A 229638-nucleotide genomic window follows, 5' to 3' on the forward strand; every position below is an offset into this window, starting at 1 on the left:
CTGCCTCGAGGCGTGGATCCATCAACGGTCCTGTTCGGGTTTGAGCAGCCGCAAATGCGGATGCGGATGCGGAGCATCGTTGCGGTCCGGACTTGGAACGGTGGGCCTACGTCCCGCCTCCCGTACGGCATCAGCGAGCGCAAGCAGGTCATCATGGGTCGGCTCGACGGTGGCGGTATTGGGCGCAAGCCGAAGCACGCTCCAGCCGCGCGGAGCGGACAACCGTTGCGAGTGAACGCTGCACAGGTCGTAACTGTGCGGCTCGGCGTATGTCGCAAGCGGACCGAGCACCGCAGTCTGATCGGCGTAGACATAGGTCAATGTCGCCACAGCAACTTCTGAGCACGCCGTACGCGTGCAACGACGAGCAACACCCACACTGCGACAGTAGACGACGGCCGCGCGCCGGCGCGTTAGGCTCACCGCATGGACGTTCTCGGCGGCATCGTCAGCGGACCCCGGCCCGGGCGGATGCGGGACCGGCGCGGCCGCGGAAATCGCGGCCCACTGTCTTTGCCCGGGCCGCTCTCACCGCTTGGCGTCCCGGTTCATCGTTCACCCCGAGCCGAGTTCGACCTGCTGATCGGCGACATTCTCGAAAGTCTCCGCTCACATTTCGAGGTCGAGAATGAAGCCGTCGAGTTCGCAGTCGAGGAGGCCCCGATCCTGCCTGAGGATTGGGCTGATGATCTTCCGCTGAGCACCGTCGTGACAACTGCCGAGTTTGTCCGCATCGTCCTGTTCCGGCTACCAATGACACATCGCTGCGATAGCGAAGATGAACTGATCGAGCTGGCCTGGCTGACGGTACTCGACCGACTCGCGGAGATTTGGCACATGTCCCCCGATGATTTGGATCCGCGCCGGCCGCGCTGACCTATCGTGCGGGGCGTACGTCTGGCGTGAGTGCCGCCAACGGCACCGGTGCCAGCGGAACTGCGCTTAGCCGTGTGTCGCTGCCATAGACCGTCGATCCGATGATCTGATCAGTGGCGCGAACCACGACATACGCGATCGACTTTGCGGCAACGCCAAAGGTCTTTCGGGCCGACAGATCTAATGTCGAGGTCGTTGCCGCCTTTGTCGACACGGCGCTTGAGCCGATCTTCTTCATGGATTTGTCGTAGGCCTCAACGGCAGTCGTCGTGCTCTTTCCAGGTGCCGTCAGGACAAGTGTGGCCGGTGTCCGCTGTGGACCGATCGACATCGGAACGACCGCCGGGCCGGTAAACGCATCAGCGGCGCCCGCGTAGGCAAAGTCCTTGGTACCACCGGCCATCCGCACCGTGGCCGCCACCGGGCCGTCGGAGGTCAATCGCACCGCGGCCGCATCGTTGCCGGCCGACTTCGGCAGTGTCACCGCGGTCAAACGATCAGAGGGTGCTTTGACGGCGTCGAGTCCATCGGGCACGAATGCGCCGCTCTTGCCCAGCACCTCCACCTTGGTCCGTCGCGTGCTGCCCGACGTATTGAGGAGCAGAATCGTTTTCGTCCCGGTTTTCGACGCGAGCCCAGGTAACAGCTGGCTCCGGGCCGGTGCTCGAGTCGTCGGCAACATTTCGGTTCCCGCGTACACCGCCGTCGAGGTGTCCCGCAATGCGACGGACACAGCCCCGCGGCTCGTGACCACATGGACCGCCAATTCGGGCTCGCCAGCTGCCAACGCAGCGATCGGTATGCGCTTGGACTGGAAGGCCTTGAGCACGATGCCGTCGGCGTCGACAGCGTCGACCGGACCATTCTCGCCCCACATCGTCACATCAGTGACGGCCGGAGCATCGGACAGATTCGTCAGCGTGATCGTCGTGAAATGTTTCTGGCCACTACCTGCACCGAGATACCACGCGTCTTGGACGACGCCAGCACACGATGCAATCGCCAGCCCTCCGCCGTCAGATTTTTTGGCCGTTTCAGCGGTGAAGCCGACAGCGCCAGCGGCCTTGGCATCCTCTGACGAAACGATCAGAGCGGCACCGGGTGGAGTGGCCGATGACCACGACGTAGTTGAGGCAAGCGCGGGCACCGACTTCTTGCCCGGAATCATCGCCGCTTTCGTCTTGGCACCGGGATGCGCGGCATACCGACCGGCCGCAACGGTCACGCCTTTCGGCGTCGCGCAGGCATAAGCCGACCGGACCACCGGCTGTTCCTTCGGCGACCGGTCGGCATTGGAATGTCCCGGGAGCGCGAGGGCGGCCGCCACCACGGCAACGGCAACCAGCGGAAGGAACAGTTCGTGGCGATGCGTCACTGCTCGACCTCCTCAATACGTTGACGTTGACGAACCGGCGCGGTGAGCACGATCGCAATCAGCCACAGGAGGCCTTGGATAAACGCAACGACGGTATGCCAAATGGGTCCGTCTGGATGAGTCGTGGTGGGTTGTTGCGGGAGCGTCCACACCCGTGATGACGGATCTTCGCTGCCAGCCGGTTCAAGCCCGGGAGCGGCATCAAGACGGCGCGCCAACTCAGGATCAACGCGCGGCGCGTAGACAGCACTGACGCCTAGCCTCGAAAGGCCGCGGAGATCGGCCGACGATGGATTGGAGAGTAATTTTCCGACTAGGCCGGTGACCGCCGAGGACTGTGCTGTCGTGGGCAGAACCGCCTCGTCGCCGAGTCGCAGGCCGTCACGATTCAGCACTTCGAAATCGATGCCGCGCATGACCGTGCCGCGCACGACGAGGGTGCTTCCCGGCCGGGTGGTGAGAAAGGCAGGCACGTCGTCGGACGCAGCCCTGCTGATCGGGTCCTGCTCACCGCGTACGAGCCACCAACTGGCGGTGCCCACCGGAAGCACCAAAGCCAAGAGCGTCAGGCCGATGACAGCTCCCCGGCCGAGGCCGCGGATGCCATCGGCAGCAAGCAGTGCCGCGGTGGCCAGACCACCGATCCAGATGACAACACCGATTCCGACCCAGGCAGGCACGCTGTTGGGACTCGACGCGGTGGTGAAGGTCGAGACACTTCCTAATGCCGCAACACCGAGGCCGAGGATCGCGACGACCCAGGCCCAGCCCACTTCACGACGAGTTCGCTGTGGCACCAGCGCCAGCACCGCAAGGATCAGAACGCCCGAGCTGAGCCAGAACGGCGCAGCACCCGGGCCACCCGCGCGACCGAACACAATGTCGCGCGCCGAAGCCGCATAGCCTGAGGCGTAGCCAGCTTCCCACCACCAGCGCATCGGGTGAAACACCCGTTGAATGAGCCAAGGGCCGAGCAGTAACGCTGGCACCGCGGCGCTCACCGCCATTGACAACCGATATTTCCGGCTGCCTAGAGTTATCACCAGCAGGAGCAGCACGAGCGCGAATAAATACATCAACGGCGCGAACGCCGCGGCGACCGAGATCCAGATTCCAAGGCGAAGACCGGCCTGCCAGCCAGGCTTCTCCATCGCCTGCAATCCGGTGTTGATCAATATCGGCAGCAACACGAGCGCCACCACGGTCCCGAGCCGACCCTGGGACACTGCACCGGTGGCAACAACCGCAAACGCATAGGTGATTGCCCAGATGATCCGAATCGGGCGAGAAAAACACAGCAACCGGCCCAACCGGTGGGCGCTCAATCCTGCCAGCGGCACGACAAACAACAGCAAGGTCACGACGACGATGTCTGGCCTGAACCATACGGGGGTTGCCACCGCAGCCAGCAGCAGCGAATAGACCGGTCCGATCGCATCGCTACCAATTCCCAGGTCATGCCACGGGCCGAGGAACACGCTCCACCAGCCGCCAGCGGTATCGGGCGCGGCCAACAGTGCCCCACCATGCAGCAGCCCACCCGAGAACAGCCCGCGGCCGGCCACAAAAGAAAGCACGACGAGTACGAGAACCGTGGTCAGCCATGGCCGCCGGACCAGAATCGATGGCTCGTCGGGAAGATCTTGAACCTCGTCGGGGCCATCCTCGGTGGCCGATGATCGTCGGCCACCGGACTCATGGGTTTCGGGCCTGACCATCGCGATGGCGACCCCGCGGACCGCATCGAGCCCGTGTCGGTATGGCAACCAGACCGGTGGCATCAGCGCGCGGATGGATCCCGAAGAAATCTTCGCGGCCGCGGCCCGTTGCCGCCGGGCCGCGCGCAATTCACCTGGCTGCAAATAAATCAGCCGCAGCGCCTGGAGTTCGTCGCCAGCTTCTTCGGGCGCTCGGACGACGAGCAGGCCGAGTACCCGCAACAGCGTGCCAACGAACAGTCGCACATACTGCCAAGCAAACCGTCGAGTGCTCGAGTTGGCGAGAATCGTGAACAGGGCAGCCCGCCTGCGCTCGTACGTCTGGACATCGCCTGCCGTTGGGCGGCGGTTGCGGCGGCTGCTCGCTTCGGCGTGAAAGATGATCGCCTTTGGCGCGGTGCGGACCCGGTGGCCGGCGCGTGCAGCCCGCCAGCCGAAGTCGATGTCGTCGAAGAACAGCGGCAACTTCGGGTCGAAACCGTTGAGTTCGTCCCAAACGGTGCGGCGAATCAGCATGCCCGCGGTGTTGACCGCGAGAACATCGCGTGGACGATCGTGCTGCCCCGCATCAGGCTCCCCCGGCTCGAGGCCGGTCTCACGGCTCCCGGTTCCGGTGACCGACAAGCCGACTTCTAATAATCGTTTGAGCGATGGCCATTCGCGAATCTTCGGCCCAACGGCGGCAATGTCGGGATGGCGGGTCGCTTCGTCAAGCAATCCGGCCAGCGTCCCGGGGGTTACTGCCGAATCGTCATGCAATAGCCAGACCCAATCGGTCGGCGGCGCAGATTTCAGCGCGATCTGGACCGCGTCACCAAATCCGGTACCCGATTGCGCATACGTGATGCGATCGGCGCCGAAGGTCTCGGTCAGTAGATCGCCACTGCCGTCGGTCGAACTGACATCCACGACATGCCACGAGGACGGCGCATAATCCATGACCGCAAAGGATTGGAGAACTTTCGGCAACCATGCAGCACCGTTGTGAGCTACGAGTACCGCAGCAACGCTTGGCTGTTGGGCAAGCCAAGGGCGGGTGTCCTCGACCTCTTCAAACATGAGTTCGAGCCTACTTGACCCAAAGCAATCGACGAATTCCGCCGTTGATCAAGCAAGCTTCTTAAGTTTACGACGCTCCCGCTCCGAGAGCCCGCCCCAGATGCCGAATCGTTCATCGTGACCGAGTGCATACTCGAGGCATTCCGCGCGCACCTCACAGGTCAAGCAGACGCGCTTGGCCTCACGGGTGGACCCGCCCTTCTCAGGGAAGAATGACTCAGGGTCGGTTTGCGCGCACAAAGCGCGCTCCTGCCAAGTGAGCTCCTCGGCATCATCAAGCGGTAGATCCAGCCCCAGTTCGAATGACATAGATGAAATTACAGTCCTGTTAGCCCATATAGTCAAGCCAAACGCCAACATTCTCGAAATCCTCGGCGTGTCGCCCCACTTTTTTCGGCATGTCGGTGCACGACACAATGAATCCATGCACCTCACGCTCCTCGGCGGCGCCGCAAGCGCCCGATTCGCCCACGACCTCGTCGCTGCCCTCGGCAGCGACGACCAACTGACAATCGTGCACCCGACGTCCCGCGACATGTGGGTCCATGGGCTCAAGCATGCTCCGGACGCAAATGCCTTCCTCGCTGCCGCGACGTCGACCTATTCGGTTGCCGATGCGATCGATGAGCTCGGACTCGGTCCATCTTGGTTCCGCCCGAGCGATCAGGAAACGGCGCTCGATCTCGTACGGACCGAACTTCTTCAGGCCGACTTCACCTTGGCCGAGACCACGGCCGCAATTGCCGTACGAAAGAACCTCAGCGCCCACCTCATTCCCATGAGCAACGAACGCGTCGAACAGCATGTTGTCGTCGACTCTCCCGACGGCGCGCGAGCGATCCATGTCGAGGAGTATCTTGCCGACCCCGATCGCTACACACCCCACGATCTGGTGCTCATCGCGGAGGAATGGTCAGTCTGCGCCGAGGCGGCCGCAGTAATCGAGGCATCCGACGTTTTGCTTCTTGGCCCCGATTCAATGACTCTGGCGCTTATGCCAATCTTCCACACGCCAGGTCTTGTCGAGGCGGTCGCGGCGAGCACGGCTCCGGTCGTCGATGCACGCGGCATCGATCGAGCGCCTGCCGCACTCACCGCCGTCGCCCCGAGGGTGGAGCTCAAATTTGACCGCGCCACGGTGGTGCCCGGTGATGCCGAGACAGCGTTGGCCGCAGTTCGGAGCTTCGCATGACCGCGCTGTCGAACGTATTGAGTGCAATCACCGATCCCGCACAGCCGCTGATCACTTACTACGACGATGCCACCGGCGAACGCGTCGAGCTCAGCGCAACCACGACCGCGAATTGGGTCGCTAAAACTTCCAATTTTTTGATCGATGAGCTTGATGCCGAGCAAGGAACCCGAATCCGCATCGACCTACCGACGCATTGGGAATCATTCATCTGGATCCTGTCGGTGTGGAATGTCGGCGCGGTCCTCGTCGATTCGGCGGCGGACATCGCGGTCGTCGGGCCCGAACTACGCGCGGATGAAGAAACCCGTGTTGCACTCTCGCTGCGGCCTATGGGATTGCGCTTCGCCGAGGAGCCAATGGGATTCGTGGACTACAACGCCGAAGTGCTGGGACACAGCGACTGGTTCCAGCCGATCGATCCGCCGGCCGCAGAAGCGCTCGCCGTTGACCTAGGCGGACAGCGGCTGAGCCACGGCGACGCATACGAAGCCGCCACGCTGTCATCGCATCGCCTACTGCTCCAGCCCAGCGACCTTGATCGCGACTGGCGTGCCTTGGTCGGTGCCGCCCGAGGCAACGGATCGCTGGTGATCGTTGCCAACGCAACGCCGGAGAGACAAGCTGCGATCGCAGCCGACGAAAGGGCCGATGCTCTGTGATTCTCAACGCACGGCTGGCCCAGACACCGCTGAATCGGTCACACATCCACTACACTCGTCGATGCTGCGGCCTGTGCTGCCACAGCACCTCAGAATCTTCTGGACAGGTAGGGATCCCCCACGTATGAGCCTCGCTGAACAGGCGGCGCAGAACGGCCTCGTACGGGTCGGTGCCCGGCCTCCGTTGAAGCAGTATTTGATCGAAGTCTGGCGCCGCCGGCATTTCATCTACGCGTTGGCTAGGTTTCGGATTGAGTCAGAAAACCAGCGCAACTCGCTCGGCATGGCTTGGGTAGTAATCAAACCGTTGCTCAATGCCACCGTCTATGGCGTCGTCTTCGGCATCCTGCTCAGTGGTAGCCGTCCGGAAAACTTCGTGTCTTTCCTGATCATCGGCATCTTCCTGTTTGAATTTTTCTCCAGCAGTTTTTCCAGTGGTGCAAAATCAATCACCTCGAACAATTCACTGGTGCAAAGCCTAAGTTTCCCCCGAATGGCGCTGCCGCTGTCGATCGTGACCCAGCAGTTCCTCAAGTTCGCGCCAACCTTGCTGATCATGGCGGGCATCGTCTGGGCAACGGGCCAACCGCCGATGCTGCGCTGGCTACTGTTTCTGCCATTGGTCGCAATTTTCTTTGTGTTCAATACCGGACTCGCCTTGATTACCGCGCGTCTGACGGTCCATTTTCGTGACCTCAGCCAATTGCTGCCGTTCATCACTCGCCTGGTCTTCTACACCACCGGGATCTTCTTCAGTTTCGAACTTCGATTTAAAGACCATCACACGGTGCTGCGGATCATGGACTTTCAACCGATCCATGAGTTCCTGAGCCTTGGTCGCGGCATCATGCTTAACGGCTCGGGCTACACCCTGAAGAACGAATATTGGCTTTATGCGTCGATCTGGTCCTTCGCCATCCTCGCGATCGGCATTGTCTTTTTCTGGTCCGCTGAAGAACGGTATGGCCGTGTCGACTGACCGTAAGCCCGTCGTGATCGCCGATGACGTCCACGTCGAATACAAGGTATTGGCGACTGGGAAGCGCGCCGGTGCTGCAGACGCGCGCAAGCTCCTGGAACGGCGACGAAAGTTGCGCAGCGTCCATGCCCTCAAGGGCGTGTCATTCATCGCCTACGAAAATGACAGTATCGGTGTCATCGGTGCCAACGGCTCCGGCAAATCCACCTTGATGCGTGCGATCGTAGGGCTGACACCAGTCAGCCAAGGTGCGATCTATGCGGCTGCGCGCCCCAGCCTCCTTGGGGTCGGTGCGGCGCTGCTCAAGGAGTTATCGGGCGAACGCAATGTGCTGCTGGGCGGATTGGCCTTAGGCTTGTCGCCGGAGGAGATCGCTGAGAAGTCGGACGGAATCATCGACTTCGCGGGACTGCGGGACTTCATCCAGTTGCCGATGCGCACCTACTCATCGGGTATGACCGCACGGCTCAAATTTGCGATTGCGACCGTCCAAGATCACGAAATTTTGATCGTCGACGAAGCGCTGGCAGTTGGCGACAAAGAATTTCGTAAACGAAGTGAAGCTCGAATTCGAGAAATCCGAGATAATGCCGGCACCGTCTTTCTCGTCAGTCATTCGATGAAATCAATTCGCGACACCTGCAACCGGGCCATCTGGATAAACAAAGGCGTCCTGCAAATGGATGGCGACCCCGAAGAGGTCATCGCGGCCTACGAAGAAAGCCACTGACCAGAAGGGTCAGCAGGCCGCGGCAAGATCGTCGACATTATTGGCCTTGCGGTAATTGGGATCCGGCGCGTTGTCATCTGCCGTTTTTGGCTGCGCAGCCTTCTCCGACTTCGAGATCGCGGCGTTGATCAACCGGTGGATCGCATCGAAGTCCGGATGCACCGTATCGACCTCGGGCGGGACAAGTGAAACGGTGCCGATCTTCCCACTGCGCGACTTAAGCGCTAGGTCGGCGAACTGGCCAAGCTCGGATTGCGGAATCGTCGAGGACAGCAACTGCTTGCCTGACGTCAGGATCTTGGTGGCATTGAATAGGACCGTCTGCGGGCTGAGCTCATGCAGCATCGCGCTCATAAGACACTTCTGACGCGCCATCCGCGCATAGTCATCAGACTGGACTCGGCTGCGGCCGAACCACAGGGCCTGTTGACCATCGAGCTTCTGCACACCAGGCTCGATATAGGTGTTCTTCCACGCATCATCGTGACCGAACATCGCGATCCTTGACTGCACATTGACGGTCACTCCGCCGACCGCATTCACCAGCGAGCGGAAGCCCTTCATGTTGATCATGATGTAGTAGTTGATCTTCAAGCCCGAGACGCCTTCGATCGCATCGACCTGTGCATCCATGCCGGGGTCTTCGCTGTTCGGGTAGAGATCCTTCCGATTGGCCGCATAGGTGTGCACGGCATTCAGGAGACATTCACTGCCGCAGTTGAAACCATACGGATAAACTTTGCGCATCGGTGAACCCTTGGCGAATGGCACGTTCTGCATATTGCGCGGGAGCGAGATGAGGACGGTGCGGCCGGTATTGGCATCAACGCTGGCGATCGTCATGGAGTCGGGACGCACACCCGTGCGTTCCTTGCCCGAATCGCTGCCCAACAACAGAATGTTGTAGCGACCTTTAAGCGGTGTCGACGTCTCCGTCGCGTGAAAAACTTCCTTGACCACCGAACGCTGAACATGAATCAATTGCGAGGCGTAGGCCGTCGATCCGACCGCAGTCGCAACGATCAGCACATTGACCACCGTCACGACGGCAGCGCGGCCGAAGTTGAGACTGAATGGCGATGCCAAGCGCCAGGCGTCCAAAAAGAGGAACAACCACAATGCGCCAATCGTGACGACTCCGGCACGCGCAATCAACAGCGCATCGGAATCGGTGAGCAGCGAGAAGATCTGTTTCCGGTCGATTCCGGCGGTGTAGATGAGATAGGCCAAGCCGCCAAGCAGCAGCACATAGCAAGCGAGCGCGATGCGACCGACCCACTTGTTGCCAACCATTAACTGCGCCGAGCCCGGCGCAACGACCGTCATCAGACAGAGCATCAGCGCGCGCCGAAAACGGACCCGCGGCGAATCGAGATGATGGTCCTGATAGCCGCGGCCCAAAACGCTCGCGCGATGCGTCATACGTTCCTCACAATGGTGCGGCCGAAGAACCCAGTATCTATGACTCCCGCCGAAAATTAAAACTCGGCCATGTTCAACAGGTACTCGCCAAGTCATCGGTCGCATTCGAAACGCGCGGATCGGCGGCGTCCGGCGCCTGCGTATCTACCTTCGGCAACGACGCGTCGAGGAAACCACCTGTCGAGGTCTTGCCATCGGCGCGGTCGATTGCCGCCGAGATGATCCGCCGCACTTTCGCGAAGTCGGGGTTACCGGTGTAGATGACCGGCGGAACCAGCGACACTGTCGACACCTTCTGAGTCTTGGCCTTGAGCGCAAGATCCATGAACACCGCCAAGTCCTGTTTGGGGATGCTCGTCGTGAGCAGCGCCTTGCTCGAGTCCGCAATCTTCTCGACATTGAACAGAACCTTTTTCGGGCTGAGTTGGTGCAGCATGTCGTTCATGACGCACTTCTGTCGGCCCATACGCGACCAGTCGTCATTTTGTACCCGACTGCGCGCATACCAGAGCGCCTGACTACCGGTGAGGACTTGATCGCCGGCCGGAATCCAGCCGCGAATTGGTGAGCCGATCCCGCCGATCGCCGTACGTTCCTTGACATTCACCCGAACGCCGCCGACCGCATCAACCAGTTTCGAGAAGCCGCCCATGTTGACCATCGCGTAATAGTTGATGGTGAGTCCGGTCGTTGCCTCAACCGAACCGATTGTCGCGTCGATGCCCGGATTCTTCTGCTTGAACAGATCTGCATGGTCGTCGGCCCAGGTGTTGATGCCATTGAGTTCGCATCCGTCGCAGTCGAAACCAGTGGGGAACTGTTTGGCCATCACCGACCCCTTGGGGAACGGACTCTTCTGGAGATTGCGCGGGAGGCCGACGAGAACCGTACGTCCGGTCTCCTTGTCGATACTCGCCACCGTCAATGAATCGGGACGCAGGCCCGTACGGCCGTTGCCGGAATCTCCGCCTAGGAGCAAAATGTTGTAACGTCCATCGGTTGGCTGTGACACCGTTTTAGCGGCAAAGACCGAATCGATGAAATTATTCTGGACCGCTACCAGATGGGCCGCGAAGAACATGATGCCGGCCGTCGCAAAGCACAGAATGCCATTGATGCCGGTCATCACGAGGCGATGGTTCCGTGCAAGTTGCAGGGGCCGGCCCAGCCGCCAGGCATCGACCATCAACGCGACCCAGCAGATAGCCCCGACCAACAAGAACATACGCAGAGCGTTGAGCAGCAACGAATTCGTGAACAGGGAGAACAGCCCAGTGCGCGAAGTCAGACCAATCACGATGACAACCAACGCCGCAGCGATGACTCCGAGCCATGCGCGAATCGCGATACGACCGATCTTCTTGTTGCCGAGCACGAGTTGAGCCGAGCCGGGCATGACCAATGTCATGAGCGTCAAGGTCAACGCGCGTCTGAACTGGATGCGATCGGAGTCGATCGCCGGCCGGGAGTAATTCCCGCCGAGTGCACTGAGACGGTCGTGCGTCATACGGTCCTCACATGGGGGAAGGGCTGAGGTCCTGTCAAGTATCACGCCAAACCCTCAAGTAGAACTTGAGGGCGCGCCGATGACTGGTCGACTTTTCGTGCGCGGCTACTCCGCGGGCATGGGGCGGTCCGGTAGCGTTTCAGCATGCCCGAAAAGAGTCAGAGCAACGACTACGACTGGCTCTACAGCGACAATAAGCCGTCCTCAACGCAGCCTCCGGCAAGCGACGAATTGCCGCCGCCGCATCTTCCACCCCCGGGCCGAGGCACTGGCGACGGTAATCGGCCACCCGCTCGGCCCAAGAAACGACATCCCCTCCGCCGGACGATCTTCGTTCTGATTCTGGCTTGGATCGTATTCTTAGTCGCGGTGCCCGTCTGGGCTTGGGGCCGGATCGACAAGGTGGACGCGACACCCACGGCGGCGCGGCCTGGCGATCAGCTCGGAACCAACTACCTTCTCGTCGGCTCAGACAGCCGGCGCGGCCTGACCAAGACCCAGCAGAAGGAGCTCACCACCGGCGGGGACAGCGGTGGCCGCGGTCGTACCGACACCATCATGATCATGCACGTCGGCAAGGGTCCGACGCTGTTGATATCGATCCCACGTGACTCGATTGTCCCGATCAAGGGTTATGGCACTACCAAGATCAATGCCGCGTATGCCTACGGCGGCCCGAAACTTCTCATCTCAACGCTCGAAGCAACGACGGGCCTACGAATCGACAAGTATGTCGAGGTCGGCTTCGGCGGCCTCGTCAACGTCGTCGATTCGCTTGGCGGTGTCCAGATCTGCCCGACAGAGAATCTGAAGGACAAGGATTCGGGCCTCGACGTCAAGAAGGGCTGCCAAACCGCCGACGGCAAGACAGCGCTGGCGTTCTCCCGCGCCCGACACGTCTACGCAACCCAAGACATCCAGCGGGTACAGAGTCAACGCGAGGTTCTCGGCTCGATCGCTGCGAAGGCCAAGTCACCGTGGACCGTCCTGAACCCGTTCCGCTATCAGGCTGTCGCCAAGGGTGCCTCCGGCTCCCTACAAATCGGCGACGATGTCAATCCAATTGATCTCGGCCGGTTCGCGTTCGCGCTGTCATCGGCGATGTCAGGCAAGGGACTCAACTGCACGATTCCATTGCGCGACTTCGCCGTTCACTGGGACCCGCCGCGGGCGCGTAAAATGTTGTCGTACGTCAAACAGGATGAGACCGCCAAGATTGGCAGTCTCTGCACAAAGGACGGTCTGCCCAAGTCCTGACGTCAACGGGCGCATTTCGCGGTCGACGGCAAGCAGTGGCTGGAGTGGCTGGAACACGGAGACCGCAGCGCTTGTCCCCAACGCCAACAGCACGAGTTTATTGCACACCGGGCAGCCCACGGCGAGGAAGCCGAGCAACGCGCCGACCCCACCTCGCCGGTCGATCGGTGCAGGCTGCTGATCGACATACGATCCGATCAAGAGTCCGCTGAGCACAGCAGACACCACCCACACCGGCGCGGCCCAGACTGGCGCCGCGATCGACCTGCTGAATAGGGGTGTATCGATGAGTGCGGTGGGAATTCCAATTATTAGAAGGCCAATATCGAACTTACGAGCGCGAAACGCCATTGGCGGGCAGTCCACCCCGCGTTCGGGGGCGTCATCGAACACGGCACGGTAGAACTCCCAGAACTTGTCCTGCGCTGCTGCGGCCCTGCTGGCGGCGGCAGCACGAATCGATTGTTTCCCAAAGATCGGCAGATCCGGGAACTCAAGCAGCACGACACCGATGAGTGCCGTGTACGGCACACGCTTCCTCCCAATACCATCATCACCGTCAGTACATGTAGGTAAGGTCCGGCCGTGCTGCCAGAGTTCCCGCCGCTGGCTCAGTCCTAAAGGTTGCTCTGAATTCCGGCCAGCAGTTGACGTCCCATCACGATCCGCTGCACTTGATTGGTGCCTTCATAGATCTGGGTGATTTTCGCGTCGCGCATCATTCGTTCGACCGGGTAGTCGCTGGTGAAGCCGTAGCCGCCGAGCAGTTGGACCGCGTCGACCGTGACTTTCATGGCAACATCGGAGGCAAAGGCCTTCGCTGCCGCACCGAAGAAAGTCAGGTCTTTCTCCTGCCGTTCAGATCGGCCAGCCGCAGCGTAGGTCAATTGGCGGGCCGCTTCCACCTGCATACCCATATCGGCGAGCATGAACTCGATGCCCTGAAATTCGGCGATTGCCTTGCCGAACTGCTTGCGTTCCTTGACATAGCCGATCGCGTAGTCGAGTGCGCCCTGAGCAACGCCGACCGCCTGCGCCGCGATCGTGACGCGCGTGTGGTCGAGCGTCGCCATGGCGGTTTCGAAGCCTGTGCCTTCGGCACCGATGATGCGATCGCCGGGGATGCGTACGTTATCGAGGTAGACCTCGCGGGTCGGTGATCCTTTGATGCCGAGTTTGCGTTCCTTGGCGCCAAATGACACGCCGGCGTCCGACTTTTCGACGACGAACGCTGAGATCCCCTTGGTCCGCTTGTCCGGATCAGTCACAGCAAGAACCGTGTAGAACTCGGAGACGCCAGCATTGGTGATCCATCGTTTGACACCGTTGAGGACCCAGTCATCACCGTCGCGTACTGCACGCGTCTTCTGATTTGCGGCGTCGCTGCCGGCATCAGGCTCAGACAGACAATAGGAAAAGCCGCCCTCGCCAGCGGCGAGTTTGGTCAAATATTTCTGCTTGATCGCTTCACTGCCCGCGATCATTATCGGCAACGATCCGAGCTTATTGACCGCGGGGATGAGCGAGCTGGACACACAGGCGCGCGCAACCTCTTCGATCACGATGACGGTGGCCAACGCATCCGCACCCGCTCCCCCGTATTGCTCCGGAACGTGGGGGGCGTGGAAGTCCGACGCGACAAGCGCATCGTGCGCTTCCTGCGGGAATCGAGCATTCTCATCGACATCTGCGGCGTATGGAGAAATCTTGGCATCAGCGAGCGCCCGGACCGCCTCACGGATTGCTTGATGCTCCTCTGACAGTGCGTAAAAATCGCTCATGACCCTGCTCCCTAGGAATTACTTGGACTACCTAGTAATTCTAGCCGAACACCCAACCGCGTTCGTCGAGTGGCACGTACCCGGTCCCATTCCGACCGTTTGAGCCCAAGTACATGCCAGTCGACGACCAGAGAACCCAGGCACGTGCCACTCGGCGGGGCGGCGCGAGGTAGTTCAGCGGAAGCCGGCGTGGCCTTTCGGATTGCGAATCCGTTCGCCCTTGGCGCGAGCGCTGTCAGCGAGCGACTTCTGGAAGGCCAGTATCTTCTCGGTCAGGCCAGCATCGCCGGTGGCGAGTATGCGCGCCGCCAACAATCCGGCGTTCCGCGCATTGCCGATCGACACGGTCGCTACCGGAACCCCGGCCGGCATCTGCACGATCGAGAGCAACGAATCCATGCCATCAAGATATTTAAGCGGCACCGGGACACCAATCACCGGCAGCGGCGTAACCGCGGCCAGCATGCCGGGCAGGTGCGCCGCTCCCCCGGCACCAGCAATGATGACTTCAAGTCCTCTGGCGTGGGCCTCACGCCCGTACGCGAGCATCTCATCGGGCATGCGATGTGCGGAGACGACGTCAGCCTCGTACCCAATATCGAATTCGGCCAGAGCGATCGCCGCAGCCTCCATCGTCGGCCAGTCCGAATCCGAACCCATCACGATGCCTACACGCGGTTGTTCATTCATTTCATACCGTCCTTGTTCTCGGCCACGGTACCGGTTTCAAACAGGTGAGCAGCGCGTCGAGCCGAAACCAGCACGCTGTCGAGGTCAGCGCCGCAGGCAGTCACGTGGCCGACCTTGCGTCCCGGCTTGACCGCCTTGCCGTAGAGGTGGACCCGGATATTGGGCTCGGCCGCAAGCACCACCTCGAGCTGGGCTTCGAGATCAGCAACAGAACCACCGAGGATGTTGACCATGACAGTCCAGGTGGACCGAAGATCGGTTGGGCCAAGCGGGAGATCAAGTACAGCGCGCAGATGGTTCTCGAACTGGCTCGTGGCCGCACCATCAATGCTCCAGTGGCCGGTGTTGTGCGGCCGCATTGCGAGTTCATTGACCAGGATGCGACCGTCGGTCGTCTCGAACAACTCAACCGCGAGGATTCCGGTCACATCGAGCTGCTCGGCAATCGTCACGGCGATTGCGCTGGCGGCTTCGGCCAACTCGGGGGCAAGATTTGGCGCTGGCGCGATGACCTCTTTGCAGACGCCGCCGACCTGGCGCGATTCGACGACTGGATAGATTGCGGATGAGCCCGACGGTGATCGTGCCACGAGCACTGACAATTCGCGTACGAAGTCGACCTTCTCCTCGGCCAGCAGGGCTCGATCGGTCGCGAACGCCGCAGCCGCGTCGTCGGACGATTCGAGCAGCCATACGCCCTTGCCGTCGTAGCCACCGCGCGTCGTCTTGAGAATGATCGGGAATCCACCAGCCGACTCCGCGAACGAAGCCAGCTGGTTCGGATCGCTGACGACCGCATTGACCGGGCACGGAACGTCCAATGCGGCAAGCCGTGTGCGCATTTCAGCCTTGTCCTGAGCGAACAACAATGCCTCAGGCCCCGGTCGGCAGGCATGCCCATGGGCGGCCAGCGCCCGGAGATGCGCCGGTGGGACATGTTCATGATCAAATGTGACCACCGGAACCCCTGCAACCACCTGTTGCAGAGTGTCCAGATCCGTGTAGTCGCCGACAATGTGATCGGCGATCACCTGCGCCGCGGACACCTCGGGACCTTCGGCCAAAAGCCGAATCCGAACACCGAGTCCAATTGCGGCCTGTTGCATCATCCGCGCGAGCTGGCCGCCACCGATGACTGCGAGATGTGGGTCTGTCACAACTCCACGTTACCGGCCGAAACTGCGACGCAGACTGACGGCCACGGGTTCGACATTGCCAAACCCACGCAGGGGCCGAGCCGACAGGGTCCGGGTTTCAAACTCATCACCTAGCGCCGCCGCGGTGGTCTGGTCGACAATGACTCGGTTCGTACGGGCAACGCTCGTGAGCCGAGCTGCCAGATTGACCGGCGGGCCGAACACATCACCAAGCCGGTTGATGACCGATCCCGTCGCCAGCCCGACACGTACATCGGGAAGATCTTGGCGGCTACTGATCTGACGGACGATGTCGAGCGCGATCTGGGCGGCGATGGGCGGATCGTCGCAGACAAACAACACCGCATCGCCCAAGGTCTTGATGACCCGTCCGCCCCGGCCTGTGACAATGTCGGCGCAGCGCGACTCGAACGTCTCCACGAGTGAGCCAAGGCTCGAATCATCAAGCCCGTTGGAGAGCGCGGTAAACCTGACAAGATCAGCGAATCCGACCGTGACATGAGCCGACAACAGTTCCTCATCGGCGGCGCCGAGCGCCTCGACCCGCGCAACCGCAGCGGCAAGATGACGCCGCCAGGCATACAACAACAGCTGTTCGAAGTCGGGACCGATTGCCTGGGTGAGCTCGAGCGTCGCCTCGACCCGCGCCTCGGGCAGATCCGACTCATGGGCCGCCTCAACGACTCCGACAAGCGTCGATACATGCCAGTCGGCCAGTCGCGACATCGTGTTGCCGAGCGCACGCGTCATTCGAAACGCGCTCTCCTCGTCGAGAACGCCGCGTTTAATCGACGCAGCGACAAGCCGCATCGCCTCGACGTCACGCGCCGTATATGCGACGTCTGCGACCGCCTCAGGGAATCCGAGTGCCCGCCAGAGCCGCTGGGCGTTTTCAAAGCTGAGCCCGCCCTGATCAGTGACTTGTTGAGCGGTGAACTCGATGTCGGCACCGAGAATCACCCGAGCAAGTGCGTCTTCGTCAGAGCGACTCATCGGTCGCATGACCCGAGCTGTGCTCGAAAATGAGGTTGGTCAGCGTCCGGTGCATGTCCTCGATTTTGGGGATGTCGTCGAGTTCGAGCCCGGCCTGCTCGCTCGCATCATGGATGATCAGCGTCCCGCAGCCGAGGAGTCGGTCATTGAGATTCTTCTCGAACGCGACATCGTTGATGCGGTTGAGTGGGATGATCCGTCCCTTACGAGTCAGGATGCCGCGCTGCTCGACGAGCCGTTTGTTGGTGACCGTGTAGGTCCAGGCAAACCACCGAATGAACGGTATGACCGAGCCGACGAAGATGAGGACGACGGCAACCGCGATCACTGCCCAACGCAGCCAGCCGCTGGCGGTGTCGCCGACGACTGCGGCCAAATAGCCGCCAGCACCGGCCACAACAAGCAGGATCAGAAACGGAATTATGAGGACTTTGACATGGGTACGGGTCGAGACGACGATCGTTTCGCCATCGATCATCAGTTTGCGGGGCAGCGTCATGCCTTGAAGTTTCTCACGTCTGGGGCCGAACGTGTATGACATCCCCGGCGCTTACCGCTCGATCGCCCACCAGCAGGCGCCCGGACTCGTCCAAACCATCGGCTATGCCGACCAACGTCGTGCCATCGGGCAGCTCGACCCGGACGTTCTTTCCAAGTGTCGAGCAGCGCCGTTTGTAGGAGTCCCGTATGCCCGCCACTGGATCCCCGCCGGACGCGAGCCAGGCAACATACAACGATTCGAGATTGCGGAGCAGGCTGCGGAGCACGATCGTCCGGTCGGTTTCGGATGCTCCTTCGATCGCAAGCGAGGTCGCGGTGTCAACGGGTAATTCGTCGGGGCGGAGCGTCACGTTGAGGCCGATCCCGATGACCGCCGCGGCGCCCGCGTTCGTCTCGATCCGCTCGACCAAAATGCCAGCAATTTTCTTATTGCCGACGAGGACATCATTAGGCCACTTGAGCGTCGACTCGACACCGAATGAGTTAACCGTCGCATCGACGGCAAGTCCCACCAGAATCGGCAACCACACCCACCGCGCGGCGGAGATCTGCTCCGGCCGCAACAGGACCGACACCGAAATCCCAGAGCCGGCCGGCGCTTCCCAGTGGCGATCAAGGCGACCTCGACCGGCGGTTTGCTGTTCGGTCGTGTGGATTGTTCCCTCGGGCGCTCCGTCGCGTGCGGCAGCAACCAGATCAGCATTCGTACTGGTTGTCGATCCGGTGACGACAACGTCGGTCCATAACTGTCCCGGTCCAACCAGAGCGGCACGCAATGATTCCCGATGCAGTGGTGGTCGATCCAGGTCGTGAAATGTCATATGAACAGCCTCACATACCCAACCGGCGAGGCAATCGTTAGTCTAAGCCTCGTGAGCGAAGCAGAGATCGAAGTCAATCCAGAACTCCATACGACCGCCGGCAAGCTTGCCGAGTTCGAGCGTAGGCACCAAGAAGCAACCGTCGAAATGGCTGCTCGTGCCGAGGAGAAGCAGGCCAAGAAGGGCCGCGGCAGCGCTCGCGCCCGAGTCGAGCAATTGCTCGATGACGGGTCGTTCGTCGAACTCGACGCATTTGCCCGGCACCGCAGCACGGCCTTCAGCCTTGACAAGAACCGGCCATTGGGCGATGGCGTGATCACCGGCTACGGCACGATCGACGGCCGGCAAGTATGCGTTTTCAGCCAGGACTTCTCAGTCTTCGGCGGCAGCCTCGGGCAGGTCTACGGCGAAAAAATCACGAAGGTCATGGACCTGGCGATCAAGACCGGCTGCCCGATCATCGGCATCAACGAGGGCGCCGGAGCTCGCATCCAAGAAGGTGTTGTCTCGCTCGGCCTCTACGGCGAGATCTTTACCCGTAACGTTCACGCTTCGGGAGTTATCCCGCAGATTTCGCTGATCATGGGCACGTGTGCCGGTGGCCACGTCTACTCACCGGCAGTCACCGATTTCACCATCATGGTTGATCAGACGTCGAACATGTTCATCACCGGACCGGACATCATCAAGACGGTCACCGGCGAGGACGTCTCGATGGAAGATCTCGGCGGCGCTCGTACGCACAACACCAAGAGCGGCAACTCGCACTATATGGCTGACGACGAGGACGATGCCCTCGACTACGTCAAGGCGCTTATCTCCTACCTGCCGCAGAACAACATGGAAGAACCGCCCGTCTACGGTGAGGTTTCCGATCTTGAGCCGACTGAGACCGATCTCGCGCTCGACACGATGATCCCGGACTCGGCCAATCAGCCGTATGACATGAAGAATGTCATTGAGTCGATCCTCGACGACGGTGACTTCCTTGAGGTCATGCCGCTATTCGCCCCCAATCTGATCATCGGCTACGGCCGAGTCGAGGGCCGCAGCGTTGGCGTCGTCGCCAATCAGCCGATGCAGTTCGCTGGCTGCTTGGACATCGATGCTTCTGAGAAGGCGGCACGCTTCGTCCGCACCTGCGATGCCTTCAACATCCCGGTCCTGACCTTCGTGGACGTTCCCGGCTTCCTACCCGGCACCGACCAGGAATGGAATGGCATCATCCGCCGCGGCGCGAAACTCATCTACGCCTATGCCGAGGCCACCGTTCCGCTCGTCACCGTCATCACCCGCAAGGCATACGGCGGAGCATATGACGTGATGGGCTCCAAGCATCTCGGTGCGGACGTCAACATCGCATGGCCCTCAGCCCAGATTGCGGTGGTCGGTGCCTCCGGCGCCGTCGGCATTCTCTACCGCAAGGAACTTGCTGCGGCCGAAGATCCCGAAGCGCTGCGCGCCCAGCTCATGACTGAGTACGAGGACACACTCTGCAATCCCTATCTTGCCGCTGAGCGGGGCTACATCGATGCGGTCATCGCACCGCATCAGACCCGCGCCGAAGTGGTCAAGGCACTGCGTCTGCTCAAGACCAAGCGCGAGACGCTGCCGCCCAAGAAGCACGGAAACATCCCGCTATGAGCGAGCGACAGCGAACGAAGCACGGAAGCATCACCGCGTCGACCTCGTATTGTTTGCTCTTAACGAGGGAGACGCTGTGAGCGGCCCGGAAACCCGGGAAACCCCCGACGCACCGATCGTTAAGCCGATCCTGCGCGTCGTCAAGGGCGATCCGACGCCCGAGGAACTGGCCGCTCTCGTCGCGGTTATCGCTGCCCGCAATGCCGCTGCAGCCAATGCAGCGGCGAGCGCGAAACCACGCATACGCTCGGCCTGGGGTGAACCCGCACGGATGGCACGACCGCCGCACCGCCACGGTCCCGACCAGTGGCGTCGTTCCGCCTGGGGCTGATCATGGCGCTGTCCCCCCTGTCCGATGTCAGTCCTGCCGACTGGTTCGTCAGCAGCGACGCCGACTGGTGGAACAAAGTGTGTCTCGGACCGCCAGGATTCGATGCCTACGTACGGGTGTTCGACGACGCTAATGACGACGCGCATGAGGATGCACCCGAGCAGATCCGCGCCGCTCTTCGCAGCATTCTCGCGCGCCACACCGCCACCGCAGAAACCTGCTATTTCGCCTTGTGGGATGGCTGGTGCACCCTCGAAGGTAGCCCGCATGGCATTCGGAGAATCTGGGCAAGGCGACTGGGCTTCCCGCAGCGGTATCGGGACAAACCGCGCCGTTTCCCGGTTATCGCAGAGCTGTTCAATTACGCACCGGCATACGACCTGTCTTTTGTCCACGGTCCGAAGGTCTCGGTGCCCAATCGAGACTTTTACCTGTTCGAAGGCCCACTTACGGCGGACCTCGATTGGGGCGCCGCTGATTTCGAGCCCGGCTTTCCACGCGATATCCCCAACGATCCGGCACTTATGTGGCCGGATGATCACGCCTGGTTCGCGGCTTCGGATGTCGATCCCGATTGGATTGGTATCGGCGGATCGTGGGGCCTCATCAACGAACTAATCGAAGATCCGCGGCTCGATGTCGCACTGACTACTTACGATGCCACCGATTGGGAGGCCCGATGACCCTGCGCCCGCTGTCCGACGTGTCACCCGGCGACTGGCTCGTCAACACACCGGACCACGACGATCGAGTGAGCACGCGTGGGCCATCCGGCTTCGCCGCGTATGTCCGGGTGCTGCACTCCTGGCTCGACGACGAGCACGAGGAGCGTCGCGAGGGCTGTCTTGACGACGAGCAACTGCATGCCCTGGCCGAAATCCTCACCCATCACACGAGGACGCCTAACCGTTGCTTTAACGCACTCTGGGATGGCTTCGGTGACATCGACGGCGGACCCGCCGCCGGCTTCCTGACCTCATTCTCCGGCTCCACCGCCTACAGCCGGTTGTTCCGTCATTCGCGGTCTGAGTCACCACCACCGGCATTTCCCCCAGAGGTGCTCACGGGGCCGCGGCTCCAATTGGTGCCGCGGAGTTACCTCCTGTTCGACGGGCCGCTGGCCGAGGCAGGCCGCTGGGGTGCCAAGCCATATGACCTCGACGTCCCACGCGACATCAACAGCCCCAATCTGCTCTGGCCAGAAGATCGCGCGTGGTTCCTCGCCACCGACGTCAACCAGTTCTGGACCGGAATAGCAGGATCGAAAGCGCTCGCCGAAGCATTGCTGTCCGACGACCGACTCGAAGTCGTACGCGCTGGTGATGGCGCGTGAGAGTCATCTTGGCCTCTGCCTCGCCAGCCCGGCTTGCCACGCTTCGCGCCGCTGGAATCGACCCCGAAGTCATCGTCTCGGGGGTCGACGAGACCCAGATCAGTTCGACTGATCCCGCCAATCTCGCCGCGGCCCTTGCGCAGCTCAAATGTCGCGCTGTCGCCACTGACATCGCCGACGGCGCGCTCGTGATCGGATGCGATTCCGTCCTCGCCTTCGAGGGCGAGATTCTCGGCAAACCAGTCGATGCGGCCGAAGTCACCGCCCTCTGGCGGCGGATGCGTGGACGGTCGGGTGTATTGCATACCGGGCACTGCGTGCGACGCGGCGAACACGAGTTTCTGGACAGCGCGTCGACCACCGTACATTTCGCCGACATCAGCGATGCGGAGATCGCCGCATATGTCGCAACCGGCGAGCCCTTGCACGTTGCCGGCGCATTCACGCTCGACGGGCTGGGCGGTGCTTTCATCGCCGGGATCGAGGGCGACCCACACAATGTCGTTGGCATCTCCCTGCCGTTGCTGCGCATTCTGCTTATGAATCTCGACATCAAATGGACTGACTTATGGGGCCACTCGACGCCGCAGTGAACGCGTCGTTGAACTCATTTTCACTCGGATTACTCATTTGCTGCGAAAAAGGAGGACACTAGAGACATCATGGCTACTCCTGAACGCACACGTCGTTACCTTTCCTCCAGTCCCTTCCAACGCCCGGCCGAAGAACCGGTAGCGGTTTACGAGATGGGTGAGCGTGTAACTCATGACACCTATGGTCTCGGCCGCATCATCGGACTCGAAAACGGTGCAGCCGTCAATGTCGACTTCGGCAGCTTCGCCAAGCGCATCAAACTGCCCACCAAGAAAATGATGAGCCTCTGACCGACCCAGCCCGCTCCTCATCGTGAGGGTGGTGGATCAGCCACGGTGTGGCGTTGTCGCACGGTGGCTGATCCACCACCCGATGGGGATTATTCGACTGGAAGTCCCAAACCCTTGGCGATGAGCATGCGCTGCACCTCGGACGTACCCTCACCGATCTCGAGGATCTTCGCATCGCGATAGAGACGTGCGACCGGGTATTCCTCCATGAAGCCATAACCGCCGAAAACCTGAGTCGCGATCCGTGTAGCCGTCACCGCCGATTCGGTGGCATACAATTTGGCGATTGACGCGGCCTGTTTGAACTCCTTGGCCGTCGCACCAGCGTCCTTCATAGCCGCGGCCTGGTAAGTCAGCGCCCGACTCGCTTCGAGCATGACCGCAAGATCAGAAATCTGGAAAGCGACGCCCTGCTTCGCGCCGATCGGCTTTCCGAAGGTCGTACGCTCCCCCGCATACTGCACCGACAAATCCAGACACGCCTGTATGCAACCCACCGCGAGTGCAGCGATCGCCACGCGACCGTCATCGAGCGTCGCCAAGAACTGCGCGAAACCCCGGCCCCGCTCACCGAGCAGATTTTCCTCGGGGACCCGCGCATCAACAAACGTCAACGGGTGGGTATCTGAGATGTGCCAGCCCAGTTTGTCGTAACTCGGCTCAGCGGTGAAGCCCGGCGTTCCGGACGGCACGATGATCGTCGAGATCTCCGCTTTGCCGCCGGCACGCTCCCCTGTCCGCGCCGTCACGGTCACGAGCGAGGTCATCGCGCTGCCGGAATTGGTGATGAACTGCTTGGCGCCGTTGATCACCCATTCGCTCTCATCAAGGACCGCCTTCGTCTTGGTCGCTCCAGCGTCCGATCCAGCGCCGGGTTCGGTCAGACCGAAGCCAGCGAGCGATCTGCCCGCTACCAGATCAGGCAGCCATTGCTCTTTCTGCTCGGCTGACCCAAACGTCAGAATCGGATTGATCCCAAGCCCCACTCCGGCCTCGAGCGTGACCCCGATGGATTGATCCACCCGGCCCAATTCTTCGATCGCAACACACAAACTGGTGAAGTCACCGGCAGCACCGCCGAATTCCTCCGGTGCAGTGAGTCCAAACAATCCAAGATCACCCATCTTCTGGATGACGTCGACGGGGAAGTGGTGTTCCTTATCCCATTGGGCGACGTGCGGAGCGATCTCGGCAGCGGCGAACTCGCGCACGCTATGGCGAAAATCTTCGTGTTCCTTAGAAAGTGAAAAGACCATGCTTCATGTTAACGACCATTAACCATATTCGCCAAGCCCCCTTGGACCCGCCGCCTCATCTTCCCCGCGGTCGTCTTCCTGATGGTCCATCAACCCGGTTCCTGAGCGGCAAGGTGCTGCGCTAACCTCGAGTCCGAGTCTGACAATTCCCCGGGGGGGGGGGGGGGGGAAATATGCGCCTACGCTCACTCGTCGCATTGACGACGACTCTGCTGCTGGTCGGTGCGGGCGCCGTCCACGCGGCCGATTCCACGACCACGAAGGAATCCGAAGGCAAGCTCATGCTTGTGCTCGACTCCTCTGGCTCGATGAAAGAAGCAGCCAGCGGCGGCGGCACCAAGATCGAAGCCGCGAAGAAAGCGCTCAAGAAGGCCGTCAAGGAACTGCCCGACGATGCCCAGGTTGGTATGCGGGTCTTCGGCGCCAAGGTTTTCTCGGCTAAGGATAAGGGCGCCTGCACCGACACGCAGAACGTGGTTCCCGTCGGCCCACTCGACCGCGCCGCGCTCGGCAAACAGATCGACTCCTACAAGCCGTACGGCGAAACCCCCATCGGCAATGCGCTCAAGGGCGCGGCCGCGGACCTCGGGAAGTCGGGCAAGCGCACCATCGTGCTGCTGTCCGACGGTGAGCCCACGTGCAAACCGGACCCGTGCGATGTCGCCAAAGACCTACGCAAGCGTGGAGTGGACCTCAAGATCAATGTGGTGGGTCTCTCAGTAGGCGGAAAGGCTCGCTCGGCGCTGCAATGCATCGCCGACGCGGGTGGTGGCACCTACTACGACGTCAACAGCCCCGAAGAGCTCGCCGATTCACTCGTGACCGTCAGCGTACGTTCGTTGCGCGAATTCTCCATCAAGGGCACACCAGTAGTTGCCGCCCAGACCTCGACCGCTGCCACACCGGTCAAGACGGGCCAATACACCGACACTTCAAAGGGCGAAGGGACCGACAACTACTACCTGATCAAGCGGCCGAAGGGCGGCAGCACCTCGGTCGCGGTGACGAGCCGGCCGGAAATAAAAGGCGATTTCACGCAGAGCCTGAACGTCGAACTCCTGACCACCGACGGCACTTCCTGCGCCCGTTCGAACGACTACCGTGTCAACGTGCTGCAACTGCGGTCGATCCTGAGCAGCGCGGCATACTTCACGCCCAACAATCAGGGCATGGCAGACAACGAGCCCTGTCAGGCTGCCACCGAATTCATCGCGCGGGTGTTCTACAAGGGTTCGGCCACCAGCATTCCGTACGAGATGGTGGTCCAGACCTTCCCGAAGGTCATTAACCTCAAGACCCTTCCCGCACCGGTGACAGACAAGGAATTCGACTCCTATGTGAAACCGGTTCGCGGGCAGGGACAGGGTGCCGCTGTCATCGGAGGAGCCAGTTTCAACGACGCGCCTGTGCTCAAACCCGGCCTCTACACCGACAGCCTGCGCGCCGGTGAACAACTGATCTATCGGGTGCCTGTCCGCTGGGGTCAGGTCCCACGCATGAGTGTCACCACCGAATCAGATGCCAATTCGGCGCGACTCCTCGGCATCATTGGCACAACAGTGAAAGTGAATGCTTTCAACCCATTGCGGCAGCCACTCCTTTCCTCGTCCAACAGCGACACCGGTGTCACCAGTTCGGGGCGGTTCACCGGTGACAATCCGCACACCATGACGGCAGCATTCATCCCGGTCAGGCAACGCAATGTCGAACCGATCGGTGCTGCGATCAACCAGAACGCCATGGCCGGGGACTACTTCTTCTCGATCGAGATGGGAGCCGCTAATGCTGACGAGCAACATTTCGCTGCGCCGCTGACGATCGCGGTTGCCGTCGACGGAGCCGCCACCGGAGCGCCCAAATATGCCAAAACCTTCAAACGGGCCGGCGACCAAGCGAAGAAGAAGACCGGTGACCAAGCCACTAAGGCGAGTTCCAGCAGTGGTATTCCCGTCGGTCTTTGGATCGGGCTGGGTGCTCTGGCGGTGATCGCGCTGGCCGCGGCCGGCTTCGTCATCGGACGCCGCAGCGGAGCCACTGATAGGTCGAAGTAACGAACCTCTCGTCGCCGTTAAGACGGCAGCCCCCTAGAATCAGGACGCAGCCCACCATCTTGAGGAGTCACTTCGTGAGCAAGCCCCTGGCTAAGGTTCTCATCGCCAATCGCGGCGAAATCGCCGTTCGCGTCATTCGCGCGTGCAAGGATGCCGGTATCGGAAGCGTGGCGGTCTACGCCGAGCCCGACCGCGATGCACTGTTCGTACGACTCGCTGACGAGGCCTATTCGCTCGGCGGATCCACGCCAGCGGAGTCCTATCTGTCGGTTGAGAAGATCCTGGCCGTCGCGGCCAAGAGTGCCGCCGACAGCGTCCACCCCGGCTACGGCTTCCTCTCCGAGAACGCCGCCTTCGCACAGGCAGTCATCGACGCCGGACTCATCTGGATCGGTCCCCCGCCGGCCGCGATTGAGGCACTGGGCGACAAAGCCAAGGCCAAGCACATTGCGCAGAAGGCCAACGCCCCGCTCGCACCCGGCACCAAGGACGCGGTCAAGGACGCCGAGGAGGTCATCGAGTTCGCGAAAGCCAACGGTTTACCGGTCGCGATCAAGGCCGTCTTCGGCGGCGGCGGCCGCGGTCTCAAGGTCGCCAAGACGATGGAAGAGATCCCCGAGCTCTACGAATCGGCAGTCCGCGAGGCAGTCAGCGCATTCGGTCGAGGCGAGTGTCTTGTCGAGAAGTTCCTCGATAAACCGCGCCATGTTGAAACTCAGTGCCTAGCCGATCAGCATGGCAATGTCGTCGTCATCTCGACCCGCGATTGCACGCTGCAGCGCCGTCACCAGAAGCTGGTCGAAGAAGCCCCGGCACCATTCCTCAACGAGGAGCAGATAGCCCGGCTCTATGACTCGTCCAAGGCCATCTTGAAGGAAGCCGGCTACGTCGGTGCCGGCACCTGTGAGTTCCTTGTTGCTCGCGACGGCACGATCAGTTTCCTCGAAGTCAACACCCGGCTGCAGGTCGAACACCCGGTGTCCGAAGAGATCACCGGAATCGATCTCGTCCGCGAAATGTTCCGCATCGCAGCCGGCGAAGAGTTGGGTTATGGCGATCCGGTCGCCAATCGGCACTCAATCGAATTTCGCATCAATGCCGAAGATGGCGGTCGCGGCTTCTTGCCCGCACCCGGCACACTCACCAAGTGGGCACCGCCGTCGGGTCCGGGCATCCGGCTCGATGGCGGTTACGAGCAGGGCGAGGCTATCCCAGGTTCATTCGACTCGCTTATCGCCAAACTGATCGTTACGGGCACAACTCGCGAGCAGGCGCTCGAGCGTTCGCGCCGCGCCCTCGACGAATTCTTTGTCGACGGCATGCCGACGGTCATCCCGTTCCACCGCTCCGTCGTTGATGACCCGGCCTTCACCGCCGAAAACGGCACCTTCGACGTCTACACCACGTGGATCGAGACCGATTACGACAACCAGCTCGAGCCGTATGCCGGTGCCGCCGAGAGCGATGAGTCTGCTGAACGGGAGCGTGTGACGGTCGAGGTCGGGGGCAAGCGCGTCGAGGTCACACTGCCAGGCGGGCTCGGAGCGAGTGCGGTTGCTAGTGGCAACGGCACCAAAAAGTCCAAGCGCAAAGGCGGAAAGTCGTCCGGTGCAGCGGTCAGTGGCGATTCGCTGACGTCGCCCATGCAGGGCACAGTCGTAAAGATCGCGGTTGAAGAGGGTCAAGAGGTCGCCGAAGGTGACCAGATCGTCGTCATCGAGGCCATGAAGATGGAGCAGCCAATCAATGCGCACAAGGCTGGCATTGTCATCGGTCTGAGTGCCGAAGTAGGCGCAACAGTCGGCGCCGGCGAAGTCATCGCCGACATCAAAGACTCTTGAGTTCAGGTGCGGTCGGCGGGGGCCTGGGTAGGACTGGCGGCTAGCGGCGCAATCGCGCTGCTCCTGACCCTCAGCCTGATCGCTCTGCCGGCTGCTGCTGATGAGCCCTTCGCGGGCACGGTCGACGAAATCGCCGCAGCGCTGAAGCACGATCCAATCTTGGTTCAGCAGATCATGGGGTCGGGTGAGACTGCGTATGCAATCAAGCGTATTAAGGCAGCGGGCACCGACAGCCATCTTGATGCTCCGGTGTATGTCGCTCTGGTTCGCGATCCCAGCGACATCCGTACGGCGAATATTTCGAAGAATTTGCTGATCGGACTGCACACGCGACTCGGCGATGGAATCTTCATCGTGCAGACCAGCACCGGCCAATTGGCGATCAACGTTTGGGGCGAGGCATTCAGCGGACCCGATCTTGCGCGTGCCGTCGATGAGGAGAATGCACGGATTCGGAACGAACGTCCGGCAAGCCGTCTTATCAAGTCGGTACGGTCCGAGGAACAAATCAAGCCGTGGTTCACTGCCGCAATGGCGATACGCATTGCAGCAGCTCCTGGACTCAGACTGACGGATGCACAATCGCGGGCCCTGATCAGCGACGACCCAGGCTTCTTCATCAATTCCGCTAATTACCAAGCCCGTGGACGAGATTCCTCGACCGGGTTACGCGCAATGCTCGCGACTATATCGGCCTTGAGCCTGTTTCTGATCGTGATGCGCGGGCTCTCTTGGTATGGGGCCCGCACGGTTGATCAGTCATGTGATCAGAGCCAGCCAAAGTTTGTGCCAAGCCGGAAGGAACTGGCCGATAGCCTGCCGACGACAGCAGCCAATGAGCTTAAGGAACTGACGGACCGAATTATTTCGCTGCCGACGAAACTCCGAAAGCCCGAACTTCTTGAGTCCGCTCAGACCGCCCATGAGGCAGCGCAGGTTGCGATCGCTCAAGGCACACCTCAGGCGTACGTCGGTGCAATTGTCCTGTCTCGTATCGGGCTGCGATCAGCCGAGCGGGCACGTGGCAAACGCGCTGCCGATTACCGCTGCTGTTTCTTCAATCCGCTGCATGGCGAGGCTGCCAGCAACGTCGACATGAGGTCAGTGGCTGGCCTTCAGGTCCCGGCCTGCAAGGTGTGCGCACGCGCGCTTGATACCCCCACACCCTTGATGTTGCCCCGTCCGGGGCGCGACCGGCCCTATTACGACTATGACGACGTCTGGGCACGAACTGGTTACGGGTCGATGGCGCAAGATTTTCCCGAGCAAGTTCTGACCGAGGGGCCCAGTTGATGCCGGCATTACGCTCCCGCGCGGGTATGGCGCTTAGCGCTGCGATTGTGGCAGTCATTGCGCTGGCCTTCAGCGCAGCCTTCACGAGCATCGTGGCCAACAGCTATGCCCGATCCGCACCAAAAGTCATACCAACTGGCGACCGCGCGCTCAGCGCGATTGAGGTGCTCAAAAGCTCACATCTCTATGTAGCCCCCGATGCGGCGGCGCGCCTAACCGCAGCCCAACGGGACACGATCAACCGAGCCGCAGCAGCATCCGATCCACAGATTTTCATCACCATCTGGAATCCGAGCCGCAACGATGGCGTCTACCTCGACAGCGACGGCGCCGAACAAATCGCCAACGGCGTCGGCAAGAAGGGCGTGTATCTATTAGCTGGCAACGGCACGCAGGCGGGAATCGAGGAGTACGGCGTCAATCCCGACTATGTGAACCCCGAATTGCGCGGCGAGTTCGACAAAGCACTGCTGCGTTACATCGCGGCAATCAATGAAGCCGGCGACAGCGAGCTGGTGGCCGCCGACTCGGACTATTGGGGCGGCACGGGCGGCGGCATCGCGTTCGGTGTCCTAGCAGTGCTCGCCGGCTATCCCACTCTCATGTTGCTCATCGGTCTCGTCCGCCTCGCCACCGGTCGACGCTTCCTCGCGCCAACGAGTTGGTTCGGCACCAATCGCTGCGCCCCATATCAGGAAGGCATTCTCTGATGGCAGACGACCAAATCGCGCAAGATCATCGCCGGAACCGCCGACGACGGGGTCTATATTTCGCCCAAGCTTGTGTCTGTCAGCCCAGACCAAGAAGCCCAAATCGTCGCTAATGTGGCCAACAGCCAGACCCCCATCTTCGCCATCGGACTCCCCTTGGATTCCGCTGATGCCTATGGGGGCGACGGCGAGCAGGTAGCCGCGCTCGTCGTGGATCGGACTCAGCAGGATGGCATCTATCTGGTTGCTGGCCGAGACGGTTCGCTCGGAATGAACGCGGTCGCGTACGGGTCCGGCTCCCAGGGGTTATGGGAGATTGCTTGGGTCGCGAAACAGCAGGCTCCCGATAATCAGGGGCAGCAACTCGTCATCGCCACGGATCTAATCAGATCTGGCGAAGGACACAAAGTCTTCAACCAACTGTGGGCTAAACGCGAGAAGGATACGACGACCTCCACCGCTACGAGCGACAGCGACGGGTCGCCGTCTACGGTCATCGCGGTGAGTGGCATCGTCCTTGCCATTGCCATCCTCGGCTGGCTCCTACACCGCTGGACGAACGCCGTTCGGCGGCGGCGAGATCGTGGCCTGACCCGGACCGTACTCGAACGGGTGGCCAACGCGCGCAACGACGAATGGCGAGCCCAGGCTGACGCGGAACTGCTGGCCTTTAGCGCCCGGATCAACCGGTCGGACATCACCGCCCAGTCATCGACCGATGCCTGGCGGACCGCCCTTGATCACTATGACGCTGCCCGCCACGTGCTTGACCGATCCACTACTACGGCGGACACAGTCGGCGCGCTCGTGCTGCTCGAACGCGGCAACGCAGCTCTCGACGCGGCCATCGCGGGCAACGAATTCGCTCCATCCACGCCGTGCTATTTCAATCCATTCCATGGCACCACAAGCAAAACCGTCACATGGGGCGCTGGTCAACGCAAGGTCACGGTTCCCGTATGCAACGCCTGCCGGCTCGCAGTCCGTAAGAAACGCGAGCCCGAATTCCTAGATCTTGCCATCGACGGAAAATCCGTCCACTACTACGACTCGAAGGCCGAACCGTGGGCATCAACTGGCTACGGCGCGCTGAACACCGATCTCATCGGCATGCTGAAACGCCCTAGGAACGATTGAATGTCGACGGGAATCTCTTCGGCGGTTCAGGCTGTTTGGTGTCCACCTCGCCATAAGCGATGCCCGCTGCCCATACGATCGCAGTGACGCCTACCCAGGTCCAGAAACCTTCAATCGAGAAGCCGCGCATCGGCACCACGAGATCAGTGAGCAGCAACGCAATCCAGGTCAGTATGAGTCCGCCGACCACGGTGTAGCCACGAACGAAACGGTTGACCAACGACCCAACGATTCGCTTGAGCGCCACGGTAAAAAGCGTGAACAGGACCACCGCGAAGATGAATCCGCCCATACGTACGTTGAAGTTGTCGAATAGCCACGCGGCAACTGCAAGCGACGCGGCGTTGGCCAATGCCGAGATACCAATCGATTTGAGGAGCTGAGTCACGCCTCTACGCTACTGCCGTCCGCATTCGCACAGCTCACGCGTCTAGCCACCGAGATGGAACCAATGCGATCTCAATCCGAACTTGAACCGAGCATCCGTGCCGGCAATCGAGATCGTCTTCTTCGAGCCGACCAAACTCAACGAGTTCACTCGACCGCCCCATTCGCCGCCACCGGCGCGCTTCGTCACTTTAAGTTGTTTGAGCTTACCGATCGAGGGATATGCCTTCTCGATCGTAGCTGCGGAAACCTTGATCTTCCAGGAGTGGTTCGCATTGCCGGACCAGCCGTCATACTGGTCGGACTTGGACGCCAAGTAGGATTGGCTGCCTTTTGCCGTCCAACCACCCGAGGATGACGAGAATTGGGTGAAGGCAGCCTGACCCTTGTAGGTGAGGATCTTGCCCTTAGTGCCAGCGATGGCCGAATCGGTGGCCGTTGTTTCGCGAATCACGCCGCTGTAAACCTGGCAGGCAGTCGTGTCGCAGATGTCGTAGTACCGAGATGACGAGATACTCCGAACACCGTAGGTACGTGCCGCTACCGACTGCGCCTTAAGCGCCTCGGGCATCCAACTGGACGGCATTTCCGCTGCGACAACGCCACGGGTGTAATCCTCGATCGACAAGGAGTTGACCGTGTTGCGATACGTCGCTCCGGACTTGGGTAAAGCCGACCGAAGCGCACCACGCACGACCTTGCCGCTGCCGTTGGGCATAACCAAAGTCAGCTTCGACGGCCCTTCAAACTGACCTTCTCCGGTCCATTTGGTGTCCTTATACGTCTTCCAGACCGATGATGTGCGGTATTGCAGCGTCGACTGCTTGCCGTTACCGGGAGTCGGGACAATATTCCATCGAATTACCGATTTTCCGCCGATGGTCGTGGGCAGGCTTATTACCGATTTCTTGGCCAGGTTGCGGAACTTCAACCCACTCGTTGACTTCACCATGACTGAATCGGTCGTGTCTGCCGAAATTAGCACGCGAATAGATCCAGACTTGGTCGACAGCGCGGTTCCCGGATAATAATGCGCGAGAATCTGGTTGTATTTTTTGCCTTGCTTGGCTGCTCCCTGCGCGCCATATTGGCTCATCCCAATGCCGTGGCCATAGCCGTGACCCGCAATTGGGACCGAGCGTGCCGACGTGACGGTATAGGACTCAGTCGATGTCTTGGATTTGGTCGGTAGGTCGAAGCGAACCTTCGCTGAGGTAGAACTCCCAACACGATTGCGCGCGGTAACCGTGAAGAAATAATCCGCACCCGGATTAGGCTTAAGCCCCTTCGCAACCACCGACGTACCCCTCTGCGACGGCAACACCGTCGAACACGTCGTAGCCTTCGCATTCGTGGTCAAACACACCGAATACGTCTCCGCATTCGCCGCCGACTTCCACGACAACGACGCACTATTAGACGTCGGCACCGCCTTCAAACCCGTCACCACCGCCGGCTTCGGCACCGATGCCGATGCTCCAGTTTTCAGTGTCTGCTCCACACGATCACGCAGGCCGTTCTTCGCACTCAGCCATTTGTAAGCAATGATCCCTGGGCATGCCGTGCCCACGACATTTCGGTGTCCCGAGATCAGGTTCAACGTATGTTTGTCGATCCGGTCATACGTACCGGTGAGCGTTGATCGGACGTGCCACGTGCCCTTCGCTTTGAGGCCCATCTGGCCGAAACGCCAGGCAATGAGTTTCACCGTTGCGTCCTTCATCGCCGTGCTCGGCCCAACCTGACTCTTATTGCCTTCCTTAACTGTGCCGAAGTTGCCGGCGAGAGAAACACCCATCGCGTAAGTGTTGACCTCGTTGTTGCCTGAGTGAGCTGCCCGCACCTGCTTAGTGATGCCACCAGCACGGCCTTCGAAGATCTGGCCGTATTTGTCAACGATGAAGTTGTAGCCCAAATCGCACCATTTGTGGCCCTTCATGTGATAAGCCTGATCGCCACGGACGATTCTCGCCGAATCCTTTTTTTCGTAATTGTTGTTACCAGCTGTGTGATGAACGACCGCGCCCTTCGTCTTGGATACGGTTTGTGGCGAGCTGCAGTATGTAGGTTTGGCCGCGCCCCACGACTTACGCGAGATGATGGTCGGCTGTGGTGGCCGCCCGGCTGAACTCGCCACGGTCGTCGCTCGCGCTGTGCCGTCGATCACCGAATTCGTCGTATACGCCGCTGACGACACTGCGGTTGAATCGGTCCCAAGACTCCCAGCCTCCGTCACGGTCGTGAGGTTGCCATCGGTGGAAGTCTTTCCCGCGTCGATCGTCATAACTTTGATGTCTTCAGGAGTATTGCCCGAGGCAGTCTTCACCCGTGCGGCGATGCCATCGGCCTCGCCGACCCAGATCGGCTCAGTTCCAGGTCGTCCACCGGCGCTGGTGTCATCGACATCGAGTGATTCCCAAGCCGACCAGGTGCCGTTGGTGCGGGTGCGGATAGCGACTCGCACATCGGTTTCCTGCGTCGCAGCGCTCCACGTAACGCCGACCGTGCCGAAATTTTTCGTCGTCGTCTTGGGTAGCTCGGCAACCACCTTGGACTTGGCCGAAGCCGATGGGCCTGTCGCGACTGCGGGCACGGCGGTCTGCTGATCGCTGACAACCGGCGCCTTCACCGGAGTTTGGGGCACCACTTTGTCGGGTGTCACTTTGTCGGGTGCCGCCTGCGGAGTCGATTCAGGCATTGCTGCTTGTCCGATCGCAGTTGTGCGAGCGAAATCGTGCTGGCCGCCGTCATGTGCGCCATTGAACAAGAGCCCCGTCGCGACGAGCGCAACGGAAGCACCGACGGCAGCGCAACGAGGTATCAAGCGCCAGGAATGCATGGGGAAGTCCGATCCTGTGACAGATGTTACTGGTGTTACTGAAGTGGTTACTCGAGCAAATTATGCCCATACAAAAGGGGCATTGACCAGCGCGAACGCGTGACCTGCAGAACTACAACTATGTCATTTCTGCTGATGCGTCGATTCAGGAAATTTAACGTCAGACCTGTCGATGCATCCGTCGGGCGACTTCGGCCACCGATCCCGACATCGACGGATAGACCGTGAATGCTTCGGCGATCTGATCGACCGTCAACGAGGCCGAGACCGCAAGCGATATCGAGTGGATCAACTCCGAGGCGCGCGGACCGACGACCACTCCCCCGATAATCACTCCCATGCCCGTACGGGCGAAAAGTTTCACGAAGCCGTCATGCACGCCCTGCATCTTGGCGCGAGCATTCGACGACAGTGGAATCGTCGCGACATCGACCTGCAGTCCCAACTCGTCAATCTTGACCTGGGACATTCCGACCGTAGCGATCTCCGGAGCGGTGAAGATGTTGCTGGCAACATTGTTCAACGCGAGCGGCCGCACCGAATCACCCAAAATGTGTGACATCGCGATCCGTCCCTGTTGGGCCGCCACCGAGGCGAGCATCAGCACGCCAGTGCAGTCGCCGGCCGCATAGATATCGCGCGCCGTTGTGCGGGAAACCTTGTCAACTCGGACAAAGCCCCCGTCGCCAAGTTCAACACCAACATTCGACAGGCCCAGACCATCGGTGTTGGGGATCGACCCGAGCGCCAGCAGACAATGCGACCCTTCGATGATTCGGCCGTCGGTCAACGTCACGAAGACTCGGTCGCCGTCACGACGAACCGACTGCATACGAGATTTGTCCATGACCTGCATACCGCGTCGCGTGAATACATCTTCGATCACGGTGGCGGCGTCGACATCCTCGCCCGGGAGCACTCGATCGCGACTCGACACGAGCGTGACGTTGGCACCAAGCCCGTTGTAAGCGCTCGCGAACTCAGCGCCCGTGACACCCGAGCCCACAACGATCATGTGCTCAGGCAACTCGGTGAGTCCGTAGACCTGCTCCCAAGTCAAGATGCGCTCGCCATCGGGGATCGCGTCGGGGCTGATCCGGGGGTGGGCGCCAGTAGCGATCAGAACCGCATCGGCCTCGATACGTTGCTCGCCGGTCTCGGTCGTCGCGACGACCACGCCGGCGCGCTCGATGTAGCCGGTTCCGCGGATCAACTGGACAGCACTTGCCCCTAACCGCTGCTCGATGTCCTCAGACTGTGCCGCAGCCAAAGCTTTCACGCGGGCGTTGACCGCAGCCAAGTTGATGTGGATCTCACTGGGGATCTCGATCCCCAGTTCGGAGGAGTCCGACACCTCGGTGATCAGGTCGGATGTCGCGATCAGTGTCTTACTCGGCACGCAATCGGTGAGGACGGTTGACCCGCCCCAGCCATCGCGCTCGACGATCGTCACCTCCGCTCCCAGCCGTGCGGCCACCAGTGCCGCTTCGTATCCGCCAGGTCCGCCGCCAATGATCGCCACATGAGTCACGATCACATTGTGGCCCACAATCGTGACCAACCGTCAATCGTCCTGTCGTAACCTAGTCCTTGTGACCCCTCAGATTCTTGCTACCGAAGCCGCCGCCGCCCTCCGTGACCGCACTGGCGGGCACGATCATGACATCGCGCTTGTGATGGGATCGGGCTGGCTACCGGCCGCCGATGCCTTGGGCGCGCCGGAGTATGAATTTCCCAACACCGAACTCCCCGGCTTCAGCGCGCCCGCCGTCGAGGGCCATGGTGGCACGATCCGTTCGGTCAAGGTCGGCGATAAGCGGCTCCTGATCTTCCTTGGCCGCACGCATTACTACGAGGGCCGCGGCGTCGCAGCCGTCGTTCACGGCGTACGTACCGCTGCCGCTGCGGGGGTCAAGACCATGGTCCTGACCAATGGCTGCGGTGGACTCAACACCGCGTGGGCTCCGGGCACCCCCGTGCTGATCAAGGATCACATCAACCTGACCGCGCAATCACCGATCGAGGGCGCCAACTTCGTCGATCTAACCGATCTCTATTCAGCCCGCCTTCGTACGCTGTGCCGCCAAGTTGACCCATCGTTGGACGAGGGCGTCTACGTCCAATTCACCGGCCCGCATTACGAAACGCCCGCCGAGATCAAGATGGTGCGCGCGATCGGTGGCGACCTCGTCGGCATGTCGACCGTGCTCGAAGCGATCGCCGCACGCGAAGCCGGTATGGAAGTACTTGGCTTGTCGCTCGTGACCAACCTCGCGGCCGGCATCAGTGGCGAACCGCTCAACCACGCCGAAGTCCTCGAAGCTGGCAAGTCGGCGGCAACGCGCATGGGCCAGTTGTTGGCCGAGATCCTGCCGAGGATCTGAGATGGACCTCCTAGAACAGGCTCAAATTTGGCTCGACCAAGACCCCGATCCGGTCACACGTGCAGAACTTCAACAGCTCATCGACGACAACAATCTCGTCGAACTCGGCGACCGGTTCTCTGGACGACTCCAATTCGGTACGGCCGGGTTGCGTGGCGCACTCGGCGCGGGCCCGAACCGGATGAACCGGGTGGTCGTTGGTCAGGCTGCGGCCGGTCTCGCGGCCTACCTGTTGGCCCGTGAGCCACATCCGTCCGTCGTGGTCGGCTACGACGCCCGCCACAACTCCGATATTTTTGCCAGTGACACCGCCGAGATCATGACCGGGCTCGGCGTCAAAGCTCACCTGCTGCCGACCTGCCTGCCAACGCCGGTTCTCGCCTTCGCGATCCGTCACCTGGGCGTCAGCGCCGGCGTCATGGTCACCGCATCCCACAATCCGCCACAGGACAATGGCTACAAGGTCTACCTCGCCGACAGCAGCCAGATCGTTCCGCCCGAAGACACCGATATTTCCGCCGCAATCGACCGCGTCGGGCCGCTCAACGAGTTGCCGCGCAGCGAGCGTTATGTGCGGCTCAACGACTCGGTTCTCGATGCCTATCTCCATGCCGTCGTGGCGCTGCCGACCGGAACTGCTCGCGACATCATTGCGGTATACACACCAATGCACGGCGTCGGCAGGGACACCTTGGTCGAGGCCGTTCGTCGTGCCGGTTTCCCGCCAGTCCATACGGTCCCTGAGCAAGGTGATCCAGACCCAGACTTCCCAACCGTCGCGTTCCCCAACCCCGAGGAGCCGGGTGCGATGGATCTCGCGCTCAAGCTTGCCTCAAAGGTCGGCGCAGACATCATCGTCGCGAACGATCCCGATGCCGATCGATGTGCTGTTGGTGTGCGCGACGGTGAGTCCTATCGGATGCTCTCTGGCGATCAGGTCGGCTCGCTATTGGGTGACTTCATGCTTCGCCGTGGTATCAAGGGCACCTACGCTGCCTCGATCGTCTCCTCCAATATCCTCGGCAAACAGGCCGCAGCATATGGGCAGCCCTTCGAGCAGACGCTGACCGGCTTCAAGTGGATCGGGAAGATTCCGACGCTTGCCTTCGGCTATGAAGAAGCCCTCGGCTACGCGGTCGCGCCCGACATCGCCCGTGACAAGGACGGCGTCTCCGCCATCATCCGGGTGCTCGAACTCGCTGCCGAGTTGAAGGCCGAGGGGCGCACGATCCTTGACCAGCTCGGTGACATTGCCCGCGAACATGGTTTGTATGCCACCGGCCAGCTGTCGGTTCGCGTTGAGGATCTGACAATCATCACCAACGCAATGCACATTCTCCGGACCACTCCCCCTGTTGTCCTCGGCGGCCTGCAGGTGGAATCAATTGACGATCTTGCCGACGGCTACAACGGGTTGCCGCCAACCGATGGCATCCGGCTAGGCCTCGCCGGCGGTGCACGGATCATCTGTCGACCGTCGGGCACCGAGCCCAAGCTGAAGTGCTACCTCGAGGTCATCGTGCCGGTCGCGGACTCGATCGACGCCGCTCGCGCCGACGGACAGCGCGCGCTCGACGCGATCAAACACGATCTGGCGGTCGCACTCGAGCTCTGACCCACGGCGTAACGTCATCCCGAACGGGGTCCATAGAGTCCGCTCGGGATGACATTATGACGTTTCGGTTGCGGGGTTCGCGGGGAGCGGCTCTGCGACTAACCTTGGACGTGCGGTCTCACCGCAGCGACCGCATTGGGAGGAAATGTGACAGGCGCGTCATTGCGACGAACGCTCGAGGGATTACCCGGCGTCGATCAGGTCGGGCTGGAAGCACGGGCAACAATGCTCGGGACCCGGTCGATCAAGACCACATCGAAGCAATGGGCGATTGATCTGGCCATTTCAATGGTCGACCTCACCACCCTCGAAGGCTCCGACACGCCCGGCAAGGTCCGCGCTCTAGCCAATAAGGCAATGCGTCCCGACCCGAGCGATGCGACGTGCCCCGCCGCGGCGGCAGTCTGCGTCTATCCCGACATGGTCAAGATCGCCAAGGAAACACTCGGCGACAGTGGTCTCAACGTTGCCAGCGTGGCCACCGCATTCCCATCCGGTCGCGCATCGATGGAGGTCAAGCTCACCGATGTCCGCGATGCGGTAGCAGCGGGCGCCGACGAAATCGACATGGTTATTGACCGTGGCGCTTTCCTGACCGGCAACTACGACCTCGTGTACGACGAGATTGTCGCCACGAAGGAAGCCTGTGCGCGTCCGGACGGCAGCCGCGCACACCTCAAGGTGATCTTCGAAACTGGCGAACTCCAGACTTATGACAACGTGCGCAAAGCTTCGTGGCTGGCCATGATGGCCGGCGGTGACTTCATCAAAACGAGTACCGGCAAGATCCAGCCGGCCGCGACGTTGCCGGTGACGTTGCTGATGCTGGAAGCCGTACGCGATTTCCGGCTTCAGGAAGGCCGTCAGGTCGGGGTCAAACCCGCCGGCGGCATTCGTACGTCAAAGGACGCTATCAAATATTTGGTCACGGTCAACGAGACCTGCGGCGAGGACTGGCTATCGCCCAACTGGTTCCGCTTCGGCGCCTCATCGCTGCTCAATGACCTACTCCTGCAACGGCAGAAGATGAAAACCGGCCGCTATTCTGGCCCCGACTACGTGACCCTGGACTGATCATGAACTCGAAGTTCGAATACGCTCCCGCACCCGAGTCGCGCTCAATCGTCGACATCAAATCTTCCTACGGCCTGTTCATCGACGGCAAGTTCGTAGACAGCACAGGCGTCGAGGGCGCTGGCACCTCGTTCAAGACGATCAACCCGGCCACCGAAGAGGTGCTGTCCGAGGTCGCCGAGGCTTCTGCTGCCGATGTCGACCGTGCAGTCGCGGCCGCCCGCGCCGCCTACAAGAAGACCTGGTCGAAGATGCCTGGGTCCGAACGCGCCAAATATCTCTACCGGATCGCCCGCATCATCGCCGAGCGCAGCCGCGAGTTCGCCGTCCTCGAATCACTTGACAACGGCAAGCCAATCCGTGAGTCTCGCGATGTTGATGTGCCGCTCATGTCGCAATGGTTCTTCTACTACGCCGGCTGGGCCGACAAACTTTCGTATGCGGGCTGCGGCACGAATCCGCAACCACTTGGCGTTGCCGGTCAGATCATCCCGTGGAACTTTCCGGTCATGATGTTGGCCTGGAAGGTTGCGCCGGCCCTCGCTGCGGGCAATACCGTTGTGCTCAAGCCAGCCGAGACCACACCGCTCACAGCGCTGCTGTTCGCCGAGGTATGCCAACAAGCTGACCTGCCCCCGGGCGTCGTCAACATCGTCACCGGCGCCGGCTCGACCGGCCAGGCGATTGTTGATCATCCCGATATCGACAAGATCGCCTTCACCGGCTCGACTGCGGTCGGCAAAGCCATTGCGCGTTCGGCCGCCGGAACGACCAAAAAGGTCACCCTTGAACTCGGTGGCAAGGCCGCCAACATTGTGTTCGACGACGCGCCACTGGATCAGGCGGTCGAGGGAATCGTCAACGGAATCTTCTTTAACCAGGGCCATGTCTGCTGTGCCGGCTCCCGCCTGCTGATCCAGGAAAGCGTCTACGACGATGTTCTTGAGCGGCTGAAGCGTCGTATGGCGACGCTGAGCCTCGGCGATCCATTGGACAAGAACACCGATATCGGTGCGATCAACTCGGCCGCACAACTCGACCGAATCAAGGCGCTCACTGCGGTCGGCGATGCCGAGGGCGCTGAGCGCTGGTCGGCACCGTGTGAGTTGCCGACCGATGGGTTCTGGTTCGCACCGACAATCTTCACCGGCGTCACGCAAGCGCACCGGATCGCGCGCGAAGAGATCTTCGGCCCAGTCCTATCGGTCCTAACGTTCCGCACCCCCTCTGAGGCAGTCGAGAAGGCCAACAACACGCCATACGGACTCTCCGCGGGGGTCTGGACCGAGAAGGGCTCACGCATCCTGTCGATCGCCAGCCAGCTCCGCGCCGGCGTGGTCTGGGCCAACACATTCAACAAATTCGATCCGGCTTCGCCGTTTGGCGGCTACAAGGAATCGGGTTACGGACGCGAGGGCGGCCTACACGGACTCGCCGCTTACCTGAAGGGTGGCAACTGATGAGCGAGCGCGAGCGAGCGACCAATGGGCGCGTCAAGTCACGACTCGCCTACCGTTTTTTCTTAAGGGGGGCCGTGGCATGACTCGGCTTGATGTCCGCAAGACCCATAAGCTCTATATCGGTGGGGCCTTCCCGCGCAGCGAATCCGGGCGCACGTACGAGGCGCTCGATCACAAGGGCAATTTCCTGGCCAATATGTCGCAGGCTTCCCGCAAGGACGGCCGCGATGCCGTACTCGCCGCCCGCAAGGCGTTCGGCGGCTGGGCTGGTCGCACGCCCTACAACCGCGGCCAAGTCCTCTATCGTATCGCCGAAGTCATGGAAGGGCGTCGCGATCAGTTCATCGAACAACTGCGCGCCGCCGAAGGTCTCAACGCGAAAACTGCAGCAACCTACGTGGACGCCGCGATCGACCGGGTCGTTTGGTATTCGGGTTGGGCAGACAAGTATGTGCAAGTGCTCGGCAATGCCAATGCCGTATCCGGCCCGTTCTTCAACCTGTCTACACCTGAGCCGACCGGCGTCGTCACAATCGTCGCGCCCCGCGGAGCGCTGCTTGGCCTGGTCAGTGTCATTGCTCCAGTCATTGCAACCGGCAACACGGCCGTCGTCATCACCAGCGAGGACCACCCGATTCCGGCGGTCACACTGTCCGAGGTCATGGCGACGTCCGATCTACCCGGCGGCGTCGTCAACATTCTGACCGGCAAAGCCGCCGACATCGGACCGTGGCTGGCCTCGCACATGGACGTCAATGCGTTGGACCTGACCGGCGTCGACGATCCCGAGCTCGCGGTCGCGCTGGAAGTTGCGGCGGCCGATAACCTCAAGCGGGTGCTTCGTCCGCCCGCGACCAAAATCGATTGGCTCGCCGAGCCGTCGCTTGATCGGCTCGCCACCTTCGTCGAAACCAAGACGGTCTGGCACCCGATCGGCGTCTGATCGACGTGCGGGATCTGGGATTCCGTTACTGTCGAACTAGTTGGGCTTTTCGGGGGCGACCACGCCACGGAACGAGGACGAAGAACCTCATATTCGGCATAATTTTGTCGTTCGCTCTTGCCGGGTGTGGTTTTGCCGGAGGTAGTTCAGTGCTCTCCTCTCAGGAATGGAAGACCGCGCGGCAAGACGCAATCGACCAGGTGACCAAAATCGCGTCCAACGCCTCCACCGACTCGTACGACGTGGCCGAAGAGATCGGGGCGTGCGAAAGTGGCGATGCTCTCGATGACTCAATCGCCCAATCGACCTATCAGATCAACGCTCACCTGCTGCCTGCTGCCAAGCAATATCTTGATGGGTCAGTACAGCCCAAACTGAAGACGGACGGCTGGGCGTTCCGGAATCGGTCAAATGATGAAAATAATTTGGCCGGAACGTCGCTCGACTATTATTGGACCAAGGGCGAATCGAGCCTTAACGTGACCATTTGGACTTCCGATGGCCAAGAAGGCATCAGCATCAGCACAGTCTCGCCGTGTGGCAAAATCGGCAAGACCCGCTATGGCAGCGTCCAAGGGGACGACCCCTGGTATCTAGCGCCGACCGTCAAAGGCCCGACCGTCAAGGACAACAAGAACTGACCGTCGCCTAGTGCCACGCTTGATAATCGCCTGTCCTATGCTGGTTTCCCGTGGGCGTCGTCATACTCGCTGGTCCTTCGGGCTCAGGCAAATCCCGCTTGGCCGCGCGCCTGGGGCTGCCGGTTCTTCGACTGGATAACTTCTACCGCGAATGCGATGACGCAGATATGCCGCAAAGCTCGCTCGGCATTATCGACTGGGATGATCCAGCGTCTTGGGACCACGACGCTGCTTTAGGCGCGATCATCGAACTCTGCCATAACGGCAGCGCAGAGGTCCCCCGCTACGACATCGGACTGAGCCAACGCGCGGACGCCTCCCGCCTCGATGCCCCGGACGGACGGTTCGTCGCCGAGGGCCTATTCGCCACCGAGATTATCGAGGCCTGCCGAACGACCGGCAGCTTGGACGCCGCCATCTGCGTACGCCATCACCGTCTCATCACGTTCGTGCTGCGCTTCAGTCGTGATCTCCGCGAGGGCCGCAAACCGCCGCATGTACTCATTCGGCGCGGCTGGCGACTCATGCGTGCCGAACCGGCCATCATCGCCGATGCGATCACACACGGCTGCACCCCGATGACCCCCAAACAGACTGAGAAACACCTGCTGGCCATCTGAGCGACAACCAGCCCAGATCTTTAGCGCGAAGTCGGCGAGTTCATATTGGTGTCGGCCCACGCGGCCTTTGCCCCGCTATGACCGATCCGGGCGATCTGCACCGTGGTGCCGGCTGTTCCAGCGATCGCCAGTACAGCGACGCCGACCATGATCGCCCGTCCGATCGAATGTCCGGACGCTACCCAACGCTGGATGCCATAGATGACGACGGCGATAACCAGCAGCGCGATCATCCATGGCAGCAGCCCATCGGCCAACTGAGTGTGCTTCTCAAGAAGCGCGGACGGCGCAACATGCTTCTCCAGCGTTTCACCGGTGGACGTCGACAACGGCACAAGGATGAGGCCGATCAGGCTCAACAGCATCGGTACAACTCCAGCCCAAGTCCGGAAGCGTTTCGAAACGCTCGCCAGCAGGACAACGAGCGCTGCCATGGGCACGATCACCACGGTGGCGTGGACCATCAGCGGATGGATTGGCAGGCCGTAAAAGCTATTCGGCATAATTACTCTCTAGTCGAAGCGATGAGGGGAATGACCTTGCTCACGACAGCCCTATGATTTTTCACGCACTGCGAGAAAGCGACCGTCGTGGATCTGAACTTAGGCGTATAAACCTGCCGACAACCTGAATGGACTCACACGGTCAGGAAACCGATATTCCCGCACATTGAGTCGGTCGTGACAGAACTTCTGACCGTGACCCGGTGGCCTTCGTGGCGGAAACGCGCGTCGCCTGAGCCATCCGCGGCGCACGATAGTAGAAATAAATCGTTCCAACGGCCGATTTCTGCAACACGTTCTACCAGTTGATGGGTACGGTGTCCGTGAGGGTAGAGTCTGTGAAGAGGTGGCAATGACCGGGGCGAAGACAACCGAGGAACTTGTGCGCGTTGTTATCCGTTTTGCTGGAGATTCTGGCGACGGCATGCAGCTCACCGGCGATCGGTTTACCGAGGAGACGGCTGCGTTCGGTAACGACCTGTCGACACTGCCCAATTTCCCGGCCGAGATCCGAGCACCCCAGGGCACGCTGCCGGGTGTCTCGTCGTTCCAGATCCATTTCGCCGACTACGATATTTTGACCCCCGGTGACCGACCCGACGTCCTGATCGCCATGAATCCAGCTGCCCTCAAGGCCAACATCGCCGACCTACAGCCCGGCGGCACCTGCATCGTCGACAGCCACGAGTTCACCGCACGCAATCTCAAGAAGGTTGGTTACGAGAGCAACCCAATCGACGACGGTTCGCTCACCGACTACAATCTCCAGCCGCTCGATCTGACCGGTATGGCAGTCGAGTCGATTGCCGAGTTCGGCTTGTCGCGCAAAGACGCGCAGCGTTCCAAAAACATGTTCGCGTTGGGTTTGGTCAGCTGGATGTATGGGCGCTCGATCGACGGAACGATCGACCAGCTCGGCAAAAAATTCGCCAGCAAACCGACGATTCGCGACGCCAACATCACCGCATTACGCACAGGTTGGAACTTCGGCGAAACAACCGAGGCGTTCGGCGTTCAATACATCATCAAGCCCGCCATTGTGCCGGCCGGCCGTTACCGCAATATCAGCGGCAACCTCGCCCTCGCCTACGGCATCGTCGCCGCCGGACAATGCACCGGCCTGCCAGTGTTCCTAGGCGCATATCCGATCACGCCGGCCTCGGACATTTTGCACGAGCTGTCGAAGCACAAAGCCTTCGACGTGACGACCTTCCAAGCCGAAGACGAGATCGCCGGCGTCGGTGCCGCGCTCGGCGCCTCATACGGCGGACGACTCGGCGTCACAACGACGTCTGGACCGGGGCTCGCACTCAAGGGCGAGACAATCGGTCTCGGCGTCATGCTCGAACTCCCGCTGCTCGTCATCGACGTCCAGCGCGGCGGGCCGTCGACCGGGCTGCCGACCAAGACCGAACAATCGGATTTGCTTCAGGCCATGCATGGTCGCAATGGCGAAGCCCCCGTGCCGGTCGTCGCTCCACGCTCCCCCTCAGACTGTTTTGCCACGGCGATCGAGGCTGCCCGGATCGCGGTTGAGCACCGCACTCCGGTGATCCTGCTGTCAGATGGTTATCTCGCCAACGGTTCCGAGCCGTGGCTATTGCCCGCGGTCGAGGATCTGCCCACGATCAAGCCGAAGTTCGCGACCGCCGATGACAGCACGACATTTCTGCCCTATGCCCGCGACCCCGAGACGTTTGCCCCAGTGTGGGCGCCGCCGGGAGTTCCGGGTCTCGAACATCGAGTCGGTGGACTCGAAAAGGCCGACGGCACCGGGGCGATCTCCTATGATCCGCAGAATCACGACCTGATGGTGCGCAACCGACAGGCCAAGGTTGACGCGGTCGCCGCCTCCATACCGTTGCTTGAGGCCGACGACCCCAGCGGTGCCGCTAAAGTTCTCGCGCTGGGCTGGGGATCGACGTACGGTCCGATCGGCGCGGGTTGCCGGCGCGCTCGAGCCGCCGGATATTCGATCGCGCAGGTTCACCTTCGCCACCTCAACCCGTTCCCAGCCAATCTCGGCGACCTGCTCAAGGCGTACGACCGAGTGATCCTGCCGGAGATGAACCTCGGCCAACTCCGATCACTGTTGCGCGCGAAGTACCTCATTGATATCGAGGGCTACAACAAGGTCCGCGGCATGCCATTCGGTGCTGAGGAACTCGGAGACCTGTTCATGTCGATCTGCAAGGAGGTCGCCTCGTGAGCGCGGTTGATCTACCCATGCCCGGGCTTTCAGGGGTCCCGGTCGCACTCTCGCCACAGACGCGCAAAGATTTTGCCTCCGATCAGGAGGTGCGCTGGTGTCCCGGTTGTGGCGACTATGCGATTCTCGCCGCGATGCAGGGCTTTTTGCCTGATCTGGGATTGCGCAAAGAAAACATCGTGTTCATTTCCGGTATCGGCTGCGCGGCTCGGTTCCCGTACTATCTAGACACCTACGGCATGCATTCGATCCATGGTCGTGCGCCAGCGATCGCCACGGGGCTTGCGACATCGCGGGAGGACCTGAGCGTCTGGGTCGTGACCGGTGATGGTGATGCACTGTCGATCGGCGGCAATCATCTGATCCACGCTCTCCGGCGCAACGTCAACATGACGATCTTGTTGTTCAACAACCGGATCTACGGGCTGACGAAGGGGCAGTACTCCCCCACGTCCGAACCCGGCAAAGTCACCAAGTCGACGCCATTCGGTTCGGTGGACATGCCGCTCAATCCAATCTCGCTTGCGCTCGGTTCCGAGGGCACCTTCATCGCGCGCACGATCGACTCGGACCGCAAACATTTGACCGCCGTCCTGTCCGCCGCGGCTGCCCATCGCGGCACCGCACTTGTCGAGATCTATCAGAACTGCCCGATCTTCAACGACGGTGCGTTCGCGGCAGTCAAGGATCCCGACCGTCGCGATGAAGCGATCATCCGGCTCGAACATGGTGAGCCGATCCGTTTCGGCGTCGAGGGTCATCGTGGGCTGTTCCGGACCGCTGCGACCGGCGGGGTCGAAATAGGAGAAGTGACTGCTGCCAATGAGTCCGACGTTTTGATCCACGATGCTCATTCGGCCGATGGCACCACCGCTTACGCGCTGTCCCGGTTGACCGATGCAGGCGTCGTGCATCAAGCTCCGATCGGAATTTTCCGCCAGGTCGAGCGGCCCGCATACGACGATCTGGTCCGGGATCAACTGAAACTGGCCGGCGATCGGCCGTCGCTGCAAAGTCTCATCGACGGCCCCGATGCCTGGACCATCGACTGACCCGCTAAACAGTTTCCCAGGATAACCCCGAAAGTTGTCACTTCTAACAGGTTATAACGTGTTAGAAGTGACAGGAATCGTGGTTATCGTGGGAAACCGACGGGGGTTAGAGCGCGTCGTAGCCCGGTTTGATGACGTCATTGATGAGGACCAGCCGTTGGTCGAAGGGCAGGAACGCGCTCTTCATTGCATTGATCGTGAACCAGCGAATCGCTTCAAGATCGTAGCCAAAGGCAGCAGTCAAGAGCTCGAACTCACGACTCATCGACGTGCCACTCATCAATCGGTTGTCACAATTGACGGTGACCCGAAAACCGAGCTCCTTGAGCGGTCCGATTGGATGCTCGGCAATCGACGCCGCTGCGCCGGTCTGCAGATTGGACGACGGGCACATCTCCAGCGGGATCCGGGTGTCACGGACATATGCCGCTAACCGACCGAGCACCGGGTTGTCCGGATCGGTGAAGTCGATGTCGTCGATGATGCGGACGCCGTGGCCGAGGCGATCGGCGCCACAACGCTGGATTGCCTGCCAGATCGAGGGCAGCCCGAAGGCCTCACCCGCGTGGATCGTGAAGTGCGCGTTCTGTTGGCGAAGGTATTCGAAAGCCTCAAGGTGAAGGATCGGTGGGAAACCGTCCTCGGCGCCAGCGATATCGAAACCGAACACACCGGCATCGCGTCGCTCGACGGCGATCTCGGCGATCTCCATACCGCGATCGGCATGCCGCATTGCCGTGACCAACTGGCCGACGACGATCGGCTTGCCGGCATCGGCGGCTTGCCCGATGCCCAGCTCAATCCCCGTCTGCACGGCATCTACCGCATCCCGGAGCGACAACCCCTGGGTCGTGTGTTGCTCGGGGGCCCAGCGCAACTCGGCATAGACGACGTTGTCATTGGCGAGATCAAGGACGGATTCGGCAGCGACCCGAATCAGGTGCGCCTCGGTTTGCATGACCGCGACCGTATGGTCGAAGGTCTCAAGATAGCGCTCCAGTGACCCGGAATCACAGGCCTCGACGAACCAGCGGCCAAGGCTCGCGGCTTCGTTGGCCGGTAGTTCGTGACCAATCTCGTTTGCGATGTCGATGATCGTCTGGGGCCGGAGGCCACCGTCAAGATGCTCGTGCAGAGTAACCTTGGGTGCGGCCTGGATTTGTTCGGAAGTCGCGGTCATGAGTCCATCAGAAGAACGACTGATTCGGCGACACACGCGGGCTTTTCAACGCCATCGATCTCAATTGTGTAGCGCATGATGGCCTGCTGACCCTTGGGAATATCGGTGACTTCGGCCAGTTCGATGTGCGCGCGTAGTTTGGAGTCGACCGGAACCGGTGCCATAAAACGCACCTTGTTGATGCCGTAGTTGACCCGCGCGCGGGTGCCAGCGAACGCGAAGACATGCGCGCCAAAGAACGGCAGCAGCGACAACGTCAGATAGCCGTGCGCGATCGTCGTACCGAACGGCCCGTCGGCCGCGCGCTCAGGATCAACATGGATCCATTGGTGATCGCCGGTGGCAGCAGCGAATTGATCAATCCGCTCCTGAGTGATCGAGATCCACTCGCTCGTTCCGAGTTCGGTCCCCGATGCTTCGGCAACTTCATCTTTGTCGTTGAAAACACGCATTACATCAACCTAACTGATGACCTTGTCGATCACGACGTTACCCGATCCCAAAAATTCGGTGCCGATATCGAATGCGCCCTCAAGCGCCTCGATCGATCGTGCGAAGCGTTCGGGAGTGTCGGTGTGGAGCGTCATGAGTGGTTGCCCAGCCACCACCGTATCGCCGGGCTTGGCATGTAGTATAACCCCGGCCGCGGCCTGAACTGCCTCACCCGGACGCGATCGACCGGCACCGAGCCGCCATGCGGCCACCCCGACGCTCATGGCATCGAGCCGAGTCAAAATGCCGGCCGTGGGTGCGTTAAGAGTCTGGGTTTCTTTCGGTTGCGGCAACGGCGCATCGGGATCTCCGCCCTGTGCCGAGATCATCCGGCGCCACACATCCATCGCGCGGCCGGAAGCGAGCACCTCGGCCGGGTCGACGTCGGTCTTCCCTGCCGCCGCCAGCATTTCGCGAGCTAGAGCAAGGGTTAGCTCGACCACATCGGTCGGGCCGCCGCCAGCAAGCACCTCCACCGATTCGGCGACCTCGCAAGCATTGCCGGCGGTACGGCCCAGTGGCGTCGACATGTCAGTGAGCAGCGCAACTGTCCTGACGCCTGCATCCGTGCCGAGCGCAACCATGGTCTCAGCGAGTTCGCGTGCATCGTCGAGCTGCTTCATGAAAGCGCCCGAACCAGACTTGACATCGAGGACAAGCGAGCCGGTACCTTCGGCGATCTTCTTGCTCATGATCGAACTGGCGATCAGCGGGATTGCCTCAACGGTGGCCGTCACATCGCGCAGTGCATACAATTTTTTGTCCGCCGGCGCGAGCCCGGGCCCAGCGGCACAGATGACCGCGCCGATGTCCTCGAGTTGACGCATCATCTGAGCATTGTCCAGATCAGCCTGCCAGCCAGAAATCGCTTCGAGTTTGTCGAGGGTGCCGCCGGTATGCCCGAGGCCGCGACCCGACAACTGCGGAACGGCTACTCCGCAGGCGGCGACAAGTGGTGCAAGTGGCAGCGTGATCTTGTCGCCAACGCCGCCGGTCGAATGTTTGTCTGCAGTAGCCCATGACAAGCCGGAGAAATCCATGCGCTCACCGCTGGCGATCATCGCCGCGGTCCAGCGGGAGATTTCGCGACGATTCATGCCATTGAGCAGGATCGCCATCAACAGCGCAGACATCTGCTCGCTCGCAACGACTCCGCGCGTGTAGGCGTCGACGACCCAATCGATCTGTGGATCGGTCAATTCGGCCTTGTCCCGTTTGGCGGCGATGACCTCGACCGCGTCAAATGCTTCCGTCATGCGTGCGCTCCCAGCTCGACCGGAATGGATTGATAGCCGCGAAGAACGAATGTCGGACGGCGCGGCGCTTCGTTCGCGAGCCGGACCGCAGGGAATCGCTCAAGGAGTTGCCCGAGAGTGATGCCTAACTCCATCCGGGCAAGCGGCGCACCGAGGCAGAAATGCAAACCCATGCCGAAGCCGACATGGGGATTGGGATCACGTGCGACATCGAAGGAATCGGCAGCCGCGAACACCGTCTCATCGCGATTCGCCGATCCCAACAGGGCGGCGATCTTCTGTCCCTTGTGGACGGTCGTCCCAAACAGTTCGAGGTCTTCGGTCGCGGTGCGCTCGAACAGTTGCGCCGGAGCATCGAAACGGATCAGCTCCTCCAGAGCGATCGCCATTGGCACCGCGCCGGACTGGACGCGGGTTAGCTGATCTGGGTGCGCCAAGAGGGCATGGATGCCGTTGCCGAAGGCATTGACAGAGGCCTCGTGACCGGCATTGAGCAGAAGCACAACCGAAGCGACGAGTTCATCGTCACTGAGCTTGCCTTCGCCGTCGCGCGCCGCAATCAGGTCGGTCAACAGGTCTTCGCCCGGATGTGATTTGCGCTCTTCAACAACCCCGCGCACGTAGTCGCTGAAAGCAATGCTCGCCGCAACCGCAGCAGTCTTGATGTCGGACCCGACGCCCTGCTCATACATATGGACGATGTCCTGGGACCAGTCCCGAAGTTTGAGGTGATCCTCACCGGGTACACCCAACAGATCGGCAATGACAAGTACCGGCAGCGGCTCGGCGTAGTCGGCCAGCAGATCCGCAGTTGGCTTCCCAGCCAACTCGTCGAGAAGTTTAGTGGCCAGTTCGTGCACCCTGGGTCGCATCCGCTCGACGTGGCCGCGGCCAAAAGCGGCCGCCACAAGGCGCCGTAACCGAGTATGGACCGGCGGCTCATTTTCCATCATTTGATTGCGATGCAACGCGTTGAACGGCTCCATCTCGCAGGCCGGTTCCCAGTCAGACCAGAGCCGGCCAAGCGTACGATTGCGCAGCGTTTGGCTCACCGATTGATGCGTCGTGGTCAGCCATTTCTCACCGCACTCATGCCAGAGCAGTGGCCCTTGCGCACGAAGTTCGGCCATCGCCGGATAGGGATCAGCCAAAAACTGCTGGTCGGCAAAATCGATATTCGTCGTCACAGTCACGTCTTGTTCAAATCCTCCACATCGAACGCGTCGGGAAGTACGTCGGACATCACCTTGATGCCATGCGCGGTCATCAACTGCATATCCGGTCCACCGTTCTCCCACAATAGCTGGCGACAACGACCACACGGCATCAACGGGTTGCCACCGGAATCGACACAAACCACTGCCCGAAGCCGACCGCCGCCGGTCGCATGGAGCGCCGACACCATTCCGCACTCGGCGCACAGAGCGACGCCGTAAGCGGCGTTCTCAACATTGCATCCCAGCACGACCCGGTCGTCGTCGACGAGACCCGCCACGCCGACCTTAAAATTGGAGTAGGGAGCGTAGGCCCGACTCATCACCTCGGTCGCATAACCGCGCAGCGCCTCCCAGTCGATTGGTGCGTCTGAAGCGGTGTGAAACGAATCCAGTATCGAGTTCATAACTAGCCCGCTGATCCCTTTCGATAGATCTTGCCGTCGGCCGCCGGCATTCGAAGCCGTTGCGCGCCAAGCGCGAGCACCAACAACGTCGTCACATAAGGCGTCATACCGGTGAAGTCACGCGGAACGGTGTCAGTCGTGAAGAACCACACCAGGATCGCGCTGCCGCCGATGCCAATGACAATGCCGGCCTTGAGCTGGCGACGTACGATCCGCAGCACCGCAAACGCGATCAACGCCAGTGCGATCAGCAGCAATAGGGCGTGCACGGCATGCGCATCGCGCAGGCGAAGCGAATCGGTGTAACCGAACATCAGCGCTCCGGTGAACAATCCACCCGGTCGCCAATTGCCAAAGATCATCGCGGCGAGGCCGATGTAACCGCGGCCGCCGGTCTGCCCGACGCTGAATCCGCTTGAGGACACAAGCGCGAGGAAGCCGCCGCCGATGCCCGCCAGCGCGCCGGATATGAGGACTGCGATGTGCTTGTAAAGAATGACGTTGATGCCCAGTGTTTCAGCGGCTTGGGGGTTCTCACCGCAGGAACGCAAGCGCAGGCCGAACGATGTGTGCCATAGGACATAGCCCGACAGGATCACCAACAGAAAGCAGAGCAGGCTCAGGGTCGAGATCCGGTCGGTCAGGGCGGCGATGAACGAGGCCACGTCGGAGATAATGAACCAGTGTTTTCCTGCCAGGCTCACCATCCAATCCCCCAATCCGGGGATTGTTATTCGCGTTGGCGATTCGAGGCCAACGAGCTGACGCGGACCGCCGCCCTCGTAGTCGGGAAACACCGACTCGGCAAGGAACGTCGCTGCGCCCGCACCGATTAGGTTGATCGCAACACCGGACACAATGTGGTCGACACCGAAAGTGATCGTGGCGATGCCATGCAGCAGTCCACCGATCGCACCCAACAGCGCCGCGCCGATGACGCCCACCCAGGGCCCGTAGTGATAAGTGAAGAACGCCGCGCCCCAGGTCCCGAGAATCATCTGACCCTCGAGGCCAATGTTGACGATGCCCGCACGCTCAGCCCAAAGTCCGCCAAGGCCAGCCATGAGGATGGGGCAGGTTGCGATAATCGCAGCCCGCAAGGTGCCAGTTGACGAGATGTCGTTCGTGTCGGTTACCAGCCGAACCAGCGACACAACGGCAATTCCACCGAGCGCAATGACGAACCAATAGCGGCTAAATTTACTCATGCGCCACCGTCCATAAAAGCCCACGATAGGGCGGTCGCGGCATGATGACCCCATTGTTCACTCGCTGGCGCTTGCTCATGCCACCGCCGCCGTTTCGGCAGGCGCGAGTTCTCGGGCCACGGCATGTTGGTCGAGTCTGACGCGATAGCGCCGTACGACCTCGTAGGCGATGACAACCGCGAGAACCGCGACACCCTGGGTGATCTCGATGATGCTTGGTGAGATGTCGGAGTTAAAGGTCAGTGTGTTGGACTGCGCGGTGAGGAACGCGAACAGGACCGCACCGAAAGCGATGCCGAGCGGCTGGTTCCGACCGAGCAGCGCCACGGCAATGCCGGTAAAGCCAAGGCCGGCTTGGAAAGTTGTTCCGTAGGAGCCGGCACCGCCGAACAGTGCAGGCATCCAGATCAGTCCGGCAACGCCGCCGGACAGAAGCATCGCAGTCAAAACCATCCGGTCGGCATTGATACCGCTGGCGGTCGCAGCGGTCGCCGACTGCCCGCTGGCGCGCAGGTCAAAGCCAAAGCGCGTCTTATTGAGCAAAATCCAGAACCAGATGCCGACGAACACAGCAATGAGCGCCAATGCCCAGATCTGACCATCGCGCGGCTCGAACAGTGTGAGCCCCTTGAGCGTGCTGTTCGGAGCCAGCTTCTTGGTATGGACGCTGTTGCCCTGGTGGATTCCGTAGCGGTTGAGCAGATAACCGACAAGGATCACCGCGATCGAGTTCAACATAATTGTCGAGATGACCTCGGACACCCCGCGCGTAGTCTTCAAAATTCCGGCAATGCCGGACCATGCAGCGCCGACAATGATCGCGATAATAAGCGAGGCGGCGACGTTGGCAAAGCCGCTCAGCAAGGCCGCTCCGGCGAAAGAGGCGGCCGCAAATGAAGCGATCGTGTACTGACCTTCGATGCCGATGTTGAATAGCCCCATCCGAAAGCCGATGGCCGAGGCGACCGCCGAAATGTAGATGAGCGCGGTCTGGTTGACGATATTGACCCTGATGCGCGGCAGCGGATTGGAGAACATCGCCGTGAAGAAGTCGCCCGGCGAACTACCAGCAGCCACGAGTACGACGGTCGTAGCAAGAACGGCAACGGCAACGGCGATCGCTGGCGCAAGTAGGGCCAACCCGACCGACTTGAGAAACTTCATGCCGCCGCACCACCGGTCATCGCGGTGCCAAGATCTTGCGGGGTCACGGAGGCCGGATCGAAGGTTCCGACCATGCAGCCGCGAAGAAGCACGTGAATCGTGTCGGACAAGCCGATCAGCTCATCGAGATCGGCCGAGACCAGCAGAACCGCGAGGCCTTCGCTGCGGGCCCGTTTGATGTGGTCCCAGATCGCTGCTTGCGCACCGACATCGACCCCGCGAGTTGGGTGCGAGGCGATCAGCAGCACGGGATTACCGCTCATCTCACGACCGACGATGAACTTTTGCTGATTGCCGCCAGACAGTGCCCGTGCGAGCGTGTCGATGCCGGGCGCACGTACGTCATACTCGTCCAAAATTCGCTGCGTGTCCTTGCGCGCGCCGGATCGGTTGATCCATGGGCCTTTGGCGCTGGGTGGACTCGTCTGATGGCCTAAGATCCGGTTCTCCCACAACGGCGAGTCGAGCAACAATCCGTGGCGCTGTCGATCCTCGGGGATGTAGCCAATCCCGGCTTCACGCAGTTTGCGGGTATGCCAGTGGGTGACGTCATCAGAACCCAAGGCGAGCCGACCGGTCGACGGGATGCGCATTCCCATGATGGTCTCAACCAGTTCGGACTGCCCGTTGCCTTCGACGCCGGCGATTCCGAGCACCTCGCCCTTGTGGATCTTGAGTGTGATGTCGGTCAGCAGATTGCGACCAAACTCATCGGTGAGGGTGACCCCATCCAGCGAGAGTTCGACCTGATCGGTCACGGTCGACTCAGCAGTGTGCGGTGAGGGAAGCTCCGAACCGACCATGAGTTCGGCAAGGTCACGTTTTGTCGCGGTCTTTGGGTCGGCGGTGCCAACGGTCGCGCCGCGCCGCATGACGGTGATGTCGTCGGCAATCGCCAACACTTCATCGAGTTTGTGCGAGATAAACAGCACCGAATTGCCGTGCGACTTGAGTTCACGGAGATTAACGAACAGTGCGTCGACCTCCTGCGGTACGAGCACCGCAGTGGGTTCATCCAAAATGATGATCTTCGCGCCGCGGTAGAGCACCTTGGCAATCTCGAGGCGCTGCCGATCTGCGACGCCGAGATTTTCGACCAAGGTGTCCGGTTCGAGGCCGAAGCCGAAACGGTCGGAAATTTTGGCAATCTCGGCCCGAGCCTGGTCACCGATTCCGTGCAATTTCTCCGCGCCGAGAACGATGTTCTCGAGCACTGTGAAGTTGTCGGCGAGCATGAAGTGCTGGAAGACCATGCCCACGCCAACCGCAATTGCTTCGGTCGGCGATTTGAACTCAACGCCGGTGCCGTTGATCGTGATCGTGCCATCATCGGGCTTCTGGACGCCGTACAGGATCTTCATGAGCGTCGATTTGCCTGCACCATTCTCGCCGATAAGCGCATGAATCGTCCCGCGCCTAATCGTCATATCCACATCATGATTGGCGATCACGCCAGGGAACCGTTTCCCGATCCCGCTCAGACGTACTGCATCGACGGCGTCTCCCACTGCCACTCCTTGCATGATCAGATGGCTGGACCTGGGTCGAACGCTACTCGCGTCCGACCCAGGTCCAGATGTGCCTTGCTGATTCGGGCAACTACCTACTTGGCCGGAACCGTCGGAACCTTGATGTCACCGCTGATGATCTTCGCCTTATAGGAATCGATATCAGAAGCGATGTCGTCAACGAATCCGCCGCTCTTGGAGTAGCCAACACCATCGACCTTGAGGTCGTAGACCTGGTAACTAACCAGCGCCTTGCCATCCTTGATCGACTTGACGAAGTCGTAGGTGGCGGTGTCGACACGCTTAAGCGCCGACGTCAGGATGTGCGGCTGCTGTGCCTTAGTCGCCGACTGGTACTGATCGGAGTCAACGCCAATCGCCCACATACCCGTGCCTGCATCGACAGCGGCGTCAAACACACCGGCGCCTGAAGCACCCGAAGCGTGGTAAACAACGTCAGCGCCCTTGTCATACTGACCAGTCGCCGCAGCCTTGCCACCGGCCGGATCGCCGAAGCCCTTGAGGGCGGATTCTTCGATGTAGTTGACCAAGATCTTCGCGTCCGGCTTAACCGCCTTGACACCGGCAACGTAGCCAGCTTCAAACTTCTTGATCAGATCGTTGTGCACACCGCCGACGAAGCCGACGGTGCCGGACTTGGTCTTTTCAGCGGCTGCAACACCCACGAGGAATGAGGCCTCGTTCTCCGCGAAACCAAGGTAGGCAACATTGTCGTTCGCCTTCGCATCCGGATCAAAACCGTCGACGATAGCGAAGTTAACCTTCGGATAGTCGGGGGCAACCTTGTTGACTGAATCGCTGTAGGCGAAGCCGACACCGACAACTGCTGCGGCGCCGCCATCAGCCATCTGGCGCAGACGATCCTCACGAGCTGATTCGGCTTCACCGTCCGTCGCTTCACCCTCAACACAGGTGGCGTCAAATTCCTTGACCGACTTCTCCAAGCCGACATATGCCGAGTCGTTGAATGAGTGGTCGCCGCGTCCGCCGACGTCATAGGCAAGACCGATCTTCGGTCCGTTGCCCTTCGCCGTCTTGCAGACATCCGCCGAGTCACTGGCCTTCTTGTTTCCGCTGTCGCTCTTGGTGCTGCCACAACCGGTAACAACCAGTGCTGACGCGGCAACTACGAGCGAAATCTTCGTCAGACTACGCAAGGTTCCTCCTAGATTGGGGGCCGGAATTGTCCGGCACTCAACAGACCCTAGCCGCGATCTGGCCCATCGGGGAGGCATGTGGACCGATTAGTCAGGGTCGATACCGAGTTGTAACCTCGGCGCGACAAAATTGGTCTCATGCAAGGGCAGCGGCAGCCAAAACCTTGGCGCCGATTGCAATTGCTCGCTCATCGATGCGCAGATTTCCCTGATGAATATCGTAGGTCGGCCCATCGGGGGTCCTGGTGCCAAGACGCCCCATCGAACCGGGAATTGATTCGAGGTACCACGCGAAATCCTCGCCGCCAAGACTCTGCGTCGTTGACGCCACGCCCCCGGCACCAACCGCAGCGGTGACCGCAGTTCGCAACCGTTGCGTCGCATCGAAGTCGTTGACGACTGGCGGAACGCCGCGCACATAGGTGATCTTGGCGCTCACTCCGTAGGGCTCGATGATGTCGGCGATTAATCCGCGCACGAGATGCTCAGCCTGATGCCAGGCGGTTGCGTCGAGTGTCCGCAGCGTCCCGTTCAGTTCACCCGTGGACGGTATGACATTGGCCGCGTGACCTGCGTTGACGCTCCCCCACACCATGCTCACGCCAGCACGGGGATCGAACCGCCGCGACAGCGCGGCCGGCAATTGGGTCAGCAAGGTGCCGAGCGCGAAGGTGAGGTCTTCAGTCAAGTGGGGTCGTGACGTATGGCCGCCGCGACCATTCAAGGTCACCGTGACCTGATCTGTCGCAGCGGTGATTGGGCCTTCTCGTACCCCGACGAAGCCGACATCAAGGGACGGATCGCAATGGAGCGCAAAGATCCGTGACACTCCCTTCAGCGCACCAGCTGCTAGGACCCTGAGCGCACCGCCGGGCATAACTTCCTCAGCTGGTTGAAAAATCAAACGGATACGGGCCGGAAGCGGTCTGACGAGTTGGCGCTGTGCAAGTGCCAGCGCGGCGCCGATCAGTGCTGTGGTGTGGACATCATGGCCGCAGGCATGAGCAACCTGCGGGACGGTAGAGCGCCACGGATCGGTCGAGGTGTCTTGGATCGGGAGCGCATCTAGATCCGCACGAAGTGCCACGATGGGTCCCTCGTCAGGGCCAAGATCGGCGACGATGCCGGTACCGTCCAGCCGGTCATGCGCAATGCCAGCTTTGCCCAACCACGCCGCGACAAGGTCAGTCGTACGGTGTTCGTTCCACGAGAGTTCTGGGAACGCATGGAAGTCCCGGCGCAACTCGATCAGGTCGGGTGCGATCACATCGACGGCGTCATTGATCGAGAAGTTGGGGGCCATCTGCTCAGGATAACGCCGCCGGGGTCTCGACCGCCGTCAACGGGCGAGCTTAGGGACTGGCCGATCCGTCCGAGCGAGGCGGGCCACAATCCGCGACTTGCTTTCCCGAACCGAGTAGTTGAGCCGAAGCTCGCGGGCCGCAACACGCAACTGCGTTCGTTGTATGCCCTGACTCCGCCAATAATAAAGGACGGCAATCGCAATGCCGAGCATCGAGAGTCCACCACCGACGATCAACGTCCAACGCCCGCCGAACTCCTCGCCCACCCAGCCGATGAATGGCGCGCCGAATGGTGTGCCGCCCAGAAAAATCATGATGTAGAGCGCTGTCACCCGGCCGCGCATCTGTGCGCTCGAGGTCATCTGGATCATCGCATTTGCCGACGTCACCATCGTCAACGCGCTGAGCCCGAGCAGCGGCAAGATAAGGGCAAATGTGAGGTACGACGGCATGAGCCCCGCGGCAACCTCGAGAATCCCAAACGACATACCGGCGAACACAATCGTACGGAGTCTGGGTTCGGTACGGCGGGCCGCCATGAGGGCACCGATTAGGGAGCCAACGGCCATGATCGAGCCGAGCACGCCATATTCCCCCGCGCCCTTGTGAAACACCGCAGTAGCCATCAACGCGCTGGTCATCTGAAAATTCATGCCGAACGTCCCGACGAAGAAAACGCTCATCAAAATAAGCACCATATCGGGGCGCGATCGTACGTAGCGCAATCCATCGCGCACCGCGCCCTTGCGCTCACCGACGACCGGGGCTGGCCGCAGCCGCGCCATGTCGAGCAGGTTGAGCGAAACGAAAACCGCGAGATAGCTAAGCCCATTGATGATGATGACCCAGCCGGTCGCACTGACGCCCGAACCAAGTGCGGCAATCATCAGACCGGCGACTGCGGGGCCGATCATGCGGCCGATGTTGAACGAGGCTGAGTTGAGCCCGACTGCATTGGCGACATCATCTTTGCCGACCATCTCAATGACGAAGGATTGCCGTGCCGGCGCATCGAAGGCAGTGCCGATGCCGAATATAAAAGCCAACGCAAACACATGCCAAATCTGCACGACGCCGCTGACCGCGAGGATCCCGAGGAATACAGCGGGCAGGGCCATCGCAATCTGGGTGAAGCGCAATACGGTGCGTTTGGGATAACGATCGGCGACCACACCCGCAATTGGCGAGAGCAGCAGCGCCGGCAACAACTGGAGGCCGGTTGTGATGCCGAGCGCGGTGCCGCTGTGGGTTAGTTGGAGGACCAGCCAGTCCTGTGCAACTCGCTGCATCCAGGTGCCGGTATTGGACACCAACGCGCCAGCGGCATAGATGCGGTAGTTACGAACTCGGAGGGATTTGAAGATGGGACTCATGGTTGGTTCACGAGGCGGTCAGGCGTTCAAGCAGTGCAGTGGCGTCGCGGAGCAGTTTGCGCTCCGCAGGAGTGAGTTCGGTGAAGCAGCAGGCAAGCCATTGATCGCGTCGGGCCCGCTCGGCGACGATGATTTCCTCACCTTTGGCGGAGATCGCCACGACGATCTGGCGACCGTCCTCCGGATGCGGTGATCTCGTGATGAGGTCCAATTCATCGAGGCAGTTGATTGTTCGAGTCATCGATGGCGGTTGCACGTGCTCGCGTGCCGCGATGGCACTTGGTGTCATCGGGCCTTTCGTGAGGAGCGTTCCAAGGACTGCCAATTGTGTTGGCGTCAAGTCTGAATGCCGCTCTTGGCGAAGTCGCCGGGTGAGTCGCACAACCGATTGTGAAAGTCGTTGAGAATCAGTTGGCATATCATTAGCATAACTAATTAACTCTGCTAATCAAAATCGCGGTTGGCGGTGTCTCAGCAACCTAATGCGAGGTCGGGCGGTGTCTCAGCAACCTCATCCTGGCGAAGTTACGTTGCTGAGGCACCGCCCACGTAGGTTTGAAGCATGGCGAAAGGGCCCGGCCGCTATGCGGTCGGGCCCTTTTGGTTGGCTTAAGCAGTCTTACTCTGACCTAGTGATAGCGCTGAGCAGATCGCGATTGAGTTGCGCGATGACGTCAAGCGGAATTTCTTTCGGGCAGGCCGAATGGCATTCGCCGATGTTGGTGCAGCTGCCGAAGCCTTCGTGATCATGTGCGTTGACCATGCCGATGACACGGGAATCGCGCTCAGGCTGACCCTGCGGAAGCAGACCCAGGTGGGCCACCTTCGCGCCGGCGAACAACATCGCTGAACCATTCGGACAGGCCGCAACACAGGCACCGCAACCAATGCAGGTCGCGGCATCGAAGGCGTGATCGGCATCTTTCTTTGGCACGAGTACCGCGTTGGCATCGGGCGCGGCACCGGTCGGAGCGCTGATGAAGCCGCCGGCCTGGATAATGCGATCGAAGGACGTACGATCGACAACGAGATCTTTGATAACGGGGAAAGCGCCAGCGCGCCACGGCTCGACGTCAATGACGTCACCGTCGGTGAAGCTGCGCATGTGCAGCTGGCAGGTCGTCGTGACCTCCGGGCCGTGCGCGATGCCGTTGATGACGACCCCACACGCGCCACAAATGCCCTCGCGGCAGTCATGGTCGAAGGCCACCGGCTCATCGCCGGTCAGCGTCAACTGCTCGTTGAGCACATCAAGCATTTCGAGGAATGACATGTCGGTCGACACGTCCTCGAGGCCATACGTGACCATTTTGCCCTTGTCATCGGGACCTTTTTGGCGCCAGACGCGCAGAGTGATGTTCACTTGTAGCTCCTCTGCTTCATTTCGATGTAGTCATAAGTGAGTTCTTCCTTGTGCAGGATTGGCGTATCGCCACCGAACTCCCATGCGGAGACGAACGCATAGTTCTCGTCGTCGCGAAGCGCTTCATGTTCCTCGGTCTGACTCTCACTGCGGAAGTGCGCGCCACAGGATTCACCGCGGGTGAGCGCATCGATACACATGAGTTCGGCGAGTTCGAAGAAGTCGCCAACTCGGTTGGCCCGCTCGAGCGTCTGATTGAACTCTTCGTTGACGCCGGTGATCTTGACGTCCTTCCAGAACTCTTCTTTGAGCGCGCGGATCAGGCCAACGGCCTTTTCGAGTCCTGCCGCGTCACGTTCCATGCCACAGTATTCCCACACGATGTGACCCAATTCCTTATGGAACGAGTCGACCGTACGGGAACCTTGAATCGCGAGCAGCTTCTTGATCCGCTCATCGACCGCGGTCTTCGCCTCAACGGCAGCCGGATGTGACTCGTCCACCTTCTCGAACGGCCCGCCAGCAAGATAGTCGCTAATCGTGTTGGGCAGGACAAAGTAGCCATCGGCGAGCGCCTGCATGAGTGCCGAAGCACCTAGGCGGTTGGCACCGTGATCGGAGAAGTTCGCTTCGCCCGCGACAAACAGGCCGGGGATGTTGCTCTGCAGGTCGTAGTCGACCCACAGACCACCCATTGTGTAATGCATCGCCGGATAGATGCGCATCGGCGTTTCATACGGATCGTCGCCGGTGATCCGCTGATACATATCGAACAGGTTGCCGTACTTGGCTTCGACCGCGGGACGACCGAGGCGCTCAAGCGCATCGGCGAAGTCCAAATAGACGCCGAGACCGCCCGGTCCGACGCCGAAACCTGCATCGCAGATATTCTTCGCGTTGCGCGAGGCGACGTCACGAGGAACAAGGTTGCCGAACGACGGGTAGATCCGCTCCAAGTAGTAGTCGCGCTCGTCCGCGGGGATGTCCTTGGGCTTGCGGTCGTCCTTGGCCTTCTTCGGCACCCAGATCCGGCCGTCATTGCGCAACGACTCGCTCATGAGCGTCAGCTTCGACTGGTATTCGCCGCTGACCGGGATGCAGGTCGGGTGGATCTGCGTGTAACAGGGATTGGCGAAGTAGGCACCCTTACGGTGTGCACGCCACGTTGCGGTGGCATTGCTGCCCATCGCATTGGTGGAAAGGAAGAAGACATTGCCGTAGCCACCGGAAGCGAGCACAACTGCGTCCGCGAAGTGGGTCTCGATTTCACCGGTCACCATGTTGCGCACGATGACGCCGCGTGCTTTGCCGTCAACGACGATGAGTTCGAGCATTTCGTGGCGCGTGTTGACCTCGACCGTGCCGGCCGCAACCTGGCGCTCAAGCGCTTGATACGCGCCGATCAGAAGTTGCTGACCGGTTTGCCCGCGAGCGTAGAACGTACGCGACACCTGGGCGCCACCGAATGAACGGTTGTCGAGCAGTCCGCCGTACTCACGCGCAAACGGAACGCCCTGGGCAACACACTGATCAATGATCTGCGCGCTGATCTGGGCGAGCCGGTAACTATTGGACTCGCGCGAGCGGTAGTCACCGCCCTTGACCGTGTCATAGAAGAGTCGGTAAACGCTGTCGCCGTCATTGCGATAGTTCTTGGCTGCGTTGATGCCGCCCTGCGCAGCGATCGAGTGTGCGCGACGCGGCGTGTCCTGATAACAGAAACTTTTGACGTGATAGCCGGCTTCGCCGAGCGTTGCCGCCGCCGAGGAGCCGGCAAGTCCGGTGCCGATGATGATGACGCTGAGCTTGCGGCGGTTGGCTGGGTTGACCAATTTGCCAGCCATGAGGCGCTTGTCCCAGCGCTCGTCGATCGGCCCTTCGGGTCCTTTTTCGTCCTTGATCGGCGCACCGTCTGTGTGGAACTGAGCCATGGATTAACCCACCCATCCGAAGAGGATTGAGAACGGTGGCAGTAAGAAGCCGACCGTGATGATGACAGCAACCGCGATCGCCAAACCATTGAGATTGGAGGCGCGTCGGCTGCTGCTGTGATTGCCGCCGAGGCTTGTCAATGCACTCCAGAAGCCGTGCCATAAATGGAAGCCAACGGCCAACATTGCCACCGTGTATGCGAGTACAACCCACCAAATTCCGAACGAGTTGACGACACGGTCATACGGGCTCGGTGTCGCACCACCGGGATGGATGTCGTTGGTCGTCAGGTTGAGCAGGTGGAAGATGATGAACAACAGGATCGTCAAGCCACCCCAACGCATCGTGAATGAAGCGTAGGAACGCTGGATGCCCGTGCGGTTCTGTTTTGTCTGGTAGCGCTTCGCCCCGACATAGCCGCCAGCCTTCCGGTTGCGCTTCCACAGCGTCATTGCCGCATAGATGTGGAGGAACACACTGGCAAGCAACACCACACGGATAGTCCACAGCGCGCCCTTGTGCGGAAGCAGGGGCTCACCGATCGTACGCAGGTGCTCCGCGTAGACATTGAATGCCTCACGGCCGCTGAAGACCTTGAGGTTGCCGTACATGTGCGCCAAGAGGAAGGCGACCATGATCAGGCCTGATACCGCCATTGCGGATTTGAGGGCGACCGTCGAACGACGCGCCAAAGTCACGTTTGCCACGCTTGCACTCTAAGACCAAAACCAGTGCCGTGGGGACGAAGGCTCACCTAAGTGATCAAAGTGTGCAACAGATCACACCGAGATACCGAGCCGAAAAGCGTGTTTCGGCACCCATCCAATTCCGCGTTCATGCAGGTAGAGGTCGAATGAGTCGACCTGGAACGTGCATTCGAAGTCACTCAGATCGGCATGCGCTCGATCCAACGCTGCGTCGTCGATGTTGTGTGCGACGGTCACATGCGGGTGGAACGGAAACTCCGCCGGCGGCGCATCGAGTTGGGAGCGCACCGCTGCGGCGATTTCCTCGATGCCTGCGACACCGTCAACAATCGCCAGGAAAACGACCGGTGAAACCGGCCGAAATGTTCCCGTGCCACGCAGAGTCATCGAAAACGGGCGAAGCTCTGCGGCCGCTGCTCGAAGCGCCTTGCAGACACCTTCGAGCCCATCGCGCTCAAGGGTCAGCGGCGGCATCAACGTGACATGACTCGGCACGGTCGCGGCCAACGGGTCACCGAAGCTGGCGCGTTTGCGGCGAAGCCGCGAGCCATACGGCTCGGGGACCGCTATGGCCACACCCATCGTCAACATGATCGTGGACCTAGCGCACGAAGCCGGAGTGCTCATAGACATCGGCCAGCGTCTTCGATGCGACCTCACGCGCACGCTCCGTGCCACGTCTGAGGATCTGATCGAGCTCGCCCCGGTCGTCAAGCAGTGCATTTGTTCGTTCGGAGAAGGCTGCGACGAAGTCTGCGACGATCTCAGCCAGTGCGACCTTAAACGCCCCATATTGCTGGCCTTCGAAGGATTTCTCGATCGCGGCGATCGATTCACCGGTGATGGCCGAATAGATAGTGAGCAGATTGGAAATCCCGGCCTTGTTCTCCGGGTCGAAGTGGATCTCACTATCCGAGTCAGTGATTGCTGAGCGAATTTTCTTGGCCGCTTTCTTCGGGTCGTCCAGCAGGTCGATGATGCCGTTGGGCGCGGATCCCGACTTGCTCATCTTGGCCGTCGGATCCTGCAGGTCGACGAGTTTGGCGGTGCCTTTAAGGATGTACGGTTCGGGCACCGTGAACGTCTCGCCAAACCGGTGATTGAAGCGTTGGGCGAGATTGCGGGTCAGCTCAAGATGCTGCCGCTGGTCCTCCCCCACCGGGACTCGATCGGCTCGATAGATCAGCACGTCCGCGGCCATCAGCACCGGGTAGGTAAAGAGTCCGACACTCGCCCGGTCTGCACCGGCCTTGGCCGATTTGTCCTTGAATTGGGTCATGCGGCTGGCCTCGCCGAAACCAGTGATGCAGTTGAGCACCCAGGCAAGTTGTGCGTGCTCAGGAACTTGGCTCTGGACGAATAACGCGCTGCGCTCGGGATCAACACCAGCGGCAATCAGCTGTGCGGCCGAACGATAGGTACGTTCGCGCAGCTCAGCTGGGTCGTACCGCACCGTGATCGCGTGCATATCGGCGATGAAATAAAACGCCTCGTGGTCTTCCTGCAGCGCCACCCATTGCCGAATCGCCCCGAAGTAGTTGCCGAAATGGAAGGAATCCGAGGTCGGTTGAATACCGGAGAGCGAACGAGGGCGGGAAGCATTGGGCATGTGGGACATTCTGCCAGTCGCGGCCCGACCGGCCCCGCTAGGCTCACGACATGAGCGACGTACGGCAATGGATCGCGCCGGGGCGGGTCAACCTCATCGGTGAACACCTCGACTACAACGGTGGACCGGTCCTACCGATCGCGATTGACAAGGGCATCGCGCTCAAGGCGCGGCGCCGTGACGATGATCTGGTACGAGTCTGGACAACCTTCGGCGGCAATCAGAACGCCGAGTTCGCCGCGACTTCCGGGCCCGAGGAGGTCAAGGGTTGGGCCGCTTATATCGCCGGAATTTTCTGGGCGCTGGCGCAGGCTGGCCACCCGGTCGGCGGTGCTGATCTGGTCCTCGATGGCAGCCTGCCGAGTGGTGCTGGCCTCTCCTCGTCTGCCGCGGTCGAGGCCGTCGTTGGCAGCGCGCTCAACGGTTTGTATGACGTGGGACTCGAGCCGATCGATCTCGCGCTGATCTGCCGGACCGCCGAGAATGATTTCGCTGGCGCCCCCACCGGGATTATGGATCAGGTTGCCGTGCTGTGCGCGATGAGCGCGCACGCCATGCTGATCGATTCACGACCTGCTCGTCCAACCCTTGAGCACATTCCCGTGAACTGGACCGACGCTGGTCTGAGTCTCGTCGTCATCGATACGAACACGCGACACGATCTCGCTGATGGTTCCTACGGCGAGCGCCGCACCGAATGCTCTCAGGCTGCCGAGACACTCGGACTTGATTATCTTGCCGATGCCAGCGTTGACGCCGTGTTCAAGCTTGACGACGACGTACTCAAGGCTCGTACCCGCCATGTCATCACCGAGACCGCCCGAGTCCGCGGCGCCGTACGCGCGCTCAGCGCCCGGAACTGGACTCAACTCGGCACGATGCTCACCGCTTCACACACTTCACTCAAGGATGACTTCGCGGTCAGTCGGATGGAGCTCGACATCGCGGTCGAGGCCGCGATCGAAGCCGGTGCGCTCGGCGCTCGTATGACCGGCGGCGGCTTCGGCGGCAGTGTCATCGCTCTCGTCGACGCCTCATTACGCGCGCAGTTGGCCGAGAAGGTCTCCGCCCGCTTCGCCTTCCACCAATTCACTGCGCCCACGTTTTTTGCCGTCGAGCCGTCGGCGGGAGTGCACGAAGTCACAACGCCGTGAGTCCGACGTTTCGGCCCTTAAATTCGCGTTTTTGGGGCCGAAACGTCTCCCTCCTACGCGCTTCGCGCGTGGGAGGGACCCCCAGCCCAGCGAGTTGGTGAGGGATCGGCGGGACGTAAGGCATCTTGGCCCGTGAGAACCTTAATCCGTGACCGATCAACATCGCATCGCCTATCAGGGCGAGCCCGGAGCAAATTCGCACATCATCTGCAAGGCCGCATTCCCTGAGTGGGAGGCCGTTGCTTGCGCTTCCTTCGAGGACGTTTTTGCTGCCGTGAGCGGCGGCTCGATCGAACTTGCGATGATCCCGATCGACAACTCGATCGCCGGCCGGGTGGCCGACATCCATCACTTCCTGCCGACCTCGGGTTTGCACATCATCGCCGAGCATTTCCTACCGATCGAACATCATTTGCTCGGGATATCTGGATCCAGTCTCGAGACGGTCAAGACCGTCCACAGCCATGTGCACGCACTCGGTCAGAGCCGCAAGATCATCCGAAAACTTGGTCTGAAACCGGTCATCGCCGGTGACACAGCCGGTTCGGCGCGTGAAGTCGCCGAAGCCGCTGATCCGACCAAAGCCTCGATCGCAACATCGCTCGCGGCCGAGATTTATGGGCTCGATGTGCTCGCCGCTGACATCGAGGATGAGCCGAACAATACGACCCGCTTCGTCGTCCTATCTCGCGATTTCATCCAGGCTCCGCCGGATATCGGACCGACCATCACCACCTTTATCTTCAACGTCCGCAACCTGCCATCGGCGCTCTACAAGGCGCTCGGTGGGTTCGCCACCAACGGCGTCAACATGACGAAACTTGAGTCGTACATGGTCGGCAGCAAATTTGCTGCGACGCAGTTCCTCGCGGAAGTCGATGGCCACCCCGATGATCTGGGCCTCAAACATGCCTTGGAAGAGCTCGAGTTCTTCACCACCAAGGTCAAAATCATGGGCGTCTATCCTGCCAGTCCTTATCGCACCACTGCCAACCGGACCACCGACAGCTGACCATGCGCCCACTATTCAACTGGTGGTTCACCGATCGGGCCACCGGCAGAGTCGTCATCGCCCAGTCGCCGAATCCAGCACTCCTGGTCTGGATTGCCGCGTTTGCGGGACGCATCTTCAGCGGCACCGAACTCGACCACAAACTGAGCTGGATCGGTTCGGGCGCGCTCATCGTCTGGGGGCTGGACGAGCTCCTGCGGGGCGCCAATCCATTCCGGCGACTCATCGGTGCAGTCGTACTCGGCTGGCAGCTGACGCGGCTGTTCGCCGGTTAGGGTTAACGCCATGAGGTTTCCGCAGGACGTACCCGTCCTGAGCGATGGCGTCGTGACGCTACGTGCACACAGCCCGGCTGACGTCGAACTTTTGTATGAGTTGGCGCTCGATCCCGAAGCATTGCGCTGGACGTCGATTCCGCTCAACAACACGCGCGCCGACTCACAGCACTTCGCTACCGAAATTATGCGGATCGGCTGGGAGCAGAAGAACTTCCGCGGTTGGGCAATCGAAGCCACCGACGACACCGGCGTCGAGACGTTCGCTGGCAACATTGATATCCGCGGCATGCCAATCGCCGATGTCGGTTTCGTGTTGCACCCATGGGCACGTGGCCGCGGCTTGATCCGGCGTGCATTGGAGCTCGCTGCCAATTGGGCCTTCATCGAAGGCGGCGTCGAAATCATCCACTGGCGTTCGCGGATCGGCAATGAGGCGTCGCTACGCGCCGCTTGGGCGGCCGGTTTCACCCTTGATGGCACATCCCCGGGACTTCTCTATGAGCGCGAACAGGTCCTCGACGCGTGGTCTGCTCATCTCCGTTTCGGGGATAAACCCGGGCCTAAAACCGAGTGGCTTGCCGCGCCCGTCCTTGAAAGCGGCAGTTTCCGCATGAGGCCGAATCAGGAAACCGACGCTGGCCGAATCGTCGAGGCCTGCACCGATGAACGATCACAACTCTGGCTCGGCGGCCTGCCCAAGCCATACACGCAGGCGACCGCACGAATGTTGCACCACGAGAGCATCTGGCAAGCTGCCAAAGGCACGAAGATCACCTGGACCGTGGCCGATCGGAACTCCGACGAATTATTGGGCCACATTGGAATCTTTGGGATGACCGAACTCAACCCGTTTAACGGCGAGATCGGCTACTGGACCCATCCAGAGGCGCGCGGTCGCGGCCTCATGACCGAAGCCACCCGGCTGGCGATCGAGCACGCCTTCGGCGCGTTGGGTATGCGCCGCTTGACTCTCATGGTGGCAACCGGCAATTCCGCCAGCAACCGGGTCGCCACCAACAACGGCTTCACGCTGGTAGGCACCGAGTCCCAACTCGACCCACTCGGCGATGGCTCGTTCGCCGATATGAACAGCTATGAGTTATTGGCCGCAGAAACTGCCAACCGCAGCCCGGTGGCAGCGCCCAAACGGTAAATGTAACTGCGAGTTAAGATCATTTCCTATTTGCTAACTACCCCGGTGTCGTCGGTGGTTAAATTAAGTTGGGGCAGATTTCAGTTGGCGCCTCAACGACCGCTGCCCAATTCGACGTCGTAGTCGGCTAACAACATAGTGGAAAGATGGGCGCACATGTTCCCGCTGATACCGCAAGCCAACGGCCTGCTGATCGAGCTCATTTCCATCCCAATCTTCACCGGGATCATCGGTTACATCACCAACTGGACCGGCATCTTGATGCTATTCAGGCCGCTGAAGTTCAAAGGCGTCCACGTGCCAGGCCTGCGGGCAGTTTTCCCCTATCTGCCACGGCGCATTCGAATTCTTCCACTGATTCGGCACGATGGCGGATTTGGTTGGCAAGGCATCATCCCGTCCCGTGCAGACAAGATGGCAAGTATCTCAGTTGACAAGGGGCTGGCGAAGCTTGGCAGCGTCAGAGATTTCTACGAACAGCTCGAGCCCGACGCGATCGCCATGCACCTCACGATGATCGCGCAGGACAGAATCCATTCGGTCGTCGAAGAGATCATGATCCGCGAAAATCCTCAACTTTGGTACAACTTGCCGCCGCTGGTCAAAGAAGCCGTTCATTTGCGCGTGCGCCGGCAGCTGCCCGCCATCGTCAAGGACATCACCGACCAAATCGGCGACAACATCGATAACCTCATTGATGTGAAGTTGATGGTCATCCGTTATTTCGGTGAGCATCCGGAGATCCTGAACGAGTTGTTCCAGAAGATCGGCGGCAAGGAACTACGCTTCATGCAGAACTTCGGCTTCTACTTCGGCTTCCCGTGCGGTCTTGTTCTCGTCGCCGTCCTGCATTTTCTGCCGTTCTGGTGGGTCTTGCCCATCGGCGGAATCGTGATCGGCTGGATGGTCAACTACATCGGTATCAGCATGATCTTCGAGCCGATCTATCCCAATAAATGGATCCCTTGGCGTCAAGGTCTGCTACTCAAGCGCACCCCCGAGATCACCGCGTCATACTCCCAACTGATCGCCGAGCGAGTCATCACGTTGGAGAACATCGGCGACGAGCTCATGAACGGTCCGTCATCCGATCGCACGCTTCAGATGTTCGATCGCACCCTGCGTCCCGCCGTCGACCGAGCAGTCGGACCGAGCAGACGACTGGTTCGAGTCGTCGTTGGCAGCCGTGAATACGGCCATATCCGCGATTCAGTCGCCGCCGAGGCAACCGCATTTGCCCCGTTGGCTTTCGAGGACGCAGAATTCAATAGAAAACAGGCTGCAAAGATCGAGACCTTCATTGCCAAGCAGATGAGCACAATGGGCCCGAACGACGTAGCCGACATGCTGCGTTCAGCGATCAAACAGGACGAGTGGCTACTTTTCCTGCACGGCGGCTTTCTTGGCTTGTTCGCTGGCCTCATCCACTTGGCAATTTTCCCATTCTGAAAAGGGCACCGCATGACAGATAATTTCACCCAGGCGGAACTGGTCAATCCTTCCGACGGCAGGCGCCCAGTTGGCAATGTCCGCCCGGCGGACGACGAGGTTGATGGCGCCGGTATGAATGCTGACGCAATTGCCGCCATCCTCGACGGCCCCAGCAGCTTGAGCGACCTCGACAACTTGGACGACGATCCCCCCGCTCTTGGGTTGAATGCCAACTTGCTTCGTGCCGCGCCTGGACTCGCGATGGTGGGCGCGACAACCTGGTGGCATCTGACGAGCTGGTCAGTGAAGGCGACCGTGTCGGCAAGCACCTACGTCACGCGCAGAGCGCTCGACGGCGAACCCGCCGGTGAAATTCTTGCCAATGCAGCTTCTGACCTGCGCGGTGTCGCACTGCGTGCGCTCGGCATCGACAGCAACCGGTCTGATCGTCCCGATTCGGCGATCAGTTCCCCCGCCTCAATCAAGGAACTGCAGGCTGGCGGCGCGGCGCTTTTATGGCGCTCAGCGAATCTTCAGTCCAACGACGCGGAACATCCTGCCTATGCTCGGATTCTCACCGAGTTAGCACCGGACGAAGCCCGCATTCTACGTTTCTTGGCCCTCAACGGTGCCCAGCCGTCACTCGACATACGGACCGGCCGACCATTGGGTATCGGTTCGCAACTGATTGCTGCCGGGCTCAATATGATCGCCGAGCATGCGGGCTGCCGTGATCCCGAACGCATCCATCCTTACCTCACCAACCTCAACCGGCTTGGGTTGGTGAACTTTTCGAAAGAAGAAGTCGACGACCCGGCCCGTTATCAACTCGTCGAATCACAGCCGAACATTGCTCAGCTCATCAAGAAGGGTGGCTTCGGGGCAAAGATCATCCATCGGCGCATCCAGTTGACGAAATTCGGCGAAGACTTCTGCCAACTTTGTCTGACCAACAATCAACCACCGAACAACAACTAATCGCCGGGTCACACGGCGCGTACTGAGGAAATCGGCCGAGGCGGTCAACCCATGCAGGTGACCTCACCAGGCAGCAGAGGAATGCAGGCACAGGGCAACGTTTGTCTTCGTCTCCAGATCCCCTAATATTCCTCATGGAATAATTCGTACGGACCATTGGAGCCGCCGCATGACATTGACCGCCTTAGCAGTCGGTGCGTTGGCTCTGCTCAACGAACGCCCGATGCATCCCTACGAGATGTACCAACTCCTCATGGAGCGCCACGAGGACCGGTTGATCAAGGTCCGTCCCGGCTCGCTTTATCACGCGGTCGAGCGGCTCGAGGCCGCCCAATTCGTCAAGGCCACCGGCACTGAGCGCGAGGGCAACCGGCCCGAGCGCACGACTTACGCCATCACCCCGGCGGGCAATGCGGCCTTGACCGAGCGCATAGCCGAACTCCTCACGACCCCGGTGAACGAATTTCCCCGTTTTCCAGTCGCGCTGAGCGAGTCCCACAATTTGCCGAGTAAAAATGTCATTGCCAGCCTTGAGACTTATCTAGCAGAACTCAATCGTCAGATCGACGAGACTCAGGCCTTGCTCGACGACGCGCGCGCATGCGACGTGCCTGAAGCGTTTTGGCTTGCCGGTGACTACGTCAACACTCTCAAAATCGCCGAACGTGACTGGGTTGCCACCATGATCGAACGCCTCACTTCTAAGGACTTAACATGGCCAATCCATCCGTGACGGATGTCGCCGAAGACTTCAACCCATGGCCGGCTCTTTGGGCACTCGTCCTAGGGTTCTTCATGATTCTCGTGGATACGACGATCGTTTCGGTCGCAACGCCGGTTATCAAGGAAGATCTCAACACGACCTATAACGGCGTTCTGTGGGTGACCAGCGCCTATCTGCTCGCGTATGCAGTCCCGCTGCTGATCACCGGTCGCCTTGGTGACCGCTTCGGGCCAAAGAACCTCTACCTAATTGGTCTTGTCCTGTTCACTGTGTCGTCACTTTGCTGTGGGCTCAGCGGCAGCATCGGTCTCCTGATCCTCGCACGCATCTTCCAAGGCTTCGGCGCCTCGCTCATGACACCCCAGACAATGGCGGTCATCACCCGCACGTTCCCTGCCTCCAATCGCGGTCAGGCGATGGCGCTCTGGGGTGCGACTGCTGGCGTCGCAACGCTGGTGGGCCCGATCCTTGGTGGCGTCCTGATTGACACCGCCGGTTGGGAATGGATCTTCATCATCAATGTGCCGATCGGCGTCCTTGCGTTCTGGCTGTGCTGGAAGCTCGTACCGTCGCTCGAAACCCACTCGCACAACTTCGATTGGGTCGGCGTAGGGCTCAGCGCTGTGGCGATGTTCTGCATTGTCTTCGGCATCCAAGAGGGCGAGAAATACGACTGGGGAGTCATGACCGGAATCATCACGGTCCCGGGCCTGATCGGCGTCGGTCTCGTCGTGTTTGTCGCTTTTGTCTATTGGCAATCCAAGATCCGCACCGAGCCACTGGTCCCCCTGAGCATCTTCAGTGACCGCAACTTCTCGCTCTCGAACATCGCGATCATGACGGTCGGTTTCGCCATCACCGCCATGGCCTTCCCGTTCTTCCTCTATGCCCAAGAGGTCCGCGGTTTGAGCGCCACCAAGGGCGCGCTGTTTCTAGTGCCGATGGCCGTGTTGTCCTTCGTTCTCGCCCCATTCGTGGGCAAACTGGTCGACCGGGTCCACCCGCGTGGGATTACCGCATTCGGTCTTGCCGCCTGCTCGGCGTCGCTGTTCTGGCTAAGCCATGAAATGACGCCCGAAAGCAAGGCCTGGCAGATCTTGCTGCCGATGGCGCTACTTGGCATCGCAAATGCCTTTATGTGGGCACCACTCGGCGCGACCGCGACCCGCAATCTGCCAATGTCTCAAGCCGGTGCCGGTGCCGGGATTTACAACGCGACCCGTCAGGTCGGCGCCGTTCTCGGCAGTGCCGGAATCGCGGTCATCATCGAAGCCCGCCTGCGTGTCAACCTTCCGGGCTTCGACACCAGTGCAGCCTCGGGTGCACCCGTCGGCCGCACGCTGCCGCCGCAGATCATCCATCAGTTCAGTGAATCGATGGCGCAGGCGCTTTATCTGCCCGCATTCGTCTTGTTGATCGGCTTAGTTGCGACGCTCCTATATGCCAAACCCGACCACGTACAGCCACGAGCAAAGGACAAGCTGGCGACCAGGTAGTTGCGGTCGGCCACGCTCCTCAGCGCTCGGAGTGCTGCTTCTGCTGGGTCCGTGCGATCGTGAAGATCACCAGGCCCAGCAGTGCGAGGCCAACACCCACCGCGCTGGGCGATCGATAGCCGTAGCCCGCCTCAATCGTGACCGACCCGAGCAGTGCGCCCAACCCATTGGCAATGTTGAGCGCCGAATGATTGAGCGCGGCGCCAAGCATCTGCGCATCCCCGGCCGCGTGCATCAGGTGGATCTGCATATTGATCGCGATGACCGAGCCAAGTACGCCGACCAGAAACACCAGCATGAGGGCCGCGACGGCGTACGACGACCCGACGACGAACAGCGCGAGGACTGCGGCGATCGAGAGGAATCCGCCGCTGAGTGTGCGTTCGACATTCCAGTCCGCCAAGCGTCCGGCGAGCCACGTCCCGACGACTGAACCAATGCCGAAGACAAGAAGGAACACCCAGATAAAGTTCTCCGATAATTTCGTGACAGCTGTGACCGTCGGCGCGATATAGCTGTACATCGCGAAGATGCCACCGAAGCCGATCATGCCGGTCGCGACCGCATACAAGACCTGTGGTTGTTTGAGCGCGACGAGCTCGCTCCGAATCGAGGCCGAGCTGTTGGCGGGGCTGTGCGGGACGAGGGACCAGATCGCAGCCGCCGTCACAACCGTGATGATCAGCACGGCCCAATAGGCACTTCGCCAGCCGACGGCTTGACCAAGAATGCGACTCGCCGGGACTCCGATTACGGTGGCTACCGACAACCCGAGCATGACTGAACTGACTGCCCGGCCCCGAAATTCCGGAGCCACAAGTGAGGCCGCAATCAGTGAAGCCACCCCGAAATAGGCACCGTGCGGTAGCCCAGCCAGAAAACGAGCAATCATGACCGGCCAATAGCCGCTGGCCATCGCCGTGATCGCATTACCGATCCCGAGTGCGAGCACGAGCCCGATCGCGAGTTCACGCTTGGGCAGTTTCGCCCCGATCGACACGATCACCGGGGCGCCAACAACGACGCCAAGTGCATACGCCGAGATGATGTGGCCGGTGGTTGGAACGTCCTGGTCAATCCCGGCCGCGATCTCCGGCAGCAATCCCATCGTCATGAACTCGGTCGTGCCGATTGCGAACCCACCCAGCGCCAACGCCACAAGGGCAAGCGTCACATGAGGTGTGCGAGTGCGGACGATCGTTTCGACAGAGGTCACTCATCACTTAAGCCATCGGGATCTCTGCCTATTCCAGCCGAGGGCCAAGTCACAGCTGCCAGGTGATTGCGCTCAAGAATCAAAAAGGTTCAGCGGCAGCGACCTCAATATGGTGACGCACACCATGATCCCGTATTGGCTATCTTGAGTAGTTCAAGATAACTGTTATCGTGATGGTTATGGCAACACTGACCCGCACCGCTGACACGGAAGCATTCCGTGTCGACCTGCGGAGCGCGGGCCTTAAAGTCACCTCCCCTCGGTTGGCAGTCCTCGCCGCGCTGGACGCCCATCCACACAGCGACGCCGACACGCTCTATCGAGTCGTCGCCGAAGGCCTTCCAACGACATCGCTCCAGGCTGTCTACGGCGTCCTCGGTGCTTTCACCGATGCCGGGATCGCTCGCCGTATCGAGCCGGCCGGATCGTCAGCACTGTATGAGCGTCGTGTCGGCGACAACCACCACCATCTAATCTGCACTTCCTGCCGGTCAGTTACCGATGTCAATTGCGTCATCGGCGCAGCGCCATGCTTGACCGCCGCTGATTCCCACGGCTTTTCCGTGCACACAGCCGAAGTGACTTTCTGGGGCTTATGTCCCGCATGCCAGTTGACTCAACGCACTTCAACCCACCAACCCCCCAAAAGGAGCATGAAATGACCGAGACAGTTCCACATCCCAGCGGCGGTTCGACCACCGGTGCGGGTGCACCCGCACCCTCGGATCGCAACAGCCTCAGCATCGGCGCCAACGGCCCGATCCTGCTGCATGACACCCACTTCCTCGAACAGATGGCCCATTTCAACCGTGAGCGCGTTCCCGAGCGCAGCCCACACGCCAAAGGCTCAGGCGCCTTCGGCGTCCTCGAGATCACTGAAGACGTCTCCAAGTACACCAAAGCTTCGCTGTTCCAGCCCGGCACCAAGACCGACATGCTGCTCCGTATGTCGACCGTCGCTGGCGAGCAGGGCAGCCCCGACACGTGGCGCGATGTCCGCGGCTACTCGATGAAGTTCTACACCGACGAAGGCAACTACGACATCGTCGGCAACAACACTCCAGTCTTTTTCGTGCGTGATCCGATCAAGTTCCCGCACTTCATCCGCAGCCAGAAGCGGCTGCCCGATTCGGGTCTGCGCTCGGCTCAGATGCAGTGGGACTTCTGGACGCTCAACCCCGAGTCGGCGCACCAAGTCACCTATCTGATGGGCGAGCGCGGCCTGCCTAAGACCTGGCGCAACATGAACGGCTACGGCTCACATACCTATATGTGGATCAACGCCGCCGGCGAGAAATTCTGGGTCAAATACCATTTCCACACCCAACAGGGTATGGAGTTCTTCAGCAATGACGAGGCTGCCGCGATGGCGGGCAACAATGCCGACTTCCATCGCCAGGACTTGTTCGAGGCGATCGAGCGGGGCGATTTCCCCAGCTGGAATGTGTCGATCCAAGTGATGCCATATGCCGAGGCGAAGGACTACCGCTTCAACTCCTTCGACCTGACCAAGACTTGGCCGCATACGGACTACCCGCTCATTCCGGTGGGCAAGTACACCCTCAACCGCAACCCCGAAAACTTCTTCGCACAAATCGAACAGGCTGCGTTCTCACCCGGCAACACGGTGCCCGGTATCGGCCTATCGCCAGACAAGATGCTGTTGGGCCGTGCGTTCGCGTATGCGGATGCCCAGCGCAACCGCATCGGCACCAACTTTCACCAATTGCCGGTCAACCGTCCCAAGGACGGCGTCGAAACCAACACCTACATGTTCGACGGCCAGATGACCTTCGACCACTCCGGCGCCCAGCCCGTCTACGCTCCCAACAGTGGTGGCCGTCCGTGGGCCGATCAGACCGGTCCGGTCGAGGATGGCTGGGAGACCGATGGCGACATGATCCGCAGTGCGTACAACCTGCATGCTGAGGATGACGACTTCGGCCAGGCTGGCACGATGGTCCGTGAGGTCTTCAACGACGCGCAGCGCGATACGTTCGTCGAGACTGTCACGGGCGCCCTCGACGGCGTTCACGGTGAAGTGCTCGAGCGCGTCTTCCAGTATTGGAAGAATGTAGATGCCACAATCGGCGCGCGCATCGAGGCCGCAGTACGCGCAAAGTAGTCGCTCAGCAGTTGATGTGTGGGCTGTGCTGGTGGGTTCCACCGGCACAGCCCACATCTTTTGGCCCATCGGGGCAAACAATCATGCCGCTGGCCGGTGCGCTAGCGTCAGAGTTATACCTACCGCTTCAAGGAGCTAGACGTGAGCACAACACCCGTCAAGGTCGCCGTCACCGGCGCCGCCGGACAGATCGGCTACAGCCTACTTTTCCGCATTGCCAGCGGAGCGTTGCTCGGCCCGAACACCCCGGTCCAACTGCAACTTCTCGAAATAACGCCTGCGCTCAAGGCACTCGAGGGCGTCGTCATGGAACTCGACGACTGTGCGTTCTCAACCCTCGCCGGCGTCGAGATCGGCGACGACGCCAACACGATTTTCAATGGCGCCAACCTCGCCCTGCTGATCGGTGCGCGCCCGCGCTCGAAGGGCATGGAACGGGCCGACCTGCTTGAGGCCAACGGTGCAATCTTCACCGCTCAGGGCAAGGCGCTCAACGAGGTTGCCGCTTCGGACGTACGCATCGGCGTAACCGGCAACCCGGCCAACACCAATGCACTCATCGCCATGACAAATGCGCCCGACATTCCGCGCGAGCGCTTCACCGCATTGACCCGTCTCGACCACAACCGTGCACTGTCACAGTTGGCCAACAAGACCGGTTCAAGCGTCTCCGAAATCAAGAAGATGACGATCTGGGGCAACCACTCGGCCAGCCAATACCCTGACATCTTCCACGCCGAGATCGGTGGCCGCAATGCCGCCGAGGTCGTCAACGACGAGGCTTGGATCGAGAACACCTTCATCCCGACCGTCGCTAAGCGCGGCGCAGCGATCATCGAGGCCCGTGGCGCTTCATCGGCTGCTTCGGCGGCTTCGGCCACGATCGACGCCGCCCGCGACTGGCTCACCGGAACCCCGGAGGGCGACTGGGCCTCAATGGCAGTTGTGTCCGACGGCTCGTACGGCGTGCCCGAGGGGCTCATCTCATCGTTCCCCGTCACGACCAAGGACGGCAACTGGTCGATTGTTCAGGGCCTTGAGATCAACGAGTTCTCGCAGGCGCGCATAGACGCCAGCGCGAAGGAACTCGCCGAAGAACGCGAAGCAGTCAAGGGCCTCGGGCTGATCTAACCCGTCCCGTGGTTTACCACGGTAACCATGCGAACCTCATCTCCCCGCGGCAAGTTTGCTGCGGGGAGATGAGGCTTTCCCGGGGAACGTGGTAAACCGAGAGGCGGTGGTCAGTTTGGTTGGGATGGCACCACAATGGCGAGCACGATGAGCGAGACGCCCAACGTGGCCATCCAGAAGATGTCGAACGGTCGGCTGCGTACGTGCAACATGCCTTCGTGCTCGGTGGGCACAAGCGCACGAGCCACCGCTCCGGCGGAAAACGCGATGCCGATGACGCTTAGCCCCAACCGCCACGGACCGGCGAGGACAAAAATCATCCCACCTGCAACCGCAATCAATTGCAGGAGATAGAGCTGTGATCCGCGGCTACGCGGTAACGGAATCATCCGAGCTGTTCGGCCGTGTCAATGACATTGGCCAGCAGGAGCGCGCGCGTCATCGGGCCGACGCCACCTGGGTTGGGCGACACCCAGCCGGCCACTTCGTACGCTTCAGGTGAAACGTCGCCGGCGATCTTGTTGTTCTCATCCCGGCTGACCCCGACGTCGAGCAGCGCTGCGCCCGGCTTGACCATGTCGGCCGTGATGATGCCTGGCACCCCGGCCGCGGCGACGACAATATCGGCGCGGCGAACCTCGGCGGCAAGATCGCGAGTCCCGGTATGGCAAAGAGTGACGGTCGCATTCTCCGAACGGCGGGTCAGCAAGAGCCCCATCGGTCGGCCGACCGTGATGCCTCGGCCGACGACGACGACGTTCTGTCCGGCGATCTCGACCCCATTGCGACGCAGCAGTTCGATGATTCCGCGCGGTGTGCACGGCAATGGGGCCGGCTTGCCGAGAACAAGCCAGCCGAGATTGGTCGGATGCAACCCATCGGCGTCTTTCGCCGGATCGATGCGGCCAATGACGGCGTTCTCATCGAGTCCTTTGGGCAAGGGCAACTGGACAATATAGCCGGTGCAGGCTGGATCTGCATTGAGTTGGTCGACAACAGCCTCGACCTCATCCTGTGTCGCGGTTTCTGGCAGATCGATACGGATCGATTTGATTCCGACCTCGGCACAGTCGCGGTGTTTGCCCGCGACATACCACTGGCTACCCGGATCGCTACCCACCAAGATCGTTCCGAGACCAGGCGTGATGCCCTTCTCACGCAACGCGCTGACGCGCACCCGCAATTCGGATTTGATTGCGGCCGCGGCCGCTTTGCCATCGAGAATCTGTGCCGTCACGAATTGAGTGTTTCACAGGCCTGTGCAGGCATCTGGCCGAGCCGACTCAGTGAGCAACTTGAAGGTCGATCCACGAGGGTGTTTTCGCATTACGTTGCACCCCATAGATGCCACCGAGCAGTTCGGTCAGTTTCATCGGAGGCGGCAACAGATGCGGAATATCTCCGGTCTTGATCACGACGCGCAGACGGTGGTTCTTCGGCACCGTGAGAAAAGCCGGCAGGATCTCTATGTCATAACGCGTCGCCTTGCCGACCGAGACGTTCTGCGCGGCAGCTTTGGTCAACGGGTGGTACGGCAGCATGTAGCCACCGTCGCCCGATAGCCAGCTGCGTGCAGGATCGAGTGCGCGCTGCGAACCAAGTTGCGCACCACCGGTCAGATCCGTGACGGTGCCGTCTGGCGCAATGTCCTGGAGTTGAGCGACAAGCATCGTCTCCGGTCGCGTCGAGGTCGCCTGGAGCGAGAGCCCGATCGGGCCGGAGAGTCGCAGATCTGTGGCCTGCGGCTCGGTCGTGTATGCGACATCACCGGGCAGCAGTGACGGAATCTTCGCATCCTTGCAGTTCTCGTAGTAGTCGCGGAGCAGCCCCGCACCCCACTGGTTGATTGAGCGGCCGCACTCAAGCGACACCCCCTTGAAAAAGACGAGATCAGCACCCGCAGCAGCTGTCGGCTTCGTCTGAGCGAGTTTCTGACCGGGCTGGAAATAGAGCCGCTGCGTAGCAGCCCCGGCATTCGGATAGTTTTTGACGCTGTATGTCGCGCCGCCCGGCTCAATCACATGAAACGGCGTCTTCGTGTCGGTGATCCCGGTGTCCTTGCCTTTGAGCCAATGGTCGAACCACTGCAACTCGAGTCGACCCAGATCGATGCCTGCGCCCTGATTACCGTGGTCCCAGGGACCGGTGAGCAGTTGATAACGACTCGTGACCTGCTGTCCTGGCACCATCGGAGCGGCCGTCGGACGGTTGGCGAAAGCATTCTGAAGTCCGCTGTAGTTCAGTGGTTCGCCGCGCTGGAAAACGTCCCATTGCCCGCCGACAAGATAGGCCGGCACGCCGTTGTCAACAATCTTTTGCAACATATTGCCCGGGGCCCGTTCCTGCCAGTACGCACTGTCATAGACCCGATCACCTTGGAGCAATGCGTCCAGACCCGTCGTCAGTTCGAACGGGATGCCTGCCAAACCGTGTTCGACGATGAGTTTGAGAACGTCAGCTGGATCCGTCGGGCGCTCGGCGATCGGCGTCAACGTACGGAGACCGAAATAGGCAGCGATCAGGCCGAGGCTCGACTCCATATTGACAATGCCTCCGCTGGAAAACAGATCGCGGAATGGATCCGTTGCCGTCGCGATCGGGAAGATCGCCTTGAGCGGCGACCCTGGTCCGACCTCAGCTGCCGTAAACATCTGGTCAATGCCGAGGTAAGAACCGCCAACCATTCCGACCTTGCCGTTGCTCTTGGGTAGAGCTGCGGCCCACCGTACGAGCTCGGCGCCGTCTTTGGCCTCCTGCTGACCGAACAGCATCGACTGCCCTTGTGACCCGCCGGTTCCTGCCACATCGACGTTGACCCCGAGATAACCACGTTTCAGCAGATAGGGCGGCAGCGCCCCAAGACCGGTGTTGCCGACACTCTTGCCATATGGCGTCTGGACGAGGATGACCGGAAACCTGCCCGGCGCTGGGGTCGTCGTGCCTTTGAGCGTCGGCGTCGAGATCGCCGCACGAAGGACGCGTCCGTCCGACATCGTGACCGGCACATCCTTGGTGACGGCAACGTCGTAGAGTTCCTCTCCGGGCGTCCAAGCGTCGGCCGACGCTTGAGCGGGAAGCACAATGATCCCAAACGACAACACAGCAGCAACGACGATCGCAAACCGGCGCATAGACTTCCCCTTGAACCCATCGAGGATATTTCGTACAAAAGTACAGATTTGAGGAATGAGAGTCAATGGCAACGCGTGCACGGCTATCTCAGGAACGAAGTCGGCAGCGCCGCGAACAGCTCTTGAACGCCGCAATCGAGCTGTTCGCTGAGGGCGGCTCGCGTGGCATCACGCACCGTGCTGTGGCAGCCCGAGCAGGGCTTCCGCCCGCCACAACGACCTACTATTTCACCTCGATTGAGGAGCTTATCGACGAGGCATTGGCACGTCATGTCGACATCTGGCTCCGCGATTTGAACGGCTTGGCTGCCGTCGAACTCCCCAATGACCTCAGCTTTGACGGCGCTGGCGCCCTCATTAGCGCGGCATTCGCCATCCGCTCGACCGATGTCGTGCGCCTTCAGCTGTCGGTCTATCTGGCCGCCGCCCGCAACCCCGATCTGCGCGGTAAGGCTGCCGAAGCACTCAGCGCGCTGGAAGCGTTGACCGCGCGGATGTTGCGCAGTGCGGGCGTGCTTAAACACGAGGACCTCGCACATTCGATCATGGCAGTGATCGCCGGCTCCGCATTGAGCCGGATCTCGGAGCATTGGTCCGAAGAGGACGAGGCTGCCAAACTCTACCGCGCGATTCTCGGTTTGGTCGTGGGGTCGATGCTGAGCGACGACGAGATCGCGGGCAAACTTCAGGAGCTCAATCCCAGCTCCTGACCGTTCTTCAAACAGTTGGAACTGCGGGCTGCTCGCTCGTCGTGTTGCTAGCCAATGCAAGTGTCACGACGGCAACGATGACCACAGTCCCGCCGAGCGCCTGGACCACTGAGACCGATTCGCCGAGCAGCCAGACTGCCAATCCGACCGTCACGACCGGCTCAAGTGTCGAGATGACTGAGGTTTTGGTGCCTCCGAGTTTGGCGAGGCCAGCGAAGAAGAACAAAATCGCCACAACTGTGCCGATCAACGCAATCGCGACCAGCGAAACCCAACCACGAGTTGTGGCTGGTATCGAGGCAGCATGGCCAGCCAGCGCGCGTACGGCGACAATCGCACCACACACCAGTGCCGCTGCCGCACATACGACCGCCGAAACCGCAATGGGGTCGATCCGATCGGTCACGACCGTGCCGACGGTGATGTAGATCGAATAGATGATCGCGGCGCTGATCCCCAAGATGAAGCCCAGCGGTCGACCAGTGCCGCCGCCGACAACAAGACCGGTACCCACCAGCGAGCAGACCAGCGCCACGATTGCGAGCGGCCCAAGCCGCTCATGTAGAAATCCCGCGGCAAGGATGGCCACAAGCGCCGGATACAGATATAGCAGCAATGCCACAAGCCCGGCATCGGCATGTTCGAGCGCAAGAAAAAAGCAATATGACTGACCGACATACCCGATCCCGCCCATGCCCGCGATCGCCAACAATCGGCGCGGTTCGGGCAATTTCGTGCCGCGAGCGTAAAGCACCGCGATGAGAACTAGCGCGGCCAGTCCGAAACGCACGAGCAACACCGTAGGCGTGTCCACGCCATCGGCATGAGCCCAGACCCCGAAAATGGCCATCGAGCCGAAGGCGGTCGCAGAGATCGCGACAAGAACCGCGCCAATCAGCCGGTCAGACATGGCACGCTCATCAGTGGAAGAAGTGCCGCGTACCGGTGAAGTACATCGTGACGTTGGCGGCCTTCGCCGCCGCGATGACCTCATCGTCACGGACCGATCCACCCGGCTGGACAATCGCTTTAACGCCCGCATCGATCAGCGTCTGCAGCCCGTCAGCAAACGGGAAAAATGCGTCCGACGCGGCAACTGATCCAGCGGCCCGTTCGGCGCCGGCGCGCTCAATCGCAAGGCCACAGGAATCGACACGGTTCACCTGGCCCATACCAACACCAACTGATGCATTGTCCTTTGCAAGCAAGATCGCATTCGATTTCACCGCTCTGATCGCCGTCCACGCGAACTCCAGATCGGCGAGCGTCGCCACATCGGCGGCAGCGCCCGACACGAGCATCCAGGCCGCTACGCTATCGCCCGGGGCGTCGACTTGGTCGCGCACCTGAACCAGGGCACCGCCACTGATCTGACGGTATTCAGTCCGAAGGTTTTCACGAGGTTCCGCGCGGAGAATACGGATGTTCTTCTTACGCTGCAGGACCTCGACCGCACCATCTTCATAGTCCGGTGCCACGATGACCTCGGTGAAAATTTCGGCGACCTGCTCGGCCATGGCAACACTGACTGGCCGGTTAGCGGCAATCACGCCGCCGAATGCCGACACCGGATCACAGGCATGCGCCTTGGCATGCGCCTGCGCGATGTCGTCACCGATTGCGATACCGCACGGATTGGCATGTTTGATGACCGCAACAGCCGGACCTTGAAAATCATAGGCAGCACGGCGGGCGGCATCGGTGTCGACATAGTTGTTGTAGGACATTTCCTTGCCGTGCAACTGCTCAGCAGTGGCCAATCCCGCCTTGCCATCGGTGTAGAGCGCGGCCTGCTGGTGCGGATTTTCGCCATAGCGTAGGACTGCGCTTTTGTTCCAGGCGGTCGCGGCGAACTCGGGCCAGCCGTCAGCCGTTCCGACATAGCCGTCGGCGAACCACGAAGCGACGGCGATGTCGTAGGCAGCGGTATGCGCGAAGGCTTGAGCCGCCAGCTGCTTGCGCTGCTCAAGGGTGAATCCGCCGGCGTCAACTGCCGCGAGCAGTTCCGCATAGCGATCTGGCGAAACGACGACGGCAACACTCGGATGATTCTTTGCGGCCGCGCGGACCATCGACGGCCCACCGATGTCGATCTGCTCAACACACTCATCCGGGGTCGCGCCCGAGGCAACAGTGTCGCTGAATGGATAGAGGTTGGCGACCACGAGGTCGAATGGGTCGACGTCGAGTTCGGCAAGTTCCTGCACATGAGCTTCGAGACGTAGATCGGCGAGAATGCCGGCGTGAATGCGCGGATGCAGGGTCTTCACGCGTCCGTCGAGGCATTCGGGGAAGCCTGTGACCGTCTCGACCGGAGTCACCGGAACCCCGGCCGCCTCGATCGTCTTGGCAGTCGATCCAGTCGAGACGATCGAGACCCCTGACGCGTGGAGATGGGTAGCCAACTCAGTGAGCCCGGCCTTGTCGTAGACCGAGATGAGTGCACGCTTGATGGGTCGAAGGTCAGTCACAGGTTTTCTCCAAGGGTTGTTGCGGTCGGATTATCAGAAGCATATTTTTGTCGCGCCAGTCGTCCCACCCAGTCGACCAGCATGGCGCGCTCGCTGATCTTGATGCGTTCATGCAGGGCTTGTTCGTCATCGTTCTCAAACACTGGCACGGCAACTTGGGCGATGATCTTGCCGGTATCGATTCCCGCGTCGACGAAGAACAAGGTGGCTCCGGTGATCTTGACCCCGTATTCGAGTGCGTCGCGAGGCCCATTCATACCGGGAAATGCCGGCGATAATGCCGGATGCGTATTAACCGTGCGGCCAGCGAAACGGCCGAGGAACGCGCTGCCGGTGAGCTTCATGAAACCGGCAAGCACCACCAGGTCAGGCTGGAAGTCGTCGACCGTCGCGGCGAGCGCCGCATCCCAGTCCGAGCGGGCCTCGAAGTCTTGTGTCGAGAGCACGAAGGTGGGTATGCCGGCACGCTCTGCGCGACGGAGCCCTTCGACCCCGCCGCGATCCGAACCCACGGCGACGATCATCGCACCGTAGGCAGGATCTGCCGTTGCGTCAATCAGTGCTTGCAGATTGGTGCCGGCGCCAGAGACGAGAACGACCAGTCGGGCTGTTGGGGACACGCGGTACACGATAACGCCCGAGCGCCGCACCGATTGCCCCGCCCAAGGCCAAAACGCCTACGGCCACCAACGTCACACTCAAGGTCGGAGGTCCAGTGGTCGCCATCCGTCCGGGGCCAATCGAACCGCCAGACAACGCGACAAGGGCGCCGACGACCAGCCCGGCAACCGCACCAGCACCGGCGCCAAGCACCACTCGTGTGATCAGCGGCCGCTCGGTGTCCGTCTGCAATCGCCAACCCGAATAGATCCCGGCCAACAACGGAATGAGGCCCAGCAGGAATACCCAGCCGGAAAACTCACCGGGCGCCGGCAACCCCGCAAGGACCGGAAGCCCTGGCACCGCGCCAAGATGGGCGCCGGTCAGATCGACCGAAGTACTCGTACCGAGCGCGAATCCGGGGCCCACCAGCACTGCAACGGTCCACATGACCAGGTTGGGAATCACCGCAAGACAGAGCCCGGCGAGCCCGATACTGCCGAAGAATCCGGGGCCAAGGGCCGCCCAGAGATCACCGGCCCGGCCAATGTGCAATGCCAATAATGCTATAACAATCGCAAATGCTGGCCCGATCAGCGCGAAAAGACCATGCCCGGCGGCAGTGACAATCGAACGAACATCAGCATTGTCGGTCGGCCACAACGTGTCGACCCGTCGGGCCTTGACCGCCGCACCAATTGCGGCGCCGAGACCCGCGACGAAAAAACCGCCGATCGCGCTGCGCACCAGGCTGGTCGAATAGTCCTGTGATGACGTGACGAGCGACAGGAGCCCGGCCAGAACGCCGGTGGTTCCTGCCACGATTGCAACAAATGCGCCTACTTCCTCGAGCGGCTCATCGAGGACCCTAGTTGTCACAAACAGCACGGTCAACAGGGCACACAATGTGGCTCCCAGCGGAATGGCGGTGACCGAAACGCCGTTGGCCGTGATCGACGATCCGTGTGAGACCAACCACGTACGTACCCCGCCTGTCAGCACTCCGCTGAACGCCCCGGTACGGTGGCTGAGCCATCCGAAGAGCGTAAATGAGCAGGTCAGGAGCAGTCCGACGAGCGTCGACACGAGGGCCGTGACGATCGCAGGACGCAAATATTTCGGTTCGGTCGTCGCAGACATCGGTTCCATCGTGCCTGTAAAGTGGCGATGCCGCATGAAGGCACGCCGATTCACCCTGGGAGGCTGAAGATATGACTCGCGTCGACGAGTTCAACAGTTTCTATTCAGCGACCTCGGCGCAAACCCTTCAGGTGGCATACGCTCTGAGCGGCGACCGGCAGGTAGCCCGTCAATCCACGATCGACGCGTATCGCCGTGCTTGGCGCGATTGGGCCAAGATCCACCGCAACAATCCGATCGCCTACGTCCGTACCGAAGCCTGGAAAATCATCTCGCTCAACCGCGGAACGCATCTGCTGCGCCGCAAGAACGAGGATGACAGCGATACCCAACTCCTCACCGCACTCAGCGACATGGACAGCGACGACCGTCGATTGATCGTGCTGTTGACGCTCGGCAATATCGACCTCGAAGAAGCCTCAAATGAAGTCGGCATACCGGCTGAAGAAGCCATCGAGCGGGTCACGACCGCACTCACCGATATCGAAAGTCGTTTCGGCCAGAGTATCGACGTGATCGAAAGTCGCCTACACGAGTTGAGCGCGATCACCACCACCCTCGATCTTCCCCCTGCTGGCAGGCTGCGTTCAATGGCCAAGCAAGGCCAGCGCCGCAACACCATTGCGCTCGTCGCCGTCGCCGTGTTGGCAATCATCATCGGCGGGCTCAGCACCACCGAGGGCGACGTTTTTGCGCGGAACACCGACATGCCGACGCGGGAGAAAATCGGCGCGGAGCGCACCGATGCGGTACTCAACGCAAATAACATCGACATGAGCAATCTGCTGAAGGTTTCACAGGTCAAGAAGCTTGATCCCACGGCTCGCTGGAAGATCACCGCCACCGACACCGATACCAAAGCCACGACGCCGTACGCGACCTGTCCGGTCAAACGGTTCTCAGACCCAGATCCATTGCGGGTCTTTGTGCGCACCTACGAAACCAACGCGAAGAACCATGAACGCGTGGCGCAAGCGATTGAGGTTTCCCGGAGCACCGCGGTCGCGGAAAAGTCTTACCGCCAGCTTGTCGAGTGGTATTCCAACTGTGAACATCCACGCGTTCAACTCGTGGATGCCTATACGGTCAAGCGTCCATTCGGTGACTTTCAAATCCTCCGGCTAACCAGTTATCGCTTCCCACAACGTACGTTCACGGTCGGCTTCAGCCATTCGGGCACGGTGACCAGCACCCTCGTACACGAGATCGACGCCACGACCGGCCCAAGCATCAATACCTTCGCTCGTACACTCAACGATTCAGTCGCCCGCGTATGCAATGACAGCGGCGGTATCTGCACCAATAGCATCGAGGTGCTCAAGGCCAATCCACCGGCAACCTCGATGGCCCCAGAATTTCTCGGTACCGTCGACCTGCCGCCGGTCGCACTGATCGACAAGGTGTGGGCCGGAACCGATCCGGTCAAGACGAAGCGCAATCCGGCGGCAACCCCCTGCGACAATGTTGCGTTTACCGGCACACGGATCAAGAGTTCACGATCCCGGGTTTTCCTGATTCCGGAGGCAGCGGAGCTTCCGACGCAGTTCGGTGTCGCAGAAACTGTTGCCCGCTTCACCTCGGCCAAAACAGCGAAAGACTTCATTAAGAAGACTTCCAGCAAGATCGACAAATGCCCTAAGGCCAAAATCTCGGCGTCGATCGATCAAAACAAAGACATTTCAGCACCCGACATCGCCGCCAATTCGTGGCGAATCGCGTTTGAGGTCGACAAATCGAACAAAGTTTACTACCGGACTGCGCTCATACGGCGTGGTGCCGATGTCGCCCAGGTGACATTCACGTCGGCCGGAAACTTCGACATGAGCCATAAATCGTTCGAGCAGTTGGCCATCCGCGCCGGACAGCGTCTCGTCTACCTCAAGTAGCCCCTCCCTTACCTGCGAGACCGGTGGATGGCGTACGTGCGGAAACCGTCAAAATCGGCACGCTGTAAGAATGACAACTGTCAATCCGACGTTTCAATCCATGCGAACCCGTCAAGCGCTCGCGGTAGGCATCACTCGCAAACAGCAACGTAATTCGAGCTGGACACATCCGCTGCACGGAGCCACTCGGCCGGCGTCGGTCGATTGCGCTGAAGACCTGCTTCGAAGCTCCGATTGTCTTCTATACCCCGACGAGATCATCGCTTTGGAAAATTACGGTCACCACGATGGCACGAGCGGTCTACGACGAGATGCTCGTTGCCAGCAGCGTCCGTGCCGCAGTGGCCGCCCTCGACATCGCCATAAGTACGACGACCGCATTGCCCCACACAACTCTCCGGCGCGTTGGCCAGGTCGTCCATTCACACCACAAGACCCGCGGGATCGTTCAGGCACGCAAGGCTTTGCTGCTCGCTTCATCCCGCTCCGCCAGTCCTTAGGAGGCTAGGACCCGACTGATCGCGGTGCTCGACGCCGAGCTCAATGACTTGCTGGTGAATGTTCCTGTGTTTGATCGGCAGGGCAACCTACTTGGCATCGCCGATCTGCTCGACCAACGGAGCGGCTTGGTGATTGAGAGCGACGGCTCAGGCCACCGCGAAGAAATCGCACATTCCGATGACAACATCCGTGAGGAGAAATTCGAACGCGCGTTGCTGACCGTGGTTCGTGTGACATCGCGGGAACATTCAGACCGCGCGGCACGGTCGTACGTCGAATCCGAGCGGCCCGCCGTGATGCGTTGGAGCTGCCCAATGACCGTTGGACCCTCGATAAACCGGACTGGTGGTGGGGCTGGCAGCCTGGACGCCGCTGGGATTAACTCCCCCGACAACGCGCTGAGCTGGGGGTCCCCCAGCTCAGCGCGTAGGTGAGGGCTAGAGCGCCTTGAGGATCTCGCGCATGAGTTCGGCAGTCTCCGACGGAGTCTTGCCAACCTTCACGCCCGCAGCCTCGAGGGCTTCCTTCTTTGCCTGTGCGGTGCCCGAGGAGCCCGACACGATGGCGCCGGCGTGGCCCATCGTCTTGCCCTCGGGAGCAGTGAAGCCCGCGACGTAACCGACGACTGGCTTCGTCATGTGTTCCTTGATGTATTCAGCGGCACGCTCTTCGGCGTCGCCACCGATTTCACCGATCATGACGATCGCCTTGGTGTCGGGATCGGCTTCGAATGCCGCGAGGGCATCGATGTGCGTGGTGCCGACGATGGGATCGCCGCCGATGCCGATCGCGGTGGTGAAACCGTAATCACGAAGCTCGAACATCATCTGGTACGTCAGCGTGCCCGACTTGGAGACGAGTCCCACCGGTCCAGCACCACTGATATTGGCCGGGGTGATGCCCGCCAACGCCTCGCCCGGCGTGATGATGCCCGGGCAGTTGGGGCCAATGATGCGGGTCTTCTTGCCCTGGGCGTAATCCCAAAACTCAGCTGAGTCCTGGACCGGGACACCCTCGGTGATGATGACCAGCAGCCCGATCTCGGCGTCGATCGCTTCGATCGTCGCGTCCTTGGTGAACGGCGGCGGCACGAAGACCACGGAGACGTCAGCACCAGTCTTTTCGATGGCTTCCTTGACGGTCCCGAAGACCGGGAGGTCAACGCTCTGGCCATCGGCAGTCGTATGAGTGACGGTCGTTCCGGCCTTGCGGGCGTTGACGCCACCGACGACATTCGTGCCAGCTTTGAGCATGAGCGCCGTGTGCTTGGTGCCCTCGCCGCCGGTGATGCCCTGGACGATGACCTTGGAGTCCTTATTCAAAAAAATAGACATGTCAGTTTCGTCCTTCTACTGGTTCGCCAGTTCGGCAGCGCGATCCGCGCCACCGTCCATGGTCTCGACGACGGTCACGAGTGGGTGGTTCGCTTCGTTGAGGATGCGACGTCCCTCATCCACATTGTTGCCATCGAGGCGCACAACGAGCGGCTTGGCGGCGCTGTCACCGAGGAGCTCGAGCGCTCCCACAATCCCATTGGCCACAGCGTCACACGCCGTGATGCCACCGAAGACATTGACGAACACACTCTTAACCTGCACGTCATTCAAGATGACATCAAGACCGTCGGCCATAACCTGCGCCGACGCTCCGCCACCGATGTCGAGAAAGTTGGCCGGCTTGACGCCGCCATGCTTCTCGCCCGCGTAGGCGACGACGTCAAGCGTGGACATGACCAGACCCGCACCGTTGCCGATGATGCCTACAGCACCATCGAGTTTGACGTAGTTGAGGCCTCTATCCTTGGCTTTTGCTTCAAGCGGATCGGCGGCTGCGCGATCTTCGAACTTGGCGTGATCCTCGTGGCGGAACTGCGCGTTGTCGTCAAGCGAAACTTTGCCGTCGAGCGCCTCAAGCGAATCATCGGCAAGACGTGCGAGTGGGTTGACCTCGACCAGAGTGGCATCCTCTTTAACGAAGACATCCCACATTTTCTGGACGAAGTTGACCGCCTGCTCGGTGAGGACGGCGGGGAACTCCGCGGCGGCAACAATCTCGCGCGCCTTGGTCTCATCGACGCCGACCAACGCATCGATCGCGATCTTGTGCAGGGCGTCGGGGTTGGTCTTGGCGACCTCTTCGATCTCCACGCCACCTTCGACGCTGACGATGCACAGATAACTACGGTTCGAGCGATCCAGCAGGAAAGAGAAGTAATACTCCTCAGCAATGTCGGCGGCCGGCGCAATAAGCACGCGGTTGACGGTCAGGCCCTTGATCTGCATACCCAGAATCGCCTCAGCGTGGGTTTTTGCTTCGTCGGGGGTCTTGGCCAACTTGACGCCGCCAGCCTTACCGCGACCGCCAGCCTTAACTTGCGCTTTGACGACCACGACGCCGAGCTTCTCAGCAGCAGCTTTCGCTTCGTCGGGGGTGTTGGCTACGATTCCCAGAGTTACTGGGACATCGTGCTTGGCGAAAAGTTCCTTCGCCTGATATTCCATCAAATCCACGGTGTTGTCCGTCCTAAGTTGTTAGTCCGTTACGATCCGTACGGCCTTTCGACTCTATCCGTTTACCGAGTTCCCTGCCTTATTGGGTTGATCACACTCCTGGATTGGAAGCACATGTCCGCCTTTATCGTCGCCTCAGCCGGTGCCCACCTCAACGTCACCAGCAGTGGTTTACCGACTGGGCCAACGATCGTGCTCGTGCACGGATTTCCTGACACGCACGCGGTTTGGGATCGAGTGATTCCCCTACTTGAGTCGCAATTTCATGTGGTTGCCTACGACGTACGCGGTGCGGGCGCATCGAGCGCTCCCCCTTCCCGCAGCGGGTATGTGATGGAGCTGCTTGTCGACGATCTCGCGACGGTCATCGACCGCGCACGGCCGGACGGCCAGCCGGTTCATCTTGTCGGCCACGACTGGGGATCAGTCCAGCTGTGGGGCGCCGTCATGCGCGCAGCCGACGATCCCCGCCTGATCGGTCGCATCGCGTCCTACACGTCGATCAGCGGTCCTGGGCTTGACCTGTTCGGCCACTTCCTCGCTTCGGGCTTTCGCCAAGGAAACCGTCGGGTGGTCTTGCGTCAGTTGGCCCATTCCTGGTACATCGCTGCCTTCCAGTTGCCATTTTTGCCTGAGTTGGTATTTCGCCGCTTTGGGCGACAGCTACGACGCGCGCTCACCGCGAAGCAGCAACTGGGCGATTCCGCACACTGGGCGGAATCCTTCGCGGCCGACGGTGCCAACGGCGTCAACCTCTATCGCGCCAACCGGCTCTCATCCGCGCGCGGCACGACGACCCTTCCGATCCAGCTTCTGGTGCCGACCAACGACGCCTTCATCACGCCCAATGTGTTCGATGACATCGGCCAGTTCGCATCGGATGTGCGGCGCGAAGACATTCCAGCCGGGCACTGGGTCGTGCGCACGCATCCCGATCTCATTGCGGATCGAATTACGACCTTCGTGACCGCGAAAAGTTAGTTCTGTTCGAGCAGTTCGATGTCGTCGGCCGCATTCTCGGCGAGGAGCCGCCGGACGACGGCGCAGAAATCGGCGCCGGCGTCCGGAATTCCGATCGCGTTCGCGTCCTCGGCGATCGCGGTGAAAACGATCTGTTCGGGCGACTGATTGTCGCCGATCAGCACGACCTCGTGGCCGGCTTCCCGAAGTGAATGCGCCAAGGTTTGCATCCGTCGAAGGCCGCCATCCGAGCGCGCTCCCGCGACGACGACACGTCTGATTCCCATGCTCGACATGGTGGCACGCGATGCGATCGCACAGTGACAGCCGTCACAAATATCACCACATCTAGGCGGAATGAATGGTAGGAGTACTGCAAATTGTGGAGACCCGTTTCGGTTGAACGTTGATATCGGGTAGGGTCGTCAAGTCCCGTAAGACAATCCGGAGGTTCATCGCGTGAGGTCATCTGCGCCAAAACGCCGGCTGGACGTTTCACAGCAATCCCCCACCCGGTCCGCTGGCAAACGTGTGGCGCCTCGTACTCGACGACTCAAACGCAGGTTCGTGCCAGTTCCGGCGCTTATTGGTGTAATTGCCCTCGCCGTCGCGGGATTCGGATCAGTGGTGGTTTCTGCCCACGCCGACAGCACCGCACTTGCGTCCAACGCCCAGTCCATCACCGCCAATTACACCGGTAGTGACGGCGGCGTCAGCGCCGATCAGACTGATGTCAGCCGCGACTTCGACCGCGAACTGCTGGCCAAGCAGACAACGCAGCAGGCCAAGAACCGCACGTTAGCTCTCGCTGAGCAAGCCGACAAAGTACAGAACTTCGCGGATAAAGAAGCCAAACTTAAGCAGTGGGTGCTCCCGGTCGCGGGCTACCACCTCACGGCACGTTTTGGGCAGCGCAGCTCGCTGTGGTCCACCGTGCACACCGGACTCGACTTCGCTGGCCCGTCAGGCACGACGATCGTTTCCGTCGCCGCTGGCACGGTTAAATCGACCGGCTACGAAGGCGCTTACGGCAACCGCACCGTCATCACGCTCCTTGACGGCACAGACATTTGGTATGGCCACCAGAGCCGTTTCGGGGTCAAGCCGGGCGAGAAGGTCGCACCCGGCCAGACAATTGGTTACACCGGCGCGACCGGCAATGTCACCGGTCCGCATCTGCACCTTGAAGTCCACCCCAATGGTGGCGCGGCCGTCGATCCGGCGCCGGTACTCGTCGCACACGGCGTCGCGCCGTAATCTGCTCGACCGGTCAGACCTTCCTCACAGTCAGCGTTTCTCACAGTCAGAGTTTCTCGACCGGGGCGTAACGAAGCAACAGACGCTTGACGCCGCTGGAGCCGAAGTCGACCGAGGCTACTGCCTTGTCCCCTACGCCATCGACAGTGACGACCATGCCCATACCGAAGCTGTCGTGGACAACACGATCGCCCGGAGCGAGCGAGATGACCGTGCGGGCGCGCTGCTTCGCGCGCGCCGACACATTGGCCGAGCCGAACGTCGTCTGAACCGGACGTGGCGCAAACGACGATGAAAATGCTGGCAGACCCAGCCGACGCCACTCGATCACACGCTCGGGGATCTCATCGAGGAAACGCGAGGGTGGGTTGTGCGCAGGCGCTCCCCAGGCCGAACGAACCGCAGCCCGGGTGACATAGAGCCGACTGCGGGCGCGGGTCACGCCGACATAGGCCAACCGGCGCTCTTCTTCCAGCTCTTTCGCATCACTCATCGCCCGCATGTGCGGGAACAAGCCGTCCTCTAGTCCGGTCAGGAACACGACGGGAAATTCCAAACCCTTCGCAGTGTGCAGCGTCATCAGCGTCACGACGCCGGCGCCGTCGTCGGGGATTGAGTCGGCGTCGGCGACCAGTGCGACCCGCTCGAGGAAGGCCGCGAGCGAGCCAGGTGCGAATACGGCCACGTCCTCAAAGACATCTTCGTTTTCGGGCAAATCCTCGTTTTCGAGCAGATCACCCTCGGCTTCGGGCTCGCCTTCGTCGATCGTGCTCGCGTCGACGACAAACTCCCGCGCCACCGCAACAAGCTCGGCAAGATTTTCCACTCGAGTCTCATCCTGCGGGTCGGTGCTGCTTTCCAACTCGTTCAGATAGCCGCTGCGCGTGAGCGCTGCCTCGAGGACCTCATCAGCCGGCGCGTTCGTTGCGGCCAAGGCCTGAAGCTCACTCATGATCGTCACGAACGCGGTGATCGCATTGAGTGATCGCGTCGCCAGATCGGGGGCCTCATCGGCGCGGATCAGCGCGTCCCAAAAACTCAGATTGTCGCGCCGCGCAATGGCGTCAATCGCGGCCACGGCCCGATCACCGATGCCCCGTTTGGGCACGTTGATGATGCGTCGCAGCGACACTGCGTCAGCGGGATTGGTCAGGGCCCGTACGTAGGCCAGCGCGTCTTTGATCTCTTTGCGCTCGTAGAACCGCACGCCACCAACAACCTTGTAGGGCAGACCGACCCGGATGAACACCTCTTCGAAGACTCGGCTCTGTGCATTCGTCCGATAGAAGATCGCGATGTCGCTTGACTTGATGTCATGATCCTCGGCGAGCTTGTCAATCTCGTCGGCGATGAACTGTGCCTCATCGCGCTCATCGTCGGCAACATAACCGACGATCATTTCGCCATCGCCCTCTTGTGACCACAGTTTCTTGGCGCGCCGACCCTCATTGCGGGAAATGACCGCATTGGCAGCCGACAGGATCGTCTGCGTGGAGCGATAGTTCTGTTCGAGGAGGACGGTCTTGGCATTGGGGAAATCCAGCTCGAACTCAAGAATGTTGCGGATGTTGGCACCGCGGAAGGCATAGATCGATTGATCGGAGTCGCCGACCACGAGAAGATCGGAGTCAGGCTCATCACACAACTCGCGGATGAAGGCATACTGAGCCGCGTTGGTGTCCTGGTATTCGTCGACGAGGACGTGTCGGAAACGACGACGATAGATCTCGCGCACCTCGGGGAATGCCCGAAACAGGTGCACCGTGTTCATGATCAGGTCGTCGAAGTCCATCGCATTGGCGGCCACGAGGCGGCGCTGATAATTGGCATACGCCTCGGCGTAGATCTTCTCGGTCTCGTTGTTGGCGCGGCTGCCTGCCGATTCGTGATCAAGAAGCTCATTTTTGGCATTCGACACCCAGTTGAGGATGGCCCGCGGATTGAACCGTTTGGGGTCGAGGCCAAGCTCCCGACATACCAAGGTCATCAGCCGCTTGGAATCGGCCGAGTCATAAATCGAGAACGAGGAGGTATAGCCGAATCTCGACACCTCTTTGCGCAGGATGCGCACACACGCGGAGTGGAAGGTCGAAACCCACATGAGCTTGGCGCGCGGTCCGACGAGCTCGGCAACCCGCTCGCGCATCTCGGCGGCAGCCTTATTGGTGAACGTGATCGCCAAAATCGAGCCGGGGTGCGCGTGTTGGGCCGCGATGATCCAAGCCACCCGGCGGGTCAGGACCCGAGTCTTGCCCGAGCCGGCACCGGCCACGACAAGCAGCGGCCCGCCGGTGTGCCCGACGGCCGTCCGCTGCGCGTCATTCAGCCCATGCAGCAGCGCATCGGGCGTGGGTCGGTTGGACGCAGCAGGAGCGGCGGAGGGCACTGGAAACGGCAAAGTCATTGTGCGTCAAGAGTACGGTTCACCGCGGACAATGCGCCGACAGGCTCGCCTCGCCGGTGCGTGGCCCGATAACTTCGCGTCGAATGGCGCACGAATGACAGAAATCGTCGCGGATTCGGCCATTACTGCGCCACTCGTGGGATGGGGTGGTGCGTGTAGGGTTGATTCCGGTCATCCATCCGAAGGAGAATCTCGTGCCGGTGACAATGTTTATCGTCCTCGCAGTAGCTGGCGCGCTCGCGCTGCTTGGGTTTTCGCTGTTCGGCATCGGCAGCCCCGATCGCTCCGATGAACCACCGCCGCACCTGCCCGGCCACGACCACCTCGATTACCTTAAAAAGGACAAGCCCGAGGAATGATCACTCGGCGGTGGTGTTCGGTTTGCGCCACGTCCGCTCAAATGGCAATCGCCAACCCCGCGGGGCGATCAGCTGGTGTACCGCGTTGGGCCCCCAAGTGCCCTCCGGGTAGGGCCGTACCGGTGGCAGATCAGCGAGCAATGGCTCGGAGATCTCCCACAGTCGCTCGATACCCTCGGCAGTCGTAAACAGGGTCCGCTCACCACGCATCGCATCGTGAATGAGTCGTTCATACGCTTCCAACACCTGTCCGGCTCGCTCGTTCTCCTGCATCGCGAACTGCATCGAGAGTTTGTCCAACCGCATCCCGGTGCCGGGTCGCTTGCCATAGAACGACAGCGACATCTTCGACGCATCGGCCAAATCGAAGGTCAGGTGATCGGGCCCGGACAATCCGACGCCAGAGCCAGCCGGGAACATACTTTTCGGCGGTTCCCGGAACGCGATCGAGATGATCCGAGCACCTTCGGCTAACTGCTTGCCGGTGCGCAGATAAAACGGCACGCCAGCCCAGCGCCAATTATCAATCTCGGCCCGCAGCGCGACAAACGTGTCAGTTTCGGACTCAGCTGACACGCCATCCTCATCGCGATAGCCCACATACTGGCCTCGGACTACATACCGCGGATCGAGCGGCAGCATCGACCGGAAGACCTTGTTCTTCTCTTCACTGATCGAGTCCGAGTCGAGCGCGGTTGGCGGCTCCATCGCCATGAACGCCAGCACCTGGAAGAGATGAGTGACGACCATGTCTTTGAACGCGCCAGTGCCTTCGTAGAACCCCGAGCGACCGGTCACCGAGATCGTCTCGGGTACGTCGATCTGAACGTGATCAATGAAGTTGCGGTTCCAGATCGGTTCGAACAGGCCATTGGCAAACCGAAACGCCAATATATTGAGCGCAGCCTCTTTGCCGAGAAAATGATCGATTCGGAAGATCTGTTCCTCGGCGAACACTTCGTGCAATTGGGCGTTGAGCCGTTTCGCGCTTGCCAGATCCGTGCCGAAAGGCTTCTCCATCACAATCCGTGATCGCTCGACCAGTTGAGCGGCATCGATCATACCGACGACGTCCAGTGCTGATGCGGGCGGAACACTCAAATAATGAAGCCGACGCACCTCGCCGCCGAGTTCGGCCTCATGGTGCGCGGCAGCCCGCGCCAATGCCTCGGGCCCGGCTTTCACGTTCACATATGACAGCTTCGCCGCAAATGCCAGCCACATGTCGTCGGGGATCGGCCGGGTGCTGAACTCTCGGCAGGATTTCTCCGCGAACTCGCGAAAATCGTCATCGGTGAAATCGTCGAGCGACACGCCAATGATCCGCGAATCGGGGATAAGTCCGGACTCCAGCAGATGCATCAGCCCGGGAAGGAGTTTGCGTCGGGACAGGTCGCCGGTGGCACCGTACAGCACGATCAGAGTTGGCTCGTTCACGATTCCACAGTAGGGCTCACGGCCGTCCCTGTCGCGGTTCTTTCGATTGACAGTGAGTGACAGCCGCATGACAGGCCCCTGCAAGCGCCACCTAGATCGATCTCCCGATCGTCAACGCGAACCCGCAATGGTCCGAGGACGTCTAGCTGCCCGACTACATCCTGCGTCACCCGTCACCCAGCGGTGTTTGAGCAACCTTATTCCCAGAGATACCGTTGCTGAGGCACCGGCCGGTCTAAGACAAGGTTGCTGAGCCACCGACCGGTCAATCACGACCGGCTAACCAGCCGCGCCGAGCCTCAACTGCGGTATCGGCGTTATCGGCGAACAGCCCATCAATCCCAGCGTCGAAGAACCGTTCGAACTCGGCAAAAACATTACCTTTGGCGTTCTTTTTGGTTCCTCGCCACAAATCAGCCGGTAGGAATTGATTTTCGTCCCGCATCGTCCAAAGATGCACCAGCAATCCCGCGGCGTGTGCATCTTCAACCAAACTCGTTGGAGCACCCAGATTGCCTCGCGAATCCCGTGGAATCACACAATCCTTATGGGCTCCGATTCCCGCCGCATACGTTGCGATCTGAGCAAGCTCGGCAGGTTTCACCAAATCCCGATAGGTCCGCGGATCACCAGAAGCGACGAAGTCTGCGGGCTGTCCCTTCGCCGGGAGCAGTTGTATGAGCGGGAGTTTCGTGCGCGTGCTTAAAGATCGTAGATTCTGCGGCTCCATCGACTGGATTATCGTTTTGCCGCCCTCATGGTCGAGGCCACGCCGACCTAACACCTCCAACAAGAGATCGTCGAGATTGATACCGATGCCGTCGAAATATGTTGGATGTTTAGTTTCGATATAGGCCGACACGGGGATCCCGCGATGCGCGTTGTTCAACTCCAACAGATCGATGATCTCATCAAGGGTGCACACTTCGAAACGGCCGTCATAGCGAGCGTTGGCATCTCTAACCTTGGGAATGCGTTCAGTCGCACGAAGTGTCTTGATCTCGGCGAGGGTGAAATCTTCGGTGAACCAGCCGGTCAATTTTTTGCCGTCGACGACCTTGGTCGTCTTGCGGTCGGCAAACTCACGTTTGGATGCCACATCGGTCGTTCCGGAGATTTCGTTCTCGTGGCGTGCGAGTAGAACTCGATCGGCGGTGCTGACCACATCAGGTTCGATGTAATCGGCACCCATGTCGATGGCAAGTTGATATCCAGCAAGGGTGTGCTCGGGCCGATAACCCGAGGCCCCGCGGTGGGCGATCACGATTGGAGCAGTCATGCGCCAAGTCAACCTCATCCCGCCCTGCCCGAGCAAACATTCAATCGGGGAATCGCTGAGTGTCGCCAACCCAACGTCCGCCCCAGCGCGCTGGCAGGCACCAGTAGTGTGGACCCATGGCCAATGGAAGACTTTTCGGACGCGGATCATGGCCTGAAACCTCTCGGATCGGCGACGTCCTCCGCAAGGAGACGATCGGTGGCGCGCTGCTGATCCTCGCCACGCTGGTCGCGATCGTCTGGGCCAATTCGCCCGACGGCGACGGCTATGCCGCCTTCCGTGACACGGTCATTGGACCAGCCGATCTTCACCTCGACCTGACGTTGGGCACCTGGGCGGCCGACGGATTATTGGCGATTTTTTTCTTCGTCGCGGGTCTAGAGCTAAAACGCGAATTCGTCGCCGGCGATCTGCGCGATCCGCGCCGGGCGGCAGTCCCGATTGTCGCGGCACTCGGCGGTATGGCGGTGCCGGCGATCGTGTTCACGATCGTCAACCTCGGCGGCGCCGCTGGTGCGCTGAGGGGCTGGGCAATCCCGACCGCGACAGATATCGCGTTCGCGCTCGCGGTGCTGGCGGTCATCAGCACCCATCTGCCGACCGGCCTGCGTACATTTTTGTTGACACTTGCCGTGGTCGACGACCTGTTCGCCATCACGATCATTGCGCTGTTCTACACCAAAAACCTTGAACTCCTGTGGCTGCTGGCTGCCCTCATACCGCTTGCCTTGTTCACGGTGGCCGTCCAACGACGGATCCGATCATGGTGGTTGCTGCTCCCACTCGCCGCGCTCACCTGGGGCTGCGTCCATGCCTCAGGTGTCCACGCCACGGTCGCCGGCGTACTGCTCGGCTTCGCGGTGCCAGTGCTGCGCAAGGATGGCAACACGCTGCCCGGGATGGCCGAACACTTTGAGCATCTGGTGCGCCCCATCTCGGCCGGTTTCGCAGTGCCTGTCTTTGCGTTCTTCTCCGCCGGCGTCGCGGTCAACGGGTGGGATGGATTCACCAGCGCTCTGCGCGAGCCCATCACCTTGGGCATCATCGCGGGGCTGTTCGTGGGCAAGGCGATCGGAGTGTTCGGCAGTACCTGGCTCATGGCCCGCTTCACCCGGGCTAGCCTCGACGACGATCTCGAATGGTTGGATGTCTTCGGCCTGTCGATCCTTGCCGGCGTCGGCTTCACGGTCTCACTGCTGATCGGCGAACTTGCCTATGGAACCGGCAGCAGCACCGACGAACACGTCAAGGTCGGTGTACTGCTGGGCTCGCTGATCTCTGCCCTCTGCGCGACAGTTGTATTGCGCTCACGCAACCGGACCTACCGGCTGATCGCTGAACGCGAAGAACGCGATGACAACCAAGACGGCATACCGGATGTGTACCAGGATTGAGCGGGGACTACTCCCACTCGATCGTGCCCGGCGGCTTGCTGGTGATGTCCACGACAACCCGGTTGACCTCACGGACCTCATTCGTGATGCGCGTTGAGATCGCCTCCATGACATCGTAAGGCAGTCGTCCCCAGTCCGCAGTCATCGCGTCCTCGCTGGTTACCGGCCGCAGCACGATCGGGTGACCGTAAGTACGTCCATCGCCTTGGACGCCAACGGATCGAACATCGGCCAAGAGAACGACTGGGAATTGCCAGATCTCGCGGTCAAGCCCGGCCCTAGTGAGTTCTTCGCGCGCGATCGCATCCGCGTCGCGCAGGATGCGTAGTCGATCGGCGGTAATCGACCCGACGATGCGAATTGCCAGACCGGGGCCCGGGAACGGGTGTCGCCAGACGATCGCTTCGGGCAGCCCGAGCGCCAAGCCAACTTGCCGGACTTCATCTTTAAACAGCGCACGGAGCGGCTCGACGAGGGTGAATTCCAGGTCATCGGGCAGCCCGCCGACATTGTGATGGCTCTTGATGTTGGCAGCTCCTTCGCCGCCGCCGGATTCGACCACATCGGGATAAAGGGTTCCTTGGACGAGAAATTCGACCGGTTCACCCGCTGCAGCCGCGACAACTTCGCGTTGGGCAGCCTCGAACACCCGAATGAATTCGCGGCCGATAATTTTGCGCTTTTCCTCGGGATCGGTGACGCCATCGAGGAAGCCAAGGAACTGCTCACTGGCCTCGACGACTTTCAGATCGACACCTGTCGCCGCGACATAATCGCGTTCGACCTGTTCGGCTTCGCCTTTTCGCAGCAGGCCGTGATCGACGAACACGCAAGTCAACTGGTCCCCGATCGCGCGCTGGACGAGGGCCGCGGCGACCGCGGAATCAACACCGCCGGATAGTCCACAAATAGCACGCTTGTTGCCAACGGCTGCGCGTATGAGCGCAACCTGCTCTTCAACGATATTGGCGCTGTTCCAGGTCTGGCGACAGCCAGCGATATCGACCAAGAACCTAGTCAAAACCTGCTGACCGTGCTCGCTATGCAGCACCTCGGGATGCCACTGAACCCCCGCGAAGCATCGCTCGGTGTCCTCAAAGGCGGCGATCGCTGCGCCAGCGCTGTGTGCCAATGCGGCAAAACCGGCCGGGGCAATCGACACTGAGTCGCCATGGCTCATCCAAACCCGATGGTTGGCTGGCAGATCGGCCAAAAGAGTGCCGGGCGCATCGATCTCGACGCCAGTCCGGCCAAATTCGGAGAGCCCAGTCTGAGCTACTGAACCGCCAAGCGCCAAGGCCATGGCCTGGAAGCCATAACAGATGCCGAATACCGGAATCCCTTGCTCGAACAGCGCCGTGCCGATCTGCGGAGCGCCCTCGGCATACACCGACTGCGGACCGCCAGACAGGATGATCGCGGTCGGTCGTTTGGCCAAAATATCGGCCAGCGACGTCGTGCTGGGCACGATTTCGCTGTAGACCTGCGCTTCTCGGACCCTGCGGGCAATCAACTGGGCGTATTGCGCGCCAAAGTCGACCACGAGGACAAGGTCATGTTCCTGAAATCCGATATTCGCCACCCGGGGAGTCTATCGGCCCGAAGGATTCTTTGAAATCGCGTGTAACCCGCGTAACCCCGCACGCCGACAGTCGTTGATCTGGGTGGAACTAACTAACTCCCTCCCGTTAGTTCTGGTGTCCACTCCTCGTGGCACGACAGGGCCTGACCCGTGAGCTCCCTCCCGGTCAGGCCCTGTGCATGTTCACCCCTTGACGTATCCCGCCAGATGCTCACCGGTAAGCGTTGAACGATCGGCCACAAGTTCGGCTGGGGTTCCTTCGAAGACAATTCGTCCACCCTCGTGGCCTGCGCCGGGGCCGAGATCGATGATCCAGTCCGCGTGTGCCATGACGGCCTGATGATGCTCGATCACGATGACGGTCTTCCCCGCGTCGACGAGACGATCCAAAAGCTGCAAGAGGTGCTCGACGTTGGCCAGGTGAAGTCCGGTCGTCGGCTCATCCAGAATCAGAATGTCGCTCTTCTCAGCCAGCTGAATTGCGAGTTTCAGCCGCTGCCGTTCGCCGCCTGACAACGTGGTGAGCGGCTGGCCAATCGTGAGATAGCCAAGGCCCACATCTACGAGCCGGTCGAGTATCTTGTGCGCCGCGGGCACCTTGCCAGCGCCATCGCTGAAGAACCGCTCCGCCTCGGTTACTGACATCGTGAGCACTTCGTTGATGTCTCTTCCACCGAATTTATAGTCAAGGACTTCGGCTTGGAACCGTTTCCCTTCGCACACCTCACACGGCGTGGCCACGCCGGCCATCACGGCCAGATCGGTATAGATCACTCCGGCGCCTTTGCAGGTTGGGCAGGCGCCCTCGGAGTTGGCGCTGAACAGCGCCGGCTTAACTCCATTGGCTTTTGCGAATGCCTTTCGGATCGAGTCGAGCATTCCGGTGTATGTCGCTGGGTTGCTTCGGCGTGAGCCCTTAATCGCACCTTGATCGACTGTCGCCACACCGTCCCGCTTGGAAACCGATCCGTGGATCAGCGAAGTCTTGCCCGAACCGGCGACGCCTGTCACGACGGTCAGCACACCGAGTGGGATGTCGACATCAACAGCTTGCAGATTGTGGGTGTCGGCCCCACGTACTGCCAGCGAACCCGACGGGGTGCGCACCGAGGATTTCAACGCGGCCCGGTCGTCCAGATGCCGACCCGTGAGCGTGTCACTGGCCCGCAACTCTTCAACCGTGCCTTCAAACACCAGCTCTCCCCCGGCAGCACCGGCGCCGGGCCCAAGGTCGACGGCATGATCAGCGATCGCAATCAGCTCTGGCTTGTGTTCAACGACGAGCACCGTGTTTCCCTTGTCGCGAAGGCGCAGCAGCAGGTCATTCATCCGCTGGATGTCATGCGGATGCAGTCCGATCGACGGCTCATCGAACACATAGGTGACATCGGTCAAGGATGAGCCGAGATGACGAATCATCTTGGTGCGCTGCGACTCGCCGCCCGAAAGCGTGCCTGCTGGTCGATCGAGACTCAGGTAGCCGAGCCCAATCTCGACGAATGAGTCGAGAGTTTCACTCAATGCTTTCAGCAATGGCGCAACTGCGGAGTCGTCGAGTTCACGCACCCACGCCGCGAGTTCGGTGATCTGCAGCGCGCATGCATCGGCGATACTGATGCCGTCAATCTTCGATGAACGAGCGGCTGCGCTGAGCCTGGTGCCATCACACTTCGGGCACGTTGTGAAGGTAATGGCGCGCTCAACAAAGGTGCGAATGTGCTGCTGCATCGCGTCGACATCCTTGGCGAGAAACGATTTCTGGATCTTCGGAATCAGCCCCTCATACGTAAGATTGATGCCTTCGGCCTTGATCTTCGTCGGCTCTTTGTGCAGCAGATCATCAAGTTCTTTCTTCGTGAACTTCCCGACCGGCTTGTCCATGTCGAAGCCAGCGCCTTTGAAGATTCGGCCATACCAACCGTCCATGCTGTAGCCGGGCACCGTGATCGCGCCGTCGGCGATCGACTTGGTCGCATCGAACAGCGCGGTCAGATCGAAGTCCGTCACCGCTCCTCGGCCTTCACAGTGCGGGCACATGCCGCCAGTGATGTTGAAGCTTCGTCGTTCCTTCGTCGTACGGCCGCCCTTCTCGAGGGTGACTGCTCCGGCGCCGGAGATCGAGGCCACGTTAAAGGAGAATGCCTGGGGCGAGCCGATGTGCGGCTCTCCGAGCCGGCTGAAGAGAATGCGCAGCATCGCATTGGCATCGGTGGCAGTGCCAACGGTCGAGCGCGGGTCAGCCCCCATACGCTCCTGATCGACGATGATCGCGGTCGTCAGTCCGTCCATCACATCGACATCGGGCCGCGCGAGCGAGGGCATGAAGCCTTGCAGGAAAGAACTGTAGGTTTCGTTGATCAGCCGCTGCGACTCAGCGGCGATCGTGCCGAACACCAGCGAGCTCTTGCCCGAGCCGGAGATACCGGTGAAAACCGTCAGCCGACGCTTCGGAATCTCAACACTGATGTTTTTGAGATTGTTGACCCGCGCACCGTGCACACGGATCCGATCGTGACTGTCGGAAGTTCTCAGCGGGTCGGAGCTGTTGCCCATGGTCATCGCGGCTCTCTCACGTGGACAGGTCGATTTTGTGGTCAACCCTAGCCGTGCCCGAGGTGCCGCCGCTCAGCCGATTTCGACGATCGGCAGGCGCAATGCGGCTGGCGCATCATCGGGAACCATCGGATGGACCGGTTTGACCGGTGTGACCCGGGCGTAGTCCGAACCAACTGACGGCCGGGTATCAACTTCGCCCTTATTGGGCCAGAACGCCATTGCTCGCTCCGCCTGTGCGGTGATCGTAAGCGATGGGTTAACGCCAAGATTGGCGGAGATTGCCGAGCCGTCGACGACATGCAGGCCCGCATGGCCATAGAGCCGTTGGAACGGATCAATGACGCCGGTTTCAGGGCTGTCACCAATCGCGCAGCCGCCCATGAAGTGAGCGGTCAGTGGCACGTTGAAGGGTTCACCGAGCGTTCCTCCTGCGGTTCCGCCCATCACCGTAGCCATCCGCTTGACCGCATCATGTGCTGGCGGGATAAACGACGGATTTGGAGCGCCATGTCCTTGTTTGGAGGTCAACTTCTTGCGCCCGGTGATGCCGCGTTTCGTGTAGGTCGTGATGGAGTTGTCATGGGTTTGCATGACCAGCGCGATAATCGTCCGCTCTGACCAATGCCGCAGGTCGTACAGTTTGAACAGATTGCGCTTCTGCGCCCACATCTCGCGCAGCCACACCCGCCATCGCGGGGTATCTGTGCTGCCGTCGGTGAGGACGGTCTGCATCAGCGACATGGCATTCGATCCCTTGCCGTAACGACAGGGTTCAATGTGGGTATGTTCGTCCGGGTGGAATGACGAAGTGATCGCGATGCCTTTGCTGTAGTCAATATCTTTGCCGTCGGCAATCGCGCCAAGTAGGGCCTCGGAGTTGGTCCGAGTAAGCAAGCCGAGCCGGTTCGACACATTTGGCAACGTGTGGCGGTCACGCATCTTGTGCAGGAGTTTCTGGGTCCCCATCGTGCTCGCTGAGAAGATGACTTGCTCAGCTGTGACCTTCTTGTGCGGCCGAAAGCGACGATTCGTCCGACGGGTCTCGATCTCATAGCCGCCACCAGCCAATGGCGTGACCGACACAACGGTCGTCAACGGCCTGATCTCAGCGCCGCCCTTCTCGGCCAGATAGAGATAATTCTTGACCAAGGTGTTTTTGGCGTTGTGGCGGCAGCCAGTCATACATTCGCCGCAATTGAGGCAGCCATTTCGGTCAGGCCCGACGCCGCCAAAATAGGGATCGGCAATCTTTTCACCGGGCTCACCGAAGAACACACCCACGGGCGTGTGATGGAACGTGCCACCAACGCCCATCTGCTCAGCAACTTCGCGCATAACCCGATCGGCTTCGGTGACGTGCGGATAGATGCTGACGCCAAGCATTCGTTTGGCCTGATCGTAATAAGGCGCCAATTCATCCTTCCAATCGGTGATGTGGCCCCACGCCGGGTCTTGATAAAACGGATCAAGGGGTTCATACAGGGTGTTCGCATAGACCAGCGACCCGCCGCCGACGCCAGCGCCGGACAGAATCAGAACATCTTTGAGTTTGTCGATGCGCTGAATTCCATAGCAGCCGATTTGAGGCATCCACAGAAACTTACGCAGCCGCCATGAATTTTTGGCAAAGTCTGCGTCTGCGAAACGCTTGCCAGCTTCGAATACGCCGACCCTATAGCCCTTCTCGGTCAGGCGCAGCGCCGAGACACTGCCGCCAAAACCCGAACCGATCACCAGAACGTCGTAGTCATAGGTCATGCGCGTGGGGTCCTTCTCAGTAGACGGAGGGCAAAGGTCAACAAGCGTGAGTTCTTTTCAGCGGAGAAGAATTTCGGGCCGCTGACCGGGATCAAACTCTGACTGGCGACCGATTGAGGTTCGGTGTAACGCAGGATTCCTTCGGCACCATGCCGGCGCCCGAGGCCAGACTGGCGCATGCCGCCCATCGGGGCATCCACGCTGCCGAACGTCGCAGCGAAGCCCTCGTTGATGTTGACGGTACCGGCCAAGATCTGGCCAGCGATGCCACGTGCCTGCCGCGCATTGCCGAAGATGCTGGCGTTGAGCCCATACTCGCCCTGATTGGCCAGCGCTACCGCCTCATCATTGCTGCCGAAGCGGTAGAGCGAGACCAGCGGGCCAAAGGTCTCATTGGCAAAGCATTCGGCTGCTGGCGTGACACCTTCCAACACCGTCGGCTCGAAGAAGAATGGACCGAGATCGGGGCGGGCCTTGCCGCCGGTCAGGATTGTCGCACCGTTCGCCTCGGCATCGGCCACATGCTTCTCAACCATCTCGAGCTGACTTGCAGAAACAAGTGAACCCATGTCCGGACCGAAGTCGAGACTGGACTCAAGTCGCATCGTCTTGACTCTGCGCACGAAGGCAGCCTTGAACGCCGGATAGATTTTGTCAGCGACATACAGCCGCTCAATCGACACACATAACTGGCCAGCAGAAGAGAAACAAGCACCAATCGCCCCCTCGGCAGCCCGCTCCGGATCGGCGCTGTCGAGAACAATCATGGGATTCTTCCCGCCGAGTTCCAGCGAGCAGTTCACGAGTCGTTCAGCCGCCTGTTTGGCGATGATCTTGCCGGTTGCCGTCGAGCCGGTGAAGCAAATGTAGTCCGCACGCTCAATGATTGCTGTGCCGATAACCGAGCCAGCGCCACTGACCACCTGCCACAGATCGGCCGGCATTCCCGCCTTACGTAGGAGTTCGACCGCCGCCAACGCGATCAACGGACTCTGACTGTCGGGTTTGTGTACGACAGCATTGCCAGCGGCGATCGCCGGGATTCCGTCCGAAATCGCCATCGTCAGCGGATAGTTCCACGGCGAAATGATGCCAACGACGCCCTTCGGCACGATATTGACCCGGACGCGGGTGAGAAATGGCAGCGCGCCCGAGCGGTGCTGAGGTTTGACCTGTCTGCGCAGCCGACGCGCATAGAACCGCGCCGTCAGGGCAACGTGGGCGACTTCGTCGAAGGCATGCGCGCGGGTTTTGCCCGACTCGATCTGGATGAGGTCCATCAGCTCATCCTGATGGTCCAACACGAGGTCATGCAGTCGGAGCAACATCTGCTTGCGCTGTCGCAGCGATGTCGCAGCCCAACTCGTCTGCGCAGCGCGTGCAGAGTCGAAGGCAGTCTGCACGTCATCGATACTCGACACCGGCACATCCGCGACCGGCAAACCATCCATCGGCGAAATCGTGGTCCGAGTTTCGACGGTCGTCGTCCGGATCTCACCCAGAAGCTCGGCAACCCGGTGAGCGGTAAGTTTCCCGGCGAACGGGCTGACTTCGGGGGTCGTAGTCGACATAGCAGTTAGGATACCGCGAGTATGCCAACGTTGTCCCGCGATGTCTGGACTGAATCGACTCGACTGTTAGGCGAAGATGCCCTCGCCCCAATAACCGTTTCGGCTGACACCCGGTGGGCACGCGAAAATACCCGAGCCAACATGAACGATGTATTCGTTGAGCAGATCATGGGTCGGACCGGCCAGTGAGTTCTGGATCTGTACGAACTGCGTGATCGGATTGCGCTGATAGGCGATGAAGAACAAACCCGCCGACAACTGACCCAATCCATCCGAGCCGTCAACAAAGTTGTAGCCGCGGCGCAGCAGCTTTGCCCCCTTGTTGAACTTGGGATGAGCAAGATGCACGTGTGAAAGCGGATCAATCTTAGATTCACCGCCGGAATCCTTGGCATCGAAGTCAATGGGATCGAATTCATCGCCGCCGGACATGGGGCCGCCAGAACCCTTAACCCGGCCGAATATTACGTTCTGCCCCTCGAGTGACTCGCGGTCCCAGGTTTCGATGCGCATGTTGATCTTGCGTGTGACCAAATAGCTGCCGTTGGTCATCCAGCCGGCGCCGTCCTCAGAATGGACCCAGATGAAGTCTTCGACGTCCTTCTTTTCTTCAACCTTGATGTTGGCCGTTCCGTCTTTGAAACCGAATAAGTTGCGGGCGGTGATCTGGGCCGTCGACGTCGATGAGGTGCGTCCGAAGCCAAGTTGGGAATACCGCACCGAAGCGCGGCCAAACGCAATCCGTGCCAGGTTGCGGATCGCATGAACGGCTACCTGCGGATCATTCGAACAGGCCTGGATCGCGATATCGCCGTCACTGATCTCCGGCTCTAGGCGGTCACCAGTGAAGTGCGGTAGACGCTTCAACAGAGCGGGCTTCTTGCCCTCAAGCCCGAATCTTGCCTTGCCGTCTTTCTCAAAAAATGTCGGCCCGAAGCCGATCGTGATGGTCAACTGCGAGGGCGGCAGGCCGAGTGCTTCACCGGTGTCCTCCGGCGGCGCTTCCGGCTGTCCAGCGACGGCGCCGAACTGACCGACATCATTGCCCTGAGTCATTTTTCGGGCCGCGTCGGTCCAATCCTTGAGCAATGTCACGATTTCATCCCGCGTCGTGGCAGTAACGTCAAAAACCGCGAGGTGAAGCCGGTCCTGCGCCGGCGTGACGATGCCCGCCTGATGTTTGCCTTCGAATGCCACTGGCGCGTCGGCCGAATTGATCTTCGCTTCATCAGGCCCGTCGTCAGAAGCTTGGGCGAAGCCAACCGCACCGAGCGCAAGCGCACCGACGCCCGCGGTCCCGATGAGCGCGCGTCGGGAAACATTGCCTTCGGCGTTCCGTTGGGTTTGCCTCATAGCCCGTCCCTCATCAGACCGAGTTCGCAATGACCGCAGCAACCTTGCTGATCGGTTCGCTCAGCGCTGCCACCACATCCGACAGCGACTTAATTTGGTCCTTGGTCAGTTTGTCGTAAAGCGTCCAACTACCATCGGGCAACTGATATTGGTTGAGTTCGGTATTGAGCCCTTTGAAGCGCTGATCGAGCTCTATGACCAGCGCCGCGTTCTGCCGATCCAGGACCGGCCGGAGCGCGTTGATTGCTGCTTCAGAACCCTCGATATTTGCCTTGAAGTCCCACAGGTCCGTATGACTGAACTCGTCCTCTTCACCGGTGATCTTGCCGGTCGCCACCTCGTCGAGGAGCTCTTTGGAGCCTTGGGCCAGCTCAAGCGCCGTCAACGGTGCTTTCTTGCCACGAGCCACGATTTCCTTCACATTGGCGAGCAGTTGGTCGGCGTACTTGTCCATGCCTTTGGTATTGTCCGCCACCCACAGCTGCTTCTCGATCCGGTGCCAGCCGGTGAAATCATCGCCGGGCTCGACATCGCCCTCACGACCGTCCGTGATCGGGTCCAGGTCTCCAAACGACTCAGCGACTGGTTCGATCCGCTCCCAGTAGGTTCGCGCAATCGGGAACAGGGTCTTGGCCTTCTCGACATTGCCAACCTTGACAGCGGCGACGAATTCCTCGGTCTTGACGATGAGCGCACCAGTTTGTGAGTTGACGTAACGCTCATAACTGCGCGCCGCAGCCTTCAGCTCTTGGGAATCGGAGAGTTCCTTGGCCGCCTTGCCGGTGACGGTGATCCTCTGCCGAATACCGTCGCCAATCATCCCCGGCTTGCAGGCACCCTCATACGTCCCCTTGGGCAGGTCCACGACCAAGTTGCGCGACAGTCCCGGACCGATGTTCTCGACCTCGCCCACGATCCGGTCGCCGCTGGCGTAGACGTAGAACTCAGTAACTTTCGAGCCGGTATTGGTGACCTTGAACGTCGCTGGCCCGGCATCGAGACTCGTTTGACTCACCTTGCACGAATTGTCCGAAGCCTTGACCGTGAGCGCCCCCGACGCCGAGCTGTCGGCGCCACAGCTGGAAAGGCCGATGGCAAGGGCCGAAGCAGTGCCGAGGAGTACGAGCGTGCTCTTCATCGCGAGGTGATTCCTTAAACTCAGGGATGCCTAATATTAGGCTAGCCTCACCATGCTAGGGCATTTCGTAGGTGGTTCGTCAACTGGCTGTGACGCAGACCCCATCATCGATTGAGAGAGTCCCCTTGGACAGCGGAATGATGCGGATGCCGAACCACGTCTTGCCGTCCCACCGGCGATACTTCGCGAGCGTGCGGATGGGTTCTTTGCCATGTATCAAGGTGTCGGGGTCGATCGTCGGGACCATGCACCGGTCGCAGTGCTCACCGATCCGGTAGGCCACATCGCCGATCCGAAACTCGCGCCAGCGGTCTTCGGCGAACGCCTCCTCGATCCCGTCAATCACAACATTGGGTCGGAAGCGCTGCATCCCGATCGGCTCCCCGTCGATCCACTCATTGAGTCGCGCGAGCGAGGTCGAGGACGTCAACAGCAGCGGACCTGCGTCGGCGAGGCTCACTGGTTCGTGGCCGGTCCCACCGTGCTTGAGTGAGATCGGCCGCCCGTCCGGATCTGCTTGCCAGACGAGGCGGACCATTTTATCCAGATGTTCGCTAAACCAGGCCGCTGCCGCATCCCCAGCATCCACGGCCTCGGCCAGACGGGAGATGTTGGTCGTTCGGAGCGGTCCGCCGGTTGGTGCCGCCACGACCAACGAATTCTGGCCGTCTGCGGACAGCACAATCCCGCCGTCGTCGGCCGGAGTCGCCGTCACCGCCAGCAACGTGTCGTGCTCCCTGGCGCTGAGCCGGGTGCCGTCGAGATCGACGATCGCCCAGCGGCGGTCGTGGCGCAGCCCAGCGAACTCGACCTGGGCGGACGCGACCGGCACTCCCCTGGTCGCCTTGACCGGATAAAGATTGATCGCCACGACTCGCATCACAGCACCTTTTCGAAGCACATCGACTCGGGCATACCGACATAGGGTTCGTAGATGTCGATCGGCGTGTAACCGTGTCGTTGGTAGGTATGGATTGCGACCTCCTGGCGGCTCCCGGTATGCAGGACAACGCGCCTAGCCGATCGGGTCCGCGCCTCTGCTTCCAATTCCGCGAGCATGGCGTGCGAGGCCCCGGTGCCACGAAATGCTGGTACGACGAACATCCGCTTGACCTCGAAATCGTCGCGAAGTTGCCGCAGCACCGCTTGGCAGATAGGGATATCCCCTTCGTAGCCGACCAGAGTCATGACAACGCTGGACGGGTCGATGCCTCTACTGCCGTCGCCGCTGGCATAGTCGCGGTGCGAGCCATAGAGCGCGCTGACTTCGGCAACCATCGCTTCGCGCAGTGCGGCCGCATCAGGATCGTCGAAGTCCACACGCTCGAACCTCGGCGCCTTCTGGATGCTCACCGTGCCAGTGTCGCGCACTGTCGGGAGGTCAGCCTGCGATGACATAGGCCAGCCACCAGACTAGGAACGACGCAACCACCGCGGCGATCCCGATCGCGGGCCAGATCCAGGCCAGCCGGCGGCGGACCGTCTGGACGATCGTCATCACCAAGGAGAGGATCACCGCCAGCGCCATGACGAACCACGTACCGAAGTAGCCGGCCTGCGCCACGTCGGCCGCCGAGCCGGCGCAGATCGTGTCGAACGTCGGGTCGGCCGAACATCCGACGCCGAACCCCAGCCCGACGATCAGCATGACCACCCACACCATCAAGCAGCCCACCAGGAGCAACGCCCACAGGATCCATGCCGCGGCGACGTCGACGTCTCGCGACGGCTTGAGTTCGCCCTGGCGTGAGGGCGGCGCAGTGGGCAGCGAGCCCCACATGGGTGGTTGGCTCAACCGACGACAACCTCGACACGTTGGAATTCCTTGAGATCGGTGTAGCCGGTCGTGGCCATCGCCCGACGCAGGGCGCCAACAAAATTCATGGTGCCGTCCGGGACGGTGGACGGTCCGAATAGGACTGATTCGAGGCTGCCAACAGTGCCGATGTTGACGCGCTCACCGCGCGGCAGAGCAGCATGCCATGCCTCGGCGCCCCAATGGAAGCCGCGGCCGGGCGCTTCGGCAGCGCGCGCAAACGGCGAACCGACCATGACCGCATCAGCACCGCACGCAATTGCTTTGGCAATGTCGCCGCTGCGTCCAATCGAGCCGTCGGCGATGACGTGAACGTAACGGCCGCCTGATTCGTCGAGGTAGTCGCGCCGTGCCGCTGCGACATCGGCGACCGCCGAGGCCATGGGTACCGCAACGCCAAGCACCGAACGCGTCGTATGCGCTGCACCGCCACCAAAGCCGACGAGGACGCCGGCAGCACCTGTGCGCATCAGGTGAAGCGCGGCCTGATGCGTCGCGCACCCGCCGACGATCACTGGGATGTCGAGTTCGTAAATGAATTCTTTGAGATTGAGCGGCTCAGCCCGACTCGAAACATGCTCGGCCGAGACCGTTGTGCCGCGGATGACGAACAAATCGACGCCGGCCTCGACGACGACGTCGGCGAACTCCTTGGTGTGCTGTGGCGACAGCGATCCTGCCACCGTGACCCCTGCGTCGCGGATGAATTTGAGCCGAGCAGCAATAAGATCAGGGCGGATCGGCTCGGCATAGATTTGCTGCAGCCGTCTCGTCGCGGCAGCACCGTCCAGCGTCGCCACTTCCACCAGAAGCTCTTCGGGATCCTCGTAGCGGGTCCACAGGCCCTCAAGGTTGAGGACACCGAGGCCACCGTGTTTGCCGAGCGCGACCGCAGTTTCGGGCGTCATGACCGAGTCCATCGGGGCTGCAATCAGCGGGAGTTCAAAACGATAGGCGTCAATCTGCCAGGCGACCGAGACTTCCTCGGGGTCACGCGTACGCCGGCTCGGGACGATCGCGATGTCGTCAAATGAGTAGGCTCGGCGTCCGCGCTTGGCCATCCCGATTTCGATATCCATGAGAACAGCCTAGATGAGTGAGTCCGAACGTATAATGGTCGTAGGCGATAAGTCGCGTTGGGTTGGGTTGCTGGCCATCCAGTTGTGCCAGATTCCTGCTGCGCGGGTTTGCGCCACCGGCGTCGCCCCGTGGAATCGGTCGTCTAGAGTGACACGGCACACGAATCGAGATCCGGGGGATCCATATGCACATGCGCCGTTCCGCGATCGCCGTGGCCATACTCAGCCTTGTTATCGTGGCCGGCTGTGGCGGCTCTGACAACAAGGCTGAGGAGAAGCCGAAGTCAGACAATACGTCGCAGAAGCCGCAGTCGCCGAAACCCCAGACCGCAGACCAGATCTGGGCCAACAGCCTATGTGCTCAGATCAACGCCCAGGGAGTCGCAAAGGCGCTTGGTCAACCCGCGGTCTACCGCGGTTCGGCGGGCACGTCCTTGGTCGGAATCCCTTCATTCGAAACCTGCAGCCTGATTGTGGGACAGACGGACAGTAGCTCGTCGATCACGTTCGGCTGGTCGGTGACCCCAATTTCGGAGTCCGGCTGGGGCGCGGCCAAGAAGCACGAGAAGGACACCAACGGCCGCTACACGAAGATCGAAGCCATCGACGTGGGCGATGGCGGCTACTTCAGGGCTCCGAGCGTTGCAGTGGCCCGGGTGGGTGACCGGATCATCCGCGCGTCATACCAAGGCCCTCCGACGACGGCCAAGAAGATGGCGAAGACTCTCGCGCTCGCCGTGCCAGTTGCGCCAAAACTCAAGGTCGAGCCACCGATTCGTGAGCTGCCCGCCTGCGCAAAGGGTGACGCGGCCGCGGATAAGGTCATGGGCGCGAAAGCGACGATCCGGCGCGACTTCCGCATAGCGGGTAAACAAACCGTGTGTAGCTGGGCCACCCCGAGCGCCGCGGTGTCGGTCACCTCGGCTGTGCAGAAAGACGCAAAGGCCGATCTGAAAGACAGGATCGACTCATCCGGTGGCGAAATGATCACGGGGCTCGGCGAGAGCGCGGGCTTCATCGGCGGCGTCGACGGCAAGTCCGTTCTGTTCGTGACGAGCAACGGAACGTATGTGCAGGTGTCCGTGCCAGCGCTGCTACCAGGCAGCAAAGCTGACCTGATCGCAATGGCCAAGGACCTCGTCGCGAGCTACTGAACGACCCCGGACCTACTGGACGCCTCGTTCGATGTCATCGAGCGAAAGGTCCGACATCAGGCCGGACGGATTGGCCGAGCGGCGGACCAGCACGGGCTGAACGTCATCGCTTTCCCGGGCGAGCGCGTACTGCGTGCCGTCTAGAGCGAACCGCAGCGCCCGCGAGAGCGAACTCACGCGCGCGTCTGAGGGGCTCAACTTGGGGGCCGCGGCCTTGATCGCCATCGCCAAAATCGGCAGGGTTCCACCCTGATTGGCAAGTTTGTCGAAGAAGCTGCGCGCCTTCGAGTCCAGCAGGACCTTCTTGATGATCGATTTGTACTCTTGCGGCGACGACGCGGGTTCGGCGTGCACGACCGGAATGTCCTTAGCCATTGCGTGCCAGTTGGCCTTGTTTTCAGCATTCTTGGCCGGCGCGGGTTGCTGCTTCTTCGCCGGCGCCTTCGCCTTGGTAGCAGCTGCCTTGGTGGCCGGTTCCCTCGCAGTTTTCTTCGCGGCCGACGCCTTCTCAGCTTTGGTGGCAGGTGTGGTCTTCTTGGCTTTGGTCGGCTTCACCGGAATCGCCATTGCGTCGTCGTGCCCTGAGAAGACCGGCTTCAGCGCGGCGACCGGTGGCGTGGGAATCAGTTTGAGCGGGACGTATTGGTCGACTTCCTTCTCGAGGACAGAGTTGACCGGGTGATGCGCGAGCGTCGCTCCGATGACGTACTTATCCAACTCGTGCAGTCGACGAACCAGCGGAACGAAGTCCCCGTCGCCCGACACAATGACGAAAACCTCGAGCTGCTCGAGATCGGCAGCCGCACGCAGACAATCGACGACAAGCACAATGTCGGCGGCATTCTTCTCGGCCTTACCGACCGAGAACACCTGGACAGTTTCGACCCCGCTGCGTACGACCTCCCGGCGGTAGTCCTCCAGCCCGATGGCGCTCCAGTCGGCATAGGCTCGCGCGACCGCGATGCTTCCAGAACCGGCCTCACGCGACGCGGCATCCTCGAGTTGCTTGAGTACGTCGCCCATCGGCAGGTCGGGGATCTCAAGCTTGCCGTAGCCCTTGAACAGGTTCTCGGCGTCGATGAAGACGGCGACGTTGCGGTTGCTCACAGGTCGAGGCTAACGGCAGTGGGTCATCGGCTGCTGTAGTTGGGGGCTTCGACCGTCATCTGGATGCCATGGGGATGACTTTCTTTCAGGCCCGCTGGCGTGATCCGAACGAACTTACCGCGCTCCTGGAGTTCGGGAATCGTATGCGCGCCCACATAGAACATCGACTGATGCAGTCCGCCGACAAGTTGCTGGGCAACCGCCGACAACGGCCCTCGATAGGCCACTTGACCTTCGATCCCTTCGGGAATGATCTCGGCGTCGCTGGCCACATCGGCTTGGAAATAACGGTCCTTCGAATAGGACTTCTTACCGCGTGAGGCCATCGCGCCAAGCGAACCCATACCGCGATAAGCCTTGAACTGCTTGCCGTTTACGAAGACGAGGTCACCGGGGCTCTCATCGCAGCCGGCCAACAAAGAACCGACCATCACGGTGTCAGCACCCGCAACAAGCGCCTTCGCGATGTCGCCGGAATATTGCAGTCCGCCGTCGCCGATGAGCGGGACACCCGCCGGCTTGCAGGCAAGCGAAGCTTCGTAGATTGCCGTTATCTGCGGGACACCTACGCCGGCGACGACCCGTGTCGTGCAGATCGAGCCGGGGCCGACACCGACCTTGACCGCGTCGACGCCAGCATCAACAAGCGCCTTCGCACCTTCGCGGGTGGCGACATTGCCGCCAATGATCTGAACGCCGCGGGTCGCGGGATCGGCCTTGAGTTTGCGGACCATGTCGAGCATGAGCCGGGCATGGCCGTTGGCGGTGTCGACGATCAGCGTGTCGACGCCTGCTTCAGCGAGGGCGCAAGCGCGCTCCCACGCATCGCCAAAAAAGCCGATGGCCGCGCCAACGAGCAACCGACCCTCAGCATCCTTGCTGGCAAGTGGGAACTGTTCGGACTTCACGAAATCTTTGACCGTGATCAGCCCGGCAAGATGGCCCTGGTCATCCACGATCGGCAGCCGCTCACGCTTGTGGGCGCGCAGCAGTGCGGAGGCATCTTCACGGCTGATGCCGACCGGCCCGGTGATCAGTGGCATTGGCGTCATAATCTCGTTGACGGTCTTCTGCGCCCATTCGGCCAGCGGCACAAAACGCAGATCACGGTTGGTGATGATGCCGAGAAGCACGTTATCTTGGTCAACAACTGGCAGGCCCGAGACCCGATATTCACCGCACTTCTCGTCGAGCTCTTCGAGTGTCGCTTTCGGGCCGATCGTGACCGGATTGGGGATCATGCCAGTCTGGGTCCGCTTGACCAGATCGACTTGATAGGCCTGATCCTCGATCGACAGATTGCGGTGCAGGATGCCGATGCCACCCTCACGGGCCATCGCGATCGCCATTCTTGACTCGGTGACCGTGTCCATTGCACTCGACGATAGTGGAATCCGAAGCGAAATCTCACGGGTCAACTGCGCGGTCGTATCGGCCTCGCTGGGAATCACATCGGATTCGCCCGGGAGCAGTAGGACGTCGTCATACGTCAGTCCGATCATGCCGAATTTTTCTGGGATACCTACCGCACTCACGTCCATGGCCCGATCTTACCGTTGACCGAGCCGCACCGATTCGGGCCATTCCTCAGAGCTGCTTCGCCAAGCCATCGGCGATCTCGTTCATGATCTTGGCGTATGCCGCATAACTGGGTGGCGCCACTGATTGCCACGGAACATACGCCTTGTTTCGGCCAGCTGCGACCTTCTGCCACACCGGCTCGGACTCAAACAGTTTGAGCCCGGCAGCGCCAATGCGGGCGTCGTACAGCGCGATGTCGCCGCCGTAGCGGTCCGCGTTTTCCCAGCTGAGCGCCTCGAAGTAGTCCGCTGATTTGAGCCCGGTCGGTCGAACGATCGGCAGCCCCAAGATGTCCTTGTAGTAGGCAAGATCTGGGCTCTTCGACGGATCGGAGACATAGAACGTGTCAGTCGCGGCCGATACCGCAATAATTTTCTTGCCTCCGAGTTTCTCGGCGATCACACGGAGACGGTCGCCAGCGGTGGCAAAGTCTCGATGTGCCTGCTTCACCTGTGCAGCATTCGGATTCGCGCCGAGCGACTTCGCCAACTGTTCCGTTGCATCGAGGGTTTGTACGAGCGTTTTGCCTTGGAAGTCGACGACCGCGGTCGGGGCGAGTTTTTCGATCTTCGGCTCAACGCTCGGGCTGATGTACCAGAGTTGCTTGGGCAGATACTGATAGGTCGCAATGAGATCAGGTCGCAGTGTGGCGAGCTTTTCTAGGTTGACGTCACCATAGTCACCCTCCCCGGTGACGTCTTCGACGTTCGCTGGATCGAGACCATCGGCCTGTCGGTCGGTACTGCCGTCAGCGTTCTTGAGCGGGCCGAACGTGCCAACGATGTCTTTCACACCGAGGTCGGTCAACGCGGCCGCCATCGAAGATTGAGCAACGATACGGTTCGGCGCGGCGTCGAGCGAGATCGCCTCACCCCGATCATCGGTGTAGTTCCAAGCCTTGTTGGCATCGCTGGATGAGGTGCCACAACCGGCAACGGCGAGCAGCGCCGGGATCGCGATCACGATGCCTAAGTATTTGAAATTCATAAGGGCAGCCTAACTTAACTAAGGCAACCCTTTGCCGTCAACCCCGCAATTCGCAGCCTTACGCGGCCAAAGAGTCTAGGTTTGGCCACACAAGGCTTCAGATCGAGTGCGCATGTCCCGCCGCTGGAGCCGCAGCATCATTTTGTGGTTGGGCATCATCACGATGGCAATCGGCGTGGTCATCGCCCGGCGTTCATACAGCGGCTATGTGTTCTCGATCCTCCTCATCGCGTTCGGCGCAGGAATCATCATCGTCGGCCTAGCCCGATCGTTCCGAGCATTCGACTCGGGGAAGGGTACGGGTATTGCGGTGGCGTCGTCGGCGCTGGCTGTTGCCCTTGGTGCGACCGCCGCGATTGCCGTTCCGCAGATGACCGCAAACTCGGCACTGGCCGAGAACCGTCAGTGGACCCGGCATCTTCCCGTTGGCGAGATTGCCACGGCACATGGCACCTTGTTCATCTCGACCCTGCAAGGCCAGTTCATCGGAATTGACCTAGTTTCGGGTAAGACCCGATTCAACGTCGACACCAACCCCGATGGCGGCCAGACCGGCTCGCCGGTCACGGCTCTCGCCCAAGACGGCACGCATGTCGCCCTGCGAACCTCGCCCGAAAGAACCGTGGTCATCGTCCACCGGTTCGACGGCAAACCGGCCTGGCAGCGAACGATCAAACCAGGCGCGGATCGCTTCTTCGTAAAACCGCTGGCGGCACAGGACTCAGCGGTCGCGATCGAGACCTGCCCGCCACGCGACTTAAATGATGTCAAGCCCCATGAATGTCGCGTCGAAGGCTTTGGTCCGGCCGGAGCACCGACGTGGTCCGGCACATTCGGCAATGTCGACCACGCGGCCGATTCGTCCGGTGAAAGCGATCTCGGGGCCAAGCCCGTCGTGCTGGCCCCAGGAAGCCACGATGAAGCCATCGTGCTTGACCTCACCACCGGCAAGAAGACCCATCCCGCCGATACAGATGCGAGCCCCAGGGCCAACGAGGTCGTCAAAAGGTTCCGCTCGCCGCGTGTCCGCCTCTTCACGACGACGGACTCGTCGACCCAGCGTCTCGGCGACCATCGTGTCGTCGTGACCGGCGACACGATCCGCTCCACCGTCGGGGGCCATCCAGAAGATACATGGACGGTCCCAATCGGCAACCGAATCCTCGCCAAGGCAATTCCCAGCGCGATCCTGTTCCTCCGGGACACCGCCACCGGACCTATCGTCAATGACGAAAAACCCGAAGCGAGGCGTTTCGAGGTTCGTTCAATGACTACCGGCAAGGTCGGGCTTCGAGGTCTCGCGCCGACTGGAACGGTGATTCCGGTCGACGCGCATACGACCCTCGCGATCAAGGGCACGGCCTACATGCTCTACCGCGCCAAGTAGCACTTCATGCAGAAAGCCCCGCCGACCTCATCGAGGTCGGCGGGGCTTGGCTCTGATCAGATCAGTGGTTATGACCTGCGTGGCCGCCCGCTAATACTTCTTCGGCTGGCTTCTCGACGACCAAGGTTTCGGTCGTGAGCAGCATGGCCGTGATCGACGCGGCGTTGGCGAGCGCTGAACGCGTCACCTTGACCGGATCGAGCACACCCTGCGCGACGAGGTCACCGTATTCACCGGTGGCCGCGTTGTAGCCCTGGCCGCTTTCACGAACCTTCGAGACGACAACTTCACCGGAGACGCCGCCGTTGCGGGCGATCCACTCCAGCGGAGCGTCGGCACCGATGCGGACGATACGTACGCCGACCGCTTCGTCACCGGTAAGACCAAGGTCACCGTCAAGGACCGACACCGCGTGAACGAGGGCGGAGCCGCCACCGGCGACAATTCCCTCTTCGATCGCGGCGCGCGTCGCGGAGACGGCATCCTCGATACGGTGCTTCTTTTCCTTGAGCTCAACTTCGGTGGCTGCACCGACCTGAATGACACAGACGCCGCCGGCGAGTTTCGCCAGCCGCTCCTGCAGCTTCTCACGGTCCCAATCCGAATCCGAGCGTTCGATCTCGGCCTTGATCTGGTTGACCCGTGCGGTGACCTCATCGGCTTCGCCGCCACCGTCAATGATCGTCGTGTTGTCTTTCGTGATGATGACGCGACGAGCGGTGCCGAGGACTTCAAGACCGATCTGATCGAGCTTGAGGCCCACATCGGAGGTAACAACCTGTCCGCCGGTCAGGCTCGCAATGTCCTGCAGCATCGCCTTGCGACGATCGCCGAACGCCGGCGCCTTGACCGCGGCCGACGTAAACGTGCCACGGATCTTGTTGACGACGATCGTCGAGAGCGCTTCGCCATCAACGTCTTCGGCAAGAATGAACAGTGGCTTGCCCGCCTGGACAACCTTCTCCAGAATCGGCAGCAGATCGCTGACCGCAGAGATTTTGCCCTGATTTATCAGGATGTACGGATCGTCGAGGACGGTTTCCATACGCTCGGTGTCAGTCACCATGTAAGGCGAGATGTAGCCCTTGTCGAACTGCATGCCCTCGGTGAACTCGAGCTCGGTGCCGACCGTGTTGGATTCATCGACGGTGATCACGCCATCTTTGCCGACCTTGTCGAACGCTTCGGCGATGAGCTCACCGATGTGTGCGTCGCGGGCCGAGATGGTGGCAACGTCAGTCATGTCCTTCTTGTCATCGACGTCGCGAGCCATCTCGCGCAACTTTTCGATGACCGCCGCAACGGCTGCTTCGATGCCGTGCTTCAGGCCGACCGGATTGGCACCGGCGGCCACGGCGCGGAGGCCTTCGTGAACCATCGCCTGGGCGAGGACGGTCGCGGTGGTCGTACCGTCACCGGCGACGTCGTTGGTTTTGGTGGCAACTTCCTTGGCCAGTTGAGCACCGAGGTTTTCGAACGGGTCATCAAGCTCGATCTCACGGGCGACGGTAACGCCGTCATTGGTGATGGTCGGAGCGCCCCATTTTTTGTCCAAGACGACATAGCGTCCCTTGGGGCCGAGTGTGACCTTGACGGTGTTGGCGAGCGCGTCGACACCGCGTTCGAGGGCGCGGCGCGCGTCCTCGTCAAACTCAAGAATCTTAGGCATACAGTGTTCCTTTTTCGGCAAAATCAGTGGGAGTGAAAAACCCCGACACCCCGGTAACGGGGCGCCGGGGTGTCACGTCAGGAAACGACAGCGAGGATGTCGCGCGCGGAGAGGATAAGGAACTCCTCGCCCGAGTACTTGACCTCGGTGCCGCCGTACTTGCTGAAGATGACCTTGTCGCCGACTGCGACGTCGAGGGGAACACGGTTGCCGTTGTCGTCAATACGACCCGGTCCAACTGCGATGACTTCGCCCTCTTGTGGCTTCTCCTTGGCGGTGTCTGGAATAACCAGACCTGATGCGGTGGTCTGCTCGGCCTCGATTGCCTTTAGGACAATACGATCTTCGAGCGGTTTGATGGTGACCGACACGTGTCGACCTCCCCTTTCACAGTGATGAAAGTTGGACGTTTCAGTGCGTACGCCGTCGCGGGGGCCATACACACGGATTAGCAGACTCATGGTGAGAGTGCTAACTCAGAATCTATCACGCTCTGGCACTCGGACCAACAGAGTGCTAGCCGGGCATGCTTGCTTCGCTGCGCATTTACTCCGCCTGCTCGCTGGCGCTCGCATGCGGCCGGCTCTCGTCGCTCCGCTCCTCGCTACACGTCACCTTGAATATTTATTTCGTAAGGATCGCTCACGTCAGCGGCTCTTCTCACCTTAAATATTTATTTCGTAACGATCAGTCACGTCAGCGGCTCTTCTCACCTTAAATATTTATTTCGTAACGATCAGTCACGTCAGCGGCTCTTCTCACCTTAAATATTTATTTCGTAAGGATCGCTCACGTCAGCGGCTCTTCTCACCTTAAATATTTATTTCGTAAGGATCGCTCACGTCGGCGGCTCTTGCCGTTGCGGCTTGTCGTTGGGTGCTCGGTAGTGTCGGCGTATGGATCTTGCGACCTTCCAACGGCTGTTGTCCTCGCCAGGGCAGTCGTTGCTCGCCGAAGTCGCGGCCCGCGCGGGAATCGAATCAGATCTGGCGCTTGGGACCCGGCTACGCCGCACCTATGACGTTGAGTTGGTGGCCGCAGCGGTGACGCAGAACCATCTGCGCGGCAAAGCGGCGGTGAAGTTCGGCGCTGATGCGGCACGGATGTATTTCACTCACGATGCACTCGAACAGGCAACCCGCGGGATCGTCAGCGCACATCGGGCCGCCCGCCTGCCGACCGATTCAGCAATCCTCGATCTGGGCTGCGGCATCGGCGGCGATCTGATCGCATTCGCGCGCGCCGGCATGCGGGCCCGCGGCGTCGAATTCGATCCAGTGCGAGCGGCGATCGCGCAGGCCAATCTCGCCGCCCTCGACTTACCAGGCAAGATCATCTGCGGGGACGCAACCGAGGTGACGATCGGCGACGATGAGATCGCGTTCGTCGATCCGGCCCGCCGCGACGGCGCAGGACGCATCTTCGATCCCACCAATTGCGTGCCGCCCTGGGACTTCGTAACCGGGTTGCTCGCCGGTCACGCCGTTGCGAAAACTATGCCGGGGATCAACCACCGTCTCGTACCGGCCGATGCTGAGGCCGAGTGGATCAGCGTCGGCGGCAACCTCGTCGAAGCTTGTCTGTGGGGTGCCCCCTACGCCACTGTCGCGCGACGGGCGACGGTACTGCCGGCCGGCAAGTCGCTCACCTCCGACAGCCCGGTCGCCGAGGGCACCGACGTGCCAGGCGAATTCCTGTACGAACCCGACGATGCGGTGATCCGCGCCGGACTTGTCACTGCTGTGGCCGCGCTCGTCGGTGGATGGTTGATCGATTCGAAGATCGCGTATGTTTCGAGCGATCAGTGCGTCCCAACCCCATTCGCCCGAGTCTTCCGGATCCTGGATGAGCTCCCGTTCCGGGACAAGCCGTTGAAAGCAGCGCTGGTCACCCATGACATCGGCACCCTCACGATCAAGAAACGGGGCGTCGATATCGTGCCTGAGGTCCTCATCCGGAAGCTCAAGTTGAAGGGTTCAACGACCGGAACCATCGTGATGACTCGGGTCCACGATGAGGGGCGAACATTCCTGGTCGAGCCGCTCTGATCGCACTCAAACCAAGGCGGTTCCGCGCGTCACTTCGAAGATCAGACTGGTCTCGACGTTGGCAACGCCCGGCCGGCTGGTGAGTTGGTCGAGGATGAGGTCCCGCAGCGCGTCCGATGATGCCGCTGCGACATGGACCAGATAATCGTTCGCGCCACTCACATGGATGGCGGAAATCACGCCGCGCAGATGCGGGACATCGGCACGAAATGCCTCCACCTGCTCGCGCACATGCCCGCTGAAGCGCACAGCAATCATCGCTTCCACCGGCAGACCGACCGTCGATGGATCGATCGTGGCATGGATCCCGGTTATGACGCCGCGCTCACGCAAGGATCTGACCCGCCCCAGGCAGGTGGACTCAGCGACCCCGACTGCGCGCGCCAACGTCGCATTGGGCAGCCGGCCGTCCTCAAACAACGCCTGCACAATCGCACGGTCGATCTCATCAAGGGTTGGCGGCGTGCGGGGCGCAGGACCTGGAGCGAGGCCACGAATTTTCTTCGGCATTAACCGAGGCTAACTCACTTATTTCGCAGCTTCTTCGATGTTGATCACAATTTTGTGGCAAAACACGGAACTATTGCGAAATTTGCTGGCAAATCTTCACACTAAAGACCTACACCGTTTCTGAGGAGCAGCATGAGCGCCACCGACACTCGAGCCGTCCACGCCGGACGCGAAGATCTCAACGCGCTCGGCGTCCATGTGCCGTCGATCGATTTGTCCACGACCTATCCGCTAACCGACATCGAAAGCGGCGGCGCCTCATACGAGTTGCTCGCGACCGGCAAACGTCCCAATGCGGACACCAACTATGTGTATCAACGCCTGTGGAACCCCAATGTCGACCGCTTCGAGCGCGCATTGGCTCAACTTGAGCATTCGGAGGAAGCCGTCGCTTTCGCCTCGGGTATGGCTGCGCTCAGCGCCTGCCTGCTGGCCGCAGTCTCAGCCGGCACCCCACACATCGTCGCGGTACGCCCGCTCTACGGCGGAACCGACCACGTCCTCGCGAGCGGGTTGCTCGGCACCCAGGTGAGTTGGGCCGAAGCGGACACGATCGCCGAGCACATTCGTCCCGACACCGGGCTGGTCGTGCTTGAGACGCCGGCCAATCCGACCCTCGAACTGGTCGATCTCGCCGCTGTCGTCGCGCAGGCTGGGGACGTACCTGTCCTCGTCGACAACACCTTCGCCACCCCAATCCTGCAGCAGCCGCGTAAGCAAGGCGCTGCCTTGGTCCTGCACTCAGCAACCAAATATCTCGGTGGCCACGGCGACGCGCTCGGCGGCGTTGTCGCCACAACTCCCGAATGGGCAGTTCGGCTCCGTCAGGTGCGGGCCTTAACCGGCGGGTTGCTCTATCCCCTAGCCGCTTACCAACTGCATCGCGGCCTGCAGACCCTGCCGGTGCGCGTACGCGCCCAGCAGTCAAGCGCGATCGAGATTGCCCGCTGGCTGGGTGAGCAGCCAGCGGTCGAACGCGTCTACTTCCCCGGCTTAGAAGGCACCGATCCACATGGCCTCGTCGGCACGCAGATGAGTGGTCCGGGCTCGGTCATGGCGTTCAGTTTGCGTTCCGGATTCCAGGCCGCGTCCGATGTCGCTGCGGGCTGTCACCTCATCACCCACGCAGTTTCACTCGGTGGGGTCGACACGCTGATCCAACATCCTGCCGCGTTGACCCACCGCCCGGTGGCGCCCGACGCTCGGCCGTCGGCTTCGGTATTGCGACTCTCGGTGGGCCTCGAAGATCCGCAGGATCTCATTGACGACCTCGCCAAGGCATTGGCACCGCTGCGCTAACCAGATCTGGTCGCATAGTCTCAGGCTATGCGAATCGACCTCAATGCTGATCTCGGCGAATCGCACGAGCGGTGGGGCTGGGGCATCGACGTTGCGCTACTGCAGACCGTCACGAGTGCGAATATCTGCTGTGGCGCATACGCGGGCGACGAGTCGCTGATGCGCCTAACCTGTGCGGCAGCGGTCGAGCACGGCGTGGCGATCGGTGCACAGATCGGCTATCGGGACCGAGTGAATTTCGGCCGTCGCCAGGTGGATCTGCCGACTGCCGAGCTGACCGATGAGTTGCTCGGGCAAATCGCCCTGCTTCAGTCGATTGCGCAATCGGTCGGCACGCTGGTCGCCCGGGCCAAACCGGGCGCCTTGCTAGATCAACCGGTGGACGTCGCGCACCAAGCCAGACAGCTTCTGCGTGCGGGCGTCGACTCGATCTGCATACACAGCGACACACCCGGCGCGCTCGAGTTGGCCCGTGCCGTCCGCACAGCACTTGAGGCCGACGGCGCCACGGTGCGAGCGCCATGAAGCTGCTGCCCTGCGGCGACACCGCGTTGTTACTCGACTGTGTGTCACTGGCCGAAGCACAGAATTGGTATGCCGCTCTCGACGGTAAGGTCGATATCGTTCTCGGCGCCCGGACCGTGCTCGCCCATGGCGATCCCACCGAACTCCGCGCGCTCATCGCCCGAACAACCCCCACGCTCACGCCGACGGGCAAAAGCGCCGAGCCGATCGAGATACCGGTGACCTACGATGGCGTCGATCTGGCCGAGGTCGCCGCATTCACCGAACTCACCGAAGCCGAGGTGATCACGGCACACACGAGCACCCTGTGGACTGCGGCGTTCGGCGGGTTCGCTCCCGGCTTCAGTTATCTGAGCGGCGGCGATCCCCGCCTCCAGGTGCCACGGCGCCGCTCGCCCCGCACGAAGGTGCCGGCCGGAGCGGTGGGCCTGGCCAGCGAGTTCACCGGCATCTATCCGCGTGTATCACCCGGTGGCTGGCAGTTGATTGGTCATACGGCAACACCAATGTGGGATCTCGAGCGCACCCCGCCGGCGCTACTGCTGCCCGGTCAGCTCGTACGATTCACGGTCGCGTCATGACGATCACCATCAATCGCATCGGGTTGCAGGCGCTCTACCAAGATCTTGGACGGCCCGGCTATTCATCGATGGGCGTCGGACGTTCGGGTGCCTTCGACCGACGGGCCCTGCGGCAGGGCAATGCGCTGCTTGGCAATCAGCCGGGCCGAACGGGCATCGAGGTTGTCGGCGGACAATTTTCAATCATTGCCGCCGACGATCACCTGGTCGCGTTGACCGGTGCTGCCGCGGCAGCAACGATCAGTGGCGTTCCAGTCGCTCACGGCCGAGTGCTCAGCCTTCGGCGTGGCCAGATCCTGACGCTCGGCGCTGTGACGACTGGGCTACGGACCTACCTGACGGTTGGCGGCGGTTTCGACGTGCCGGAGGTTCTTGAATCGGCCTCAACTGACACGCTGTCTGGCCTCGGCCCTACCCCACTAGGTGCTGGTGATCGATTAGCAGTCCGTCGCCGCGAGGGTCTGCCTAGCGGTCTCGATGTGCCAGCGCTGATCAGTGCTGGCGAGGTGACCGTTCGCATCCGGCTGGGACCGCGCGATGATTGGTTCACCACGACCGACATACGACAGCTATTCACAGCTGCGTGGACCGTCGGCATGGACACCGACCGCATCGGACTACGGCTCGCTGGCCCTCCGCTCGAGCGCCACCAGGACCTCGAGCTCCCCAGCGAACCCTGCGTCCGTGGCAGCATCCAGGTCAGCGCTGACGGCCAGCCGATCGTGTTCGGCCCGGATCATCCGGTAACCGGCGGTTATCCGGTCGTCGCGGTCATCGCCGATCGAGACCTTGACGCGCTGGCTCAGGTCCGCCCCGGCGAGATCCTCCGGTTCACCCGCTGAGCCTCGCCCCCGCCCGCCGAGTGGCGGCCCCCACCTGCCGACTGGCGCAAATTCGGGGGAAATCCCGCCGAAAAACCCCAAATCTGCGCCAGTCGATGACAAACTTGCGCCACTCGCGGGTTGGGTCGCTGGTGCTCAGTGCTTAGTTGCGGGCCAAGGGCCGAGCTCCGAGGCCGCGCCAGCGGAGAAAGTCACCGGACCGAGCGGCTCACGGCCCGCCAGCCACGCGGCAACGTCCTGCGACGATCCGGCGACGTGTACGTCTGCCGCTCCCCCACCTACACGGGTGCCATCGGCGCGAACAAGCACGATCTTCGCGGGCAGCCGCAGCGCCAAGAACTCGAAGAGGTGCGCGCAAAAGATGTCACTCCACTGCGCCGAGGTCAATCCGAGGTCGAGATCAGTCTGGTGGATGGCGAGCTCACGCCAGGCACCTTTAAGCCCATCTCGTGTGGTGCCCTGTCGATAGGCGATCGATCGTGCCCAGTCCGGCTCCGTCATGGCGGCGATCGCAGCAGCTAAGCGATCGAGCGCGCCGTCGAGCACCACCTTCAATTCGGCGGCGGGCAAGGCCGCCCGTTCCTCGATGTCGGCGTTACGTCCCGCCATGCCGCCCGTGTACTGCTCAATCTGGTCACCGCGCAGGGCATATTCGAGCTGCCGGGCCATGCCATGCGAGAAGCCTGCGATGTGGGCAACAACGTGAGCGCGATCCCAACCGGATAACCGTGAGTCAGCCAGCAAGTGCTCAGCCGTTGCGGCGCGGACGGCCACACGGATTCGGTCACTAGCATTGGAAACGTCGCTGCAAATCAACTCAACGGATGCCATAGCCACAGGGTATGCCTGAGTCAGGCCGCGTAGATTTGGGTCACCGGCATACTCGAGTCGGCCGGAAGGTCAAGGCGTGAGGGTGCTTTGCCCGCGCGGACCAGCGAAGCCCCGAGGGCAGCAACCATAGCTCCGTTGTCAGTGCAGAGTCCGGGCCGCGGGACGCGAACCGTGATGCCGCGTGCGGCGGCGGCGTCCGTGATGAACGTGCGCAAGCGACTGTTTGCGGCCACACCACCGCCAATGATCAGCGAGGTGGCTCCGTTGGCGGCACAAGCGGCCATCGTTTTCTTGGTCAGTACATCGCATACGGCGTCCTGGAACGAGGCCGCAACATTGGCCACCGGCAACTCTCGCTGCATACGTGCTTCATGCTGTACGTGTCGCGCAACGGCGCTCTTGAGCCCCGAGAAGGAAAAGTCGTAACGATGTTTTTCCATGTCCCGGCCACCGGTCAATCCCCGCGGGAAGGCAATCGCCGCCGGATTGCCGTCGCGTGCCACCCGATCAATGTGCGGTCCGCCCGGATAAGGCAAGCCGAGCAGCCTCGCGACCTTGTCGAAGGCCTCGCCAGCGGCATCATCGATCGTCTCGCCGATCAGACGGACGTCGTCGGCGATGTCGTTGACCATGAGTATTGAGGTATGCCCGCCGCTGACCAACAGGGCTGCCGTCGGCTCGGTGAACCGGCCGTGTTCGAGCTGATCCACGGCGACGTGGGCTACCAAGTGGTTGATGCCATACAGCGGTTTGTCATGCGCGAGGGCCAGCGCCTTGGCCGCCGCAATGCCGACCAGCAACGCGCCAGTCAGGCCGGGGCCGCAGGTGACCGCGATCGCGTCGACGTCCTGGACACGCACGCCCGCCTCGGCGTAAGCCTGTTCGAGTGTAGGAACCATCGCTTCGAGATGCGCCCTGCTGGCCACTTCAGGCACAACCCCGCCGAAACGCACGTGCTGTTCGACGCTCGAGGCGACCGCATTGGCAAGCAACTCGGTCCCGCGCACGATGCCGACGCCCGTCTCATCGCAGGAGGATTCGATGCCAAGAATCAGAGGTTCACTCACAATACCCATTGTGGCAGGACTACCCGAGTCGCCAAGGTTTGGCCGGAATATCGCCGAAGTTGCACGACTGGCGGCAAGATTTTGGGGCAAAATCGGCCAAATCTTGGGGACGGGTGCCTAGTTGGCGGCCTTGCGCGCGGCTCGGGCCGCGTACTCTTCCTCATCCATCTTTTTGGCTTCGGCAAGTGTCGGCGCGGTGCCGCCGTGGCGAACCGGAGCCCACCATTTGCCCTCCGGCGAGATCGGATAGTCCGCGATCGCGCTGTCCAACAGGGCTGACATGGCCGCACGAAGTTTGGCGGTCTCAGCAATGGGATCTTCGCCAGTCACCTCGAGCGGCTCGCCGACATACAACGAGATGTGCTTGCCGCGGCCCTTCAAATCCGAGGGATGATCCTTGGTCTTGAGCAGCTGCGTTCCCCAGGTGACCATCGGAATCAACGGGACCCCGGCCTCGGCGGCCATGCGCACTGCACCTGTCTTGAGTTCCTTAACCTCGAACGACCGGCTGATCGTGGCCTCGGGAAAAATACCGACGATCTCACCCGATCGGGCATACTCAACCGCATCAGCGTAGGACTGTTCGCCGTGTCCACGGTCCACCGAGATGTGATGGAACGAGCGCATCAACGGCCCGCTGACCTTATTGTCAAAGGCTTCTTTCTTCGCCATGAATCGGACCAACCGTTTGCTCGGCTGTGCGGCAAACCCGTCGAAGATGAAATCGACATAACTGATGTGATTGGCGGCGAGAATCGCACCGCCCTCGGTTGGGACGTGCTGTCCGCCGGATGTCGTGAAGGTCATTCCCATGACCTTGAACAGCGCCTTGGCGGTCAAGATGACGGGCGGGTAAGTGATGTCTCGCATGGCACCACCCTAGGGGGGTGGCCTAGTGAAGACGTCCGTCAGCCAGCTTTGATACAACGTCCACTAGTCATCTTCGACTATGTGAACAGCGGCTTCCTCCGCACTCGCGGCGGCTCCATCGATGCCGATGTCGTGGCCGAACATTTCCGATTCGGTGTCCTCGCCCGATCCGTCGTTAGTTTCGACCAGTCGACCGGCCCGCCGAGTTCCGACTTCGCCGTCGTCAACGTCGTCGTCAATGTCACCGTTGTCATCGTTGGTGGCAGCCTGATCGGGATCGGGTTCTTCCTGCGCAATCCGCTGATCGAGCGACTCGCCCTGGCGCTGTTCGTCGGCAGTGCTCCCGAAGGATTCAGCAGCCGACCATCGCTCCGCTGGCGAATAGCCCTCGTCGAGGACGTCGTCGACACCGCGATCGTTGAGCGTGTCGTCAGCCTGCAACTGATCGAACTGCTCTTGGCCTTCGGGGACCTCACCTGACATTTCACTCATGCCCCCCACTGTGGCACGCCAATCGCTCAAGGTCGACGATATGCGTCGATTTCAATCTCAATCAAATGGTCGGGGTGAGCTAAACCGGAGACCTCCACCATCGTCGCCGCCGGTCTGATTTCGCCGAATAGTTCTTTATGGGCGCGCCCGATCTCGGCCTGATCGGCGATATCGGCCACGAACATCCGCGTACGAACGATGTCCGCGACGTCGAAACCTGCTTCGCGGACGGCCTCAAGCGCGATACCGAATGCTGTTATGGCTTGGAGGTAGGGATCGCCGGCGCCAACAACCTCGCCATCGACCGTTGCCGTGGTACCCGCTACAAAGAGCGCCGGGCCGGCGACAACCGCGCGGGAATAACCGTAAAGGTCCTCCCACGGCGCCCCCGAGGTCAGGCGAGTCATGCCAGCAGCCGTTCCATCACGAGCGCATCCGAACCGTCGGCGTAATAATCTGTGCGACGGGCGATCTGGGAATAGCCAAATGATTGATACAGCCCAATGGCTGGCGCATTGTGGGCGGCGACTTCGAGCAGCGTACGAGTTGCTCCCCGAGTCGATGCAACGGCGAGCAACTCGACGAGCAGTTCACGCCCGACCCCGCCCCGCCGTGCAGCCGGGACGACCGCAATGCGGTGCAGATCTGCGACGTCGTCAATAACTTGAATCGAACCGTAGCCGATCACGCTGTCCCGATCAGTCGCCAGCAGAACACTCCGGATGTCGGCAGTGATCTCGCTCTCCAACGTGGCGAGACTCCACGCGTCGGTGGCGAAGCAACTCGTTTCTACCTTGGCCAATGCCGGGCCGTCGGAGAGTGCTGCGCGCCGGATCATGCCCGCTTTGCCTGCACCGAGGGCACCGCATCCGGGCGTCGAAGGTAGAGCGGCTCGAGCGGCAACTGTTCCACGTTCTGGGCAAGCACCGTGGTGGCCAACCAAGTGGCCTCCGGATCATCATGTCCGCCGAAATGATTCAGCTGGTCCAGATAGAGCGCAGCGCCCCGACCATACGCAGCGATGCCGGGGTGTCGGTCGGACAGCTCCTGAGGCTTGAGGACTCCCGGTCCCTCGACCCGTTTGCCCGCAGCGGTGTATCTGGCCCAGTAGACCTCTTTCCGGCGCGCATCGGTCGCAACGAGAAACTCGGCGTCGCTCTCGATTCCGGCCGCGATGATGTCAAGTGTGCAGACGCCATGGGTCGTCAGACCCAGCGTCGAGCCGAGCGTGAGTGCCGTGACGACACCGACCCGCAAACCGGTGAATGGGCCGGGCCCGACGCCAACGGCGATATCGGTCAGGTCCGCAGCCGTCACGCTGGCTGCGCTCAACGCTTGCGCGATGAACGGTGACAGGAGCTCGCCGTGCGCCATCGCATCCTCGCCGAACACCGTCGCCAACGTTTTTGTCCCGTCATGAATTGCGACGGTGATGACTGGGGTGGCGGTGTCAAAGGCGAGCAGGAGCACGAAGCAAGGTTACCCACCCCCGGGCGGGCGGTGTCTCAGCAACCTCATAACCCCCTGAATTAGGTTGCTGAGGCACCGCCCATGGGCGGGATTGTCGATAAATCAGGCAAGCAGCGTGGAGCGCAGCGGGACGCCGACCCAGCGCGGGCCAACCGGCTTGACGGTGATGACCCGGGTCTCATCGCTTGATCCGTCGACTGCGGTGCCGTCAGGATCATTTTCGTGAGCTTCGCGCGTCTCGAAGTGAACATGCAACCAACTGTCGCTGATTTGCTCAGCCATGCCTTCGCCCCATTCGACAACAGTGACCGCGTCCTCCGCAGTCGCATCAAGGTCGATGTCGTCTATCTCAGCGGCGCCGCCGAGCCGGTAGGCATCGACGTGGACGAGTGCCGGCCCGCCGATCAATGATGGGTGGGTCCGGGCAATCACGAAGGTCGGTGACGTAATTGGGCCCCGAACCCCCAAACCTTCGCCAAGCCCTTGCGTGAATGTCGTTTTGCCGGCGCCGAGTTCACCGGTCAGAATCAGAACATCGCCTGGCCGCAGCAGCGTAGCAAGTTTGGCTGCAAATGCCTTGGTGTCCGCGGCGGTCAACAGTTCCCGTGCGAGCCACAGTGTTTTGCCAAACTCAATCAACGGCCCATCTTGCCCGACCGGGTAGTACAGCCGACGACTCCAGAATCGGATTGTGTCGGGGAGCTCCTCACGCACGAGCAGCCAGATGCCATCTTTGCCGCGCTCTTCAGCGGTGTCCTCGGCAACGCCGAGCATCGCCGAGGCCACTCCTCTCGACTGGATCTCCGGATCAACACTCACCCGACGCAGCCCGAGCAGCCCGGGGCGCGATTCGTCGAACAGCAGCGCTGCGGCCGGCAAATTGCGCCGTTCGACCAGAAGCCCGCCATCGGTCGACAACACAGCACCGACCGTTTCACTCGTCTCGTCGAGCGCAGTCGACGGCGGATCGAGCACGCGCCGGGCGCCGAACGATTTATGAATCACCGCGACGACGGCATCAGCATCGCCGCCAGTTGCGTCAACAACATTGAGAGCGGTCATGACAGCTGTCCATACAGATCGGCAATTATCTCGGTCACGTCATCATGGTTTTCGAACATCACCATGTGCCCGGCGCCCTCGACCGCGACGAGCCGCGCGCCGGAGATCTGTTCGACGAGCCGCCTAGCATGCCGGATCGGGGTCAGTATGTCTTTGGTGCCGCACACGACGACGGTCTCAGCCTTACCGATCGTAGCCAGCGCTCGATAGCGGTCCAGAGTGACAAAGCTGTTTTGGAAGTCGATGAGCACATGTGTCGGCGTGGACAGAATCATCTCATTTGTCATATCGATGTGACGCTCCTGCGCCTTCGGACCGAGGCCCCACCGGCGTATGACCGAGTAGCTGTTGAAAGCACGACCCTGGTCCAACAACGGCGACAATCGGCTGACAATCGGCAAGACGCGTCGTAAAGCTGAGTTGCCCTTCATCAGATGGCCGGCGCTGGTCGAGATCAGCACAACCCCCGTGACCCGGGATCCGAACAGTTCCGGGTGCGCATCGGCGAGGCCCATGATCGACATGCCGCCCATCGAATGGCCAACCAAAATGATGTCGCCCGTCGGCACGAAGGCCTCGAGCACGACACGTAGGTCCTCGCCGAGTTGATCGATCGAGGAATTGTGATCGTAGGAGCGGCCGGACCGGCCGTGGGAGCGCTGGTCGAAGAACACCATACGAGCTTGGCCCCGCAAGGCAGCCCGCTGATAGTGCCAGGTGTCGAGATTGCAGGTCCACCCGTGCACGAAGACGATTGTCGGACCGGCGGGTCCCTCATCAACCTCAACGTTGAGCGTCACGCCATCGGTCGCCGGAACCGAATCCGGTGTCGAACGTACTGAGCCAAACTCGAGGTCCTCGCCACGACGCAGACGACGTTGGCTTCGCTGGTGCGTATTGATGGTTTTCGCAACAACACCCGCGGCCACGAAGGCAGCCGCGGTCGAGCCAAGCTTGACCATGTTGTTCATTGATTTGACGGCGTGGCTCATCGAGCTCCCCTATAGGTGCGCTGAATACGGCCGCCTAGCTGCGTCACGATTTCGTACGCAATTGTCCCAGCGGCGCGTGCCCATTCTTCCGCAGTTGGTTCGCCATCGGTTCCGGGGCCGAACAGTGTGACCACATCGCCCCGCTGAGCTGGTGCATCGGCGAGATCTACAACGAATTGGTCCATGCAGATCGTTCCGGCGACCGGCACCCGATGCCCGCCAAAGAATGCCTCAGCCGTAGCCGACGCGGTGCGCGCAATGCCCTCCCCGTAGCCCATCGGAACAAGTCCGAGCGTCGTCTCGTGCTCCGTGACGTAGCGGTGGCCGTAAGAGACTCCCACACCCGCAGCGACACGTTTAACCGCAGCGAGCCGGCCGCGCAATGTCATCACCGGGGTCAGCGTCGTGTGATGTACCAGCTCAAAATCGGGGTTAATGCCGTAGGAAGCGATGCCAACGCGGACCAGATCGAAATGTACGCTCGGCCGGGTCAACGTTGCGGCCGAATTCGCAAGGTGTCGCAGCCCGGGTTCGAGCCCCGCTGCGATCATCTGTTCGACGGCTTCGACGAATACCGCTTCCTGGGCGGCGTTCGCAGGATGGTCCGGCTCATCGGCGCACGCCAGATGTGACCACACTCCGGTGATCTCGACCGATCCGTTCGCCTGTGCCTTGGCCGCCGCAGCCAGCAGATCAATCCATTGCCCGCCGTACGCCCCGTTGCGCGACAGCCCGGTGTCGACCTTCAATTGCACTTTTGCCCGCATACGTTTCGTTGCGGCCACGATCTCGGCAAGCTGCTCGGTCGAAGACGCCGTGACCTGCACATCATGCTCGATGGCGCCGGAAAAATCCGCGCCCGGACTCGCCAGCCAGCAGAGTAGATCGTCCGTGTCACCGGCTGATCGAAGCGCTTTGGCCTCCTCGAGCGTTGCCACCCCGAGCCATGTCGCGCCGGCCTCACGGGCCGCTCGTGCACACTCGGCCGAGCCGTGGCCATAACCATCAGCCTTGACGACCGCCATCAACGCCGAGTTGGGTGCACACGCCGCAAGATTGGCGAGATTTTGCCGATAGGCGTCAAGGTTGATGACGGCTTCAGCTTGTGGAGCGCTGCTCATACTGATGATTCTCTCAAGTCCGGCTCAAGGAAATCTCGTATGGTCTTGCGCAGCCCGGCGGCAAGGTCGGAGGCGATGATCGGTCCGCCGGGATTGGTCTGTTCAGCTGTCATGCCATGCAGGAGCGCGGCCAACGAGCCCGCATCGTACGGATCTGCCCCCACTGCCAAGAGCGCACCGGCGAGCCCGGCCAATACATCGCCCGATCCGGCCGTGGCCAGCCAAGGCGAACCCGAGCGGTTGACACGGGTCGGCCGGCCCGACTGAGCAATCAGCGTTCTGGCGCCTTTGAGCAATACGGTGGCATCCCACCGGTCTGCAGCCGCATGGGTGTGCCCGAGCGGATCGGCCTCGACCGCATCCCGGGTGACGTCGAGCATCGTGGCAAGTTCGCCCGCATGCGGTGTCAAGAGGGTCGGTTGGTCGAAACTGTCTGGCAGGTACGCCAAGGCCGCCGCGTCAATCACGAGCGGGACGTCGTCAGCGAGCGCCATCGCCAGCTGGTCGGCTGCGCCCGCGCCGCCGCCTGGCCCGACGACCCAGGCTTGAACCCGTCCATGTCCGGCGACAACCTCCGGTGCCCGATCCACGACGCGGGCGCTCAGATCGGGTGCCCCGACGAAGCGAACCATGCCCGCCAGCCCGCACTGCGCACCAGCAACGCATAGGTGCGCCGCGCCGGCGTATGCAGCAGATCCTGCGGCGATGCCGACGACTCCGCGGGTGTATTTGTGCACCGCTGCGGTCCGGTCGTGAAATGGCCTCAGCAGATCAGCAAGCAGATCGCGGTCGGCTTGGTCCAGAGATTCGAGAACTGCCAGCCCGGGCTCGATGCCGAGATCGACAAGTTCAATTCGGCCAGCGACGGCCGCCGCGGGGTCGGCCAGTAACGCCGTCTTGTAGGTGCCGAAGGTAATCGTTGAGTCAGCTCGAAAATATGTTCCCGGCAAGGTCGCGCCGTCGACATCGACGCCGGATGGAACGTCGACACTATAGACATACGGTCGGTTAGAACGCGCCCAATCAGCCCAGTCGGCGGCCACCCCGGACAGCCCAGGTCGGGCGCCGATCCCGAACAGTGCGTCGACGCAGAACCGCTGGTCGGTCGGCGCTTCGACAATTCGAGCGCCCGCCGCAGCTGCTGTGGCCAGCCCCTCGACGTGGACCGTTCCCGGGTCGAATAGGCACAGGTCGACACGCACTCCCCGATCCAACAGATCGACAGCGGCATACAACGCATCGCCACCGTTGTTGCCGGGCCCGATCAACATCACCACAACGTCGCCCGCGGGGATCTCCAGATGTTCAGCCAGTCCGTGCGCGGCGCGTGCCATGAGGGCGCCAGCTGGCAAGGTCGCGGCGACTTCCGCTTCGGCCACCCGGATCTGCTCGACCGAGTGCGCGCTCAGCATTCCGCAACCACGAAGGCAGTGGCGATGGATCCGTCGTGAGAAATCGACAGGTGCACGGCGGTGATGCCCATCTCCGTCGCTCGTGCAGCGGCCGCGCCTGACAGGACGAATTCAGGGGCACCGGCCGCAGTTTTGACTACCTCGATGTCCTGCCACGACATCCCTGCTGGAGCGCGAAGCGCTTTCACGAAGGCTTCTTTTGCCGCAAAACGGCCCGCCAGTGATTCGAGCGGCAGGTCCGCTTCGCTGTCGTTGAACAGCCGCTGGCGCAGCGTCGGCGTGCGCTCCAGCGTCTCGCCGAAGCGCACAATGTCGACAACGTCGACGCCCACGCCACTGATCATGCGCAAACGGTCTTGTAGTGGATGGCTGACACCGTGGTCACTCGACCGTGACCGACTTGGCGAGGTTGCGCGGTTGGTCGACATCATGACCAAGCGCGGCAGCCAACTCGCACGCGAAGATCTGCAGCGGAACAGTCGCGACAAGTGGTTGGAACAAGGTCGGCATCTTGGGCAATCGGATCAGATGATCGGCATACTTCGCCACGTCGTCGTCATCCTCTTCGGCGAGCACGATCGTACGCGCACCGCGTGCCCGCACCTCCTGGATGTTGCTGACGACCTTGTCGCGCAACTGATCACGGCCCTTGGGCGGGACGACGACGAACACCGGCAACCCCTCCTCAATGAGTGCGATCGGCCCGTGTTTGAGTTCGCCCGCGGAGAAGCCTTCAGCATGCATGTAGGCCAACTCCTTGAGTTTGAGCGCGCCCTCAAGAGCAACCGGATAACCGACATGCCGGCCCAGAAACAGAATCGCGCGAGTGCCGGCAAGTTCGCGAGCAAGTTCACGAATCGGATCGGAATCGTCCAGCACCCGTTGGATCGCCGCCGGTGTGGCCTCGAGTTGGTCCATGATTCGAGTGATCTCGTCGCCATACTTGATGCCGCGCACCTGCGCGAGGTAGAGACCGAGCAGATAGCAGGCAACGACTTGGCTGAGGAAGCCCTTGGTGGAGGCTACCGCGATCTCCGGACCGGCGTGGGTGTAGATAACAGCGTCAGACTCGCGCGGAATCGTCGAGCCGTTGGTGTTGCAGATCGACAGGACGCGCGCCTTTTGTTCGCGCGCATACCGAACGGCCATCAGTGTGTCCATCGTTTCGCCGGACTGACTGATGGCCACGACAAGAGTGCTTGGATCAACGATTGGGTCGCGATAACGGAACTCCGAGGACAGTTCGACTTCACAGGGGATGCGCGTCCAGTGCTCGATCGCATACTTGGCCACCATCGCGGCATAGAACGAGGTGCCACAGGCCAGCACGATGATCTTGTCGACCGCACGCAACTCATCGTCGGACAGGCGCATTTCGTCGAGTTGGAGGAGCCCGTCGGCGTCGTAGCGACCAAGCAATGTATCGGCCACCGCCTGTGGCTGCTCGGCGATTTCCTTGAGCATAAACCAGTCGTAGCCGCTCTTCTCAGCGGCCGACACATCCCAATCGACGTGGTAGTCCTTCGTCTCTGCTGGCGCGCCGTAGAAGTCAGTGATGACAATGCTGTCGGGGGCTATCGTCACGACCTGATCTTGGCCGAGTTCGATCGCGTCACGTGTGTAGTCGATGAAGGCCGAGACGTCCGAGCCGAGGAAGTTCTCACCGTTGCCGCGACCGACGACTAAAGGCGAGTTGCGGCGTGCACCAACGACGACGTCAGGGTGCTGCGCATCGGCGATGACCAAGGTGAAAGCGCCCTCAAGCTGACGACACACCACGCGCACGGCATCAGCGAGATCCGGTGTCTGCTGAAGTTCGTCATGCAGGAGGTGGGCGACCGTTTCGGTATCGGTCTCGGATATGAGCTCATGGCCCGATTCCTCAAGCTTGTCCCGAAGCTCAGCGAAGTTCTCGATGATGCCGTTGTGCACGACCGCGATGCGGCCTTCACCGTCAAGGTGTGGATGGGCATTCTGGTCGTTGGGGGCTCCGTGGGTGGCCCAGCGGGTATGCCCAATACCGGTATGCGAAAGCGGAAGCGGATGGCTTACGAGCTCTTTGTCGAGATTGACAAGTTTGCCAGCCTTCTTGGCCCAGGCAATCGTTCCGTCGTCGACAAGCGCAACGCCACCGGAGTCATAGCCGCGGTACTCCAAGCGACGAAGACCGCCCATGATGACCTCAAGCGCCGAACGTTGACCGACGTATCCCACGATTCCGCACATAGTCCCTAGGTTAGCGTTGACTGCGGCCATAAAGGGTACCGAGTATGCAGAAGCGATGTGGCTTCCGCGACAATAGAGCTATGAGTCGCGACGAGTCGCCGTACGTCGAGCTGGAACGGTCCGCTTGGGCCGAGCTCGCTGGCGACGCACCACAGCCGCTGACCATTGACGAAATCGAGCAAATTCGCAGCATTGGCGACGAACTCGATTTGGAAGAGGTGCGCCAGGTCTACTTACCGCTCACCGAGTTGATCAGCCTGCGGGTGCGCGCCGCGGCCGGTCTGCATCGCGCCACCGCCAAGTTCCTCGGTCGGCCCCAGCCGAAGCGGACGCCCTACGTCATCGGTATCGCTGGCTCGGTCGCGGTCGGAAAGTCCACGACCGCCCGCATCATCCGCGATCTGTTGTCGCACTCATCAGCGCATGCGCAGGTCGCACTCCTTACCACCGACGGCTTCCTGCTGCCCAACGCCGAGCTCGAACGCCGTGGCCTGCTCGAACGCAAAGGCTTTCCCGAGTCCTACGACCCCAAAGCGCTGTTACGGCTGATCATCGACGTGAAATCTGGGGTCGAGGAGGTCACCGCTCCGGTCTACTCGCACCTCACCTACGACATCACCGATGAGGTCGTCACAATCGACAGCCCTGACATCCTCATCATCGAGGGTCTTAACGTCCTTGCGCCAGCCCACAGCCGTGGCGATGGTCGTCCCGGGCTGGCGATCAGCGACTTCTTCGACTTCTCGATCTATGTCGATGCCTCCAGCAAAGACATCCGCCGCTGGTACACCACCCGGTTTCTCAAGTTGCGCGAGACCGCCTTCCGTAACCCGGCTTCCTATTTTCGCCGGTATGCCGATCTGAGCAACGACGAAGCAATCGAGCGCGCCGAACAACTCTGGGACAACATCAACTGGCCCAATCTGCGCGACAACATCCAGTCCACCCGCGGCCGTGCGACCCTGGTCCTCCGCAAGGGCGCCGACCACTCAGTCAAATGGGTGCGTCTCCGCAAACTCTAAACCCCCGCCGACGAGTCACTCACGTGCGCTGAGGAGTCACTCACGTGCGCCAGCGGGAGCTGAGTTCGTCGGTGGTACACCGGACAATATTGCAATGGATCGCGAGCAGGTCCGCTCGGGCGTCTAACCGGCCCAGACTGCCCCGCCGAATATCTCGCCCTGCAGAAGAAGCCAACCCCCTGGACAAGAACCGACCTTACTTACGTCGCCTCCCTTGTAGGTGGGATCTTTGGTCGCGGCGGCGGACAAGAATTCGCGAACGGCACGTACTACGCGAAACTCGTCAAGGCCGTTGGCCCGACAAAGGCCCGACGTATGTTTGCGAGTTTGCGTCAGAAGAACGACGCCGAGGCGCCAACCACCTCCACGCTGTCATTCCTGTACGACAACGTCGCTTTCAACCCCCACCACAAGGGTGTTGCCATTCTCGATCTCAATGGACCGATCGCGACCGGTCCCGGGGATGCCGTCGGCAGCACCAACCCGATCGAAACGCTCCGCGATGCGCTGAAGTTAGGCGTCACGGGTCCAAGACGGGCCACCCGCTTGCCGTTTACGGACCGCAGACCGGCTATTACAATCCACAACTGCTTTCTGAACAAGTCCTGATGGGGCCAGGCGTTTTTGCGCGCGGCGTCTCGTTCGCCGGCACCCAACTGGTGGTGGAATTGGGGCGCGGGCTGGACTACGCCTAGTCGGCTACCAGCGCGGGCAGCGACAAGTCGACACGGTTGCCGAGCGGCTGTGCAATGCCGATGGCTCCCGGCCTACGGTGAAATCGACGTCCTACCTTCACAACGGTCGGTGCACGCCATTGACCTACAACGAACACAAGGAGACGGTCGTCCCCAACATCACTGCGCCAACCGCGCCTAAGGCTCTCAAAATGCAGGTATGGCGGACAGCCCATGGCATCGTGCAGACTCGCGCTACGGTGAAGGGCGTTCCCGTGGCGATTGTTTCGCAGCGGTCGACCTACGGTCGCGAAGCCGCATCGATTCTTGGCTTCTCCCGATTCGATAACCCCGACTACGTCAAGAATGCAACGACCTTCAAAAAGGCCGCCGCGGGGTCGATTACACCTTCAACTGGTTCTATGCCGATAACAAAGACATCGCGTTCTACTCCTCGGGCCGGTTGCCGATCCGAGCCAAGGGCACGGACACAGACCTATCCCGTTGGGGCGACAAATGGTCCGATGGTTCAATCCATCGCTCGCAGGCGCTGAGCCGCCGAGTGGTATCGGCGATGGCTAAGCAGAAGGTTTCGTGAGCGCAGCTCGCCGGAATCGTGGAAGATGCCGTCACCGAGGATGTGCGGGCGAAATCGCTCCTGCCGATACTGCTCAAGACACTCGGCAACGATCCCAAGACGTCGACGGCCCGAAAGCTTCTCGCCGACTGGTATGCCGACGGTGCGCATCGTGTCGACCGGGAGCGGACCGGCGCATACGCACATCAGAGTGCAATCGCGATCTTCGATACATGGTGGGAGGACGGAGCCAACGCCTTGGCATACGACTTTGCGGCGTCAAGGCTCGGGACTGCGCTCGCGAAGGCTCTGCCGCAATCACTCGACAACCACCCCCGGCTCGGCCAAGGCTCCTCCTGGCTCGGTTCGCCCTGGTATGGCTACATCGACAAGGATCTACGTAAGCTGAACGGTGCGAAAGCCGCGTCGCCCTTCGCATATCCGCTGTGTGGAGCAGGGAGACTGAGCGTGTGCAGGAAACAGTTGCGCGCGTCGCTTCTCGGGGCAGTCACGCGCGCGATGGCGAAGCAGGGCGTCACTAACCCGACGAAGCTCAGCTACGACAAGTCGATCGACTACATCCGACCAACGACTGGGGGTGTCGTCGGAGTTCGACCCATCGATTGGCAGAATCGTCCCACGTTCCAGCAAGTCGTGGACTTCCGCGGTCACCGCACCCGTTGAGGCGGACACGTTTTAGAGTGCGAGCGTCTGTTTCACGACGTCGGCGAGATGTTCGGCCACTGCTTCTGCTTCGGCATGGGTCGGTGCTTCCACCATCACGCGTACGAGCGGCTCGGTGCCCGATTGCCGCAACAAGACCCGCCCGGTCTCGCCAAGCCTGGCTGCGGACGCTGTCACCTCGCCTTGAAGCACCGGATCGACATCGGCCCGTGCCTTGTCGACATTCGGCACGTTGATGAGCACCTGTGGAAGTCTGGTCATGACGGTGGCGAGTTCGGCGAGCGACGTGCCAGTTTCGGCCATACGCGCCGCAATGTGCGCAGCGGTAAGTACCCCGTCACCGGTGGTCGCATAGGCGCTCATAATCACGTGCCCGGATTGTTCACCACCAAGGCTGAAACCACCAGCGCGCATCGCCTCGAGAACATATCGATCGCCCACCGCGGTCTGCAACACCGTGATCCCAGCCTTGCGAAGTGCCTGCACGAAGCCGAGGTTGCTCATGACCGTCGCTACCACGGTGTCGTTCGTAAGCCGGCCCGCATCCCGTGCCGCCAGCGCAAGAATTGCGAGCAGTTGGTCGCCATCGACGACAGCCCCGCGAGCGTCGACCGCTAGACAACGGTCAGCATCACCGTCGAAGGCAAAGCCGGCATCGGCGCCGTGTTCGACGACTGCCTTCTGTAAGTCTTCCAGGTGTGTCGAGCCACATTGTTCGTTGATATTGAGACCATCGGGCTCAGCGTGAATCGTGATCACGGTAGCGCCAAGCTGCTCAAAAACCGCTGGCCCGACAAAGAACGCCGCGCCATTGGCACAGTCAAGAACAATCTTTAGACCATCGAGTCGTCGCGGCGTGGCGTCGACAAGATGTTCAATGTAGCTAGCCGTCGCGGTCTCGCTATCCCCAACCCGCCCGACACAAGCGCCAATCGGACGGTTCCACGGCTCTCTGAGTCGATTCTCGATCGCGACCTCAATCTGGTCGTCCAGTTTGAGGCCGCCGCGGGCGAGGAACTTGATGCCGTTGTCCGGCATCGCATTATGGCTCGCCGAGATCATGACACCCATATCTGCAGCGAGGAATGCGGTCAGATAGGCCGCGCCCGGCGTCGGTATGACGCCAAGCCGATGAACGTCAACCCCCGCAGATGCAAGACCCGCGACCACCGCTGCCTCGAGGAATTCACCTGAGGCGCGGGGATCGCGGGCAACTACTGCGGTAGGGCGTCGGTCAGCAAAGGCACCGGCCTCACCCAGAATATGGGCCGCCGCCACTGCCAGATCGACAGCGAGTTCGGCAGTCAGATCACGGTTCGCGAGCCCGCGAACGCCATCTGTGCCAAAAATGCGGCCCATCGAAAAATCAGCGCTTGCTGTACTGCGGAGCCTTACGGGCCTTCTTGAGTCCGGCCTTCTTACGTTCCTTGATGCGCGAATCGCGAGTCAGCAGTCCGGCCTTCTTGAGCGCCGGGCGGTTGGCTTCAACGTCGATCTCGTTGAGGCAGCGAGCCACGCCGAGACGCAGCGCGCCAGCCTGACCGGTCATTCCGCCGCCGGTGACAGTCGCGAGAACGTCGAAACGATCGGCGAGGCCAGCGGTGACGAAAGCTTCCTTCGCGATCTGCTGGTGCAGCTTGTTGGGGAGGTATTCCTCAAGCGGCTTGCCGTTAACGGTCCATACGCCAGTGCCCGGCACGATCCGGACGCGAGCAATGGCTTCCTTGCGGCGACCGGTAGCGCGGGCCGGAATGATCGTTGCCGGCTTCAGGGGAGCGTCCGCCGATGGCGCGCTCTCCGAACTGTAGGCAACGCCTTCGGCATTGGTCTCGAAATCGGTGTCTTCAACGGTTGCGGTGGTGGGCTCAGCCACGATAATCCTGACTTCTCTTGTTTACTGGGAGATCTGCGTGATCTCGAACGGCTGGGGCTGCTGTGCGGCATGCGGGTGCTCAGGACCCGAATAAACCTTCAGCTTCTTGATCATCTGGCGACCGAGGCGGTTCTTGGGGATCATTCCCCAAACGGCCTTCTCGATTGCTCTGCGTGCGTCCTTCTGGAGCAGATCACCGATGGCGATCGAGCTAAGTCCACCCGGGTAACCGCTGTGGCGGTATGCGAGTTTGTCGGTCCGCTTGTTGCCAGACAGCGCAACTTTTTCGGCATTGACAACGACGACGAAGTCGCCGCCATCCATGTGCGGCGCGTAGGTAGCTTTGTGCTTGCCGCGGAGCAGCGTCGCCACCTGGACGGCGAGACGCCCGAGAACCACGTCTTCGGCATCGATGATGTGCCACTGATGGGTGATGTCAGCAGGCTTGGGGCTGTACGTACGCACGGCGTGACCTTCTCATTTTGTCTGTGGGCTATTGCAGATTCATTGGCTCCGAACAAAAGGCCGAGCACAACGACTACTAAGCCTATCCGCCAAGGACTGTTCGGGTCAAAACGGGTAGGCTCGCATGACCCTCGTGTGCGGCAGATCGCCTGCGCGCATAACATTTAAAGACGTCCACTCACCATGTGGGTCCCACCACTTGTCACAGGAGAACCAGCGTGACTGCATCGCAGCAATCTCTGACCGTTCGCGACAACCGCACCGGCGAAGAATACGAACTCCCCATCACCGATGGCACGATCAGCGCCAAAGATGTGGCCAAGATCGGCACCGGCGAGGAAAATCCAGGCGTCGCGGTCTATGACCCTGGATTCACCAACACGGCCTCCTGCCGCAGTTCGGTCACCTTCATTGACGGTGAGAAGGGCATCCTCGAGTATCGGGGTTATCCGATCGAGCAGTTGGCCGAGAACTCCACGTTCCTCGAAGTTGCCTACCTGTTGATCTATGGAGATCTTCCCACTGAGTCGGAGTACGACAAGTGGGTTCACGAGATCACCTATCACACCTTTGTGCACGAAAACCTGCGCGACTTCATGCAGGGCTTCCGCTATGATGCGCACCCCATGGGCATGGTGATGTCGTCGATGGGGGCGTTATCGACGTTCTACCCCGAAGCGCGCAACATCACCGACGAGACTATCCGCCATGAGCAGATTGTCCGCATGATTGCCAAGATGCCGACCCTAGGCGCGTGGGCCTTCCGGCACGCACAGGGCAAGCCGTACGTCTACCCCGACAACAACCTGTCGTACACCGAGAATTTTCTCTCGATGCTGTTCAAGATGAGCGAGCGCGACTACGACGCCGATCCGCGGCTGGTCAAGGCGCTCGAGGTGCTGTTCATCCTCCACGCCGATCACGAACAGAACTGTTCAACCAACGCCGTACGGTCGGTCGGCTCATCCGACGTCGATCCGTATTCGGCGGTCAGTGCCGGCATCGCGGCGCTTTACGGCCCGCTGCACGGTGGTGCCAATGAAGCCGTTCTGAAGATGCTTCGCCGGATCGGCAGCGTCGAGAACATCCCCGCGTTTATCGACGGGGTTAAGAACGGCGACGAGAAGCTCATGGGCTTCGGGCACCGCGTCTACAAGAATTTCGATCCGCGCGCGACGATCATCAAGAAGGCGTGTGACGACGTATTCGAGGTCACCGGCGTCAACCCGCTGCTGGAGATCGCCCAGGAACTCGAGAAGATCGCGCTTGCCGACGATTACTTCATCTCCCGCAAGCTCTACCCGAATGTCGATTTCTATTCGGGCCTGATCTACGAGGCGTTGCAATTCCCGCCGGAAATGTTCACTGTCCTTTTCGCGATTCCACGCACCGTCGGCTGGCTTGCCCAGTGGCGCGAGCTGGTCGACGACGAAGAACAGCGAATCGCGCGTCCCAAGCAGATCTATACGGGCGGCCGTCAACTCGACTTCGTACCGTCGGCCGAGCGTTGGAAATAATAGGCGACAGGCACTCCTGCGTCGCACGTACTTCGCAACTCCGCCGCGGCCACCTGTCGGGCGCTGCCCGCCTTGTGGTTACGTAGCGGGGTGCGTTTTCGACTCGACATCTCCTACGACGGCACGCGTTTTTATGGCTGGGCGTCACAACCGGGGCTTCGGACCGTGCAAAGCGAGATTGAGCATGCGCTCGCGCTGATCTTGCGTCTGGACAAACTGCCGCGGCTTACCGTAGCCGGTCGGACGGATGCTCGGGTCCACGCTCGTGGGCAGGTCGCCCACGTCGACTTGGCTGACGATACTGACCCGAAACGGCTCCTTTGGCGGCTGCGCAATCTCCTCGATCATGACATTCAAATCCGCGATCTAATCACCGCCCCCGAAGGATTTGACGCGCGCTTTTCGGCACTGCAACGCCGCTACATCTATCGAATCTGCGATGTTCCCGAAGGTCCGGAGCCGCTGCGGCGTCACGAGATCTATCATCACCGTGCGCCTCTCGATGTCATTGCGATGAACGTCGCCGCGCAAGATCTGCTGGGCCAGCATGACTTCGCGGCCTACTCCAAGCCACGCCAATTTGCTACGACGATTCGCACCCTGTATGAAATTTCCACGCTCCGACGTCCCGATGGGATCATCGAGACGACCGTCATCGCCGACGCCTTCTGCCATTCGATGGTGCGCGCTCTGATGGGGGCGCTGATCACGATCGGACAGGGAAAGTATGAGCCGGCTTGGGCCGGCAAGGTCCTACGCGATGCGATCCGACTGGCCAGCATTGAGGTCATGCCCGCGCACGGTCTGACGCTCGAAGAAGTCACCTATCCTCCGGTGCACCTCGTCGGCCACCGAGCCGTCGAATCACGTCGCCGGCGCAGGCCATCACACTCAGGACTCCGCCTGGCACCGTTATCCCAGCGCTGGCTCGAACAGCTAGCGACCGGTGACCTCGAGGCTGCTCGCACCGCGTCTGGCCTTCCGCTCGACGACGCATTTATCGCCCAACGCTCCGTGTGGTCTGAGTTTGCCAGCCGTATCGGCGCAGACATTCGCAATACCGGTTGGTCCGTCCATGCGGTCTTGAACGAGGGTGTATCGGTGGGCTATGCGTGCTTTGGCCGTGCTCCAGATGTTTATGGGATGGTTGAGATCGAGTGCGTCATCTTCGAACCCCACCGCCGCCGTGGGCTGGCACGGGAGACTGTTGGGGCGTTGATCGAGTACGCCCGTGAATCACAGAAGGTGCGCGTCGTACGTGCTTGGGTGGCCCCGGCCAATCACGGCGCGCTGGATGCCATCGCATCGCATGGCTTCATGCGGCGGCACCGCTGCGAGGACCATAACGACGGCAGCGAAGAGATCTGGGAGCTGCGGCTCGATCAGTGATGTCGTGGCGCATTGTTGATGCCGGGTCCGATCGTCCGATCAAAGCGCGCGCTCGTGAAAGACTGACGCCATGGCCACGTGGGAATCACTCGTCGCATTCGCGACCACGCTTCCTGAAAGTCTTACCGCACACTGGTACGGCACGCCCGCAGTCAAGGTTCGCGACAAGTGCTTTCTCCGTCTGCGCGACGAGGGTGACGTTGTCGTGATGTGTTCGCTCGACGAGAAAGAAGCGCTGCTTGCCTCCGGCGATCCCGCTTTCCATACGACCGCACACTATGACGGTTACGGCGCAATCCTCCTTGATCTGGCGAAGATCGATTACCCACAACTGCACGAGTTGGTTACGGCGGCGTGGCGGCTTAAAGCGCCGGTGGCATTGCGAAAGGCGTTCGACGCATGATCGTTTTGGTATGGCTCATGACCGTGGCCGCTTCGCTGCTCCCGCTCCAGCTGCCGCCGGCCAACACGATGGTCGACTACCAATTGGGCGGTGCCTATCAGCCCGCCAAGGGAGTCAAAGTGGTGATCCGTGACATGGCCGCTAAACCCGCCAACGGCGTCTATTCAGTGTGCTATGTCAATGCGTTCCAAACCCAGCCGGGACGGCTCGCATGGTGGAAATCGAAGCACCGCAGCCTGCTCCTGGCTGATAGGAACGGGCGCCTCGTCCGCGACAAAGGCTGGCCCGACGAGGTCCTACTCGATTTCCGGACCAAGGCTAAACTGGCCGAGTTGGCCGCCATCACAAACCGCTGGCTCGGGAGTTGCGCACGCAAGGGGTTCCGGGCCGTTGAGCCCGACAATCTTGACTCTTGGACTCGATCGGCTGGCCTGCTGAAACGCTCCGATGCGGTGAAGTTTGCCCGGCTGCTCATCGACCAAGCCCACCGACACGGGCTCGCAATCGCTCAAAAGAATGCGGCGGAGCTCGCCAGCAAACAGCTTGGCTTCGACTTCGCAGTCGTCGAGGAGTGTGAGGTTTATCGTGAATGCGGCCGTTTCCTCAAAGCCTATGGAGCCCACATTATCGAGATCGAATACACCGACAATGGCCGAGCCGGCTTCGCCCGCGCCTGTCGCCAGCGCGGCGCAAAGACCAGCATCTTGCTCAGAGACCGAGATCTGCTGCCGCGTGGCCATACCAACTACACCCATGAAACGTGTTGACTTATGAATGATCAATATTTTATCGGCGATCCGGCGGTTCCCGAAAGCCGCGACGAGGTCACCATGCGCATCTGGAATCATGATTACGTCATGTCGACCGGCAGCGGCGTGTTCGCGCGCGACGGCCTCGACAAGGGCACCGATGTCTTGCTTCGCCATTCGACCGCTCCGAGCAGCGGCAAGACCCTGTTGGATCTCGGCTGCGGCTGGGGTCCCATCGCCTGCGCCCTGGCTTCGGAGGACCCGCTGGCGACCGTCTGGGCCACCGACACGAATCAGCGTGCCCTCAAGCTCACGACCGCCAATGCCTATCGGCTCAACGCGACCGTCAATGTCGCGCTGCCCGAGGATATCCCGGCCGAACTCAGCTTCGACGAGATCTGGTCCAATCCCCCAATCCGGATCGGCAAGGAAGCCCTTCACAAATTATTGCTGCACTGGCTGCCCAGACTCAAGCCCGGCGGTATCGCGCGCCTAGTGGTAAGCAAGAACTTAGGCTCGGACTCACTTCAGGCTTGGCTGATTGAGCAAGGCTGGCCGACTGAGCGGCAGATCAGCGCCCGCGGATTTCGGGTTCTGCTCGTACGCCCATCCTAACCGACATCCGCGGGGTGATGGACGAACGCTGAGGGATTTTGACCGTATAGCAACATCAATCCCTCATCGTCCGTCCCTCCGCGGGGCGGGCGAGTGGGAACAACACAGCGCCCGCTCCCACCGAAGTGGAAACGGGCGCCAGGTCAGGACGTCAGGCGTCCTTGGGCGCTTCGGCCGGGGCCTCAACTTCTGCTTCGGCCGCAACCGGAGCTTCGGTCTCGAAGTCGGCTTCGACGTCTTCGGTCACAACGTCTTCTACCGGAGCAGCTGGCTTGGCAGCAGACTTCTTCTTCGGCTTCTCGGTCGTTGCCGCAAAGTCCTTCGACTCGACGATCTCGATGACGGCCATGGGCGCGTTGTCGCCCTTGCGCGGGCCAATCTTCGTGATGCGCGTGTAGCCGCCGGGACGGCTCGCCATGGCGGGACCGATCTCGGTGAACAGTGTGTGCAGGATGCTCTTGTCACGGATGACTTTGACGACATTGCGGCGATTGGCCACCGTGTCCATCTTGGCCTTCGTGATGAGCGATTCAGCATACGGACGCAGGCGACGAGCCTTGGCTTCCGTCGTGGTGATCCGACCGTGCTCGAACAGATTCTGTGCGAGGTTGGCCAAGATCAGCCGCTGGTGCGCGGGGCTTCCGCCGAGGCGGGGTCCCTTAGTGGGGGTAGGCATGTGTTATCTCCAGATTCATACGGTGAGAGAAGGGCAGCTTAGTACTGCTCGTCCTCAGCGAAGCTCGAGTCGTCGTCAAAGGAATCAATGACCGCCGACGGGTCGAAACCAGCCGGGCTGTCCTTAAGTGCAAGGCCCATCTCGGCCAGTTTGGCCTTGACCTCGTCGATCGACTTAGAACCGAAATTGCGGATGTCAAGCAGATCCTGCTCGCTACGCGTGATGAGTTCACCCACGGTATGGATGCCCTCGCGCTTGAGGCAGTTGTAGGAACGAACTGTGAACGCCAGATCCTCGACCGGCAGGGCGAGATCAGCGGCGAGCTGCTCGTCGACCGGCGACGGCCCGATGTCAATGCCTTCAGCTTCGACGTTGAGCTCACGCGCCAGACCGAACAGTTCGACAAGCGTCGAACCGGCCGAGGCGATCGCGTCGCGGGGCAGGATCGACTTCTTGGTCTCGATATCAATCACGAGCTTGTCGAAGTCGGTGCGCTGCTCGACACGGGTGGCCTCAACCTTGTAGGTCACCTTGAGCACAGGCGAGTAGATCGAATCGACCGGCATACGGCCGATCTCTTCGTCACCGGTCTTGTTCTGGACGGCAGAAACGTAGCCGCGGCCACGCTCAACGACGAGCTCGATCTCGAGCTTGCCCTTGCTGTTGAGGGTCGCAATGTGGAGCTCCGGGTTATGGATCTCGACACCGGCGGGCGGTTGGATATCGGCCGCGGTAACCGCGCCTTCACCATCCTTGCGCAGGTACATCACGACCGGCTCATCATTTTCCGACGAGACAACGAGGTACTTCAGGTTCAAGATGATCTCGGTGACGTCTTCGGTCACTCCCGGGATCGTCGAGAACTCGTGCGGCACACCATCGACCTTGATCGATGTGACGGCAGCACCGGGGATCGACGACAGCAGCGTACGGCGCAGCGAGTTGCCGAGGGTGTAGCCGAAGCCAGGCTCCAGCGGCTCGATGATGAACCGTGAACGGAACTCGTCGACAACCTCTTCGGACAGCGTGGGGCGTTGAGCGATTAACACAGGTGTTTCCTTTCAGGCCAACCTCTATATGAAGGCCATATGGTGGACCGTATGCGTCCGATCGCAGATCGGACGCATACGGACTCAATCAAATCTTGGAGTAGAACTCCACGATGAGCTGTTCCTGGATCGGAACCACGATCTGCTCGCGCACCGGCGGCTGGTGGACAAGGATGCGTCCACGCGTCGGTGAGGTGTCGAGCCAACCTGGAACCGTGTCCTTGTCGTGCGTTTCGCGCGCAACGATGAACGGCGTGGTTTCAAGCGACTTGGTCTTGACATCAATGATGTCGTGCTTGGAAACCTGGAACGACGGAATGTCGGTCTTAAAGCCGTTGACGAGGAAGTGACCGTGCGAGACGAGCTGACGAGCCTGACGGCGCGTGCGCGCAAAACCAGCACGGTAGACGACATTGTCGAGACGGCATTCGAGAATCTGCAGCAGCGTCTCGCCGGTTTTGCCCGGACGACGCGAAGCGGCTTCGTAGTACTTACGGAACTGCTTCTCGAGCACTCCGTAGGTGTAGCGCGCTTTCTGCTTCTCCATCAGCTGGAGACGGTATTCGCTCTCCTTGACACGGCCGCGGCCGTGCATGCCTGGAGGGTAGGGACGCTTTTCGAACGCAGCGTCGCCACCGACGAGGTCAACGCCGAGGCGGCGCGACTTCTTGGTGAGAGGACCGGTATAACGGGCCATGAGTGTTGCTCCTTAAGGCTTCTGGCGAATCAGACGCGGCGGCGCTTGGGCGGCCGGCATCCGTTGTGGGGGCTGGGGGTTACATCGGAAATGGTGCCGACCTCAAGGCCGACTCCTCCGAGTGAGCGGATCGCGGTTTCACGTCCTGAGCCGGGGCCCTTGACGAAAACATCGATCTTCTTCATCCCGTGCTCCATCGCCTGGCGGCCAGCAGCTTCTGCCGCCATACCTGCTGCGTATGGGGTGGACTTGCGCGAGCCCTTGAAACCGACGGTTCCGCCGGAGGCCCATGCGATCACAGCGCCGGACGGATCAGTGATCGTCACATGCGTGTTGTTGAACGTGCTCTTGATGTGGGCTTCGCCCTGAAGAACGTTCTTTTTCTCTTTGCGGCGGACCTTCTTCGCGCCACTTGTGTTAGCAGCCATCCGCTATCACTTCTTCTTTCCGGAAACGGTGCGCTTTGGTCCCTTGCGGGTACGCGCGTTGGTCTTGGTGCGCTGACCGCGAACGGGAAGTCCCGCGCGGTGCCGGCGGCCCTGGTAGCTGCCGATCTCCATCTTGCGACGGATGTCAGCGGTCACCGAACGGCGCAGATCGCCCTCGGTCTGGTAGGTCGCTTCGATGTGATCGCGCAGGGCAACCAGATCATCGTCGTCGAGTTCGTGAACGCGCTTGTCCGGGCTGAGGCCGGTCGCGGCGAGGGTTTCGAGGGCGCGGGTATGACCGATCCCAAATACGTAAGTTAGTGCGACCTCGATGCGCTTTTCGCGCGGGAGATCCACACCCATGAGGCGTGCCATATGAGGCTTTTCCTTCCGTTGGACAAAGGTATCGCCACCTGTTGCGTCCCGGCTGCCTCGAGAATCACTGGGGACTCTCTGCCAGGCCCCGGCCTTTGCTCCGGGGGTAACACCGGCCCTAAGAACGGTGAGCGAACAGATGTTTTCTTTAGTTGTTAAGCGGTTCTGCTCAGCCTTGGCGCTGTTTGTGGCGCGGGTTTTCGCAGATCACCATGACAACGCCGTGGCGACGAATCACCTTGCATTTGTCACAGATCTTCTTAACGCTCGGGTTGACCTTCATCGAGCTCTCTCTTTGATGGGGTATGGCGTTGACGCGATGCTGCTGCGTCGTGCTTATTTGTAGCGGTAGACGATGCGTCCGCGCGAGAGGTCGTAGGGCGAAAGCTCCACGACGACCCGATCCTCGGGGAGGATGCGGATGTAGTGCTGGCGCATTTTGCCGCTGATGTGGGCGAGTACCTTGTGCCCGTTGGCCAACTCAACACGAAACATCGCGTTGGGCAGAGCCTCAACGACGGCGCCTTCCATTTCGATGACGCCTTCTTTTTTCGCCATAACCTCAACTTCTATCGCAGGGGTGGTGCATCGGCCGTGTCCGCATGACATGAGCCCAAGCACGTGCGCGCAGGGCATGAAAGAACGAACCTGAATAGGCCGACATTGAAGTTTACGCCTACCGGGGCCGCAGACTCAAATCGAGTGGCTGATCTTAGTTGCGCAGGATCGCATCTGGTCACTGGAGCGCCCCGCGTCGACGACGCGAGTTCCGCTCCACAACAATGGCCATAGACCAACGATTCCGGGGAGAGCAACGATGACCGAAGTTCCACAGCACCAGCCGATGATGCCGAATCCATTCGTCGGGGTTCCCAAGTCAGATTTCGCCCGAGATGGCGCGGCAGCGTTTCTTCTGATTATCGCGCTTTTCTACCCATGGAACGGCACTCAGAAGGGCGGGGCGCTCTGGTATCTGGATCTGGTGACGCTGCTGGCTTTGGCGGCGCTGGTCGTGACCTACCTGGCTCGAGCGAAATTGTTCGGGTCGGCCTGGAAGCCTCGGCTCACACCATTGGTACGGCTCGCCGCAGTTGCTCCCTACGCGCTCGTCTTCGCGGTCACGGTTCTGATCGACATTTTCGACGATCCGACCGTCACCTACCCGCTTGGCGGACTTGACGGAGGGGTCGGGATCGGCACGGTGATCGGCATGTTCGCGATCGTGCTAGTTGCCCAGCCGCGCGCACACGAGTCCACGTCGACCGCATTGACCATCGAGGACAGGGTGTGGTTCTGGTTAACCTTCGGATTCTTCGCCCTCGCCGTCGTTCTGAATCTCGGCAGCACGATCGTCGCGCTGATCCACTTCGATGCCGCCGGTTTTGGGCTGCTGCTTACGCTCTTCGCAACCATTGCCTATCTCCTCGCTTTGGCCACCCCGGCGGCGGGGATGCTACTGCGCAAACAAGCATGGGTGAATGCCGGTGCTGGGTTCGGCGTTCTACTGGTCGTCGTAGCCGTCCTGTCATTCAACAAGCCCACATCGGTGTTCATCTGGCTCATCGGAATGGAGCCGGTCGAGACGATCCATCTGTATGGATTCGGTCCCGCGTTCATCACGCTGGCATGCGCGGCCGCTTTGTCCCCCGGCGTACGTCGAGTGGTTGCCGACAAGGCCTCGGTTCCTGAACCGATCTCGACCGCAGGAGCCGCTCTTCTTCTGGTGGCGGCGTTGACCGGACTACAGGCCCTGAGCGTCCTCGTCCTACTCCTGAACGTCCCGGGCACAGGCTTCCAACTGGGTCTCCTGTTCATCGTTCTTCTGAGTCTTGCGAGCGCCGCGGCAGCCGGAGTCGCCGGATTCTTGCTGCTAGCCTCCCCTGCTAAAGCGCGTGTAATCGCGTTTGCTGCCGCCGGCGCAATAGCTGGGATCGGTCTCATCAGCGCGATCGTAATCATTGTCAATGACTTCCTGCGAGCCACTATCGGCAACTGGATCACGCCGCTGCTGATCGCCGCCACCGTTGCCGGCCTGCTGTTGATCCCGGCCCGCTCACGTAGCTACTTCGCCGCGAACCGGCGCGCTCGTGTCAAACCACAGGCTCCCGAATCACAGCCAGCGGAACCGCAGACCGGGTCCCCCTGGACAGCTCCGGCGGACAATCCGGCCTGGGGCGCTCCTGCCGAACCGGTCAGCCCGCAGACACAGCCCCAACCGGCGTTCGGCGTTAAGCCAGAGCCGATCCGCAGCGCCGATGAGCTGTTGCTCGACGCTCCCGATACCGTTCCGACCGAGTTGGCCCGGATCGCGGCTCACTCGCCGGAGCTGCGTCCCCGGATTGCGCTACACCCCAATGCCTACGAAGGCCTTCTCACTTGGCTGGCAGCATTGGGCGATCCGGAAGTCGATGCCGCGCTCGCTCACCGAACAAACAACAATAGTTAGGGTCTGGTCACCTGAACCGGCACGTTCGGTGCCTTCTCAGAGATCGGGGCCGCCCAGGAGATCTCGGTGCTCCTTGCCGTAGCGATCGATCACCCGCGACAAGACGATCGCGGTCTCGGTGTGATCAACATTGGTCGTCTCCATTCGAACGCGCTCGAGCGCGCGCTCGAGATGCTGCACATCTGAGGCCACGATCTGCACCATCGCATCAGCTTTGCCCGACACCGTTGCCGCTACATGAACCTCGGGGATCTGAATCAACGACCGGCGGAGCTCTTCGGGCGACACCGTGCCCTTACAATGAAGTTCAACGTATGCCTCGGTCGACCAACCCATGTGCTCCGGATCGATGACTGCGGTGAAGCCCCGGATGACTCCGGTATCAAGCAGGCGATCCATGCGACGCTTGGCTGCCGGTGCCGACAGCCCAATCTGGTCGCCAATCGTGGCATAGCTCGCGCGTCCATCATCGAGCACGCAACCGATTAATTTTCGATCCAGTTCATCCATGGTTGCCCCTTTCACAAGATTACTTCGTAAACCACGCTATTGCGCAAGATTCTGTTGTCATATTACTGAAATCCCGTTTGATTATGTGTCTCACTGCGCCATAGCATTGATTAATTGCAAACAGCAAAGGATTTCAATGACCGAATTTGATGCCACCACCCCGGCACCTGCCATTCGCCACCCACGCACTCGTCACTACCTGATGTGCCCACCAACCTACTTCTCCGTGAAATATGCCATCAACCCGTGGATGAACCCGGAGCTTCCGATCGACCACAAACTTGCCAGCCAACAATGGAGCACTCTACGCGAGACATTCGTGGACCTCGGCCACACCGTAGACACCATCGCTCCCGACCCTGACCTGCCTGACATGGTTTTTGCGGCCAACGGCGCGCTCGTTGTCGATGGCAAGGCGTTCGGGGCCAGTTTCCGCTTCCCACAGCGGCAGGCCGAGAGCGAGCTGTATCGCAATTGGCTCAAAGGGGCGGAGATCGACGCGACCGAATCCATCGAGACCAATGAGGGCGAAGGCGACTTCTTGACGCTCGGTTCGATGATCTTGGCAGGTAGCGGCTTCCGCACCAACATCGCTGCGCACGTTGAAGCTGCGAAGACAATCGATCGGCCGATCGTTTCACTCGAGCTCGTCGACCCTCGCTTCTACCATCTAGATGTATGCCTAGCTGTGCTTGACGACGGCAATGGCTCTGGGCCAGCCGACATCGCTTATTTCCCCGGCGCCTTCAGCGTCCACAGCCGGCGGACGCTGCGCGATCTGTTTCCCGATGCACTTATCTGCAGCGAAGACGATGCCGCGGTGCTTGGCCTCAATCTCGTGAGCGACGGCTACAACGTGGTCATGCCGACTCAGGCCACCAATCTGATCGACCAGATCCATGAGCGGGACTACCGCCCCGTCACGGTCGACCTCGACGAGTTCCTCAAATCCGGTGGCAGCGTCAAATGCTGCACGATGGAGTTACACCGCTGAGCCGATCAGTGTCCACCGAACGGTATCCCAAGCTCAGCAAGTTTGGCCTCGCCACCATCGAGGGCGGTCAGCACCCAGGTGCCGCCGTCCGTGATGGTGAACGAGTTCTCAAAATGCGCGGAAACTGAGCTGTCGCTTGTCACCACCGTCCAGTCATCGGCGAGCGTCCGCGTATCCGCCGAGCCAAGGGTGACCATCGGTTCAACTGCGAGTGCGAGCCCTTTGACCAACTTGGCACCTCGACCAGCACGGCCGTAATTAGGCACGTCCGGTGGTTGGTGCATGGCCGAACCGATGCCATGGCCGGTGTAGCCGGCGACAATGCCGTAATCACCTTGGCTGTCGATGTAGGTCTCGATCGCGTTGCTGATGTCACCGACCTTGCCGCCAAGCGCTGCCGCCGCGATCCCGCGCCACATCGACTCCTCGGTCACCCGCAGGAGTTCAGTGACTTCAGCGGGCACCTCCCCGATCGTGATGGTTGTGGCGGCATCGCCATGCCAGCCCTCAATGATTGCTCCGCAATCGATCGAGACGACGTCACCATCGGCGAGCATTCGCGCACCGGGAATGCCGTGGACGACCTCATCATTGACCGAGGTACAGATGACGCCGGGAAAACCGTAGTAGCCCAGAAAGTTGGACGTTGCGCCGAGCGATCGAATGTTCTCGTGCGCGATCGCATCAAGGTCTGCGGTGGACATCCCGGCTCGAGCCGTCGACCGCAACAGCTCAAGCGTTTTGCCGACGACCAAGCCGGCCTGGCGCATGAGTTCGATCTGCTCAGGCGTCTTGATTTCGATGCCACGATCAAACACGAGTCTTCGAACCTGCTTCAGTTGGGGAGCGCAGAGGTGATCCGCGCGGTGATCTCATCAACGTCGCCGACGCCATCAACTTGAATCAGTAGTCCACGCTCACGATAGACCTCGATCAACGGCGAGGTTTCCGCGACATAAACATCCTGACGATGCCGAATCACAGCTTCGGTGTCATCGGCGCGCCCACTCGTCTCGGCGCGCTTGAGCAGCCGTCCGATGAGCTCCTCCTGATCGACCACCAACGCCAGAACACCATCGAGTTTGGAGTCCAAATCGCCGAGAATACGGTCCAGCGTCTCAACCTGATCCACGGTCCGTGGGTAACCGTCGAGAATGAATGCGTCGCGCGCATCCTCCTGGCTGAGCCGGTCACGGACCATTGCGTTGGTGACTTCATCGGGCACGTACTCGCCCGCATCCATGTAGCGCTGCGCAGTCGTGCCGAGTTCGGTCTGCTGCGAAACATTCGCCCGGAAGATGTCGCCGGTCGAGATGTGCGCGCCACCGATCTGCTTGGCGAGACGCACCGCCTGCGTGCCCTTGCCCGCACCAGGCGGGCCCATGATGAGAAGTCGCATTATTTGAGGAACCCTTCGTAATTACGTTGCTGCAGCTGGCTCTCAATCTGTTTGACCGTGTCCAATCCAACACCGACCAAAATCAAGATAGTCACACCACCGAACGGGAAGTTCTGGTTCGCATCAAGGATCACGATTGCTGCCATCGGAATCAACGAGATGAGTCCTAGGTACAGCGCACCCGGTGCAGTGATGCGACTCAACACATAAGCAAGATACTCCTGCGTCGGCCGACCAGCGCGGATGCCCGGGATAAAGCCGCCGTACTGCTTCATGTTGTCGGCAATTTCGACCGTGTCGAACGTGATCGCCACGTAGAAGTACGTGAAGAACACAATCAACGCAAAGAACGTGACCATATAGATCGGGTGATCGCCCTTGACCAGGTGGGTCTGCACCCAGCCGGCCCAAGGGGCATTCGGATTGAATTGCGCTGCCAAGGCCGGTAGATACATCAAACTCGCCGCGAAGATAACCGGGATGACGCCAGCCTGGTTGACCTTGACCGGGATGTAGGTCGAGGAGCCGCCGAATTGTTTGCGGCCGACCATGCGCTTCGCGTAGTGCACCGGAATGCGGCGCTGCGCTTGCTCCATGAAGATTACGCCAGCGACGACGGCGAGACCGAGGATCAGCACGATGACGAATGTCGTCACGCCCTTCTGCTGCCGGATAACCCACAGCGAGCCGGGGAACGTCGCAATGACCTGCGCGAAGATCAGGATCGACATGCCGTTGCCGATTCCGCGGTCAGTGACGAGCTCACCGAGCCACATGATGATGGCGGTGCCGGCGACCATCACGAGGACGATCAGCAGGAACTGGAAGACGTTGTCTTTGTGGTAGAGCAGGTCACCACAGTTGGAGTTACCGAACAACGCGCCGCTGCGAGCCAGCGCAACGATGCCGGTGGCCTGCAGGATGCCGAGGCCAAGCGTGAGGTAACGCGTGTACTGGGTGATCTTGGTTTGGCCGGCCTGGCCCTCTTTCTTGAGCGCCTCAAGACGCGGAATGACCACAACCAAAAGCTGCAAGATGATGCTTGCCGTGATGTACGGCATGATGCCCAACGCGAATACCGTGAGCTGCAGCAGCGCTCCGCCGGAGAACACGTTGATCATCGCGAAGAGGCTGCCGTTCTCGCCATTCGACGCGATGTTGATGCAAGCCTTGACGTTCGTGACGTCAATCCCCGGGGCGGGCGTCGCCGAACCGAGCCGGAACAGCACGATCACAAAGAGTACGAAAAGAATCTTCTTGCGAAGATCCGGTGTTTTGAACGCGCTAGCAAAAGAGCCAAGCACTGCGTTCCTCCTCGATGCACTCGTGGTGCCCTATATCAAAAGACTGGCAATATTTACGAGCTTTCGCCCGCCAAAGGCATCGAACTGACGCCTCCGTGACTCTAACAGTCCAGAACAACGTCGGGTGGGTCTCTAACAGAGACCCACCCGACGTGCTGCCTAGACTACGGTGACCGATCCGCCGGCTGCCTCGATCTTCGTCTTGGCTGATGCGGAGAACTTATTCGCCGACACCTGAACCTTGACGTTGATCTCGCCTTGGCCGAGAACCTTCACCGGGCGGCCTTTACGAACCGCACCATTGTCGACAAGCGACTCAATGCTGATCGCGCCGCCCTTGGGGAAGAGCTCCTCGATACGATCGAGGTTGACGACCTGGAACTCCTCGCGGAAGGGGTTCTTGAAGCCCTTCAGCTTGGGCAGGCGCATGTGGATCGGAACCTGACCGCCCTCGAAACCAACTGGAACCTGGTAACGAGCTTTGGTGCCTTTGGTGCCACGACCGGCGGTCTTGCCCTTGGAGGCTTCACCGCGACCCACACGTGTCTTGGCCGTCTTGGCGCCCGGGGCCGGACGCAGATGATGCAGTTTGAGTGTCATCAGTTGACCTCCTCGAATTCAACCAGGTGAGTAACCATCGCGATCATCCCACGGATCTCAGGACGGTCCTCCTTGATGACGACATCGCCGATGTGCTTGAGACCAAGCGAGCGCAGGGTCTGCCGCTGATTGGGCTTGCGCCCGATCGGTGAATGTGTCTGACGAACCTTGAGTTCTGCCATTATGCCGGCACCTCCACAGCATCAGCCTTGGACTTGGCCTCGGCGGCTGCGGGCTTGGCGGCACGAAGGAGCGCAGCAGGAGCCACTTCTTCGACTGTCAGACCACGGCGAGCCGCGACCATTTCAGGCGATTCCAACATACGCAGCGCGGCGACTGTCGCGTGCACGATGTTGATCGCATTAGACGAACCAAGCGACTTGCTCAGGATGTCGCTGATACCGGCGGCTTCCAGCACGGCGCGCACCGGACCACCAGCGATGACGCCGGTACCGGGCGATGCCGGGCCGAGGAAGACGACGCCAGCCGCGGCCTCACCCTGAACCGGGTGCGGGATGGTGCCTTGGATGCGCGGAACGCGGAAGAAGGACTTCTTCGCTTCCTCGACGCCCTTGGCAATCGCGGTGGGGACTTCCTTGGCCTTGCCGTAACCGACGCCGACCTGACCGTCGCCGTCGCCGACGATCACCAGAGCGGTGAAGCTGAAGCGACGACCGCCCTTGACGACCTTGGCGACACGGTTGATCGTGACGACCTTTTCGATGTAATTCGACTTCTCGGCTCCGCGGTCGTTTCCACGACCCCGTCCGCCTCCGCCTCCGCGGCGCTGCTGCCCGCTCATGCAGTCACCTCCGTGACAAAACCAGGATACGCAGGCAACGGCATGAGTGCTGCCTCATGATTCACTCGCTGGCGCTCGCTCATGGCGGCACTCCTCATTGTTGGTCCAAATACGGTGATAGTCATCAGAACGTCAACCCGCCTTCGCGTGCGCCGTCTGCCAACGCGGCGACACGGCCAGCGTACTTGTTGCCGGAACGATCGAATACGACCGTCTCGACACCAGCAGCCTTCGCGCGATCGGCAACCAGTTCGCCGACCTTGCGGGCTTTGGCGGTCTTGTCGCCGGTGAGTCCGCGCAGATCCGCTTCCATCGTCGACGCCGAAACCAGCGTACGTCCCTCAAGGTCATTGACGACCTGCGCGACGATGTGCTTGCTCGAGCGAGTGACGACCAAACGCGGACGCTCGGCAGACCCTTCGATCTTCTTACGGCCGCGGACCTGGCGACGCAGGCGCGATGCCGTACGTGCTGCCGTGTGCCTGTTATGCCTGATGGAAATACTCATGGCTTACTTACCGGCCTTTCCGACCTTGCGACGAACATGTTCGCCGACATACCGCACGCCCTTGCCCTTGTAAGGCTCTGGCTTACGCAACTTGCGGATATTGGCGGCAACTTCGCCGACCTGCTGCTTGTCGATTCCGTGCACCGCGAACTTCGTCGCCGTCTCGACCGAGAAGGTGATCCCTTGCGGCGCCTCGAACGGCACCGAATGGCTGAAGCCGAGGCTCAACTCAATCGCCGACGGGCCCTTCGCGATAACGCGGTAGCCGACGCCAACGAGCTCAAGCTTCTTCTCATATCCGTCGGTCACACCGAGCACCATATTGTTGATCAAGGTACGTGAGAGACCGTGCAGCGATTTGCTCACCCGCTCGTCATTCGGACGCTCGACGGCCAACTGGCCATCCTCGGCCTTCCTGACGGTGATGGGTTCGGCGACCGTAAAGGCCAGCTCGCCCTTCGGGCCCTTGACCGTGATGTTCTGGCCGTCGATCGTGACATCGACGCCGGCCGGAATGGTGACGGGGATTTTACCAATGCGTGACATTGTCGTACCTCCCGTTACCAGATGTAGGCGAGGACTTCTCCGCCTACACCCTTCTTATTTGCCTGACGATCGGTGAGGAGGCCCTGGCTCGTCGAAATAATCGCGACACCGAGACCGCCGAGCACCTTCGGCAGATTGGTGGACTTGGCGTAGACACGCAGACCGGGCTTGCTGATGCGGCGAATGCCGGCAATCGAGCGCTCGCGGTGCGTGCCGTACTTCAAGGTGATGGTCAGCGACTTGCCAACTTCACCCTCTTTGGGTTCTGCAACCTCGAAGCCGATGATGTAGCCCTCACGCTTCAGAATGTCGGCAACGCCGGCCTTCAACTTCGAGTAGGGCATGGTCACGCTGTCGTGGTACGCCTGGTTTCCGTTGCGAACACGCGTCAGCATGTCCGCGATCGGGTCAGTCATCGTCATAGTTGTTTACTTTCCTGCGCCGGTTTCGCATTGCTGCGACCTTTCGCGTTCATAGGGATGGGTTACTAGGATGCTCGGTTACCATGAGCTCTTCGTGACGCCGGGCAATTCGCCGCGGTGTGCCATCTCGCGAAGGCAAATGCGGCACAGTCCAAATTTGCGGTAGACGCTCTTGGGTCGGCCACAGCGCTGGCAGCGCGTGTAACCACGCACCGCGAACTTCGGCTTACGAGCGGCCTTTACCTTCAGTCCAGTCTTGGCCATGTTCAGTTCTCCTTATACGGGAAGCCGAGAAGCTTGAGGAGCGCACGGCCCTCTTCGTCGTTGCTCGCGGTCGTGACAACCGTGATGTCCATGCCACGCTGACGATCGACGTCGTCTTGATTGATCTCGTGGAACATGACCTGTTCGGTCAGACCGAAGGTGTAGTTGCCACGTCCATCGAACTGTCGCGGCGACAATCCACGGAAGTCGCGAATGCGGGGAAGCGCGAGCGACAGCAGCCGGTCGAGGAACTCCCACATACGATCACCACGAAGCGTCACGTGGGTGCCGATCGGCATACCCTCGCGGAGCTTGAACTGAGCGATCGACTTGCGTGCTTTGGTGACCTGCGGCTTCTGGCCGGTGATCGCGGTCAGGTCCCGGATGGCACCTTCGATCAACTTGCCGTCACGAGCTGCCTCGCCGACGCCCATGTTGACGACGATCTTGGTCAGCGCAGGAACCTGCATGACATTGTCGTAGTCGAACTGCTCACGCAGGGCCGGAAGGATCTCTTCGCGGTAGCGCTGCTTGAGCCGCGGCATTGACACCGTTGTGCTCTCTGTCGTAGCCATTTAGATCTCCTCTCCGGTCCGCTTGGCGATACGCACGCTGCGGTGCGCGGTGTAGGTGGAACCGTCAGCGCGAGTCTTGGTGACCTCATCGCGGCGGAAGCCAATGCGGGTCGTAACTTTCTTGCCCTTAACGTCGGTGACAAGCGCGACATTGGACACGTGAATCGGCGCCTCGGTCGTGATGATGCCTCCAGTACTGGAGCCATTATCCTGGCCGGCCTTGGTGTGCCGCTTGATGCGGTTGACACCTTCGACGATGACGCGATCGGCGTCGGTCAAAACCTGGATGACCTTGCCTTCGACGCCTTTGTCTTTACCGGCGATGACACGAACGTGGTCGCCCTTTTTGATAGCCACGGTGCTTGATTTCTTGGGCATATCTCAGAGCACCTCCGGTGCAAGCGAAATGATGCGCATGAACTTCTTATCGCGAAGTTCACGGCCGACCGGGCCGAAGATGCGCGTTCCGCGCGGATCTCCGTCGGGCTTGAGTAGAACGGCGGCGTTCTCGTCGAACTTGATGTAGGAACCGTCGGGACGACGGCGCTCCTTCACAGTCCGTACGATGACGGCCTTGACGACATCACCCTTCTTGACGTTGCCGCCGGGGATGGCATCTTTCACGGTAGCGACGATCATGTCGCCGATTCCCGCATAACGTCGACCAGATCCGCCGAGGACACGGATGCAAAGGATTTCCTTCGCACCGGTGTTGTCGGCGACCTTGAGTCGCGACTCCTGCTGAATCATCGAGTATCTCCTACTTGGCTTTCTCGAGAACTTCGACGATGCGCCAGCGCTTGGTAGCCGAAAGCGGGCGGGTCTCCATAATCAGGACCCGGTCACCGATGCCGGCCGCATTGGCCTCGTCATGCGCCTTGAGCTTCACGTTGCGGCGAAGAACCTTGCCGTAGAGCGGGTGCTTCACACGTTCTTCCACGTTGACGACGATGGTTTTATCCATCTTGTCGCTGACGACGAGACCCTCGCGGGTCTTGCGTGACAGCCTAGAATTGGCCGCTGCTGCGACGGGCTGGTCGGTCACTTCTTGGTCCTTCTTCTTATTGTCGCTCATACGTCCGCACCTTCGGCCTGGACGATGCCGAGCTCGCGCTCGGTCAGAATCGTGTAGATCCTGGCGATGTCACGACGAACCGTACGCAGTCGCGCATTGTTCTCAAGCTGACCCGTCGCGTTCTGGAAACGGAGGTTGAACAACTCTTCCTTCGCTTCACGCAGTTTGTCGGCCAAATCATCGGCGGACAGAGCACGAAGCTCGGCGGCGGTGGTGATGGTAGCCATCAGAAATCACCAGTTTCGCGGGTAATGAAACGAGCCTTCATCGGCAACTTGTGGATCGCGCGGCGCATGGCCTCGCGAGCAACCGGCTCCGATACGCCAGCAAGTTCGAACATGACGCGACCGGGCTTGACGTTGGCCACCCACCACTCGGGTGAGCCTTTGCCTGAACCCATGCGCGTTTCTGCGGGCTTCTTGGTCAATGGACGGTCGGGGTAGATGTTGATCCACACCTTGCCGCCACGTTTGATGTGCCGAGTCATCGAGATACGAGCTGCCTCGATCTGACGGTTCGTCACGTAGGCCGCAGTCACGGCTTGAATGCCATAGTCACCGAATGCCAGCGTGGTGCCGCCCTTGGCCGCGCCACGGCGCGTCGGGTGGTGCTGCTTGCGGTGCTTGACCCTGCGAGGGATAAGCATCAGCTTTCCTCCCCACTCGTCTTTGAAGTGCTCGGTGCAGTAGCGGCTGCCGCGGCAGGTGCTACTGCAGGCGCTTCGGTTGTCGCTGCCGGAGCGGCTGCGGCGACCTCTTCACGAGCAGGACGCTCGGGACGACGGCCGTCACGACCACCACGCGTGGGGCGCGAACGACCCGGCGCGGCTGCCCGCTTGGCGGCTTCGGCTTCGCGCTCGGCACGGGTGCCGGCAACTTCGCCCTTGTAGATCCAGACCTTGACACCAATGCGGCCGAAAGTGGTCTTGGCCTCGTAGAAGCCGTAGTCCACATCAGCGCGCAACGTGTGCAAGGGCACGCGGCCTTCACGGTAGAACTCCGAGCGCGACATTTCCGCGCCACCGAGACGTCCCGAGCACTGGATACGGATGCCCTTGGCACCGCTGCGCATCGTAGTCTGCATTGCCTTACGCATCGCACGACGGAACTGAACCCGGCCCGAAAGCTGTTCGGCAACGCCCTGCGCCACGAGCTGCGCATCAACCTCGGGGTTCTTGACCTCAAGGATGTTGAGTTGGACCTGCTTGCCGGTCAGCTTCTCGAGCTCACCGCGAATACGGTCCGCCTCGGCGCCGCGGCGACCGATCACGATACCCGGACGTGCAGTGTGGATGTCTACGCGAACGCGGTCACGCGTGCGCTCGATCTCCACCTTGCTGATGCCCGCGCGATCCATGCCCTTGGTGAGCAACTTACGGATCTGAACGTCTTCACCGACGTAGCTCTTATACAACTTGTCGGCGTACCAACGGCTCTTGTGATCCGTGGAGATGCCTAATCGGAACCCATGGGGGTTGATTTTCTGTCCCACTAGCGGTTCCCACCCTTCTTCGTAGTCTTGGCGGCTGAGACAAGTTTCTTCTCAGCAAGCACTGTGGCCGGCTGCACAACAACCGTGATGTGGCTGCTGCGCTTCAGGATGCGGTTAGCCGCACCCTTGGCGCGGGGGCGCCAGCGTTTCATCGTCGGACCTTCGTCGACCTGCACCTTGCTGATGATCAGCGTGGAGCGGTCAAGGCCTTCAGTCGTCTCGGCATTGGCAGCGGCGCTGTCTACGAGTTTGTAGACATTCTCGGCTGCGGCCTGCGGAGCAAACTTGAGCAGCGGCAGCGCCTCATCGACCGGAAGTCCGCGGACCAGGTCAATGACACGACGTGCCTTCTGCGGTGTAATACGGACAAAGCGAGCCACTGCGAAAGCTCCGGGTTCATCACCCAGAAGGCTGTCGCGGCGGGCGCTCACGCCCTGACGGGACTGTGCACTCATCGTCTCTTGGCCTTTCGGTCGTCCTTCTCATGACCGCGGAAGGTGCGGGTCGGAGCGAATTCGCCCAGCTTGTGACCGACCATTGAGTCGGTGATGAAGACCGGTACGTGCTTGCGTCCATCATGAACGGCGATCGTGTGTCCGATGAAGGACGGCAGAACCATCGAACGACGCGACCAGGTCTTGATCACATTGTGTGTGGCGGCTTCGTTCTGTGCGTCGACTTTCTTCTCCAGATGGCCGTCGACGAACGGGCCCTTTTTCAAACTTCTTGGCATTCTCAGGCCCCTTCTCAGCGCTTATTCGATTTGCGGCGGCGGACGATCAACTTGTCACTGGCCTTGCGCTTACGCGTACGACCCTCGGCCTTGCCCCACGGCGAAACCGGGTGACGACCACCGGACGTCTTGCCCTCGCCACCACCATGCGGGTGATCGACAGGGTTCATGACGACACCACGTACGGTTGGACGTTTGCCCTTCCAGCGGTTACGGCCGGCCTTGCCCCAGCTGATGTTCGACTGTTCGGCGTTGCCGACCTCACCGATCGTGGCGCGGCAGCGGACGTCGACGTAGCGCATCTCACCGGAAGGCAGCCGCAATTGCGCGCGCGGGCCTTCTTTGGCGACGAGCTGAACCTTGGCTCCAGCAGAGCGGCCCATCTTGGCGCCACCACCGGGACGAAGCTCGATCGCATGCAGCTGCGTGCCAACCGGGATGTTGCGAAGCGGCAGGTTGTTGCCGACCTTGATGTCGGCGCCGGTTCCGGCTTCGACGGTCATACCCTGGGTCAAACCCTCGGGAGCAACGATGTAGCGCTTCTCGCCATCGGCGTAGTGCAGCAACGCGATGCGCGCGGTGCGGTTGGGATCATATTCGATGTGCGCGACCTTGGCCGGCACACCGTCTTTGTCCCAGCGACGGAAGTCGATGATGCGGTAGGCGCGCTTGTGGCCGCCACCTTGGTGACGCGTCGTGATACGACCCTGGTTGTTGCGCCCGCCCCTTTTGGGAAGCGGGACAACCAGGGACTTCTCCGGCGTCCTACGCGTGATCTCGGCGAAGTCGGCAACCGAAGAGCCACGACGGCCCGGGGTTGTCGGCTTATATTTGCGAATTGCCATAGTTAAATCAATCCTCGGCTCAAGCGCTCGGCGCTGAGAAGATGTCGATGGTCTGACCAGCGGCAACACTGACGATGGCACGCTTGGTGCTCTTGCGCGTGCCTTCACCGGTACGGGTGCGGCGAACCTTGCCGTTGCGGTTGATCGTGTTGACTGACGTGACCTTGACGCCGAAGATTTTCTCGACGGCGATCTTGATCTCAGTTTTGTTGGAGTCCGGGTGCACCACGAAGGTGTACTTGTTGTCATCGAGCAAGCCGTAGCTCTTCTCGCTGACGACGGGCGCAATCAGGACGTCCCGGTGATCCTTGTGAAGCGTGCTCACTTATCTCCTCCAGGTGCTGTGAAGCCGGCGGCTTCAGCGGACTCGACCGTGTCGAACCACGCTTCCGCGATAGTCGCTTCGTACCACTGGCTGTCAGGCGTGTGGTACTTCATCGAATCGACGTTGCCCTTGATGTCGAAGCCCTTGGGAGCGTTGCCGCTCTTGAGCGGGGCTTTCGAACCCGGGCCGTACGGCTGGGTCTTGGTTGCCGCAGAAGTCGCAGCGTCTGGCGTTTCGGCCTTCGGCTCGGCAGCCTTCTTGGCAGGCGTGGGGGCACCTCCCGCGGACGCAGTCCGTGGGGGATTTTTGGCGGCAGTCTTAGGCGCCGGCTTGGCGGCACCCTTCTCGACAACCTCAGTGGCAGCCTTGCTCAGGGCGATCGTGTCGACGCCCTCGGCCGAACGAGCAGCTACGAAGCCATCGAACGCGGCCTTGGTGAAGACCAGATCATCACTGAGCAGCACGTCGTAAGCATTGAGCTGATCGAACGGCAGCAATACGAGGTTGTCGACGTTACGAAGGCTCAGCGGCGTCGCGGTGTCTTCGCGGTCAACGACCACGAGGATGCGCGGACGCTGCGTCAACTGCTGCAGCGAAGCAACCGCGGCCTTGGTGGACGGCGTGCCATCAACGAGGCTGTCAACGACATGAACGCGACCATTGCGTACGCGGTCGGACAACGCGCCACGGAGTGCCGCAGCGATCATCTTCTTGGGCGTGCGCTGGCTGTAGTCACGCGGCTTCGGGCCGTGGACAATGCCACCGCCGGAGAATTGCGGGGCGCGTATCGAACCCTGACGGGCGCGACCTGTGCCCTTCTGACGGTACGGCTTGCGGCCACCGCCGGAGACTTCGCCACGACGCTTGGTGCTGTGTGTGCCTTGGCGTGCCGCAGCGAGCTGCGCGACAACAACCTGGTGGATCAAAGGAATGTTGACCTGGACATCGAAGATGTCAACGGGAAGCGCGACATCAATGCCGCCCTTGAATGTGCTTTGCGCCATCGGTTATGCCCCCTTCTCAGCGGATCGGATGACAATGAGCGCACCCTTGGGGCCGGGAACGGCGCCCTTGATGAGGATGAGTCCCTTGTCGGTGTCGACGGCGTGAACCGTGAGGTTCTGCGTCGTGACGCGGTCGGTGCCCATGTGGCCAGCCATGCGCTTACCGCGGAAAACTCGACCGGGGGTGGCACAGGCGCCGATCGAGCCAGGCTTGCGGTGGTTGCGGTGCGCACCGTGTGAAGCGCCGACACCGTGGAAGCCGTGACGCTTCATGACACCGGCGAAGCCTTTGCCCTTGCTCGTGCCAGTCACGTCGACTGCCTCGCCTGCGGCGAAGATGTCGGGCGCGATTTCCTGACCGAGCGTGTAGTCGGCAATTGCCTCGGTACGGATCTCAACGATGTGACGACGCGGCGTAGTGCCGGCCTTCTCGAAGTGACCGGCAGCGGGCTTGTTGACCTTGCGGCCGGGAATGTCGCCGAACCCGATCTGGACGGCCGAGTAGCCGTCGGTCTCACGGGTACGAATCTGCGTCACGACGTTGGTGTCGGCCGCGATCACGGTTACGGGGACAATTCGGTTGTCAGCGTCCCAAACTTGGGTCATGCCGAGTTTGCGGCCGAGGAGGCCGCGCACATTTTCTTTAACGATATTGCTCATTGGTCGCTATACCCCTCAGAGCTTGATTTCGATATCCACGCCAGCAGGAAGATCGAGACGCATGAGCGAGTCGACCGTCTTCGGCGTGGGATCGATAATGTCGATGAGACGTTTGTGGGTGCGCATCTCGAAGTGCTCGCGGCTGTCTTTGTACTTGTGCGGCGAACGGATAACGCAGAACACGTTCTTTTCCGTGGGCAGTGGCACCGGGCCCGCGACCTTTGCACCAGTGCGCGTAACCGTGTCAACGATCTTGCGCGCCGAGGAGTCAATCACCTCGTGGTCATAGGCCTTGAGCCTGATGCGGATTTTTTGTCCCGCCATGCTCTCGCTTCGTCCTTCTCTTCGATCTGCTGATTCGTTTTGCCTCGGGTCAAGGAGAAAACGGTTGCTCCCTCCTCCGACCCCCGAGGTCGGGCGTGTCGCGTATGCCAGAGGCACAAAACTTCACACACTTGTCGAGTTAGGTAGTTGGGCCCGCTAACTTCGCGGGCCAAGCGCAACCTCTGATGTAGTGCCGCTGTGCCCTGCAACCGGCCAAAATGCCTTGAATGGCGGCCGGACAAGCTTTTCTGCGGCACCCCAGCGGTCACACCGGAGCAACCGAAATATTGTGTCAGACATGGAGGTACAAATACAAATCGGGGTACGTGTCTGGTAGCGACCGGATCAACTCAGCCCGCCCCGAAGGCGAGCCCGAGAGAATAGGTGACGGCCGCAGCGGTGTAGCCGATGGCGAGTTGGCGGCCTGCACTGAGGAGGGGCCGACCACCGGTCAGCAGCCCGACGATCGTCCCGGTTCCGAGCAGTGCGAGGCCCACAAGACCAGCCGCAACCACGATTGCGGGCGGGCCAGTAAGGCCGAACAAGAACGGTATGACCGGGACGATGGCGCCCGATGCGAAGAAGGTAAAGCTCGATGTTGCGGCGCCCGGACCCGTGCCGATTGCCTCATGGACGTCATGCCCTGGGTCCGGATTCGAGTCACGCCGCGCACCAGTTATCGACAGGAGCCGCTCGCGCGCCCGTTCGCGCGCTTCGTCGGGCGTCATACCCCGTGCCCGGTAGACCAACGCGAGTTCATTGGCTTCAAGGTTGAGATATTGGATCGCATCTGCGGTCTTGAGATCGGGCGATGTTGCCTCAAGGAGTTCCCGTTGTGAGCGCACGGAGATGTACTCCCCCGCGCCCATCGAGAGCGCCCCTGCAAGCAGGCCTGCGAAACCGGCGAGCAGAACGACGTGCTGCGACACACCACTTGCGCTCATGCCAACGACCAGCGAAAGATTGCTGACGAGACCGTCGTTCGCGCCGAACACGGCCGCACGGAACGTTCCCGACATCCGATTGCGCCCGCGCGCAGCCAGCCCTCGAACCACTTCTTCATGGATCTGTTCGTCGGCGGCCATCTCCTTGGTCGCGTCGTTGTCCTGCACATATGGTGACTGCGATTCACGACGCTGGGCCAGTGCAAGGACGAACACCGAGCCAAAACGCCGAGCCAACCAACCAATGAAACGGGTACGCAGATCCCCCCGCTGGGGTGGGCCAACGCGATCGCCCAGCAGGGTCACCCAGTGCTGTTCGTGTCGGGACTCAGCTGCAGCGAGACCGAGCAGGATCGCCCGCTCTTCGCCTGCCCGCCGGCTAGCAAGGTCTCGGTAGACCGCCGCCTCGGCACGTTCGTTGGCAAGATAACGACGCCACCGACGGATCGTCTGCGATGATGCGGCAGGGCCCGAAGTTGGCGTGGGCTGGCTGGTCATGGTCTTCCTTGCCCGGGATCAGTTGGTCGTGGCGGCACGATCGACCTTATCGGACGGCGCCGACTCACAAATGGAGATGCTGCTCCTTCTCGACGTGGCCGAGGGGCTCGATCTGGAATGTACTGTGTTCGACGTCGAAATGCTCGGCCAGGCAACCACGAAGCCGATCGAGGACGGCCTCGGCCTGGTCCATGTCGACGATGTCGCCCTCGACCACGACATGTGCGCTCATGACCGGCATACCCGACGTTATCGTCCAGACGTGTAGGTCGTGAACGTCACTCACTCCTTCTGCGCCCAACATATGAGCCCGCAACTCGGCCAGATCGACGTCCTTGGGCGATCCTTCAAGCAACACTTCGGAGACGTCGCGCAGGAGCGAAAGCGCACGCGGAAGGATCATGGCGGCGATCAAGAGCGACGCGATCGGATCGGCGAGGTACCAGCCTTGGGTCGTGATCAGGATCGCCGCAGAAATGACCGCCACAGAGCCCAGCGCGTCGCCGAGGACCTCGAGGTATGCACCGCGGACGTTGAGGCTCTCCTTGGCCCCTGCGCGCAGCAGCAGCATCCCGATCAGATTGACCACCAAGCCGATACAACCCGCGACGATCATCAACTGCCCATCGATCGACGGCGACTCACCAAATCGCCGAATCGCCGTGACAGTGACCCAGATCGACAGGCCGAGCAAAATCAGCCCGTTGAGCGCGGCGGCGAGTATCTCGGTGCGGTGATAGCCAAAAGTGCGACGCGTGCCGGGCCGGCCCTCCACCTGCGCGAAGCCAATCGCCGCGAGCGCCATCGCGACGCCGAAGGTGTCACCGAGCATGTGCCCTGCATCGGCGAGCAACGCGAGGCTGCCGGTGATCCATGCCGCGACCGCTTCGACGATCAGGACCGTGAAGGACAAGCACAGAACGATGACCAACCGCGAGCGATGCTGCACCCCGGTTCCGCGGCTGTGGTCGTGTCCCATGGCTCCAAGGTTAGAGGGACGCAATCGAATATACGACTTAACCGTCCGCCAAAAGGACGCGATTGACAACCATTCCCAGTCCGGCTCAGGCCCGAACCAGTTCATCGGACGAACGATGAGGGATTCTGGCCGCTCCATCGTCCGAAACCATCATCATTCGTCACTCGTAAGGAGTGCACGCAGAGGGCCCCGCCCTGCCGAAGCAGAACGGGGCCCTTGCAGACGAGTCGGTGTTACAGGCTCACTTGTTGATCTTGGTGACGCGACCGGCGCCAACCGTACGTCCACCTTCACGGATCGCGAACCGAAGTCCCTCTTCCATGGCGATGGGCTGGATCAGCACAACCGACATCTCGGTGTTGTCGCCGGGCATGACCATCTCGGTGCCTTCAGGCAGCGTGACGACGCCGGTGACGTCCGTGGTGCGGAAGTAGAACTGCGGGCGGTAGTTGTTGAAGAACGGCGTGTGACGGCCGCCTTCTTCCTTCGACAGGATGTAGACCTGGCCATCGAACTCCGTGTGCGGAGTCGTGGTGCCGGGCTGGATGACAACCATGCCGCGTTCGACATCTTCGCGCTTGGTGCCACGCAGGAGAAGGCCGACGTTTTCGCCAGCTTCGCCCGTGTCGAGCAATTTGCGGAACATTTCGATGCCGGTGACCGTCGTGGTCTGCTTGGCCTCGCGGATACCGATCAGGTCGACAGTGTCGTTGACCTTGACGATGCCACGCTCGATACGACCGGTGATGACGGTGCCACGACCGGTGATCGTGAAGACGTCCTCGACAGGCATGAGGAACGGCTTCTCGGTCTCGCGAGGAGGCATCGGGATGTAGTCGTCAACGGCCTGCATGAGTTCGAGGATCGACTCGCCCCACTTGGCGTCGCCCTGCAGCGCAGGCTGAGCAGCAACGCGGACAACGGGAACGTTGTCCCCGTCGAAGTCCTGATCGCTGAGCAGTTCACGGACCTCAAGCTCAACGAGCTCAAGAATCTCTTCGTCATCGACCATGTCGCACTTGTTGAGCGCGACGACCATGGCCGGGACACCGACCTGCTTGGCGAGCAGCACGTGCTCACGCGTCTGAGGCATCGGACCGTCGGTCGCTGCAACCACGAGGATTGCACCGTCCATCTGGGCCGCGCCGGTGATCATGTTTTTGACGTAGTCGGCGTGCCCGGGGCAGTCGACGTGCGCGTAGTGGCGGTTCTCAGTCTGGTATTCGACGTGCGAGATCGAGATCGTGATACCACGCTGACGCTCTTCGGGCGCCTTATCGATCTGATCGAACGCCGAAGCCTGGTTGAGATCCGGGTACTTATCGTGCAGCACCTTCGTAATCGCCGCAGTAAGAGTCGTCTTACCGTGGTCGATGTGTCCGATAGTGCCGATGTTCATGTGCGGCTTTGTCCGCTCGAACTTCGCCTTAGCCACTGTGGCTCCTCCTGAATTGAATGAATCTGTTGTCTGTACGCCATGCGGTCACCCGTTGCAGAGAAACCTCAGGCCATCCTATGAGATGGTCCGCTGTTATTCTCCACGGGCCTTTTTGATGATCTCTTCCGCAACGTTCTTGGGAACCTCGGCGTAGGAGTCAAACTGCATCGAGTATGAAGCACGTCCCGAGGTCTTCGACCGCAGATCGCCAACATACCCAAACATTTCGGACAGCGGAACCAGTGCCTTGACTAGTTTCGCACCGCCACTGACTTCCTCCATGGCATTGACCTGGCCACGGCGGGAGTTAAGGTCGCCGATCACGTCGCCCATGTAATCTTCGGGCGTCGTGACGTCGACAGCAAACATTGGTTCGAGAATCACCGGATCAGCCCTGCGTGCGGCATCCTTGAACGCCATTGAACCGGCAAGCTTGAACGCAAGCTCTGAGGAGTCGACATCGTGATAGGCGCCATCGGTCAAGGTCACCTTGATGTCAACCATCGGGTAGCCAGCAAGAATACCGAATTCCATCGCTTCTTCGGCGCCTGCGCCGACCGACGGAATGTATTCGCGCGGCACACGGCCACCGGTGACGCTGTTGACGAACTCATACCCACCTTCACCACCAACCGAAACCCCATTGGGCTCGATGTCGATGATGACCTTGGCGAACTGGCCCGAACCACCGGTCTGCTTCTTGTGCGTGTAGCTGACCTTCTCGACCTTGCGCTTGATCGTTTCGCGGTAGGCGACCTGCGGCTTGCCGACATTGGCCTCAACGCGGAACTCACGCTTCATACGATCGACCAGGATGTCGAGGTGCAATTCGCCCATTCCGGCGATGATCGTCTGACCGGTCTCTTCGTCGGTGTGAACCTGGAAGGTTGGGTCCTCCTCGGCGAGCCGCTGAATCGCGGTGCCGAGACGTTCTTGGTCGCTCTTGGTCTTGGGTTCAATCGCGACCTGGATAACCGGGGCCGGGAATGTCATCGACTCAAGAACAACCGGATTGTGCGAGTCAGCAAGTGTCTCGCCCGTCGTGGTGTCCTTCAGACCCATGACAGCGACAATCTGGCCGGCGCCGACCGAAGCGATCTCTTCGCGCTTGTTGGCGTGCATCTGGTAGACCTTGCCAATGCGCTCTTTGCGCCCCTTGGTCACGTTGAGCACCTGCATTCCGGCTTCGAGCCGGCCCGAATAGACCCGCACGTAAGTCAGTTTGCCCAGGTGCGGATCGGAGGCGATCTTGTAAGCGAGGGCCGCAAGCGGCTCGTCGTCGGACGGGTGACGCTCGATAACCTTGGTCTCATCACGCGGGTCGTGTGCCTCGATCGCACCGACATCGAGCGGCGAAGGCAGGAACTCAACGACGGCGTCAAGAAGTGGCTGAACGCCCTTGTTCTTGAACGCGGTGCCACAGAGGACCGGGTTGAGCGAGGCGGCAAGCGTCGCGCGACGGATCGCCGGCTTGAGCAATTCGGGGGTAATTTCGCCACCCTCGAGGTAGTACTCGGCAAACTGATCGTCGTGGTCGGCCAGCGTCTCGATCAGCAACTGATGACCGGCAGCAGCGCGCTCAGCCAGCTCAGCCGGGATCTCCTCGATGTCGTAGTCCTCGCCAATCTCGGTCTCGCCATGCCAGGTCAGCGCACGCATACCGATCAGATCGACCACGCCGAGGAAGTCGCCTTCGGCGCCAATCGGCAGCTGCAGCACGAGCGGTACGGCGCCGAGACGGTCACGGATTGTCTTAACGCAGTAGTCGAAGTTGGCGCCCGTGCGATCAAGCTTGTTAATGAAGCAGATACGCGGAACGCTGTATTTGTCAGCCTGGCGCCAGACTGTCTCGGACTGTGGCTCAACGCCAGCAACACCGTCGAACACGGCAACGGCACCGTCGAGGACGCGCAGCGAACGCTCCACTTCAACGGTGAAGTCGACGTGGCCCGGGGTATCGATGATGTTGATCTGGTGCTCATGCCACCAGCAGGTGGTCGCAGCAGAGGTGATCGTGATGCCACGCTCCTGCTCCTGCTCCATCCAGTCCATCGTCGCGCCGCCCTCGTGCGTCTCACCGATCTTGTAGTTGATACCGGTGTAGAACAGGATGCGTTCGGTCGTCGTGGTCTTACCGGCATCGATGTGCGCCATGATGCCGATATTGCGGACCCGTACGAGGTCGGTCGTGATTTCTGTAGCCACGTTCTGTGTCTTTCCTTAAAGAAGTGCAGTGCTGCTGCGACTGCGAGTGGAGGACGAGCGTCTCGCGACGCAAGTGATCACCAGCGGTAGTGGGCGAATGCCTTGTTTGCTTCGGCCATCTTGTGGGTATCTTCGCGCTTCTTGACCGAACCGCCGAGGCCATTCGAGGCGTCGAGGAGTTCGTTCTGCAGGCGCTCGGCCATCGTCTTCTCACGACGCTGGCTGGAGTACTTGACTAGCCAACGCAGGGCGAGCGTGGTCTGGCGAATGCCACGGACCTCGATCGGGACCTGGTAAGTCGCGCCACCAACACGGCGGCTCTTGACCTCGAGGGCGGGCTTGACGTTCTCAAGCGCGCGCTTGAGCGTGATGACCGGATCGGTGTCGGTCTTGGCGCGGCAACCTTCGAGCGCGGTGTAAACGATGCGCTGGGCAACCTGCTTCTTGCCGTCTTCGAGAACCTTATTGATCAGCTGGGTGACCAACTGGCTGCCGTAGACCGGATCAGTGTCGATGGGGCGCTTGGGCGCCGGACCTTTACGAGGCATTAGCGCTTCTCCTTCTTCGCTCCGTAGAGGCTGCGGGCCTGCTTGCGACCCTTGACAGCTTGCGTGTCGAGGGCGCCGCGAATGATTTTGTAACGAACGCCGGGGAGATCCTTCACACGACCACCACGAACGAGCACGATCGAGTGCTCCTGGAGGTTGTGGCCCTCACCCGGAATGTATGCAGTGACTTCGGTGCCGCTGGAAAGGCGAACACGTGCGACCTTCCGCAATGCGGAGTTCGGCTTCTTCGGCGTGGTCGTGTAGACACGGGTACATACACCGCGACGCTGAGGAGAACCCTTCAGAGCGGGGGTGTTCGACTGCGACACCTTGCTCTGGCGGCCCTTGCGAACCAGTTGGTTGATCGTGGGCACTACAAACTTCTTTCTATCTGACCTGAGGTGGGCCATGACTCGTGATGTACTCGCCACGTGAATTAACGCGGGATGCGCACATTGTCCTGAGGATTTCAGGCACAGCATCATAGCCTACCGGGTGGGTAGGGCCGGGTCAAAATCGCGTCCGAGTGCAAAATCTGGTGGTTAGGGTGTCAGCGGGCCTGCGAGTAGTTGAGCGGCCGAATCGCCATCAACTGTGAGCCGATCGTGGCCGGTTCGCTGCCACAGTCCGAGATACAAATCCAGCGCGCTTCCACTCACTTCGGCATCCGATTCGAGGCTCGTGTGCAGCAAAATCGGCGGCCCTTGGGGGTCTTGACTCGGCGCCACGAGCCACGAGGCGTCAGTGTCAGTCGCGATGATTCGGATCCGGGCTGACACCTCCGGTCGACGGTCGCGCATCGTCAGGCGCGGGAAGAACACCGACAGGACTTCGTCGATGCCATCAACTGCCACTTCAGTTGGAATCTCCCAGTCATTCTCCAGCTCGCCAAGCGCCTGCATGACATCAACCAGGTGGACGGTCGTTTCGTGCAGCTGCCGCCGCGGCCAGAATGCCGCTATCTCCCCCACGAGCGAGAAGTTCGGCGTAACCTCATCGGGCTCGACCGCCTGCACTGCAGCCAACAGTGCGGTGGCGGTGCCGGCATACCAATCGATGAGCGGCTCGGTTGCTACCACCTTGGGCACCTCGAGCCGCTGCCCGCTGAGAATTGTCGCGGCCGCCCAGCGATGCATCGTGCCGACATGAATCCCGACGTCGGCAATTGTCCAGCCGGGGCAGGAGGCAACGTCTTCTGAACCATCGGCCTTGCCGAGTCGCTCGGCCAATTGAGTCATGACGTTTCCGAGGTAGGGCAGATGTTCCATTGGCCTCATTCGCAGGTCTAGTGACGGTCATTCGTGGCGTATGCAGCCAACCTACGACAAATGTTCCACTTTGTTCGACTCCGAACCACGATGATCGCGCAGAAGTTGCGCCAGATGAATCGCATGAACGTCGGTGAGGTCATCGAGTTGGGTCCGGCAGGAGAAGCCGTCGGCAAGAACAATGGTTTCGGGACCAGCACCGCGCACGGCGGGCAGAAGTTGCTGCTCGGCAATCTGGACCGAGACCTCGTAATGGCCCTTCTCGACGCCGAAATTTCCAGCCAGACCACAACAGCCGCTCAGCCGTTGGACTATCGCACCGGTCGACGTCAGCAAGCGCATGTCGGCGTCAAAACCGATGACCGAAGCCTGATGACAATGTGGCTGGACAATGACGGTCCGGCCGTGGAGATCTGGTGGGGTCCAGCCCTCGGTCCGCTCAAGCAGCTCCGAAAGGGTGAACACTCCCCCGGCGACATCGACCGAACGCGGATCATCGACAAGTTCGACGGCATCGGAGCGCAGCGTGGCCAAACACGATGGTTCAAGTCCGACAATCGGCACACCCGCCTGAACATACGGATGCAGCTGCTCGATCGCGTGGGTGATGAGTTTGCGTGCGGTATCGAGCTGACCGGTCGTGATCCACGTCAGGCCACAGCACACCTGCCGTTCAAGGAACTCGACCCGGTAGCCGGCTGCCTCCAGCAATTCGACTCCTGCCTTGCCAGCTTCGGTCGAAAAATATTCAGAGAACGAGTCAGCCCACAGCAGCACTCTCCCGCCACCCCTAGGCGGACCCAAGGCCCCGGTCGCACGCTTGCGCGCCCAATGCGAAAGCCGTTGTGTCGCGAACGCGGGGATGCTCCGACGCGAATCGATGCCGGCTGACCACAGCGCGAGATGGCGCAGACCAGGAATCTTGAGCGCTAAGTTCGCGATCCGGGCGATCGGGGCGGTAAGACGGGCCAATAGGGGCAGTCGGCCGAGGAAGTAGTGGCTCCGTGGCCTGATCCGTCCCTTGTACGACTGGTGGAGCACCTCGGACTTGTAGGCAGCCATGTCGACTCCTGTTGGGCAATCGTTGAGACAACCTTTGCAGGACAGGCACAGGTCAAGTGCCTCATGCACTTCTGGCGACCGCCAACCGTCCTTGACGAGGCGACCGTCGATCATTTCCTGCAGTACACGTGCACGTCCGCGCGTCGAGTCCTTCTCATTGCGGGTTGCCTGGAATGACGGACACATGACGCCGTTGCTGCCGGAGTTATCCGCGATGCATTTGCCAACGCCGGTGCAGCGATGGACCGCCTTGCCGAAATCGCCCTCGTCGTGCAGCAGCCTCAACCCGAGTCGCTCGCTGATGGCGCCGCGGCCAGAGCCACGCAGATCGGCGTCGACCGCATTGGGTTTCACGAGCACGCCTGGATTGAGCAGGTTCTGCGGATCAAAGACATTTTTAACCTTGCCGAACAGGTCGATTGCCGCCGCCGAATACATCAGCGGCAACAACTCCGAGCGTGCCCGGCCATCGCCATGCTCGCCCGACAGCGAGCCACCGTGTGCGGCGACAAGTGTGGCGGCGTCGGCAAGAAAGTCGCGGAAACCCTGATGTCCGCCAGGTTCATCGAGCGGGAAGTCGATGCGTACGTGGATACAACCGTCGCCGAAGTGGCCATATGGCACACCGTCGAGCCGGTAGGAGCCGAGCAGCGCTTCGAACTCACGCAGATACATTCCGAGTCGAGCTGGCGGAACGGCGGCGTCCTCCCACCCCGAGAGCGCCGGGCGCGACAGCGTGCGAGCGGCGAGCCCCGCACCTTCTTCGCGGATCTTCCAGAGTGCGGCTTGTTCGGGTGCGGCCGTCACCAGCCGCGATGCCAGAGCGTCACCGGCACGTGCAGCGCGGGTCGCGGTCGCCTCCAATTCAGCCGGATCGTTGCCGGAGAATTCAACGAACAACCAGCCGTTGCCCGCCGGTAACTCAGGGATCGCTGCGCTACCGTGCTTGGCGCGAACAACGTCGACGATTCGTGAGTCAAGACCTTCACAGGCGGTCGGCGAAAACTCCAGCAGCGCTGAAACGTGATCGGCCGCGTCGGCCATCGACGCATAGCTGAGCAACAGCAACCTGCGATGGTCTGGATCCTCAACCAGCCGGACCGTCGCCTCGGTCAGGACCACAAGTGTTCCTTCGGTTCCGGCCAGAAATGTGTTCACGTCGAAGTGGTTCTCCGGCAACAGGTGTTCAAGGCTGTAGCCGGAAACCTGCCGCCCGAATGTGCCGAATTCGGTGCGAATCGTCCCCATGTCGGCGGCAACGACATCGCGTAGTTGATCGAACAGTGGCGCGTTCGGCTGGGCGTCCTTAGTCAACGAGAACTGCTCACCGCCGATCGTCACCAACTGAAGACCGGTGACGTTGTCAGCCGTACGTCCGTATGCGAGCGCGCGCGAGCCGCAGGCATTGTTGCCGATCATTCCGCCGACCGTGCAGCGCGTATGGGTCGACGGGTCAGGGCCGAAACGCAATCCCAATGGGACCGCCGCCTTCTGCAGCACCGCGTGGACCGTGCCCGGATCGACGCGAGCCGTCATCGCTTCCTGATCGATCTCATGAACCGCATTCAGATGTCGGGTGAAATCCATCACGACACCGGTGCCCACGGCATTACCAGCGATGGACGTGCCTGCACCGCGCGACGTCAACGGCGTGCCAGTTTCCGCACAGGCCGCCACCGTTGCAATGACCTCATCAACATGACGAGGCCGCACGACGACCTGCGGTATGACCCGATATAGCGACGCATCCGTGCTGTAGAGCGCGCGCGTCAGAGTCGATGAGTCGACATCACCAACATCATTGCGTCGAAGCGCGCCGAGTACGTCCGAAGCGACCGTGGAACCCTCACCCAGACTTGTTGGAGGGATCACCAAAGCTCGATTGATGCCGTGAGGATGCCGGCTAGATCATCGGCGGTGACAACTAGCGGAGCCGTCGCCAACAGCCGCTGCTGCTTCATCGTGCCTTCGACGAGTTCGGGCACATCCCTCACATCAAAACCGACTGCACCAATGCCAGCTGGCAACCCGATATCGCGCATAATTTTCTTAAGCACCTGCGGCAAGAAGTCGGCGAGATCATCGGGTCGTTCAGCGGAGGGGTCAAGCAGTTCCGCAGCCCGGAGGTGTCGCTCGGGCGAAGCCTCGAAGGTGAACCGAAACGCTTCCGGCGCGCTGAGCGAAACTGCCATACCGTGCGGCACCATCGCGTGATCGGCGTTGTAGCCATCGGGTCGAAAGTCGGTCACCTGGCCGGCGATCGGATAGGCGTTCGCATGCGGAATGTGGACGCCAGCATTGCCGAAACCGAGGCCGGCGAATGTTGCCGCCATGGCGACATTCGTACGCGCATCGAGATTGCCACCCTCGCGCACCGCGGTGCGGAACGATCCGGCCAGGAGGCTCATTGCCTTTTCCGACCACATATCTGAAATGGGATTGGCGCCGCAGTACGGCACCCGCTGCTCAGCGGTCTTATGTTCGTAGGACTGATACGGGCGCGCGGTGTAGCTCTCAAGGGCGTGGCACAAGATGTCCATGCCGGCCGCGGCCGTGACGCCAGCGGGCTGAGTCAAGGTGAGTTCGGGATCTACGATCGCCAGTCGCGGGCGCAGCCGGGCATGCGAAATGCCGGTCTTGACTTGCTGGCTGAGAACATCCAGCACACAGATTGTCGTGCTCTCACTGCCGGTGCCGGTGGTCGTCGGCAGTGCAATCAGCGGCAGCAGCGGCTTGCTCGGCGCTTTGGCCCGACCAACAGGTGCATTGATGTAGTCCATCAAGTCGCCTTCATTGGTGGTCAGAAGGTTGACCGCCTTGGCCGTGTCGATACTCGAGCCGCCGCCAATGGCGACAATCACATCGAACGGCCCGCTCGCGCGAGCGAAATCAATTGCTTCGACGAGGCTCTCATCGGTGGGCTCAACTCTGGATCGATCGAAGACAACAACCTCCAGCCCGGTCGTACGCAACTCATCGGCCAACTGCGCGGGCAGCCCGGTGGCGGCGATGTTCGGGTCGGTGACCAATAGCACTCGGCGTGCGTCAAACTGGGCAATCTCGAACGCCAGTTCGTGTCGTGCACCGACGCCGAATTTGAGCCCTGGTGCACCATATGTAAAGACGGACTCTGGGTGGCTGGGCGAAAAGGTCGTCACGGGAACTCCTACCGGTAATCGCTGTTGCCATGGAGTTTACGCACGACGGCCACGCCGAAAGGCCATGCCCTACGCTGAAACTCCACTTGACAAGGGGAAACGATGAGCAAGTTGTGGACAGTCCGCGCTGCGGCGCTCGTACTCGCGAGCGCACTTTCAGCGTGCGGCGCGACGGGCGGCGAGGCCGAACCGGGCAGTACGGCGGCGGCCACCCCGACCCTCGACGTGGCACAGCACCAGTCCGGACCCGAAAGCCCGATCGCCTTTGGTCTGCAGGTGCCCAAGGGCGCCACCCAACTCGGCCCGCTGGTACGCATCCGCAGCGACCGGCTGATCAAGGCATACACTCCGCAACTCGATGCTGCGGTGGCACAGAAGGATGCTGACCTGGCGGCTCGTAATGCCGAGTTGGCCAAAGATGGCAAGCCGACAATTACCCCGACGCCAGCAGCGCTCAATCGACCCAATACCGACACCTTCAAACTGCTCAAGGACGACGCCCCCAAGCCCGACACCACGATGTCGGTGATGCGCGTAGATGGCAATCCGTCCGATGTCGTGACGCGCATGATCAGCCAGATCGCCGCGGTGATCCCCAACGCGGGGATTAAGACCCGCGATCTGCCGACGTACTGCACCTCGGTGGCCAATCGCGTAACCGGATGCAATCTGATCGCGACCGGCAGGACCGAAACCGATCGGGATCTACGGATCACTCTGACCGCTGATCCAGGTGACATCAAAGACCGCACGGCACCGCCATCAACTAATGCCAATCCCGTAATGACCCTCGAAGTCGAATACATCGGTGACCCAATCGCCGGCCAGATCACGAATAAAGATGATGCGAATGCAAAGCTTCGCGGCCAAGACTCGAATGCCCGTCCGAGCAACCTGATCTGGCCGAAGATGGATCTGGATGCCCCCTCGACCATCGCGCTATTGGACGGCAAATGGCGTGCTCCGCTCGACACCACAATCTTGTTGGCGGGCTTCAAGCCACACTTTGTAGCCCTGTCGACCGACAAAGGCCGCCAGGCCGATCTGATTACGGAGGAGTTCATTCGCTCGGTCAGCGACAAGGGGAAGTTCACCGTCGATGTCGTCGATGACCTCAATGAGGTGAGCACGACCTACACGGCCAAACGTAAGGACGGCAAACGGGCCTTCGCCACCTACGTCCTGTCCGCACGCGGCAACTACGCGATGATGTTTTATCTGCCTGCATTGCCGAGTTGATCAATTAACCGCAAGGCATGAGTCACCATTGTTAGCACCGGCCGGTCGGGATTGCCGACCAGGTCGATCGGGGTCCACTCGACGCGGTCTGTGGTCCCACCGATGTCCTTGATCTCAAGTGCTGCGGCGGCATCGACGTCAACCACATACAGCAGATGGACACCGTGGAAGTCCTCGTACTGGTCATCGCGGCCAACGTCGACGGTGTGCACATCGTGTACGTCGGCGAGTGTCGCTGAGCGGGCTTCGATGCCGGTCTCCTCATAGAGTTCACGGAGTACCGTGTCATTGGGCGATTCACCGTGCTCGACTCCCCCGCCGGGCAATGTCCACATTCCAGCCGGATATCCCACCGGTGAGATCCTGGTCAACAAGATTCGTCCCGCGGAGATGACGACAGCATAGGCGCCCAACCGTTGGGTCCGATGCGGATCGTTCATCGAGCCTCCAAAGCAAATTTTCAGAAAGGACGGATAGAGTCAAGCACGATGAGTGAACTCGCCCCCTTACCCGTGACCACTGCGGCGCCGAAAGAACGCGTCGCCTATCTCGATAATGCTCGCTATTGGGTAATGCTGCTTGTCGTCATCGGCCACAGCCTGACGCAATACGTTGCGATGGACTCGGCACGAGCTGTGTATGTCTGGATCTACTCATTCCACATGCCGTTCTTCATTCTTATTTCTGGCTACACCGCACGGCGGTTTGTTGGTGATTTCCGTCAAGTTCGGCGCATCGTGAGTACGCTCGTGATCCCATATCTGCTGGTCGAAACGTCTCTACAGCTCCTCACCCAGCATTACGACGGCACGCCCAAGCATTTGCAGATCCTGTCACCGCAATGGCTGGCTTGGTTCCTCGCGGCGCTGTTCATCTGGCGACTTACCACCCCCATCTGGCGGGCGCTCAAGTATCCGATCACGACGTCGATCATCATTTCCCTGAGCGCCGGACTGATCGAAATCCCCAATGTGCTCGCCCTGCCTAAGGTGCTCGGCTTCCTGCCGTTCTACGTCATCGGGCTGCACATGAGCCGTGAACGTTTCCAGCGTCTTACCGAGACCCGAGTCCGAGTCGCCGCCGTGCTGATCCTGACGGTCTCGTTCATCTATTGCTACCTTTTCTCCCGCGGCTGGGAAATCGACTGGCTGCTGTGGAAGCAGCGCTATGGTGAGTCCCCACTCAATGCGAGCGCCTGGGAAGGTGTCCTTCAGCGCACTGAACTATTGGTGGTCGGCTTGGTGCTGACGTTCGCGGCGCTCTCCCTCATACCGAATAGCCGGTCGTGGACCACAACTCTTGGCGGCCGGACATTTTACTGCTATCTGCTGCACGGCTACGTGATTCTGCTCCTCAGGGACCAGTTCCATGTATTCGACGGACTCAACCAGTATGGCGTGCCAGCTGTGATCGCCACGATGATCGCTGCGGTGATACTCGGCAACGTGCTGATGCTCAAGATCTTCGCCACGATCTTCCGGCCGCTATTCGAACCGCGCCTGACCTGGATGTTCCGCACGCCGGCGGAGCCTCAAGCCACGGTCCCCGCTGCGACGACGAACGATGAGGGTTTACCACCGCCTGTGGACGCAAAAGCCTCATCTTGAGCCGCTGACTCAGGGACATACAGAAGGGGGACCGTCCGCGCGGACGGTCCCCTTCTGTAGGTGTTGTTCGGACTACTTGTCGTACGACGTGAAGTCGAAGTCGTCCAACGCTACCGGCTCATTGGCAGCCGGGCCGAATCCATAGTCATAGGACTCGTAACCGGTGACCGAGTAGGCCGCCGCTCGGGCTTCTTCGGTCGGCTCGACCCGGATATTTTTGTAACGGTCGAGGCCGGTACCGGCCGGGATGAGCTTGCCGATGATGATGTTCTCCTTGAGCCCGCGCAACGAATCGGACTTGCCGTGGATCGCCGCGTCGGTCAGCACTCTGGTCGTCTCCTGGAAGGAAGCGGCCGACAGCCACGACTCAACCGCGAGCGACGCCTTCGTGATGCCCATCAGGACCGGACGACCGGAAGCCGGCGTCCCACCCTCAGCAACGACGCGACGGTTCTCATCTTCGAACTTCGAGCGATCGGCGAGGTCACCGGGGATCAAGGCTGAATCGCCCTGTTCGATGACCGTGATGCGGCGAAGCATCTGGCGAACGATGATCTCGATGTGCTTGTCGTGAATCGCGACGCCCTGCGAACGGTAGACCGCCTGGACTTCGTCCACGAGGTGTTCCTGCACGCGGCGAACACCGAGGATACGCAGAACTTCCTGCGGATCGGGTGTGCCATGGGTGAGCTGATCGCCGACATCGACGTGATCGCCGTCGAAGAACAACAACCGCGAACGCTTGCTGACCGGATACTCAACGGCCTCGGAGCCATCGTCGGGAGTGATGACGAGCTTGCGTGCCTTGTCCGAGTCGTCAATCGCGATGCGACCAGCAACCTCGGTGATCGGCGCCTTGCCCTTGGGCTGACGAGCTTCGAAGAGCTCGACGACACGTGGCAGACCGTGGGTGATGTCATCGCCGGCCACACCACCGGTGTGGAAGGTACGCATCGTGAGCTGAGTGCCGGGCTCACCAATCGACTGGGCCGCGATCGTACCGACCGCTTCACCGATGTCGACGAGTTTGCCGGTGGCCAACGAGCGGCCGTAGCACTTGGCGCAGGTGCCGGTATGAGCTTCACACGTCAGGACCGTCCGGACCTTGATCGTGTCGACGCCGGCCTCGATCAAGCGCGCAATCTCGACATCGCCGAGGTCACCGCCAGCCGGGATTAGTACGTCGCCACTCTTCGGGTCGTTGATGTCGACCGCCGCGCTGCGCGAGTATGCCGAGGTTTCGACATTCTCCGCCGACACGAGACGACCGTCATCCAACCGGTCCGCAATGACCTTGGGCAGACCACGTTCGGTGCCACAATCTTCTTCGCGGATGATGACATCCTGGCTCACGTCGACCAAGCGACGGGTCAGATAACCCGAGTCGGCCGTACGAAGCGCAGTGTCGGCAAGTCCCTTGCGGGCACCGTGGGTCGCGATGAAGTACTCGACGACCGACAGGCCCTCACGGAAGTTGGACTTGATCGGACGAGGAATGATCTCGCCCTTCGGGTTGGCCACCAGACCACGCATTGCGGCGATCTGACGAACCTGCATCATATTGCCGCGAGCACCCGAATGGACCATCATCCAGATGGGGTTGTCGACGTTCTCGTTGAACGTCTCCTCCATCTCCTGGGTCACCTCATTGGTGGCCTGGGTCCAGATCTCGATGAGTTCCTGGCGACGCTCGTCCTCGGTGATGAGACCGCGATCGAACTGCTGCTGCACCTTGGCCGCAAGACCCTCGTGCTTGGCGAGGATCTCCGGCTTGTGCTCCGGTGTGACGACATCACCAATCGAGATGGTGACACCCGAGCGGGTCGCCCAGTAGAAGCCGGTGTCCTTGAGGTTGTCAAGGGCGTTCGCGACATCAACCTTGGAATAGCGCTCGGCGAGATCGTTAACGATGCCACCCAATTGCTTTTTGCCGACCTGGTAGTCGACGTATGGGTAGTCCTCGGGCAAGGCTTCGTTGAAGATTGCACGGCCCAGGGTTGAATCCATCGTTGCGCCGCCATCGACGCGCAGCTTGACCTTCGACTGCAGCGTGATTTCCTTGCGGTCGAAGGCCATCATGGCCTCGGCAACCGAGGAGAACGCGCGGCCCTCGCCCACGTGACCGTCGCGGTCGAGCGTGAGGAAGTACAGACCGATGATCATGTCCTGAGTCGGCATCGTGACCGGGCGGCCATCGGACGGCTTCAAGATGTTGTTGGTCGAGAGCATCAAGATACGAGCCTCGGCCTGCGCCTCGGTGCTCAGCGGCAGGTGCACGGCCATCTGGTCGCCGTCGAAGTCGGCGTTAAAGGCCGAGCAGACGAGCGGGTGGATCTGGATGGCCTTGCCCTCGATCAACTGCGGTTCGAAGGCCTGGATGCCGAGACGGTGCAGGGTAGGCGCGCGGTTAAGCAGCACCGGATGCTCGGTGATGACTTCTTCGAGCACATCCCACACGACCGAACGCTCGCGTTCGACCATGCGCTTGGCGCTCTTGATGTTCTGCGCGTGGTTGAGATCAACCAGACGCTTCATCACGAACGGCTTGAACAGCTCGAGTGCCATCGGCTTAGGCAGACCACACTGGTGCAGTTTGAGCTGCGGACCGACGATGATGACCGAACGACCGGAGTAGTCGACGCGCTTACCGAGAAGGTTCTGGCGGAAGCGTCCCTGCTTGCCCTTGAGCATGTCCGAGATCGACTTCAGCGGACGGTTGCCCGGCCCGGTGACCGGTCGGCCACGACGGCCATTGTCGAACAACGAGTCAACGGCTTCCTGAAGCATCCGCTTTTCGTTGTTGACGATGATTTCCGGCGCGCCCAGATCCAACAGCCGCTTGAGCCGGTTGTTGCGGTTGATGACGCGACGGTAGAGGTCGTTGAGATCGGAGGTGGCGAATCGGCCACCGTCGAGCTGAACCATCGGGCGAAGCTCCGGCGGGATGACCGGAACTGTGTCCAGCACCATGCCTTCGGGCTTATTGCTGCTGGAGAGGAACGCTGAGACGACCTTGAGGCGCTTGAGCGCACGGGTCTTCTTCTGGCCCTTGCCGGTGGCAATGATTTCGTGGAGCAGTTCGGCCTCGGCTACGAGGTCAAACGTCTGCAGCCGTTTCTGGATCGCGGCCGCGCCCATGTAGCCCTCGAAGTAGTTACCGAAGCGGTAAGTCATGTCGCGATAGAGCATTTCGTCGCCCTCGAGGTCCTGGACCTTGAGGCTCTTGAACCGCGTCCAGACTTCGTCGAGGCGATCGATCTCGCGCTGAATGCGGTCGCGACGCTGCTTGACCTCACGCTCGGCGGCGTCCTTGACCTTGCGCTTGACGTCGGCCTTAGCGCCCTCGTCCTCGAGTGCCTTGAGGTCCTCTTCGAGCTTCTGCATACGCTCGTTGACTTCGTTGTCACGACGGTTCTCGAGATTCTTGCGCTCGATGTCGATCTTGGCCTCGAGTGAGGACAGGTCGCGGTGGCGCGCATCCTCATCGACCCTGGTGATCATGTAGGCAGCGAAGTAGATGACCTTTTCGAGGTCCTTCGGTGCGAGATCCAACAGGTAGCCCAATCGGCTCGGAACACCCTTGAAGTACCAGATGTGGGTAACCGGAGCGGCCAACTCGATGTGGCCCATCCGTTCGCGGCGGACCTTTGAGCGGGTGACTTCAACGCCACAACGCTCACAGATGATGCCCTTGAAGCGGACACGCTTGTATTTGCCGCAGTAGCATTCCCAGTCCCGAGTCGGGCCGAAGATCTTCTCGCAGAAGAGTCCGTCGCGCTCAGGCTTCAGGGTGCGGTAGTTGATCGTCTCAGGCTTCTTGACTTCGCCATGAGACCAGGTGCGGATGTCATCTGCAGTGGCGAGGCCAATTTGCAGCTGATCGAAGAAGTTCACGTCTAGCACGTTTGTCTTCTTTCCCTTTCAAACAAAAAATCTAAATTACGGCGTGGAAACGGTCGAAGTCCTGCGGAGCCGCCGTTGGACGGCTCCGCAGGCTGCTCAAACTTCTTCGACGCTGCTGGGTTCGCGGCGTGACAGGTCGATACCGAGCTCTTCGGCGGCACGGAAGAGGTCTTCTTCCGCATCGCGCATCTCGACCGCGGTTCCGTCACTGGAAAGGACTTCGACGTTGAGACACAGTGACTGCATCTCTTTGACGAGGACCTTGAAGGATTCAGGAATGCCTGGCTCGGGGACGTTTTCGCCCTTCACAATGGCTTCATAAACCTTGACACGACCGAGAATGTCATCGGACTTGATCGTCAGCAGCTCTTGCAGTGCGTATGCCGCACCGTAAGCCTCGAGCGCCCACACTTCCATCTCACCGAAGCGCTGGCCACCAAACTGGGCCTTACCGCCAAGCGGCTGCTGGGTGATCATCGAGTACGGACCGGTCGAACGCGCGTGGATCTTGTCGTCGACGAGGTGGTGCAACTTGAGCATGTACATGTAGCCGACTGACACCGGGGCGGGGAATTGATCGCCGGTGCGTCCGTCGAACAATGTCGCCTTGCCATCAGGGCCGACCATGCGGTCGCCATCACGGTTCGGCAGCGTCGAGGCCAGGAGTCCCTGGATCTCGTCGTTGCGGGCGCCGTCGAAGACCGGCGTGGCGATGTTGCTGTCGGTTGGTGCACGATCGGCACCAATCGCAGTCAACCGCTTCTGCCACTCTTCTTCGTTGCCCTCGATCTGCCAACCGGATTTGGCGATCCAGCCCAGGTGGGTCTCCATGACCTGACCAACATTCATTCGGCCAGGCACACCGAGCGGGTTGAGCACGATGTCGACGGGGGTGCCGTCTTCCATGAACGGCATATCCTCGACCGGCAAGATCTTGGAGATGACGCCCTTGTTGCCGTGTCGACCAGCTAGCTTGTCGCCGTTGGAGATCTTGCGCTTCTGAGCGACATAGACGCGGACGAGTTGGTTAACGCCGGGAGCGAGTTCGTCGCCCTCGGAGCTGTCAAACACGCGAACGCCGATGACCGTTCCAGACTCACCGTGTGGAACCTTGAGCGAGGTGTCGCGCACTTCGCGCGCCTTTTCGCCAAAGATTGCGCGCAATAGGCGCTCCTCGGGAGTCAACTCAGTTTCGCCCTTGGGCGTAACCTTGCCGACCAGCACGTCACCGTTGCTGACTTCAGCACCGATGCGGATGATGCCACGCTCATCGAGATCGGCCAGCATTTCTTCGCTGACGTTCGGGATGTCGCGCGTGATCTCCTCGGGACCGAGCTTGGTGTCGCGCGCATCGACTTCGTGTTCTTCGATGTGAATCGAAGTGAGCACGTCGTCTTGCACAATGCGCTGGCTGAGGATAATCGCATCTTCATAGTTGTGACCGTGCCAAGGCATGAATGCCACCAGCAGGTTGGCGCCGAGCGCCATTTCACCTTCATCGGTGCACGGGCCGTCGGCGAGCGGAGTGCCCACCTCGACGCGCATACCTTCATCCACGAGTGGACGCTGGTTGGTGCAGGTGCCCTGATTCGAGCGACTGAACTTGGCCAGACGATAGGTGAAGTAGGTGCCGTCGTCCTGCATGATCTCGATGGCGTCGGCGGAAACTTCCTTGACGACACCCGCACCCTTGGCGGTGACAACATCACCGGCATCGACGGCGGCACGATATTCCATGCCGGTGCCGACGAGCGGAGCGTTGTTCTTGATCAACGGGACGGCCTGACGCATCATGTTGGAGCCCATGAGTGCGCGGTTGGCGTCATCGTGTTCGAGGAACGGGATCAACGCCGTAGCGACCGACACCATCTGACGCGGTGAAACGTCCATGTAGTCGACCACATCGGGCGAGACGAGTTCGGCCTCGCCGCCGCGCTGGCGAACCAGGACGGCGTCTTCGGCGAACGTGCTCTTCGCGGTCAGGCCCGAGTTGGCCTGCGCGATGATGAACCGATCTTCTTCGGTTGCAGTGAGGTAGTCGACCTGATCGGTGACCTTGCCCTTAATGACCTTGCGGTAGGGCGTCTCGATGAAGCCGAATGAGTTGATCCGACCGAACGAAGCGAGCGAACCGATCAGACCGATGTTCGGGCCTTCAGGAGTTTCAATCGGGCACATGCGTCCATAGTGCGACGGGTGAACGTCACGCACTTCGTAGCCGGCGCGTTCACGTGACAGACCGCCAGGTCCGAGCGCCGACAAACGGCGCTTGTGGGTCAGGCCCGCGAGCGGGTTGTTCTGATCCATGAACTGGCTGAGCTGCGACGTGCCGAAGAACTCTTTGAGCGCGGCAACGACGGGACGGATGTTGATCAGGGTCTGCGGCGTGATGGCCTCAACGTCCTGAGTCGTCATCCGCTCACGAACAACACGTTCCATGCGAGCCAGACCCGTGCGGAGCTGGTTCTGGATGAGTTCGCCGACCGTACGCATACGGCGGTTGCCGAAGTGGTCAATGTCATCAGCCTCGACCGGAACGGGTCCGGTCGCGCTCGGCAGTTCGGCCTCGCCGGCATGCAGGGCAACGATGTACTTGATCGTCGAGACAATGTCGTCGATCGTCAGCGTCTGCTTGTCGAAAGCCTCGTCAACACCAAGCTTCTTGTTGAACTTGTAGCGGCCGACCTTCGCGAGGTCATAGCGCTTGCCGTTGAAGTAATAATTGTCCAACAGGTTCTGCGCCGCTTCACGCGACGGCGGTTCGCCCGGTCGCAACTTGCGGTAGATATCGAGCAGCGCTTCGTCCTGAGTCTGTGCGTGATCCTTTTCGAGGGTCAGCATCATCGACTCGTACTGGCCGAACTCTTCACGGATCTGCGCCTCGTCATAACCGAGCGCCTTGAGCAGAACGGTCACGCTCTGCTTGCGCTTGCGGTCAAGACGTACGCCAACGAGATCGCGCTTGTCGACCTCGAACTCCAGCCAAGCACCGCGTGACGGGATCATCTTCGCGGTGTAGATGTCCTTGTCGCTCGTCTTGTCAGGCGTGCGCTCGAAGTAGACACCGGGCGAACGGACCAACTGCGACACGACGACACGCTCAGTGCCGTTGATGACGAAGGTGCCTTTGTCGGTCATGAGCGGGAAATCGCCCATGAACACGGTCTGGCTTTTGATCTCACCGGTGTCGTTGTTCATGAACTCTGCAGTCACGAACAACGGGGCGGCGTAGGTGACGTCGCGATCCTTGCATTCGGCAACCGAGTATTTCGGCGGCTCGAATCGATGGTCCCGGAACGACAGACTCATGGTCTCGGAGAAATCCTCGATCGGGGAGATCTCCTCGAAGATCTCCTCTAATCCGGATTTCGTCGAGACGTCTGTGCGACCTTCGGCGAGCGATTGCTCGACGCCGGTCTTCCAGTAGTCATCTCCGATCAGCCAACTAAAGCTGTCGGTCTGCAACGCCAACAACTGCGGAACCTCAAGGGGTTCGGCAATTTTGGCGAAAGAGATACGACGGGGGGTGGTTTGTGCGATTGCTGCGGCAGTGCGCGAGGCGGCCAAGAGGGATCCTTCCGAAGGCTCGCTAGTCTCGTTGAGGCTCAACTTCCGCGCACACCACAAACGCCCAGTCAAGGGACGAGGCGATAAATGGTGAGCGCGAAGATTCAGTCTAGCGCCCCTTTGCCAAATAATGCAAACGGGGTGCTTGACATTTCGACTAGCAGTGTGTTGGCAAGTGTGTTGGCACGAGCTAATTGTTGGGTTGTGTCAGGACAATTCGTGCAGTGTTAGATAGTTCAGGCGGTGTTAAATAGTTCAGATCGTACGATTCAGAGCGCTTCGATGTTGTTGACCAGCCATTGACCATCACGCTTAACCATGTCGACGATGATTCGATTGCCGAAGACCGTCGGGGTTTTCGAGTTCCCCACCAATCGTGCTTGGTCGAGGAAGACCAACACCGACGCTTTATCCGATGAGCATTCATCGCCGCACTGAACGGCCGCCGCGTCCTGGGCGACGCCCTTAACCACGATCTTGTTTTGTGGGGCCAACTCGTCGAGCGCCGGGGAGATCTTGTCGAACTGCTTTTGAAATGCTGGCGTCATGAGTTTTTTGGACTCGGTGACATGCGCGGGCAATTTGTCATATTGGTAGGTGAAGATCGTCTCGGCAGCTCGCGCGGCAGCGTCCGAGGCCTTGGCATTGGACGAAGCGACAGTGTCGCCGCTGCGCTGGTCGCGTACGTCGTTGAAACCATTCACGCCGAACCAGCCAGCGAACCCGATGGACAGAACCATCGCAACTGCGGCCCCGACGAGCCAGGCCATCGAAGTAGGTGCTGGCTTCTGGGTGGACGTCGATGACTCGAGCCTAGGCGCTTCGGTCTTGACCGGCTTAGCGATTGCTACCGGTGCCGGCTTCGTCGTCGACACAGGTTTCGTCGACACGGGCTTCGGGCTCGCGGCCGGCGTCGCTTTTTTAGCCGTCGACGCCTTGGTTGTCGTCTTTGCGGGTGTGGCTTTGGCGGTCGCTGCCTTTTTAGCTGGCGTCTTCTTGGCAGGCGTCTTCTTGGCAGGCGTTTTCTTCGCTGGCGCCTTCGTTTCGGCCGCCTTCTTCGCCGCGGGCTTCTTCTTCGCAGAGATTTTCTTTGCCGCCGGTTCGACCGCGGGCGCAGCCTCGCCGGCAATTCTGCGTCGACGTACGGGTCCGTTGGGATTACTCATTTGGCTTTGCTCCCCTCGGTCGGAGTCGCTGACGGAGTACCAGCCGATGCACCAGCAGCCGCAACGCTGGTCAGTTTATCGACCACCCACGCGCCTTTCTGCTTCACGATGTTGAGCCGCCACCGCAGGTGCTGAACTACCGTCTCTTTATTGTCAGTGTTTGACAACGTGGCATCGGCGGCCACCAGGACGACGGCAGAATCCTTGTCGATGCTATCTAGCGCAACGCCAAGGACCTTGGCGTTGCTGCTGACCTGTTTCTTCGGGATCAGTGCTTTGAAGATTTCTGTGGTGATCTTGTCGAACTCCTTGCGGTACGACGTCGACAGCAGTCCGCCGACACGTTTCTGATAATCAGCTGCCTTCGCCACGTCGTAGGTGGTGTAGGCCATCGTAAAGTCAGTCGCCGTCGTGACGACACGCTCACGATCGCTATTAGCCTGCTGACCGTCGCCCGAAGTGAACTTCGGTACGAAGATCCCAGCTAAGCCGATCAGGACGCATACCACTACGACGATAATGAAAAGCCGCATCAACGCGGAGCCATTTAGCCGCCGTCGCACCGATCCAAAAGTGTCTATTTGGTTATTGCTGGGCCGAGAAGAAGCCACTTCCACGAATCCTTTCCGAGGCCGACGACGTCTGTGGACGCAACGGCGGCCCGGTTACTGCGGTCAACGGTTGTTTTGGACGGGTTGCGGGGAACGGGCTCCGGCTTCGTCGTCTCATCTAAGCAGTCCGCATCCAAATCAAACTCCCGCGCCCTTATATTGGCAGGCGGACGACGACCTTGCTCGGGTTTGCCGTTGGCGTCCAAGCGGCCCCGGTCTCCAACATATCCCTTGTTACAAACTGCTGGCTCCCCATTTATTCCGGGTAACCCAGTGACCAGCCCAAATGCCACATCATAGGTTCCGTCAGGATTGCCAATCAGTGTCGACGGCGCTCCCTCAATGATGTACGGATAAAGGATAAACAGGGCGCGAACCGCTTGAGTGTTCTCGAACATCGGTTTGTTAACGGTAATGAGGTTGTTGAAGATCGTGCCAAGATCCTTTGAGTTTTCTGCAATGACCTGATTCAGCTCCCTCGCCGCCGGGCCGCCGCCCTTGAGCAAGCGGCGAATATCGGGATCTGAATCCACGAGAGTGTCCGACAGCAGGGCCAGATTCTTGGAGAATGTTGCCAATTCACCCTGCTTGTCGACCTGAGTCTGGAGCACACTGTTGGAGTCACGGATCAGCGCACGGGTCGTATCAATGTTGGCACCGGCGGTCTTGATGAACGCCGTCGCCGTATCGATGATCCGGCCAAGATCCTCACCGGTCCCATTAAATGCCGTCCCGAGTTCGTCAACCACAGTTTTCAGGTCATCGGTGTTGACCGATTTGACCAGATCGTTGACGTCGATCAGGAGTTTGGTGGTCTCGATCGGAATCTTGGTGTTTTCGACGCTGATTTTTGAACCGGACTTCAGATAAGGCGCTGAGTCATTGCGCGGCTGCAGGTCCATGAACTGCTCACCAATCGCCGATTTATTCGCCACGATCGCTTCGACATCCGAGGGGATCTTCGGCGCACTCTTTTCGATGTCAAGTCGAGCTTGAACACCCTGTGGCACGAACGACATTTTGCCGACTCGGCCCACACCGATCCCTCGGTAGGTCACCTGCGAGCCTTCGAACAGGCCGCCGGAGTCCGTCAATTGGACGGTCACTGAGTAGGTACGGTCCACCACGAGGCGATCAATCTTGGCGTAGCGGCCACCCACGAAGGCACCACCAACCAGCGTCACAATCGCGAAGATGATGAGCTGAATCTTGGTCAGACGCGTGATCATTTTGCCACCACCGGTTCCATCATGAGGCGAGCCAGATCCGAAGGCTCAGCCGATGGATAGTTCGGCGGCGCCACGCGACAATTACTCAACAGCGAGCACAGCTGCGGTAGGCCGCCGCCCGTCGTGCTCTTCGGATTCGATGTGGACGGGCTGCTCTTCGGAGCCTTTGTCGCACCCGCGCCCGGCACGTTGATGCCTGGCAACTTGGCTCCGGAACTGCCTTGGACCAGACCACCGACCAAGTCTGTCAATGCACTCAGATCAGGCGTCCCTAGGACCGTCGTCTGCGGTGCCGGATCGCCGGGATCGACGCTGCCAGAGTTCGGACCGAGAAGGCCTGGAACATTGAGCAGCGTGGACAGATCCAGACCACCTGAAATGGAGAGATTGAAGTAGTCGCCTTGTTGGAAGGCGCGAGCACCTTTCACCGTCGGTCCTCCGACCGAACTGTCCGTGAATGGGAAGGTCAGCAATGTGGTCAATGACGTAGCCAAGTCGTCGCCAGAGTTCGCAAGTTGTTTGAGAATCGGGCCGAGCGCCTTGAGGTCGGCAATTGTATCGACCTTCGAGTCCTTGACGACTTGGGTGCCGACATCGCCGAGATGGTTGAGTGCCTTGAGCAGCGTCACCAAATCACCACGTTGCTGGTTGAGGACGGTGAGCGCGGCTGGCAAATTATCGAGCGCTCCGGTGATCGCGGCTTTCTGCTTATTGGTCTGAACCGCGAGGTTATTGACCTTTTCGAGCGAGGTCAGAATTGCTTCTTTATTAGCGTCCAGTTGCGAGACAAAAATATTGGCGTTACTCAATAGTTCGCGAACTTCGGGTTCATTGCCGTCAAGCGTCTTGTTGAGCTCTCGGACAACTGTCTGCGTCTTTTCCAGACCGCCACCGTTGAACAGTAGCGATGCCGCACCGAGGACTTCCTCAATTTCGGGATTCCGTCCCGATCTTGAAAGCGGTATGACGTCACCGTCGGTGAGTCGCCCTTGGGCGCCAGCGGCCGGGGTGTTGAGTGAGACGAACTTCTCGCCAAGCAAACTGGTTTGCCGGATCGTCGCCTCGGCGTTGTCGGGCAAGGTCGCGTCACTGTTGATCTTGAGTTTGACGACCGCGGTCCAACCATCGAGTTTGATGCTGGTCACGCGTCCGACAGCGACATCGTTGACCCGCACAGAGCTTTGCGGCACGAGATCAAGCACATCACGGAACTGAACCGTGACCGAATAGGGATTCGAACCTACATCGGCGCCACCAGGCAGTGGCAGCGCATACGGGGAGAACGAGCACCCGCTCAAGACGACAGCGGCTGCCGAACCGAGCACCGCGGTCTTTGCAAATTTCTTGGCCACCTTGCTCATCGGTTGACCGCCAGCATCTCTTGAACCGAGTGACTAACCTGCTCGCTGCGCGGCGACCGCAGCGATCCGGCTGCTGTGCGCGGCAACTTAGTCAGGTCAAGTCCGCCGAGCGCACCACCCGGAGTCGCGCTGGCAGCACCGGGGAGGGATGGATCGGCGGCAGCCACTTTCGCGCCACCGAGCAGCCCGCCCAAGAGCCCGCCCAACTGGTCGCAAAGATCACCAGGGGCGCCCGGCTGGCCCAGCAGCGAACAAAGTGCAAGCTTCGGATCCTTCAGGGCGCCCGTGACGATCTCCAACAGGTTGGCACGAGTATCAAGCGTTCCGTAGGCACCGTTATAGGTAAAGCCGACATTGGAGAGTGCGGTGGGCGCAGCATTGACGCTCTCCGTCAGCGACTTGATATTCGCGTCCTTGGCCAAAACGTTGCTCAGAATCGTGAGGTTCTTGACGTTGCCGCGCAACGACGAACGGTTGTCCTTGACCAGCGAGCGCACGTCATTAAGCGCAAGGCCGAGCGCCTTGAGCGTGCCAGCGAGGTCATCCCGTTCGCCAGCCAGAACCGTCGACACTTTTGCGGTGCTGTCGTTGAAAGCACGTACTGAAGAATCATTCTTCTTCAGCATCGCGATGAACTCTTGGACCTCAGCAAGGCTTCCGAACAGATCGTCCTTGTTGTTAGACAGTGTCTGACTCAACCTAGAGAAGTTCTTGATCGTGGTGTTGAGTTGCGCGCCTTGGCCGTCCAGACCTTTTGCGGTCGTGTCCAAGAACGTGCTCAGTGAGCCATTCTTATTGGCGCCCTGCGGGCCGAGCGCGACGGCGAGATCATCAAGTGAGCTGTAGACCTTGTCGAGTTCGATCGGCACGACACTGCGGTCAACGCCCAACGACGCGTTATTCGGCAACACTGCGCCACCGGAGTATGCCGGCGCCAGCTGAACGAAACGGTCACCGACGAGGGACGGCGAAACAATTGCCGCTTTGACGTCATCCGGGAGTTTGTACTTGTTGTCATAAGCAATCTTGACCCGCACGATGTCGCCCTTGGGGGTCAAACTTTTGATGGTCCCGACCGGAACGCCAAGAATCTTGACATCGGAACCTTTGTAAAGCGAATTGGTTTGTTTGAAGTTGACCGTCACATAGTTTTTGCTTGAACGGTTACCGACTGTGATCAATGCGGCGGCAATCAACGCAAGCACAACAAAACCGGTGAGGAACTTCGACAATCCTGCAAATCTTCCGAGCAACGAGCTACTCATTTTACTTTAGGCCCCCCGACTCCGATGTAGGTGTCGAACCACGGCCCGCTACCCAACGCATTGGCAAACACCCGAGTAAATGGTCCGAAGACTCGTAATGCTTCGTCCAGATCGTATTGACGCGCTCGGAGCATATCGGTCACCGTTTGCAATTTGTTCAAAGCTGGTTTGAGGTCTGCCCGTGTGTCCTTGACGAGTCCACGCAGCTGATCGGACAACGAGGTCGTAGCGACCAGCAGATTATGGATCGAGTCGCGTCGCGCTGCGACCGCAGAGAAGAGCACATCAGAGTCCTTGAACAGAGTCTCCAACTCGGTATTGCGGGAGTTGAGCACGCCGGTCACTTTCTTCAGACTGACCAACAACGTGTTGATCTGGTCATCGCGGGCGGCAAGGTTGCGGGATAGTTCAGACACGCCCTTGATTGCACCACGGAAGTCCTGTGGTGTATTTCTCGTCAGGTCCGAAACTGCATCAAGCGCCTCGGATAATTGCGGCACATCGATCTTGTCGGTTGTCTCACTCAGATCCGAGAACGCGGCCACCACATCATAGGGCGGAGTGGTCCGGGAGACAGGGATCGTTGCGCCCTGTGCCAACTGCCCAGGGCCTTTGGGAATGAGCGCAAGATACATCGAACCGAGCAACGTCTTGACCTTGACTTGCGCGCCGGTTTCGGTGCCGAAACGTGTGCCCTTGTCGAGCAGGAACTTGACGTTGACTTTGTCGCCCTCCAGGTCAATTGACTTGACCTTGCCCACGCTGACACCAGCGACGCGCACTTCTTGACCCGAGCGAAGTCCACCAATTTCACTGAAATTGGCGTAATAGGTGTCGCCGCCGCCGATCAGTGGCAACTGGTCTGCTTTGAAGGCCCCCACCATGAACGAGGCCAACAGAGCAAAGCCGATCAGCCCGATTACAACGGGGTTACGTTCGCGGAAAGGTTTCATCAGTTCCCTCCCGTGGTCGGAGCGTCGCCAGGGCAACTACGGCCATGATCTCCCGGCGGAACCCCAATGGGTGTTCCCCCAAGAAGGTCAATCGGAGGCAACTTGATTCCGGCTATCTCGGGAAGAACCAACTTGCCATTGATTGAGCAAAGGAAGAAATTAAACTCCGAACCATACGTCGCGCTATTGCCGAGCTTGCTCATCTTGATCGGCAGCACCTGAATCGAGGTGCTCAATGCGCTCAAGTTCTTGGTCTTACTGAGGTTGCTGGTCAAACGATTCAATTGCTTGATATCTTCGGTCAGCGCGGGTCGGCCCTGCTGTAACAGATCCGAAGTCTCCACTGCCAACCCCGAGATTGAATCCACCGAACCAAGAATTGCTTCCCGGTCATTTTTCAATCCAGTGACGAATTCTTGGAGGGTGTCGATCGTGTTGGTGAGTTCCTTATCGCGGCTACCGACCGTGTCGAGCACTTCGCTGAGGTTGGTGATGACGTCACCGATCAACTTGTCGCGGCCGGCCAAGGTATTTGTCAAAGACGATGTGCTGGCCAACAGATTCTCAAAATTGCCGCCCTCACCCTGAACTGTCTGGATGAGTTCATAGGCCAGCTTGTTGGTGTCCTTGGGCGACAACGCCTGGAACACCGGCTTGAAGCCTTGGAACAAGACGTTAAGATCGAGTGCTTCCTCGGTTCGACTCGCGGGGATCGTGCTGCCCGGCTTGAGTGTCGCTTTGGCCCCATCTGAGCCCTGGGTCACGTTGAAATAGCGCTGCCCGACCAGGTTGCGGAAACGGATCTGAATGTTGGTGTTTTCCGTCAGCGGAGTGTCAGCATTGACGCCGAAGGTAACAATCGCCTTGTCACGATCGATGACCTTCACACTCTTGACGCTGCCGATTGCGACGCCAGCGATGCGCACGTCATCACCCTTGACCACACCAGTGACATCGTTGAAAACGGCTTGGTAAGTGGTGCGCTTGCCAACGTTGCCGTTGGTGAGCAACAACGCTAAGAACAGCGTCGCGACCGCAGTGATCACCAAGAAGATGATGAGTTTTACCAGCGCCGAGAGCGCTTCAAGATCAAACCTCATTCGGCGGACACCTCCATGCCACGCAGCATTGGGCTGACCAACAATGATCCGACATCAGGAACGTCGCCGGCTTGTTTGAGCCCAAGGCTCGCCGCGAGCAACGTGTTGATCTCGGTCCGCTGTTGCTTCGAGTTGACGCCATCGAGACTGGGCTGAACGAGATCGACCAGCGATTCATTGGCCGCAGCCGCTCGCTTAAAGAATTTATTGTGGTTGTCGTCCGGGTTAAGTCCAAGCAACTGGTAAACCTTGTAGGGCGGAGTCGGCGCTAATTTACTATGGCTGTATTTGAATGGCTGCTTTGCGGTGCCGCGGTATTCACCCTTGTCTTGAACACTGTCGCCGTTGTCGAGGCTGTGGCAACTAGGTTTGGCCAGCGATTGAGCATCTATGGTCTTCTTACTCGGTATGACGGCGTTCTCTTTCCGACCCTTGAGACCGTAACCCGTCGGCTGATTGCCGAGCACAGACACTCGAATGTGCAGCGTCTGGTCACGGAAGGCGCTGTCAAGCCGCGGCATCAGATTAGTGAGGCCCTTCAGTACACACGGAAACACCTTGGAGTAGTCGCGAAGAACTTCAACGACGGGACGCGTCTCGTGGGTCAGCGTGACGATGTTGTCACCATTAGCATCAAGGAACTTCGAGGTCGTGTTGGCAAGTGCCGTGCCCTGGGCGAAGAACGCTGCCAGCTGAGCTCGCTTCGCCACGATCGTGTCACCGGTGACGACCAGGTTTTTCAATAGCCGACCTAGTTCTGGCATCGCCGCAGCATAGCCATCGGAAACTGTTCCGAGTTTCTTCAGGTCAGTCACGAGCTCCGGCACATCCGGGTTGATCTGCTTCAGATAATCGTTGGCGTCGACCAGCGTCTTGCCCAACTGTTCACCACGCCCGTCAAGTGCGGTCGAGATTGCGCTCAACGTGTAAGAAAGTTCGGCCGGCTGAACCGCTTCGAGCAGCGGGTACAGATCGTTCAGGACGGTCTCCACTTCGATCGGCACGACCGCATCATTGATCGTGTCGCCAGCCTTGAGCTTCTCGCCACTGGGGTTATCGGCGGGAATGAGGTCAACATACTTCTCCCCGAACAGAGTCTTGGGAACCATCTGCGCAGTGACTTCGCGCGGGATCTCATTGATCGACGACGGCTTGATCGCGAGCATCATTGTCACGCCGGTGGCAGTTGGCTTGACGTGTCGCACCTCGCCGACGATCATGCCGCGAAGCTTAATATCGGCATTGCTCGGCAGCGAGGTGCCGGCCGAGGAACCGTTCAGGGTTACGGGGATGTATTTGACGAAGGTCTTGTTAAACACCGCATACGTGAGCCAGACAAAGATCAGGCAGATCGCAAGAAACAGGACGCCAAGGGTGCGGATCGAGCCTGTTTTTTCCAAGAAAGGGGTCTTAGCCATGAGTCGTCAACCAGCCAATCTCACGGTAGTGGTCGTGCCCCAGATCGCCATCGAGGCGAGTAGATCGACCACATTGATGGCAACGATCGAGGTACGGACAGCGCGGCCCACAGCAATGCCTACACCAGCTGGTCCGCCGGAAGCGTGATAGCCGTAATAGCAGTGAATCATGATCACCACGACAGCAAAGATCAGCACTTTGCCGAATGACCACAGGACATCACCCGGTGGCAAGAACAGCGTGAAGTAATGGTCATAGGTGCCGGTGCTCTGGCCGTTGAGCTTGGTGACGGTCAGGCGAGTCGCGAAGTAGGAGGAGAGCAGGCCGACGATGTAGAGAGGGATGACCGCAACGAGGCCGGCGATGACGCGGGTCGTGACGAGGTACGGCACCGAAGGGATTGCCATCACTTCGACGGCATCAATTTCCTCGCTGATTCGCATGGCGCCAAGCTGGGCAGTGAAACCGCAACCGACCGTGGCCGCCAACGCGATGCCCGAAACGATCGGCGCGATCTCACGGGTGTTGAAGTAAGCCGAGACGAAACCGGCGAACGCCGCCGCACCGATTTGGTCGAGCGATGCATAGCCTTGGATACCAACTTCGGTGCCGGTGAAAAACGTCATGCCGGCGATGACACCGATGGTTCCGCCGATCACGGCCAATGCGCCCGAGCCTAGGGTCACTTCAGCGAGAAGTCGCAGAATCTCCTTGCGGTAGCCGGTGATGCTGCGCGGCACCGACTTGATGACACGGACGTAGAACAGCATTTGTTCGCCGAGGCCGTCAAGGAATCCCAGCGGTTTGTGATAGAGGTCTGCCACCTTCGCCATGGCTCAGGTCCCCTTCGGCGGAACGAGTTGGAAGTAGATCGCGGTGATGACGAAGTTGACCATGAACAGCAGCGTGAAGGTGATGACGACAGCCTCGTTGACCGCATCGCCAACGCCCTTCGGGCCGCCGGCGGCATTCATGCCCTTATAAGAGGCGACGATGGCAGCGATGAAGCCGAAAATCAGTGCTTTGATCATGCCTTGATACATATCGGGCAACTGCGCTAGGGATGAAAATGAACTCAGATAGGCACCAGGGGTGCCGTCTTGAAGTATGACGTTAAAAACGTAGCCGCCAGCAACACCGACGACACTCACAAGTCCGTTGAGGGCGACCGCGACAAGCATGCAACCCAGAACGCGCGGGACGACGAGGCGCTGGATCGGATCAATGCCCAGCACCATCATGGCGTCGAGTTCTTCGCGGATCTTTCGGGCACCAAGATCTGCGGCGATCGCTGACCCAGCCGCACCGGCGACCAGAAGTGCGGTGGCGATTGGGCCGGCCTCACGGACCACGGCAAGCACCGCCGCAGAGCCCGTGAACGACTGGGCGCCAAATTGCTTAATGAGCCCGCCGACCTGCAGGGCGATCACGGCGCCGAAGGGGATGGCCACCAGCGCGGTCGGGATGATCGTCACCGTCACGATGAACCATGCTTGGGTGAGGAATTCCTTCAGCTGAAAGGGACGGCGAAATAAGCCGGCGACCACATCGAGCGCGAAGGCGAAAAGATTTCCTGAAACGCGTGCGGGTCCGGCGACAACCGCAAGGCTCATAGAGCGCCGCCGGCAACCATCGGCATCTCCGTTTCGAACGAGCCGGCTGGTGGCGTGACACCGTTCTCGCGGCACCAGACACCAGGCACACGCTGACCACGACGGGGACGCCCATCTGAGGGGAGGATCTGATCAGGAATCGGCGGCAACGGCGGCATCTCAATGCCAGCCTCAGTCGCCAACTCGGTCTCGTCCTTCTCCTCGGACATCCCAATTGGACCCACGCGCTGCGCATTCAAGAACTGCGCAACCACCGGCTCCTTCGAGGACAGCAACATCTCGCGCGGACCGAACATCGCCAAATGCTGATGGAACAGCAAGCCAATATTGTCCGGCACCGTCCGCGCAGTGTTGACATCGTGGGTCACGATCAAGAAGGTCGCATCAATCTGCGCATTCAGATCAATAATCAACTGGTTGAGGTAGGCCGTGCGAACCGGGTCCAGACCCGAATCGGGCTCATCGAACAAGATGATTTCCGGCTCCAGCACCAACGCGCGCGCCAAGCCAGCACGCTTGCGCATACCACCGGAAATCTCACCAGGCAGCTTGTTTTCCGCACCAATGAGGCCGACGAGTTCCATCTTGTCCATCACGATCTGACGGATTTCGGATTCAGACTTCTTCGTGTGCTCCCGCAGCGGGAAGGCCACATTGTCGAACAGATCCATCGATCCGAACATCGCGCCATCCTGAAACAGCACACCGAACAATTTGCGGATCTCGTACAGCTTGCGTTCGCTGCAGTTGGCGATGTCGACGCCTTCAATGAAAATGTGGCCAGCATTCGGCTTCAGCAGCCCGATCAACGTCTTCAGAAACACGGACTTACCCGTGCCCGACGGACCAAGCATCACCGAGATCTCACCAGCAGGAAGCGTCAGCGAGACGTCCTTCCAGATCAGTTGGTTACCAAACTTCTTGGTCAGACCCTCGACCACAATTTCAACGCCCACAGACGCCCCTCCTTGCTTACGTGGTCGGACGGTTTGCACCGGTCAACCCTGCATGAATCTCCACGCGACGCTCGACATTGACCTTAACGACCAAACAACGTGAAAGTTACGTAGTCAGAAGGTTAGTGCGCCCACCGCCCAGACGTGCTGGTTTTGGCAACATACCCTAGGTAAACGCGAGTCACAATTCGGGCGTCCGTATCTCGGTACGACATGGATACGGCGCCCACCCCATGCGGAGTGAGCGCCGTATCACAGCTACAAACGTGACGAAATTACTTGACCGTCACAGTGGCGCCGGCAGCCTCGAGGGCTTCCTTCGCCTTTTCGGCAGCTTCCTTGGTGGCCTTTTCGATGACGGCCTTCGGGGCAGCTTCGACGAGATCCTTGGCTTCCTTCAGTCCGAGCGCAGTGATGCTACGGACCTCCTTGATGACCTGGATCTTCTTGTCGCCAGCAGCCTCGAGGATGACATCAAATTCATCCTGTTCGACAGCTTCGTCGGCGCCAGCGCCGCCGGCCGCAGCCGGAGCGGCAGCGGCCACGGGGGCAGCTGCGGTGACCTCGAAGGTGTCTTCGAACTGCTTCACGAACTCGGAGAGTTCGATAAGCGTCATTTCCTTGAAAGCGTCCAACAGATCGTTGGTGCTGAGCTTCGCCATGATTGGCGTCCTTCCTTTAGTGAGACCCCGAGGGGGTCCCGATCGAATCGGGCTTTAGCCCTCGGTAGCCTCAACCGCGGCGTCGGCAGTAACTGCCTCGGCCGGGGCCTCAGTGGTTGCGGGTGCTTCGTCGGCAGCGGGTGCTGCCGCTTCGGCTGCGGCCGGTGCGGGTGCACCGGCAGCGAGTACGGACGGGTCTGCCTCGGCCTTCGCCTGCAGTGCCGCGAACGTGCGAGCGGCCTGCGAGAGCGGGGCGTTGAACAGGGATACGGCATTCTGAAGGCTGGCCTTCATGCCGCCCGCGAGCTTTGCGAGGAGAACCTCGCGCGACTCGAGGTCCGCCAACTTCTTAATATCGTCAGCATCGAGCTGCTTCCCATCGAGGAAGCCGCCTTTGATGATGAGCGGGGTATTTACCTTCGCAAAGTCGCGCAATCCCTTGGCTGCTTCCACAACATCGCCGGTAATGAAGGCGATGGCGGTGGGGCCAGTCAGCAGGGAGTCATCGAGCTCGACTCCAGCCTCCTTGGCAGCAATCTTGGTAAGCGTGTTCTTCGCGACGGCATAGCTGGCGCTCCCACCGAGTGTGCGGCGCAATTCCTGCAACTGCTTCACGGTGAGCCCGCGGTACTCGGTGAGCACAGCGCCATTGGAGTTGCGGAAACTCTCCGCAAGCTCGGCAACAGCTGCTGCCTTTTCCGGGTTAGCCATGGGTCTCCTTCCAACACATGAGTCGTTCGAAGTGCTGGCGCCCAAAAGAAAACGCCCCGGCGCAAGGTCACGGGGCGTGAAACATACGTAATGCATGTCGACGATCGTGTTCCTGCGCGGGCCGCCCCTTCGGGGCACTTCGGAAAATCTTTACGGATTTCCAACCAGCGGTCTTCGGCAGCCCTCAGTCTACGACAGTGCCCCCGATCCAAACAAATCGGGGGCACTTCATAACTGCTGCGTATGCGACGGCTGGGTCAGCCGGCCGAACCCGCGCCGGACAACATCGACTCCAATTTTTTGGAATCACCGATCTGACCCTTGCTGGGCTTGTCGACCTTGACGTCCTCGCCCCACTTGGAGAAGTCGACGGTCACGTCCGTGCCTTTGAAACTCGTCTGGGTGCGGCGGATCAAATTGTCTTTCCCGATGAACATCTCGACCTTCACATCGCCAGCCGATGCGGCGCCGGTCGCCGCGCCATCCGCGCCGGTCGAGGCAAAGTACTTCTTCATGTCAAGCACGAGATCATACGGTTGCGTATCCACTCCGTCGATCTTCTTCGTCGCGCCGCCCTTCTTGAAACTCTTCAACGAATCCTGATAGACATCGAGCGATTTGGACGGATCAGCCTGATCGACGACCGAGCCGAACTGTTTGACCAGCGGATTGCTCTTGTCGGACAGATCGATCGCGACGAACTTGTTCTGCGTCAGCGCGCCCATGTTCATGTAAATGACGTTGTCGAGCATGCGCATGTCAAGCTTCTGACCCGCGACGCTCATCGTCATCGCCATCTTGGTCGATTTAAGATCCGCGCCAGTTGCGAAGTCGGCCGCAGCGTCCAGCGCCTGGCCGCCGGCCGCTGTCTTCATCTTCATATGTCCGGTGCTGGCGTTCTGTTGTGCCTTGGCAACGACCGAGGCGAAGTTTGCCTTGGTGATAGTCGTTCCGGCATCTTTACCCGGGGTGCCGCCAGCACCGGTGGCACCGCCGCAGCCCGCGAGTAGCAGGCCCGCTGCGGCGATCCCGATGGCGATTTTCTTGAACGTCATATGGTGTTCCTTTCGAGCGAAAATGCCGATGGCCGCGGTGGATCCCGCAGCCATCGGCAGTCGGTAAATGACTCAGACTTCGTCGTCGACAGCGATCGAACGAACGCGGTTGGAATCAATCTGGATACCGGGACCCATCGATGCGGACACAGTCACCTTCTTGACGTAACGGCCCTTCGAACTCGAGGGCTTGAGTCGTAACACTTCTTCGAGTGCAGCCGCATAGTTCTCGGCCAACTGTTGAGTCGAGAACGACGCTTTGCCGATGATGAACTGCAAGTTGGCGTGGCGATCGACGCGGAAGGAGATCTTGCCGCCCTTGATGTCGCCGACTGCCTTTGCAACGTTGGGCGTCACAGTGCCGGTCTTCGGGTTTGGCATCAGGTTGCGCGGACCGAGCACGCGACCGAGTCGGCCAACCTTGCCCATCATGTCCGGAGTGGCGACGACGGCATCAAAGTCGAGCCAGCCGCCGTTGACCTTCTCGACAAGGTCGTCAGCACCGACGAAGTCGGCGCCGGCCTCGCGAGCAGCATCTGCGTTGGCACCGGTGGCGAAGACCAGGACCCGTGCGGTCTTGCCTGTGCCGTGCGGCAGGTTGACGGTGCCGCGCACCATCTGGTCTGCCTTACGCGGATCGACTCCCAGACGCATCGCAACGTCAATCGTCGAATCGAATTTGCTGCTGCCCGACTCTCTGGCAAGCCCAACGGCCTGCAGCGGAGTGTAGAGATGGTCTTTGTCGATCTTGTCGGCTACTGCTTGGTAGTTCTTGCTGCGCTGTGTCATGGCTGGTTTTCTTTCTGTTACCAGTTGTGGTCAATCGGGCTCAGTGCGCGCCCTGCCACTACTTGAGGCGATTATTTGGTGGTGACGCCCATTGAACGAGCGGTGCCCTCGACGATTTTCATCGCGGCATCGATATCGGTCGCATTGAGGTCGGGGAGTTTGGTCGTGGCGATCTCGCGGATCTGATCTTTAGTGAGCTTGCCGACCTTGTCCGTGTGCGGAGTGCCCGATCCCTTTTTGAGACCGGCAGCCTTCTTGATCAGTTCAGCCGCCGGAGGCGTCTTCGTGACGAAGGTGAAGGTGCGGTCTTCGTAGATCGTGATTTCCACAGGGATGACGTTGCCGCGGAGAGACTCCGTGGCAGCGTTGTAGGCCTTGCAGAACTCCATGATGTTGACGCCGTGGGGGCCGAGGGCCGTACCAACTGGGGGCGCCGGGTTGGCCATACCGGCCTGCAACTGCACCTTGACGAGTGCAGCAACTTTCTTCTTGGGAGGCATTTCGTTGGGTCCTTGCTAACTGGATTTACTGATGAGTTCCGGCAGAGCGCCGGTTCAGACCTTCTGGATCTGAACGAAGCTGAGTTCGACCGGAGTTTCACGACCGAAGATCTCCACCAGGGCCTTGACCCTGGCAGCGTCGATGTTGATCTCGGTAATGGTGGCGTGCAGCGTGGCGAATGGACCATCGACAACCATGACGGAATCGCCGATGCCAAAGTCGACGAATTCGACCTTGGGAGCCTTTGCCTTCTGCTCGGGAGCGTCGGCCGCGGCTGCGGCTTCGGCTTCCACTGCCGGGGCGAGCATTTTCTCGACCTCGGCAAGACTGAGAGGAACCGGTTTGTGCGAGTTGCCCACGAATCCGGTGACCGATGGGGTGTGGCGCACGACGCTCCACGATTCATCGGTCAGATCCATCCGAACCAGGACATAACCGGGAAGAACCGTGCGCTTGACCAGCTTGCGCTGACCATTCTTGATCTCGGCAACCTCTTCGGTTGGCACGACGATCTCGAAGATTAGCTCTTCGACGTTGAGCGAAATCATACGGTTTTCGAGGTTGGTCTTGACGCGGTTTTCCATGCCTGAATAGGTATGAACGACGTACCAGTCACCGAACTGGCTGTAGAGCCGCTCGCGGAACTCGGCAAGCGCATCGCTCGGCGGCTCCTCGACTTCTTCAACCTCGTCGCCAACCTCGACCGCTGCGCCTGTCTCGACTTCTGCATCCGTCTCGGCCTCGGCGGCTGCCTCGGGGGCCTCCGTCGCGGCGTCGATCGGTGCGGCCGATTCATCGCTGACGTCGTCAGTCGACACCTCGACCGGCGCGTCGATGTCGATGTCGACGGCTACGTCGGTAGTCGCGGCGTCGTCAAAGGGCTGAGTCACGTTGATCCTTCTGTTTCTACTGTTTTACCGAGAAAATTTTGAACATGAACTTGGTGAACGCAAGGTCAAGACCAGCCACCAGCGCCATGATGAACAGCACGAAGACCAGCACGATGAAGAAGTAGCTGACGACCTGCGGGCGGGTCGGCCATACGACTTTGCGGAGTTCGGCAACCGCTTGCTGATAGAAGGTGATCGGTGACGTTCGACTCGATCGAGTCGACAACTCGTGATGATCGCTCACGGTTCTCCTTCGTTTCGTTCGACGTTGACTACTTCTCTGCATTGCGCAGGGCAGGAGGGACTTGAACCCCCAACCTTCGGTTTTGGAGACCGATGCTCTACCAGTTGAGCTACTACCCTATGGTGAATCACCATTCTGCACACTTGCCCCGCGTGCGGGCATAGCGAATTAGAGTGAAAATTCACCGGTCCGGCAAGTCTACGTGATCGACAGTACCCGCGTCGAACCGAGGGACAAACGTACCGGGGCACGGGGAAGCCTTCACGCAGAATATGAATTCAATAGGAAATGAATCCATGCCTAGTATGAATCTATGCCCACTACACCGAGCGTCTCCAACTCCATCACGGTTCGTCTCGAAGTACCGGCGGGAGGATCTGCGGTCAGTCAGCTAACGACAGCGGTCGAACAAAGTGGCGGAATCGTCACGGCGCTTGATGTCACCGGTTCGGGCACCGACTCGTTGCGCATTGACCTCACCTGCGCCGCGCGCGATTCCAGCCACGCCGAGCAGATCGTCGAGGCACTCGGCAGGATCAGCGATGTTGCGGTCAGCAAAGTCTCTGACCGCACCTTTTTGATGCATCTCGGCGGCGTCATCGAGATGCGATCCAAGCATCCGCTGCGCAACCGTGATGACCTTTCGATAATTTATACCCCTGGCGTTGCGCGAATCTGCACCGCGATCGCCGCCGACAAAGAAGATGCTCGGCGACTCACCATCAAACGCAACTCGGTTGCTGTCATCACCGATGGTTCGGCCGTGCTCGGGCTGGGCAATATCGGACCGCATGCCGCATTGCCAGTCATGGAGGGCAAGGCCGCACTGTTTAAGACCTTCGCGGGGATTGATGCGTGGCCGCTGTGCCTCGACACCCAAGACGTCGACCAAATCGTCGAGACGATCGCGGCGGTCTCCCCCGGCTTTGCCGGTATTAATCTCGAGGACATCTCCGCGCCACGTTGCTTCGAGGTCGAAGCCCGACTACGTGAACGGCTTGACATCCCGGTTTTCCATGATGATCAGCATGGAACTGCGATCGTTGTCTTTGCGGCATTGACGAATGCGTTGCACGTCGTCGGCAAGGAACTCGGCGATGTCCGTGTCGTGATGTCCGGTGCTGGCGCCGCGGGTAGTGCGGTGCTCAAGCTCCTCCTGCACGGGGGACTTCACGATGTGACCGTCTGCGACATCGGTGGCGCCATTAGCACCACGCGCCAAGGGATGGACGGCTCGCTTAGGTGGATCGCCGACAATACGAATTTCGCAGGACGCTGTGGCACGCTGCAGGAGGTCCTTCCCGGCGCGGACGTATTCATCGGCGTCAGCGCACCGAATATTCTCACCGCAGCGGGCATCGAGACGATGGCCAATGACGCGATCGTGTTCGCGCTCGCAAATCCTGAGCCGGAGATCGAGCCGGCCATCGCGCGCCAACATGCCGCCGTCGTCGCGACCGGGCGCTCGGACTACCCCAACCAGATCAACAACGTCCTCGCTTTCCCCGGCGTGTTCCGCGGGCTGCTCGATTCCCAAAGCCGAACAGTCTCCGAAGATCTGTTGTTGGCCGCCGCTGAGGCAATCGCCTCGGCCGTGACGAGCGAAGAGCTCAACGCCAACTACATCATCCCGAGTGTGTTCCATCCCGATGTGCACAAACGAGTCGCCGCCGCAGTTCGTGCCGCCGGCGAAGCCACGGGTGGTGCACCAGCCACCGTGGCACCGTAGAGCACGGTGGCTGGCTCACCACCGCCATGCTGCAGATGTGAGGATGGACGCATGCGGCCGATCGACGCGCTTCCGAAAGCACATCTACACCTGCACTTCACCGGCTCCATGCGACATACGACGTTGCTTGAGCTGGCCGAACGCGATGGTATCCACCTGCCAGCATCGCTTGTCGACGAATGGCCTCCCCACTTGGTTGCGACCGATGAAAAAGGCTGGTTTCGGTTTCAGCGCCTGTATGACGTTGCCCGCTCAGTTCTTCGCACCGAGAGCGATGTACGCCGGCTGGTCACCGAGGCGGCAATCGACGATGCTGCCGATGGCTCGGTATGGACCGAGATTCAAGTCGACCCCTCCGGCTATGCGGCACGATTCGGCGGGATCACCGCATTCACCGATCTTGTGCTCGACGCCGTGCGCGATGCCGAACGAACGGCCGGAATCGGAATGTCGGTCGTAATCGCGGCCAACCGGACCAGACACCCGCTGGATGCGCGGATCCTCGCCCGGCTTGCTGCCCAGTATGCGGGGCGGGGCGTCTGCGGCTTCGGGCTCTCAAACGACGAGCGCCGTGGCGACACGGCAACCTTTGCCCATGCCTTCGCGATCGCCGAGCAGGCCGGACTCGCAGCAATGCCCCACGGCGGTGAGCTGCGCGGTCCCGAACATGTGACCCAATGCTTGGACCATCTGAACCCCACCCGCCTCGGTCATGGCGTCCGTTCTGCCGAAGACCCTCGGCTGCTCGATCGGATCGCGGCCGCTGGCATAACGCTCGAAGTATGCCCAACCTCGAATGTCTCACTTGGCGTTTACGACACGCTTGAAGAGGTACCGGTTCGAACACTGACCGCGGCCGGCATCCAGGTCAGTCTGGGCTCAGACGATCCGCTGCTGTTCGGCTCAAAGCTCGGCGGGCAGTATGCCGTACTCCGTGTCGCTCAGGACTTCTCTGACCTTGAGCTCGCCGACCTCGCACGCGGATCAATACGGGCTTCGAATGCGCCGGACGCACTCAAGGCCACTGCCTTGGCCGGGATTGACAACTGGCAGACTTCGGATCCCGATGACATCGAGGAAGGCAACGTATGAGCCAGCAAGGATTCCCGGCCGGTGGCTACGGAGTTCCGGCGCTGCCCAAACACCCGCAGTCACAAACCGCGATGATTTTGGGCATCTTGTCGATCGCGGGTGGCTTCACCTGCCTCCTACCGATCGTCCTAAGTCCGGTCGCGTGGTATTTCGGCGTCAAATCCAAGCGCGAGATCGAAGCCGAGCCACAGCGCTGGACCGGTCTGAGCGAATCAAATGCCGGCATGATCATGGGCATCATCGGATCGGTACTGCTGATCCTCGGCCTGATCGCCCTCGCCGCAATAATCGCACTGACCGTGATCGCCGACAGCACTTCGACGTACTGATCTCTGGTTCAGCCCGGGAACTCACAACCAACGAGGACCGGCTCATTGACGAGGAGAATTCCGAAAGCCGCTGCGACACCGGTACGAATCTCGCCCGCCAGCGCCAGTAGTTCGAGCGTTGTCGCCGTACCCCGATTGGTCAGCGCGAGCGTGTGTTTGCTCGACAGCCGTGCCGCCCCAGTTCCATAGCCCTTGCTGAAGCCAGCGTGTTCGATCAGCCAGGCAGCACTCGTCTTAATCGTCCCATCGGCTTGCGCATAACGTGGCGCATTGGCCGGGAGCCCTGCTGCCTGGTCCGCGTTGAGCAGCGGATTGGTAAAGAATGAACCGGCGCTCCACGTGTCGTAATCGGCTGCGTCGAGCACCATGCCTTTGCCCCGACGAAGTCCAAGAACGGCTTCCCGTATCGCCGCCGTCGACGCCCGCTGTCCGACCTCAACGGCCAAGACCCTTGCCAGATCGGCATACGCGATCGGCGCACCAAGGTCACCCAACGCCAGCTGGAACGTCACCGATAACACGACGTAGCGCTCGGGATCAGTCTTGAAGCGGCTGTTGCGGTAGCCGAACCCGCAGTCGGCAGCAGCGAATGTACGGATGCACCCATTAACCCGATCCCAGGTCCGGACACTCGCAACCGTCTGGGATACGTCCTGTCCGTAGGCACCGACATTCTGTATGGGTGTTGCCCCCACCGAGCCGGGAACGCCCGAAAGCGCTTCGATCCCAACCCAACCTTGATCGATCGCGTAGGCGACGAAGTCGTCCCAGACCGCACCGGCCTGAACCGTCACCATTGCGCCGCTGCACGCATCGGACTCGAACGCGATGCCATCGGATCGAATCAGGATCACGGTACCGGCGAAACCCTCATCCGCGATCACCAGATTGCTGCCACCGGCAATAAGCAGGAGTCGATCACCGGCCGCATCGGCGGCACTCACAGCATCGATCAGTTGCTGCTCGGAATGCACCTCAGTCAGCGTGCCAGCCGGTCCGCCCAGCCGAAGCGTTGTGAGCTCCGCAAGATTCATACGCGTGACGTTAGCCGAACTCATCGGATCGTCTCCCACCACGTCAACAGCTACGTCCAAAGAAATGACGAAACGGCCCCCGACCGGCAGCGGGTGGGGCCGTTTCGTGAAACCGAGGGGTACTAGCGGGTTTCGCGATGTGCCTGATGCGTCTTGCAACGCGGGCAGTACTTTTTCATGTCGAGCCGATCGGGATTGTTCCGACGGTTCTTTTTGGTGATGTAGTTGCGTTCCTTGCACTCGGTGCAGGCCAAGGTGATCTTGGGGCGAACGTCTGAGCTCTTGCTGGCCACGAGGGTGCCTCTTCTTGATCGATGATGCGGGGTGGTACGTCGTGCGATCGGCGTAGCTGGGGCGGGAGTCGAACCCGCGACCCCACGATTATGAGTCGTGTGCTCTAACCACCTGAGCTACCCAGCCACAAGGTCGCCTGTTGCCAGGAAACCCAGAGCCCCTTTACGGAATCGAACCGTAGACCTCTTCCTTACCATGGAAACGCTCTACCGACTGAGCTAAAGGGGCAAGCCGACAGCCAAAGATACATGGTCAAGCCAGCAAAAAGAAAATCGGGGTCATGCCTAACTGTGCCCGGTCAACCTTTGGCGAGGGCACGGTTGATCCGGCCGGGCCAAAGCGGACCTGCATAGATGAATGCTGTGTAGCCCTGAACGAGATCCGCGCCGGCATCCAGCCGCTGTTTCGCATCCTCCGCGGTTGTCACTCCGCCAACGGAGATGATCGCGAGTTGGTCACCGACCCGTGCGCGCAGGCGTAGGAGAATTGCGTACGAACGGTCCGCGAGGATCGGTCCGGAGAGTCCGCCTGCGCCCGCTGCATCAATCGTCGTGCGGCTGGTCCGCAGCCGTTCGGGCCGCTCGATCGTCGTGTTGGCGGCAATGATCCCGTCGAGACCAAGTTCGACGGCCAGATCGGCGATGTCATCGACGTCCTCGTCGGCCAGGTCGGGAGCGATCTTGACGACAAGTGGAACTCGGCTGGTCGTCACTGCGTCGGCGGCTTCGCGGACGGCGGTCAGTAGCGGTCGGAGTTCGCTGATCGCCTGCAATGAGCGGAGCCCCGGCGTGTTCGGCGAAGAAACATTGACCACAAGATAACTCGCATATGGGGCAAGCCGGGTGGCGCTGTAAACGTAGTCACCGATGGCGTGCTCGGCCGGGATGATCTTGGTCTTGCCGATATTCACGCCGATGACGGCAGCGCGGCCGGCCTTCGTCGCACGCAGTTGTTTGAGCCGTTCGGCGACAACATCGGCGCCGTCGTTGTTGAAGCCCATGCGGTTGATGACGGCATTATCGTCGAGCAGACGAAACAGTCTCGGCTTCGGGTTGCCCGGCTGGGCCTGACCGGTGACGGTGCCGATCTCGACATGCCCAAAACCCAGCGCAAGAAGGCCCGGGACCGCTTTGGCGTTCTTGTCGAAACCGGCGGCCAGACCGAAGGCATTGGGAAATTCGATGCCCATCACGGTGCGGGGGCGCCGCGTGCGAGCACTCAGGAGACGCGCAGCGAACCGGCCTCGAGCAATCGCCTCGAATCCCAGCTGATGAGCCTTTTCGGCATCCATTGATTTGAAGGCTGCGTTAAAAAATGCGCGATAGACCACGGCGCCAGCCTAGCGATGGTGAACTGCCTTGTAGATTGGGCCAACTGAAGTCACTGCCCGAATTTCGGGTTCGGCGCACCAACCGGCTAACGCTGCAGCAACCATGAGGAACAATTTGAGGCGACGTCGCGACACTCACCCCGTCCCGCCGCGTCGTGCTCGAACAAATTCGGTCAGGTTCACCCTGGTGGCACTCGTCGCGATACTCGCGGCAATCGGCAGCTTCCTGCTAATCAGGACGGGCGACGAAGCTGCTCCGCCGACGCCAACCGGCCAGGACGGGTCCACGCAGAGCCATAAGAATGCTAAGCCGATTGTTCTTGTCATTTCTGTAGACGGCTTGAATCCAGACGCGCTCGTCGGCCTACGAGAGAATGGCGCGCCAAACTTCAACCGCCTCGTAAGGGAGGGCGCCTCGACCTTCAATGCTCGCTCAGCAGTTGAACTCACAATCACGCTGCCCAACCACACCGGCATGCTCACTGGCAGACGAATTACTGGTGCTGCCGGCCACAGCGTCACCTTCAATAACGACAATGGCAAAACGCTCAAGAGCACGCATGGTGCATACGTGCCCGGAATTTTTGATGTGGTGCACGATCAGGGTCTCACCACCGCGTTCTTTGCCATGAAGGACAAGTTTCGCTACTTGATTCGTTCCTGGGACGCAGCCCATGGCGCGCACGACACGGTCGGGACTGATGACGGCAGAGACAAGATCGACGTGGAAAAGATCGGCGCTTCATCCGTCATCGTCCCCGAAGTGAAGGGCACACTCACCGCCGGTAACACTGGCTTGGTCTTCCTCCACCTAGCGGCCCCAGATCTGGCGGGTCACGCCAAGGGCTGGCTTGGACCGGATTACTTGGCGGCAGTCCGTTCGGTCGACGCCTCGTTGGGATCCATTCTCGCGACCATCGACTCCGATCCAGCTATTCGTGATCGAGTCACCCTTTTGCTGACCGCAGACCATGGTGGAAGCCGTGGACTCGCCCGACACGATGACAAGACACTTGTGGCCAACTATCGAGTCCCCTTCATTGCCTGGGGACGAAACGTTGCCGCTGGAGCAGACCTCTACGAGCTCAACGCGAATCGCATCGACCCAGGCACCCGACGTCTTGGTTATGTCGGAGCGCAGCCCGTCCGGAACATCGATATCGCCAACACCGCGTTGTCCCTCCTTGGCCTATCCCCCATTGTTGGTGCCGTGTCCACTGATTGGCCAAGGCTCCAACTAAATTAGGGCATCGATCACATTGGCGGCACACCCTCATCGTCGGTCCGTCGAGCAGAAACCCTAGTTGCGCGGTTAGGCTCGAAGGCATGGCCACAGTCATTCTTATCCGGCACGGTCGCTCCACCGCGAATGCACGTGGCGTTCTGGCCGGCCGCACTCCCGGCGTCAAACTCGACGCGGTCGGCCGCGAGCAGGCGAAGCACGCAGCCGGAAGGCTCGCAACGTTGCCGCTAGTCGGCGTCGTTTCGAGCCCGGTCGAACGTTGCCGGCAGACGGCACAGGCCATCCTTAGTCAACAGTCCGGTACGCCAGCGACGCCGATCGAGAAAGGCATTACCGAATGCGATTACGGCGATTGGCAAGGTCGTCCGCTCGGCGACTTGGCAAAGGAAGCACTCTGGTCGACGGTTCAAACCCAACCGACCGCCGCGGTGTTTCCTGGTGGCGAATCGCTCGCGACGATGCAAGCCCGGGCGGTTGTCGCAATACGGCGACATGATGCTTCGTTCGAGGCTGACCACGGGCCAGGGGCGGTCTGGGTTGCGGTGACGCACGGCGACATCATCAAGTCGATTCTCGCCGACGCACTCGGAATGCATCTCGATCTGTTTCAGCGCATCATGGTCAATCCCGCATCCGCCTCAATCGTGCGTTATGGAGCACCCCGACCGTACGTTGTGGCCATGAACACCGATGCTGGCGATCTATCGTGGCTGCACGCCCCAACCCCTGCCAAGGACGCTCAGGTAGGCGGCGGGGCGGGCCCTGATGCGAAGCCGTCGGCACGCATCTAAAATAGTTGTATGGCTCCCACCGTCCACGAATTCGATTGGCCCGATCGGTTCGTCATCGACACCATGGGTCAGCCGGGATCACGCACATTCTTCCTGCAGGCCCACAGCGGCGCGCAGATCATCAGCGTCGCACTCGAGAAGCAACAGTCGGTCGCTCTCGCTGAACGAGTCGACGAAATCCTCGACGAACTCATGGCCGTCGATGGCAACCCCTTCAGCATTCCGGCGTTGGCGCCCGATGGCCTCGTCGACAACGATCCGTTGGAACAACCGGTCGAGGAGCAATTCCGTGCTGGTGCGCTGAGTTTGGGTTGGGATCCAACGACGGCGCAGGTCGTGATCGAGGCATTTCCCCTTGTCGAGGTCGACCTCGAAACCTTTGATCCCGAAGAGTTCGAGCCCGCTGAAGTGTTGCTGGTCAGAATCCCGGTCGGCACTGCCCGTGCGTTCGCCAAACGCACCCGCGAGGTGGTGGAATCGGGCCGTCCCGTCTGTACTCTCTGCGGTCTCCCGATGGAATCGGCCGATCACATATGCACGCTGCCCGACGGATTCCGGTGACCACAGAGACCGATCTCCTCGGTGGCGAACTGGTATTGACCGACCGGGTCATGCCGGCGTCGAATGCGACGTTCGTCGGCCATATCGACGACGTCACTGTCGTCTACAAGCCGGTGGCCGGCGAGCGACCGCTGTGGGACTTCCCCGATGGCAATCTCGCCCAACGCGAGGTTGCGGCGTACCTGCTGTCAGAGGCATTAGGCTGGAATGTTGTTCCCCGAACCTGGCTGCGCGAGGGCCCGCTGGGGACCGGCATGGTGCAGTTGTGGCAGGAAGTGGACCCCAATCAAAGTGCCGTCACTCTGGTTCCGGTGGGCGGCATGCCGGCTGCAGGTTGGCGGCATGTCTTCGATGGCATCGATGGGCAGGACCAGCCGGTGTCGCTTATCCACGAGGACTCAGTCGCACTACGACAGATGGCAGTGTTCGACATCATCGTCAATAATGCCGACCGTAAAGGCGGCCACGTCCTTGCGATGACCGGGGGCCACCGCCACGGGATTGATCACGGACTCACCTTCCACACCGAGCACAAGTTACGCACCGTGCTGTGGGGCTGGCTGGGGGAAGACCTCCAGGCCGATGAACTGCGGGGCGTCAGTCAGGTCCACTCAGCGCTAAGCGGCGAACTCGCCCGCAGCCTTCCCGCGCTGCTCACCGGCGGCGAGATTGAGGCGCTGATTGAGCGCTGCGAGCAACTATTGCAAGATCCGCGCTTCCCCGTTCCGCACGGCGACATGCCCGCTGTCCCCTGGCCACCGTTCTGACGGGACGCCACCCAAGCGCCCACCCATGCACGCCGGATATGTTTGCCACGTGTCAGCGACTCATCCAACCGATCTGAACGGCGCCTCGCTCCCGCCGGGCTCGTCCGGTTGGATTAAGGTGCGCGGAGCCCGCGAGCACAACTTGCGTGACGTGGACGTGGACCTGCCGCGCGATTGTTTCGTCGTGTTCACCGGTGTGTCTGGTTCGGGTAAGTCATCGTTGGCTTTTGGCACCGTATTCGCAGAATCACAACGCCGCTATTTTGAATCGGTCGCGCCGTACGCGCGCCGCCTGATGGCCCAGGTGGGTGCGCCGGAGATTGATTCGATCAACGGTTTGCCGCCAGCGGTTGCTCTGCAACAGCCGCGCGGCGGTACCAGTTCGCGCTCCACCCTCGGCACGCTCAGCTCACTTTCTGATGTTCTTCGCCTCCTGTACAGCCGGGCAGGCACCTATGTTGCCGGCGCAGAGCATCTGCCGGCAGCCGCCTTTTCGCCCAACACCGCCATTGGGGCCTGTCACACCTGCCACGGCAGCGGCGTTGCACGCCACACCACCGAGGCACTCCTCGTCCCCGATCCCACCCTGTCGATCGAAGACGGCGCGATCGGCATCTGGGCGACCCGAGCGTGGCAGGGCATCAACGTACGTCGAATGGTCACGCTGCTCGGCATCGACCGTTACGTCCCCTGGCAGACGCTGCCGCAAGCCGAACGCGACTGGCTGTTGTTCACCGATGAAACGCCACGGATGCTGGTTGAAGGCCAGAAGTTGGGTCAGCCCAGCAGCTATTATGGGACGTGGCAGTCGGCCGAGAAATATCTCATGCGCAACGTCGCTAAGACCGGCTCAGCGACGCAGCGCAAGAAACTCGAACCATTCCTCACTGAAGGCCCGTGCCCGACCTGCCACGGTAAGCGTTTGCAGTCCGCTGCACTTGCGGTGACGTTTGCCGGAGTCGATATCGCTGACCTGAACGCAATGGCGCTGTCCGAAGTCCATGCCCTGTTGGAGTCGGGACTCGAAGCACAATCACGTGGCATCGATCGCCACGGTGCGGCCGCATCGACTGCCGCCCGTTCACTCGTCAAGGATTTTGGCAGCCGTGTTGCGGCCATCATCGGTCTCGGGCTCGGCTATCTGTCGATGGACCGCTCCAGCACCGCGCTGTCCGCCGGGGAGCTGCAGCGCGTACGCCTCGCCGGACAATTGCAAGCCGGGTTGTTTGGTGTCCTGTATGTGCTCGACGAGCCGTCGGCGGGACTCCACCCGGCCGATTCCGAGGCACTCTATGCAGCGTTGCGCGGGCTGATTACGGCGGGCAACTCTTTGTTCGTCGTCGAGCACGACCTCACGATTGCCCGCAATGCCGACTGGGTCGTTGACGTCGGACCAGATGCCGGCACGTTCGGCGGGCACATCATTCACAGTGGCCCACCTGAAGCCCTCGCGAAGGTAGCCGATTCCGCGACAGCCACGTTCATGTTCGGGCATACCGGATCATCACAGCGCGAAACCCGGGAACCGATTAGCTGGCGCGAACTCACCCATCTCACCCGGAACAACGTTCATGATCTGAGCGTCACGTTGCCCCTTGGCGTCATGACGGTCATCACCGGCGTGTCCGGTTCGGGCAAATCATCCTTGCTCGCGGCACTCACCGAACACCTCGAAACCGATAACGCGGCTGCGGCACATCCGCAACGAATCATCTCAATCGATCAGCGCCCAATCGGTCGGTCACCGCGATCGAACCTAGCCACATACACCGGCCTCTTCGACGCGGTACGACACATCTTCGCGGCAACTCCCGCGGCAAAAGAACGCGGCTGGGCGGCGGGCCGGTTCTCATTCAATGTCGAGGCCGGGCGTTGCCCCACCTGCGCGGGCGAAGGCTTCATCAGCATCGAACTGGTATTCCTGCCGAGCAGCTATTCGCCATGTCCCACCTGTCACGGCTCGCGCTACAACCCCGAGACGCTCGAGGTGACTTACCGCGGTCACAACGTCGGCCAAGTGCTTGCAATGACAGTGCTCGATGCGGCCGACTTCTTTGCCGATACCCCCGCCGTACACCGCGCGCTCACCACCTTGCTCGATGTCGGGCTCGGTTATCTGACCCTCGGCCAACCGGCGACCGAATTGTCCGGCGGCGAAGCGCAACGCATTAAGTTGGCGACGGAACTACAACGTCCCCGGCGCGAGGGGACAGTCTTTATGCTCGACGAACCCACGGGCGGATTGCACCCCGTCAACGTCCGGGACCTCGTACGAGTGCTCGGCCGGCTGACCGACGCCGGTGACACCGTCGAGCACGACATGCAGATCGTGGCCGCGGCCGACTGGATCATCGAGTTGGGCCCAGGAGGTGGCGATAACGGCGGCACCATCGTGGCGGCCGCAACGCCAATTGATCTTCTCAATCATCCGCAGAGCATCACCGCGCCCTACCTACGGCGCTCGCTCAACCACTGAAATGTTGGCGTCCGGTCATGACCCAGCCGTTGCCGGCGACGCACAATCGGTCGCGCGGTCGATGATTATTCCCCGCATTGCGCGGTCGGCACGCGATCTGCCGTAGTTCCAGCTGAGCCAGTCATCATCGGGCCGTACGAACCTCGCCAATGCGCATGCGCGTTCGGCGGCGGGAAGCTTCGCCATGATCGGGACCGCATCCAGCGACAAACCATCGAGGTAGGCCCAATCGATCTTCCCGGTTTGCTCGTACCGCTCGATGTTGTGCTGGGCGATCCAAGCGTCGGGATTGATCGCCGTCAGGCACAGGAGGATTGCGGCCGCACTCAGCAGCGCTGCTCGCGGTAGCCAACCCGCTTTCAAACCGATTCCGGCGATCAGGACTCCGAGCACGACCAGCCCAAGCCAACCCTCAAAAAGATCGACGAGCAGCCGAAGCCTGGTGAAGCCGTAGGCCTCTTGATAGAGGTGCATTCGGTAAAGCGCGGAAGCGACGACCACCAGCGTCAGTGCACACAACAGGCCTAGCGCACCGCGCAGCCAGAATCGATCGGCCGAGGATTCGACCGACGCCTTCCGCCCGGCGGCCCAGACCACGAGGAGGGTCAGCGCCGTTGCGACAGTCAACTGACCAAAGCCCTGATGGACATAGTCAGCATAGGTCAGACCGGTGGTCCGGCGTAGATAGTTGTGGCCGCCGAAGAACACGGTTGCCTGCGCGCTGAGAAAGAGCACGAAGACAACGTCGATAAGCACGACCGGCGCCAGCCACTCGTAACGTTTCTGGACTGGTCGGCGTTCGCTCATCCCGTTCGGGGTCGCGGGCGGGTTGAGCGCCAGATATGCGGCCGCCAAGACCACTCCCCCGACGGCAACTGCGACAAAAGCACGCAGCACCAGCCCGTCGATGTTCAGATCTGGGATCACGGCGTCGACCCACGTGGCAAACAGTGCATCGGCCGAGGCAAAGAGCAATCCAAAAGTCGTCAGCCCGAGAAGCGACCAAAGTGTTGTACGCATCGCCGCGGGGGTGTTGCCATTGCCGGTGATGCTCCGCATGGTCCGACCCAGCCACGGCATTCCCCGAAACCCAGCCAGCGGCCACGCGATGGCAGCACAGATGAATCCGGGGATCGTACGGCCGCGAGTCAGACCGACCATGCAGAGCAGTCCGCCAAACATCAGGGCGAGTACGACGATCCAATCGGCGTCACGGAGGACGACTGGGACGGCGAGCAGAATGCAAAGGCCCGCACAGGTCAGCGTAAATGGGTCACGGCGGTTCTTGGCTGCGTAAAAGAGCACCGCGCCAGCTGCCATCAGCAGTAGAAACGCGCCGAGCCCAGGATCTCGCGCCGGGATGACCAGGCCCGCCAAGACGCCAACGCCGGCGCAGGCCAGCAGGACACCGATCCGAGCGGACACCGCTTCCTCGGGCCAGAGTTTGCCGAAGAGATCGCCAATGCCCGACGGCGGCACTGCATACGAGGGGTACGCCGGGAGGAGCTGCGTGCGCGGTATGGCCTTCTCCTGAGTTTTGTTGGACTTTGGCTGGAGTGCTGGGTCGATCGGGAATACGGCGCGCACCCGCGCACCGTGCTCTCCTTTCACCGGATCCACGAAGCCGATCGTCCCGCCGTGCAGATCAGTGACCCAGCGGGCGATGGCCAGGCCGAGGCCGGTGCCACCGGTTTGCCCGCCAGTCGGTTCGCCCAACGTGCCAAACCGTTCGAACGCTTGCTCCCTGGTTTCGGGGGTGAGACCCGGTCCTTGATCGGTCACCTCAAGCCACCAGTCCGCCGCCATCGAAATGCCAAGTAGGTGGATAGTCCCGGCGGCCGGGCTATGACGGCTGGCGTTATCGAGCAGATTCGCTACGAGCTGACGCAGCCGCGCAGGATCGCCATTCACCATCAGTTCTGCGGGCTCGACCCTGACGTCAAACGTCACGGAGTTGGCTCCGACCGACGCTTCGGCCACCGCGTGTTCGAGTAGGTCCGTGACCAGTATGGATTGGATGTTGAGCGGCACCACGCCGGCATCGACGCGGGAGAGGTCAAGCAAGTCTTCGACCAATCGACCGAGCCGCTCGGCCTGATCGAGCGCCGCTTGTAGTCCGGCTGGATCGGGTTCGGCCACACCATCGACAAGATTTTCGAGCACCGCGCACAGCGCAGTCAATGGGGTTCGCAACTCATGGGAGACATTGGCAACCAAGTCGCGTCGTTGCTGATCGACCGTGGCAAGATCCTCGGCCATGCGGTTGAACGCACGAGCGAGATCACCCACCTCATCGCTAGAGACGGTATAGACGCGCCCCGAATAGTCACCACGCGCCATTCGCCGGGCCACCAGGGTCATTTGTCGCAGCGGCGACGTCATACCCGTAGCGAGCAGTTGCGTTACCGCCATCGCCATGAGAATCGTGACCGGGATGCTGAGCCATGGTGCGACTCCCGCACCGACGGTGGCCAGCACTGATGCCACCGCGACGCTGACCACGACCAGCACCCCCAGTTTGACCTTGATTGAGGTGATCCAATCAAGTGGACCGCGGGGCGCACTCACAGTGTCTCCAACGCGTAGCCGACCCCATGGACTGTCCGCACCCGCTCCGCGCCGATCTTGCTGCGTAGCGCTTTAACGTGGCTGTCGACCGTTCGAGTACCCGAAGCGTCCGGCCAGCCCCACACCTCAGCAAATAATTTGTCTCTGGTCAGCACGCGTCCCGGCGTCGCCGCCAGGCATGCCAGTAGGTCGAATTCAGTCGCGGTGAGTCGCACTTCGTCGGCACCGAGCCACACCCGGCGTGCGCCGGTGTCCAACGAAAGTTCACCCAGTTTGAGCAGACCGGCCCCGACCAGTTCAACGGCCCTATCGACTCGGCGCAACAGCGCGCTTACACGAGCAACCAGTTCGCGCATCCGAAACGGTTTGGTTAGGTAATCATCAGCGCCCACACCCAATCCGACCAAGATGTCCGATTCATCGTCGCGAGCGGTCACCATCAGAACTGGTACTGGCCGTTGCGCCTGAATGCGACGGCATACCTCATGGCCGTCAAATCCAGGGAGCATCACGTCAAGCACCGCGAGATCTGGTGTTGAGGTGGCGAACAACTCCACTGCGCCGGGCCCATCCCACGCCTGTACGACGTCGAACTCTTCGGCTCGTAGTCGGTCAGCGATCGCCTGATTGATGACTGGATCGTCCTCGACGACGAGGATGCGACGAACGTGGTTTTTGTTCATGATTCGACCCTAGATGCGGACTCGGTCGGGAATTGTCGCAACCTTGTGAAGATTCTGTGTAGATCGTCGTTGGGCGCTACTCCTCAACCGATATTGAGGGGGCAGAATGGCTCTCATGAACCCCGAGATGCCTGCTGACCTGCTCATCCATGCCAATGCGGCCAAAGGCTTCATGCCAGCTGATGAGGGTGCCTTCCTCCACCACATCGCTCGCGAGCGACTCCCCCACGGTCCGGCCCTGGAGATTGGGACCTATTGCGGAAAATCCGCGATCTACCTCGGCGCGGCGGCACGCGAGGTCGGCGGGCAGGTCCTCACGATCGATCACCATCGCGGTTCGGAGGAGAACCAATCTGGCTGGGAACATCATGACTCGTCCCTTGTTGACGACGAGTTCAATCTCATGGACACCCTTCCGGTGTTCCGCAAAGCGATCGCTCGCGCCGGACTCGAGGATCAGGTGACAGCCGTGATCGGCCGTTCGACAAGCGTGGCCACCTGGTGGCGTACGCCGATCAGCATGCTGTTCATCGATGGTGGCCATGCCGAGGTACACGCGCAGAACGACTACTCCGGTTTCGCGCACTGGCTGATGCCCGACGGAATGTTAATCATCCATGATGTTTTTGAGCGCGCCGCAGATGGTGGTCAAGCGCCATTCCACGTCTGGCAGCGGTCCGCCGGCTCCGGCAGCTTCGAGCCGACCAAAACGGTTGGATCGATGCGCGTATTAACGCGGACCCGCGGTAACGCTGGCGATCCGGTCGGCTGACTGGCAGCCACAATCGAGCACGATCTCGTTGAAGTCCACCCCGATCGTCGCTCCGGTCATCACGCCGGCACCCGGGGTTGTTCCGGTCAGGACGTCCCAAGCCAAGATCACCGCAGCGGCAGTGTAGGTCGTCTGCTCCGGCGGCCAGTTAACATTTTCGGGGAAGACGGATCCGGTCCAATATTTGCCTTCACCAGTGCGAAGGTGCTGAATGTCCGCGAACAGGGTGGCGGCACGGTCATCGCCGATCGCCGCCAATGCCATCACCAACTCACAGGTCTCGGCTCCAGTGATCCAAGGGTTGGAGCTGACACAGCGGATTCCGAGCCCGTCAACGACAAAGGTGTCCCACTGCGAGGCAAGCATCGCGTCGGCCGCTGGTCCACGCACCGCACCGCCGAGCACCGGGTAGTACCAATCCATCGAGAAGGTCGACTTGTCGAGGAACTGGTCGCGGTGCTCCCGAAGCGCATGCCCGAGCCTGGCACCCGCAAGCTCCCACTCCGGCTGCGGCTCTCCCATCAGTTCGGCGAGTGCGACTCCGGACCGAAGCGATTGATAGATGCTCGAGCTACCCGCGAGCAATGCCTCGCGGTTGACCTTCGCCGGGCCGCTTTCATCCCATTCGCGCGACCATGCAATCCCACCGAACGGAAGTTGCAGGCCGACCACAAGATTCAGCGCGCGTCGTACGACCGGCCACATGCATTCCAAAAAGGTCCGGTCCTTAGAAATCTTCCAGTGGTGCAGGACACCGACGGCGATGTATGCCGCCATGTTCGACTCGGTGCTGGAGTCCTCGACCTCGCCGCCGACAATTTTCATCGGCCATGAGCCGTCCGAGCGCTGGTTGCGAAAACACCAATCAAAGGCGGAAGCGGCCGCATCGAGTTGGCCGCCCACAAGCAGCGCCATCGCACCCTCGACGTGGTTCCACGCATCGGCATGCTCGCCGGTCGTCCACGGAATAGCGCCGTCCGGCTCCTGCATCGCGGCAATTGTGGCCGCTGTCTCTGCTATCTGTTCAGGGGTCAAGACGAAGCGCCATCGCCTACCGGCACCGTCGGCTTGCGCAGATACAGGACCATGCTCTTGCCAATCAGCGGGTTGAGGGCCTTCTCAGCCAGCCGCGTGGCGGTGCTATAACCGGGCCGCTTCATGATGTCCCAGACCAAGACCTGGTGATAGGCCTTGACCAACGGGTTGTCGTCATTCTTCACACCAACGGCACATTTGAGCCACCAATAGGGCGCGTGCAGGCCGTGGGCATAAGCAATCTTTTCGAACACCATGCCGGCATTCTCAAGCTTGCCGATCAGCTCCTTATCGGAGTAGATCCGAATATGGCCACCCGGCGTGTTGTGGTAATCGTCGGAAAGTTTCCAGCAGATGATCTCCGGCAGCCAGCGCGGTACGGTCACGGCCATTGTGCCGCCGGGACGCAACACTCGGACCATTTCGTTGATTGCCTGGATGTCAGCGGGGATGTGTTCGAGAACCTCTGACACGACCACCCGGTCGAACTCGCCGTCGGCGAAGGGAAGCGCCAGAGCGTCACCTTCCTTAATGTCCGCATAGGCGCCCTCGGGAACTTCCCCCGCTTCCTTCATCGCACCGAACAGGTCCAGCACCCCAGCCAACTCATCGGCGTCCTGGTCGAATGCGATGACATCGGCACCACGGCGGTACATCTCGAATGCATGCCGGCCGGCGCCGCATCCCATATCGATCACTCGGTCGCCGGGCTGCAGCCCAAGCCGGTCAAAATCAACTGTCAGCACGGTCGTTCTCCTTCTTCATTTCAACACCAGTCAGCGCCGCATGGGCGGCAATCACTTCTTCGTAGGCAGCAGCCGTGGCTTTGGCCACCGAGCTCCAACTGAACAGCTCCAGCACGCGTTGACGGCCCGCCCGACCCATCTCCGCTGCGCGCTCAGGATCGTCCAACATCTCGCCGATGGCGGCTTCAAGTTCGCCGACATCGCCGGGCGTCACCAGCGTCGCGCAGACGCCATCGGGGCCAACAACTTCGGGAATCGCCCCGGCCCGGCTGACCACCAGCGGGGTCGCACAGGCCATCAACTCCGCCGTCGGGAGGGAGAACCCTTCATACAGTGATGGCACGCAGGCAAGCTCAGCCGAGCCCATCACCGCGACAAGTTCCGCGTCGCTGATGCCATTCACAAACGTCACATGGTCGGCGATACCAAGATCGTCAATAAGATGCTCGGTTCGTCCGCCCGGCGTCAGCGTGGTGACGAGCAGCAATTCGACGTCACGCTCGGTGCGCAGTTTGGCGAATGCTTCAAGCAATGTGGCAATGCCCTTCATCGGCGCGTCAGCGCTGGCCATTGCCACGATCCGACCTGGGACACGCGGTGCAGTAGGCGGGACGAATACGTCGTCAACGCCGAGCGTGATGACCTCCAGCCGCTCCACGTCGACCCCAAAGTCTTTCACGATGTCGCGCTGGCTCGACTTTGAGACGGTAAGAATTTTCGGCAACTGCCGAGCCACTTTCTTCTGCATCCGCAGGAACCCGTACCAACGTCGAAGGCTGAGTTTCTTGCGTCGGGTCACCGCGCTCTCGATGTCGATGCGCCGGTCGAAGGTGATCGGGTGATGAATCGTTGCGATCAGCGGGAACCCTTGCTCAGCGATGTCGAGCATGCCGTAGCCGAGGGTCTGGTTGTCATGAACGATGTCGAAGTCGCCGTGCCGGCTCCGCATCAAACGTGCCGCGCGCGTCGAGAAGGTTTTCGGCTCAGGAAATCCTGCGGTCCACATCGTCAAGACTTCCTCGACATCGATGCGGTCGCGGTATTCCGACAGTTTTGGGGTCCGAAACGGGTCCGGATCGCGATACAGATCCAGCGATGGGACCTTCGTCAGTTCGACCCCCGGATCCAGCTCGGGATAGGGCTGGCCCGAAAACACCTCAACGGTGTGGCCGAGTGCAACCAATTCGCGGCTGAGATGACGGACGTAAACGCCTTGACCGCCACAGTGCGGTTTGCTGCGGTAGGACATGAGTGCGATGCGCAAGTATTGCCTCCGATTGGGCTGGTCGACCTGATTTCTATCATCCTTGGAGAATGCGCTACCTGCACCATTTTTCGCTGAGGTCTTCGTCACCTCACGAAACGCCGCCTTGGCCATTGTTACCCGGATAAAAAGCGTGGGTCGCGGTCACGCCACCGTCGACCGCGAACTCACCGCCGGTCGTGTATCCGCTCTCGTCGCTGGCTAGGTAAACGTACAACGGCGCAATGTCTTCGGGTGTTCCGACCCGTTCCAAAGGAACTCTGGTCGCTCCCCACTGCATGGCAAGATCGCCGCCGTGTTCCCGGGTCATCCCAGTATCAATCATTCCCGGATGCACCGAATTGACCCGGACGCCATATGCGCCGAGTTCGACCGCTGCGGCCTTGCTCATTCCGCGGATCGCAAACTTCGTCCCGGTGTAGCCCGTCAGCGACGCCATCCCCGCGAGCCCCTCCACCGACGAGCAGTTGATGATCGAACCTTGACGGTTCCGTTTCATTGCCGGCGCCACGGCCTGCATCCCCAAGAAGCAGCCGCGCATGTTGACGCTGACCAGCAAGTCGAAGTCCGCCAACGGCATCGTGTCGACCTCACCGAATCGCAAGATGCCCGCGTTGTTGACCAGGACGTTTGCCGCTCTTCCGAAGTGCTCCTCCGAATCGGTGACAAGCCTTGCCCATGATGACGGGTCACTCACGTCATGATGGCTGAAGCACGCTGCGTCACCCAGTTCCTCCGCGAGGGCCGTGCCAGCGGCGTCGGCCACATCGGCGAGCACCACTTTGGCGCCCTCGCGCACGAAGGCACGTGCGATGGCGGCGCCTTGACCATTGGCGGCGCCCGTGATGATGGCGTATTTGTCCTTGAGACGGGACATTGTTCTCCTTCGTGCCGGTGTGCGTAGAGGTGATCTAAAGCGAAAGAAGCGAGTCCGCAGCGAACGAGATGGAGGGGTCACGATCGGCAAAGAAACTGCCGACTTTTTGGTCAAGTTCTGCGGTCGACCAGATCTCGCCATCAGTGTCGAATCGTTCCTCCACGACGGGTGCGGCCATGAGCGCAACCATTCCCCCGTAGACGACAAACACTTGGCCGCTGATGTGCTCAGCTGCGGGGGACGCGAGGTAGGCAACTAGTGGTGCCACATGGTCCGGGCTGTACGGATCGATGGAACTTCCGGACTCATCAGCACCGAACACGGCGGCAGTCATTGCCGTACGGGCGCGCGGGCAGATGGCATTAGCCCGAACACCGATGCGAGCGAGTCCGCGTGCAGTCGACAGCGTCAGCGCAGTTATGCCCGCCTTTGCGGCCGCGTAGTTGGCCTGGCCAGGCGAGCCGGTGAGAAAGGCCTCCGAGGCAGTGTTGATAACGCTGGCATCGACCGCGGCCCCGGTCTGTTTTGCGAGCTGTCGCCAGTGCGCCGCAGCGTTCCGGGAGAGCAAGAAGTGACCGCGCAGATGGATCCGCACGACCAGATCGAACTCTTCGTCCGACATGTTGAACAGCATCCGATCGCGCGTGACGCCGGCATTGTTGACCACGATGTCCAACGAACCAAAAGTGTCCAGAGCAGTGCGCATGATCAGGTCTGCAGTTGACCGCTCGCCGACATCGCCTGGCGCAATCGCCGCCTCCACACCCAACGATTTGATCTCGGCTGCTGTCTCATCGGCGGCGCCGGGAAGGTCATTCAACACCAAGCGTGCACCGCTGCGGGCGAGGGCAAGCGCCTCTGATCGTCCGAGCCCCGCTCCGGCACCCGTGACAACAGCGACTTTGCCGTCAAGGTCGATGCCCGTCATAGCCGCACCGTGGAAGAACATCGGCCAACATGTGCATTTTCGACCTGGTTCACTCCGAATCCTCGATGATTCGCAATGCCGACTTAGGGCAGGCAGCAACCGCGCGCGTGACACGCTGGCGGTTTTCAGCAGTCACCGTCGGGTCACTGACCTGCAAGTTGTCATCATCGTCAAGTTCAAAGACATCCGGCGCAAGCCCCTCACACAGACCATTCGACTCACACGCGTCATAGTCGACCTCAACCCTTGCCATGCTGACCTCCGGCCTCAGGCCGATATCCTCGACCAGTAGATAGAACGTGTTCTAGTCTAGCCCAGCGCGGCGAGTTTGGAAATCACCCAGTTGCCCTTGATCTTGGTGAGACTGACAACCAAGGTGTTGCGATTAAGCTGCTGGTTCTTGCCACCTGCGGTGGTCGTCTGGTTCGTGAACACCAGCACTTTGGCCTTGCGGTTCGTCGCATTGATAATTGCTGAGGACACGGCGACCGCTTGCAGCACGATCTTGTTTTTGGTGGTGTTGTCCTTAACCTGCGACATGGTGCCGTCGTATTCCTTGCGGAACGACGGTGTCATCCGCGCGCGGGCGACCTCCATGTCATTCGCCAGAGTCTTGTAGTCATAGGACAACGTGCGCTGAGTCAGATCGGCCGCCGACACCAGCACCTCGGTTCGGGCCGCCTCACCAACCAGCGAGCCATTCGGGGCCGCCGCCGCAAAGCCTTGTTCGGCGCGCCACCACGACGCGCCAACGCCGCAGGCAGCAAGAACAACGAGCACGGCCAGCACCAACGTCAGCCGGCGCCGCAGAAAGTCCGATACGGCCTGCACTCGCGAGACCTGCGGCCTCGACGGATCCGCAATCGCTTCGACCTCCGGCTCCGGCTTTGGTGTAAGCGCGGGTTGTGTCGCAGACTCTGGCGCAGGGGTTTCTGCCTGCTCAGGCTTAGCGATGGGCTCCACGTCAGCATGGCAAAACCGGCATCGGCTCGCTGCCGCCTTGATAGTTTCTGCACACAAGGGGCAGACGCGTTCATCGCGTTTTAGTTTCGCCACGGCTCAGCCCACAAACTCTAGTTGGGCGACCAGCCAGCGGCTGTCTTGTTTGACCATCGACAGCTTGATCCGCCAAGACCGATCCTCAGTCTTGCCCTTCGTGCCTTTGTTCCGCACTTTGCTGCTCGCGGCCACGAAGACAGACGCTGCATCGGCATCAACCTCGCCTAAACCGATCTCATCGATACTTCCCTTGGAGAACGATTCTTGACTGATCGCCGCCTCTTTCAAAGACTTCAATGATGACGAATACTGCTTCTTAAAGGTCCCGGTCGCGCCGCTAAGCACCCCTTTTGCCAACTCGTCCATCTTGGTGTGGTCGATCGTCAAAAAAGCCAACGTTTCAGCCCGCGCCGCCTGATTGATATCGGCATAGGCCTGCGCGCGCTGTTCGGTTGGCGTGTTACCGGGCACGGCAGCGGCACCGCCGACCGCAAACAGCACCAACCATCCGCACAACACCGCGAGGACTACGGCAAGCACGGTGTTGCTAAGGGTCCTTCGGGTCACTTGCTGCCTCCGCTGGATCGTTGCTTGGTGGGACGTGGTGCGGGCACGTGGTTCATGCCGCGCATGTTCACCGGTGGACCCGTTTTGCACTCGGCCGGATAGTACGGATCGAAGCTATTCTTGGATGACAGCGGCGGTGACTTCGTTTTCGACTCGTTCGAGGTCGGTCGCCATTGCCCTGGCGGGAGATATCCACTGCCGTCACCCATACATGCCGCTGGCGTCTGATTCAGGTTGAGATTAACCCGTCCAAACTTCTGCTTTCCCTTGGTGAGCGCGCTGGGACCGGCCGCCGCTAGGCGTGGGAAGGTCACCAGGAGCTGTTCAAGCGCAGGTAGTCGAGCATCAAGCACATCTGACACGTTAACCAAGTGGGTCAAAAGCGGCGGCAGCTTGGTGCGCAAATCGCCGACCAAGAGCGATAGTTCGTCGGCCGAAGGGCCCGCTCGATCAAGGACGCGTCGAACGTCGCCATCTGATTTAGCCAAAGCGCCGGTGAGTGAATTCAGGTCACGGGCGAATGAACGAATGTTTGCGGAGTTGTCCTGTTGAGTCTGCAACACAGTCTTGGCTTGGTTGAACAAATCGATGGTCGCTGACTGGTTGGTCTGCGCCGCAGCGATGAAGTCTTGAGCATCATCGATCAGGGAACGCAGCGGTGTCGCGTTGTCTTTGAACATCGTGCCCAGTTCGGTGACTACGGTGTTCAAATCAGCCCCGCTCACGCTGGAGATGAAACCACTCAGATCCCGCATCAGCTCATCTTCGCCCAGCGGGAGACTTTCCTTATTGCCGCGCACCGTGTCGCCATCCTTCAACATCGGTCCTTGCTTGGACTGGGGTTCGAAGGACAGATATTGCTCACCGACAGCGCTGAGGTTATGAACGAACACCGGCGAATGCGCGGGCACCTTGATGCCTTCCTTAAGGCTGGCATCGACGCGAAG

The 229638-nt window shown here is 60.7% G+C and carries 230 protein-coding genes and 3 tRNA genes (2 of these 233 only partly in view); 73 read left to right on the plus strand and 160 right to left on the minus strand.

The features are described 5' to 3' along the window. Both AC2YB9_RS14135 and AC2YB9_RS14140 read right to left on the minus strand, forming a co-directional pair. A protein-coding gene (locus AC2YB9_RS14135) for a phosphomannomutase/phosphoglucomutase (protein WP_487265977.1) crosses the window boundary here: on the minus strand, window positions 1–22 show its beginning. 1349 nt of this gene lie to the left of the window's left edge; only the first 22 of its 1371 coding nucleotides appear in the window; it begins with the start codon at window positions 20–22; its stop codon lies beyond the left edge, outside the window. Then, the gene (locus AC2YB9_RS14140; protein WP_487265978.1) at window positions 22–378 is read right to left on the minus strand and encodes a DUF3499 domain-containing protein; all 357 of its coding nucleotides are present in this window, start codon (window positions 376–378) and stop codon (window positions 22–24) included. Before AC2YB9_RS14140 ends, AC2YB9_RS14135 begins: the two co-directional genes overlap by 1 nt. Before the next feature lie 48 nt (window positions 379–426). On the opposite strand from AC2YB9_RS14140, the gene AC2YB9_RS14145 reads away from it, so the two are divergent. Further along, entirely contained in the window at window positions 427–876 is a 450-nt protein-coding gene (locus tag AC2YB9_RS14145; RefSeq protein WP_487265979.1) for a metallopeptidase family protein, read from the plus strand. Window position 877: 1 nt separating this feature from the next. Here AC2YB9_RS14145 and AC2YB9_RS14150 read toward each other — a convergent pair whose 3' ends face one another. From AC2YB9_RS14150 to AC2YB9_RS14160, 3 genes are read right to left on the minus strand one after another with little or no spacing between them, the layout of a single operon-like run. After that, window positions 878–2251: a DUF5719 family protein gene (locus AC2YB9_RS14150; protein WP_487265980.1), complete on the minus strand. Its 1374-nt coding sequence runs from the start codon at window positions 2249–2251 to the stop codon at window positions 878–880. Continuing rightward, on the minus strand, window positions 2248–5028 hold the full coding sequence (locus tag AC2YB9_RS14155; protein WP_487265981.1) for a glycosyltransferase family 2 protein: 2781 nt from the start codon (window positions 5026–5028) through the stop codon (window positions 2248–2250). Before AC2YB9_RS14155 ends, AC2YB9_RS14150 begins: the two co-directional genes overlap by 4 nt. Window positions 5029–5076: 48 nt before the next feature. Then, complete coding sequence (locus AC2YB9_RS14160) at window positions 5077–5337, minus strand: WhiB family transcriptional regulator (RefSeq protein WP_487265982.1); 261 nt, start codon at window positions 5335–5337, stop codon at window positions 5077–5079. A 115-nt stretch (window positions 5338–5452) separates the two neighbouring features. Here AC2YB9_RS14160 and AC2YB9_RS14165 point away from each other — a divergent pair, with 115 nt between their 5' ends. From AC2YB9_RS14165 to AC2YB9_RS14180, 4 genes are all read left to right on the plus strand, one after another. After that, window positions 5453–6220: a 2-phospho-L-lactate transferase CofD family protein gene (locus AC2YB9_RS14165; protein WP_487265983.1), complete on the plus strand. Its 768-nt coding sequence runs from the start codon at window positions 5453–5455 to the stop codon at window positions 6218–6220. After that, complete coding sequence (locus tag AC2YB9_RS14170) at window positions 6217–6882, plus strand: TIGR03089 family protein (protein ID WP_487265984.1); 666 nt, start codon at window positions 6217–6219, stop codon at window positions 6880–6882. The genes AC2YB9_RS14165 and AC2YB9_RS14170 overlap by 4 nt, the downstream gene beginning before the upstream one ends. Before the next feature lie 196 nt (window positions 6883–7078). Next, a complete protein-coding gene (locus AC2YB9_RS14175; RefSeq protein WP_487265985.1) occupies window positions 7079–7861 on the plus strand; it encodes an ABC transporter permease in 783 nt (260 codons plus the stop codon). Further along, the gene (locus AC2YB9_RS14180) at window positions 7845–8591 is read left to right on the plus strand and encodes an ABC transporter ATP-binding protein (protein WP_487265986.1); all 747 of its coding nucleotides are present in this window, start codon (window positions 7845–7847) and stop codon (window positions 8589–8591) included. Before AC2YB9_RS14175 ends, AC2YB9_RS14180 begins: the two co-directional genes overlap by 17 nt. A gap of 9 nt (window positions 8592–8600) precedes the next feature. Here AC2YB9_RS14180 and AC2YB9_RS14185 read toward each other — a convergent pair whose 3' ends face one another. Both AC2YB9_RS14185 and AC2YB9_RS14190 read right to left on the minus strand, forming a co-directional pair. After that, the gene (locus AC2YB9_RS14185) at window positions 8601–10013 is read right to left on the minus strand and encodes an LCP family protein (RefSeq protein ID WP_487265987.1); all 1413 of its coding nucleotides are present in this window, start codon (window positions 10011–10013) and stop codon (window positions 8601–8603) included. 73 nt (window positions 10014–10086) lie between these two features. Beyond that, window positions 10087–11520: an LCP family protein gene (locus tag AC2YB9_RS14190; protein ID WP_487265988.1), complete on the minus strand. Its 1434-nt coding sequence runs from the start codon at window positions 11518–11520 to the stop codon at window positions 10087–10089. Between the two features lie 144 nt (window positions 11521–11664). On the opposite strand from AC2YB9_RS14190, the gene AC2YB9_RS14195 reads away from it, so the two are divergent. After that, on the plus strand, window positions 11665–12777 hold the full coding sequence (locus AC2YB9_RS14195) for an LCP family protein (protein WP_487265989.1): 1113 nt from the start codon (window positions 11665–11667) through the stop codon (window positions 12775–12777). A 617-nt stretch (window positions 12778–13394) separates the two neighbouring features. On the opposite strand, the gene AC2YB9_RS14200 is transcribed toward AC2YB9_RS14195, so the two are convergent. The 6 genes from AC2YB9_RS14200 to AC2YB9_RS14225 form a co-directional block, all read right to left on the minus strand. Beyond that, window positions 13395–14558 carry an acyl-CoA dehydrogenase family protein gene (locus AC2YB9_RS14200; RefSeq protein ID WP_487265990.1) on the minus strand — a complete coding sequence of 388 codons (1164 nt, stop codon included), beginning with the start codon at window positions 14556–14558 and terminating at the stop codon, window positions 13395–13397. A gap of 174 nt (window positions 14559–14732) precedes the next feature. Then, window positions 14733–15248, minus strand: a complete 516-nt coding sequence (purE, locus tag AC2YB9_RS14205; RefSeq protein WP_487265991.1) for a 5-(carboxyamino)imidazole ribonucleotide mutase — start codon at window positions 15246–15248, stop codon at window positions 14733–14735. Then, the gene (locus tag AC2YB9_RS14210) at window positions 15245–16405 is read right to left on the minus strand and encodes a 5-(carboxyamino)imidazole ribonucleotide synthase (protein ID WP_487265992.1); all 1161 of its coding nucleotides are present in this window, start codon (window positions 16403–16405) and stop codon (window positions 15245–15247) included. Before AC2YB9_RS14210 ends, purE begins: the two co-directional genes overlap by 4 nt. A 9-nt stretch (window positions 16406–16414) precedes the next feature. Next, on the minus strand, window positions 16415–17398 hold the full coding sequence (locus AC2YB9_RS14215) for an adenylate/guanylate cyclase domain-containing protein (RefSeq protein ID WP_487265993.1): 984 nt from the start codon (window positions 17396–17398) through the stop codon (window positions 16415–16417). Further along, window positions 17385–17897 (minus strand): PH domain-containing protein, encoded by a 513-nt coding sequence (locus AC2YB9_RS14220; RefSeq protein WP_487265994.1) that lies wholly within the window; start codon window positions 17895–17897, stop codon window positions 17385–17387. The genes AC2YB9_RS14215 and AC2YB9_RS14220 overlap by 14 nt, the downstream gene beginning before the upstream one ends. A 13-nt stretch (window positions 17898–17910) precedes the next feature. Further along, the gene (locus tag AC2YB9_RS14225) at window positions 17911–18720 is read right to left on the minus strand and encodes a biotin--[acetyl-CoA-carboxylase] ligase (protein WP_487265995.1); all 810 of its coding nucleotides are present in this window, start codon (window positions 18718–18720) and stop codon (window positions 17911–17913) included. A 51-nt stretch (window positions 18721–18771) separates the two neighbouring features. Between AC2YB9_RS14225 and AC2YB9_RS14230 the strand changes: the two genes are divergently transcribed. The 6 genes from AC2YB9_RS14230 (at window position 18772) to AC2YB9_RS14255 (ending at window position 22912) form a co-directional block, all read left to right on the plus strand. Beyond that, window positions 18772–20364 carry an acyl-CoA carboxylase subunit beta gene (locus AC2YB9_RS14230; RefSeq protein ID WP_487265996.1) on the plus strand — a complete coding sequence of 531 codons (1593 nt, stop codon included), beginning with the start codon at window positions 18772–18774 and terminating at the stop codon, window positions 20362–20364. Window positions 20365–20440: 76 nt separating this feature from the next. Continuing rightward, complete coding sequence (locus tag AC2YB9_RS14235) at window positions 20441–20695, plus strand: acyl-CoA carboxylase subunit epsilon (protein WP_487265997.1); 255 nt, start codon at window positions 20441–20443, stop codon at window positions 20693–20695. A 2-nt stretch (window positions 20696–20697) separates the two neighbouring features. Continuing rightward, on the plus strand, window positions 20698–21378 hold the full coding sequence (locus AC2YB9_RS14240) for a hypothetical protein (protein WP_487265998.1): 681 nt from the start codon (window positions 20698–20700) through the stop codon (window positions 21376–21378). Beyond that, a complete protein-coding gene (locus AC2YB9_RS14245) occupies window positions 21375–22028 on the plus strand; it encodes a hypothetical protein (protein WP_487265999.1) in 654 nt (217 codons plus the stop codon). The genes AC2YB9_RS14240 and AC2YB9_RS14245 overlap by 4 nt, the downstream gene beginning before the upstream one ends. Next, complete coding sequence (locus tag AC2YB9_RS14250) at window positions 22025–22621, plus strand: Maf family protein (protein ID WP_487266000.1); 597 nt, start codon at window positions 22025–22027, stop codon at window positions 22619–22621. Before AC2YB9_RS14245 ends, AC2YB9_RS14250 begins: the two co-directional genes overlap by 4 nt. Window positions 22622–22690: 69 nt before the next feature. Next, entirely contained in the window at window positions 22691–22912 is a 222-nt protein-coding gene (locus AC2YB9_RS14255) for a hypothetical protein (protein WP_487266001.1), read from the plus strand. 89 nt (window positions 22913–23001) lie between these two features. Here AC2YB9_RS14255 and AC2YB9_RS14260 read toward each other — a convergent pair whose 3' ends face one another. Continuing rightward, complete coding sequence (locus AC2YB9_RS14260; RefSeq protein ID WP_487266002.1) at window positions 23002–24168, minus strand: acyl-CoA dehydrogenase family protein; 1167 nt, start codon at window positions 24166–24168, stop codon at window positions 23002–23004. Between the two features lie 173 nt (window positions 24169–24341). On the opposite strand from AC2YB9_RS14260, the gene AC2YB9_RS14265 reads away from it, so the two are divergent. The 5 genes from AC2YB9_RS14265 to AC2YB9_RS14285 all read left to right on the plus strand — a co-directional run bounded on the left by AC2YB9_RS14265 (window position 24342) and on the right by AC2YB9_RS14285 (window position 31200). Next, the gene (locus AC2YB9_RS14265) at window positions 24342–26219 is read left to right on the plus strand and encodes a VWA domain-containing protein (protein WP_487266003.1); all 1878 of its coding nucleotides are present in this window, start codon (window positions 24342–24344) and stop codon (window positions 26217–26219) included. 74 nt (window positions 26220–26293) lie between these two features. Next, window positions 26294–28060, plus strand: coding sequence for an acetyl/propionyl/methylcrotonyl-CoA carboxylase subunit alpha (locus tag AC2YB9_RS14270; protein WP_487266004.1), 1767 nt, complete (start codon window positions 26294–26296; stop codon window positions 28058–28060). 6 nt (window positions 28061–28066) lie between these two features. Continuing rightward, a complete protein-coding gene (locus tag AC2YB9_RS14275) occupies window positions 28067–29353 on the plus strand; it encodes a hypothetical protein (protein WP_487266005.1) in 1287 nt (428 codons plus the stop codon). Continuing rightward, on the plus strand, window positions 29353–30063 hold the full coding sequence (locus AC2YB9_RS14280; protein ID WP_487266006.1) for a hypothetical protein: 711 nt from the start codon (window positions 29353–29355) through the stop codon (window positions 30061–30063). Before AC2YB9_RS14275 ends, AC2YB9_RS14280 begins: the two co-directional genes overlap by 1 nt. Window positions 30064–30177: 114 nt before the next feature. Next, window positions 30178–31200 (plus strand): hypothetical protein, encoded by a 1023-nt coding sequence (locus AC2YB9_RS14285; protein WP_487266007.1) that lies wholly within the window; start codon window positions 30178–30180, stop codon window positions 31198–31200. On the opposite strand, the gene AC2YB9_RS14290 is transcribed toward AC2YB9_RS14285, so the two are convergent. The 3 genes from AC2YB9_RS14290 to AC2YB9_RS14300 all read right to left on the minus strand — a co-directional run bounded on the left by AC2YB9_RS14290 (window position 31187) and on the right by AC2YB9_RS14300 (window position 35957). Beyond that, window positions 31187–31588 carry a hypothetical protein gene (locus tag AC2YB9_RS14290; RefSeq protein WP_487266008.1) on the minus strand — a complete coding sequence of 134 codons (402 nt, stop codon included), beginning with the start codon at window positions 31586–31588 and terminating at the stop codon, window positions 31187–31189. The genes AC2YB9_RS14285 and AC2YB9_RS14290 overlap by 14 nt on opposite strands. Window positions 31589–31630: 42 nt before the next feature. Then, window positions 31631–34426 carry a SpoIID/LytB domain-containing protein gene (locus tag AC2YB9_RS14295; protein WP_487266009.1) on the minus strand — a complete coding sequence of 932 codons (2796 nt, stop codon included), beginning with the start codon at window positions 34424–34426 and terminating at the stop codon, window positions 31631–31633. A gap of 160 nt (window positions 34427–34586) precedes the next feature. Continuing rightward, a complete protein-coding gene (locus tag AC2YB9_RS14300) occupies window positions 34587–35957 on the minus strand; it encodes an NAD(P)H-quinone dehydrogenase (RefSeq protein WP_487266010.1) in 1371 nt (456 codons plus the stop codon). A 61-nt stretch (window positions 35958–36018) separates the two neighbouring features. Between AC2YB9_RS14300 and AC2YB9_RS14305 the strand changes: the two genes are divergently transcribed. The 7 genes from AC2YB9_RS14305 (at window position 36019) to AC2YB9_RS14335 (ending at window position 43163) form a co-directional block, all read left to right on the plus strand. After that, window positions 36019–36810, plus strand: a complete 792-nt coding sequence (locus AC2YB9_RS14305; protein WP_487266011.1) for a purine-nucleoside phosphorylase — start codon at window positions 36019–36021, stop codon at window positions 36808–36810. A 1-nt stretch (window position 36811) separates the two neighbouring features. Next, window positions 36812–38425 (plus strand): phospho-sugar mutase, encoded by a 1614-nt coding sequence (locus AC2YB9_RS14310; RefSeq protein WP_487266012.1) that lies wholly within the window; start codon window positions 36812–36814, stop codon window positions 38423–38425. A gap of 147 nt (window positions 38426–38572) precedes the next feature. After that, on the plus strand, window positions 38573–39499 hold the full coding sequence (deoC, locus tag AC2YB9_RS14315; protein ID WP_487266013.1) for a deoxyribose-phosphate aldolase: 927 nt from the start codon (window positions 38573–38575) through the stop codon (window positions 39497–39499). Between the two features lie 2 nt (window positions 39500–39501). Continuing rightward, window positions 39502–40959 (plus strand): aldehyde dehydrogenase family protein, encoded by a 1458-nt coding sequence (locus AC2YB9_RS14320; RefSeq protein ID WP_487266014.1) that lies wholly within the window; start codon window positions 39502–39504, stop codon window positions 40957–40959. A gap of 79 nt (window positions 40960–41038) precedes the next feature. Beyond that, a complete protein-coding gene (locus AC2YB9_RS14325) occupies window positions 41039–41902 on the plus strand; it encodes an aldehyde dehydrogenase family protein (protein ID WP_487266015.1) in 864 nt (287 codons plus the stop codon). A gap of 149 nt (window positions 41903–42051) precedes the next feature. After that, entirely contained in the window at window positions 42052–42543 is a 492-nt protein-coding gene (locus AC2YB9_RS14330; protein ID WP_487266016.1) for a hypothetical protein, read from the plus strand. 50 nt (window positions 42544–42593) lie between these two features. Next, window positions 42594–43163 carry an ATP-binding protein gene (locus tag AC2YB9_RS14335; RefSeq protein WP_487266017.1) on the plus strand — a complete coding sequence of 190 codons (570 nt, stop codon included), beginning with the start codon at window positions 42594–42596 and terminating at the stop codon, window positions 43161–43163. A 20-nt stretch (window positions 43164–43183) separates the two neighbouring features. On the opposite strand, the gene AC2YB9_RS14340 is transcribed toward AC2YB9_RS14335, so the two are convergent. Further along, on the minus strand, window positions 43184–43666 hold the full coding sequence (locus tag AC2YB9_RS14340; RefSeq protein WP_487266018.1) for a DUF2231 domain-containing protein: 483 nt from the start codon (window positions 43664–43666) through the stop codon (window positions 43184–43186). A gap of 352 nt (window positions 43667–44018) precedes the next feature. Between AC2YB9_RS14340 and AC2YB9_RS14345 the strand changes: the two genes are divergently transcribed. Both AC2YB9_RS14345 and AC2YB9_RS14350 read left to right on the plus strand, forming a co-directional pair. Next, entirely contained in the window at window positions 44019–45875 is a 1857-nt protein-coding gene (locus tag AC2YB9_RS14345) for a 2-oxoacid:acceptor oxidoreductase subunit alpha (protein ID WP_487266019.1), read from the plus strand. Between the two features lie 17 nt (window positions 45876–45892). Beyond that, window positions 45893–46927 (plus strand): 2-oxoacid:ferredoxin oxidoreductase subunit beta, encoded by a 1035-nt coding sequence (locus AC2YB9_RS14350; protein ID WP_487268623.1) that lies wholly within the window; start codon window positions 45893–45895, stop codon window positions 46925–46927. Window positions 46928–47033: 106 nt separating this feature from the next. On the opposite strand, the gene AC2YB9_RS14355 is transcribed toward AC2YB9_RS14350, so the two are convergent. The 17 genes from AC2YB9_RS14355 to trpS all read right to left on the minus strand — a co-directional run bounded on the left by AC2YB9_RS14355 (window position 47034) and on the right by trpS (window position 64822). After that, window positions 47034–48107 (minus strand): adenosine deaminase, encoded by a 1074-nt coding sequence (locus AC2YB9_RS14355; RefSeq protein WP_487266020.1) that lies wholly within the window; start codon window positions 48105–48107, stop codon window positions 47034–47036. Next, complete coding sequence (locus AC2YB9_RS14360; RefSeq protein ID WP_487266021.1) at window positions 48104–48559, minus strand: MaoC family dehydratase; 456 nt, start codon at window positions 48557–48559, stop codon at window positions 48104–48106. The genes AC2YB9_RS14355 and AC2YB9_RS14360 overlap by 4 nt, the downstream gene beginning before the upstream one ends. A 9-nt stretch (window positions 48560–48568) precedes the next feature. Then, window positions 48569–49855, minus strand: coding sequence for a thymidine phosphorylase (locus AC2YB9_RS14365; RefSeq protein WP_487266022.1), 1287 nt, complete (start codon window positions 49853–49855; stop codon window positions 48569–48571). Further along, window positions 49852–51048, minus strand: a complete 1197-nt coding sequence (locus AC2YB9_RS14370; RefSeq protein WP_487266023.1) for a cytochrome P450 — start codon at window positions 51046–51048, stop codon at window positions 49852–49854. The genes AC2YB9_RS14365 and AC2YB9_RS14370 overlap by 4 nt, the downstream gene beginning before the upstream one ends. Continuing rightward, on the minus strand, window positions 51045–51476 hold the full coding sequence (locus tag AC2YB9_RS14375; protein WP_487266024.1) for a cytidine deaminase: 432 nt from the start codon (window positions 51474–51476) through the stop codon (window positions 51045–51047). The genes AC2YB9_RS14370 and AC2YB9_RS14375 overlap by 4 nt, the downstream gene beginning before the upstream one ends. A gap of 2 nt (window positions 51477–51478) precedes the next feature. Then, complete coding sequence (locus AC2YB9_RS14380; RefSeq protein WP_487266025.1) at window positions 51479–52684, minus strand: ABC transporter permease; 1206 nt, start codon at window positions 52682–52684, stop codon at window positions 51479–51481. A 75-nt stretch (window positions 52685–52759) separates the two neighbouring features. Further along, window positions 52760–53848, minus strand: coding sequence for an ABC transporter permease (locus AC2YB9_RS14385; RefSeq protein ID WP_487266026.1), 1089 nt, complete (start codon window positions 53846–53848; stop codon window positions 52760–52762). Then, entirely contained in the window at window positions 53845–55356 is a 1512-nt protein-coding gene (locus AC2YB9_RS14390; RefSeq protein WP_487266027.1) for an ABC transporter ATP-binding protein, read from the minus strand. Before AC2YB9_RS14390 ends, AC2YB9_RS14385 begins: the two co-directional genes overlap by 4 nt. Window positions 55357–55451: 95 nt before the next feature. Beyond that, the gene (locus tag AC2YB9_RS14395; RefSeq protein WP_487266028.1) at window positions 55452–56534 is read right to left on the minus strand and encodes a BMP family lipoprotein; all 1083 of its coding nucleotides are present in this window, start codon (window positions 56532–56534) and stop codon (window positions 55452–55454) included. 136 nt (window positions 56535–56670) lie between these two features. Continuing rightward, on the minus strand, window positions 56671–57837 hold the full coding sequence (locus tag AC2YB9_RS14400) for an amidohydrolase (protein WP_487266029.1): 1167 nt from the start codon (window positions 57835–57837) through the stop codon (window positions 56671–56673). A 36-nt stretch (window positions 57838–57873) separates the two neighbouring features. Next, window positions 57874–59211, minus strand: a complete 1338-nt coding sequence (locus tag AC2YB9_RS14405; protein WP_487266030.1) for an MFS transporter — start codon at window positions 59209–59211, stop codon at window positions 57874–57876. 7 nt (window positions 59212–59218) lie between these two features. Beyond that, on the minus strand, window positions 59219–59629 hold the full coding sequence (locus AC2YB9_RS14410; protein WP_487266031.1) for a MarR family winged helix-turn-helix transcriptional regulator: 411 nt from the start codon (window positions 59627–59629) through the stop codon (window positions 59219–59221). Between the two features lie 201 nt (window positions 59630–59830). Next, window positions 59831–60574 carry a succinate dehydrogenase/fumarate reductase iron-sulfur subunit gene (locus AC2YB9_RS14415; protein ID WP_487266032.1) on the minus strand — a complete coding sequence of 248 codons (744 nt, stop codon included), beginning with the start codon at window positions 60572–60574 and terminating at the stop codon, window positions 59831–59833. Further along, window positions 60571–62505 (minus strand): fumarate reductase/succinate dehydrogenase flavoprotein subunit, encoded by a 1935-nt coding sequence (locus tag AC2YB9_RS14420; RefSeq protein WP_487266033.1) that lies wholly within the window; start codon window positions 62503–62505, stop codon window positions 60571–60573. Before AC2YB9_RS14420 ends, AC2YB9_RS14415 begins: the two co-directional genes overlap by 4 nt. A gap of 3 nt (window positions 62506–62508) precedes the next feature. Continuing rightward, entirely contained in the window at window positions 62509–63213 is a 705-nt protein-coding gene (locus tag AC2YB9_RS14425; RefSeq protein ID WP_487266034.1) for a succinate dehydrogenase cytochrome b subunit, read from the minus strand. Window positions 63214–63285: 72 nt separating this feature from the next. Next, window positions 63286–63804, minus strand: coding sequence for a 2'-5' RNA ligase family protein (locus AC2YB9_RS14430; RefSeq protein ID WP_487266035.1), 519 nt, complete (start codon window positions 63802–63804; stop codon window positions 63286–63288). Between the two features lie 10 nt (window positions 63805–63814). Further along, the gene (trpS, locus tag AC2YB9_RS14435; RefSeq protein ID WP_487266036.1) at window positions 63815–64822 is read right to left on the minus strand and encodes a tryptophan--tRNA ligase; all 1008 of its coding nucleotides are present in this window, start codon (window positions 64820–64822) and stop codon (window positions 63815–63817) included. Between the two features lie 50 nt (window positions 64823–64872). On the opposite strand from trpS, the gene galK reads away from it, so the two are divergent. The 8 genes from galK (at window position 64873) to AC2YB9_RS14475 (ending at window position 73048) form a co-directional block, all read left to right on the plus strand. After that, complete coding sequence (gene galK / locus AC2YB9_RS14440; protein ID WP_487266037.1) at window positions 64873–65976, plus strand: galactokinase; 1104 nt, start codon at window positions 64873–64875, stop codon at window positions 65974–65976. A gap of 148 nt (window positions 65977–66124) precedes the next feature. Continuing rightward, window positions 66125–66988 (plus strand): prephenate dehydratase, encoded by an 864-nt coding sequence (locus AC2YB9_RS14445; RefSeq protein ID WP_487266038.1) that lies wholly within the window; start codon window positions 66125–66127, stop codon window positions 66986–66988. A 2-nt stretch (window positions 66989–66990) separates the two neighbouring features. After that, window positions 66991–67263, plus strand: a complete 273-nt coding sequence (locus AC2YB9_RS14450; RefSeq protein ID WP_487266039.1) for a hypothetical protein — start codon at window positions 66991–66993, stop codon at window positions 67261–67263. Between the two features lie 10 nt (window positions 67264–67273). Next, on the plus strand, window positions 67274–68419 hold the full coding sequence (locus AC2YB9_RS14455; RefSeq protein ID WP_487266040.1) for a GNAT family N-acetyltransferase: 1146 nt from the start codon (window positions 67274–67276) through the stop codon (window positions 68417–68419). A gap of 156 nt (window positions 68420–68575) precedes the next feature. Next, a complete protein-coding gene (locus AC2YB9_RS14460) occupies window positions 68576–69868 on the plus strand; it encodes a hypothetical protein (RefSeq protein WP_487266041.1) in 1293 nt (430 codons plus the stop codon). 12 nt (window positions 69869–69880) lie between these two features. Then, window positions 69881–70828: an Abi-alpha family protein gene (locus AC2YB9_RS14465; RefSeq protein WP_487266043.1), complete on the plus strand. Its 948-nt coding sequence runs from the start codon at window positions 69881–69883 to the stop codon at window positions 70826–70828. A gap of 169 nt (window positions 70829–70997) precedes the next feature. Then, window positions 70998–71561: a PadR family transcriptional regulator gene (locus AC2YB9_RS14470; protein ID WP_487266044.1), complete on the plus strand. Its 564-nt coding sequence runs from the start codon at window positions 70998–71000 to the stop codon at window positions 71559–71561. Continuing rightward, a complete protein-coding gene (locus AC2YB9_RS14475; protein ID WP_487266045.1) occupies window positions 71543–73048 on the plus strand; it encodes a DHA2 family efflux MFS transporter permease subunit in 1506 nt (501 codons plus the stop codon). The genes AC2YB9_RS14470 and AC2YB9_RS14475 overlap by 19 nt, the downstream gene beginning before the upstream one ends. A 19-nt stretch (window positions 73049–73067) precedes the next feature. On the opposite strand, the gene AC2YB9_RS14480 is transcribed toward AC2YB9_RS14475, so the two are convergent. After that, on the minus strand, window positions 73068–74264 hold the full coding sequence (locus tag AC2YB9_RS14480) for an MFS transporter (RefSeq protein ID WP_487266046.1): 1197 nt from the start codon (window positions 74262–74264) through the stop codon (window positions 73068–73070). A 179-nt stretch (window positions 74265–74443) separates the two neighbouring features. Here AC2YB9_RS14480 and AC2YB9_RS14485 point away from each other — a divergent pair, with 179 nt between their 5' ends. The 3 genes from AC2YB9_RS14485 to AC2YB9_RS14495 all read left to right on the plus strand — a co-directional run bounded on the left by AC2YB9_RS14485 (window position 74444) and on the right by AC2YB9_RS14495 (window position 77520). Further along, window positions 74444–74926, plus strand: coding sequence for a Fur family transcriptional regulator (locus AC2YB9_RS14485; protein WP_487266047.1), 483 nt, complete (start codon window positions 74444–74446; stop codon window positions 74924–74926). Next, the gene (locus tag AC2YB9_RS14490) at window positions 74923–76389 is read left to right on the plus strand and encodes a catalase (RefSeq protein ID WP_487266048.1); all 1467 of its coding nucleotides are present in this window, start codon (window positions 74923–74925) and stop codon (window positions 76387–76389) included. The genes AC2YB9_RS14485 and AC2YB9_RS14490 overlap by 4 nt, the downstream gene beginning before the upstream one ends. A 141-nt stretch (window positions 76390–76530) precedes the next feature. Continuing rightward, window positions 76531–77520 carry a malate dehydrogenase gene (locus tag AC2YB9_RS14495; protein WP_487266049.1) on the plus strand — a complete coding sequence of 330 codons (990 nt, stop codon included), beginning with the start codon at window positions 76531–76533 and terminating at the stop codon, window positions 77518–77520. 110 nt (window positions 77521–77630) lie between these two features. Here AC2YB9_RS14495 and AC2YB9_RS14500 read toward each other — a convergent pair whose 3' ends face one another. From AC2YB9_RS14500 to AC2YB9_RS14510, 3 genes are read right to left on the minus strand one after another with little or no spacing between them, the layout of a single operon-like run. Further along, complete coding sequence (locus tag AC2YB9_RS14500; protein ID WP_487266050.1) at window positions 77631–77909, minus strand: DUF3017 domain-containing protein; 279 nt, start codon at window positions 77907–77909, stop codon at window positions 77631–77633. After that, window positions 77906–78757 (minus strand): bifunctional methylenetetrahydrofolate dehydrogenase/methenyltetrahydrofolate cyclohydrolase, encoded by an 852-nt coding sequence (locus AC2YB9_RS14505; RefSeq protein ID WP_487266051.1) that lies wholly within the window; start codon window positions 78755–78757, stop codon window positions 77906–77908. The genes AC2YB9_RS14500 and AC2YB9_RS14505 overlap by 4 nt, the downstream gene beginning before the upstream one ends. A 46-nt stretch (window positions 78758–78803) precedes the next feature. Then, window positions 78804–80651: a CocE/NonD family hydrolase gene (locus AC2YB9_RS14510; RefSeq protein ID WP_487266052.1), complete on the minus strand. Its 1848-nt coding sequence runs from the start codon at window positions 80649–80651 to the stop codon at window positions 78804–78806. A gap of 65 nt (window positions 80652–80716) precedes the next feature. On the opposite strand from AC2YB9_RS14510, the gene AC2YB9_RS14515 reads away from it, so the two are divergent. Then, window positions 80717–81361 (plus strand): TetR/AcrR family transcriptional regulator, encoded by a 645-nt coding sequence (locus AC2YB9_RS14515; RefSeq protein ID WP_487266053.1) that lies wholly within the window; start codon window positions 80717–80719, stop codon window positions 81359–81361. A gap of 7 nt (window positions 81362–81368) precedes the next feature. Here AC2YB9_RS14515 and AC2YB9_RS14520 read toward each other — a convergent pair whose 3' ends face one another. Genes AC2YB9_RS14520 through AC2YB9_RS14535 form a run of 4 tightly spaced genes read right to left on the minus strand, consistent with a single transcriptional unit; the run spans window position 81369 to window position 85572 of the window. Continuing rightward, a complete protein-coding gene (locus AC2YB9_RS14520; protein ID WP_487266054.1) occupies window positions 81369–82271 on the minus strand; it encodes a DMT family transporter in 903 nt (300 codons plus the stop codon). Window positions 82272–82281: 10 nt separating this feature from the next. Continuing rightward, on the minus strand, window positions 82282–83832 hold the full coding sequence (gene purH, locus AC2YB9_RS14525; protein ID WP_487266055.1) for a bifunctional phosphoribosylaminoimidazolecarboxamide formyltransferase/IMP cyclohydrolase: 1551 nt from the start codon (window positions 83830–83832) through the stop codon (window positions 82282–82284). Further along, window positions 83829–84452 (minus strand): phosphoribosylglycinamide formyltransferase, encoded by a 624-nt coding sequence (purN, locus tag AC2YB9_RS14530; protein ID WP_487266056.1) that lies wholly within the window; start codon window positions 84450–84452, stop codon window positions 83829–83831. The genes purH and purN overlap by 4 nt, the downstream gene beginning before the upstream one ends. After that, entirely contained in the window at window positions 84385–85572 is a 1188-nt protein-coding gene (locus AC2YB9_RS14535; protein ID WP_487266057.1) for a cell division protein PerM, read from the minus strand. Before AC2YB9_RS14535 ends, purN begins: the two co-directional genes overlap by 68 nt. Window positions 85573–85643: 71 nt before the next feature. Here AC2YB9_RS14535 and AC2YB9_RS14540 point away from each other — a divergent pair, with 71 nt between their 5' ends. The 3 genes from AC2YB9_RS14540 to AC2YB9_RS14550 all read left to right on the plus strand — a co-directional run bounded on the left by AC2YB9_RS14540 (window position 85644) and on the right by AC2YB9_RS14550 (window position 88393). Beyond that, window positions 85644–87458 (plus strand): SigE family RNA polymerase sigma factor, encoded by a 1815-nt coding sequence (locus tag AC2YB9_RS14540; protein WP_487266058.1) that lies wholly within the window; start codon window positions 85644–85646, stop codon window positions 87456–87458. 287 nt (window positions 87459–87745) lie between these two features. Then, entirely contained in the window at window positions 87746–87958 is a 213-nt protein-coding gene (locus tag AC2YB9_RS14545; protein ID WP_487266060.1) for a hypothetical protein, read from the plus strand. Between the two features lie 54 nt (window positions 87959–88012). Continuing rightward, window positions 88013–88393: a hypothetical protein gene (locus tag AC2YB9_RS14550; RefSeq protein ID WP_487266061.1), complete on the plus strand. Its 381-nt coding sequence runs from the start codon at window positions 88013–88015 to the stop codon at window positions 88391–88393. Between the two features lie 3 nt (window positions 88394–88396). Here AC2YB9_RS14550 and sucD read toward each other — a convergent pair whose 3' ends face one another. Together sucD and sucC are read right to left on the minus strand one after the other, a co-directional pair. Beyond that, window positions 88397–89293 (minus strand): succinate--CoA ligase subunit alpha, encoded by an 897-nt coding sequence (gene sucD / locus AC2YB9_RS14555; RefSeq protein WP_487266062.1) that lies wholly within the window; start codon window positions 89291–89293, stop codon window positions 88397–88399. 15 nt (window positions 89294–89308) lie between these two features. Continuing rightward, window positions 89309–90469, minus strand: a complete 1161-nt coding sequence (gene sucC, locus AC2YB9_RS14560) for an ADP-forming succinate--CoA ligase subunit beta (RefSeq protein WP_487266063.1) — start codon at window positions 90467–90469, stop codon at window positions 89309–89311. Between the two features lie 114 nt (window positions 90470–90583). On the opposite strand from sucC, the gene AC2YB9_RS14565 reads away from it, so the two are divergent. Next, on the plus strand, window positions 90584–91450 hold the full coding sequence (locus tag AC2YB9_RS14565) for an alpha/beta fold hydrolase (protein ID WP_487266064.1): 867 nt from the start codon (window positions 90584–90586) through the stop codon (window positions 91448–91450). On the opposite strand, the gene AC2YB9_RS14570 is transcribed toward AC2YB9_RS14565, so the two are convergent. Next, window positions 91447–91716, minus strand: a complete 270-nt coding sequence (locus AC2YB9_RS14570; protein WP_487266065.1) for a cobalamin B12-binding domain-containing protein — start codon at window positions 91714–91716, stop codon at window positions 91447–91449. The two genes, AC2YB9_RS14565 and AC2YB9_RS14570, sit on opposite strands and share 4 nt — an antisense overlap. A gap of 172 nt (window positions 91717–91888) precedes the next feature. On the opposite strand from AC2YB9_RS14570, the gene AC2YB9_RS14575 reads away from it, so the two are divergent. Next, window positions 91889–92686, plus strand: coding sequence for a M23 family metallopeptidase (locus tag AC2YB9_RS14575; RefSeq protein WP_487266066.1), 798 nt, complete (start codon window positions 91889–91891; stop codon window positions 92684–92686). Between the two features lie 46 nt (window positions 92687–92732). On the opposite strand, the gene pcrA is transcribed toward AC2YB9_RS14575, so the two are convergent. Then, entirely contained in the window at window positions 92733–95090 is a 2358-nt protein-coding gene (gene pcrA, locus AC2YB9_RS14580; protein ID WP_487266067.1) for a DNA helicase PcrA, read from the minus strand. Window positions 95091–95239: 149 nt separating this feature from the next. On the opposite strand from pcrA, the gene AC2YB9_RS14585 reads away from it, so the two are divergent. Next, a complete protein-coding gene (locus tag AC2YB9_RS14585; protein WP_487266068.1) occupies window positions 95240–95449 on the plus strand; it encodes a hypothetical protein in 210 nt (69 codons plus the stop codon). On the opposite strand, the gene zwf is transcribed toward AC2YB9_RS14585, so the two are convergent. After that, a complete protein-coding gene (zwf, locus tag AC2YB9_RS14590; RefSeq protein ID WP_487266070.1) occupies window positions 95450–96886 on the minus strand; it encodes a glucose-6-phosphate dehydrogenase in 1437 nt (478 codons plus the stop codon). It lies immediately after the preceding gene. A 265-nt stretch (window positions 96887–97151) separates the two neighbouring features. Next, window positions 97152–98165 carry a glycerophosphodiester phosphodiesterase gene (locus AC2YB9_RS14595; RefSeq protein ID WP_487266071.1) on the minus strand — a complete coding sequence of 338 codons (1014 nt, stop codon included), beginning with the start codon at window positions 98163–98165 and terminating at the stop codon, window positions 97152–97154. A 116-nt stretch (window positions 98166–98281) separates the two neighbouring features. On the opposite strand from AC2YB9_RS14595, the gene nhaA reads away from it, so the two are divergent. Next, the gene (nhaA, locus tag AC2YB9_RS14600) at window positions 98282–99559 is read left to right on the plus strand and encodes a Na+/H+ antiporter NhaA (protein WP_487266072.1); all 1278 of its coding nucleotides are present in this window, start codon (window positions 98282–98284) and stop codon (window positions 99557–99559) included. Window positions 99560–99566: 7 nt separating this feature from the next. Here the strand turns inward: nhaA and guaA are convergent, their stop codons facing one another. The 10 genes from guaA to AC2YB9_RS14650 form a co-directional block, all read right to left on the minus strand. Continuing rightward, on the minus strand, window positions 99567–101132 hold the full coding sequence (guaA, locus tag AC2YB9_RS14605) for a glutamine-hydrolyzing GMP synthase (RefSeq protein WP_487268625.1): 1566 nt from the start codon (window positions 101130–101132) through the stop codon (window positions 99567–99569). A gap of 192 nt (window positions 101133–101324) precedes the next feature. Beyond that, a complete protein-coding gene (locus AC2YB9_RS14610) occupies window positions 101325–103700 on the minus strand; it encodes an ATP-binding cassette domain-containing protein (protein WP_487266073.1) in 2376 nt (791 codons plus the stop codon). Between the two features lie 66 nt (window positions 103701–103766). Beyond that, a complete protein-coding gene (locus AC2YB9_RS14615) occupies window positions 103767–105455 on the minus strand; it encodes a GMC oxidoreductase (protein ID WP_487266075.1) in 1689 nt (562 codons plus the stop codon). Further along, window positions 105452–107026, minus strand: coding sequence for a succinic semialdehyde dehydrogenase (locus AC2YB9_RS14620; RefSeq protein WP_487266076.1), 1575 nt, complete (start codon window positions 107024–107026; stop codon window positions 105452–105454). The genes AC2YB9_RS14615 and AC2YB9_RS14620 overlap by 4 nt, the downstream gene beginning before the upstream one ends. 66 nt (window positions 107027–107092) lie before the next feature. After that, a complete protein-coding gene (gene efeB / locus AC2YB9_RS14625) occupies window positions 107093–108379 on the minus strand; it encodes an iron uptake transporter deferrochelatase/peroxidase subunit (RefSeq protein ID WP_487266077.1) in 1287 nt (428 codons plus the stop codon). Between the two features lie 13 nt (window positions 108380–108392). After that, a complete protein-coding gene (efeO, locus tag AC2YB9_RS14630; protein WP_487266078.1) occupies window positions 108393–109517 on the minus strand; it encodes an iron uptake system protein EfeO in 1125 nt (374 codons plus the stop codon). Between the two features lie 79 nt (window positions 109518–109596). After that, on the minus strand, window positions 109597–110397 hold the full coding sequence (locus tag AC2YB9_RS14635; protein WP_487266079.1) for an MOSC domain-containing protein: 801 nt from the start codon (window positions 110395–110397) through the stop codon (window positions 109597–109599). Continuing rightward, window positions 110397–110870, minus strand: coding sequence for a GNAT family N-acetyltransferase (locus tag AC2YB9_RS14640; protein ID WP_487266080.1), 474 nt, complete (start codon window positions 110868–110870; stop codon window positions 110397–110399). Before AC2YB9_RS14640 ends, AC2YB9_RS14635 begins: the two co-directional genes overlap by 1 nt. 28 nt (window positions 110871–110898) lie before the next feature. Then, a complete protein-coding gene (locus AC2YB9_RS14645; protein WP_487266081.1) occupies window positions 110899–111312 on the minus strand; it encodes a hypothetical protein in 414 nt (137 codons plus the stop codon). Beyond that, window positions 111309–112412 (minus strand): GuaB3 family IMP dehydrogenase-related protein, encoded by a 1104-nt coding sequence (locus AC2YB9_RS14650; RefSeq protein WP_487266082.1) that lies wholly within the window; start codon window positions 112410–112412, stop codon window positions 111309–111311. The genes AC2YB9_RS14645 and AC2YB9_RS14650 overlap by 4 nt, the downstream gene beginning before the upstream one ends. A 191-nt stretch (window positions 112413–112603) precedes the next feature. On the opposite strand from AC2YB9_RS14650, the gene AC2YB9_RS14655 reads away from it, so the two are divergent. Further along, window positions 112604–113566, plus strand: coding sequence for a hypothetical protein (locus tag AC2YB9_RS14655; RefSeq protein ID WP_487266083.1), 963 nt, complete (start codon window positions 112604–112606; stop codon window positions 113564–113566). Window positions 113567–113578: 12 nt separating this feature from the next. Here AC2YB9_RS14655 and AC2YB9_RS14660 read toward each other — a convergent pair whose 3' ends face one another. From AC2YB9_RS14660 to AC2YB9_RS14670, 3 genes are read right to left on the minus strand one after another with little or no spacing between them, the layout of a single operon-like run. Further along, window positions 113579–114673, minus strand: coding sequence for an NYN domain-containing protein (locus AC2YB9_RS14660; protein ID WP_487266084.1), 1095 nt, complete (start codon window positions 114671–114673; stop codon window positions 113579–113581). A gap of 23 nt (window positions 114674–114696) precedes the next feature. Beyond that, window positions 114697–116214, minus strand: a complete 1518-nt coding sequence (gene guaB, locus AC2YB9_RS14665) for an IMP dehydrogenase (RefSeq protein ID WP_487266085.1) — start codon at window positions 116212–116214, stop codon at window positions 114697–114699. A 46-nt stretch (window positions 116215–116260) separates the two neighbouring features. Further along, window positions 116261–117241: an ABC transporter substrate-binding protein gene (locus tag AC2YB9_RS14670; protein ID WP_487266086.1), complete on the minus strand. Its 981-nt coding sequence runs from the start codon at window positions 117239–117241 to the stop codon at window positions 116261–116263. A 112-nt stretch (window positions 117242–117353) separates the two neighbouring features. Here AC2YB9_RS14670 and AC2YB9_RS14675 point away from each other — a divergent pair, with 112 nt between their 5' ends. Next, a complete protein-coding gene (locus tag AC2YB9_RS14675; RefSeq protein WP_487266087.1) occupies window positions 117354–118628 on the plus strand; it encodes a hypothetical protein in 1275 nt (424 codons plus the stop codon). A 61-nt stretch (window positions 118629–118689) separates the two neighbouring features. Here the strand turns inward: AC2YB9_RS14675 and groL are convergent, their stop codons facing one another. Continuing rightward, window positions 118690–120297: a chaperonin GroEL gene (gene groL / locus AC2YB9_RS14680; RefSeq protein ID WP_487266088.1), complete on the minus strand. Its 1608-nt coding sequence runs from the start codon at window positions 120295–120297 to the stop codon at window positions 118690–118692. Between the two features lie 77 nt (window positions 120298–120374). Then, window positions 120375–120668 (minus strand): co-chaperone GroES, encoded by a 294-nt coding sequence (groES, locus tag AC2YB9_RS14685; RefSeq protein WP_487266089.1) that lies wholly within the window; start codon window positions 120666–120668, stop codon window positions 120375–120377. Between the two features lie 525 nt (window positions 120669–121193). On the opposite strand from groES, the gene AC2YB9_RS14690 reads away from it, so the two are divergent. Further along, window positions 121194–122345 (plus strand): class I SAM-dependent methyltransferase, encoded by a 1152-nt coding sequence (locus AC2YB9_RS14690; protein ID WP_487266090.1) that lies wholly within the window; start codon window positions 121194–121196, stop codon window positions 122343–122345. 6 nt (window positions 122346–122351) lie between these two features. On the opposite strand, the gene AC2YB9_RS14695 is transcribed toward AC2YB9_RS14690, so the two are convergent. Further along, window positions 122352–122855 (minus strand): Lrp/AsnC family transcriptional regulator, encoded by a 504-nt coding sequence (locus AC2YB9_RS14695; RefSeq protein WP_487266091.1) that lies wholly within the window; start codon window positions 122853–122855, stop codon window positions 122352–122354. Window positions 122856–122987: 132 nt separating this feature from the next. Here AC2YB9_RS14695 and AC2YB9_RS14700 point away from each other — a divergent pair, with 132 nt between their 5' ends. The 4 genes from AC2YB9_RS14700 to AC2YB9_RS14715 are packed head-to-tail and all read left to right on the plus strand — an operon-like array spanning window position 122988 to window position 126102. After that, on the plus strand, window positions 122988–124154 hold the full coding sequence (locus tag AC2YB9_RS14700) for a trans-sulfuration enzyme family protein (protein WP_487266092.1): 1167 nt from the start codon (window positions 122988–122990) through the stop codon (window positions 124152–124154). 27 nt (window positions 124155–124181) lie between these two features. Continuing rightward, the gene (locus AC2YB9_RS14705) at window positions 124182–124679 is read left to right on the plus strand and encodes a LamB/YcsF family protein (protein WP_487266093.1); all 498 of its coding nucleotides are present in this window, start codon (window positions 124182–124184) and stop codon (window positions 124677–124679) included. Further along, window positions 124676–125260, plus strand: coding sequence for a 5-oxoprolinase subunit B family protein (locus AC2YB9_RS14710; RefSeq protein WP_487266095.1), 585 nt, complete (start codon window positions 124676–124678; stop codon window positions 125258–125260). The genes AC2YB9_RS14705 and AC2YB9_RS14710 overlap by 4 nt, the downstream gene beginning before the upstream one ends. Then, window positions 125257–126102: a 5-oxoprolinase subunit C family protein gene (locus AC2YB9_RS14715; RefSeq protein ID WP_487266096.1), complete on the plus strand. Its 846-nt coding sequence runs from the start codon at window positions 125257–125259 to the stop codon at window positions 126100–126102. The genes AC2YB9_RS14710 and AC2YB9_RS14715 overlap by 4 nt, the downstream gene beginning before the upstream one ends. A gap of 135 nt (window positions 126103–126237) precedes the next feature. Here AC2YB9_RS14715 and AC2YB9_RS14720 read toward each other — a convergent pair whose 3' ends face one another. The 13 genes from AC2YB9_RS14720 to glmS form a co-directional block, all read right to left on the minus strand. Then, complete coding sequence (locus AC2YB9_RS14720) at window positions 126238–126933, minus strand: maleylpyruvate isomerase family mycothiol-dependent enzyme (protein ID WP_487266097.1); 696 nt, start codon at window positions 126931–126933, stop codon at window positions 126238–126240. Between the two features lie 20 nt (window positions 126934–126953). Beyond that, complete coding sequence (gene tsaD, locus AC2YB9_RS14725; protein ID WP_487266098.1) at window positions 126954–128009, minus strand: tRNA (adenosine(37)-N6)-threonylcarbamoyltransferase complex transferase subunit TsaD; 1056 nt, start codon at window positions 128007–128009, stop codon at window positions 126954–126956. 108 nt (window positions 128010–128117) lie between these two features. After that, window positions 128118–128870 carry a lysophospholipid acyltransferase family protein gene (locus tag AC2YB9_RS14730; RefSeq protein ID WP_487266099.1) on the minus strand — a complete coding sequence of 251 codons (753 nt, stop codon included), beginning with the start codon at window positions 128868–128870 and terminating at the stop codon, window positions 128118–128120. A gap of 63 nt (window positions 128871–128933) precedes the next feature. Beyond that, entirely contained in the window at window positions 128934–129362 is a 429-nt protein-coding gene (locus AC2YB9_RS14735; protein ID WP_487266100.1) for a DUF5709 domain-containing protein, read from the minus strand. A 26-nt stretch (window positions 129363–129388) separates the two neighbouring features. Beyond that, window positions 129389–129769, minus strand: coding sequence for a RidA family protein (locus AC2YB9_RS14740; protein ID WP_487266101.1), 381 nt, complete (start codon window positions 129767–129769; stop codon window positions 129389–129391). Then, entirely contained in the window at window positions 129766–130200 is a 435-nt protein-coding gene (gene rimI, locus AC2YB9_RS14745) for a ribosomal protein S18-alanine N-acetyltransferase (RefSeq protein ID WP_487266102.1), read from the minus strand. Before rimI ends, AC2YB9_RS14740 begins: the two co-directional genes overlap by 4 nt. Further along, complete coding sequence (tsaB, locus tag AC2YB9_RS14750) at window positions 130197–130832, minus strand: tRNA (adenosine(37)-N6)-threonylcarbamoyltransferase complex dimerization subunit type 1 TsaB (protein WP_487266103.1); 636 nt, start codon at window positions 130830–130832, stop codon at window positions 130197–130199. Before tsaB ends, rimI begins: the two co-directional genes overlap by 4 nt. Before the next feature lie 102 nt (window positions 130833–130934). Further along, window positions 130935–131894: a tRNA (adenosine(37)-N6)-threonylcarbamoyltransferase complex ATPase subunit type 1 TsaE gene (tsaE, locus tag AC2YB9_RS14755; protein WP_487266104.1), complete on the minus strand. Its 960-nt coding sequence runs from the start codon at window positions 131892–131894 to the stop codon at window positions 130935–130937. Further along, on the minus strand, window positions 131891–132886 hold the full coding sequence (locus tag AC2YB9_RS14760) for an alpha/beta fold hydrolase (RefSeq protein ID WP_487266105.1): 996 nt from the start codon (window positions 132884–132886) through the stop codon (window positions 131891–131893). Before AC2YB9_RS14760 ends, tsaE begins: the two co-directional genes overlap by 4 nt. Next, entirely contained in the window at window positions 132883–134007 is a 1125-nt protein-coding gene (gene alr, locus AC2YB9_RS14765; protein WP_487266106.1) for an alanine racemase, read from the minus strand. Before alr ends, AC2YB9_RS14760 begins: the two co-directional genes overlap by 4 nt. Beyond that, window positions 134004–135419, minus strand: coding sequence for a bifunctional ADP-dependent NAD(P)H-hydrate dehydratase/NAD(P)H-hydrate epimerase (locus tag AC2YB9_RS14770; protein WP_487266107.1), 1416 nt, complete (start codon window positions 135417–135419; stop codon window positions 134004–134006). The genes alr and AC2YB9_RS14770 overlap by 4 nt, the downstream gene beginning before the upstream one ends. Continuing rightward, window positions 135413–135763, minus strand: a complete 351-nt coding sequence (locus AC2YB9_RS14775) for a holo-ACP synthase (protein WP_487266108.1) — start codon at window positions 135761–135763, stop codon at window positions 135413–135415. Before AC2YB9_RS14775 ends, AC2YB9_RS14770 begins: the two co-directional genes overlap by 7 nt. A 37-nt stretch (window positions 135764–135800) precedes the next feature. Further along, on the minus strand, window positions 135801–137645 hold the full coding sequence (glmS, locus tag AC2YB9_RS14780; RefSeq protein ID WP_487266109.1) for a glutamine--fructose-6-phosphate transaminase (isomerizing): 1845 nt from the start codon (window positions 137643–137645) through the stop codon (window positions 135801–135803). A gap of 80 nt (window positions 137646–137725) precedes the next feature. Here glmS and coaA point away from each other — a divergent pair, with 80 nt between their 5' ends. From coaA to AC2YB9_RS14795, 3 genes are all read left to right on the plus strand, one after another. Continuing rightward, the gene (gene coaA, locus AC2YB9_RS14785) at window positions 137726–138667 is read left to right on the plus strand and encodes a type I pantothenate kinase (protein WP_487266110.1); all 942 of its coding nucleotides are present in this window, start codon (window positions 137726–137728) and stop codon (window positions 138665–138667) included. A 71-nt stretch (window positions 138668–138738) separates the two neighbouring features. Then, on the plus strand, window positions 138739–139362 hold the full coding sequence (locus AC2YB9_RS14790) for a penicillin acylase family protein (RefSeq protein WP_487268626.1): 624 nt from the start codon (window positions 138739–138741) through the stop codon (window positions 139360–139362). A 595-nt stretch (window positions 139363–139957) separates the two neighbouring features. Beyond that, window positions 139958–140602, plus strand: a complete 645-nt coding sequence (locus AC2YB9_RS14795) for a hypothetical protein (protein WP_487266111.1) — start codon at window positions 139958–139960, stop codon at window positions 140600–140602. Window positions 140603–140614: 12 nt separating this feature from the next. On the opposite strand, the gene glmM is transcribed toward AC2YB9_RS14795, so the two are convergent. From glmM to rplM, 3 genes are read right to left on the minus strand one after another with little or no spacing between them, the layout of a single operon-like run. Then, a complete protein-coding gene (glmM, locus tag AC2YB9_RS14800) occupies window positions 140615–141961 on the minus strand; it encodes a phosphoglucosamine mutase (protein ID WP_487266112.1) in 1347 nt (448 codons plus the stop codon). A 7-nt stretch (window positions 141962–141968) separates the two neighbouring features. After that, window positions 141969–142475, minus strand: a complete 507-nt coding sequence (gene rpsI / locus AC2YB9_RS14805; protein ID WP_487266113.1) for a 30S ribosomal protein S9 — start codon at window positions 142473–142475, stop codon at window positions 141969–141971. A 21-nt stretch (window positions 142476–142496) separates the two neighbouring features. Beyond that, a complete protein-coding gene (gene rplM, locus AC2YB9_RS14810) occupies window positions 142497–142940 on the minus strand; it encodes a 50S ribosomal protein L13 (RefSeq protein WP_487266114.1) in 444 nt (147 codons plus the stop codon). Between the two features lie 218 nt (window positions 142941–143158). On the opposite strand from rplM, the gene AC2YB9_RS14815 reads away from it, so the two are divergent. From AC2YB9_RS14815 to AC2YB9_RS14835, 5 genes are all read left to right on the plus strand, one after another. After that, a complete protein-coding gene (locus tag AC2YB9_RS14815) occupies window positions 143159–144457 on the plus strand; it encodes a citrate synthase (RefSeq protein WP_487266115.1) in 1299 nt (432 codons plus the stop codon). Window positions 144458–144547: 90 nt separating this feature from the next. Beyond that, complete coding sequence (truA, locus tag AC2YB9_RS14820) at window positions 144548–145846, plus strand: tRNA pseudouridine(38-40) synthase TruA (RefSeq protein ID WP_487266116.1); 1299 nt, start codon at window positions 144548–144550, stop codon at window positions 145844–145846. 70 nt (window positions 145847–145916) lie between these two features. Next, the gene (locus AC2YB9_RS14825) at window positions 145917–146249 is read left to right on the plus strand and encodes an MmcQ/YjbR family DNA-binding protein (RefSeq protein WP_487266117.1); all 333 of its coding nucleotides are present in this window, start codon (window positions 145917–145919) and stop codon (window positions 146247–146249) included. Continuing rightward, window positions 146246–147016, plus strand: a complete 771-nt coding sequence (locus AC2YB9_RS14830) for an endo alpha-1,4 polygalactosaminidase (RefSeq protein ID WP_487266118.1) — start codon at window positions 146246–146248, stop codon at window positions 147014–147016. The genes AC2YB9_RS14825 and AC2YB9_RS14830 overlap by 4 nt, the downstream gene beginning before the upstream one ends. Before the next feature lie 3 nt (window positions 147017–147019). Beyond that, a complete protein-coding gene (locus AC2YB9_RS14835; protein ID WP_487266119.1) occupies window positions 147020–147613 on the plus strand; it encodes a class I SAM-dependent methyltransferase in 594 nt (197 codons plus the stop codon). Window positions 147614–147764: 151 nt separating this feature from the next. Here the strand turns inward: AC2YB9_RS14835 and rplQ are convergent, their stop codons facing one another. The 7 genes from rplQ to infA form a co-directional block, all read right to left on the minus strand. Further along, window positions 147765–148289 carry a 50S ribosomal protein L17 gene (rplQ, locus tag AC2YB9_RS14840; RefSeq protein ID WP_487266120.1) on the minus strand — a complete coding sequence of 175 codons (525 nt, stop codon included), beginning with the start codon at window positions 148287–148289 and terminating at the stop codon, window positions 147765–147767. Between the two features lie 38 nt (window positions 148290–148327). Then, the gene (locus AC2YB9_RS14845; RefSeq protein ID WP_487266121.1) at window positions 148328–149338 is read right to left on the minus strand and encodes a DNA-directed RNA polymerase subunit alpha; all 1011 of its coding nucleotides are present in this window, start codon (window positions 149336–149338) and stop codon (window positions 148328–148330) included. 88 nt (window positions 149339–149426) lie between these two features. After that, window positions 149427–150035 carry a 30S ribosomal protein S4 gene (gene rpsD, locus AC2YB9_RS14850; protein WP_487266122.1) on the minus strand — a complete coding sequence of 203 codons (609 nt, stop codon included), beginning with the start codon at window positions 150033–150035 and terminating at the stop codon, window positions 149427–149429. A gap of 29 nt (window positions 150036–150064) precedes the next feature. Then, window positions 150065–150463, minus strand: a complete 399-nt coding sequence (rpsK, locus tag AC2YB9_RS14855; RefSeq protein WP_487266123.1) for a 30S ribosomal protein S11 — start codon at window positions 150461–150463, stop codon at window positions 150065–150067. Window positions 150464–150469: 6 nt separating this feature from the next. Continuing rightward, on the minus strand, window positions 150470–150838 hold the full coding sequence (gene rpsM, locus AC2YB9_RS14860) for a 30S ribosomal protein S13 (RefSeq protein ID WP_487266124.1): 369 nt from the start codon (window positions 150836–150838) through the stop codon (window positions 150470–150472). A gap of 169 nt (window positions 150839–151007) precedes the next feature. Then, on the minus strand, window positions 151008–151121 hold the full coding sequence (gene rpmJ / locus AC2YB9_RS14865) for a 50S ribosomal protein L36 (protein WP_487266125.1): 114 nt from the start codon (window positions 151119–151121) through the stop codon (window positions 151008–151010). A gap of 53 nt (window positions 151122–151174) precedes the next feature. After that, complete coding sequence (infA, locus tag AC2YB9_RS14870; protein WP_007078610.1) at window positions 151175–151396, minus strand: translation initiation factor IF-1; 222 nt, start codon at window positions 151394–151396, stop codon at window positions 151175–151177. Window positions 151397–151655: 259 nt separating this feature from the next. Between infA and AC2YB9_RS14875 the strand changes: the two genes are divergently transcribed. After that, window positions 151656–153284 carry a DUF7937 domain-containing protein gene (locus AC2YB9_RS14875; protein WP_487266126.1) on the plus strand — a complete coding sequence of 543 codons (1629 nt, stop codon included), beginning with the start codon at window positions 151656–151658 and terminating at the stop codon, window positions 153282–153284. Between the two features lie 36 nt (window positions 153285–153320). Here AC2YB9_RS14875 and AC2YB9_RS14880 read toward each other — a convergent pair whose 3' ends face one another. Beyond that, a complete protein-coding gene (locus AC2YB9_RS14880; protein ID WP_487266127.1) occupies window positions 153321–153794 on the minus strand; it encodes an Lrp/AsnC family transcriptional regulator in 474 nt (157 codons plus the stop codon). A 136-nt stretch (window positions 153795–153930) separates the two neighbouring features. Between AC2YB9_RS14880 and ddaH the strand changes: the two genes are divergently transcribed. Then, window positions 153931–154788, plus strand: coding sequence for a dimethylargininase (gene ddaH, locus AC2YB9_RS14885; protein WP_487266129.1), 858 nt, complete (start codon window positions 153931–153933; stop codon window positions 154786–154788). A gap of 5 nt (window positions 154789–154793) precedes the next feature. Here ddaH and map read toward each other — a convergent pair whose 3' ends face one another. From map to AC2YB9_RS15050, 33 genes are all read right to left on the minus strand, one after another. Next, window positions 154794–155606 carry a type I methionyl aminopeptidase gene (map, locus tag AC2YB9_RS14890; RefSeq protein WP_487266130.1) on the minus strand — a complete coding sequence of 271 codons (813 nt, stop codon included), beginning with the start codon at window positions 155604–155606 and terminating at the stop codon, window positions 154794–154796. Window positions 155607–155623: 17 nt separating this feature from the next. Further along, window positions 155624–156187, minus strand: coding sequence for an adenylate kinase (locus AC2YB9_RS14895; protein WP_487266131.1), 564 nt, complete (start codon window positions 156185–156187; stop codon window positions 155624–155626). Next, the gene (gene secY, locus AC2YB9_RS14900) at window positions 156187–157491 is read right to left on the minus strand and encodes a preprotein translocase subunit SecY (protein ID WP_487266132.1); all 1305 of its coding nucleotides are present in this window, start codon (window positions 157489–157491) and stop codon (window positions 156187–156189) included. The genes AC2YB9_RS14895 and secY overlap by 1 nt, the downstream gene beginning before the upstream one ends. A 159-nt stretch (window positions 157492–157650) precedes the next feature. Continuing rightward, window positions 157651–158091, minus strand: a complete 441-nt coding sequence (rplO, locus tag AC2YB9_RS14905; RefSeq protein ID WP_487266133.1) for a 50S ribosomal protein L15 — start codon at window positions 158089–158091, stop codon at window positions 157651–157653. Further along, window positions 158091–158273: a 50S ribosomal protein L30 gene (gene rpmD / locus AC2YB9_RS14910; RefSeq protein ID WP_487266134.1), complete on the minus strand. Its 183-nt coding sequence runs from the start codon at window positions 158271–158273 to the stop codon at window positions 158091–158093. Before rpmD ends, rplO begins: the two co-directional genes overlap by 1 nt. Next, window positions 158273–158893, minus strand: coding sequence for a 30S ribosomal protein S5 (rpsE, locus tag AC2YB9_RS14915; RefSeq protein WP_487266135.1), 621 nt, complete (start codon window positions 158891–158893; stop codon window positions 158273–158275). The genes rpmD and rpsE overlap by 1 nt, the downstream gene beginning before the upstream one ends. A 124-nt stretch (window positions 158894–159017) precedes the next feature. Next, complete coding sequence (gene rplR / locus AC2YB9_RS14920) at window positions 159018–159401, minus strand: 50S ribosomal protein L18 (RefSeq protein ID WP_487266137.1); 384 nt, start codon at window positions 159399–159401, stop codon at window positions 159018–159020. Between the two features lie 3 nt (window positions 159402–159404). After that, a complete protein-coding gene (gene rplF, locus AC2YB9_RS14925) occupies window positions 159405–159947 on the minus strand; it encodes a 50S ribosomal protein L6 (RefSeq protein ID WP_487266138.1) in 543 nt (180 codons plus the stop codon). Window positions 159948–159961: 14 nt separating this feature from the next. Beyond that, window positions 159962–160369, minus strand: a complete 408-nt coding sequence (gene rpsH, locus AC2YB9_RS14930) for a 30S ribosomal protein S8 (RefSeq protein ID WP_487266139.1) — start codon at window positions 160367–160369, stop codon at window positions 159962–159964. Between the two features lie 78 nt (window positions 160370–160447). Further along, window positions 160448–160633, minus strand: a complete 186-nt coding sequence (locus AC2YB9_RS14935) for a type Z 30S ribosomal protein S14 (protein WP_415003126.1) — start codon at window positions 160631–160633, stop codon at window positions 160448–160450. A 2-nt stretch (window positions 160634–160635) separates the two neighbouring features. Beyond that, window positions 160636–161208: a 50S ribosomal protein L5 gene (gene rplE / locus AC2YB9_RS14940; RefSeq protein WP_487266140.1), complete on the minus strand. Its 573-nt coding sequence runs from the start codon at window positions 161206–161208 to the stop codon at window positions 160636–160638. Further along, window positions 161209–161586: a 50S ribosomal protein L24 gene (gene rplX, locus AC2YB9_RS14945; protein WP_487266141.1), complete on the minus strand. Its 378-nt coding sequence runs from the start codon at window positions 161584–161586 to the stop codon at window positions 161209–161211. 3 nt (window positions 161587–161589) lie between these two features. Continuing rightward, entirely contained in the window at window positions 161590–161958 is a 369-nt protein-coding gene (gene rplN, locus AC2YB9_RS14950; protein ID WP_487266142.1) for a 50S ribosomal protein L14, read from the minus strand. A gap of 10 nt (window positions 161959–161968) precedes the next feature. After that, window positions 161969–162283: a 30S ribosomal protein S17 gene (rpsQ, locus tag AC2YB9_RS14955; RefSeq protein WP_487266143.1), complete on the minus strand. Its 315-nt coding sequence runs from the start codon at window positions 162281–162283 to the stop codon at window positions 161969–161971. Beyond that, window positions 162280–162510, minus strand: coding sequence for a 50S ribosomal protein L29 (gene rpmC / locus AC2YB9_RS14960; protein WP_487266144.1), 231 nt, complete (start codon window positions 162508–162510; stop codon window positions 162280–162282). The genes rpsQ and rpmC overlap by 4 nt, the downstream gene beginning before the upstream one ends. Beyond that, entirely contained in the window at window positions 162510–162929 is a 420-nt protein-coding gene (gene rplP / locus AC2YB9_RS14965) for a 50S ribosomal protein L16 (protein WP_487266146.1), read from the minus strand. Before rplP ends, rpmC begins: the two co-directional genes overlap by 1 nt. Continuing rightward, complete coding sequence (gene rpsC / locus AC2YB9_RS14970; protein ID WP_487266147.1) at window positions 162929–163774, minus strand: 30S ribosomal protein S3; 846 nt, start codon at window positions 163772–163774, stop codon at window positions 162929–162931. Before rpsC ends, rplP begins: the two co-directional genes overlap by 1 nt. Continuing rightward, window positions 163774–164229: a 50S ribosomal protein L22 gene (gene rplV, locus AC2YB9_RS14975; RefSeq protein ID WP_487266148.1), complete on the minus strand. Its 456-nt coding sequence runs from the start codon at window positions 164227–164229 to the stop codon at window positions 163774–163776. The genes rpsC and rplV overlap by 1 nt, the downstream gene beginning before the upstream one ends. Then, on the minus strand, window positions 164226–164507 hold the full coding sequence (rpsS, locus tag AC2YB9_RS14980; protein ID WP_487266149.1) for a 30S ribosomal protein S19: 282 nt from the start codon (window positions 164505–164507) through the stop codon (window positions 164226–164228). Before rpsS ends, rplV begins: the two co-directional genes overlap by 4 nt. A 14-nt stretch (window positions 164508–164521) precedes the next feature. Continuing rightward, the gene (gene rplB / locus AC2YB9_RS14985; RefSeq protein WP_487266150.1) at window positions 164522–165352 is read right to left on the minus strand and encodes a 50S ribosomal protein L2; all 831 of its coding nucleotides are present in this window, start codon (window positions 165350–165352) and stop codon (window positions 164522–164524) included. 19 nt (window positions 165353–165371) lie between these two features. Next, window positions 165372–165677, minus strand: coding sequence for a 50S ribosomal protein L23 (gene rplW / locus AC2YB9_RS14990; RefSeq protein ID WP_487266152.1), 306 nt, complete (start codon window positions 165675–165677; stop codon window positions 165372–165374). Further along, on the minus strand, window positions 165674–166681 hold the full coding sequence (gene rplD, locus AC2YB9_RS14995; RefSeq protein WP_487266154.1) for a 50S ribosomal protein L4, sunset domain variant: 1008 nt from the start codon (window positions 166679–166681) through the stop codon (window positions 165674–165676). Before rplD ends, rplW begins: the two co-directional genes overlap by 4 nt. Window positions 166682–166684: 3 nt before the next feature. After that, complete coding sequence (rplC, locus tag AC2YB9_RS15000) at window positions 166685–167341, minus strand: 50S ribosomal protein L3 (protein WP_487266156.1); 657 nt, start codon at window positions 167339–167341, stop codon at window positions 166685–166687. A gap of 15 nt (window positions 167342–167356) precedes the next feature. Next, on the minus strand, window positions 167357–167665 hold the full coding sequence (gene rpsJ, locus AC2YB9_RS15005; protein WP_012923688.1) for a 30S ribosomal protein S10: 309 nt from the start codon (window positions 167663–167665) through the stop codon (window positions 167357–167359). Window positions 167666–168015: 350 nt separating this feature from the next. After that, window positions 168016–169107, minus strand: coding sequence for a VIT1/CCC1 transporter family protein (locus AC2YB9_RS15010; protein WP_487266158.1), 1092 nt, complete (start codon window positions 169105–169107; stop codon window positions 168016–168018). A gap of 64 nt (window positions 169108–169171) precedes the next feature. Beyond that, complete coding sequence (locus AC2YB9_RS15015) at window positions 169172–170086, minus strand: cation diffusion facilitator family transporter (protein ID WP_487266159.1); 915 nt, start codon at window positions 170084–170086, stop codon at window positions 169172–169174. Window positions 170087–170327: 241 nt separating this feature from the next. Then, window positions 170328–171521: an elongation factor Tu gene (tuf, locus tag AC2YB9_RS15020; protein ID WP_487266161.1), complete on the minus strand. Its 1194-nt coding sequence runs from the start codon at window positions 171519–171521 to the stop codon at window positions 170328–170330. 96 nt (window positions 171522–171617) lie between these two features. Beyond that, window positions 171618–173729: an elongation factor G gene (gene fusA, locus AC2YB9_RS15025; protein WP_487266162.1), complete on the minus strand. Its 2112-nt coding sequence runs from the start codon at window positions 173727–173729 to the stop codon at window positions 171618–171620. Window positions 173730–173806: 77 nt separating this feature from the next. Continuing rightward, window positions 173807–174277, minus strand: a complete 471-nt coding sequence (gene rpsG / locus AC2YB9_RS15030) for a 30S ribosomal protein S7 (RefSeq protein WP_487266164.1) — start codon at window positions 174275–174277, stop codon at window positions 173807–173809. After that, window positions 174277–174651 (minus strand): 30S ribosomal protein S12, encoded by a 375-nt coding sequence (gene rpsL / locus AC2YB9_RS15035; RefSeq protein WP_487266166.1) that lies wholly within the window; start codon window positions 174649–174651, stop codon window positions 174277–174279. Before rpsL ends, rpsG begins: the two co-directional genes overlap by 1 nt. Window positions 174652–174819: 168 nt before the next feature. Continuing rightward, the gene (locus tag AC2YB9_RS15040) at window positions 174820–175545 is read right to left on the minus strand and encodes a maleylpyruvate isomerase family mycothiol-dependent enzyme (RefSeq protein WP_487266167.1); all 726 of its coding nucleotides are present in this window, start codon (window positions 175543–175545) and stop codon (window positions 174820–174822) included. Window positions 175546–175596: 51 nt separating this feature from the next. Next, on the minus strand, window positions 175597–178479 hold the full coding sequence (locus AC2YB9_RS15045; protein WP_487266169.1) for an FAD-binding and (Fe-S)-binding domain-containing protein: 2883 nt from the start codon (window positions 178477–178479) through the stop codon (window positions 175597–175599). Beyond that, the gene (locus AC2YB9_RS15050; RefSeq protein ID WP_487266170.1) at window positions 178476–179765 is read right to left on the minus strand and encodes a hydroxyacid-oxoacid transhydrogenase; all 1290 of its coding nucleotides are present in this window, start codon (window positions 179763–179765) and stop codon (window positions 178476–178478) included. The genes AC2YB9_RS15045 and AC2YB9_RS15050 overlap by 4 nt, the downstream gene beginning before the upstream one ends. A 102-nt stretch (window positions 179766–179867) precedes the next feature. On the opposite strand from AC2YB9_RS15050, the gene AC2YB9_RS15055 reads away from it, so the two are divergent. Then, window positions 179868–181004, plus strand: a complete 1137-nt coding sequence (locus tag AC2YB9_RS15055) for a hypothetical protein (RefSeq protein WP_487266171.1) — start codon at window positions 179868–179870, stop codon at window positions 181002–181004. On the opposite strand, the gene AC2YB9_RS15060 is transcribed toward AC2YB9_RS15055, so the two are convergent. Beyond that, window positions 180980–181444, minus strand: coding sequence for an NUDIX hydrolase (locus AC2YB9_RS15060; protein WP_487266172.1), 465 nt, complete (start codon window positions 181442–181444; stop codon window positions 180980–180982). The genes AC2YB9_RS15055 and AC2YB9_RS15060 overlap by 25 nt on opposite strands. A gap of 48 nt (window positions 181445–181492) precedes the next feature. On the opposite strand from AC2YB9_RS15060, the gene AC2YB9_RS15065 reads away from it, so the two are divergent. Further along, a complete protein-coding gene (locus AC2YB9_RS15065; protein ID WP_487266173.1) occupies window positions 181493–182611 on the plus strand; it encodes an acyltransferase family protein in 1119 nt (372 codons plus the stop codon). 72 nt (window positions 182612–182683) lie between these two features. Here the strand turns inward: AC2YB9_RS15065 and AC2YB9_RS15070 are convergent, their stop codons facing one another. The 21 genes from AC2YB9_RS15070 to AC2YB9_RS15170 form a co-directional block, all read right to left on the minus strand. Then, entirely contained in the window at window positions 182684–186514 is a 3831-nt protein-coding gene (locus AC2YB9_RS15070; protein ID WP_487266174.1) for a DNA-directed RNA polymerase subunit beta', read from the minus strand. Between the two features lie 96 nt (window positions 186515–186610). After that, window positions 186611–190081, minus strand: coding sequence for a DNA-directed RNA polymerase subunit beta (rpoB, locus tag AC2YB9_RS15075; protein ID WP_487266176.1), 3471 nt, complete (start codon window positions 190079–190081; stop codon window positions 186611–186613). 269 nt (window positions 190082–190350) lie between these two features. After that, window positions 190351–191247, minus strand: a complete 897-nt coding sequence (locus AC2YB9_RS15080; RefSeq protein ID WP_487266177.1) for a hypothetical protein — start codon at window positions 191245–191247, stop codon at window positions 190351–190353. Then, entirely contained in the window at window positions 191244–191780 is a 537-nt protein-coding gene (locus AC2YB9_RS15085; protein WP_487266178.1) for a hypothetical protein, read from the minus strand. The genes AC2YB9_RS15080 and AC2YB9_RS15085 overlap by 4 nt, the downstream gene beginning before the upstream one ends. Before the next feature lie 44 nt (window positions 191781–191824). After that, entirely contained in the window at window positions 191825–193087 is a 1263-nt protein-coding gene (locus AC2YB9_RS15090) for an MCE family protein (protein ID WP_487266179.1), read from the minus strand. After that, window positions 193084–194448, minus strand: coding sequence for an MCE family protein (locus tag AC2YB9_RS15095; protein ID WP_487266180.1), 1365 nt, complete (start codon window positions 194446–194448; stop codon window positions 193084–193086). Before AC2YB9_RS15095 ends, AC2YB9_RS15090 begins: the two co-directional genes overlap by 4 nt. After that, entirely contained in the window at window positions 194445–195713 is a 1269-nt protein-coding gene (locus tag AC2YB9_RS15100) for an MCE family protein (RefSeq protein WP_487266181.1), read from the minus strand. Before AC2YB9_RS15100 ends, AC2YB9_RS15095 begins: the two co-directional genes overlap by 4 nt. Then, window positions 195710–196666 carry an MCE family protein gene (locus AC2YB9_RS15105; RefSeq protein ID WP_487266182.1) on the minus strand — a complete coding sequence of 319 codons (957 nt, stop codon included), beginning with the start codon at window positions 196664–196666 and terminating at the stop codon, window positions 195710–195712. The genes AC2YB9_RS15100 and AC2YB9_RS15105 overlap by 4 nt, the downstream gene beginning before the upstream one ends. Next, complete coding sequence (locus AC2YB9_RS15110; protein ID WP_487266183.1) at window positions 196666–197766, minus strand: MCE family protein; 1101 nt, start codon at window positions 197764–197766, stop codon at window positions 196666–196668. The genes AC2YB9_RS15105 and AC2YB9_RS15110 overlap by 1 nt, the downstream gene beginning before the upstream one ends. Then, entirely contained in the window at window positions 197763–199184 is a 1422-nt protein-coding gene (locus AC2YB9_RS15115) for an MCE family protein (protein WP_487266184.1), read from the minus strand. Before AC2YB9_RS15115 ends, AC2YB9_RS15110 begins: the two co-directional genes overlap by 4 nt. A gap of 6 nt (window positions 199185–199190) precedes the next feature. Continuing rightward, window positions 199191–200018, minus strand: a complete 828-nt coding sequence (locus AC2YB9_RS15120; RefSeq protein ID WP_487266185.1) for an MlaE family ABC transporter permease — start codon at window positions 200016–200018, stop codon at window positions 199191–199193. A 3-nt stretch (window positions 200019–200021) separates the two neighbouring features. Next, window positions 200022–200798, minus strand: a complete 777-nt coding sequence (locus AC2YB9_RS15125; protein WP_487266186.1) for an MlaE family ABC transporter permease — start codon at window positions 200796–200798, stop codon at window positions 200022–200024. After that, entirely contained in the window at window positions 200795–201754 is a 960-nt protein-coding gene (locus AC2YB9_RS15130) for an ABC transporter ATP-binding protein (RefSeq protein ID WP_487266187.1), read from the minus strand. The genes AC2YB9_RS15125 and AC2YB9_RS15130 overlap by 4 nt, the downstream gene beginning before the upstream one ends. A gap of 275 nt (window positions 201755–202029) precedes the next feature. After that, window positions 202030–202416, minus strand: coding sequence for a 50S ribosomal protein L7/L12 (rplL, locus tag AC2YB9_RS15135; protein WP_487266188.1), 387 nt, complete (start codon window positions 202414–202416; stop codon window positions 202030–202032). 54 nt (window positions 202417–202470) lie between these two features. Next, complete coding sequence (rplJ, locus tag AC2YB9_RS15140) at window positions 202471–203127, minus strand: 50S ribosomal protein L10 (protein WP_487266189.1); 657 nt, start codon at window positions 203125–203127, stop codon at window positions 202471–202473. Window positions 203128–203384: 257 nt separating this feature from the next. Further along, entirely contained in the window at window positions 203385–204182 is a 798-nt protein-coding gene (locus AC2YB9_RS15145; protein ID WP_487266190.1) for an SCO4651 family lipoprotein, read from the minus strand. Window positions 204183–204254: 72 nt separating this feature from the next. After that, window positions 204255–204971, minus strand: coding sequence for a 50S ribosomal protein L1 (gene rplA, locus AC2YB9_RS15150; RefSeq protein WP_487266191.1), 717 nt, complete (start codon window positions 204969–204971; stop codon window positions 204255–204257). A gap of 71 nt (window positions 204972–205042) precedes the next feature. Next, on the minus strand, window positions 205043–205471 hold the full coding sequence (gene rplK, locus AC2YB9_RS15155) for a 50S ribosomal protein L11 (RefSeq protein ID WP_487266192.1): 429 nt from the start codon (window positions 205469–205471) through the stop codon (window positions 205043–205045). Window positions 205472–205525: 54 nt separating this feature from the next. Continuing rightward, window positions 205526–206362, minus strand: a complete 837-nt coding sequence (gene nusG / locus AC2YB9_RS15160) for a transcription termination/antitermination protein NusG (RefSeq protein WP_487266193.1) — start codon at window positions 206360–206362, stop codon at window positions 205526–205528. A 16-nt stretch (window positions 206363–206378) separates the two neighbouring features. Then, complete coding sequence (gene secE / locus AC2YB9_RS15165; protein WP_487266194.1) at window positions 206379–206606, minus strand: preprotein translocase subunit SecE; 228 nt, start codon at window positions 206604–206606, stop codon at window positions 206379–206381. 46 nt (window positions 206607–206652) lie between these two features. Further along, a tRNA-Trp gene (locus AC2YB9_RS15170) sits at window positions 206653–206725 on the minus strand. Window positions 206726–206919: 194 nt separating this feature from the next. Here AC2YB9_RS15170 and AC2YB9_RS15175 point away from each other — a divergent pair. From AC2YB9_RS15175 to AC2YB9_RS15185, 3 genes are read left to right on the plus strand one after another with little or no spacing between them, the layout of a single operon-like run. Next, entirely contained in the window at window positions 206920–208335 is a 1416-nt protein-coding gene (locus tag AC2YB9_RS15175; RefSeq protein ID WP_487266195.1) for an NAD-dependent malic enzyme, read from the plus strand. Between the two features lie 51 nt (window positions 208336–208386). Further along, window positions 208387–209427, plus strand: a complete 1041-nt coding sequence (locus tag AC2YB9_RS15180) for an adenosine deaminase (RefSeq protein ID WP_487266196.1) — start codon at window positions 208387–208389, stop codon at window positions 209425–209427. After that, window positions 209424–209756, plus strand: coding sequence for a hypothetical protein (locus tag AC2YB9_RS15185; RefSeq protein ID WP_487266197.1), 333 nt, complete (start codon window positions 209424–209426; stop codon window positions 209754–209756). Before AC2YB9_RS15180 ends, AC2YB9_RS15185 begins: the two co-directional genes overlap by 4 nt. Window positions 209757–209764: 8 nt before the next feature. Here AC2YB9_RS15185 and AC2YB9_RS15190 read toward each other — a convergent pair whose 3' ends face one another. The 5 genes from AC2YB9_RS15190 to AC2YB9_RS15210 all read right to left on the minus strand — a co-directional run bounded on the left by AC2YB9_RS15190 (window position 209765) and on the right by AC2YB9_RS15210 (window position 212414). Continuing rightward, window positions 209765–210814, minus strand: coding sequence for a UDP-N-acetylmuramate dehydrogenase (locus AC2YB9_RS15190; protein ID WP_487266198.1), 1050 nt, complete (start codon window positions 210812–210814; stop codon window positions 209765–209767). 98 nt (window positions 210815–210912) lie between these two features. Continuing rightward, window positions 210913–211083 carry a 50S ribosomal protein L33 gene (gene rpmG, locus AC2YB9_RS15195; protein WP_487266199.1) on the minus strand — a complete coding sequence of 57 codons (171 nt, stop codon included), beginning with the start codon at window positions 211081–211083 and terminating at the stop codon, window positions 210913–210915. A 53-nt stretch (window positions 211084–211136) separates the two neighbouring features. Further along, a tRNA-Met gene (locus AC2YB9_RS15200) sits at window positions 211137–211210 on the minus strand. Between the two features lie 29 nt (window positions 211211–211239). Continuing rightward, window positions 211240–211312: transfer RNA gene (locus tag AC2YB9_RS15205), tRNA-Thr, on the minus strand. 70 nt (window positions 211313–211382) lie between these two features. Beyond that, window positions 211383–212414, minus strand: a complete 1032-nt coding sequence (locus AC2YB9_RS15210) for a quinone-dependent dihydroorotate dehydrogenase (protein WP_487266200.1) — start codon at window positions 212412–212414, stop codon at window positions 211383–211385. Window positions 212415–212601: 187 nt separating this feature from the next. Between AC2YB9_RS15210 and AC2YB9_RS15215 the strand changes: the two genes are divergently transcribed. The 5 genes from AC2YB9_RS15215 to AC2YB9_RS15235 all read left to right on the plus strand — a co-directional run bounded on the left by AC2YB9_RS15215 (window position 212602) and on the right by AC2YB9_RS15235 (window position 218252). Further along, window positions 212602–213660: an alkaline phosphatase family protein gene (locus AC2YB9_RS15215; RefSeq protein ID WP_487266201.1), complete on the plus strand. Its 1059-nt coding sequence runs from the start codon at window positions 212602–212604 to the stop codon at window positions 213658–213660. Window positions 213661–213740: 80 nt separating this feature from the next. Further along, entirely contained in the window at window positions 213741–214448 is a 708-nt protein-coding gene (locus AC2YB9_RS15220; RefSeq protein ID WP_487266202.1) for a histidine phosphatase family protein, read from the plus strand. A 9-nt stretch (window positions 214449–214457) separates the two neighbouring features. Then, window positions 214458–215009: a DUF3090 domain-containing protein gene (locus AC2YB9_RS15225; protein WP_487266203.1), complete on the plus strand. Its 552-nt coding sequence runs from the start codon at window positions 214458–214460 to the stop codon at window positions 215007–215009. After that, window positions 215006–215776: an SCO1664 family protein gene (locus tag AC2YB9_RS15230; protein WP_487266204.1), complete on the plus strand. Its 771-nt coding sequence runs from the start codon at window positions 215006–215008 to the stop codon at window positions 215774–215776. Before AC2YB9_RS15225 ends, AC2YB9_RS15230 begins: the two co-directional genes overlap by 4 nt. 49 nt (window positions 215777–215825) lie before the next feature. After that, a complete protein-coding gene (locus AC2YB9_RS15235) occupies window positions 215826–218252 on the plus strand; it encodes an ATP-binding cassette domain-containing protein (RefSeq protein ID WP_487266205.1) in 2427 nt (808 codons plus the stop codon). A gap of 15 nt (window positions 218253–218267) precedes the next feature. Here the strand turns inward: AC2YB9_RS15235 and AC2YB9_RS15240 are convergent, their stop codons facing one another. Together AC2YB9_RS15240 and AC2YB9_RS15245 are read right to left on the minus strand one after the other, a co-directional pair. After that, window positions 218268–220820 carry a DUF4153 domain-containing protein gene (locus AC2YB9_RS15240; RefSeq protein ID WP_487266206.1) on the minus strand — a complete coding sequence of 851 codons (2553 nt, stop codon included), beginning with the start codon at window positions 220818–220820 and terminating at the stop codon, window positions 218268–218270. Further along, on the minus strand, window positions 220817–221503 hold the full coding sequence (locus tag AC2YB9_RS15245) for a response regulator transcription factor (protein ID WP_487266207.1): 687 nt from the start codon (window positions 221501–221503) through the stop codon (window positions 220817–220819). The genes AC2YB9_RS15240 and AC2YB9_RS15245 overlap by 4 nt, the downstream gene beginning before the upstream one ends. A 115-nt stretch (window positions 221504–221618) precedes the next feature. On the opposite strand from AC2YB9_RS15245, the gene AC2YB9_RS15250 reads away from it, so the two are divergent. Next, on the plus strand, window positions 221619–222275 hold the full coding sequence (locus AC2YB9_RS15250; RefSeq protein WP_487266208.1) for a class I SAM-dependent methyltransferase: 657 nt from the start codon (window positions 221619–221621) through the stop codon (window positions 222273–222275). On the opposite strand, the gene AC2YB9_RS15255 is transcribed toward AC2YB9_RS15250, so the two are convergent. From AC2YB9_RS15255 to AC2YB9_RS15295, 9 genes are all read right to left on the minus strand, one after another. Next, the gene (locus AC2YB9_RS15255) at window positions 222234–223310 is read right to left on the minus strand and encodes a prenyltransferase/squalene oxidase repeat-containing protein (RefSeq protein WP_487266209.1); all 1077 of its coding nucleotides are present in this window, start codon (window positions 223308–223310) and stop codon (window positions 222234–222236) included. The genes AC2YB9_RS15250 and AC2YB9_RS15255 overlap by 42 nt on opposite strands. Next, window positions 223307–224056: a class I SAM-dependent methyltransferase gene (locus AC2YB9_RS15260; RefSeq protein ID WP_487266210.1), complete on the minus strand. Its 750-nt coding sequence runs from the start codon at window positions 224054–224056 to the stop codon at window positions 223307–223309. Before AC2YB9_RS15260 ends, AC2YB9_RS15255 begins: the two co-directional genes overlap by 4 nt. Next, complete coding sequence (locus AC2YB9_RS15265; protein WP_487266211.1) at window positions 224043–225320, minus strand: glycosyltransferase family 4 protein; 1278 nt, start codon at window positions 225318–225320, stop codon at window positions 224043–224045. The genes AC2YB9_RS15260 and AC2YB9_RS15265 overlap by 14 nt, the downstream gene beginning before the upstream one ends. A 91-nt stretch (window positions 225321–225411) precedes the next feature. Then, a complete protein-coding gene (locus AC2YB9_RS15270; RefSeq protein WP_487266212.1) occupies window positions 225412–226197 on the minus strand; it encodes a glucose 1-dehydrogenase in 786 nt (261 codons plus the stop codon). Window positions 226198–226231: 34 nt separating this feature from the next. Further along, window positions 226232–227125, minus strand: a complete 894-nt coding sequence (locus AC2YB9_RS15275) for a 3-oxoacyl-ACP reductase (protein ID WP_487266213.1) — start codon at window positions 227123–227125, stop codon at window positions 226232–226234. Between the two features lie 49 nt (window positions 227126–227174). Next, a complete protein-coding gene (locus AC2YB9_RS15280) occupies window positions 227175–227378 on the minus strand; it encodes a ferredoxin (protein ID WP_487266214.1) in 204 nt (67 codons plus the stop codon). Window positions 227379–227434: 56 nt separating this feature from the next. Beyond that, window positions 227435–228088: a hypothetical protein gene (locus tag AC2YB9_RS15285; RefSeq protein ID WP_487266215.1), complete on the minus strand. Its 654-nt coding sequence runs from the start codon at window positions 228086–228088 to the stop codon at window positions 227435–227437. A gap of 96 nt (window positions 228089–228184) precedes the next feature. After that, window positions 228185–228691 carry a hypothetical protein gene (locus tag AC2YB9_RS15290; RefSeq protein ID WP_487266216.1) on the minus strand — a complete coding sequence of 169 codons (507 nt, stop codon included), beginning with the start codon at window positions 228689–228691 and terminating at the stop codon, window positions 228185–228187. Then, window positions 228688–229638 carry the 3' portion of an MCE family protein gene (locus tag AC2YB9_RS15295; protein ID WP_487266217.1) on the minus strand. It continues 228 nt past the right edge of the window, so only the last 951 of its 1179 coding nucleotides appear in the window; the start codon falls outside the window, past its right edge — the gene reads right to left on this strand; the stop codon is at window positions 228688–228690. The genes AC2YB9_RS15290 and AC2YB9_RS15295 overlap by 4 nt, the downstream gene beginning before the upstream one ends.

The organism is Aeromicrobium changchenzhani, assembly GCF_057586615.1.

Coding starts and splice junctions, on each gene's coding strand:
- nhaA (WP_487266072.1), top strand. CDS start 98,282: ATGGCCAATGGAAGACTTTTCGGACGCGGATCATGGCCTGAAACCTCT.
- tsaE (WP_487266104.1), bottom strand. CDS start 131,894: ATGACCGCTCTCAATGTTGTTGACGCAACTGGCGGCGATGCTGATGCC.
- rpmJ (WP_487266125.1), bottom strand. CDS start 151,121: ATGAAGGTCAACCCGAGCGTTAAGAAGATCTGTGACAAATGCAAGGTG.
- AC2YB9_RS14620 (WP_487266076.1), bottom strand. CDS start 107,026: ATGTCGACTACGACCCCCGAAGTCAGCCCGTTCGCCGGGAAACTTACC.
- AC2YB9_RS15080 (WP_487266177.1), bottom strand. CDS start 191,247: ATGAGTAATCCCAACGGACCCGTACGTCGACGCAGAATTGCCGGCGAG.
- trpS (WP_487266036.1), bottom strand. CDS start 64,822: ATGCCCAATGCTTCCCGCCCTCGTTCGCTCTCCGGTATTCAACCGACC.
- AC2YB9_RS15115 (WP_487266184.1), bottom strand. CDS start 199,184: ATGGCTAAGACCCCTTTCTTGGAAAAAACAGGCTCGATCCGCACCCTT.
- AC2YB9_RS14400 (WP_487266029.1), bottom strand. CDS start 57,837: ATGGCCCCCAACTTCTCGATCAATGACGCCGTCGATGTGATCGCACCC.
- AC2YB9_RS15180 (WP_487266196.1), top strand. CDS start 208,387: ATGCGGCCGATCGACGCGCTTCCGAAAGCACATCTACACCTGCACTTC.
- AC2YB9_RS15095 (WP_487266180.1), bottom strand. CDS start 194,448: ATGAGCAAGGTGGCCAAGAAATTTGCAAAGACCGCGGTGCTCGGTTCG.
- AC2YB9_RS14485 (WP_487266047.1), top strand. CDS start 74,444: ATGGCAACACTGACCCGCACCGCTGACACGGAAGCATTCCGTGTCGAC.
- AC2YB9_RS15270 (WP_487266212.1), bottom strand. CDS start 226,197: ATGTCCCGTCTCAAGGACAAATACGCCATCATCACGGGCGCCGCCAAT.
- AC2YB9_RS14500 (WP_487266050.1), bottom strand. CDS start 77,909: ATGATTCCGTTACCGCGTAGCCGCGGATCACAGCTCTATCTCCTGCAA.
- AC2YB9_RS14635 (WP_487266079.1), bottom strand. CDS start 110,397: ATGCGAGTCGTGGCGATCAATCTTTATCCGGTCAAGGCGACCAGGGGA.
- AC2YB9_RS14875 (WP_487266126.1), top strand. CDS start 151,656: ATGACCGAAGTTCCACAGCACCAGCCGATGATGCCGAATCCATTCGTC.
- AC2YB9_RS14650 (WP_487266082.1), bottom strand. CDS start 112,412: ATGGATATCGAAATCGGGATGGCCAAGCGCGGACGCCGAGCCTACTCA.
- AC2YB9_RS14595 (WP_487266071.1), bottom strand. CDS start 98,165: ATGACTGCTCCAATCGTGATCGCCCACCGCGGGGCCTCGGGTTATCGG.
- efeB (WP_487266077.1), bottom strand. CDS start 108,379: ATGAGGCAAACCCAACGGAACGCCGAAGGCAATGTTTCCCGACGCGCG.
- AC2YB9_RS14405 (WP_487266030.1), bottom strand. CDS start 59,211: ATGAGTCCCATCTTCAAATCCCTCCGAGTTCGTAACTACCGCATCTAT.
- AC2YB9_RS15250 (WP_487266208.1), top strand. CDS start 221,619: ATGAACCCCGAGATGCCTGCTGACCTGCTCATCCATGCCAATGCGGCC.
- AC2YB9_RS15055 (WP_487266171.1), top strand. CDS start 179,868: ATGAGCAAGTTGTGGACAGTCCGCGCTGCGGCGCTCGTACTCGCGAGC.
- AC2YB9_RS15105 (WP_487266182.1), bottom strand. CDS start 196,666: ATGAAACCTTTCCGCGAACGTAACCCCGTTGTAATCGGGCTGATCGGC.
- AC2YB9_RS14180 (WP_487265986.1), top strand. CDS start 7,845: ATGGCCGTGTCGACTGACCGTAAGCCCGTCGTGATCGCCGATGACGTC.
- AC2YB9_RS14880 (WP_487266127.1), bottom strand. CDS start 153,794: ATGGATGAACTGGATCGAAAATTAATCGGTTGCGTGCTCGATGATGGA.
- rpmD (WP_487266134.1), bottom strand. CDS start 158,273: ATGGCAGAACTCAAGGTTCGTCAGACACATTCACCGATCGGGCGCAAG.
- AC2YB9_RS14935 (WP_415003126.1), bottom strand. CDS start 160,633: ATGGCCAAGACTGGACTGAAGGTAAAGGCCGCTCGTAAGCCGAAGTTC.
- sucD (WP_487266062.1), bottom strand. CDS start 89,293: ATGTCTATTTTTTTGAATAAGGACTCCAAGGTCATCGTCCAGGGCATC.
- AC2YB9_RS14295 (WP_487266009.1), bottom strand. CDS start 34,426: ATGCATTCCTGGCGCTTGATACCTCGTTGCGCTGCCGTCGGTGCTTCC.
- AC2YB9_RS14410 (WP_487266031.1), bottom strand. CDS start 59,629: ATGCCAACTGATTCTCAACGACTTTCACAATCGGTTGTGCGACTCACC.
- rplD (WP_487266154.1), bottom strand. CDS start 166,681: ATGGCGCAAAGCACATTCAAGGGCGGCATTGATGTCGCGCTTCCCGTT.
- AC2YB9_RS14735 (WP_487266100.1), bottom strand. CDS start 129,362: ATGAGTGAAATGTCAGGTGAGGTCCCCGAAGGCCAAGAGCAGTTCGAT.
- pcrA (WP_487266067.1), bottom strand. CDS start 95,090: ATGACTTTGCCGTTTCCAGTGCCCTCCGCCGCTCCTGCTGCGTCCAAC.
- AC2YB9_RS14510 (WP_487266052.1), bottom strand. CDS start 80,651: ATGCGCCGGTTTGCGATCGTCGTTGCTGCTGTGTTGTCGTTTGGGATC.
- AC2YB9_RS14450 (WP_487266039.1), top strand. CDS start 66,991: ATGCGCCCACTATTCAACTGGTGGTTCACCGATCGGGCCACCGGCAGA.
- AC2YB9_RS14185 (WP_487265987.1), bottom strand. CDS start 10,013: ATGACGCATCGCGCGAGCGTTTTGGGCCGCGGCTATCAGGACCATCAT.
- AC2YB9_RS15275 (WP_487266213.1), bottom strand. CDS start 227,125: ATGACGGGCATCGACCTTGACGGCAAAGTCGCTGTTGTCACGGGTGCC.
- efeO (WP_487266078.1), bottom strand. CDS start 109,517: ATGAAGAGCACGCTCGTACTCCTCGGCACTGCTTCGGCCCTTGCCATC.
- AC2YB9_RS15225 (WP_487266203.1), top strand. CDS start 214,458: ATGGCTCCCACCGTCCACGAATTCGATTGGCCCGATCGGTTCGTCATC.
- AC2YB9_RS14280 (WP_487266006.1), top strand. CDS start 29,353: ATGCCGGCATTACGCTCCCGCGCGGGTATGGCGCTTAGCGCTGCGATT.
- alr (WP_487266106.1), bottom strand. CDS start 134,007: ATGAGCAGCGCTCCACAAGCTGAAGCCGTCATCAACCTTGACGCCTAT.
- AC2YB9_RS15145 (WP_487266190.1), bottom strand. CDS start 204,182: ATGACGTTCAAGAAAATCGCCATCGGGATCGCCGCAGCGGGCCTGCTA.
- AC2YB9_RS14160 (WP_487265982.1), bottom strand. CDS start 5,337: ATGTCATTCGAACTGGGGCTGGATCTACCGCTTGATGATGCCGAGGAG.
- rpsE (WP_487266135.1), bottom strand. CDS start 158,893: ATGAGCGGGCAGCAGCGCCGCGGAGGCGGAGGCGGACGGGGTCGTGGA.
- rpsQ (WP_487266143.1), bottom strand. CDS start 162,283: ATGAGCGACAATAAGAAGAAGGACCAAGAAGTGACCGACCAGCCCGTC.
- AC2YB9_RS14145 (WP_487265979.1), top strand. CDS start 427: ATGGACGTTCTCGGCGGCATCGTCAGCGGACCCCGGCCCGGGCGGATG.
- rimI (WP_487266102.1), bottom strand. CDS start 130,200: ATGATCCGGCGCGCAGCACTCTCCGACGGCCCGGCATTGGCCAAGGTA.
- AC2YB9_RS15060 (WP_487266172.1), bottom strand. CDS start 181,444: ATGAACGATCCGCATCGGACCCAACGGTTGGGCGCCTATGCTGTCGTC.
- rplQ (WP_487266120.1), bottom strand. CDS start 148,289: ATGCCTACCCCCACTAAGGGACCCCGCCTCGGCGGAAGCCCCGCGCAC.
- rpsD (WP_487266122.1), bottom strand. CDS start 150,035: ATGGCCCGTTATACCGGTCCTCTCACCAAGAAGTCGCGCCGCCTCGGC.
- AC2YB9_RS14705 (WP_487266093.1), top strand. CDS start 124,182: ATGCGAATCGACCTCAATGCTGATCTCGGCGAATCGCACGAGCGGTGG.
- rplN (WP_487266142.1), bottom strand. CDS start 161,958: ATGATTCAGCAGGAGTCGCGACTCAAGGTCGCCGACAACACCGGTGCG.
- AC2YB9_RS15245 (WP_487266207.1), bottom strand. CDS start 221,503: ATGAACAAAAACCACGTTCGTCGCATCCTCGTCGTCGAGGACGATCCA.
- AC2YB9_RS14320 (WP_487266014.1), top strand. CDS start 39,502: ATGAACTCGAAGTTCGAATACGCTCCCGCACCCGAGTCGCGCTCAATC.
- AC2YB9_RS14835 (WP_487266119.1), top strand. CDS start 147,020: ATGAATGATCAATATTTTATCGGCGATCCGGCGGTTCCCGAAAGCCGC.
- AC2YB9_RS14730 (WP_487266099.1), bottom strand. CDS start 128,870: ATGCGAGACATCACTTACCCGCCCGTCATCTTGACCGCCAAGGCGCTG.
- AC2YB9_RS14340 (WP_487266018.1), bottom strand. CDS start 43,666: ATGCCGAATAGCTTTTACGGCCTGCCAATCCATCCGCTGATGGTCCAC.
- AC2YB9_RS14310 (WP_487266012.1), top strand. CDS start 36,812: ATGGACCTCCTAGAACAGGCTCAAATTTGGCTCGACCAAGACCCCGAT.
- AC2YB9_RS14195 (WP_487265989.1), top strand. CDS start 11,665: ATGCCCGAAAAGAGTCAGAGCAACGACTACGACTGGCTCTACAGCGAC.
- AC2YB9_RS14220 (WP_487265994.1), bottom strand. CDS start 17,897: ATGACGCTGCCCCGCAAACTGATGATCGATGGCGAAACGATCGTCGTC.
- rplX (WP_487266141.1), bottom strand. CDS start 161,586: ATGCCCAAGAAATCAAGCACCGTGGCTATCAAAAAGGGCGACCACGTT.
- coaA (WP_487266110.1), top strand. CDS start 137,726: ATGAGTCGCGACGAGTCGCCGTACGTCGAGCTGGAACGGTCCGCTTGG.
- AC2YB9_RS14540 (WP_487266058.1), top strand. CDS start 85,644: ATGACTCGCGTCGACGAGTTCAACAGTTTCTATTCAGCGACCTCGGCG.
- AC2YB9_RS14775 (WP_487266108.1), bottom strand. CDS start 135,763: ATGATCAGTGGCGTGGGCGTCGACGTTGTCGACATTGTGCGCTTCGGC.
- AC2YB9_RS14760 (WP_487266105.1), bottom strand. CDS start 132,886: ATGAGCCACGCCGTCAAATCAATGAACAACATGGTCAAGCTTGGCTCG.
- AC2YB9_RS15185 (WP_487266197.1), top strand. CDS start 209,424: ATGAGCCAGCAAGGATTCCCGGCCGGTGGCTACGGAGTTCCGGCGCTG.
- groL (WP_487266088.1), bottom strand. CDS start 120,297: ATGCCTAAGATTCTTGAGTTTGACGAGGACGCGCGCCGCGCCCTCGAA.
- rplC (WP_487266156.1), bottom strand. CDS start 167,341: ATGAGCAATATCGTTAAAGAAAATGTGCGCGGCCTCCTCGGCCGCAAA.
- rpsK (WP_487266123.1), bottom strand. CDS start 150,463: ATGGCTGCTAACACAAGTGGCGCGAAGAAGGTCCGCCGCAAAGAGAAA.
- AC2YB9_RS14610 (WP_487266073.1), bottom strand. CDS start 103,700: ATGACCATGGGCAACAGCTCCGACCCGCTGAGAACTTCCGACAGTCAC.
- rpsH (WP_487266139.1), bottom strand. CDS start 160,369: ATGACGATGACTGACCCGATCGCGGACATGCTGACGCGTGTTCGCAAC.
- AC2YB9_RS14655 (WP_487266083.1), top strand. CDS start 112,604: ATGCGCCGTTCCGCGATCGCCGTGGCCATACTCAGCCTTGTTATCGTG.
- AC2YB9_RS14830 (WP_487266118.1), top strand. CDS start 146,246: ATGATCGTTTTGGTATGGCTCATGACCGTGGCCGCTTCGCTGCTCCCG.
- AC2YB9_RS14490 (WP_487266048.1), top strand. CDS start 74,923: ATGACCGAGACAGTTCCACATCCCAGCGGCGGTTCGACCACCGGTGCG.
- AC2YB9_RS14355 (WP_487266020.1), bottom strand. CDS start 48,107: ATGACCGCGACTTCCGAACAAATCCAGGCCGCACCCAAGGTTACTCTG.
- AC2YB9_RS14895 (WP_487266131.1), bottom strand. CDS start 156,187: ATGCGACTTCTCATCATGGGCCCGCCTGGTGCGGGCAAGGGCACGCAG.
- rplF (WP_487266138.1), bottom strand. CDS start 159,947: ATGTCACGCATTGGTAAAATCCCCGTCACCATTCCGGCCGGCGTCGAT.
- AC2YB9_RS14165 (WP_487265983.1), top strand. CDS start 5,453: ATGCACCTCACGCTCCTCGGCGGCGCCGCAAGCGCCCGATTCGCCCAC.
- AC2YB9_RS14420 (WP_487266033.1), bottom strand. CDS start 62,505: ATGGCTCAGTTCCACACAGACGGTGCGCCGATCAAGGACGAAAAAGGA.
- galK (WP_487266037.1), top strand. CDS start 64,873: ATGAGCGACGTACGGCAATGGATCGCGCCGGGGCGGGTCAACCTCATC.
- AC2YB9_RS14825 (WP_487266117.1), top strand. CDS start 145,917: ATGGCCACGTGGGAATCACTCGTCGCATTCGCGACCACGCTTCCTGAA.
- AC2YB9_RS14710 (WP_487266095.1), top strand. CDS start 124,676: ATGAAGCTGCTGCCCTGCGGCGACACCGCGTTGTTACTCGACTGTGTG.
- rpsS (WP_487266149.1), bottom strand. CDS start 164,507: ATGCCAAGAAGTTTGAAAAAGGGCCCGTTCGTCGACGGCCATCTGGAG.
- infA (WP_007078610.1), bottom strand. CDS start 151,396: ATGGCGAAAAAAGAAGGCGTCATCGAAATGGAAGGCGCCGTCGTTGAG.
- AC2YB9_RS14350 (WP_487268623.1), top strand. CDS start 45,893: ATGCCCGGGCTTTCAGGGGTCCCGGTCGCACTCTCGCCACAGACGCGC.
- rplB (WP_487266150.1), bottom strand. CDS start 165,352: ATGGCAATTCGCAAATATAAGCCGACAACCCCGGGCCGTCGTGGCTCT.
- AC2YB9_RS14515 (WP_487266053.1), top strand. CDS start 80,717: ATGGCAACGCGTGCACGGCTATCTCAGGAACGAAGTCGGCAGCGCCGC.
- AC2YB9_RS15190 (WP_487266198.1), bottom strand. CDS start 210,814: ATGAGTTCGGCTAACGTCACGCGTATGAATCTTGCGGAGCTCACAACG.
- AC2YB9_RS15280 (WP_487266214.1), bottom strand. CDS start 227,378: ATGGCAAGGGTTGAGGTCGACTATGACGCGTGTGAGTCGAATGGTCTG.
- AC2YB9_RS14245 (WP_487265999.1), top strand. CDS start 21,375: ATGACCCTGCGCCCGCTGTCCGACGTGTCACCCGGCGACTGGCTCGTC.
- rplR (WP_487266137.1), bottom strand. CDS start 159,401: ATGAGTATTTCCATCAGGCATAACAGGCACACGGCAGCACGTACGGCA.
- AC2YB9_RS15100 (WP_487266181.1), bottom strand. CDS start 195,713: ATGAGTAGCTCGTTGCTCGGAAGATTTGCAGGATTGTCGAAGTTCCTC.
- AC2YB9_RS14670 (WP_487266086.1), bottom strand. CDS start 117,241: ATGAATTTCAAATACTTAGGCATCGTGATCGCGATCCCGGCGCTGCTC.
- AC2YB9_RS14715 (WP_487266096.1), top strand. CDS start 125,257: ATGACGATCACCATCAATCGCATCGGGTTGCAGGCGCTCTACCAAGAT.
- rpsM (WP_487266124.1), bottom strand. CDS start 150,838: ATGGCACGCCTCATGGGTGTGGATCTCCCGCGCGAAAAGCGCATCGAG.
- tsaD (WP_487266098.1), bottom strand. CDS start 128,009: ATGGGTATTGTGAGTGAACCTCTGATTCTTGGCATCGAATCCTCCTGC.
- AC2YB9_RS14215 (WP_487265993.1), bottom strand. CDS start 17,398: ATGAGTCGCTCTGACGAAGACGCACTTGCTCGGGTGATTCTCGGTGCC.
- rplP (WP_487266146.1), bottom strand. CDS start 162,929: ATGCTTATCCCTCGCAGGGTCAAGCACCGCAAGCAGCACCACCCGACG.
- rplA (WP_487266191.1), bottom strand. CDS start 204,971: ATGACACAGCGCAGCAAGAACTACCAAGCAGTAGCCGACAAGATCGAC.
- AC2YB9_RS14255 (WP_487266001.1), top strand. CDS start 22,691: ATGGCTACTCCTGAACGCACACGTCGTTACCTTTCCTCCAGTCCCTTC.
- AC2YB9_RS15040 (WP_487266167.1), bottom strand. CDS start 175,545: ATGGAACATCTGCCCTACCTCGGAAACGTCATGACTCAATTGGCCGAG.
- AC2YB9_RS14265 (WP_487266003.1), top strand. CDS start 24,342: ATGCGCCTACGCTCACTCGTCGCATTGACGACGACTCTGCTGCTGGTC.
- AC2YB9_RS14345 (WP_487266019.1), top strand. CDS start 44,019: ATGACCGGGGCGAAGACAACCGAGGAACTTGTGCGCGTTGTTATCCGT.
- AC2YB9_RS14200 (WP_487265990.1), bottom strand. CDS start 14,558: ATGAGCGATTTTTACGCACTGTCAGAGGAGCATCAAGCAATCCGTGAG.
- AC2YB9_RS14380 (WP_487266025.1), bottom strand. CDS start 52,684: ATGAGTAAATTTAGCCGCTATTGGTTCGTCATTGCGCTCGGTGGAATT.
- AC2YB9_RS14430 (WP_487266035.1), bottom strand. CDS start 63,804: ATGTTGACGATGGGTGTGGCCATAGCGGTCCCCGAGCCGTATGGCTCG.
- AC2YB9_RS14475 (WP_487266045.1), top strand. CDS start 71,543: ATGGCCAATCCATCCGTGACGGATGTCGCCGAAGACTTCAACCCATGG.
- AC2YB9_RS14700 (WP_487266092.1), top strand. CDS start 122,988: ATGAGCGCCACCGACACTCGAGCCGTCCACGCCGGACGCGAAGATCTC.
- guaB (WP_487266085.1), bottom strand. CDS start 116,214: ATGGACGTGAGTGCGGTAGGTATCCCAGAAAAATTCGGCATGATCGGA.
- AC2YB9_RS14535 (WP_487266057.1), bottom strand. CDS start 85,572: ATGTCTGCGACGACCGAACCGAAATATTTGCGTCCTGCGATCGTCACG.
- AC2YB9_RS14470 (WP_487266044.1), top strand. CDS start 70,998: ATGACATTGACCGCCTTAGCAGTCGGTGCGTTGGCTCTGCTCAACGAA.
- rplO (WP_487266133.1), bottom strand. CDS start 158,091: ATGACACTCAAACTGCATCATCTGCGTCCGGCCCCGGGCGCCAAGACG.
- AC2YB9_RS14360 (WP_487266021.1), bottom strand. CDS start 48,559: ATGCGTGTTTTCAACGACAAAGATGAAGTTGCCGAAGCATCGGGGACC.
- AC2YB9_RS15220 (WP_487266202.1), top strand. CDS start 213,741: ATGGCCACAGTCATTCTTATCCGGCACGGTCGCTCCACCGCGAATGCA.
- AC2YB9_RS15120 (WP_487266185.1), bottom strand. CDS start 200,018: ATGGCGAAGGTGGCAGACCTCTATCACAAACCGCTGGGATTCCTTGAC.
- AC2YB9_RS15085 (WP_487266178.1), bottom strand. CDS start 191,780: ATGCGGCTTTTCATTATCGTCGTAGTGGTATGCGTCCTGATCGGCTTA.
- AC2YB9_RS14570 (WP_487266065.1), bottom strand. CDS start 91,716: ATGGGAATCAGACGTGTCGTCGTCGCGGGAGCGCGCTCGGATGGCGGC.
- AC2YB9_RS14465 (WP_487266043.1), top strand. CDS start 69,881: ATGACAGATAATTTCACCCAGGCGGAACTGGTCAATCCTTCCGACGGC.
- AC2YB9_RS14240 (WP_487265998.1), top strand. CDS start 20,698: ATGGCGCTGTCCCCCCTGTCCGATGTCAGTCCTGCCGACTGGTTCGTC.
- AC2YB9_RS15065 (WP_487266173.1), top strand. CDS start 181,493: ATGAGTGAACTCGCCCCCTTACCCGTGACCACTGCGGCGCCGAAAGAA.
- AC2YB9_RS14225 (WP_487265995.1), bottom strand. CDS start 18,720: ATGACATTTCACGACCTGGATCGACCACCACTGCATCGGGAATCATTG.
- purE (WP_487265991.1), bottom strand. CDS start 15,248: ATGAATGAACAACCGCGTGTAGGCATCGTGATGGGTTCGGATTCGGAC.
- AC2YB9_RS15125 (WP_487266186.1), bottom strand. CDS start 200,798: ATGAGCCTTGCGGTTGTCGCCGGACCCGCACGCGTTTCAGGAAATCTT.
- rplE (WP_487266140.1), bottom strand. CDS start 161,208: ATGGCTACGACAGAGAGCACAACGGTGTCAATGCCGCGGCTCAAGCAG.
- AC2YB9_RS14460 (WP_487266041.1), top strand. CDS start 68,576: ATGTTCCCGCTGATACCGCAAGCCAACGGCCTGCTGATCGAGCTCATT.
- AC2YB9_RS15010 (WP_487266158.1), bottom strand. CDS start 169,107: ATGACCAGCCAGCCCACGCCAACTTCGGGCCCTGCCGCATCATCGCAG.
- AC2YB9_RS14615 (WP_487266075.1), bottom strand. CDS start 105,455: ATGACCTATGACTACGACGTTCTGGTGATCGGTTCGGGTTTTGGCGGC.
- glmS (WP_487266109.1), bottom strand. CDS start 137,645: ATGTGCGGAATCGTGGGATACGTCGGTCAACGTTCGGCGCTTGAGGTC.
- AC2YB9_RS14155 (WP_487265981.1), bottom strand. CDS start 5,028: ATGTTTGAAGAGGTCGAGGACACCCGCCCTTGGCTTGCCCAACAGCCA.
- AC2YB9_RS14325 (WP_487266015.1), top strand. CDS start 41,039: ATGACTCGGCTTGATGTCCGCAAGACCCATAAGCTCTATATCGGTGGG.
- AC2YB9_RS15175 (WP_487266195.1), top strand. CDS start 206,920: ATGCCCACTACACCGAGCGTCTCCAACTCCATCACGGTTCGTCTCGAA.
- AC2YB9_RS14675 (WP_487266087.1), top strand. CDS start 117,354: ATGTCCCGCCGCTGGAGCCGCAGCATCATTTTGTGGTTGGGCATCATC.
- AC2YB9_RS15110 (WP_487266183.1), bottom strand. CDS start 197,766: ATGAGGTTTGATCTTGAAGCGCTCTCGGCGCTGGTAAAACTCATCATC.
- AC2YB9_RS14545 (WP_487266060.1), top strand. CDS start 87,746: ATGGCACGAGCGGTCTACGACGAGATGCTCGTTGCCAGCAGCGTCCGT.
- AC2YB9_RS14170 (WP_487265984.1), top strand. CDS start 6,217: ATGACCGCGCTGTCGAACGTATTGAGTGCAATCACCGATCCCGCACAG.
- rpsJ (WP_012923688.1), bottom strand. CDS start 167,665: ATGGCGGGACAAAAAATCCGCATCAGGCTCAAGGCCTATGACCACGAG.
- AC2YB9_RS14385 (WP_487266026.1), bottom strand. CDS start 53,848: ATGAAGTTTCTCAAGTCGGTCGGGTTGGCCCTACTTGCGCCAGCGATC.
- AC2YB9_RS14520 (WP_487266054.1), bottom strand. CDS start 82,271: ATGTCTGACCGGCTGATTGGCGCGGTTCTTGTCGCGATCTCTGCGACC.
- AC2YB9_RS14365 (WP_487266022.1), bottom strand. CDS start 49,855: ATGACGGAAGCATTTGACGCGGTCGAGGTCATCGCCGCCAAACGGGAC.
- rpsG (WP_487266164.1), bottom strand. CDS start 174,277: ATGCCTCGTAAAGGTCCGGCGCCCAAGCGCCCCATCGACACTGATCCG.
- AC2YB9_RS14260 (WP_487266002.1), bottom strand. CDS start 24,168: ATGGTCTTTTCACTTTCTAAGGAACACGAAGATTTTCGCCATAGCGTG.
- AC2YB9_RS14375 (WP_487266024.1), bottom strand. CDS start 51,476: ATGAACTCGATACTGGATTCGTTTCACACCGCTTCAGACGCACCAATC.
- AC2YB9_RS14770 (WP_487266107.1), bottom strand. CDS start 135,419: ATGCTGAGCGCGCACTCGGTCGAGCAGATCCGGGTGGCCGAAGCGGAA.
- AC2YB9_RS14695 (WP_487266091.1), bottom strand. CDS start 122,855: ATGCCGAAGAAAATTCGTGGCCTCGCTCCAGGTCCTGCGCCCCGCACG.
- glmM (WP_487266112.1), bottom strand. CDS start 141,961: ATGGGCCGCATTTTTGGCACAGATGGCGTTCGCGGGCTCGCGAACCGT.
- rplK (WP_487266192.1), bottom strand. CDS start 205,471: ATGCCTCCCAAGAAGAAAGTTGCTGCACTCGTCAAGGTGCAGTTGCAG.
- AC2YB9_RS14190 (WP_487265988.1), bottom strand. CDS start 11,520: ATGACGCACGACCGTCTCAGTGCACTCGGCGGGAATTACTCCCGGCCG.
- AC2YB9_RS14690 (WP_487266090.1), top strand. CDS start 121,194: ATGGATCTTGCGACCTTCCAACGGCTGTTGTCCTCGCCAGGGCAGTCG.
- AC2YB9_RS15015 (WP_487266159.1), bottom strand. CDS start 170,086: ATGGGACACGACCACAGCCGCGGAACCGGGGTGCAGCATCGCTCGCGG.
- AC2YB9_RS14565 (WP_487266064.1), top strand. CDS start 90,584: ATGTCCGCCTTTATCGTCGCCTCAGCCGGTGCCCACCTCAACGTCACC.
- AC2YB9_RS14720 (WP_487266097.1), bottom strand. CDS start 126,933: ATGGCATCCGTTGAGTTGATTTGCAGCGACGTTTCCAATGCTAGTGAC.
- AC2YB9_RS14740 (WP_487266101.1), bottom strand. CDS start 129,769: ATGACTCGCCTGACCTCGGGGGCGCCGTGGGAGGACCTTTACGGTTAT.
- rplL (WP_487266188.1), bottom strand. CDS start 202,416: ATGGCGAAGCTCAGCACCAACGATCTGTTGGACGCTTTCAAGGAAATG.
- rplV (WP_487266148.1), bottom strand. CDS start 164,229: ATGAGTGCACAGTCCCGTCAGGGCGTGAGCGCCCGCCGCGACAGCCTT.
- AC2YB9_RS15090 (WP_487266179.1), bottom strand. CDS start 193,087: ATGATCACGCGTCTGACCAAGATTCAGCTCATCATCTTCGCGATTGTG.
- rplJ (WP_487266189.1), bottom strand. CDS start 203,127: ATGGCTAACCCGGAAAAGGCAGCAGCTGTTGCCGAGCTTGCGGAGAGT.
- rpmC (WP_487266144.1), bottom strand. CDS start 162,510: ATGGCTACCATCACCACCGCCGCCGAGCTTCGTGCTCTGTCCGCCGAT.
- AC2YB9_RS14455 (WP_487266040.1), top strand. CDS start 67,274: ATGAGGTTTCCGCAGGACGTACCCGTCCTGAGCGATGGCGTCGTGACG.
- ddaH (WP_487266129.1), top strand. CDS start 153,931: ATGACCGAATTTGATGCCACCACCCCGGCACCTGCCATTCGCCACCCA.